At 62.1% G+C, this 223551-nt stretch carries 228 protein-coding genes and 1 pseudogene (1 of these 229 running past the window's edge); 128 read left to right on the top strand and 101 right to left on the bottom strand.

Translation table 11 applies throughout. The features are described 5' to 3' along the window. Positions 1-76 precede the first annotated feature (76 nt). Positions 77-325: a DUF6552 family protein gene (locus O4H31_RS14860; protein WP_067622820.1), complete on the bottom strand. Its 249-nt coding sequence runs from the start codon at positions 323-325 to the stop codon at positions 77-79. Further along, a complete protein-coding gene (locus O4H31_RS14855; RefSeq protein WP_243262258.1) occupies positions 315-1019 on the bottom strand; it encodes an SDR family oxidoreductase in 705 nt (234 codons plus the stop codon). The genes O4H31_RS14860 and O4H31_RS14855 overlap by 11 nt, the downstream gene beginning before the upstream one ends. Positions 1020-1137: 118 nt before the next feature. Here O4H31_RS14855 and O4H31_RS14850 point away from each other — a divergent pair, with 118 nt between their 5' ends. Beyond that, positions 1138-2025, top strand: a complete 888-nt coding sequence (locus O4H31_RS14850; protein WP_269346989.1) for a LysR substrate-binding domain-containing protein — start codon at positions 1138-1140, stop codon at positions 2023-2025. 482 nt (positions 2026-2507) lie between these two features. On the opposite strand, the gene O4H31_RS14845 is transcribed toward O4H31_RS14850, so the two are convergent. Further along, on the bottom strand, positions 2508-4097 hold the full coding sequence (locus O4H31_RS14845; protein ID WP_269346987.1) for an ATP-binding protein: 1590 nt from the start codon (positions 4095-4097) through the stop codon (positions 2508-2510). Between the two features lie 293 nt (positions 4098-4390). On the opposite strand from O4H31_RS14845, the gene O4H31_RS14840 reads away from it, so the two are divergent. Then, positions 4391-5245: a fumarylacetoacetate hydrolase family protein gene (locus tag O4H31_RS14840; RefSeq protein ID WP_269346985.1), complete on the top strand. Its 855-nt coding sequence runs from the start codon at positions 4391-4393 to the stop codon at positions 5243-5245. Positions 5246-5305: 60 nt separating this feature from the next. Here the strand turns inward: O4H31_RS14840 and O4H31_RS14835 are convergent, their stop codons facing one another. Both O4H31_RS14835 and O4H31_RS14830 read right to left on the bottom strand, forming a co-directional pair. Next, entirely contained in the window at positions 5306-7378 is a 2073-nt protein-coding gene (locus O4H31_RS14835; protein WP_269346984.1) for an ATP-binding protein, read from the bottom strand. Between the two features lie 162 nt (positions 7379-7540). After that, positions 7541-8404, bottom strand: coding sequence for an alpha/beta fold hydrolase (locus tag O4H31_RS14830; RefSeq protein ID WP_269346982.1), 864 nt, complete (start codon positions 8402-8404; stop codon positions 7541-7543). 245 nt (positions 8405-8649) lie between these two features. Here O4H31_RS14830 and O4H31_RS14825 point away from each other — a divergent pair, with 245 nt between their 5' ends. After that, positions 8650-9255: a LuxR C-terminal-related transcriptional regulator gene (locus O4H31_RS14825; protein ID WP_269346981.1), complete on the top strand. Its 606-nt coding sequence runs from the start codon at positions 8650-8652 to the stop codon at positions 9253-9255. A gap of 12 nt (positions 9256-9267) precedes the next feature. Here the strand turns inward: O4H31_RS14825 and O4H31_RS14820 are convergent, their stop codons facing one another. Then, on the bottom strand, positions 9268-9498 hold the full coding sequence (locus tag O4H31_RS14820) for a hypothetical protein (RefSeq protein ID WP_269346979.1): 231 nt from the start codon (positions 9496-9498) through the stop codon (positions 9268-9270). A 284-nt stretch (positions 9499-9782) separates the two neighbouring features. Here O4H31_RS14820 and O4H31_RS14815 point away from each other — a divergent pair, with 284 nt between their 5' ends. Further along, positions 9783-12299: a PAS domain-containing protein gene (locus O4H31_RS14815; protein ID WP_269346977.1), complete on the top strand. Its 2517-nt coding sequence runs from the start codon at positions 9783-9785 to the stop codon at positions 12297-12299. Position 12300: 1 nt separating this feature from the next. Continuing rightward, the gene (locus tag O4H31_RS14810; RefSeq protein WP_269346976.1) at positions 12301-12939 is read left to right on the top strand and encodes a response regulator transcription factor; all 639 of its coding nucleotides are present in this window, start codon (positions 12301-12303) and stop codon (positions 12937-12939) included. A gap of 104 nt (positions 12940-13043) precedes the next feature. On the opposite strand, the gene O4H31_RS14805 is transcribed toward O4H31_RS14810, so the two are convergent. Then, a complete protein-coding gene (locus O4H31_RS14805) occupies positions 13044-14165 on the bottom strand; it encodes a Do family serine endopeptidase (RefSeq protein WP_269346975.1) in 1122 nt (373 codons plus the stop codon). Between the two features lie 162 nt (positions 14166-14327). On the opposite strand from O4H31_RS14805, the gene O4H31_RS14800 reads away from it, so the two are divergent. The 6 genes from O4H31_RS14800 (at position 14328) to O4H31_RS14775 (ending at position 20067) form a co-directional block, all read left to right on the top strand. Next, positions 14328-14999 (top strand): response regulator transcription factor, encoded by a 672-nt coding sequence (locus O4H31_RS14800; RefSeq protein WP_269346974.1) that lies wholly within the window; start codon positions 14328-14330, stop codon positions 14997-14999. Beyond that, positions 14996-16345 carry a HAMP domain-containing sensor histidine kinase gene (locus O4H31_RS14795; protein ID WP_259984269.1) on the top strand — a complete coding sequence of 450 codons (1350 nt, stop codon included), beginning with the start codon at positions 14996-14998 and terminating at the stop codon, positions 16343-16345. The genes O4H31_RS14800 and O4H31_RS14795 overlap by 4 nt, the downstream gene beginning before the upstream one ends. Before the next feature lie 90 nt (positions 16346-16435). Further along, the gene (locus tag O4H31_RS14790) at positions 16436-17899 is read left to right on the top strand and encodes a cytochrome ubiquinol oxidase subunit I (protein WP_269346973.1); all 1464 of its coding nucleotides are present in this window, start codon (positions 16436-16438) and stop codon (positions 17897-17899) included. A gap of 1 nt (position 17900) precedes the next feature. Continuing rightward, positions 17901-18908, top strand: coding sequence for a cytochrome d ubiquinol oxidase subunit II (cydB, locus tag O4H31_RS14785; RefSeq protein ID WP_269346971.1), 1008 nt, complete (start codon positions 17901-17903; stop codon positions 18906-18908). Then, positions 18908-19018: a DUF2474 family protein gene (locus O4H31_RS14780; RefSeq protein ID WP_082849496.1), complete on the top strand. Its 111-nt coding sequence runs from the start codon at positions 18908-18910 to the stop codon at positions 19016-19018. The genes cydB and O4H31_RS14780 overlap by 1 nt, the downstream gene beginning before the upstream one ends. An 83-nt stretch (positions 19019-19101) precedes the next feature. Beyond that, positions 19102-20067: an NADPH:quinone oxidoreductase family protein gene (locus tag O4H31_RS14775; RefSeq protein WP_269346968.1), complete on the top strand. Its 966-nt coding sequence runs from the start codon at positions 19102-19104 to the stop codon at positions 20065-20067. Here the strand turns inward: O4H31_RS14775 and O4H31_RS14770 are convergent. Then, entirely contained in the window at positions 20064-21044 is a 981-nt protein-coding gene (locus O4H31_RS14770; protein WP_269346966.1) for a DMT family transporter, read from the bottom strand. The genes O4H31_RS14775 and O4H31_RS14770 overlap by 4 nt on opposite strands. Before the next feature lie 103 nt (positions 21045-21147). On the opposite strand from O4H31_RS14770, the gene O4H31_RS14765 reads away from it, so the two are divergent. From O4H31_RS14765 to O4H31_RS14720, 10 genes are all read left to right on the top strand, one after another. Further along, a complete protein-coding gene (locus tag O4H31_RS14765; protein WP_269346964.1) occupies positions 21148-21669 on the top strand; it encodes a CoxG family protein in 522 nt (173 codons plus the stop codon). A 63-nt stretch (positions 21670-21732) separates the two neighbouring features. Continuing rightward, on the top strand, positions 21733-22662 hold the full coding sequence (locus O4H31_RS14760; protein WP_269346963.1) for an ABC transporter ATP-binding protein: 930 nt from the start codon (positions 21733-21735) through the stop codon (positions 22660-22662). Beyond that, positions 22659-23420, top strand: coding sequence for an ABC transporter permease (locus O4H31_RS14755; RefSeq protein WP_067629772.1), 762 nt, complete (start codon positions 22659-22661; stop codon positions 23418-23420). The genes O4H31_RS14760 and O4H31_RS14755 overlap by 4 nt, the downstream gene beginning before the upstream one ends. A 60-nt stretch (positions 23421-23480) precedes the next feature. After that, positions 23481-24278: a S49 family peptidase gene (locus O4H31_RS14750; RefSeq protein ID WP_269346962.1), complete on the top strand. Its 798-nt coding sequence runs from the start codon at positions 23481-23483 to the stop codon at positions 24276-24278. A 167-nt stretch (positions 24279-24445) separates the two neighbouring features. Further along, the gene (locus O4H31_RS14745) at positions 24446-25405 is read left to right on the top strand and encodes a calcium/sodium antiporter (RefSeq protein WP_269346961.1); all 960 of its coding nucleotides are present in this window, start codon (positions 24446-24448) and stop codon (positions 25403-25405) included. A 12-nt stretch (positions 25406-25417) separates the two neighbouring features. Next, positions 25418-26197: an SDR family oxidoreductase gene (locus O4H31_RS14740; protein WP_269346959.1), complete on the top strand. Its 780-nt coding sequence runs from the start codon at positions 25418-25420 to the stop codon at positions 26195-26197. 285 nt (positions 26198-26482) lie between these two features. Then, the gene (gene uvrC, locus O4H31_RS14735) at positions 26483-28351 is read left to right on the top strand and encodes an excinuclease ABC subunit UvrC (RefSeq protein WP_269346957.1); all 1869 of its coding nucleotides are present in this window, start codon (positions 26483-26485) and stop codon (positions 28349-28351) included. A gap of 78 nt (positions 28352-28429) precedes the next feature. After that, positions 28430-29095 carry a CDP-diacylglycerol--glycerol-3-phosphate 3-phosphatidyltransferase gene (gene pgsA / locus O4H31_RS14730; RefSeq protein WP_067628893.1) on the top strand — a complete coding sequence of 222 codons (666 nt, stop codon included), beginning with the start codon at positions 28430-28432 and terminating at the stop codon, positions 29093-29095. Further along, positions 29095-29340, top strand: a complete 246-nt coding sequence (moaD, locus tag O4H31_RS14725) for a molybdopterin converting factor subunit 1 (protein WP_269346954.1) — start codon at positions 29095-29097, stop codon at positions 29338-29340. Before pgsA ends, moaD begins: the two co-directional genes overlap by 1 nt. A gap of 3 nt (positions 29341-29343) precedes the next feature. Beyond that, the gene (locus O4H31_RS14720) at positions 29344-29787 is read left to right on the top strand and encodes a molybdenum cofactor biosynthesis protein MoaE (protein WP_269346952.1); all 444 of its coding nucleotides are present in this window, start codon (positions 29344-29346) and stop codon (positions 29785-29787) included. Between the two features lie 9 nt (positions 29788-29796). Here O4H31_RS14720 and O4H31_RS14715 read toward each other — a convergent pair whose 3' ends face one another. Genes O4H31_RS14715 through ubiA form a run of 4 tightly spaced genes read right to left on the bottom strand, consistent with a single transcriptional unit; the run spans position 29797 to position 33486 of the window. After that, on the bottom strand, positions 29797-30192 hold the full coding sequence (locus O4H31_RS14715; protein ID WP_269346951.1) for a VOC family protein: 396 nt from the start codon (positions 30190-30192) through the stop codon (positions 29797-29799). Positions 30193-30216: 24 nt separating this feature from the next. Next, entirely contained in the window at positions 30217-30540 is a 324-nt protein-coding gene (locus O4H31_RS14710) for a hypothetical protein (RefSeq protein WP_007118939.1), read from the bottom strand. After that, complete coding sequence (locus tag O4H31_RS14705; protein WP_269346948.1) at positions 30527-32452, bottom strand: OmpA family protein; 1926 nt, start codon at positions 32450-32452, stop codon at positions 30527-30529. Before O4H31_RS14705 ends, O4H31_RS14710 begins: the two co-directional genes overlap by 14 nt. Positions 32453-32511: 59 nt before the next feature. Next, a complete protein-coding gene (gene ubiA, locus O4H31_RS14700) occupies positions 32512-33486 on the bottom strand; it encodes a 4-hydroxybenzoate octaprenyltransferase (RefSeq protein WP_269346946.1) in 975 nt (324 codons plus the stop codon). A 12-nt stretch (positions 33487-33498) separates the two neighbouring features. Here ubiA and O4H31_RS14695 point away from each other — a divergent pair, with 12 nt between their 5' ends. From O4H31_RS14695 to O4H31_RS14685, 3 genes are all read left to right on the top strand, one after another. Then, on the top strand, positions 33499-34218 hold the full coding sequence (locus tag O4H31_RS14695; protein ID WP_269346944.1) for a 16S rRNA (uracil(1498)-N(3))-methyltransferase: 720 nt from the start codon (positions 33499-33501) through the stop codon (positions 34216-34218). Positions 34219-34234: 16 nt separating this feature from the next. Next, entirely contained in the window at positions 34235-34765 is a 531-nt protein-coding gene (locus O4H31_RS14690) for a hypothetical protein (RefSeq protein WP_269346943.1), read from the top strand. Between the two features lie 96 nt (positions 34766-34861). Continuing rightward, positions 34862-36232: a glutamate--cysteine ligase gene (locus O4H31_RS14685; RefSeq protein ID WP_269346941.1), complete on the top strand. Its 1371-nt coding sequence runs from the start codon at positions 34862-34864 to the stop codon at positions 36230-36232. Positions 36233-36267: 35 nt separating this feature from the next. Here the strand turns inward: O4H31_RS14685 and plsY are convergent, their stop codons facing one another. The 4 genes from plsY to O4H31_RS14665 form a co-directional block, all read right to left on the bottom strand. After that, complete coding sequence (gene plsY / locus O4H31_RS14680; RefSeq protein ID WP_269346939.1) at positions 36268-36876, bottom strand: glycerol-3-phosphate 1-O-acyltransferase PlsY; 609 nt, start codon at positions 36874-36876, stop codon at positions 36268-36270. Further along, complete coding sequence (gene pyrC, locus O4H31_RS14675; RefSeq protein ID WP_269346937.1) at positions 36876-38156, bottom strand: dihydroorotase; 1281 nt, start codon at positions 38154-38156, stop codon at positions 36876-36878. The genes plsY and pyrC overlap by 1 nt, the downstream gene beginning before the upstream one ends. A 252-nt stretch (positions 38157-38408) precedes the next feature. Continuing rightward, the gene (locus O4H31_RS14670; RefSeq protein WP_269346936.1) at positions 38409-38942 is read right to left on the bottom strand and encodes a hypothetical protein; all 534 of its coding nucleotides are present in this window, start codon (positions 38940-38942) and stop codon (positions 38409-38411) included. A gap of 56 nt (positions 38943-38998) precedes the next feature. Continuing rightward, positions 38999-39946 carry an aspartate carbamoyltransferase catalytic subunit gene (locus tag O4H31_RS14665; protein ID WP_067265620.1) on the bottom strand — a complete coding sequence of 316 codons (948 nt, stop codon included), beginning with the start codon at positions 39944-39946 and terminating at the stop codon, positions 38999-39001. Positions 39947-40054: 108 nt separating this feature from the next. Between O4H31_RS14665 and O4H31_RS14660 the strand changes: the two genes are divergently transcribed. Genes O4H31_RS14660 through moaB form a run of 3 tightly spaced genes read left to right on the top strand, consistent with a single transcriptional unit; the run spans position 40055 to position 41965 of the window. Then, on the top strand, positions 40055-40819 hold the full coding sequence (locus O4H31_RS14660) for a uracil-DNA glycosylase (RefSeq protein ID WP_269346934.1): 765 nt from the start codon (positions 40055-40057) through the stop codon (positions 40817-40819). Further along, the gene (locus O4H31_RS14655) at positions 40812-41426 is read left to right on the top strand and encodes a LysE family translocator (protein WP_259984291.1); all 615 of its coding nucleotides are present in this window, start codon (positions 40812-40814) and stop codon (positions 41424-41426) included. The genes O4H31_RS14660 and O4H31_RS14655 overlap by 8 nt, the downstream gene beginning before the upstream one ends. Continuing rightward, positions 41423-41965: a molybdenum cofactor biosynthesis protein B gene (moaB, locus tag O4H31_RS14650; protein ID WP_269346933.1), complete on the top strand. Its 543-nt coding sequence runs from the start codon at positions 41423-41425 to the stop codon at positions 41963-41965. The genes O4H31_RS14655 and moaB overlap by 4 nt, the downstream gene beginning before the upstream one ends. 9 nt (positions 41966-41974) lie before the next feature. Here the strand turns inward: moaB and O4H31_RS14645 are convergent, their stop codons facing one another. Then, positions 41975-42787: a protein-disulfide reductase DsbD domain-containing protein gene (locus O4H31_RS14645; protein ID WP_269346932.1), complete on the bottom strand. Its 813-nt coding sequence runs from the start codon at positions 42785-42787 to the stop codon at positions 41975-41977. 164 nt (positions 42788-42951) lie between these two features. On the opposite strand from O4H31_RS14645, the gene O4H31_RS14640 reads away from it, so the two are divergent. Continuing rightward, positions 42952-43506, top strand: coding sequence for a YqgE/AlgH family protein (locus O4H31_RS14640; protein ID WP_120351756.1), 555 nt, complete (start codon positions 42952-42954; stop codon positions 43504-43506). Here O4H31_RS14640 and O4H31_RS14635 read toward each other — a convergent pair. Further along, positions 43503-44444: an L-threonylcarbamoyladenylate synthase gene (locus tag O4H31_RS14635; protein WP_269346931.1), complete on the bottom strand. Its 942-nt coding sequence runs from the start codon at positions 44442-44444 to the stop codon at positions 43503-43505. The two genes, O4H31_RS14640 and O4H31_RS14635, sit on opposite strands and share 4 nt — an antisense overlap. 158 nt (positions 44445-44602) lie before the next feature. Here O4H31_RS14635 and O4H31_RS14630 point away from each other — a divergent pair, with 158 nt between their 5' ends. From O4H31_RS14630 to O4H31_RS14610, 5 genes are all read left to right on the top strand, one after another. Then, positions 44603-46330, top strand: coding sequence for an acyl-CoA dehydrogenase (locus O4H31_RS14630; protein ID WP_269346930.1), 1728 nt, complete (start codon positions 44603-44605; stop codon positions 46328-46330). Beyond that, positions 46330-47406, top strand: a complete 1077-nt coding sequence (locus O4H31_RS14625; protein ID WP_269346929.1) for an MBL fold metallo-hydrolase — start codon at positions 46330-46332, stop codon at positions 47404-47406. The genes O4H31_RS14630 and O4H31_RS14625 overlap by 1 nt, the downstream gene beginning before the upstream one ends. 3 nt (positions 47407-47409) lie before the next feature. Continuing rightward, on the top strand, positions 47410-47868 hold the full coding sequence (locus O4H31_RS14620; protein WP_269346928.1) for a DUF6173 family protein: 459 nt from the start codon (positions 47410-47412) through the stop codon (positions 47866-47868). A 155-nt stretch (positions 47869-48023) separates the two neighbouring features. Beyond that, on the top strand, positions 48024-48158 hold the full coding sequence (locus O4H31_RS14615; RefSeq protein ID WP_269346927.1) for an aa3-type cytochrome c oxidase subunit IV: 135 nt from the start codon (positions 48024-48026) through the stop codon (positions 48156-48158). A gap of 33 nt (positions 48159-48191) precedes the next feature. Beyond that, positions 48192-48800, top strand: a complete 609-nt coding sequence (locus O4H31_RS14610) for a hypothetical protein (protein WP_269346926.1) — start codon at positions 48192-48194, stop codon at positions 48798-48800. Positions 48801-48809: 9 nt separating this feature from the next. On the opposite strand, the gene O4H31_RS14605 is transcribed toward O4H31_RS14610, so the two are convergent. Then, positions 48810-49136: an AzlD domain-containing protein gene (locus tag O4H31_RS14605; RefSeq protein ID WP_067940611.1), complete on the bottom strand. Its 327-nt coding sequence runs from the start codon at positions 49134-49136 to the stop codon at positions 48810-48812. Beyond that, the gene (locus O4H31_RS14600; RefSeq protein ID WP_269346924.1) at positions 49133-49858 is read right to left on the bottom strand and encodes an AzlC family ABC transporter permease; all 726 of its coding nucleotides are present in this window, start codon (positions 49856-49858) and stop codon (positions 49133-49135) included. Before O4H31_RS14600 ends, O4H31_RS14605 begins: the two co-directional genes overlap by 4 nt. 55 nt (positions 49859-49913) lie before the next feature. Here O4H31_RS14600 and O4H31_RS14595 point away from each other — a divergent pair, with 55 nt between their 5' ends. From O4H31_RS14595 to O4H31_RS14585, 3 genes are read left to right on the top strand one after another with little or no spacing between them, the layout of a single operon-like run. Further along, complete coding sequence (locus O4H31_RS14595) at positions 49914-50798, top strand: formate dehydrogenase accessory sulfurtransferase FdhD (protein ID WP_419723606.1); 885 nt, start codon at positions 49914-49916, stop codon at positions 50796-50798. A 4-nt stretch (positions 50799-50802) separates the two neighbouring features. Continuing rightward, positions 50803-51405 carry a molybdenum cofactor guanylyltransferase MobA gene (gene mobA, locus O4H31_RS14590; protein WP_259984302.1) on the top strand — a complete coding sequence of 201 codons (603 nt, stop codon included), beginning with the start codon at positions 50803-50805 and terminating at the stop codon, positions 51403-51405. After that, positions 51402-53165, top strand: coding sequence for a bifunctional molybdopterin-guanine dinucleotide biosynthesis adaptor protein MobB/molybdopterin molybdotransferase MoeA (locus O4H31_RS14585; protein ID WP_269346922.1), 1764 nt, complete (start codon positions 51402-51404; stop codon positions 53163-53165). Before mobA ends, O4H31_RS14585 begins: the two co-directional genes overlap by 4 nt. A gap of 9 nt (positions 53166-53174) precedes the next feature. Here the strand turns inward: O4H31_RS14585 and O4H31_RS14580 are convergent, their stop codons facing one another. The 3 genes from O4H31_RS14580 to O4H31_RS14570 form a co-directional block, all read right to left on the bottom strand. Beyond that, entirely contained in the window at positions 53175-54242 is a 1068-nt protein-coding gene (locus O4H31_RS14580; protein WP_419723605.1) for a hypothetical protein, read from the bottom strand. A 14-nt stretch (positions 54243-54256) separates the two neighbouring features. Continuing rightward, positions 54257-54727 (bottom strand): transcription elongation factor GreA, encoded by a 471-nt coding sequence (gene greA, locus O4H31_RS14575; protein ID WP_067624274.1) that lies wholly within the window; start codon positions 54725-54727, stop codon positions 54257-54259. A 142-nt stretch (positions 54728-54869) separates the two neighbouring features. Next, the gene (locus tag O4H31_RS14570) at positions 54870-55250 is read right to left on the bottom strand and encodes a VOC family protein (RefSeq protein WP_269346920.1); all 381 of its coding nucleotides are present in this window, start codon (positions 55248-55250) and stop codon (positions 54870-54872) included. Positions 55251-55335: 85 nt separating this feature from the next. Between O4H31_RS14570 and soxR the strand changes: the two genes are divergently transcribed. The 4 genes from soxR to O4H31_RS14550 all read left to right on the top strand — a co-directional run bounded on the left by soxR (position 55336) and on the right by O4H31_RS14550 (position 60317). Next, positions 55336-55791 (top strand): redox-sensitive transcriptional activator SoxR, encoded by a 456-nt coding sequence (gene soxR / locus O4H31_RS14565; RefSeq protein WP_269346918.1) that lies wholly within the window; start codon positions 55336-55338, stop codon positions 55789-55791. 126 nt (positions 55792-55917) lie between these two features. Next, positions 55918-57570: an electron transfer flavoprotein-ubiquinone oxidoreductase gene (locus tag O4H31_RS14560; protein WP_269346916.1), complete on the top strand. Its 1653-nt coding sequence runs from the start codon at positions 55918-55920 to the stop codon at positions 57568-57570. Positions 57571-57738: 168 nt separating this feature from the next. Next, positions 57739-59448, top strand: coding sequence for a tetratricopeptide repeat protein (locus O4H31_RS14555; RefSeq protein WP_269346914.1), 1710 nt, complete (start codon positions 57739-57741; stop codon positions 59446-59448). Further along, complete coding sequence (locus O4H31_RS14550; RefSeq protein WP_269346912.1) at positions 59445-60317, top strand: 4-(cytidine 5'-diphospho)-2-C-methyl-D-erythritol kinase; 873 nt, start codon at positions 59445-59447, stop codon at positions 60315-60317. Before O4H31_RS14555 ends, O4H31_RS14550 begins: the two co-directional genes overlap by 4 nt. Here O4H31_RS14550 and O4H31_RS14545 read toward each other — a convergent pair. Next, positions 60314-61312 carry a polyprenyl synthetase family protein gene (locus tag O4H31_RS14545; protein WP_269346910.1) on the bottom strand — a complete coding sequence of 333 codons (999 nt, stop codon included), beginning with the start codon at positions 61310-61312 and terminating at the stop codon, positions 60314-60316. The genes O4H31_RS14550 and O4H31_RS14545 overlap by 4 nt on opposite strands. A gap of 55 nt (positions 61313-61367) precedes the next feature. Between O4H31_RS14545 and O4H31_RS14540 the strand changes: the two genes are divergently transcribed. The 3 genes from O4H31_RS14540 to O4H31_RS14530 all read left to right on the top strand — a co-directional run bounded on the left by O4H31_RS14540 (position 61368) and on the right by O4H31_RS14530 (position 62612). Further along, complete coding sequence (locus O4H31_RS14540) at positions 61368-61583, top strand: DUF2007 domain-containing protein (protein WP_067629600.1); 216 nt, start codon at positions 61368-61370, stop codon at positions 61581-61583. Then, positions 61580-62347 (top strand): tRNA1(Val) (adenine(37)-N6)-methyltransferase, encoded by a 768-nt coding sequence (locus O4H31_RS14535; protein WP_269346908.1) that lies wholly within the window; start codon positions 61580-61582, stop codon positions 62345-62347. The genes O4H31_RS14540 and O4H31_RS14535 overlap by 4 nt, the downstream gene beginning before the upstream one ends. Before the next feature lie 100 nt (positions 62348-62447). Continuing rightward, a complete protein-coding gene (locus O4H31_RS14530; RefSeq protein ID WP_082849498.1) occupies positions 62448-62612 on the top strand; it encodes a YdcH family protein in 165 nt (54 codons plus the stop codon). Between the two features lie 188 nt (positions 62613-62800). On the opposite strand, the gene phbB is transcribed toward O4H31_RS14530, so the two are convergent. From phbB to O4H31_RS14515, 3 genes are all read right to left on the bottom strand, one after another. Then, positions 62801-63523, bottom strand: a complete 723-nt coding sequence (gene phbB / locus O4H31_RS14525) for an acetoacetyl-CoA reductase (protein ID WP_269346905.1) — start codon at positions 63521-63523, stop codon at positions 62801-62803. Positions 63524-63599: 76 nt separating this feature from the next. Further along, on the bottom strand, positions 63600-64775 hold the full coding sequence (locus O4H31_RS14520) for an acetyl-CoA C-acetyltransferase (RefSeq protein WP_067629601.1): 1176 nt from the start codon (positions 64773-64775) through the stop codon (positions 63600-63602). Between the two features lie 164 nt (positions 64776-64939). Next, positions 64940-65782: an EAL domain-containing protein gene (locus O4H31_RS14515; RefSeq protein WP_269346903.1), complete on the bottom strand. Its 843-nt coding sequence runs from the start codon at positions 65780-65782 to the stop codon at positions 64940-64942. A gap of 103 nt (positions 65783-65885) precedes the next feature. Here O4H31_RS14515 and O4H31_RS14510 point away from each other — a divergent pair, with 103 nt between their 5' ends. From O4H31_RS14510 to O4H31_RS14490, 5 genes are all read left to right on the top strand, one after another. Then, entirely contained in the window at positions 65886-66455 is a 570-nt protein-coding gene (locus O4H31_RS14510; protein ID WP_269346901.1) for a DNA-3-methyladenine glycosylase I, read from the top strand. 168 nt (positions 66456-66623) lie between these two features. After that, positions 66624-67244: a 30S ribosomal protein S4 gene (rpsD, locus tag O4H31_RS14505; RefSeq protein ID WP_269346899.1), complete on the top strand. Its 621-nt coding sequence runs from the start codon at positions 66624-66626 to the stop codon at positions 67242-67244. 188 nt (positions 67245-67432) lie between these two features. Beyond that, positions 67433-68515 carry a histidinol-phosphate transaminase gene (gene hisC, locus O4H31_RS14500; RefSeq protein ID WP_269346897.1) on the top strand — a complete coding sequence of 361 codons (1083 nt, stop codon included), beginning with the start codon at positions 67433-67435 and terminating at the stop codon, positions 68513-68515. Then, the gene (locus tag O4H31_RS14495; RefSeq protein WP_269346895.1) at positions 68515-69435 is read left to right on the top strand and encodes a prephenate/arogenate dehydrogenase family protein; all 921 of its coding nucleotides are present in this window, start codon (positions 68515-68517) and stop codon (positions 69433-69435) included. Before hisC ends, O4H31_RS14495 begins: the two co-directional genes overlap by 1 nt. Continuing rightward, positions 69432-70226 (top strand): extensin family protein, encoded by a 795-nt coding sequence (locus O4H31_RS14490; protein WP_269346893.1) that lies wholly within the window; start codon positions 69432-69434, stop codon positions 70224-70226. The genes O4H31_RS14495 and O4H31_RS14490 overlap by 4 nt, the downstream gene beginning before the upstream one ends. Before the next feature lie 7 nt (positions 70227-70233). On the opposite strand, the gene O4H31_RS14485 is transcribed toward O4H31_RS14490, so the two are convergent. Continuing rightward, complete coding sequence (locus O4H31_RS14485) at positions 70234-71241, bottom strand: DUF2125 domain-containing protein (RefSeq protein ID WP_269346891.1); 1008 nt, start codon at positions 71239-71241, stop codon at positions 70234-70236. A gap of 66 nt (positions 71242-71307) precedes the next feature. Here O4H31_RS14485 and O4H31_RS14480 point away from each other — a divergent pair, with 66 nt between their 5' ends. From O4H31_RS14480 to O4H31_RS14470, 3 genes are all read left to right on the top strand, one after another. Further along, a complete protein-coding gene (locus tag O4H31_RS14480; RefSeq protein WP_269346889.1) occupies positions 71308-71838 on the top strand; it encodes a gamma-glutamylcyclotransferase in 531 nt (176 codons plus the stop codon). Positions 71839-71909: 71 nt separating this feature from the next. Then, positions 71910-73109 carry a biopolymer transporter ExbB gene (locus tag O4H31_RS14475; protein WP_269346886.1) on the top strand — a complete coding sequence of 400 codons (1200 nt, stop codon included), beginning with the start codon at positions 71910-71912 and terminating at the stop codon, positions 73107-73109. Continuing rightward, positions 73109-75046: a peptidoglycan -binding protein gene (locus tag O4H31_RS14470; protein ID WP_269346884.1), complete on the top strand. Its 1938-nt coding sequence runs from the start codon at positions 73109-73111 to the stop codon at positions 75044-75046. Before O4H31_RS14475 ends, O4H31_RS14470 begins: the two co-directional genes overlap by 1 nt. 16 nt (positions 75047-75062) lie before the next feature. On the opposite strand, the gene O4H31_RS14465 is transcribed toward O4H31_RS14470, so the two are convergent. The 3 genes from O4H31_RS14465 to gloB form a co-directional block, all read right to left on the bottom strand. Then, the gene (locus tag O4H31_RS14465; RefSeq protein WP_269346882.1) at positions 75063-76016 is read right to left on the bottom strand and encodes a M23 family metallopeptidase; all 954 of its coding nucleotides are present in this window, start codon (positions 76014-76016) and stop codon (positions 75063-75065) included. Then, a complete protein-coding gene (clpA, locus tag O4H31_RS14460; RefSeq protein WP_067629557.1) occupies positions 76013-78334 on the bottom strand; it encodes an ATP-dependent Clp protease ATP-binding subunit ClpA in 2322 nt (773 codons plus the stop codon). Before clpA ends, O4H31_RS14465 begins: the two co-directional genes overlap by 4 nt. Positions 78335-78509: 175 nt before the next feature. Continuing rightward, positions 78510-79277 (bottom strand): hydroxyacylglutathione hydrolase, encoded by a 768-nt coding sequence (gloB, locus tag O4H31_RS14455; RefSeq protein WP_269346880.1) that lies wholly within the window; start codon positions 79275-79277, stop codon positions 78510-78512. Positions 79278-79340: 63 nt separating this feature from the next. Between gloB and O4H31_RS14450 the strand changes: the two genes are divergently transcribed. From O4H31_RS14450 to O4H31_RS14420, 7 genes are all read left to right on the top strand, one after another. Beyond that, on the top strand, positions 79341-80087 hold the full coding sequence (locus tag O4H31_RS14450; protein ID WP_259984325.1) for a class I SAM-dependent methyltransferase: 747 nt from the start codon (positions 79341-79343) through the stop codon (positions 80085-80087). Positions 80088-80373: 286 nt separating this feature from the next. Beyond that, on the top strand, positions 80374-80934 hold the full coding sequence (locus O4H31_RS14445; RefSeq protein ID WP_259984326.1) for a F0F1 ATP synthase subunit delta: 561 nt from the start codon (positions 80374-80376) through the stop codon (positions 80932-80934). After that, positions 80935-82473, top strand: a complete 1539-nt coding sequence (gene atpA / locus O4H31_RS14440; protein WP_067629561.1) for a F0F1 ATP synthase subunit alpha — start codon at positions 80935-80937, stop codon at positions 82471-82473. Positions 82474-82488: 15 nt separating this feature from the next. Beyond that, complete coding sequence (locus O4H31_RS14435) at positions 82489-83370, top strand: F0F1 ATP synthase subunit gamma (RefSeq protein WP_269346876.1); 882 nt, start codon at positions 82489-82491, stop codon at positions 83368-83370. An 18-nt stretch (positions 83371-83388) separates the two neighbouring features. After that, a complete protein-coding gene (gene atpD, locus O4H31_RS14430; RefSeq protein WP_259946027.1) occupies positions 83389-84813 on the top strand; it encodes a F0F1 ATP synthase subunit beta in 1425 nt (474 codons plus the stop codon). A gap of 12 nt (positions 84814-84825) precedes the next feature. After that, entirely contained in the window at positions 84826-85266 is a 441-nt protein-coding gene (locus O4H31_RS14425; protein WP_067629565.1) for a F0F1 ATP synthase subunit epsilon, read from the top strand. 110 nt (positions 85267-85376) lie between these two features. Continuing rightward, positions 85377-85727, top strand: coding sequence for an H-type lectin domain-containing protein (locus tag O4H31_RS14420; RefSeq protein WP_269346873.1), 351 nt, complete (start codon positions 85377-85379; stop codon positions 85725-85727). A gap of 80 nt (positions 85728-85807) precedes the next feature. Here O4H31_RS14420 and O4H31_RS14415 read toward each other — a convergent pair whose 3' ends face one another. Further along, the gene (locus O4H31_RS14415; RefSeq protein WP_269346871.1) at positions 85808-86827 is read right to left on the bottom strand and encodes a ribose-phosphate pyrophosphokinase; all 1020 of its coding nucleotides are present in this window, start codon (positions 86825-86827) and stop codon (positions 85808-85810) included. A gap of 102 nt (positions 86828-86929) precedes the next feature. Here O4H31_RS14415 and O4H31_RS14410 point away from each other — a divergent pair, with 102 nt between their 5' ends. Both O4H31_RS14410 and O4H31_RS14405 read left to right on the top strand, forming a co-directional pair. Further along, positions 86930-87526, top strand: a complete 597-nt coding sequence (locus tag O4H31_RS14410) for a 2-hydroxychromene-2-carboxylate isomerase (protein WP_269346869.1) — start codon at positions 86930-86932, stop codon at positions 87524-87526. Continuing rightward, positions 87523-88320 (top strand): alpha/beta fold hydrolase, encoded by a 798-nt coding sequence (locus O4H31_RS14405; RefSeq protein ID WP_269346867.1) that lies wholly within the window; start codon positions 87523-87525, stop codon positions 88318-88320. Before O4H31_RS14410 ends, O4H31_RS14405 begins: the two co-directional genes overlap by 4 nt. Positions 88321-88324: 4 nt before the next feature. Here O4H31_RS14405 and O4H31_RS14400 read toward each other — a convergent pair whose 3' ends face one another. From O4H31_RS14400 to O4H31_RS14370, 7 genes are all read right to left on the bottom strand, one after another. Continuing rightward, positions 88325-89359 (bottom strand): threonine aldolase family protein, encoded by a 1035-nt coding sequence (locus O4H31_RS14400; RefSeq protein ID WP_269346865.1) that lies wholly within the window; start codon positions 89357-89359, stop codon positions 88325-88327. Further along, positions 89359-89829: a YcgN family cysteine cluster protein gene (locus O4H31_RS14395; RefSeq protein ID WP_120351725.1), complete on the bottom strand. Its 471-nt coding sequence runs from the start codon at positions 89827-89829 to the stop codon at positions 89359-89361. The genes O4H31_RS14400 and O4H31_RS14395 overlap by 1 nt, the downstream gene beginning before the upstream one ends. Beyond that, the gene (locus O4H31_RS14390) at positions 89826-90758 is read right to left on the bottom strand and encodes a bifunctional riboflavin kinase/FAD synthetase (protein ID WP_269346861.1); all 933 of its coding nucleotides are present in this window, start codon (positions 90756-90758) and stop codon (positions 89826-89828) included. The genes O4H31_RS14395 and O4H31_RS14390 overlap by 4 nt, the downstream gene beginning before the upstream one ends. Positions 90759-90820: 62 nt before the next feature. Then, the gene (locus O4H31_RS14385) at positions 90821-91264 is read right to left on the bottom strand and encodes a MaoC family dehydratase (protein WP_243262354.1); all 444 of its coding nucleotides are present in this window, start codon (positions 91262-91264) and stop codon (positions 90821-90823) included. Between the two features lie 89 nt (positions 91265-91353). Further along, positions 91354-92226 carry a TIGR01459 family HAD-type hydrolase gene (locus O4H31_RS14380; protein WP_269346859.1) on the bottom strand — a complete coding sequence of 291 codons (873 nt, stop codon included), beginning with the start codon at positions 92224-92226 and terminating at the stop codon, positions 91354-91356. Positions 92227-92275: 49 nt separating this feature from the next. After that, positions 92276-93196 carry a manganese-dependent inorganic pyrophosphatase gene (locus O4H31_RS14375; protein WP_269346857.1) on the bottom strand — a complete coding sequence of 307 codons (921 nt, stop codon included), beginning with the start codon at positions 93194-93196 and terminating at the stop codon, positions 92276-92278. Between the two features lie 98 nt (positions 93197-93294). Next, on the bottom strand, positions 93295-93648 hold the full coding sequence (locus tag O4H31_RS14370) for an MmcQ/YjbR family DNA-binding protein (RefSeq protein WP_269346855.1): 354 nt from the start codon (positions 93646-93648) through the stop codon (positions 93295-93297). A gap of 64 nt (positions 93649-93712) precedes the next feature. Between O4H31_RS14370 and O4H31_RS14365 the strand changes: the two genes are divergently transcribed. The 3 genes from O4H31_RS14365 to groL all read left to right on the top strand — a co-directional run bounded on the left by O4H31_RS14365 (position 93713) and on the right by groL (position 96558). After that, a complete protein-coding gene (locus O4H31_RS14365; RefSeq protein WP_269346854.1) occupies positions 93713-94393 on the top strand; it encodes a DUF2161 domain-containing phosphodiesterase in 681 nt (226 codons plus the stop codon). 166 nt (positions 94394-94559) lie between these two features. Then, positions 94560-94847 (top strand): co-chaperone GroES, encoded by a 288-nt coding sequence (gene groES / locus O4H31_RS14360; protein ID WP_067267338.1) that lies wholly within the window; start codon positions 94560-94562, stop codon positions 94845-94847. A 64-nt stretch (positions 94848-94911) separates the two neighbouring features. Beyond that, on the top strand, positions 94912-96558 hold the full coding sequence (groL, locus tag O4H31_RS14355) for a chaperonin GroEL (RefSeq protein WP_269346851.1): 1647 nt from the start codon (positions 94912-94914) through the stop codon (positions 96556-96558). A 98-nt stretch (positions 96559-96656) separates the two neighbouring features. On the opposite strand, the gene O4H31_RS14350 is transcribed toward groL, so the two are convergent. Further along, positions 96657-97085: a response regulator gene (locus O4H31_RS14350; RefSeq protein WP_269346849.1), complete on the bottom strand. Its 429-nt coding sequence runs from the start codon at positions 97083-97085 to the stop codon at positions 96657-96659. A 23-nt stretch (positions 97086-97108) separates the two neighbouring features. Then, the gene (locus tag O4H31_RS14345; RefSeq protein WP_269346847.1) at positions 97109-99178 is read right to left on the bottom strand and encodes a sensor histidine kinase; all 2070 of its coding nucleotides are present in this window, start codon (positions 99176-99178) and stop codon (positions 97109-97111) included. A 137-nt stretch (positions 99179-99315) separates the two neighbouring features. On the opposite strand from O4H31_RS14345, the gene O4H31_RS14340 reads away from it, so the two are divergent. The 3 genes from O4H31_RS14340 (at position 99316) to O4H31_RS14330 (ending at position 102511) form a co-directional block, all read left to right on the top strand. Beyond that, positions 99316-100656 (top strand): extracellular solute-binding protein, encoded by a 1341-nt coding sequence (locus tag O4H31_RS14340; protein WP_269346845.1) that lies wholly within the window; start codon positions 99316-99318, stop codon positions 100654-100656. Between the two features lie 70 nt (positions 100657-100726). After that, positions 100727-101467: a sensor histidine kinase gene (locus tag O4H31_RS14335; protein WP_269346843.1), complete on the top strand. Its 741-nt coding sequence runs from the start codon at positions 100727-100729 to the stop codon at positions 101465-101467. 195 nt (positions 101468-101662) lie between these two features. Further along, the gene (locus tag O4H31_RS14330; RefSeq protein ID WP_269346841.1) at positions 101663-102511 is read left to right on the top strand and encodes a DMT family transporter; all 849 of its coding nucleotides are present in this window, start codon (positions 101663-101665) and stop codon (positions 102509-102511) included. On the opposite strand, the gene O4H31_RS14325 is transcribed toward O4H31_RS14330, so the two are convergent. Continuing rightward, entirely contained in the window at positions 102477-102941 is a 465-nt protein-coding gene (locus O4H31_RS14325; RefSeq protein WP_269346839.1) for an NUDIX domain-containing protein, read from the bottom strand. The genes O4H31_RS14330 and O4H31_RS14325 overlap by 35 nt on opposite strands. A gap of 63 nt (positions 102942-103004) precedes the next feature. Between O4H31_RS14325 and O4H31_RS14320 the strand changes: the two genes are divergently transcribed. Both O4H31_RS14320 and O4H31_RS14315 read left to right on the top strand, forming a co-directional pair. Next, entirely contained in the window at positions 103005-103805 is an 801-nt protein-coding gene (locus O4H31_RS14320) for an alpha/beta fold hydrolase (RefSeq protein WP_269346836.1), read from the top strand. After that, positions 103792-104934: an alpha-D-ribose 1-methylphosphonate 5-triphosphate diphosphatase gene (locus tag O4H31_RS14315; RefSeq protein WP_269346834.1), complete on the top strand. Its 1143-nt coding sequence runs from the start codon at positions 103792-103794 to the stop codon at positions 104932-104934. The genes O4H31_RS14320 and O4H31_RS14315 overlap by 14 nt, the downstream gene beginning before the upstream one ends. 2 nt (positions 104935-104936) lie before the next feature. Here O4H31_RS14315 and O4H31_RS14310 read toward each other — a convergent pair whose 3' ends face one another. The 3 genes from O4H31_RS14310 to O4H31_RS14300 form a co-directional block, all read right to left on the bottom strand. Continuing rightward, the gene (locus O4H31_RS14310) at positions 104937-106007 is read right to left on the bottom strand and encodes a 5-(carboxyamino)imidazole ribonucleotide synthase (RefSeq protein WP_269346832.1); all 1071 of its coding nucleotides are present in this window, start codon (positions 106005-106007) and stop codon (positions 104937-104939) included. After that, positions 106000-106485, bottom strand: coding sequence for a 5-(carboxyamino)imidazole ribonucleotide mutase (gene purE / locus O4H31_RS14305; protein WP_269346831.1), 486 nt, complete (start codon positions 106483-106485; stop codon positions 106000-106002). Before purE ends, O4H31_RS14310 begins: the two co-directional genes overlap by 8 nt. Before the next feature lie 95 nt (positions 106486-106580). Then, the gene (locus O4H31_RS14300) at positions 106581-106805 is read right to left on the bottom strand and encodes a YdcH family protein (protein WP_007119020.1); all 225 of its coding nucleotides are present in this window, start codon (positions 106803-106805) and stop codon (positions 106581-106583) included. Between the two features lie 163 nt (positions 106806-106968). On the opposite strand from O4H31_RS14300, the gene O4H31_RS14295 reads away from it, so the two are divergent. From O4H31_RS14295 to O4H31_RS14285, 3 genes are all read left to right on the top strand, one after another. Next, positions 106969-107382 (top strand): Hsp20 family protein, encoded by a 414-nt coding sequence (locus O4H31_RS14295; RefSeq protein WP_067267324.1) that lies wholly within the window; start codon positions 106969-106971, stop codon positions 107380-107382. A 4-nt stretch (positions 107383-107386) separates the two neighbouring features. Next, positions 107387-107605 carry a DUF1150 family protein gene (locus O4H31_RS14290; RefSeq protein ID WP_007119022.1) on the top strand — a complete coding sequence of 73 codons (219 nt, stop codon included), beginning with the start codon at positions 107387-107389 and terminating at the stop codon, positions 107603-107605. A gap of 79 nt (positions 107606-107684) precedes the next feature. Further along, the gene (locus O4H31_RS14285; RefSeq protein ID WP_269346827.1) at positions 107685-108563 is read left to right on the top strand and encodes a PhzF family phenazine biosynthesis protein; all 879 of its coding nucleotides are present in this window, start codon (positions 107685-107687) and stop codon (positions 108561-108563) included. A 59-nt stretch (positions 108564-108622) separates the two neighbouring features. Here the strand turns inward: O4H31_RS14285 and O4H31_RS14280 are convergent, their stop codons facing one another. Beyond that, a complete protein-coding gene (locus O4H31_RS14280; RefSeq protein WP_269346826.1) occupies positions 108623-110335 on the bottom strand; it encodes a bifunctional sulfate adenylyltransferase/adenylylsulfate kinase in 1713 nt (570 codons plus the stop codon). Between the two features lie 193 nt (positions 110336-110528). Then, positions 110529-111533 (bottom strand): thioredoxin-disulfide reductase, encoded by a 1005-nt coding sequence (gene trxB / locus O4H31_RS14275; RefSeq protein ID WP_269346824.1) that lies wholly within the window; start codon positions 111531-111533, stop codon positions 110529-110531. 215 nt (positions 111534-111748) lie between these two features. On the opposite strand from trxB, the gene O4H31_RS14270 reads away from it, so the two are divergent. Then, positions 111749-112249 (top strand): Lrp/AsnC family transcriptional regulator, encoded by a 501-nt coding sequence (locus O4H31_RS14270; protein ID WP_040700523.1) that lies wholly within the window; start codon positions 111749-111751, stop codon positions 112247-112249. Position 112250: 1 nt separating this feature from the next. Here O4H31_RS14270 and O4H31_RS14265 read toward each other — a convergent pair whose 3' ends face one another. The 5 genes from O4H31_RS14265 to lgt form a co-directional block, all read right to left on the bottom strand. Next, a complete protein-coding gene (locus O4H31_RS14265; RefSeq protein ID WP_269346821.1) occupies positions 112251-112970 on the bottom strand; it encodes a Hint domain-containing protein in 720 nt (239 codons plus the stop codon). A 273-nt stretch (positions 112971-113243) separates the two neighbouring features. Beyond that, positions 113244-113387 (bottom strand): hypothetical protein, encoded by a 144-nt coding sequence (locus O4H31_RS14260; protein WP_162931872.1) that lies wholly within the window; start codon positions 113385-113387, stop codon positions 113244-113246. Between the two features lie 270 nt (positions 113388-113657). Beyond that, positions 113658-114413, bottom strand: coding sequence for a peptidoglycan editing factor PgeF (pgeF, locus tag O4H31_RS14255; protein ID WP_269346819.1), 756 nt, complete (start codon positions 114411-114413; stop codon positions 113658-113660). Further along, positions 114410-115468, bottom strand: a complete 1059-nt coding sequence (locus O4H31_RS14250; RefSeq protein WP_269346817.1) for a class I SAM-dependent methyltransferase — start codon at positions 115466-115468, stop codon at positions 114410-114412. The genes pgeF and O4H31_RS14250 overlap by 4 nt, the downstream gene beginning before the upstream one ends. After that, on the bottom strand, positions 115465-116349 hold the full coding sequence (lgt, locus tag O4H31_RS14245; protein WP_269346815.1) for a prolipoprotein diacylglyceryl transferase: 885 nt from the start codon (positions 116347-116349) through the stop codon (positions 115465-115467). Before lgt ends, O4H31_RS14250 begins: the two co-directional genes overlap by 4 nt. A 94-nt stretch (positions 116350-116443) precedes the next feature. Here lgt and O4H31_RS14240 point away from each other — a divergent pair, with 94 nt between their 5' ends. The 5 genes from O4H31_RS14240 (at position 116444) to O4H31_RS14220 (ending at position 119623) form a co-directional block, all read left to right on the top strand. Beyond that, on the top strand, positions 116444-116686 hold the full coding sequence (locus O4H31_RS14240) for an accessory factor UbiK family protein (RefSeq protein WP_067622764.1): 243 nt from the start codon (positions 116444-116446) through the stop codon (positions 116684-116686). Positions 116687-116997: 311 nt separating this feature from the next. Continuing rightward, positions 116998-117498, top strand: coding sequence for a YbjN domain-containing protein (locus tag O4H31_RS14235; RefSeq protein WP_067622761.1), 501 nt, complete (start codon positions 116998-117000; stop codon positions 117496-117498). A gap of 31 nt (positions 117499-117529) precedes the next feature. Next, complete coding sequence (proC, locus tag O4H31_RS14230; protein WP_269346811.1) at positions 117530-118345, top strand: pyrroline-5-carboxylate reductase; 816 nt, start codon at positions 117530-117532, stop codon at positions 118343-118345. Then, positions 118338-118676, top strand: a complete 339-nt coding sequence (locus O4H31_RS14225) for a tRNA-binding protein (protein WP_269346809.1) — start codon at positions 118338-118340, stop codon at positions 118674-118676. The genes proC and O4H31_RS14225 overlap by 8 nt, the downstream gene beginning before the upstream one ends. Continuing rightward, positions 118673-119623: a 2-hydroxyacid dehydrogenase gene (locus tag O4H31_RS14220; RefSeq protein WP_269346806.1), complete on the top strand. Its 951-nt coding sequence runs from the start codon at positions 118673-118675 to the stop codon at positions 119621-119623. Before O4H31_RS14225 ends, O4H31_RS14220 begins: the two co-directional genes overlap by 4 nt. Here O4H31_RS14220 and O4H31_RS14215 read toward each other — a convergent pair. Then, on the bottom strand, positions 119620-120201 hold the full coding sequence (locus O4H31_RS14215) for a thymidine kinase (RefSeq protein ID WP_269346804.1): 582 nt from the start codon (positions 120199-120201) through the stop codon (positions 119620-119622). The two genes, O4H31_RS14220 and O4H31_RS14215, sit on opposite strands and share 4 nt — an antisense overlap. Positions 120202-120288: 87 nt before the next feature. After that, positions 120289-121413, bottom strand: a complete 1125-nt coding sequence (locus O4H31_RS14210) for a beta-ketoacyl-ACP synthase III (protein ID WP_269346803.1) — start codon at positions 121411-121413, stop codon at positions 120289-120291. Between the two features lie 417 nt (positions 121414-121830). Here O4H31_RS14210 and O4H31_RS14205 point away from each other — a divergent pair, with 417 nt between their 5' ends. The 3 genes from O4H31_RS14205 to O4H31_RS14195 are packed head-to-tail and all read left to right on the top strand — an operon-like array spanning position 121831 to position 124621. Continuing rightward, entirely contained in the window at positions 121831-123534 is a 1704-nt protein-coding gene (locus tag O4H31_RS14205; protein ID WP_269346802.1) for a TadE/TadG family type IV pilus assembly protein, read from the top strand. Then, positions 123531-124061 (top strand): TadE/TadG family type IV pilus assembly protein, encoded by a 531-nt coding sequence (locus O4H31_RS14200; RefSeq protein ID WP_067631235.1) that lies wholly within the window; start codon positions 123531-123533, stop codon positions 124059-124061. Before O4H31_RS14205 ends, O4H31_RS14200 begins: the two co-directional genes overlap by 4 nt. Then, positions 124058-124621, top strand: coding sequence for a TadE/TadG family type IV pilus assembly protein (locus tag O4H31_RS14195; RefSeq protein WP_269346795.1), 564 nt, complete (start codon positions 124058-124060; stop codon positions 124619-124621). The genes O4H31_RS14200 and O4H31_RS14195 overlap by 4 nt, the downstream gene beginning before the upstream one ends. A 55-nt stretch (positions 124622-124676) precedes the next feature. Here O4H31_RS14195 and carB read toward each other — a convergent pair whose 3' ends face one another. Together carB and O4H31_RS14185 are read right to left on the bottom strand one after the other, a co-directional pair. Next, positions 124677-128036 carry a carbamoyl-phosphate synthase large subunit gene (gene carB / locus O4H31_RS14190; protein ID WP_269346792.1) on the bottom strand — a complete coding sequence of 1120 codons (3360 nt, stop codon included), beginning with the start codon at positions 128034-128036 and terminating at the stop codon, positions 124677-124679. A 156-nt stretch (positions 128037-128192) separates the two neighbouring features. Further along, positions 128193-128978, bottom strand: coding sequence for an alpha/beta fold hydrolase (locus tag O4H31_RS14185; protein ID WP_269346791.1), 786 nt, complete (start codon positions 128976-128978; stop codon positions 128193-128195). Positions 128979-129031: 53 nt separating this feature from the next. Between O4H31_RS14185 and O4H31_RS14180 the strand changes: the two genes are divergently transcribed. After that, a complete protein-coding gene (locus O4H31_RS14180; RefSeq protein WP_269346790.1) occupies positions 129032-129406 on the top strand; it encodes a hypothetical protein in 375 nt (124 codons plus the stop codon). Positions 129407-129424: 18 nt separating this feature from the next. Here O4H31_RS14180 and O4H31_RS14175 read toward each other — a convergent pair whose 3' ends face one another. Both O4H31_RS14175 and glyA read right to left on the bottom strand, forming a co-directional pair. Next, on the bottom strand, positions 129425-129823 hold the full coding sequence (locus O4H31_RS14175) for a cupin domain-containing protein (protein WP_067916484.1): 399 nt from the start codon (positions 129821-129823) through the stop codon (positions 129425-129427). Between the two features lie 282 nt (positions 129824-130105). Beyond that, positions 130106-131383 (bottom strand): serine hydroxymethyltransferase, encoded by a 1278-nt coding sequence (glyA, locus tag O4H31_RS14170; protein WP_269346786.1) that lies wholly within the window; start codon positions 131381-131383, stop codon positions 130106-130108. Between the two features lie 181 nt (positions 131384-131564). On the opposite strand from glyA, the gene O4H31_RS14165 reads away from it, so the two are divergent. Continuing rightward, complete coding sequence (locus O4H31_RS14165; RefSeq protein WP_067267283.1) at positions 131565-132326, top strand: NAD kinase; 762 nt, start codon at positions 131565-131567, stop codon at positions 132324-132326. 142 nt (positions 132327-132468) lie between these two features. Further along, positions 132469-132666, top strand: coding sequence for a CsbD family protein (locus O4H31_RS14160; protein WP_269346784.1), 198 nt, complete (start codon positions 132469-132471; stop codon positions 132664-132666). A gap of 66 nt (positions 132667-132732) precedes the next feature. On the opposite strand, the gene O4H31_RS14155 is transcribed toward O4H31_RS14160, so the two are convergent. The 3 genes and pseudogenes from O4H31_RS14155 to O4H31_RS14145 form a co-directional block, all read right to left on the bottom strand. Next, positions 132733-133974, bottom strand: coding sequence for a saccharopine dehydrogenase family protein (locus tag O4H31_RS14155; RefSeq protein ID WP_269346783.1), 1242 nt, complete (start codon positions 133972-133974; stop codon positions 132733-132735). Positions 133975-133993: 19 nt separating this feature from the next. Next, a complete protein-coding gene (locus O4H31_RS14150) occupies positions 133994-135088 on the bottom strand; it encodes a carboxynorspermidine decarboxylase (protein WP_269346782.1) in 1095 nt (364 codons plus the stop codon). A gap of 226 nt (positions 135089-135314) precedes the next feature. Continuing rightward, a pseudogene (locus tag O4H31_RS14145) lies at positions 135315-137206 on the bottom strand (propionyl-CoA synthetase). A gap of 189 nt (positions 137207-137395) precedes the next feature. On the opposite strand from O4H31_RS14145, the gene O4H31_RS14140 reads away from it, so the two are divergent. Both O4H31_RS14140 and O4H31_RS14135 read left to right on the top strand, forming a co-directional pair. Further along, a complete protein-coding gene (locus O4H31_RS14140; RefSeq protein WP_082849434.1) occupies positions 137396-138157 on the top strand; it encodes a MipA/OmpV family protein in 762 nt (253 codons plus the stop codon). 143 nt (positions 138158-138300) lie between these two features. Beyond that, the gene (locus tag O4H31_RS14135) at positions 138301-138411 is read left to right on the top strand and encodes a malic enzyme (RefSeq protein ID WP_067267274.1); all 111 of its coding nucleotides are present in this window, start codon (positions 138301-138303) and stop codon (positions 138409-138411) included. Positions 138412-138469: 58 nt separating this feature from the next. On the opposite strand, the gene O4H31_RS14130 is transcribed toward O4H31_RS14135, so the two are convergent. Beyond that, a complete protein-coding gene (locus O4H31_RS14130; RefSeq protein WP_269346780.1) occupies positions 138470-140743 on the bottom strand; it encodes an NADP-dependent malic enzyme in 2274 nt (757 codons plus the stop codon). 221 nt (positions 140744-140964) lie between these two features. On the opposite strand from O4H31_RS14130, the gene O4H31_RS14125 reads away from it, so the two are divergent. The 5 genes from O4H31_RS14125 (at position 140965) to O4H31_RS14105 (ending at position 146122) form a co-directional block, all read left to right on the top strand. After that, the gene (locus tag O4H31_RS14125) at positions 140965-141357 is read left to right on the top strand and encodes a cytidine deaminase (protein ID WP_269346778.1); all 393 of its coding nucleotides are present in this window, start codon (positions 140965-140967) and stop codon (positions 141355-141357) included. A 4-nt stretch (positions 141358-141361) separates the two neighbouring features. Next, a complete protein-coding gene (locus O4H31_RS14120; protein ID WP_269346776.1) occupies positions 141362-142666 on the top strand; it encodes a thymidine phosphorylase in 1305 nt (434 codons plus the stop codon). Continuing rightward, positions 142666-143856, top strand: coding sequence for a phosphopentomutase (locus O4H31_RS14115; protein ID WP_269346774.1), 1191 nt, complete (start codon positions 142666-142668; stop codon positions 143854-143856). The genes O4H31_RS14120 and O4H31_RS14115 overlap by 1 nt, the downstream gene beginning before the upstream one ends. Positions 143857-143926: 70 nt before the next feature. After that, positions 143927-144568, top strand: a complete 642-nt coding sequence (upp, locus tag O4H31_RS14110; protein ID WP_067937453.1) for a uracil phosphoribosyltransferase — start codon at positions 143927-143929, stop codon at positions 144566-144568. A gap of 87 nt (positions 144569-144655) precedes the next feature. Continuing rightward, complete coding sequence (locus O4H31_RS14105) at positions 144656-146122, top strand: SPOR domain-containing protein (protein ID WP_269346770.1); 1467 nt, start codon at positions 144656-144658, stop codon at positions 146120-146122. 78 nt (positions 146123-146200) lie between these two features. Here O4H31_RS14105 and O4H31_RS14100 read toward each other — a convergent pair whose 3' ends face one another. Further along, positions 146201-147214 carry a hypothetical protein gene (locus O4H31_RS14100; RefSeq protein WP_269346768.1) on the bottom strand — a complete coding sequence of 338 codons (1014 nt, stop codon included), beginning with the start codon at positions 147212-147214 and terminating at the stop codon, positions 146201-146203. Between the two features lie 84 nt (positions 147215-147298). After that, positions 147299-148915, bottom strand: a complete 1617-nt coding sequence (locus tag O4H31_RS14095; protein ID WP_269346766.1) for an AMP-binding protein — start codon at positions 148913-148915, stop codon at positions 147299-147301. Positions 148916-149018: 103 nt separating this feature from the next. On the opposite strand from O4H31_RS14095, the gene O4H31_RS14090 reads away from it, so the two are divergent. Together O4H31_RS14090 and O4H31_RS14085 are read left to right on the top strand one after the other, a co-directional pair. Beyond that, entirely contained in the window at positions 149019-149951 is a 933-nt protein-coding gene (locus O4H31_RS14090; protein ID WP_269346763.1) for a DMT family transporter, read from the top strand. Next, positions 149948-150589 carry a sulfotransferase family 2 domain-containing protein gene (locus O4H31_RS14085; protein WP_269346762.1) on the top strand — a complete coding sequence of 214 codons (642 nt, stop codon included), beginning with the start codon at positions 149948-149950 and terminating at the stop codon, positions 150587-150589. The genes O4H31_RS14090 and O4H31_RS14085 overlap by 4 nt, the downstream gene beginning before the upstream one ends. 197 nt (positions 150590-150786) lie before the next feature. On the opposite strand, the gene O4H31_RS14080 is transcribed toward O4H31_RS14085, so the two are convergent. The 7 genes from O4H31_RS14080 to O4H31_RS14050 all read right to left on the bottom strand — a co-directional run bounded on the left by O4H31_RS14080 (position 150787) and on the right by O4H31_RS14050 (position 158710). Next, a complete protein-coding gene (locus O4H31_RS14080) occupies positions 150787-152991 on the bottom strand; it encodes a 3-hydroxyacyl-CoA dehydrogenase NAD-binding domain-containing protein (RefSeq protein WP_269346760.1) in 2205 nt (734 codons plus the stop codon). Positions 152992-153012: 21 nt separating this feature from the next. Further along, positions 153013-154227 (bottom strand): acetyl-CoA C-acetyltransferase, encoded by a 1215-nt coding sequence (locus O4H31_RS14075; protein WP_067630090.1) that lies wholly within the window; start codon positions 154225-154227, stop codon positions 153013-153015. Positions 154228-154245: 18 nt separating this feature from the next. Next, positions 154246-154884, bottom strand: a complete 639-nt coding sequence (locus O4H31_RS14070; protein WP_093926951.1) for a glutathione S-transferase family protein — start codon at positions 154882-154884, stop codon at positions 154246-154248. Positions 154885-155022: 138 nt separating this feature from the next. Further along, the gene (locus O4H31_RS14065) at positions 155023-156171 is read right to left on the bottom strand and encodes an acyl-CoA dehydrogenase family protein (protein ID WP_269346758.1); all 1149 of its coding nucleotides are present in this window, start codon (positions 156169-156171) and stop codon (positions 155023-155025) included. Between the two features lie 23 nt (positions 156172-156194). Continuing rightward, positions 156195-156407: a hypothetical protein gene (locus O4H31_RS14060; protein ID WP_067630099.1), complete on the bottom strand. Its 213-nt coding sequence runs from the start codon at positions 156405-156407 to the stop codon at positions 156195-156197. Between the two features lie 50 nt (positions 156408-156457). Beyond that, positions 156458-158239 (bottom strand): acyl-CoA dehydrogenase C-terminal domain-containing protein, encoded by a 1782-nt coding sequence (locus tag O4H31_RS14055; RefSeq protein WP_269346756.1) that lies wholly within the window; start codon positions 158237-158239, stop codon positions 156458-156460. A 69-nt stretch (positions 158240-158308) separates the two neighbouring features. Beyond that, a complete protein-coding gene (locus tag O4H31_RS14050; protein WP_067630105.1) occupies positions 158309-158710 on the bottom strand; it encodes a MerR family transcriptional regulator in 402 nt (133 codons plus the stop codon). Between the two features lie 183 nt (positions 158711-158893). On the opposite strand from O4H31_RS14050, the gene O4H31_RS14045 reads away from it, so the two are divergent. Beyond that, positions 158894-159655 (top strand): helix-turn-helix transcriptional regulator, encoded by a 762-nt coding sequence (locus O4H31_RS14045; RefSeq protein ID WP_269346754.1) that lies wholly within the window; start codon positions 158894-158896, stop codon positions 159653-159655. Between the two features lie 100 nt (positions 159656-159755). Then, positions 159756-159980: a hypothetical protein gene (locus O4H31_RS14040; RefSeq protein WP_269346753.1), complete on the top strand. Its 225-nt coding sequence runs from the start codon at positions 159756-159758 to the stop codon at positions 159978-159980. A 15-nt stretch (positions 159981-159995) separates the two neighbouring features. Here the strand turns inward: O4H31_RS14040 and O4H31_RS14035 are convergent, their stop codons facing one another. Continuing rightward, positions 159996-160376, bottom strand: a complete 381-nt coding sequence (locus tag O4H31_RS14035) for a MerR family transcriptional regulator (protein ID WP_269346751.1) — start codon at positions 160374-160376, stop codon at positions 159996-159998. 118 nt (positions 160377-160494) lie between these two features. Here O4H31_RS14035 and O4H31_RS14030 point away from each other — a divergent pair, with 118 nt between their 5' ends. From O4H31_RS14030 to O4H31_RS14020, 3 genes are read left to right on the top strand one after another with little or no spacing between them, the layout of a single operon-like run. Next, positions 160495-160917, top strand: coding sequence for a PaaI family thioesterase (locus O4H31_RS14030; protein ID WP_067938691.1), 423 nt, complete (start codon positions 160495-160497; stop codon positions 160915-160917). Then, positions 160914-161426 (top strand): PaaI family thioesterase, encoded by a 513-nt coding sequence (locus O4H31_RS14025; RefSeq protein WP_067938682.1) that lies wholly within the window; start codon positions 160914-160916, stop codon positions 161424-161426. The genes O4H31_RS14030 and O4H31_RS14025 overlap by 4 nt, the downstream gene beginning before the upstream one ends. A gap of 22 nt (positions 161427-161448) precedes the next feature. Continuing rightward, on the top strand, positions 161449-162801 hold the full coding sequence (locus O4H31_RS14020; protein ID WP_269347216.1) for an MATE family efflux transporter: 1353 nt from the start codon (positions 161449-161451) through the stop codon (positions 162799-162801). Here the strand turns inward: O4H31_RS14020 and arsC are convergent. The 3 genes from arsC to O4H31_RS14005 are packed head-to-tail and all read right to left on the bottom strand — an operon-like array spanning position 162798 to position 164526. Continuing rightward, positions 162798-163139, bottom strand: a complete 342-nt coding sequence (gene arsC, locus O4H31_RS14015; protein WP_269347215.1) for an arsenate reductase (glutaredoxin) — start codon at positions 163137-163139, stop codon at positions 162798-162800. The genes O4H31_RS14020 and arsC overlap by 4 nt on opposite strands. Beyond that, positions 163136-164176, bottom strand: a complete 1041-nt coding sequence (locus O4H31_RS14010) for a quinone-dependent dihydroorotate dehydrogenase (RefSeq protein ID WP_269347214.1) — start codon at positions 164174-164176, stop codon at positions 163136-163138. The genes arsC and O4H31_RS14010 overlap by 4 nt, the downstream gene beginning before the upstream one ends. After that, positions 164176-164526 carry a DUF952 domain-containing protein gene (locus tag O4H31_RS14005; RefSeq protein WP_067630142.1) on the bottom strand — a complete coding sequence of 117 codons (351 nt, stop codon included), beginning with the start codon at positions 164524-164526 and terminating at the stop codon, positions 164176-164178. The genes O4H31_RS14010 and O4H31_RS14005 overlap by 1 nt, the downstream gene beginning before the upstream one ends. Positions 164527-164655: 129 nt before the next feature. Here O4H31_RS14005 and O4H31_RS14000 point away from each other — a divergent pair, with 129 nt between their 5' ends. Next, on the top strand, positions 164656-166212 hold the full coding sequence (locus O4H31_RS14000) for a bifunctional metallophosphatase/5'-nucleotidase (protein ID WP_269346748.1): 1557 nt from the start codon (positions 164656-164658) through the stop codon (positions 166210-166212). Between the two features lie 141 nt (positions 166213-166353). Further along, positions 166354-166767, top strand: coding sequence for a VOC family protein (locus tag O4H31_RS13995; protein ID WP_269346745.1), 414 nt, complete (start codon positions 166354-166356; stop codon positions 166765-166767). Positions 166768-166850: 83 nt separating this feature from the next. On the opposite strand, the gene O4H31_RS13990 is transcribed toward O4H31_RS13995, so the two are convergent. Both O4H31_RS13990 and O4H31_RS13985 read right to left on the bottom strand, forming a co-directional pair. Beyond that, positions 166851-167183: a hypothetical protein gene (locus O4H31_RS13990; RefSeq protein WP_150120555.1), complete on the bottom strand. Its 333-nt coding sequence runs from the start codon at positions 167181-167183 to the stop codon at positions 166851-166853. 86 nt (positions 167184-167269) lie between these two features. Then, positions 167270-168169: a LysR substrate-binding domain-containing protein gene (locus tag O4H31_RS13985; RefSeq protein ID WP_269346741.1), complete on the bottom strand. Its 900-nt coding sequence runs from the start codon at positions 168167-168169 to the stop codon at positions 167270-167272. A 97-nt stretch (positions 168170-168266) separates the two neighbouring features. Here O4H31_RS13985 and O4H31_RS13980 point away from each other — a divergent pair, with 97 nt between their 5' ends. Next, complete coding sequence (locus tag O4H31_RS13980; RefSeq protein ID WP_067630156.1) at positions 168267-169490, top strand: acyl-CoA dehydrogenase; 1224 nt, start codon at positions 168267-168269, stop codon at positions 169488-169490. Positions 169491-169621: 131 nt separating this feature from the next. After that, positions 169622-171802 (top strand): thiamine pyrophosphate-dependent enzyme, encoded by a 2181-nt coding sequence (locus O4H31_RS13975; protein ID WP_269346737.1) that lies wholly within the window; start codon positions 169622-169624, stop codon positions 171800-171802. 88 nt (positions 171803-171890) lie between these two features. Here the strand turns inward: O4H31_RS13975 and O4H31_RS13970 are convergent, their stop codons facing one another. Genes O4H31_RS13970 through O4H31_RS13955 form a run of 4 tightly spaced genes read right to left on the bottom strand, consistent with a single transcriptional unit; the run spans position 171891 to position 175980 of the window. Then, positions 171891-173123 carry a mandelate racemase/muconate lactonizing enzyme family protein gene (locus tag O4H31_RS13970; protein WP_269346736.1) on the bottom strand — a complete coding sequence of 411 codons (1233 nt, stop codon included), beginning with the start codon at positions 173121-173123 and terminating at the stop codon, positions 171891-171893. A gap of 23 nt (positions 173124-173146) precedes the next feature. Continuing rightward, a complete protein-coding gene (locus O4H31_RS13965) occupies positions 173147-173989 on the bottom strand; it encodes an NAD-dependent epimerase/dehydratase family protein (RefSeq protein WP_269346735.1) in 843 nt (280 codons plus the stop codon). Positions 173990-174001: 12 nt separating this feature from the next. After that, positions 174002-174781: an HpcH/HpaI aldolase family protein gene (locus tag O4H31_RS13960; RefSeq protein WP_269346734.1), complete on the bottom strand. Its 780-nt coding sequence runs from the start codon at positions 174779-174781 to the stop codon at positions 174002-174004. Continuing rightward, positions 174778-175980, bottom strand: a complete 1203-nt coding sequence (locus O4H31_RS13955) for an NAD(P)/FAD-dependent oxidoreductase (protein ID WP_269346732.1) — start codon at positions 175978-175980, stop codon at positions 174778-174780. The genes O4H31_RS13960 and O4H31_RS13955 overlap by 4 nt, the downstream gene beginning before the upstream one ends. 240 nt (positions 175981-176220) lie before the next feature. Between O4H31_RS13955 and O4H31_RS13950 the strand changes: the two genes are divergently transcribed. The 4 genes from O4H31_RS13950 (at position 176221) to msrB (ending at position 178748) form a co-directional block, all read left to right on the top strand. Next, entirely contained in the window at positions 176221-176769 is a 549-nt protein-coding gene (locus O4H31_RS13950) for a sigma-70 family RNA polymerase sigma factor (protein WP_120351664.1), read from the top strand. After that, positions 176766-177458 (top strand): anti-sigma factor, encoded by a 693-nt coding sequence (locus O4H31_RS13945; RefSeq protein WP_269346730.1) that lies wholly within the window; start codon positions 176766-176768, stop codon positions 177456-177458. Before O4H31_RS13950 ends, O4H31_RS13945 begins: the two co-directional genes overlap by 4 nt. A 170-nt stretch (positions 177459-177628) precedes the next feature. Continuing rightward, a complete protein-coding gene (locus O4H31_RS13940; RefSeq protein WP_269346728.1) occupies positions 177629-178183 on the top strand; it encodes a fasciclin domain-containing protein in 555 nt (184 codons plus the stop codon). An 82-nt stretch (positions 178184-178265) separates the two neighbouring features. Then, on the top strand, positions 178266-178748 hold the full coding sequence (msrB, locus tag O4H31_RS13935; RefSeq protein ID WP_269346726.1) for a peptide-methionine (R)-S-oxide reductase MsrB: 483 nt from the start codon (positions 178266-178268) through the stop codon (positions 178746-178748). Positions 178749-178802: 54 nt separating this feature from the next. Here msrB and hrpB read toward each other — a convergent pair whose 3' ends face one another. After that, positions 178803-181226: an ATP-dependent helicase HrpB gene (gene hrpB / locus O4H31_RS13930; RefSeq protein WP_269347211.1), complete on the bottom strand. Its 2424-nt coding sequence runs from the start codon at positions 181224-181226 to the stop codon at positions 178803-178805. 80 nt (positions 181227-181306) lie between these two features. On the opposite strand from hrpB, the gene meaB reads away from it, so the two are divergent. After that, positions 181307-182281 carry a methylmalonyl Co-A mutase-associated GTPase MeaB gene (gene meaB / locus O4H31_RS13925; RefSeq protein ID WP_269346725.1) on the top strand — a complete coding sequence of 325 codons (975 nt, stop codon included), beginning with the start codon at positions 181307-181309 and terminating at the stop codon, positions 182279-182281. On the opposite strand, the gene O4H31_RS13920 is transcribed toward meaB, so the two are convergent. From O4H31_RS13920 to O4H31_RS13910, 3 genes are all read right to left on the bottom strand, one after another. Beyond that, positions 182278-182706 carry a PACE efflux transporter gene (locus O4H31_RS13920; protein ID WP_243262431.1) on the bottom strand — a complete coding sequence of 143 codons (429 nt, stop codon included), beginning with the start codon at positions 182704-182706 and terminating at the stop codon, positions 182278-182280. The genes meaB and O4H31_RS13920 overlap by 4 nt on opposite strands. Positions 182707-182813: 107 nt before the next feature. After that, positions 182814-183758: a tyrosine recombinase XerC gene (locus O4H31_RS13915; RefSeq protein WP_269346720.1), complete on the bottom strand. Its 945-nt coding sequence runs from the start codon at positions 183756-183758 to the stop codon at positions 182814-182816. Then, positions 183755-184462 carry a DUF484 family protein gene (locus tag O4H31_RS13910; RefSeq protein ID WP_269346718.1) on the bottom strand — a complete coding sequence of 236 codons (708 nt, stop codon included), beginning with the start codon at positions 184460-184462 and terminating at the stop codon, positions 183755-183757. The genes O4H31_RS13915 and O4H31_RS13910 overlap by 4 nt, the downstream gene beginning before the upstream one ends. A 269-nt stretch (positions 184463-184731) precedes the next feature. Between O4H31_RS13910 and O4H31_RS13905 the strand changes: the two genes are divergently transcribed. Continuing rightward, complete coding sequence (locus O4H31_RS13905; protein WP_269346716.1) at positions 184732-185652, top strand: nitrilase-related carbon-nitrogen hydrolase; 921 nt, start codon at positions 184732-184734, stop codon at positions 185650-185652. Positions 185653-185715: 63 nt separating this feature from the next. On the opposite strand, the gene fsa is transcribed toward O4H31_RS13905, so the two are convergent. Continuing rightward, positions 185716-186369, bottom strand: a complete 654-nt coding sequence (fsa, locus tag O4H31_RS13900) for a fructose-6-phosphate aldolase (protein ID WP_067623130.1) — start codon at positions 186367-186369, stop codon at positions 185716-185718. Between the two features lie 122 nt (positions 186370-186491). Between fsa and O4H31_RS13895 the strand changes: the two genes are divergently transcribed. The 4 genes from O4H31_RS13895 (at position 186492) to O4H31_RS13880 (ending at position 191577) form a co-directional block, all read left to right on the top strand. Further along, positions 186492-188681, top strand: a complete 2190-nt coding sequence (locus tag O4H31_RS13895) for a primosomal protein N' (RefSeq protein ID WP_269346712.1) — start codon at positions 186492-186494, stop codon at positions 188679-188681. Between the two features lie 253 nt (positions 188682-188934). Next, a complete protein-coding gene (locus O4H31_RS13890; protein ID WP_269346709.1) occupies positions 188935-190167 on the top strand; it encodes an MFS transporter in 1233 nt (410 codons plus the stop codon). A gap of 82 nt (positions 190168-190249) precedes the next feature. Then, positions 190250-191122 (top strand): 50S ribosomal protein L11 methyltransferase, encoded by an 873-nt coding sequence (locus tag O4H31_RS13885; RefSeq protein ID WP_269346707.1) that lies wholly within the window; start codon positions 190250-190252, stop codon positions 191120-191122. 110 nt (positions 191123-191232) lie between these two features. Next, a complete protein-coding gene (locus O4H31_RS13880) occupies positions 191233-191577 on the top strand; it encodes a hypothetical protein (protein WP_067628411.1) in 345 nt (114 codons plus the stop codon). Positions 191578-191674: 97 nt separating this feature from the next. Here the strand turns inward: O4H31_RS13880 and O4H31_RS13875 are convergent, their stop codons facing one another. Further along, on the bottom strand, positions 191675-191893 hold the full coding sequence (locus O4H31_RS13875; protein WP_269346704.1) for a DUF1127 domain-containing protein: 219 nt from the start codon (positions 191891-191893) through the stop codon (positions 191675-191677). A 354-nt stretch (positions 191894-192247) separates the two neighbouring features. Here O4H31_RS13875 and ruvC point away from each other — a divergent pair, with 354 nt between their 5' ends. The 17 genes from ruvC to folD all read left to right on the top strand — a co-directional run bounded on the left by ruvC (position 192248) and on the right by folD (position 208409). Continuing rightward, positions 192248-192754: a crossover junction endodeoxyribonuclease RuvC gene (gene ruvC / locus O4H31_RS13870; protein WP_269346703.1), complete on the top strand. Its 507-nt coding sequence runs from the start codon at positions 192248-192250 to the stop codon at positions 192752-192754. Further along, positions 192751-193428, top strand: coding sequence for a Holliday junction branch migration protein RuvA (gene ruvA / locus O4H31_RS13865; protein ID WP_269346701.1), 678 nt, complete (start codon positions 192751-192753; stop codon positions 193426-193428). The genes ruvC and ruvA overlap by 4 nt, the downstream gene beginning before the upstream one ends. Before the next feature lie 47 nt (positions 193429-193475). Continuing rightward, positions 193476-194495: a Holliday junction branch migration DNA helicase RuvB gene (gene ruvB / locus O4H31_RS13860; RefSeq protein WP_243262441.1), complete on the top strand. Its 1020-nt coding sequence runs from the start codon at positions 193476-193478 to the stop codon at positions 194493-194495. 30 nt (positions 194496-194525) lie between these two features. Beyond that, a complete protein-coding gene (locus O4H31_RS13855) occupies positions 194526-195149 on the top strand; it encodes a hypothetical protein (protein ID WP_269347209.1) in 624 nt (207 codons plus the stop codon). Next, positions 195146-195544 carry a YbgC/FadM family acyl-CoA thioesterase gene (locus O4H31_RS13850; RefSeq protein ID WP_269346698.1) on the top strand — a complete coding sequence of 133 codons (399 nt, stop codon included), beginning with the start codon at positions 195146-195148 and terminating at the stop codon, positions 195542-195544. Before O4H31_RS13855 ends, O4H31_RS13850 begins: the two co-directional genes overlap by 4 nt. 117 nt (positions 195545-195661) lie before the next feature. Further along, entirely contained in the window at positions 195662-196357 is a 696-nt protein-coding gene (gene tolQ, locus O4H31_RS13845) for a protein TolQ (RefSeq protein ID WP_067942529.1), read from the top strand. Between the two features lie 3 nt (positions 196358-196360). After that, positions 196361-196834, top strand: coding sequence for a protein TolR (tolR, locus tag O4H31_RS13840; RefSeq protein ID WP_067626442.1), 474 nt, complete (start codon positions 196361-196363; stop codon positions 196832-196834). Between the two features lie 60 nt (positions 196835-196894). Further along, entirely contained in the window at positions 196895-198016 is a 1122-nt protein-coding gene (locus O4H31_RS13835) for an energy transducer TonB (protein ID WP_419723604.1), read from the top strand. Position 198017: 1 nt separating this feature from the next. Beyond that, positions 198018-199364: a Tol-Pal system beta propeller repeat protein TolB gene (gene tolB, locus O4H31_RS13830; RefSeq protein ID WP_269346691.1), complete on the top strand. Its 1347-nt coding sequence runs from the start codon at positions 198018-198020 to the stop codon at positions 199362-199364. A 100-nt stretch (positions 199365-199464) separates the two neighbouring features. Then, entirely contained in the window at positions 199465-199995 is a 531-nt protein-coding gene (gene pal / locus O4H31_RS13825; RefSeq protein ID WP_067624244.1) for a peptidoglycan-associated lipoprotein Pal, read from the top strand. Positions 199996-200068: 73 nt separating this feature from the next. Next, positions 200069-200929, top strand: a complete 861-nt coding sequence (gene ybgF, locus O4H31_RS13820; RefSeq protein WP_067624268.1) for a tol-pal system protein YbgF — start codon at positions 200069-200071, stop codon at positions 200927-200929. A gap of 6 nt (positions 200930-200935) precedes the next feature. Continuing rightward, a complete protein-coding gene (tilS, locus tag O4H31_RS13815) occupies positions 200936-202207 on the top strand; it encodes a tRNA lysidine(34) synthetase TilS (RefSeq protein ID WP_269346688.1) in 1272 nt (423 codons plus the stop codon). A 101-nt stretch (positions 202208-202308) separates the two neighbouring features. Continuing rightward, positions 202309-204225 carry an ATP-dependent zinc metalloprotease FtsH gene (gene ftsH / locus O4H31_RS13810; protein WP_269346686.1) on the top strand — a complete coding sequence of 639 codons (1917 nt, stop codon included), beginning with the start codon at positions 202309-202311 and terminating at the stop codon, positions 204223-204225. Positions 204226-204372: 147 nt separating this feature from the next. Beyond that, a complete protein-coding gene (locus O4H31_RS13805) occupies positions 204373-205026 on the top strand; it encodes a hypothetical protein (protein ID WP_269346683.1) in 654 nt (217 codons plus the stop codon). Positions 205027-205071: 45 nt separating this feature from the next. Next, positions 205072-205656 carry an MOSC domain-containing protein gene (locus O4H31_RS13800; protein WP_269346682.1) on the top strand — a complete coding sequence of 195 codons (585 nt, stop codon included), beginning with the start codon at positions 205072-205074 and terminating at the stop codon, positions 205654-205656. A gap of 111 nt (positions 205657-205767) precedes the next feature. Next, positions 205768-207444, top strand: a complete 1677-nt coding sequence (locus tag O4H31_RS13795) for a formate--tetrahydrofolate ligase (protein WP_269346679.1) — start codon at positions 205768-205770, stop codon at positions 207442-207444. A 74-nt stretch (positions 207445-207518) separates the two neighbouring features. After that, positions 207519-208409, top strand: coding sequence for a bifunctional methylenetetrahydrofolate dehydrogenase/methenyltetrahydrofolate cyclohydrolase FolD (gene folD / locus O4H31_RS13790; RefSeq protein WP_269346678.1), 891 nt, complete (start codon positions 207519-207521; stop codon positions 208407-208409). Here the strand turns inward: folD and O4H31_RS13785 are convergent. The 14 genes from O4H31_RS13785 to cpaB all read right to left on the bottom strand — a co-directional run. Continuing rightward, a complete protein-coding gene (locus tag O4H31_RS13785; protein WP_269346677.1) occupies positions 208406-208828 on the bottom strand; it encodes a PaaI family thioesterase in 423 nt (140 codons plus the stop codon). The two genes, folD and O4H31_RS13785, sit on opposite strands and share 4 nt — an antisense overlap. Next, positions 208828-209499, bottom strand: a complete 672-nt coding sequence (gene pdeM, locus O4H31_RS13780; protein ID WP_269346676.1) for a ligase-associated DNA damage response endonuclease PdeM — start codon at positions 209497-209499, stop codon at positions 208828-208830. Before pdeM ends, O4H31_RS13785 begins: the two co-directional genes overlap by 1 nt. A gap of 285 nt (positions 209500-209784) precedes the next feature. After that, positions 209785-212238 carry a ligase-associated DNA damage response DEXH box helicase gene (locus O4H31_RS13775; RefSeq protein ID WP_269346674.1) on the bottom strand — a complete coding sequence of 818 codons (2454 nt, stop codon included), beginning with the start codon at positions 212236-212238 and terminating at the stop codon, positions 209785-209787. Between the two features lie 44 nt (positions 212239-212282). Then, complete coding sequence (locus O4H31_RS13770) at positions 212283-213590, bottom strand: ATPase (protein ID WP_269346671.1); 1308 nt, start codon at positions 213588-213590, stop codon at positions 212283-212285. Positions 213591-213711: 121 nt separating this feature from the next. Then, positions 213712-214206, bottom strand: a complete 495-nt coding sequence (locus O4H31_RS13765) for a prepilin peptidase (protein WP_269346669.1) — start codon at positions 214204-214206, stop codon at positions 213712-213714. Between the two features lie 3 nt (positions 214207-214209). Beyond that, a complete protein-coding gene (locus O4H31_RS13760; protein ID WP_259945755.1) occupies positions 214210-215061 on the bottom strand; it encodes a tetratricopeptide repeat protein in 852 nt (283 codons plus the stop codon). Positions 215062-215088: 27 nt separating this feature from the next. Further along, positions 215089-215688 (bottom strand): tetratricopeptide repeat protein, encoded by a 600-nt coding sequence (locus O4H31_RS13755; protein ID WP_201722006.1) that lies wholly within the window; start codon positions 215686-215688, stop codon positions 215089-215091. Continuing rightward, positions 215688-216665 (bottom strand): type II secretion system F family protein, encoded by a 978-nt coding sequence (locus O4H31_RS13750; protein WP_269346666.1) that lies wholly within the window; start codon positions 216663-216665, stop codon positions 215688-215690. The genes O4H31_RS13755 and O4H31_RS13750 overlap by 1 nt, the downstream gene beginning before the upstream one ends. Positions 216666-216675: 10 nt before the next feature. Beyond that, positions 216676-217638, bottom strand: a complete 963-nt coding sequence (locus O4H31_RS13745) for a type II secretion system F family protein (protein WP_067621969.1) — start codon at positions 217636-217638, stop codon at positions 216676-216678. Positions 217639-217649: 11 nt separating this feature from the next. After that, positions 217650-219128 (bottom strand): CpaF family protein, encoded by a 1479-nt coding sequence (locus tag O4H31_RS13740; RefSeq protein ID WP_269346663.1) that lies wholly within the window; start codon positions 219126-219128, stop codon positions 217650-217652. 23 nt (positions 219129-219151) lie between these two features. Then, positions 219152-220396, bottom strand: a complete 1245-nt coding sequence (locus tag O4H31_RS13735) for an AAA family ATPase (protein WP_269346661.1) — start codon at positions 220394-220396, stop codon at positions 219152-219154. Between the two features lie 289 nt (positions 220397-220685). After that, on the bottom strand, positions 220686-221360 hold the full coding sequence (locus O4H31_RS13730; RefSeq protein ID WP_269346659.1) for an OmpA family protein: 675 nt from the start codon (positions 221358-221360) through the stop codon (positions 220686-220688). A 4-nt stretch (positions 221361-221364) separates the two neighbouring features. Next, positions 221365-222792 (bottom strand): type II and III secretion system protein family protein, encoded by a 1428-nt coding sequence (locus tag O4H31_RS13725; RefSeq protein ID WP_067940469.1) that lies wholly within the window; start codon positions 222790-222792, stop codon positions 221365-221367. A 205-nt stretch (positions 222793-222997) separates the two neighbouring features. Beyond that, on the bottom strand, positions 222998-223551 hold the 3' portion of the coding sequence (gene cpaB / locus O4H31_RS13720) for a Flp pilus assembly protein CpaB (protein WP_067621983.1). 307 nt of this gene lie beyond the right edge of the window; the window shows 554 of its 861 coding nt (coding positions 308-861); the start codon falls outside the window, past its right edge; the stop codon is at positions 222998-223000.

Raw genomic sequence — 223551 nt, 5'->3', positions numbered from 1 at the left:
TATTCCGAGGGTGTGGGCAATCCGCAAGGGCGTTGCATAAGGCGGCCCGGATCAAAACCCGTGGATTGCCTACCCGCTACTGGCTCGCCATGCCTGCCAGCATCGCGGCCATGGCAACGAGATGGACCAGCGTTATCGCCCGATCGTTCCAAAGTACCCCGACGATCAGCCAGCCCAGAACCCCCACCACAAAGAGGTAGAGGTTCCATGGCGTCCAGCCAAAACCGGTGGCGGCATAACCGAGGATCTGGATCACCGAAGCCACCCATTTAACCCAGAACGCCAGCTGCGCCGGGGCTGCGCGCGCGATTGCCTCAGACGCCACGGGTCAGCCCACCATCAATGCGCCAGTTCTGCCCGGTGACATAGGCGCCACCCTCGGAGGCGAGCCAGCCGATCAGCGAAGACACTTCGGCTTCGGTTCCGTAGCGCCCCATGGGAATGCGCGCCCGGCGGTCTTCGGTCTCGGGCAGGCTGTCGATAAAGCCCGGCAGGACGTTGTTCATGCGAATGTTCTGGCCCGCGTATTGATCTGCGTAGAGCTTGGTGAAACCCGCGAGACCGGCGCGGAAGACGCCCGAGGTGGGGAAGAGCGGATCCGGCTCAAAGGTGGCAAATGTTGAGATATTGATAATCGCGCCGCCGCCCTGCGCCGCCATGATCGGCGTCACCAGACGCGTGGGACGGATCACGTTCATCAGATAGACATCCAGCCCGCCGTGCCAATCTTCGTCGGTCATCTCTAGGATGTCGCCTTTCGGACCGTGTCCGGCGGAGTTCACCAGCACATCGACGCGCCCCCAGCGGTCCATCGCGCCATCCACCAACTGCGCCAGCGCCTCTTGCGATTGGTTTGAGCCGGTGATGCCAAAGCCGCCCAATTCTGTGCCAAGCGCCTCTCCCTTGCCGGAGGAGGAGAGCACGCCGACCTTAAAGCCATCAGCGGCCAGTTTACGGGCCGCTCCCGCGCCCATGCCGCTGCCGCCAGCTGTCACAAGTGCTACTTTTTCTGCTGTCATCGGATATGCTCCTTATGCTGTGCAGCGATTGCGCTGCGGGGGTATGTCTTTTTAATTAGGCGTTGAAGGCTGTCGCAACCAGCCAGATGCATTGTCGTATGACTGTAGGAATTCTATCGTGTCTAGTGACGTACCACTGCCGCCCCTGAACGGGCTCCGTGCCTTTGCCGCAGCGGGGCGGCATATGAACCTTCGCGCGGCTGCGGATGAGTTGGGCGTTACTCAAGGGGCGGTCGCCCAGCAGGTACGCGGGTTGGAGGGTCATTTGGGGCTGCGCCTGTTCCTGCGCGAGCCGCGCGGCCTTGCCTTTACCGAAGAGGGGCGCGCCTATCATACCTCCGTGTCGCGCGCTTTCGAGCAGTTGGTCGAGGCAACGGATGCCCTACGCAGTGCGCCCGCGCGGGTGACAATCAGCGTGACCCCGACCTTCGCGTCGAAATGGTTGATCCCCCGCCTGTCAGATTTCACCGAAGCCCACCCGGGCATCGATCTGCGCATCACAGCGACGGAGCGGGTGGCAAGCTTTCATGCAGATGGGATCGACCTCGCCGTGCGTCAGGCGCGTCCGCCTTTCGGTGCAAGCCTGCGGGCTGATCTGCTGTTCGCGCAGGAGGTTGTGGCGGTCTGCTCGCCCAGTTTGACGGCTGACGGCACGCCACTGGATGCGGCGGGACTGGCGCAACTGACCCTGCTCCACGACACGCATGATCTTTGGCCGCGCTTTGCGCAAGAGGCGTTTGACAGCGCCGTAAAACCAGTGCGGAGGCTGCGGTTTAACCAAACAACGCTCAGTCTGGATGCCGCTCTCGCCGGGCAGGGGGTGGCGCTGGCGAGCCGCTTTTTAGTTCAGCGCGATCTTGAGGCGGGGCGATTGGTGCGTCCGGTGTCTCATGTGATGGCGGGCGAGCAGGATTTCTATCTGCTTTCCCCGCGCCAAGGGGTTTCAAGTGCTGCCATCATCGTGCGCGATTGGCTTTGCACGGTGGCAAAACGCGAGGCGGGTTAGCCCGGCGCGGGCCTTCGGGCGCAGGAAACTGTCCTCTCCTGCCAAACATAGTGCTTTCGCTCTCCCCCGCGTCCGATGTGCGCTCGGGTTGGTCGACCGCGCGGGTAAAGGGCGCGATGTCATCTTCGGTCAGCTGATTGCGCCAACCCTACACCGAAGACGGCTTTCCCTCGTTGCACTTTCTGCTCAGCGGTCTGTCGAAACCTTTTGGTTTCACGTTTAACATCGTGCCGATCCGGTCACTGGGTAGAGGCGGAAAATATCATCGCCCATTGGGATGAGGGCGTGGCGCTGGCCTTGCAAGCCAGACTGATCCGGAGCAGCGCGGGGCGGACCTGCGGTGGTTTTGAACGATCATATCGACGCTGCCGGTATGGTGGCTCACCTTGCGGCGGTGGTCAGCACCCCCGCGGGGATCGACCGTACGGGGCACGCGCCTCTGGCTCTCTTGGTTTAGCGCCGAGGGATCCTGCGATGTGCCATCAGGAGGCGGCCACCGCATCGGGCCGCCCTTTGAGAGTGGGGAAATCCACGAAAAAGGTCGTGCCCTCACCCTCGGCGGTTTCAAAGCGGATTTCGCCGAGGTGCTGATCCACGATGGCTTTGACAATGCTCATGCCCAGCCCATGCCCTTCTTCGACGCGGTAGCTGGATCCGCGGGAAAACCGGTCGAACAGGACCGGTTGCAGTTCCAACGGCAAGCCGCTGCCGTGGTCCTTGACCCAGAACCCGGTGCCATCCTCCGACAGGCCAAGCTGGACCGTGCCCCCTTCGTCAGAGGCTTTGATCGCGTTGGACAACAGATTTGACAATAGCCGCATGAGTCGCCCCTCGTGCAGCCGCAAAAGCGGGGCGGGGGCCTCGGACGGGGTCATTTCCAAACCGACACCGCGCTCTTTGGCGTAGGCGACCAAGGTCTCTGAGGCTTGGGCCAACAAAGGCGCCAATGGGCGCTCAGAAAATCCCGATTGATCCGGTCTGCGCAGGGTCTCTACATCCAGAATATCCCCCACCATCTGATCGATTGCCCGCGCGTTTCGCAGCGCAAGTTCCAGCAGCTTGCGCTTTTGCGGCGGCAGGTCGCCGGGGCTGACCTCAAGCAAGCGCAGGGCCCCGGTAAGCGCGGTCAGCGGTGTCTTCATCTCGTGGCTGACCGTGGCGATAAGCTGGTCCTTGGCGCGCTCAAATTCGCGCTGTTCGCTGACATCGCGCACCACGCCAAGATAGCCCAGATGCTCGCCGCGATCGGTCTCGACCTTGGCGGTGGCGACTTGGCCTTCGAAGGTCGAGCCATCGGCGCGACGGCAGGCGACGGAAAACGCGCCCTGCGTGCTGGCCGTGCTGGCATTTGACAGCTCTTCGCCTATGCGCTCATAGCTGCCGAGGGTCTCATAGAGAACGGCCGTCTGCCGCCCCAAAAGCGCGTCGGGGGCATAGCCGAACAGGGTTTCGACCGCCGGGTTCACCAGCGCCACGCGGCGGTTGGGGTCGGCCATGATAATGGCCTCGGGCACGGCATCCACCATTGCCTTGAGCAGCCCGCGCTGTTCGCGCAGCGCGCGGCGTTCGGATTGCCGGGACAGCTCGCTGCTCAGCCACCGGGCGAGGAATTGGACGAATTGGATCTGCGCCTTGCTGAACGGGGCGGGGCGCGGGGCGGTGCCGGAAAAGTTCAACGTCCCAAACAGCGTGTCCCCGGTTTTCAGCGGCGCCCCGATATAGCTTTCCAGACCGAAATTCTCATAACACGGATGGGTCGAAATCTCTTGCTGACCGGCGTGGTGGAATGAGGTCACATCGGCATTGGCAAGTGTGTGCAGGCAATAGGTGCCATTGATGTCAAAGGTGCTGCCGGGGGCAGGCGCCCAGTCAGGGCCGTGGACATGGACACATTCGTAAACCGGATGATCCACGCGAGAGACAATGCCGAGCTCAAGGCCAAGCGCCTCTGTGCCCAGTTGCAAGAGTTTGGCGATCTTGTCTTCGACAGAGAGGTCAGGTTCGACAGCAAGCATATAGAGTTGCCGCAGCGGATCATCGAAATCCGCCAAAGCGTTGTAAAAGTCGTTCATCATTGCCTCTGTCGTAGTCTTTGCACCTGACTTGGCGAGAAGGCAGATGTTTGACCCAAGGTATCCCCCTCACGCTCTGCTGCCAATGCCGCAGCGGGTAAATTGGGGCAAGAATGGGGCTTTTCGCCCCGGTAATGCAGATAAATGTGGATTGTCGGACGGGAGAGGGCGGCCAAGCGCGGCAAGTCCTGCCTCAGGAGGACAGAAACCGGTGACCTTTGCAAAGCGGTGGTCATCGCCGTTTCTATGGCTATGGTACCGCCAACGAGGGTCGCCAAAGGGGAGAGTTGACCATGCGATTGATGCGATACGGGGCGCGTGACGGGGCAAAAACGCCGGTGGTGCTGGATGCGGCAGGGCAGGCGCGGGATGTGAGCAGCCTTGTGCCAGACTTCACGCCCGAGACCATTCCGACATTGCGCAAGATATTGGATGGCGTCGATCTGGAAAGTCTGCCTCTGGTCGAGACCCAAGGCCAGCGCATCGCTGCGCCGGTCAGCCAGCCGCGCAACATCTGGGGCGTGGGGTTGAACTATTCCGACCATGCGGCGGAATCGGGCATGGACGTGCCGACCGAGCCGATCCTGTTCACCAAGGCCAGCCGCACCTATTGCGGGCCGAATGATCCGCTCCTTTACTCCAAAGAGATGAGCAAACTCGACTGGGAGGTCGAGTTGGGCGTGGTGATTGGCCATACCGCATTGAACGTCAGTCGCGATCAAGCGCTGGACCATGTGCTGGGCTATTGCGTCGTCAATGACGTGTCGGAACGCGCTTGGCAGGCCGAACGGGGCGGCCAGTGGGTCAAGGGCAAGAGCTTTCCCAACTTTTGCCCTACGGGGCCGGTCTTGGTGACGGGCGATGAAGTGGGCGATCCCGGCAAACTGTCGCTCTGGGCCGAGATCAATGGCGAACGTCTGCAAAACGGCACGACCGAGAAGATGGTTTTTGATGTGGCGACGATCGTTTCCTACATGTCCGAATTCATCCAGCTGGAGCCCGGCGATCTGATCTGCACGGGCACCCCACCGGGCGTGGGCATGGGATTCAAGCCGCCACGCTATCTTAGCCCCGGCGACCGGGTTCGGCTGAGCGTCCAAGGGTTGGGCGAGCAGGAGCAGGTGGTGGAACGGCTGCCCGCGCGATGAAGGGGCTGGCCGCCACGGGTGCCACCGGCGTGGGCACTGGCGCGTGACTGGATCGGGTGTCTAGGCGAGCTCGGCCTCGCGCGCTTCGGCGGCGGCGACAGCGATGGCGGGGCGCAGGGGCAGGGTCAGCAAAAAGCTGCTGCCCTTGCCCATGATGCTGGTGGCGACGAGGCTGCCACCATGGGCCGTGGCGATATCGCGTGAAATTGCTAGGCCCAGCCCGGTGCCGCCAAAGCGGCGAGTGGCGGTGGAATCGACCTGATGGAAGGGCTCGAAGACGCGCTCCAACTCGTTTTCCGGGATGCCGATGCCTGAATCCGTCACGCGGAATTCAACCACTTCCCCGCGGATGCGGCAGGTCAGCGAAATGGTGCCTTGGTCCGAGAATTTCGTCGCGTTGCTTAGCAGATTGATCAACACCTGCTGGATGCGTTTGCCATCCGCCAGCATCACGCCGGTTGCCGATTTCACGTTTAGCTCTAGCCCCTTGTCTTCGATCATCGGGCGTAGCTGATCGGCGGTCGGGGTGACGATATCGTCGATCTGCACCGGTTCCATCGCGATCGAAAGGCTGCCTGCGTCGATCTTGGCAAAATCGAGCACCTCGTTGATCAGGGTCAGCAGGTGATTGCCCGAACGCTCTACCGTTTGCATGATATCGCCCAGTTTGCCCATCGTGGCGGACAGTTTGGGGGCCAGCGTTTCACGGGTCTTGGGGTCAGCCTCAATAGCGGAGCAAAGGTCGCGCGCTGCCGGGGTGCGGTCAAAATGCCGCGCAAGGCGGACATGGCCCAAGATGACCGTCAGCGGCGTGCGCAACTCATGGCTCAGCACGCCCATGAAGTCGGTCTTGGCCTTGTTCGCGTCTTCGGCGGTCAGCAGCGCCTTTTTCAGATCGGTCACGTCAATGCGCAAACCCACGACGCTGCCGTCCTCCATCCGCCGGTCCGAGGTGCGGATGATGCGGCCATCGGGCATGCGCTGTTCGGTTTCAAATGCGCCGTTCTCACGTTTTTCCAGCCAAACGCGAATCCATTCCTCTTCCTTGCCGACGGCATCGGGCACGATCCCACGGCGGATGCTGTCACGGACAATCTTTTCATAGGATGATCCGGGCTTCACCACCTCGCTATAGTCGTGGATTTCGCGGTATTTTTCATTGCAAAGCACCAAGATGCCCTTGGCGTCATACATAACAAAACCATGGTCCAAAGCCTCGACGCCCGTGCGCAGACGTTCTTCGGCGAGCTTGCGGTTATCGGCCAAACCTATGATATACCACGCAAAAATGGTGACTCCAAGGGCACCTTGCAGACGCAATATCCAGTTCAGCCAGAAGTCGGGACGATGCTCTGGCCAGCCGCCTTTGACGGTGGCGGCCAATTGCCAAGCGCCGAAAGCAAAGTTGAAATCGAGCTCGATGGGGTCGATCAAAGTCATCTCGGGGTCGCCGATGATCGTCTGTTCAATCTCTCCCTCGGGGGTCAGCTCGCGGATGGTCAGATCGTATTTTTCGGTCAGTTCGGGGATGCCCAGCTGCGTGACGAGCGCGTCGTAATCCACGACCATGGAGAGGATGCCCCAAGGTTCGTTCGGGGAGGCGGCAGTGCTGGTTGAATCAAAGATCGGATGCCGCAGGATCAGCCCGCGCCCGCCTTGCACCAGATCAACCGGGCCGGTCACCAGCCCTTCGCCGGTCCGCAGGGCCTCTTCGACCTTGGGCAGTTGCGCCGCGTTTTGGCGGTAGTCCAGCCCCAGCACGCCGCGATTGGCCTCATAGGGGTGGACGATCGTCACGACGAGATCGGGGGCCACGGCAAGGTTAATCACATCCGGGTTCTCGGCCATGAACTCGGCCGCGCGGGCGCTGAATTCGGACTGGGTGATCGTGGGGTTCTCGCTGATGACCGTGGCCAACTCACGCAGTTTCAGAATCTGGTCAAAGATATCCGCGCGAATTTGTTCGCGGACTTCGATCAGCTCTAAGGTGGTATCAAGTTCCAGATCCTGCATGTAGGTCTGATAAGACAGGGTCTCGATCCGGTGGCCAAAGCCCAAGACAACGCCGCACAACACGACCAGAACGATAATACGTTTCGCACGCTGAGACAGCGCATTTCTCATTTTTTCCATGCCGGCTTTGCCCAAATCGGTCTCTGTCCTCTGCGCTCCGGCCTTCTAAGTGCCGAATACGCCCTTGGGGTATTAGACTGCAGGGGGCTTTGTTGACGCAAGGAAAATACCCGGATGCAGACAAATGCTGGGCAACAGCGTCAAATTTGCAAGTGACGCCCTTTATCCTTGGGGCGATTGACCCAGCAATTCAACCAAAACGCGGTGCAATAGGGCGATATCCTGGGGGTTGGACATATTGGGCGCGTGGCCGCAGTCGGGGAATTCACTTATCCCGGGCCGCGGGCCGCTTTGGGTCATGCGCTCTGCGGCTTCGGGCAGCAACAGGTCCGACTGGGCGCCCCGCAAAAGATGCGTGGGCGTGGTGGTCCGGTCCCAACGGTCCCAAGTGGAAAGCTCATGGGCTGAGGCGGTGAACTGCACGGTGATGCGCGGATCATAATGCAGGGTCAGCCGTCCATCCCCCCGGCGGCGCAGCGAAGACCGCGCCATGCGCTGCCAATAGGCATCGGCCGCCGGGCCGAAGGGGGCATAGGTCTGGCGCAGCCATGCTTCACCTTCGGCAAAGCTGCCAAAGTCCGGCAGGCTGCCCACATAGGAGAGGATCCGGTTCACCGCCGTCGCGGGCAGTTCGGGGCTGATGTCGTTCACGACCAAGGCGCCGACCCGCGCGGTCTCGGGGCCCGAGGCCATGTGCATCCCGATCATTCCGCCCAAAGAGGTGCCAAACCACGCGGCGTGATCGATTTGGAAGTGATCTAACACCCCTGTCGCGATGCGCGCATAATGTTCGACCGAATACTCCGCCTCAGGGCTGGCCGCCCAGCTCGACCGGCCCCGCCCGATCATATCGGGGCAAAGCACGTGGAAATCCTGCGACAAGGTCCCGGCCACCTCGTCAAAGTCGCGCCCGGTGCGGGCGAGGCCGTGCAGCATCATCAAGGCAGGGTTCTTGGGATCGCCCCATTCAGTGACATGGATTTCGTGGCCCATGACGGGGATGAAATGGAAACGGGGGGAGGTCATCCGCGCGCGCCTTTCTATATCAGGTTCAGCGCGCGGTTGGTGCTGCCATCCGCGCCGTCGGTAAATTGCGACAACGGCGGCATCCGCACTTGTGCGACCGGGGCCAGCTTGGTCATGGAACGGCGGCGATCCATCTACGTGTCTTCATGGTATCCTCCCTAAACGGGCCAGCGCCATGTTGCGCCGTCTCCCCCCGTCGACTAGCTTAAGTTTTCAGCATCCGAAAAAGAAATAAACGGAGCAAGATGGTGGAAATACGTACCGATGAGTGCTTCGAGACGGGGCGCTTTGCAGAGCTTGCCTTTGTGCATGCGCCCATCGGGCTGGTGGTGACCGAGAACCGCTGCATCCGCGATTGCAACAATGCCTTTGCGCAGATGTTCGGCTATGCACGCGCCGACCTGCGCGACCAGCTTTTCGCCATTCTCTACCCCTCGGATGAGGAGTTCGTAAACATCCGCGACCGGGGCGTGGACCAGTTGCGCAAGACCAACACCTATTGGGACGAACGCATCATGGCGCGGCGCGATGGCAGCCTGTTTTGGTGTCGTGTGAGGGGCCATTCCTTCACGCCCGAACGCCCGCTCGACCGCGCGGTCTGGAGCTTTGCCGATCTCTCCGGCGAGCGGCCCTACCTGCCGCTTACCCGGCGCGAGCGCGAGATCCTGAGCCATCTGGCGGAGGGGCTGACCAGCAAGCAAATTGCGCTCAACCTCGATATTTCGCACCGAACGGTTGAAGTGTACCGCGCGAAACTGCTCAAGAAATTCGGCGTCAGCAATACTTCTGGCCTGTTTCATTCGCTGGGCGGCATCGACAGCGATCATGTGGTGTCCAACAGTTCAAAGTGACGCGCCCGGCGCTCAGCCTGCATCACTCTGCCGGTCGGCCTGTTTTGACGTCGCCGGGGGCGGGGCCGCCGCGTGGGACTGATCCTCATCGTCGGGTTCTTCGGGGTTCTCGGCAGCCTCGGCCATCGCGTCAGCCTGAGCGTAGAGGCTGCGGATCTCCATCAGATCGGCTTTCGTTGGCGCATTGCTCTGTTTCGTCGTTCCCTCAAAGGGTTGCGAGTCTGGGGTTTCACTATTTGTCACTGGTTAATCCGCATTTTGAGCTTAAATCTCACGGCCAATTCCGTGGTGGGGCACAGAGTACCGAGCCCGAATTTCGACGCCAATTGGGCAAAGCCCCAGCCAAATCAGGGTTATCCCCTACAGGGGTGAACAAGGTCCTGAAATTTCGGGATATATTTTCACGATATCATTTCAGTCGGTCGTATGACCATCCAAGGACATGGTTAATGACCGCCTGTCAGGGTTTCCCCTAATAGACATGGCGGCGGAAAAAGCCGAAGTTTCAACGGAAAGTAGAGGTGTGCATGAGCTTGGTCGCGGCGTTCACATTGATTGCGCTGTGTGGAATCGTCTTGTCCGGCGTGATGATCGCAAAGCAGGTTGGCGATGCGGTCAACCGGTTTGCCGTGGCTGGCGCGATCGCGGTTTTGTCGCTGTACATCGCCGTGGTGCTGGCGTCTGCGCCGCGCGGCGGGGCCTATAGTGACCCGATCGAGCTGGTCTTTGCGACCGCCGCATTTGCCGTTCTGGTGGCGCAGGTTTGGCGTGTGATGCGCAACCGACGCAAGCTTCAGGGCGGCGCCAACTCCGATGAGACCCGCCGGAAACTGCCCGATTTGCTGAACGATGTGCCGGTGCAGGCGGCCTTTCTGACACCGGATATGACCTATGCCTTCGTCAATGATGCCTATAGCGCCTCCTTTGGGAAATCCGCCGACGAGATCGTGGGCAAACACCTGTCGCAGATTATCCCGCCGGACCTGTTGGAGGAGGTGTCCGACAACCTCGAAAAGGCGCTAGCCGGGCGGCAGGTCACATGGCATTTCGATTTCTCGCGCCCGGTTTTGGCCCGCTCCCAAGGGGCGGCGATCTATCAGCCCCTGTCCGACCGGGGGCAGGTGGTGGGGGTGCTGGTGATGATAATGGACCGTTCCGCCTCGCAGGACGCGGTGCATGACGCAGAGGTCAGCGCGGCGAAACATGCGCTCGCGGCTGAGGTGGCGGGGGTCGGCTATCTGGAATGGGATCAAGAGGGCGCGCTGGTTGATGTCTCTCCCGAGGTGGAGGCGCTCTTGGGCCGCGATGCGCAGAGCCTGCGCGAGATGTGGCAACAGGGCCAAAGCTTTGTCGAGCCGCGCAGCCGCCCCACGATCCGCAATAACCTGCATATGGCGGGCAGCCGCCCGCGCGACGTGGTCGAGAATGTAAAGTTTCTGGCCGCCAACGGTCGCCAGATCGAAGCGCGCACCTGCATTCGCCGCTTGAACCGGGGGCGTCAGGTGCATCTTTTGGCCGCGATCCAAGATGTTACGGATCAGCAGAACGTCCTCACCGATCTGGTGGAAAGCGAAACCCGGTTTCGCGATTTCACCGAAAGCGCGACCGATTGGGTCTGGGAGATGGACGCCGATGGGCGGTTCACCTTCCTGTCCGGCGGGGGCCGTCAAACCGATGCGGAAACCCCGATTTTCGCTCTGGGCAAGACCATCGCCGAGGCCGATCTGGCGCAAGATCAAGGCGATTTCGACCAGCTTCAGCAAAGGTTGGCCGCCCGGGCGCCGTTCCGGGACTTGCGGTTGGTTCTGCCCCTCGGGGGTGGGCGGGCGCGGCAGATCGACATGTCTGGCAAACCCTTTTTTGACAGCCATGCCCAACTGGCAGGCTATCGCGGCACCTGTTTCGACATGACCGAAATCGCCATGGCCGAGACCGAGCGCAAAAGCGCGCTGGAGGCGCTGGCGCTGGCTTTTGAGACCATCTCGACCATGGTGGCGCTTTTCGACAGCAACGACCGCTTGGTCTATTGCAATGAGGAATACCGCGCGACCTACGCCGGGATGGACGGCGACATCATCGGAAAGCACTTTGACGAGTTGCTCGCGCATTTCACGCGGACCGGCACACTGGCCACCACCGCCGAAGGGAAGGTCCGCTGGAGCGAGCAGCGGCGCGATCGGCGCAACACCCCCGCCAAGTTCTTTCGCGCGCGGTCTTCCAAGGGCCGGTGGCTGGAGGTGACGGATTACCCCGTGGCCGCTGGCGGGCTTTTGACCATCGCATCCGACATCACCGAAAAGGTCGAGCGCGAAGAGCGGCTGCACCGCCATGAAACGGCGCTGCAACTGCTCAACCGGCGCGAAACACTTGGCCAGATGACCGCGGCCATCGCCCATGAATTGAACCAGCCTTTAGCGGCTATTCACAATTTTGCCGCAGGCTGCGTGTTGCGGGCCAAGAACGACCAGCTTGAGAGAGAGGATATGATCGCCGTGCTCAATAATATGCAAAGCCAATCGGAACGGGCCAGCGCCATCCTGCGGTCCATGTCGAACTATCTGCACAGTGACGATGCCGACCGTCATGCGGTGCGCTTCGAAGATATCCTGCGCTCGGTGCAACTGTTGATCCAGCCGGAAAGCTCGGCCACCGGCGTCGCCGTGGAGATCGACGATCAATGTGGGGAGGTCGAGTTGACCTGCGCCCGGATCGAGATTGAGCAGCTTTTGATCAACCTGATCAAGAACGGCATTGATGCCTGCCGGGAAGTGGGCCGCCCCGATGCCGAAGTCTCGGTCTCTGCGCGGTGCGAGGCGAAGGAGATCGTGATTGACGTGGCCGATGCGGGCCGCGGATTTGCCCCGGACATGCCTGCGCAGACGGCCTTCAGCGCCTTCCGCTCGACCAAGGACAAGGGGCTTGGCGTGGGGCTGGCGATTTGCGAAACGATCGTTCTGTCGCATGGCGGGACAATCGCCGTGACGAAATCCGATGCAGAGGGGGCCTGCCTGAGCGTGCGTCTGCCGCTGGAGGTGCAAAAGTAAAATGTCAGAAAACGGGATCGTTTACGTCGTTGATGATGATGCCGCGGTGCGGGAGTCTCTGGTGTGGTTGCTGGGGTCTGTCGAGCTGCGCGCCATTCCATTTGCATCGGCGGCCGCGTTTCTCGACAGCTATGAGGACAATGGCAACTGCTGCCTCGTCAGCGATGTGCGGATGCCGGGGATGAGCGGGCTGGAACTGCAAAAGGCGCTGAATGCACGTGGGATCAAAGTGCCGCTGATCTTGATGACAGCCTTCGGTGATGTCTCTACCGCCGTGACGGCGATGAAGGCAGGCGCGGTGGATTTCATCGAAAAGCCCTTCAACAATCAAAGCATGCTCGACCTCATTAACACCGCCCTTCAGGCCGACGCTGCACGGCGCAAGAGCGAAGAGGCCGAGGTGGAGAATGCGCAGCTGCTGGCCCGGCTCACCCCGCAAGAGCATCGGGTTTTTGAGCGGGTGGTGGCGGGGCTCTCGAACCGTGAGATCGGCAGTGAAATGGATATCTCCATCAAAACGGTTGAGGTGCACCGCGCGCGGGTGATGCGCAAGCTTGAGGCGAATTCGGTCGCGGAACTGGTGCGCTTTCATATCCACAACGCGCCGCCCGCCCCGGTCGAAGACAGCGAGCGCGCGTAAAAAGCCCCGGCAGTGCAGGACCACCGGGGCAGGCTGCCCAACCCCGGCGAGGGTTAAGGGCTGGGGGTTTCCCGGCGGCATGAGGGGCGCCGGGAAGGCATGGATCACGCCGGCTTGGGTTCCAGCGTGCCCACGGTCACGTCGAGGGTCTGCTCAGACCCTTTGCGCAGCACGACAACCTCTGCCGCCGTCTCAGGCGTGGTGGTTGCCACCGCGCGGGTCAGGTCGCGCAGATCGTCCACCTCTGTGTCGCCGAAGGACAGGATGATATCACCCTTCTTAAGGCCCGCTTTGGCGGCGGGGCTGTCCTCGGAAACCGCTTCGATCACCGCGCCGCGCGGCTCGTCGTAGCCCAGCACATTGGCGACCTCGGGCGTCATCTGCCGGATCTGCACGCCCAGCCAACCCCGCTCGACCAAGCCGTCATCGGCGAGATCAGCCACGATAGTTTGCACGAGGTCCGAAGGCACCGAGAAGCCGATCCCGACAGAGCCGCCGCCCGGCGACAGGATCGCGGTGTTCACGCCCACGACTTCGCCATCGTTGTTAAACAGCGGCCCACCAGAGTTGCCACGGTTGATCGCCGCATCGGTCTGGATGAAGTCATCGAACGGCCCGGCCTGGATGTCACGCGACAGAGCCGAAACAATGCCTGAGGTCACGGTGCCGCCAAGGCCAAAGGGGTTGCCCACGGCGACGACTTCATCGCCGACGCGCAGGGTTTTGGACGTGCCAAAGTCCACCTTAGGGAGGTCCACATCCGCTTTGACTTTGAGCAGCGCGATGTCGGTCATCGCATCACTGCCGACCACTTCGGCGTCAAAGCTACGACCATCGGCAAGTTTCACAGTTACCGTTTCAGCGCCTGCCACGACATGATGGTTGGTCACGATCTGGCCATCTTCGGAGATGATGAAACCGGACCCCAAACCTTGGCGCGGGGTGGCCTCGGCGCCGGGTTGGTCGGGCAGCATATGTTCAAACCGGCGGCGCAGTTCTTCGGGCATGCCGGGGGGAAGCTGCTGCTGGATCTGCGCGCTTTGCTGTTTCGCGGTCACTTCGATGAAGACCACGGCGGGAGAGACGGCCTCGACAAGATCAGCATAGCCACCAGCCGGGACGGCCAGCGCGGTTGCGGGGGCAAGTGCCAGCATTGGGGTCGCGGCGACGGCGGCGCTCAGCGCAAGGGCGGCGGCGCGGGGGGCCTTGGAAAGGGTCTGGTTCATGAGATGCTCCTTGCTGTGCATTCAGTGTTTCTGGACCCCTATCTGGGGGCCGCGTTTTACAGCGTCGTCGCAGGCGCTATACAAATCTGTGAGAATGCAGGCGGCGGGATGCGCGGGCGGCAGAATTGTCTTACCTCTTGGCTGAACCTAGATGAGACCCCGATGAAACTGCTTGTTGTCGAAGACGATACCACCACCAGCACCTATATCGCGCGCGGCCTGCGCGAAGAGGGGCATGCGGTGGATGTGGTGGCCGATGGCCGCGACGGGTTGGTGCAGGCCACCACCGGGCAGTATGACGTGCTGATCCTTGATCGGATGCTGCCTGAGTTGGACGGGCTGACCCTTCTGAAAACCCTGCGCGGGGCAGGCAATGCCACGCCGGTGTTGCTGCTCACGGCGATGGGGGCGGTGGAGGATCGGATTGATGGGCTGAACGCCGGGGCGGATGATTATCTGGTCAAGCCCTTTGCCTTTGGCGAACTGTCGGCGCGGGTGAATGCGCTGGCGCGTCGCCCGCAGGCGCTGGAGCAGGAAACGACCCTCCGCGCTGGCGACCTGACGATGGACCTGATCAGCCGCCGGGTCACGCGCGCGGGCCAAGAGATTGACCTGCTACCGCGTGAATTTGCTTTGCTAGAGCATCTGCTCCGCCGGAAAGGCCGGGTGCAAACGCGAACCATGCTGCTTGAGGCGGTCTGGGACATCTCCTTTGACCCGATGACCAATGTGGTTGAGACCCACATCAGCCGCCTGCGGGCCAAGGTCGACCGACCCTTTGACAGCGAGTTAATCCAGACCGTGCGCGGCGCGGGCTATAGGATCGACACATGAAGGCGCGGCTGGCTGGGTTGTGGCGTTCCATGCCGCTGCGGTTGGCGCTTTTGCTGGTGCTGCTTTTTACCATCGTCAGCCTGCTTAGCCTTGCGGCCAGCTATGCCGTCACCCAGCGATCGTTTGAACAGGCGATCCGGGCCGATCTCGCGCAAGACATGGCGGGCTTTCGCGCCGCCCCCGGTGCCGCCGCCCTTGCGCGGCTGGTCGAGGCGGAATCGCGCGAGACAGACCCCAACAGGCTGATCCTAAGCTACATCGGCCCTAATGGTCGTATCTATGGCAACGGGGCCATCGCGCGGGATAACGAAGGTTATCACATCGTCTCAATCGGCGCGGCGCGGGCGCAGTATGACGGGGTTTATCTCACGCTCACCGATACGCTTTATGGCGGGCTTTTGACCATCGCGCGCAGCCGGGCCGAGATCACCGCCCTGCGCGAGGTTTTCGTGAATATCTTGCTGGTGAGCCTGTTGCCCACGGTGTTGATCGCGCTTTCGGGCGGGTTGATCCTTGCCCGACGTTCCAAACGGCATGTCGAGGTGATCCGCGCCACGCTGGACCGGCTGACCGCAGGCGATCTGGCGGCAAGGGTATCGCCCGGGCCGCGCTGGTCGGATGACCTGCTGCGCATTGGTGAGGCGGTCAACCAAATGGCCCGGGCGCAGGAAACGTCGGTGGCAGCGCTGCGGCAGGTGTCGCTGGATATCGCCCATGACCTAAAAACCCCGATCCAACGTGTCTCGGTGCATCTGGACGATCTCGACAGGGCCGAGGCCACGGGCGAAAACAGAACCGAACCGCTGGCCCGTGCACGTGCCGAATTGGACGGCATCGCCGCGATCTTTCAATCTCTGCTACAACTCGCGCAGGTGGAGCAGGGCGATGCCCGCGCCCATTTCACCCCCGTCGATCTGACCGCGCTGTGCCGAACCATGGTCGAGCTTTATGAGCCCGCGGCGGGCGAACAGGGCAAGCGCCTGATCTGCACCCTGCCAAAGACGCCTGCCCATGTCACAGGCGACCGTGCATTGCTGGGTCAGATGATCGCCAATCTGATCGAGAATGCCCTGCGCCATTCTGGCGACGCCGAGGCGGTGGACATTTCGCTGGAACAGGCGGCGGGTCAGGTCACACTCAGTGTCGCAGATGGCGGCCCCGGCATTCCGGCGCAGGACCGCGACAAAGTGTTGCAGCGGCTCTACCGGCTTGATCGCAGCCGGGGCACGCCGGGCCATGGGCTGGGGCTGGCGCTGGTCGATGGGGTCGTGAAACTGCACCGGGCAAGGCTGGAACTCATCGACAACGCGCCGGGGCTGCGTGTGGTGGTGACATTCGACAGTTAGGACAAATGCAAACGGCTGCGGCAATTTAGCCTGTGCCTCTCGCTCCCCCCGGTCCTATATAGGTCAGGAAACAACACGCGAGGGCTTCACATGCTCGACGGTTACACCGCCGAAATCCTAGCGCGGGTGCAGTTTGCATTCACGGTTTCGTTCCATATCATCTTCCCGGCTTTCTCGATCGGGTTGGCGAGTTTTCTGGCCGTGCTGAACGCGCTTTGGCTTTGGAAACGCGAAGAAACCTATCTGAAGCTCTTTAACTATTGGAAGAAAATCTTTGCCGTGGCCTTTGGCATGGGGGTCGTCTCGGGCATCGTCATGTCCTACCAGATCGGCACAAACTGGTCGGTGTTTTCCGACAAGGCAGGGCCGGTTGTCGGGCCGCTGATGGCCTATGAAGTCCTCTCGGCCTTCTTCCTCGAAGCCGGGTTCCTTGGCATCATGCTCTTTGGCCGCAAACGGGTCGGCGACGGGCTGCATATGTTTGCCACAGCGCTGGTGGCGCTTGGTACACTGGCCTCGGCCACATGGATCCTTTCGGTGAACTCTTGGATGCAGACGCCTGCGGGCTTTGGCATCAATGACGTGGGTCAGTTCGTGCCCGAGGATTGGTGGGCGATCGTCTTTAACCCCTCCTTCCCCTACCGTTTGGTGCATATGGTGCTGGCGGCCTATCTGACCACGGCGCTGGTCGTGGGCGCGGTCGGCGGTTTGCACTTGCTGCGCGATCACGCCGACCGGGCCGCGCGGCGGATGTTCTCGATGGCGATGTGGATGCTTTTGCTGGTCACGCCGCTACAGATTTTTGCGGGCGACATGCACGGCCTCAACACGCTGGAGCATCAGCCCGCCAAGGTCATGGCGATGGAGGGGCATTACGACAGCCATCCAGATGGCGCGCCGTTGATCCTTTTCGGCATCCCGAACCCTGAGGAAAAGCGCATTGATTACGCGGTCGAGATCCCCAAGCTGTCTTCCCTGATCCTCAAGCATGATCTGAACGCGCCGCTGCCGGGGCTTGATACGATCCCGGATGAGGATGAGCCACCGGTGGCGATTGTTTTCTGGTCTTTCCGCATCATGATCGCACTTGGTTTTGCGATGCTGGGGCTGGGGCTTTGGGCCGCGCTCGCACGGCTGCGGGGGCGGCTCTACGACGCGCCGCTGTTGCACCGTCTGGCGCTGTTGATGGGGCCCACGGGCTTTGTCGCGGTGCTGGCGGGCTGGATCACGACCGAAGTCGGGCGGCAGCCCTTCACGGTTTACGGGCTGCTGCGAACCTCTGAAAGCCTTGCACCGATTGAGGCACCTGCCGTGGCGACCTCGCTGATCGCTTTCATCGTGGTGTACTTTTTCGTCTTCGGCGCGGGCACGTGGTATATCGTGGCGATGATGCGCAAACCGGTTGTGGATCATGTGCTGGAAGACGAGCGCGACGCCGCGCAGGATGACGCCGCGCAGGACGCCGCTGCGCAGGATGAGGGGCCGATCCTTGCTGTCGGCGAAGAGGCGGCGGTCAGAGACAAAGCGGTCAAAAACAAGCGCGGGGATAGCTGAGATGTTTGGACTTGAACTTTCGTTCATCTGGGCCGGGATCATCGCCGGTGCCGTGCTGATCTATGTCGTCCTCGACGGGTTTGATCTGGGGGTTGGGCTGCTCTTTCCGATGTCCAAGGACGAGGGCGAGCGCAACGTGATGATGAACTCGGTCGCTCCCATCTGGGACGGCAACGAGACATGGCTGGTGCTGGGCGGCGGTGGGCTTTTTGCGGTCTTTCCACTGGCCTATGCGGTTGTCATGCCCGCGCTTTACATGCCGATCATCCTGATGCTGCTGGGGCTGATCTTTCGCGGCGTGGCGTTTGAGTACCGTTGGCGTACCAAACGTTGGAAGCCCCTGTGGGACATGGCGTTTTTCGGCGGCTCGCTGGTGGCCTCCTTCTGTCAGGGCATCGCCCTTGGCGCGCTGGTGCAGGGAATTGAAATCGAAGGCCGCGCCTATGCGGGCGGCTGGTGGGATTGGCTCACGCCTTTCTCGATCCTGACCGGGGTGGCGGTGACCGTGGGCTATGCTTTGCTGGGGGCCACATGGCTCAACATGAAGCTGGAGGGCCGCATTCAGGCCCACATGCGCCGCCTTGCTTGGCCGCTGGCGGTGGCGACTTTGGTCTTCATGGGAATGGTCAGCCTTTGGACGCCTTTCACCGATGCGGTCTATTTCGAGCGGTGGTTCGCGTGGCCCACGGCGCTGTTCAGCGGCTTGGTGCCGCTTTTGGTGGCGCTTGCGGCCTTTGGGATGCTGCGCGGCTTGCAACGCAAGGCGGACATTCAGCCCTTCCTCTGTGCGCAGGCGCTGTTCGTGTTGGGTTTCATCGGCATCGGGATCAGCTTTTACCCGCATATGGTGCCGCCAAGCCTGACCATCGCCGATGCCGCCGCCCCCGATGAAAGCCTGATGTTCGCGCTGGTCGGTACGCTGGTGCTGCTGCCGCTGATCCTCAGCTACACGGCCTATGCCTATTGGGTGTTCCGCGGCAAAATCGACCCCGAGGAGGGCTATCATTGATGGGAAAATGGCTAAAACGCAGCGGCTGGTTCGTGGCGCTTTGGCTGGCCAGCGTCGCCTTGCTGGCGGTGGTGGCCTATGGCATCCGGCTTGTGATCATGCCCGGCTGACGCAGCGGCGCGCGCCTCGGGCCTTGCCAAGTGCGGCGGCTTCTGGCCTCTTCACGCCCAAAGCAGAACGAAAGGACAGCCCGATGCGCGCCATGCAAGTCACCGCCTACGACGAACCGCTCACCCTGCAAGAGCTTGAGATGCCGATGCCGGGGCAGGGCGAGGTGCTGATCCAAGTCGATACCTGCGGGCTGAACTTTGGCGATTTGCTGATCATCAAGGGCACCTATCAGGAAAAACCGCCGCTGCCCTTCACGCTGGGGATGGAGATGGCGGGTACGATTACCGCTTTGGGCGCGGGGGTCGACCACCTGAAAGTCGGCCAGCGGGTGGCTGCCTATACCGGCTTTGATGGGCTGGCCGAATATGCCGCCATTCCGGCGGCGGTCTGCGTGCCGATCCCCGAAGAGATGACCGCCGTGGATGCGGCAGCCTTTCTGATTGCCTATGGCACCAGTCATGTGGCGCTGGACTATAAGGCGCGGCTGCAACCGGGCGAACGGTTGTTGGTGCTGGGCGCGTCGGGCGGCATCGGGCTGACGGCGGTGGAACTGGGCAAGATGATGGGCGCTGAGGTGATCGCCGTGGCGCGCGGCGCGGACAAACTCGCAGTCTGCAAAGAGGCGGGTGCCGACCATTTGATCAATTCCGAGACCGATGACATCCGCGCCATCGTCAAGGAATTGGGCGGGGCCGATGTGGTCTATGACCCGGTGGGCGGCGACCAGTTCAAAGCCGCCATGCGCGCCTGCAACCCCGAAGCGCGGCTGATCCCCTTGGGCTTTGCCAGCGGCGAGGTGCCGCAGATCCCGGCGAATATCCTGCTGGTCAAGAACCTGAGCGTGCTGGGGTTCTATTGGGGCGGTTACGCCAAGATCAAACCTTCGGTGCTGACCGATAGTTTCGCCGAGCTGATCAAATGGTATGTCGCGGGCAAGCTGAAACCCCATGTCAGCAACGTCATGCCGCTGGAGCAGGCGAATGAGGCGCTGGCCCTGCTGCGCGACCGCAAGGCGACGGGCAAGGTGGTGGTGGAGGTGGCGCGCTAGGCGCGCCGCCCGCCCTGCAAACGTGTCACGCGCAGCGCCTTTTGGCGCTCGCGTAGATAAACGAACAGGCCCGAGGCGAGGATCAGCGCGATCCCGACCCAGACTTCCCAAACTGGCAGGTCGCCGAAGATCACGAAACCCCAGAAGACCGCCAGTGGCAGGCCGATATATTCAAAAGGGGCCACGGTGGCGGCATCTCCCAGCCGGTAGGCTTGGCTCAGGCAATAGCCGATCAGCGCGATGTTGAGGCCAATGCCGAGGAAGGTGAGGTAATCCTCCTCAGCAGGCCAAACCCATGCGCGCAGCAGGAACTGGAGCGAGGCATTGCTGCCCTCATCCACGAAACGCCCATCGCCCGCGATCAGGAAGAACCCCAGCGACACGGCAACGAAGGCGGCCTGAATATAGACCATCAAGGCCGATGCTTTGGAGTTCACGCCCAGCTTACGGGTCATCAATTGGTTCAGCGCATAGGTCAGCGCCGCCAGTACCGGCAGCAGCAAGACCCAGCGGGAGACTTCGAGCGTCGCCGTAGAAGCCCAAGGGCGCATCATGATGACCACACCAATGAACCCGACGATCACCGCGCCAAGGCGCAGCGGGCCGACCTTTTCGCCCAACAGAGGGATCGACAGCAGCGTGATGAACAGGGGTGCGGCAAAGAACAGCGCCGTCGCCTCGGCCAGCGGCAGGACCGACAGTGCCAGAAAGAACGACATGTTCGAGATCACGATGAGCAGCCCACGCAGCAGATGCAGCCCCGGCTGGCGCGTCTTGAGCAGATGAAACCCGCCCTCAAGTTTGACCAGAACCAATCCCAGCAGAATCCCGATGGCCGAGCGCGTAAAAACGATCTGATGCAGCGGATAGCCGCCCGACAAACGTTTAATGAGCATGTCATTGACCGAAATCGCGGTCACGCCGAGAAGGATCAGCCCGATCGCCAGTCCGGCGCGGTTATGGGGTATAGTTGTCATGGCAAAGACCTACCAGCCCGGTGCGTAAGGTCCAGCGCTTTGACATTGGTTTGCGCAGAATTACCCGCTAGACTGGTGGGATACGCCAAAGGGAGAGCCAGCCATGCAGATGTCCGACACCCGCCAGATCGCCGCCACCCCGGCCGAGGTCTATGCCGCATTGCTCGACCCGGAGATGCTGCAAACCTGCGTGCCCGGCGCGCAGGATGTAACCGGCTCGGTTGAAGAGGGGTATGACGCCACCGTCGTGCAAAAGGTCGGCCCGGTGAAGGCGACCTTTAAGGGGCACGTGACGCTCTCCAATCTGGTGCCGAACGAAGCGCTGACCATCACGGGCGAGGGCAAGGGCGGTGCAGCCGGTTTCGCCAAAGGCGGTGCGGAAGTGCGGCTGGCCGAAAAGGACGGCGGCACTGAGCTCAGTTACGATGTCGAGGCCAAAGTCGGTGGCAAGCTGGCGCAGCTTGGCAGTCGGATCATCGACGGTTTCGCAAAAAAGATGGCGGATCAGTTCTTTGATAACCTGCAATCTTCGCTCGAAGGTCCGACAGAGGAGGCGATCGAGGCTGACACGCCAGCCGAGGACGCCCCCGCCAAAAAGGGCTGGTTCGGCCGCGCCAAGACCTGAAGGCATCTGTTCACTCAGGCCAAAGCCAGTTAGGTTGCCCGCCTTACCAAAGCGGAGACGACCATGCCGACAATCGTGGATATTCAGAACCTGCGTAAATCCTACGCGGGCGGTTTCGAGGCGCTTAAAGGGGTCAACCTACAGATCGAACAGGGCGAAATCCTTGCTCTCCTAGGCTCCAACGGGGCGGGTAAGACGACGCTGATCTCGACCATCTGCGGCATCACCACCGCGACCAGCGGCACGGTGACTGTGGGTGGGCACGACATTAAGGATGATTTTCGCGCGGCCCGTTCGATGATTGGACTGGTTCCGCAGGAGATCAACCTGGAGCCCTTTGAACGGGTGCTCAACACCGTGCGCTTCTCGCGTGGGCTGTTTGGCCGGCCGGCGGATGAGGCGGTGCTGGAGAAAATCCTGCGCCAACTCTCGCTCTGGGACAAGAAAGACAGCCAGATCCGTGAGCTTTCGGGCGGGATGAAGCGCCGCGTGCTGATCGCCAAAGCACTGTCGCATGACCCGAAGGTGCTGTTCCTTGATGAGCCCACCGCGGGCGTCGACGTGGAACTGCGCAAGGACATGTGGGAGATCGTCGCGGGGCTCAAAGCCTCGGGCGTGACGATCATCCTGACCACCCATTACATCGAAGAGGCCGAGGCCATCGCGGACCGGATCGGCGTCATCGCCAAGGGCGAATTGCTGCTGGTCGAAGAGAAAGACGCGCTGATGGCGCGGATGGGCAAAAAACAACTCGAAGTGCAGCTTACCGAGCCGATCACCGACGTGCCGCTGGCACTGCAATCGCCGGATGTTGAATTGTCCGCCGACGGGCGGTCCCTGATCTATACTTATGACACCAACGCCGAGCGGACCGGCATCACCAAGCTGCTCTCGAAAGTCGCCGAAAGCGGTCTGGTGTTGCAGGACGTGGCGACACGGCAAAGCAGTTTGGAAGATATCTTTGTTGACCTGCTCAAGGAGGATGCGGCATGAACTGGACCGCGATCAAAGCCATCTACGCCTTTGAAATGGCGCGTTTCTTTCGCACCATCACGCAAAGCATCATCTCGCCGGTGCTGTCGACCTCGCTCTACTTCGTCGTCTTCGGCGCAGCCATCGGCAGCCGGATCGAAGAGGTCGAGGGCGTGAGCTATGGCGCCTTTATCGTGCCGGGGCTGATCATGCTGAGCGTCATCACGCAGTCGATCTCAAACGCCTCTTTCGGCATCTATTTCCCGAAATTTATCGGCACGGTCTATGAATTGCTTTCGGCCCCGATCAACTTTTTCGAGATCGTCATCGGTTATGTCGGTGCGGCGGCCACCAAGGCGCTGTTCATTGGCACGATCATCCTAATCACGGCGTTTTTCTTTGTCGACATTACGATCCAGCATCCCATCGCCATGGTCGCTTTCCTGATCCTGACCTGCATCAGTTTCGCGCTGATGGGCTTCATCATCGGAATCTGGGCGGGGAATTTTGAGCAGTTGCAACTGGTGCCGCTCTTGATCGTCACGCCGTTGGTCTTCCTCGGCGGGTCCTTCTACTCGATCTCGATGCTGCCGCCGGTCTGGCAGGTGATCTCGCATTTCAATCCGGTGGTCTATCTGATCTCAGGTTTCCGTTGGGCATTTTTCGGCTCTGCCGATGTGCCGATCCTGACCAGCCTTGCGGCAATCGCGCTGTTCACGGCGCTTTGCCTTGGCGTGATCTGGTGGATTTTCCGCACCGGCTGGCGTCTGCGGGCCTGAGGGCCGCGAAACTTCTGCGCCCGCCTTGTTTGCACGGGGTGGGCGTTCTACATGAGAAGAATGAGAATTCGGCTGCCCTTCCTAAAATCCCCGCCCAGCGTTTCCGTGATCCGGCTTTCCGGCATGATCGGGTCGCAGGGCCGCGCGGTGTTGAACGATGCCACCATGGCTCCGGTCATCGAAAAGGCTTTTGCCAAGGGCAAGCCTGCCGCTGTCGCGTTGGAGATTAACTCTCCCGGTGGCAGTCCGGTGCAATCATCGCTGATCGGCGCGCGCATTCGGCGGTTGGCGGAGGAAAAGAACATCCCCGTCATCGCATTCGTTGAAGATGTGGCGGCCTCGGGCGGCTATTGGCTGGCGGCTGCGGCGGATGAGATTTACGCGGACCCAAGCTCGGTCGTGGGCTCTATCGGGGTGATCTCGGCCTCTTTCGGGGTGCATGAGTTCATTCGCGAGCATGGGGTTGAGCGGCGGGTCTATACGGCAGGGCAGAGCAAATCGATGCTTGATCCGTTTCGCCCTGAAAATCCAGAGGATGTCGCCCGGCTGAAAGTGTTGTTGGAAGACATCCACGCGAATTTCATCGACCACGTGAAGACCCGCCGTGCGGGCAAGCTGCCCGAGGGGCAAGACCTCTTCACCGGAGAAATCTGGCTGGCGAAACGCGCCACCGAACTGGGCTTGATCGACGGTATCGGCCATCTGAAACCGCTGCTGAAAGAGCGCTTTGGCGAGAAGGTCAAACTGCGCCGCTATGGTGTGAAACGCGGGCTGTTGTCGCGCTTTGGCGTCCAGATGGTGCAGGACGCGGTGCAGGGCATAGAGGAACGCGCGGCCTATGCGCGGTTTGGTCTCTAGCCCATGGTTTTTAAGATCGTTCTGCTGTTTCTGGTGGCCATGGGCCTGCTCGCTTGGTTTGGAAAAATGCATTGGCTGGGGGGCAAGCGCCTGTCCCGGACCAAATGCCGTGACTGCGGACGTTACCGCATTGGCAAGGGCGAATGCGCCTGTAAGGGAGGGCGTTGATGCTGATGCCGTGGCTACTTTCGGGGCTTGGCCTCGTGATCCTGCTGTTTGCGGGGGATGCGTTGGTGAAAGGGGCGGTAAACCTGTCGCTGCGCCTTGGCGTGCCCGCTCTGATCGTCAGTCTGACGATCGTGGCCTTTGGCACCTCGGCGCCGGAACTCCTGATTTCGGTCAAGGCGATCTTGGACGGGGTGCCGGGGCTGGCGCTTGGCAATGTGGTCGGGTCGAACACGGCTAACATCCTGATGGTGCTGGGCATTCCCGCGCTGTTGGCGACGATGCATACCTCCGAATGCAGCACGCGCAAGACCTATAATCAGATGATCGCTGCCTCGCTGCTCTTCATCGCATTGGCCTTCCGCGGTGTGTTCGACTGGATCTCGGGGCTGATCCTGCTCTCCGGTCTGGCCTATATGCTCTACGACGCTTTTGGCGATGCCAAAGATCACCGCCGCGCCTGCCGGAGCGGGGAGGTTGAGGAAGAGGAAGAGCCCGAAGGCGCCGACCCCGACATGGCGGGCTGGCAGATTGCGCTGTTCCTGATCCTCGGGCTGATCGGTCTGCCCTTGGGTGCGAGCCTTTTGGTGGATAATGCGACGCTCATCGCCCAGACCTACGGTGTCAGCGACACGGTGATCGGCCTGACGCTGGTGGCCGTCGGCACGTCGCTTCCGGAGCTGGCAACTACGGTGATGGCCGCACTGCGCCGTCAGGCGGATGTGGCGCTTGGGAACGTCATTGGTTCGAATATGTTCAACCTGCTGGCTATTATCGGCATCGCAAGCCTTGTCGGCCCGATCTCGGTCGACGAAGCCTTCTTGCGGATCGACCTGTGGGTGATGCTGGGCGCGTCATTGCTGCTGATCCCCTTCGTCTATCTGGGGCGCGATATCACGCGGCTTTGGGGTGTGGCGCTGAGCGCGCTTTACGGGCTTTATTTGTTTATCATCCTGATCTGAGGAGGACGGCAGATGCGGCGGGCATTGGTGACCGGAGCCGGGCAACGTCTGGGCCGCGCCATGGCGCTCTATCTCGGGCAGCGGGGCTTTGACGTGGCGGTGCATTACGCCACCTCGCGTGCCGGGGCCGAGGCAACCGCCGCCGAGATCGCTGCGATGGGCCGCCGCGCCGTGGCCCTGCAAGCCGACCTTTTGGACGACGCCGCAGCGGAGGCGCTCTTGCCCCGCGCGGCAGAGGCGCTTGGCGGGTCGATCACCTGCCTTGTGAACAACGCCTCGATATTCGAGCAGGACGATATCGCGAGCGCCAGCCGTGAAAGCTGGGACCGGCATATGGGCAGCAACCTGCGGGCGCCCTTCGTGTTGACGCAGGCGATGGCGGGGCAGGGGCTGATGCCCAAGGTCGACGCCGGGGGCGAGCCGCGTGCGCGCGGTTTGATCATCAATATGCTGGATCAGCGGGTACGCAACCTGACGCCGGAATTCACCACCTATACGATCGCCAAGATGGGCCTTTGGGCGATGACGCGCACCACCGCGCAGGCGCTGGCCCCGGCGATCCGGGTCAATGGCATCGGTCCCGGCCCCACGTTGCAAGGCCCGCATCAAGACGCCGAAGACTTTGCCGCGCAGCGCCGCGGCACGGTTTTGGGCCGGGGGGCAAATCCAGAGGATATCACGGCGGCACTGGGCTATTTCATCGATTCGCCGGGCGTCACAGGGCAGCTTATCTGCACCGATGGAGGCGAACATCTGCAGTGGGATACAAGCCCTAAAAGCCCCCGAAACTGATGGCCATGCGGGAAGTTTTGCACCTCGTTAACCTATGTAACCAAAGTGTTACCGAAACCCTTTTGTTTTCAGGGGCTTGTTTCATGGTATACAAAAGAGTGAGCGAAATCAGCATATTACGGGCGCGCCTAAAAAATAGGCAAATCAGCGAACCATATTAAAAACAAAGAGAAATCCAAGATGCCCAGAAGTTATCGTCAGAGTTATCCACATGTTCGGTGGACATGTTAAAGCTTGCCCCCATTGCCGTCCTATTGCAGCGAAGCACGAGAATCAGCGCCTGAGATGACCACGCCAAACGACAGCCCTCCGCCGCAAGGCCGCCAGGTGATTCAGGCCTATCTGAAGTCGCTCGATTCCTCGCCGGGCGTCTACCGGATGCTCGATGCGGAGAGCCGCGTGCTCTATGTTGGCAAGGCGCGGAACCTGCGCGCGCGGGTGTCGTCCTATGCGCGGCCCACAGGGCATTCGGGGCGCATCTCAAGGATGATCGCTAATACCGCTTCGATGATGTTTCTGACCACCAAGACGGAAACCGAGGCGCTGCTGCTTGAACAGAACCTGATTAAACAGCTCAAGCCCAAGTTCAACGTGCTGCTGCGCGACGACAAGAGCTTTCCCAATATCCTTGTCACCGCCGATCACGACTACCCGCAGATCAAGAAACACCGTGGCGCGAAAAAGGAAAAGGGCAGCTACTACGGCCCCTTCGCCAGCGCGGGTGCGGTGAACCGCACGCTGAACCAGTTGCAGCGGGTGTTCCTGTTGCGTGATTGCTCCAACTCAATGTTCGACAGCCGCACACGGCCTTGCTTGCAGCATCAGATCAAACGCTGCTCTGCCCCCTGCGTCGGCAAAATCTCGGCCGAGGAATATCGTCAGACCGTCCGCGATGCGGAGCGGTTTCTAAGTGGCAAATCCACGGATATTCAGGGCCGTTTGGCGCGGGACATGGCCGAGGCATCGGAGGCGATGGAGTTTGAACGCGCCGCCGCTCTGCGCGACCGGATCAAGGCGCTGACGCAGGTGCAAACGGCCCAGGGCATTAACCCGCAGGGTGTGAACGAGGCCGATATCATCGCGCTGCATATGGAGGGCGGTCAGGCCTGCGTGCAGGTCTTCTTCATCCGTGCCAACCAGAACTGGGGCAACCGGGATTACTACCCCCGCGTCGGGGCCGATGTAGACGCCGCCGAGGTGCTGGAGGCTTTCATCAGCCAGTTCTACGACACCCGCGAGCCGCCACGGCAGTTGATCTTGAGCAATGAGATCGAAAGCCCCGATCTGATGGCCGAAGCGCTGAGCGGCAAGATTGGACGCAAGGTGGAACTGTTGGTGCCACAGCGGGGCGAGAAGGCCGAACTGGTCGACGGTGCCCTGCGCAATGCCCGCGAAAGCCTTGCCCGCAAGATGGCCGAGACGGCGACCCAGACCAAGCTGCTACAGGGGCTGGCCGATGCCTTTGATTTGCCAAAACCGCCCGAACGGATTGAGGTTTACGACAACTCGCATATCCAAGGCACCAATGCCGTTGGCGCGATGATTGTCGCGGGCCCCGAGGGCATGATGAAAAACCAATACCGCAAGTTCAACATCCGTGGTGACGACCTGACCCCCGGCGATGACTTTGGCATGATGAAAGAGGTGCTGCACCGCCGGTTTAAGCGCCTGATCAAAGAAGACCCTGACCGCAGTCGTGGGCTTTGGCCTGATCTGCTGCTGATTGATGGGGGCGCCGGGCAGGTGAGTGCCGTGGCCTCGATTATGGCGCAGCATGGGGTACAGGACATTCCGATGGTTGGCGTCGCCAAGGGCATTGATCGGGATGCGGGCAAGGAAGAGTTCCACCGCGTCGGCAAGCGCGTCATGGCGTTGCGGCACAATGATCCGGTGCTGTATTTCGTGCAGCGTCTGCGTGACGAGGCGCACCGTTTCGCCATCGGTACCCACCGCGCGAAACGCGCCAAGGGGGTCAGCGCCACGCCGCTCGATGATGTGCCGGGCGTCGGGGCCGCGCGCAAACGCGCGCTTTTGGCGCATTTCGGCTCGGCCAAGGCGGTGGGCCGCGCGAACCTCAGCGATCTTAAGGCCGTCGAAGGGGTGTCGGATGCGCTGGCAGAGACAATTTATGGCTACTTCCATGAAAAGGGTTAGGTATGCGCCCGCCGAAGGGCAGGCCGCTGGCGCGGTTTCGTCCTTTCAGCCGCGAACGGCGCAAGATAGGATAACGTCATGAAATGGAATTTGCCCAATATCCTGACCCTGCTCAGGCTGGTCGCGGCCCCCGGTGTGGCGGTCATGTTTCTCTATTTTACGCGCCCCTATGCCGACTGGTTCGCATTGGTGCTGTTTGTCGGGGCGGCGGTGACGGATTGGTTTGACGGCTACCTCGCCCGCGCTTGGGGGCAAGAGACCAAGCTGGGCGCCATGCTCGACCCGATTGCCGACAAAGCGATGGTGGTGATCGCGCTGATGGTGATCGTGGCCTTCTCAAGCTGGTCGCCTTGGCTGGTCTTGCCCGCCACGCTGATCCTATTTCGCGAGGTTTTTGTTTCGGGCCTGCGTGAATATCTGGGCGATGTCGCGGGCACTTTGAAGGTCACCCAACTGGCCAAGTGGAAGACGACCCTGCAGATGATCGCCATCGCCGTGCTGTTTTCTCAGGGCGTGTTCGAGCATTACCTTGGCATGAGTGTTTTCGGCATGGACCAGCAGATGATCGAAGCGATCCTTGATGGCGAGGTCGAAGATACTCTGGGGCTGGGTTGGAAACTCGCCGGGATGGAATGGGCCGGGCTGTTGGGGCTGGTCCTGCTGTGGATCGCCGCGGTGCTGACCGCCATCACCGGCTTTGACTACCTGCGCAAGGCGCTGCCGCATTTGAAGGAGCCAATCTAATGGACATCCTCTATTTTGCATGGGTTCGCGAACGGATCGGTCTGCCCCGCGAACGGGTGGAAAGCACCGCTGCGACCGTGGCCGAATTGGTCGAAGAATTGCGTGGCCGAGAGGAGCGTTACGAGATGGCGTTTTCTGATCTCTCCGCATTGCGCGTGGCCGTGGATCAGGAGTTGACCGATTTCGACGCCCCGCTGAAAGGCGCGCGCGAGGTGGCCTTTTTCCCACCGATGACCGGGGGCTGATCCATGCGCGTTTTGGTGCAGGAAGCGCCCTTTGATCTGGCCGAGGAAACCACGCGTTTCGCGATGGGCGAGGGCGACAGCGGTGCGATTGTGACCTTTACCGGCGTCGTGCGCGACAATGACGCGGGCACGCTGAGCGCGATGGAGATCGAACATTACCCGGGCATGACCGAAAAGGCGCTGCGCGAGATTGCGCAGCAGGCCGTTACGCGGTTCGAACTGCAAGATGCGCTGGTGATCCACCGTTATGGGCGGCTGGCCCCGGGTGAGCAGATCATGATGGTCGCCACGGCGGCGCGGCATCGCCGCAGCGCATTCGAGGCGGCGGAGTTTTTGATGGACTACCTTAAATCCCGCGCGCCATTCTGGAAGCGCGAGATCACGGCTGAGGGTGAGGCGTGGGTTGCCGCGAAAGACGAAGATGAGGCCGCGTTGAACCGCTGGTGAGCCTCTGCGTCAGGCGAAACGCCCGCCTTTTTCGATGACTTCGATCTGATAGCCATCCGGGTCCGTCACAAAGAAGAACTTTGCCACAGTCTCCCCCGCAGGGCGGAAATCAACGATGTCACGCGGGGCGGCACCGGCTTTGATCGCGGTGTCGCGGGCGGCTTTGAGGTCTTCGACCACAAAGGCCAGATGGCCATAACCGTCGCCCAGATTATAGGGCGTGTCGCGGTCCTTGTTGACCGTCAGTTCCAGCTCGAAATCGCCCGCAGCGTCGCGCAGGTAGATCAGCGTGAAGCTGTCGAAATCCAAACGGTCCGCAATCTTCAGCCCGAAAACGTCTTCGTAGAATTTCACTGATGCCGCCTCATCAAGGACGCGGATCATGGAATGGGCGAGTTTGGCCATGGGAGCCTCCTGAAGGGCGTGGGGTTAGGCTTTCTGACGCTCGATATAGGCGCGCATCTCTTCGGCCTCGTGGCGGGCGTCGCGCAGGCCGTCCATCGCGGCGCGCAACTCTGCCTCGGTCTGAGCAAGCTGATTGGTCAGTTCGGCTTCGCGTTGCTGCAGATAGGTGATCGCCTGATCGCGGGTTTCTTCGGCCTCGTGAAGCTCTTGGCTCATCCGGTCAAGCTGGGCCACATCATCGGCGGCCACACGGGTGAAGCGGTTCAGCAGCCAATTGGCGAACCATCCCATGCAGAAGGCCACGAAAAGAATGATGGCTGTTGCCAGGACAAACTCAGTTCTGCTCATCACCGCTGCCTTCTTCGGTTTCGTCGGATTCCCCGATCTCTTCTGCCGTGGTATCGCCCGTTTCTTCCGCAGATTCCAGCGCTGTTTCGTCTTCGGGCGTCTCAGCCTCGGGTTGGATCAGGCGGAATTCGATGCGGCGGTTGGCTTCGCGGCCATCCTCGGTCTTGTTGTCGGCGATGGGGTTTTCTTCGCCATAGCCCTTGGCAAGGAAGGACGAGGTCAGCACCCGGCGGGCGCGCAATTCGTTCAGAACCGATTCCGCGCGGCTTTGCGACAGCGACAGGTTCATCGATTCGCGGCCTTGGCTGTCGGTGTAGCCCTGAATTTCCAGCGGGATGTCACCGCAGCGTTTCAGCACCTCGGCGATATCATCCATCGTGCCCAGAGCGGCCGCGTCGATCGTGGCGCTGCCCGGCTCAAAAGTGATCTTGCCGATTTTCAGGATTTCGCGAATCTCGGCTTCGCATTCTTCGGGCGTGGGCAGACCCGCGATGGGGTCGAGCTTTTCTTGATAGGTGATGTCGATGCTGTAATCCGCACCTTCGCCCAGCTTGTCGGCCAGAAGTGAGGCAACGGTGGTGTTCGCGTCCTTGTTGCCGGTGTTGCCCATCACCTCAAGCCGGTCGGGCGTGACATTGACAGAGCCGTTGGCCAGCGAGGCCATGGCCTCCAGCCCGGTCAGGACGCGGGTGGCCCAATCGTCGGGCAGGGTCTCATCCAGACGTGCGGCGGTATAGACATTGGCCGATCCGAAATGCGATTTTGCGTAGCTGTCCGCCAGATCGCGCAGCCCCTCGGTCGAGAGCCGTCCGCGCAGTTGCACCTGCCCCTCGGGCGAGAGGGTGGCAGTGAATTCGGGCGGGCCTGCGTCGGGATCTTCGACTTTCGGCAGTTTTGCGGTCAGGGCGAAAACATCCGGAAGGGCGTTTTCCAACTCGCCCACAACGCGGTCGAATGTGTTGGACTCGGTGCCAGGCGCGGCCAGCAATGTAATGTCTGCATCTGCGAAAGAAATGGCGCCCTGGCCCACGCGGCTCAGCGCTTCGATGGCCAGCGCCACGGCGCGGCCCCAGTTCGGGCTGGGCACACCCAGACCAATGGTGCAATCGGCACTTTCTGACGCGCCGGCGGCGATGCCCGCTTTCAGGATGCGGTTGGCGGCGGCTTCGGTATCGGCAGAGCAAGCATCGAAACGCGCGCCTTCGGCGTCGATCTCAAACCGCAGGGTAAAGGGGGTGATCACTGGGCGGGGTGCCGCGATGTCGAGCCGCAGCCGCAGGCTGGGCGGGGCCGCGCGCTGCAGTTTGCGCTCCATCTGCGCCTTGGCGGCGGCGCTGTCGGCGATGGCGGTAATCGTCACGCGCCCCGCATCGACCGAGGCTTTGGCGCGGGGCAGGTCCGCCATGGCACGCACCGCAAAGTTCAGCGCGTCTTCCCAGCCTTCGGGGGCGGGATAGTCGGCAGATTCCAACAGGTCGGTTACCGTGGCGTCACCCGCCATGTCATCAAAGGCGTCGATCACCGCCTCGCGGTCGGTGCTGGTGGGGATCAGGCCAATGATCGAGATGCCCGCATCATTGCGCAGAACCTCGGCAGAGAAACGCGGCGGGGCGATGCCGGATTGGGCCTCGACCTCCATCTCGTCGATCACGCGAGCGGCGTCGACCACGGTGCCTGCGGTCGACAGGGCGCGGAAACGCACGGCCTCGGTCGGGGCGATCCCGGCGAGGGTGACTTGCAGACCATCGGCCTGCACCTCGGCCCATGTCATGCCCTGATCGTCCAGCGCGTCACGCACACCGATTTCGGAAGTATCCTCGATCAACTGCACCGAAAAGCTTGCCGCCACGAGAGAGACCACCCCTGCGGCTGCAAAGGTCAGGGCGATCATGAAAATGGCGAAGAGGCGCATGGGCGGCCTTCTGGTTGTTAAGCTCAAGACTTGATACGCGCGTCCTGCCGGGGGTGCAATCAGGCCAGAAGACTTGCTGCGAAAAACAACAGCGGGATCATGCCGGTATCGCGGTTAGCGCGAAAGAGCTGCAAGAGCTTGGCATTGTCTTTGGTGTCCAGCCCGCGCAATTGCCACGCCATATGCCATCCCATGGCCCAAGGCCCGCCAAGCGCAATCGCCAGCGCCAGCACCGAAGCCTGCGGCAACCCGGCATAGATCACGGCGATCCCCATCAAACCGACAGTCGCCATGAGGAAGCGCCGCAGCCATTTGCCAGAATTCTCTCCAAAGAGCCGGGCGGTGGATTTGACCCCGATCAGCGCGTCATCCTCGGCATCCTGATGGGCATAGATCGTGTCATAGAACAGCGTCCAAGCGATCCCGGCGAGGTAGAGCACCACGGCGGGCGCGTGCAACGTGCCCGCATGCGCCGTCCAAGCCAGCATCGCGCCCCAGTTAAAGGCGAGGCCCAGAAAGACCTGCGGCCACCATGTGAAGCGTTTGGCGAAGGGATAGACCGCCACCGGCAGCAGCGCCAGCACGCCCATGGCGATGGCCGCTTGGTTAAAGGAAAGCAGGATCAGCAGCGCCAGCAGCATTTGCCCCACCATCCACGCCAGCGCCTGTTTCACCGTGACCGCCCCCGAAGGGATCGGTCGCGAGCGGGTGCGCGCGACCTTTCCGTCGATGTTGCGATCGGTGATGTCGTTCCACGTACAGCCCGCCCCTCGCATCAGAAAGGCGCCGATGCCGCAGCCCGTGAAGATCCACAGATCCTCCCACCGGGGTGCCTGATCGAAAAGGATCGCAAGGCTCAGCCCCCACCAGCAGGGCAGCAGCAACAGCCATGTGCCAATGGGGCGGTCCGCGCGGCTCAGCCGCAGGTAGGGGCGCAGTCCGGCAGGGGCGTAACGGTCGACCCAATTGTCGGTCACAGCATCGGCAACAGGCGCATCGTGCGTAGCATCTGGCGAAGGCGGCTGGTTGTGCATATATCTGGCCCCATGAATGCGAAAATCAGATTGTATGTAGATCAGCCCTTGGGGCAGGGGCAAACGGTTCCTTTGGCGCGTGAGCAGGCGCATTATCTCTTTGGGGTGATGCGGCTGTCGGTTGGGGCAGGGGTGCTTTTGTTCAACGGGCGCGATGGCGAATGGCTGGCCGAAGTGGCCGAGGCGGGCAAACGCGGCGGGGTGCTGACCTGTATCGAACAGACCCGCCCGTTGCAGATGCCGCCGGATCTGTGGCTGCTTTTCGCGCCGATCAAAAAGACCCGGACAGATTTTATTGTTGAAAAAGCCGCCGAGATGGGCGCCTCGCGCATTGTCCCGGTGATGACTGAATTTACCAACGCAGGTCGCGTGCAGCAGGCGCGGCTTCAGGCTCATGCGGTCGAGGCGGCAGAGCAATGCGGCGGCACCTATGTGCCGGAAGTGGCCGAGGCGGTGAAGCTGGGGCGGCTGCTGGACCAATGGGACAGCACCCGGCAGATCATGTTTTGCGATGAGGCTTTGGCCGGGGAAAACGGCGCGCTTCCCATGGGCGCGCAAGGCCCATGGGCTATCCTCATCGGCCCCGAAGGTGGGTTCTCTGAGTCCGAACGCAAGCGCTTGCACGGGTTTGATCATGCCCACGCCGTCACGCTGGGGCCGCGCATCCTGCGGGCCGACACGGCGGCGGTGGCGGCGATGACGATGTGGCAGCAGGCTTTGGGAGATTGGTGATGCAAAAGGTGGCCCGATGAGTTTCCTGCGCCAAGGCGCCCGCGACCAGCTTTGGCGCTGGCGCGAAGCGATCGTCGGCGGCGGGCTGATGCTCTTTGGGCTCTGGCTGGTGGCCGGGCCGGGCTTTTTGCTGGCGGTGCCGGGATACGCTGCCCTTGCGGGCGGGGCTGCGCTGATCTGGCTCGGCGTGCAGCGCGCGCGGTTTCGCGGCGAGGGGGATGGCGCGGGGGCCGTTCAGGTTGTCGAGGGGCAGATCACCTATTTCGGCCCGCTGACCGGGGGCACGGTCGCTCTGCGCGAACTGCAGCGGCTCAGCCTCGACCGGCAGATGTTTCCCGCCCATTGGCGGCTTGAGCCGCGCGACGATGACCCCCCCTTGCTGATCCCGGTGAATGCCGCTGGCTCAGAGGCGCTTTTTGACGCTTTCGCCGCCCTGCCGGGGCTGCGCACCGAGCGGATGCTCTTTGAGTTGCGCAAGACCCGCCATGACGCCGTTGTGATCTGGGAGCGCGCGCCGCTGCGCCCGGCGCATGTCTTGCTGCATTGACAGCCCCGGCAATTCCGCCCATCCCTGCTAAACACGACGCCAAGTCGTCACCTTAGAAGACACCCAAGACGACCCTTCAAAACGGAGCCCTCGCAAATGTCCATTCCTCAATCCGGCGGCGGCCCGATCGAACATCATGACCAAATGGCGCAGTATCTGGCCGACGGTTGCAAGCCGCGCGAAGACTGGCGCATTGGCACCGAGCACGAGAAGTTCGGCTACTGCAAAGACACGCTCAAACCGCTCCCCTATGAGGGGGACCGCTCGATTCGGGTGATGTTGGAAGGTCTGCGCGACCGTCACAATTGGGCCCCTGTCGAAGAGGGTGGCAAGCTGATCGGGCTTGAGAAAGACGGTGCCAACATCAGTCTTGAGCCGGGCGGCCAGTTGGAGCTGTCAGGCGCGCCGGTCGAGACCATCCATGAGACCTGCGATGAGGTGAACACCCATCTGCGCGAAGTGAAAGACGTGGCCGATGAGATCGGCGTGGGCTTCATCGGTCTGGGGGCAGCGCCCGAATGGTCGCATGAGCAAATGGATCTGATGCCCAAGGGCCGTTACAAGCTGATGGACAGCTATATGCAAAAGGTCGGCACCATGGGCACCACCATGATGCGCCGCACTTGTACCGTTCAGGTCAACCTCGATTTCGCGAGTGAGGCCGACATGGTGCAAAAGATGCGCGTCGCCGTGGCGATGCAGCCGATCGCCAATGCGCTTTTCGCCAATTCACCCTTCCTCGACGGCAAGCCCAATGGCGTGAAATCCACCCGCGGTCTGGTTTGGCGCAATCTGGATGATGCCCGCACCGGGATGGTGCCTTTCGTCTTTGACGAAAGTTTCGGGTTCGAGGCTTGGGTGCAATATGCGCTCGATGTGCCGATGTATTTTGTCTACCGCGACGGTAAATATATCGACGCGCTTGGCCAGTCTTTCCGCGATTTCCTGAAAGGCGAACTGCCCGCGCTGCCTGGCGAAAAGCCAACGCTCAGCGATTGGGCCGACCATCTGACGACCCTTTTCCCCGAGGCGCGGGTTAAGAAATTCATTGAGATGCGCGGGGCCGATGGTGGCCCTTGGCGGCGTCTTTGCGCGCTGCCCGCCTTCTGGGTAGGGCTGATGTATGACCAATCCGCGCTGGATGGCGCTTGGGATTTGGTCAAGGACTGGGATGCAGAGACGCGGGAAGAACTGCGCGTCGCCGCCTCGACCCATGGCCTTCAGGCCGAGGTTGGCGGGCTCAAGATGCATGATCTTGCGCGCGAGGCGGTGGCCCTGTCAGAGGCCGGTTTGAAATCCCGCGCGCGTCCCGGTGCCGGTGGTCTTGTGCCGGATGAAACGCATTTCCTCAACGCCCTGCGCGACAGTATCGAGACAGGCCGCGTGCCTGCGGATGACTTGCTGGCAGATTATCATGGGCCATGGAACGGCGACCTAAGCCGTATCTACGCCGAATATTCCTACTAAAGCATGAAGAGGCTGATGCCGCCTTCGGTGCGGTGTCAGCCTTTCTGACCGATCCGCGATTCCGTACCTGCACGGATGCGGCGGATGTTGTCGCGGTGCCGCCAGAAGATCAGCAGTGTCAGCGCGATCCCCAAGAGCAGCATTTCCCCGTAGCCGAGAAATACCAGCAAGAAGGTTGAGCTCGCCGCCGCAGCTAGCGCGGACAGGGAAGAAATGCGCGAGATTACCGCCGTGATCAACCAGACCGCACAGCATGCCAGCCCAACCGGCCAAGCCAGCGCCAGCATGATGCCCAGAAAAGTCGCCACTCCCTTACCACCGCGAAAGGCCAGCCAGATCGGGTAACAATGGCCGATCATCGCCCCAAGTGCCGCCGCCTGCGCCGCATCTTCTCCCGCAAAGGCCCGCGCCAGCAACACCGCCACGGCCCCCTTGGCCCCATCCAGCAACAGCGTCAGCGCCGCGGCCTTTTTGTTGCCGGTGCGCAGCACATTGGTCGCGCCGATATTGCCCGACCCGATATCGCGCAGGTTGCCCAGCCCCATCAGCCGCGCCAACAACATGCCAAAAGCGATGGAGCCGATGATATAGCCCGCCAGCGCCCAGAAAAGGATCATTTCAATAGAAGTGTCGATAGGGGGCATCAATTCGCCTCGTAAACGCAGGAGCCTGCTACATAAGTTGCCACGACCTTACCCTGCATCCGCATCCCGTCAAAGGGCGTGTTGCGGGATTTTGACCGCAGCGTCGCGCGGTCCAACACGAAGGGCGTGTCGGGGTTGAACAGCACCATATCCGCAGGCGCCCCCACGGCAATCCGCCCGCCGGGTAGGCCGAGCCGTTTGGCCGGGTTCAGCGACAGCGCGCGCCAAAGCGTCGGCAGATCCATCATCTCAGCATGGACCAGTCGCAGGGCGGCGGGCAGCAGTGTTTCCAGCCCGACCGCGCCGCTGGCGGCTTCCTCAAACGGCAAGCGTTTGCTTTCTTCATCCTGTGGGGTATGCATGGAGCAGATGATGTCGATGAGGCCGCTGGCGACGGCTTCGACCACGGCGATGCGGTCTTCCTCGTCGCGCAACGGGGGCTTCACCTTAAAGAAGGTGCGGTAGTCGGCCACATCCAGTGCGTTCAGCGTCAGGTGGTGGATGCCCACGCCCGCGGTGATGTCGAGCCCGTTGCGTTTGGCGCGCTCCAGCGCGGGCAGGGCGCGGGCCGTGGTGATCTGATCCGCATGGTAGCGCGCGCCGGTCATCTCAATGAGGGCGATGTCGCGGTCCAGCCCCATCCGCTCGGCCATGGGCGAGACGGCAGGCAACCCGCGCAGCGAGGCGAATTTGCCGGAGGTGACGGCCGCCCCCTTGCTCAGCCCCGGATCCTGCGGATGCGCGATGACCAGCGCGCCGAGGCTTCGGGCATAGGTCAGCGCGCGAGAGAAGACTTTGGTATCCGTCACCACGCGGTCGCAATCGGTAAAGGCGGCGGCACCGGCGTCCATCAGGAAGCCAATCTCGGTCATCTCGCGCCCCTCGCGGCCTTTGGTGAGCGCGGCCATGGGCACCACGTTCACCGGGGCGGCCTCATTAGCGCGGCGGGTGACGAATTCGAGTGTCTCGGGACTATCGATGGCGGGGTCTGTATCAGGGCGCGTGACCATCGTGGTCACCCCGCCCGCCGCCGCCGCCAGCCCGGCAGAGCGGTAGCTTTCCTTGTGCCGCTCGCCCGGTTCGCAAACTTTCACGCCAATATCGACGATGCCGGGGGCGAGGATATGACCACTGCAATCCATCACCTCCGCGCCGTCGGGCGCTGTGGCGTCACCGTCCAGAACCTCGGCAATCACCCCGTTGCGGACCAAAACCGCGGCGGGCTCAAGGGTGCCCGCCTGAGGGTCAAGAAGGCGCAGATTGGTGAAGAACTGGGTCATGGGCGGGCCTTTGATGCGATAGCAGATGCGCCGCTGTCATGCCCCAAATCGCCCCCTAGACCAAGCGGTTTTCGCGGTTTTCTGAGGCAGGTATCGCCCTTAACCGCCGATCCAAATCATCATTCCAACCACGCCAAAGGCCACCAGAAGGGCGACCATGGCAATACGGCCAGACATTTTGGGATCGTGTTCAGGTTCTTGCATGGGCCAGATGTAGCCCGCTAGCACCAAGGGTGCCAGCGGTTTTCGCGCTTAGGCCAGCAGCCACCAGATAACCAGCAAGATCAATGCGACGACGGCCACGATCACCATCGTCTTGCCGCCACCGCCCTTTGCAGGCTCAGCCGGAGAGACGCGGGGGATGCCAGTGTAGGGCTGCGCGGCTTCGGCTTCCATCGCTTGCACGGGCGTGTCGGGGCCGCCTTCGGTATAGGTGCCGATATGGGTCAGCGCCGGGATCGGGGCCAGTTGCAGCGACTGTCCGGCGAATGCGCGGGAGTAGACGATCATCACCCAGCCGTCGAGCGCGGCAAGCTTGCTGCGGTCCGTCTCGATCTGATCGGGGTTCACGCCATTGCCGTCGCGCAGATAGCCCGCGAGCCCCAGTTGATCGAGGTCGGCCACCCGGAAGACCTCTGTATAGGCCGCGTCGATCCGCTCAATCCCAAGGGCCGCGGCCTGTGCGGTCTCATCATCGCGCATCGCGCGCGCCTCGGCATCCGAGAGCGAGAGGGTATAGACCCGGACCTTGCCGGCTTCTTGCGGGGCGACTTCTGTATGGGGCATGACGGCTTCCTTTGACTGTTCTCAGGAAAACGCCGCATGGCCCTTTGGGGTTCCGCTCAAGCGGCGCCGGGCTGGGCGGCGATGTGGTTGCGCGCCAGCAGGTCCATCGCGGCCATGCGCACGGCGACGCCCATCTCGACCTGATCTTGAATGACGGAACGGTTGATGTCGTCGGCCAAGGTGCCGTCAATCTCGACCCCGCGGTTCATCGGGCCGGGGTGCATGACGATGGCGTCGGGGCTAGCATGGGCGAGCTTTTCGGCATCCAGCCCGTAGCGGTGGTAATACTCGCGCTCCGACGGGATGAAGCCGCCGTCCATCCGCTCTTTCTGAAGTCGCAGCATCATCACCACGTCGACGCCTTCGAGGCCTTTTTTCATGTCGTCAAAGACTTCGACGCCAAATTGGTCGATCTGGCTCGGCATCAGTGTCGGCGGGCCGACAAGGCGGATGCGGTTCTCCATCTTGCCAAGCAGCAAAATGTTCGACCGTGCCACGCGGCTGTGCGCGATGTCGCCACAAATCGCGATGCTGAGGCGGTGCAGCCGCCCCTTGGCGCGGCGGATCGTCAACGCATCCAGCAGCGCCTGCGTGGGGTGCTCGTGCCGCCCGTCGCCTGCGTTGAGAACCGCGCAATTTACTTTCTGCGCCAGCAGGTCCACCGCGCCCGACTGCGGGTGACGCACGACCAGCAGATCGGGGTGCATGGCATTGAGCGTCATCGCCGTGTCGATCAGCGTCTCGCCCTTTTTGATCGAGCTGGCCTGCATCGCCATGTTCATCACATCCGCACCAAGACGCTTGCCCGCGATCTCGAAACTCGCCTGCGTGCGGGTGGAGTTTTCAAAAAACATGTTGATCTGCGTCAGCCCGCGCAGCGCGTCCGAATGCTTGTTCGGCTGGCGGTTACGGTCGGCATAGGTGTCGGCCAAATCCAGAAGGGTGGTAATGTCGGATTGCGAGAGCTGTTCGATGCCAAGCAGGTGGCGATGGGCGAATGACATGGTGGCGATCCCTTCTGCTGTTGCCGCCTTATAGGCGCGGGTGGCTTGGCAGGTAAAGCGCAGCGATAGGGCATTTCGCCCCCCGCGCGCAGAGCGTAAGCTGCGGCCATGGAATCATTCGATTATCATCAGGCGGCAGAGATGCTGGCGTGGCAGGTTGAGCTTGGCGCGACCGAGGCGATTTGCGACGCGCCGGTCAACCGCTATGAGGTGCCCGCAAGCCCGCCCAAAGCCAGTGCCAAGATTGGCAAGGGCCCCCAGCCTTTGCAGGCGTCGGAAACGCCCGACCCCGTCGCTTTGGCCCGCCGCGCCGCGCGGGGCGCGCAGACCTTGGAAGAGTTGCGCGCCGCGGTCCAAGGGTTCGAACATTGCGAGCTTCACAAAGGCGCACGCAATCTGGTCTTTGCCGATGGGGTGCCGGGCGCGCCTTTGATGATCTTTGGCGAAGCGCCCGACCGCGACGAAGACCGCGCGGGCAAGCCTTTCGTGGGGCGCACGGGTCAGATGCTTGACCGGATGCTGGCCGCGATCGACATGGGGCGGGACCGCAATGTCTACCTGTCGAATATCCTGCCGTGGCGCACGCCGCAGGGGCGCGACCCGAAACCGGATGAGATTGCGATGATGCGCCCCTTTGTGCAGCGTCATATCGAGTTGGCCAAGCCCAAGGTGCTGGTGCTCTTTGGCAATTGGTCCTGCCAGTCGCTGCTGGAAAAACGCAGCATTATGCGGTTGCGGGGCAATTGGACAAAGGCCGCCGATCTCTCTTGCATGCCGATGGTGCATCCCGGCTACCTTCTGCGCAACCCCGAGGCCAAGCGCGAGGCTTGGGCTGATCTGCTTAGCGTTCAGGCGAAGCTGCGCGATGGTTGATGCGCTGACCCTTCTCGCTTTCGTGCCCGCCGCCTTGGCGCTGAACCTGACACCGGGGGCGGATATGATGTTTTGCCTTGGGCAGGGGCTGCGTTCGGGCCCGCGTGCCGCGCTGGCGGCGAGTGCGGGGATCTCCGCGGGCGCTTTGGTGCATGTGACGCTGGCGGGGCTTGGCCTTGGTGCGCTGGTGGCGGCGCTGCCTTGGGCGCTTGATCTGATCCGCTGGCTCGGCGTGGCCTATTTGCTGTGGCTTGCGGTTCAAACGCTGCGACAAGCCGGAAAACCGCGGGATACGACACCCGGCATGGGCGGCTGGCGGGCGTTTAATACCGGGTTTATCGTCAATCTGACCAACCCCAAGGTGATCCTTTTCGTGCTGGCGTTCTTGCCGCAATTCGTGGTGCCCGACGCCGGGCCGGTCTTAGCGCAGTTCCTGACCTTTGGCGCGGTGCTGGCTTTGGGCGGTTTCGTCATCAACGGCGCGGTGGGTGTTTTCGCTGCCGGGATCGGGCGGCGGCTGGCTGGCGGCGGGCGTGTGCTCGGCTGGATCAGCAGCGGTATTTTCGTGGCACTGGCCGCGCGTTTGGCAATGATGGAGCGGACATGAGCAGGATCGACGACAGCCGGGAGTTCATCCCCGTGAGAATCGCCGTGCTGACCGTCTCGGACAGCCGCAGCTTGGCCGAGGACCGCTCCGGCGATGTTTTGGTCGCGCGGATTGAAGCGGCGAGCCATGTGCTGGCGGCGCGCGAAATCGTGACCGACGACCGCCCCGCCATCGCGGCGCAACTGCGCGACTGGTGCGCGGACCCTGAGATTGACGTGGTGATCAGCACCGGCGGCACCGGCCTCACCGGGCGCGACGTAACGGTCGAAGCGCACCGCGATGTCTATGAGAAAGAGATCGACGCTTTCGGCACGGTTTTCACCATGATTTCAATGGAGAAGATCGGCACCAGCGCCGTGCAAAGCCGCGCCACAGGCGGCGTGGCGCAGGGGACGTATCTCTTCGCGTTGCCCGGCAGCCCGGGGGCCTGCAAAGACGCATGGGACGGCATTCTGCTCAAGCAGTTGGACTACCGCCATATGCCCTGCAACTTCGTTGAGATCATGCCCCGGCTGGACGAGCATCAGCGCCGCAAGTAGCGCCGTGGCTTAGCCAGAGGTGCAGCCCGTGATCTCGACACTATGATCCTGCCCGATGACGGTGATCCGAATGGCAGAGCGGTCCAATGCCAGCGCCGTGCCGTTCTCGGCGATCATCTCTCCGCTGGCGACAAGCGTATTGCCCGACCGCTGGCTGTCCATCTCGCTCATCCACATGTTGGGGTTGCCGGGTTCGATCACCACGGTCTCCTTACCCCCGGCAGAGGGCAGGGCGAGCCGGGTTTCGATCTCCAGCCCCCGCGCGGTGGGGCGCAGGCTGCATTGGGCGCTTTTTAATCCAGCCTCGGCCCCCGAATAGGGTCGCGCTGCAAAGGCGGCGGCGATGGCCGGAGTGGGCTTGCTGTCTTTGGTGTCGAGCAGGGCGCGCAGGCGGATGGTTTGTGGCAGGCAGATGTCACTGCACACGCCAAGGTCGATGCTGGCGTCCAAGCTTACCGGGGCACCGGGGCGGCGCGGGGTGATGGTCAGCGGCAGGATCACCTCGCGCGCATAACCGATGGAGTTCACCCCGCCTTGGTCAAAGACCTTGGGCGCGGGCCATGTGATCTGCACGTCGCGCAGGTTGTCCGAGCCGGACCAGTCGAACTCTGGCGGAATCCCTGCGTCACCGGGGCTGCGCCAATAGGTCTTCCACCCCGGTGCCATGCGCAGCCGGATCGCCGCCACCCGCCGCCCGTCGGCCTGTTGCCAACCAGTGAGCAGATCACCCTGCAACGGCGTGCCGACACCGTCCTGTGCGGCGGCAGGCAGGGCAAGGGCAAGGCAGGAAAGAACGGCGGAGAAGAGGCGCGATATATTCATGCGGCCTTGATGCGGTATCCATCCGCGCCTGCCAAGTCACATTTGCATCATCCATGTTTCGCCGATGGGACGGGCGGCGGGCGGCATCTCTTGTTTTGCGGGGCGCAAGCGGCCATGTTCAAAGAAAGGTTACCTTCAGGAGGTGGGCGTTGACGGGTCAGACAATGGAACTGACGGGCAAGCTGCTGGTCGCGATGCCGGGCATGGGCGATCCACGTTTCGCCCATTCCGTGATCTATCTTTCCGCGCATTCAGAACAGGGCGCCATGGGGCTGATGGTCAACAAACCCGCCCCGGAACTGCGTCTGTCGGATGTGCTGGATCAATTGGTCGATGACACGCCGCCGCAGGCGAAATCTCTGGCCGTGCATTTCGGCGGCCCGGTCGAGACGGGGCGCGGCTTTGTGCTGCATTCCGATGAATACCGCTCTGCCCTTGAAACGCTGCGGGTCGGCGATGGCATTGCGCTGACCGCCACGCGCGACATCCTCGAAGACATTGCGACCGGCAAGGGGCCAGAGCGCGCCCAGTTGATGCTGGGCTATGCGGGCTGGGGGCCGGGGCAGTTGGAGGGCGAGATTGCGCAGAACGGCTGGCTGACCTGTGAGGCGTCGCCCGAGGTGATCTTTGACCTACCGGATGCAGAGAAATGGGCGGCAGCGCTCAAAACGCTGGGCATCGATCCTTTGGGGCTTTCGGCCTCAGCCGGCCACGCCTAGCGCGGGGCGGCGGCGCGGGCCAAACGGTCGTTGATCGCGCGGCCCAGGCCGTGATCGGGGATCGGCGCTACGGCGATGCTCTGTCCGGTGGCGTCCAACTGGTGCAGATGGTCAAAAAGCTTCGCCGCAGCCTCGGTCAGGTCGCCGGAGGGCGAGAGGTTGAGGTCGCAAACCATCGTTCCAAAGCCAAGCAGCACTTCGCCCGGCCCAGCCGTTTCCGCGTTCAACCGCACCGCCGCGCCGGGGGCATAGTGAGAGGCCAACTGCCCCGGCGCGATGATCTCTGCCCCATCTATGATCTCCAGCGGTTGCCCGAGCGCCGCCTCTATCGCCTCGCTCGGCAGGCCGCCTGCGCGAAGCAGGGCAGGGCGGGGACCTGTCAGGCCGATAATCGTGCTTTCCAGCCCCACGCTGCAAGCGCCGTCATCCAGTACCGCCGCGATCTTACCGTCGAGGCCCGCCAGCACATGCGCAGCCGTGGTCGCGCTGATCTTGCCCGAGGGGTTGGCCGAGGGCGCGGCCACGGGGCCGTTGAGTGCCTGCAAGACCTGCCGCATGGCGGGGTGGGCTGGCACGCGCACCGCAAGGCTGGGCAATCCCGCCGTGACCAGTGACGACAGCCCGCTGTCGGGCTTGAGCGGTAAGACCAATGTCAGCGCGCCGGGCCAAAAGGCCTGCGCCAACCGGTCAGCATCGTCCGTCCACTCAACGTATCGTTTGGCCGTCTCGATATCCGGCAAATGCACGATCAGCGGATTGAAGCTGGGCCGCCCCTTGGCGGCATAGATGCCCGCCACGGCTTCCCCATTGCGGGCATCCGCGCCAAGGCCATAGACCGTCTCGGTCGGCAGGGCGACGAGCGCGCCGTCTTGCAGCAGGCGTGCCGCGCGGGCGATGCCTTGGGGCGTGGCGGTCAGGGTCTCGGTCGGCTGGGTCATCGGGTGTTTCGGCCTGTCGGATCATGCAGCATCCCGTGACGCCGCGTTTGGGTTGCGGGGGGCGGCCAGGCATTTCATGCTGGCGGCAACATAAACCAGCCTTTATCAGGGCCATGTCAGGCTTGCCAGAACAAGCGCGCCTTTCAGGAGGATATGATATGCCGTACCGCGCCGCCGTGGATGACTACCGTTTTCTGATCGAGGACGTGTTGGATTTCGCAACGCTCCGCAGCACCGACCGTTTCTCTGAAGCCAGCGAAGACGTCACCGGGGCGATCCTGTCCGAAGCCGGGCGGCTGTGCGATGATGTGCTGGCGCCGCTGCAACGGGGCGGGGATTTGCACCCTGCAAAGCTGGAAAACGGTATTGTGCGAACCTCTCCTGGTTTTGCCGAAGGCTTTGCCGCGATTGCCGAGGGCGGCTGGATCGGCATGTCGGCGGACCCAGAGTTTGGCGGCATGGGCCTGCCGATGACCCTGACCAGCGCGGTCAACGAGATGATGAGCGGCGCTTGCCTGTCGCTGCAACTCGCCCCCCTGATGAGCCAAGGGCAGATCGAAGCATTGGAGCATCACGCGAGCGACGCGATCAAGGAATTGTACCTGCCCAAGCTGATCTCGGGCGAATGGACCGGCACGATGAACCTGACGGAGCCGCAGGCGGGTTCGGACGTGGGCGCGCTGAGCAGCCGGGCCGAAGACAATGGCGACGGGACTTATGCGGTCTCTGGTCAGAAGATCTACATCTCTTGGGGCGACAATGATTTTGCAGGCAATGTCTGCCATCTGGTTCTTGCGCGCCTGCCGGGGGCGCCGGCGGGGACCAAGGGGATCAGCCTATTCCTCGTGCCGAAGTTCATCCCCGATGAGGCTGGCGCGCCGGGCCAGCGCAATGGCGTGAATGTGGTCAGCCTAGAGCATAAGTTGGGCCTGCACGGATCGCCCACCGCGGTGATGCAATATGACAAGGCCACCGGCTGGCTGGTGGGCCGCGAAGGTGGCGGTATGGCGGCGATGTTCACCATGATGAACAACGCCCGCCTTGGTGTCGGCGAACAGGGCATCGGCGCGGCTGAAGGCGCCTATCAACTGGCGCTGGACTATGCGCTGGAGCGTAAGCAGGGCCGCTCTCCCGTCGAAGGCGGCACCGGCACCATCGTAGATCACGCCGACGTGCGCCGGATGCTTCTGAGCATGAAGGCCGATATCTTTGCCTCCCGCGCGATCGCGCTGAGCTGTGCCTATGCCAGCGACATGGCGCGCGCCGGGCAGGGCGACGAATGGGCCGCGCGGGCAGCGTTCCTCACGCCGATCACCAAGGCATTCGGCACCGATGTGGGCATCGGCGTCGCCGAGATGGGCGTGCAGGTGCATGGCGGCATGGGCTTTATCGAAGAAACCGGCGCGGCGCAGTTCAGCCGCGATGTGCGCGTGACCGCGATCTACGAGGGCACCAACGGCATTCAGGCGATGGACCTTGTGGGCCGCAAGATGATGGACGGCGGCGAGGCGGCGAACCGTCTTTTGGATGAGATCGAAGCCCATGCCGAATCCGCCCGCGGCCCTTTCCCGCGCATGGCCGATGCGGTCTGGCAGGCGAGCGAGACCCTGCGCGAGGCGACCGAGTGGATGACCGCGCAGAAGGACATGAACGCCCGTTTCGCCGGTGCCGTCCCCTATCTGCGCGCCTTCGCCCGCGTGCTGGGCGGTCATCTGCATCTGCAAGCCGCCATGGCCGAGAAGGCCGCCGGCGCAGGCGATGCGCGGGCCAAGCTGGCGCGGTTCTATATCCAACGTCTCTTGCCCGAGCATCAGGGCTTGTTGGCCCATGCACAGGCCGGGGCAGAAGACCTCTATGCGCTTGATGTCGAAGACCTGAGAAGCTGATGACAGAGCAGGCCACCCTCTCTACCGCTTCGCCAAAAACCCCCAAGGGGCTGCGCTATCCTTGGGAGGTGCCGCCCGCCGAGGGGGAGGCGATTGAGGTGGCGCCGGGGGTGCTTTGGTTCCGCCTGCCGCTGCCGATGAAGCTGGATCACGTCAACGTCTATGCCTTGGACGAAGGCGATAGCTGGACGGTGATCGACACGGGCTTCGCCTCCCGTCGGGCCAAGGAAATTTGGCGCGGGTTGATGGCGGGGCCGCTTGGCGGCAAGCCGATCTCGCGCGTGGTCGTCACCCATCACCACCCTGATCATATCGGCCTTGCCGGGTGGTTGCAGACCGAGTTCGGGGCGGAACTGGTCACCACGCGCACCGCGTGGTTGACCGCGCGGATGCTGACGCTGGATGTCCAAGAGGTGCCGGTCGCCGAAGCCCTTGCGTTCTACCGCAAAGCGGGGATGGCCTCGGCGCTCTATGACAAACGCGCCAATGAGCGGCCTTTCAATTTCGCCGATGTGGTGGCCCCGCTGCCGCTGGGGTTCACCCGCATCCGGCAGGGCGATGTGATCCGCATGGGTGGCCGCGATTGGGAAGTGCATATCGGCAATGGCCATGCGCCCGAACACGCCACCTTCTGGAGCCGGGACGACAATCTGGTGATTGCGGGCGATCAAATCCTGCCCTCCATCAGCCCCAACATCGGTGTCTACCCGACGGAGCCCATGGCCGACCCCATCGGCGAATGGCTTGAGGCTTGCGAACGTTTCCTGCCCTTGGCCCGCGAGGATCATCTGGTACTTGGCGGGCACAAACTGCCCTTCACCGGCCTGCCGACACGACTCAAGCAGTTGATCGAGAACCACCACAGCGCCCTGCGCCGCCTGCTGGCCTATATCGACACGCCGAAATCGGCCTCGGAATGTTTCGCGCCGCTGTTCAAGCGCAGCATTGGCGAGGCGGAATATGGCCTCGCACTGGTTGAAGCTGTCGCCCATCTGAGCCACCTTTACCAAGCCGGAGAGGCCACGCGCGTGCTGCGTGAGGCAGACGGCGCATGGGTGTATCAGCGCAAGGGGTGAGCGATGGGCGATGAGGTGAAAACAGCGGCCGAAGCCTATGAGGAGGCCGCATTACCGCGCATGCATGAGGTGCATACAGGCACGGATCAGCGCAAGTCAGGCGACCAGCCGTTGCCCAAATCGGTAACCGACAAGCCAGTGAAGCAAAAGTCGCCCGCGCAATGGGCCTATGAGCGGGTCGTGCTTTATATCAAGAATTTTGAAGAAAAGCTCGACAACGACCATGAGGCGGCGATTGGCTTTGCCGGGGGCGACGCCGGGGTGCTGCGGATCGAAGGCATGGGGTATTTCGACCCCGACATCATCACTTTTTACGGCGTCGATCCAGCAGGGGCACGGGCGCAATTGGTGCAGCATGTGGGGCAATTAAACGTGATGTTGCGGGCTCTGCCAAAGAAAGTGCCCGATGCCGCTCCGCAAAGGATCGGCTTTCGTTTGGTCGCCGATCTGGAAGAGACCTGATCTGCACGATTCTTTCGCGTGCGTGCAGGTGTAAGATTCCCCTATAACGCGCAGTTTCCCGTATTGCTAGTATGGTTTTCCGATTATCATCCCCCCGTGACAGGGTGTTACGAATAGGTTAATCAGCGCCAACAGATTGTCTTAGGGAGACGAAAATGGCTGAACACGAACACGGCAGCATGAATTACGAACCACAGCAAAAGACCTTTGACGGGTTCATGACCTTCGTGACGCGCAGCGTCGTTGTCATCCTGGCGATCCTGGTTCTGCTGGCGATCTTTGCCGGTTGATCAGACCCTATCCCTGCGCGAGAGGGTAACCCTTTGAAAACTCTCTTGATGGCGATTGCGCTGGTAGGCGTTCTGGCAGGCTGTTCGGTGGATCAAAGCCCCGATAGCCCGCCCGACGTCGTGGCGCGTGCGGCCTATCGCTCGCCCGAGTCGCCCTCCCTCACTTTGATGACCATGGTGAACAACCGCACCGGCAGCGGCGGGCATACAGCGCTGATGGTGAATGGCTCTCAGCGGGTGATCTTTGATCCCGCCGGATCGTTCCGGGACGCGCGGATGGCCGAGCGGGGCGATGTGCTCTACGGGGTAACGCCCGCGTGGCTGCAGGCCTATAAATCTGCCCATGCCCGCAGCACCTTTCATGTAGTCAGTCAGGAAATCCCGGTCAGCCCCGAAGTGGCCGAACAGGCGCTTCGGCTGGTGACCTCCAACGGGGCGGTGCCCGGTGCATTCTGCGCCAATGCCACCAGCGGTATTCTCAGCCAAATCCCCGGGTTTCAAAACGTCGGGTCGACGTTCTACCCCGTCAAACTGCAAGAGCGGTTTGAGACACTGCCGGGGGTCACCACGACAAAATATTACGAAGATGATGAGGGCGATGTGATCGACGCCCTGCGCGCGGCGCAACTGGCCCGCCAGTAGCGCCCGCGCTTACCCCACCAGATAGAGCATTCCATAAAGCGCCGCGGCCCCTGACAGGATCGCGGCGAGCACGTTCTTGCTCGCCAGTCCCACACCCAGCGTGACCACCGCGGCAGTCACACGCGGCAGGTCGAACTGCCCGTCCGTGCCCGAGGGCCAAATTACCTGCGGCGCCACCAGCGCAGGCAGGATCGCCACGGCGGTATAGCGCAGGTGCCGCAACAGCCACGCGGGCATCTGCTTGTTGCCGACCAATCCGGTAAAGACAAAGCGCAGGAAAAAGCTGCCAAGCCCAAGACCGATGATCACGATCCAAAGTGAGGTTCTGTCGATCATCGTGCCGTGCTCCCCGGTTTGCGCCGTTCCATCCACGCCTCGACCTGCGCGCCGGTGATCATGCCAGCAAGCCCCGCGATGATCAGCCCAAGCGCATAGGGCACATCGACAGCGATAAGGCTCACAACCACTGCGACCAGTGCCGCCGCCACATGGGCCAGCGTGCGAAACATCGGCGCGATCATGGCCAGAAAGGTGATCGGAATGGCAAAGTCCAGCGCCCAACTGTCCGGCACGCTGGAGCCGACCATCGCACCAATCAGCGTGAAGAGATACCAAAGCGGCACCACCGGCGTCACGGTCCCAAAGAAATAGGCCATGCGCTGCGGCACGGTCATCTCTGGCTCACGCTCATATTGGGTCATGGAAGCGACATAGGATTGATCCACCGTCATATATGCCGCTAGCGCCCGCTGCCACAGCGGCGCGCCGCCAATCCATGGGGTGAGAGAGGCCGAATACATCGCCATTCGCAGGTTCACCGCCAGCGCCGAGGCCAGCACAATGGCCGTGGGTACATCCTCTTGCAGCAGTTGCAGCGCCGTGAATTGCGCGGCCCCGGCGATCACCACGATCGAGAATGTCAGCGTCTCGAATACGTTCAACCCCGCCTCGGTCGCCAATAGACCAAAGAGCGAGGCGAAGGGAATAATCACCAGCACGAAAGGCAATGCGTCAACGATACCTTTGCGATAGGCGGATTTGGTGGTGGTGATGGCCATGACGAACTCTTAAATATAATGTCAAAGGCTTAGACCTAACCGGAAGGGGATACAATTGGCCCGCGACAATGAACTTAGCAATTATCTGATCGCCCCCGATCCCACTGCTGTTCGACTGACGCGGAATGTCTCTGGCGTGGATCACACTGGCGCGGAGGTGGCGATCAATGTGGTCGAAGAACGCCCCCTGACGATATTCCTCAACCGGCAAGAGATCGTGACCGCGATGACCATAGGCGACTATCCGGCCTATCTGGCGCTCGGCTTTCTGCGCAATCAGGGGATGTTGCGCTCGGACGAGGAGATCACCGGCGTCGACTATGACGAAGAGCTTGAGACCGTCGTCGTCCGCACCAAACGCGCGACCGACTACGAAGACAAGATGCAGCGCAAGACCCGCACCAGCGGCTGCGCGGTGGGCACCGTTTTTGGTGATATGATGGAGGGGCTGGCCGATGTGCGTCTGCCCGAAACGCCGGTGCGCACCTCGGACCTCTATGCGCTGGCGGCCAAGATCAACCGCACGCCGAGCCTTTATCTTGAAGCTGGCGCGATCCACGGCACCGTGCTGTGCCAAGGCGACCGGCCACTCGTTTATATGGAAGACGTGGGCCGCCACAATGCGGTCGACAAGATCGCCGGTTGGATGCTCTCCGAAGGCGTGGGGGCCGAAGATAAGGTGCTCTATACCACCGGGCGGCTGACCTCTGAGATGGTGATCAAGACGGCGATGATGGGCATTCCGGTGCTGGCGTCCCGCTCGGGTTTCACCGCTTGGGGGGTGGAGATCGCGCAGCAGGTGAACCTCACGCTGATCGGTCGGATGCGCGGGCAGCGATTTACCTGTCTGGCGGGCGAGGGTCGGTTGATCCGCGACGCGGATCCGTCCACCGTGGCCGACGAGCCGCGCAAAAGCGGGCGTAAGGCCGCAAAGGAATAAAATGATGAAACAACCACTTGGCGTCATTTTGGCGGGCGGGCAGGCGACCCGTATGGGCGGTGGCGACAAGGGCCTGCTGCCACTTGGGCAAGGTACGTTGCTGTCGTCGGTAATCGACCGGCTAGAGCCGCAGGTGGCAGGGCTGGCGCTCAACGCCAATGGCGATGCTGCGCGGTTTGCGGATCTGGGCCTGCCGGTGCTGGCGGACAGTATCGAAGGGTTCGCCGGGCCGCTCGCAGGCGTGCTTGCCGGGTTGGATTGGGCGGCGGAGCAGGGGGCGGAGACGATTGTCACCGCGGCTGCCGACACGCCTTTCTTCCCCTGCGATTTGGTGCCGCGTCTGTTGCTCGCCGCTGATGGCATGACCCACCCGCTCGCCTTGGCTGCGACCCCAGACGCCAAACGCGGCACGGCGCGGCATCCGACCTTTGGCCTCTGGCCCGTGGCGCTGCGCGACGATCTGCGCAGCGCTTTGGCGGTTGGGCTGCGTAAGGTGGTGCTCTGGACCGAGAAACACGACGGGCGCGAAGCGCTCTTCCCCGATGAGGCGGCATTCTTCAACGTGAACACGCCCGAGGATTTGGCGACAGCAGAGGCGATGGCATGAGGGTTTACGGCGTCGTCGGTTGGAAGAATGCAGGCAAGACCGGATTGATGGAGCGGCTGGTGGCCGAAATCACGGGCCGGGGGTTCACCGTCTCCACCGTCAAACATGCCCATCACACCTTCGACGTGGATCACCCTGGCAAGGACAGCCACCGCCACCGCATCGCAGGCGCACGAGAGGTGCTCTTGGCATCTGGCGCGCGCTTTGCCTTGATGCATGAGTTGCGCGGGGCCGAAGAGCCGCCGCTAGAGGCGCATCTGGCACGGCTAGCGCCCGTCGATCTGGTGCTGATCGAAGGCTACAAACGCGATGGCCATCTCAAGGTCGAAGCGCACCGGGCCGAGACCGGAAACGCGCTGATCGCGCCGGATGACCCGACGGTGCGGGCGGTGGCCAGCGACGTGGCGCTTGAGATGGACCGGCCTGTTTTTGACCTGAACGACACCCGTGCGATTGCCGATTTTATCCTGCGCGAAGTGGGGCTGATCGCCGCCCTCACGGCGCCTGCCACCACCGCACCGCCGCCCCTGCGCAACGACTGCTTTGCCCTGCCGCCCGGCGTGCATTGGACCCCGGTGGATGATGCGCTGGCGCTGTTGAAAGAGCGCCTCCACCCGGTGACGGGGGCCGAAACCCTTCCCGCCGCCGATGCCGGGGGGCGTATCGTGGCCGAAGACGTTACAGCCATCCGCGCCAACCCGCCGCTGCCAAATACGGCGGTCGATGGCTACGGTTTTGCGGGTGGGCGCGGCGAAGGGTTGCATGAGCTTCCGCTGGTGCCGGGCCGCGCTGCGGCAGGGGGCCGCCCCGGCGCAGTGCCTGCGGGCCAAGCGATCCGCGTGCTGACCGGCGCGGCCCTGCCCGAGGGCGTGGATACCGTGATCTTGCAAGAGGACGTGACCGCCGAGGACGGCATGTTGCGGTTTCACGGGCCTGTGAAACAGGGGGCAAACACCCGCAAAGCCGGGGAGGACGTAGAAGCTGGCGATGTCATCCTCACCGCAGGCACGCGCATTGGTCCGGCGGAACTGGCATTGATGGCGGCAGCAGGTGTGGCAGAGGTGCACCTACGCAAGCGGTTGAAGGTCGGTGTGATCTCAACCGGAGATGAATTGGTCGAGATGGGGGAGGCAGCACGCGACGGGCAGATTTACGACGCCAACCGCCCGATGCTGCTGCAACTCGTCGCCGACTTTGGCCATGAGGCGGTCGATCTGGGCCGTGTGGCCGATGACAGCGCCGCGCTGCGCGCAAGGCTCGACGCGGCGGCAGAGCAGTTGGATGTGATCCTCACCAGTGGCGGCGCATCGGCGGGGGACGAAGATCACGTCTCAGCCCTGTTGACCGAGGCGGGGGCGATGCAGCTATGGCGGATCGCGGTGAAGCCGGGGCGGCCTTTGGCGCTCGGCCTGTGGCGAGGGGTGCCGGTCTTTGGCTTGCCGGGCAATCCGGTGGCGGCGATGGTCTGTTCGCTGATCTTCGCACGCCCTGCGATGGCGCTGCTTGCGGGGGGCGGCTGGCAGGAACCTCAGGGTTTTGATGTGCCTGCGGCGTTTGAGAAGCGCAAAAAGGCCGGGCGGCGGGAATACCTGCGCGCGCGGATGCGCGATGGCCGGGCGGAGGTTTTTGCCTCAGAAGGATCGGGGCGCATCAGCGGACTAAGCTGGGCCGAAGGGTTGGTCGAACTGGACGAGACCGCGCGCGACATTGCGCCCGGCGATCTCGTCCGTTTCATTCCTTACGGCAGTTTTACCGGCTAGGCCCGCGCGTTAGTCGAAGGTGCCCGCACAACGGCCCAGCAGCATAAAGGCGCGGGCAGTGCGGGTGTCAGCCAGCGATGAGATTTCCTCATCCGTTGCCTGTTTCTCGAACTCGGCAAAGGTCCGGTCAAACCGGCGCAGGAAGTGATGCGCGGCATCGCGAAAGATCGGGTCTTGCCGCATACGGGCATTGGCCAGTGCCAGTGAGGAGCGGTCGCGGATGCCGCCCAAAGGCGCAATTGTACGGCCCCGCGCTCCGCTGGCGAATTGCCGCCAGACCTCGGGCCGCGCGCGGTCGGGGCGCAGATCGTCCATATAGATGCCATCTTGGCTGAGCAGTGTCAGCACGTCCTGCGCGGCCTGCACCAGTTGCGAGGCGGAGCGGTCTTTCAACGCACGGCGCAGCGCGTCGAACCCGGCTTGGTCTTCCGCTGTTTCTGGGAAGTTCAGCGCGCGGGTGAAATCCTCGGCAGAGAGCGGCTGTGCCTTGTCGCCCGCCTGCGTGCCAAGCGCCAGCGTCGGCTGGTCTTCGGCGGCGGGCGGTGTGGGCGCGGGGGCTGGGGTGACGGGGCGCGCAGTCTCGTCGCGGCCCTGAAGCCCGGCCAGCGCGATCTCGGTCTTGCGGGCGCTGGCGGCGAGTTCATCGAGCTTGCGCGCGATGTTGCTGTCGCCCGCAGGTTTGTTGCCCTGCTGTTGCGAAATATAGGAATACCGGATGGCATCAATCGCGGCCTGTAGGCGTTGGATTTCCTCACGCATAACCCGCCCGGCACGGGCGGCGGTGGCCCCGACCCAGATCATCGCGACCGGCAAGATCACCACCAACAGGATCAGCAGCCCGCGCAGCCCCCCGTCATTGGCCCCTTCCGGCACCTCTGCGGCAATGAAGGTGAAATAGATCGCCGTGCCAAGCAGCCAAAGCGCCGAAAGCGCGCCCGCGATGATCTCAATCTCGGTGATGCTGTTGGATTTGGGGCGGTCGTAGACGCCCATCGACGTAGGCCGAGCGGCGGCGTTCCCGCCGCGCGGGGCGCGGGGGGCTTGATCTTGGGGTGTCGAAGCGTCGGGCTCTGCCATGTCAGCCTTCCCGGTCAAGCGTAAACGATCTTGAGAACCTCATAGGATTTTTGCCCCCCGGGGGTGCGCACCTCGACGGAATCACCTTCGTCCTTGCCGATCAGCGCGCGGGCGATGGGCGACTTGATGTTCAAAAGTCCCTTTTCGATATTGGCCTCATATTCGCCAACGATCTGATAGGTCTTCTCTTCGTCGGTGTCCTCGTCCACCAGCGTTACCGTGGCCCCGAATTTGATCGACCCTGACAGTTTCTTGGGGTCAATCACATCCGCGAGCGAGATCACGCCCTCAAGCTCTTTGATGCGGCCTTCGATGAAAGACTGCTTTTCCTTGGCGGAATGATACTCGGCATTTTCCGACAGGTCACCATGTTCGCGCGCTTCGGCGATGGCCTTGATGATGGCGGGCCGTTCAACCGACTTGAGCTGCTTGAGTTCGACTTCGAGCGCGGTGTGACCGTCGCGGGTCATCGGGATCTTTTCCATGGCGGTGTGCCTACATAATGAGGGCCGCACCCGGGTTTTCGCCGGGGGGCGGCCAATTGCGTGTTAACTTGGCAGATACCTGACCCAAACTGCCCGCCAATTGCAAGAGCCTAACGGCCTCTGGGTCGGCGGTTGACTGCCGTCAATCGTATTGCACGACCTCATATTCGATCCCGTCCGCATCGTGGAAATAAAACCGCCGTCCGGGCTCATAGTCGGCGTGGTTTCCGGTGGTGAAGCCCTGCGCCAGCACGGCTTTTTCGGTGGCCTCAAGGTCATCCACCACGACCGCGATGTGGTTGAGCGCACCGATAGTTTCGTAGCTGGTGTTCGTAAGAGTGTCCGCCTTGCCGGGATTGTAGAGCGCGACGTAATGCGCCTCGGTGCCGACATGTTTGGTATGGCCCCCGGCCATGGCGTCGCCCTCCCATCTCAGGTTCCAGCCAAAGACTTCGCGCATCCAATTGGCGGTGGCGGCGGGGTCAGAAACGGTGAAATTGGCATGTTCAAGTTGCGCGGGCATGGCGTTTATCCTTTTTGTGATCGCTTGTGCCATCTGAGCGTAATTGTTAAACCTAACTTTAGGTCAAGGGATTTGTGGGGGCGAAATGGCGGTAAATGAGGGGCTGTCAATCGGGGCTTTGGCCAAGCGCACCGGGCTCGCCGTTTCGGCCATTCGCTACTATGAGGCGCAGGGGTTGATCGCGCCGTGGCGCAACGCCGGTGGGCAGCGGCGGTTTGACCGGGCCGATCTGCGGCGGCTTAGTTTCGTCATGATCGCTCAGCAATTCGGTTTCACCCTGCCACAGATCAAGGCTGAGTTGGACCGCTTGCCGGGCGGGCGCACGCCAACAAAGGCCGATTGGACCCGCATTTCCGAGGGGTTCCGCGCTGCACTCGACGCGCGGATCGTCACTCTGAGCAAACTGCGTGATAACCTTGATGGCTGCATCGGCTGCGGCTGTCTGAGCTTAGAGGCCTGCGCGCTTTACAATCCTATCGACCAAGCAGGTGAAAAAGGCCCCGGACCGCGCTATCTGATGGGGGACGAACCGGCGGCCTGACAGGTCGCGCGTCATGTTATGTCGCTGAGGCCATGTTTTGCGCAATAAACGCAGGGTCGCGATTGCATTGCGCGCGGCGGTGGTTTAGCCAAATCCAAACCGAATTTGCCGTGAGGGAGCACCAAAATGGCCGAGATTGAACGCGAAGCGATGGAATATGACGTTGTGATCGTCGGCGCCGGGCCTGCTGGCCTGTCGGCTGCGATCCGGCTCAAGCAGTTGGATGCCGATTGCAATGTCGTGGTGCTAGAGAAGGGCTCCGAAGTGGGCGCACATATCCTGTCGGGTGCGGTGCTTGACCCCTGCGGGCTGGATGCGCTGATCCCCGATTGGAAAGAAAAAGGTGCGCCGATCAACGTGCCGGTGAAAGAAGACAACTTCTATCTGTTGGGCGAGGCGGGCAAGCTGCGCATCCCCGAATTTCCGATGCCACCGCTGATGAAAAACCACGGCAACTACATCGTCTCTATGGGCAATGTCTGCCGTTGGATGGCCGAACAGGCCGAGGAACTGGGCGTCGAAGTCTTCCCCGGCATGGCTTGCTCTGAACTTGTGTTCGGCGAGAATGGCGAAGTTAAGGGCGTCGTTGCCGGTGAGATGGGGCGTCAGGCCGACGGCACCCCCGGCCCCAGCTATGAGCCGGGCATGGAGCTGCACGGCAAATATGTCTTCCTCTCCGAAGGCGTGCGCGGCAGCCTGAGCAAACAGGTGATCGCGAAATACGGGTTGGACGAGGGCAAAGAGCCGCAGAAATACGGTCTCGGCATGAAAGAGATTTGGGAGATTGACCCCGCCAAGCACCGCGAAGGCACCGTCACCCACACGATGGGCTGGCCGCTGAACAGCAACGCGGGCGGCGGGTCTTTCATCTATCACCTTGAGAACAATCAGGTTTACGTCGGCTTCGTTGTCCACCTTGGTTACAAGAACCCGCATGTTTTCCCTTACATGGAATTCCAGCGCTTCAAGCATCACCCGATGGTGGCCGAACTTCTTAAAGGCGGCAAACGTGTCGCCTACGGCGCGCGGGCAATCACCGAAGGCGGCTATCAGTCGATGCCCAAAATGGTGGCCCCCGGCGTGGCGCTGCTCGGCTGTTCGGTGGGCATGGTCAACGTGCCGCGCATCAAGGGCAACCACAACGCCATGCTCTCGGGCAAGGCAGCGGCTGAGGCCGCCTATGCCGCGATCCAAGCAGGCCGGGGCGGTGATGAGCTGACCGAATATGAGACCGATGTCCGCGAAGGGCCGATCGCGACGGACCTTAAGAAGGTGCGCAACGTGAAACCGCTGTGGTCGAAATACGGGCTGACCGCTTCGCTGGCGCTTGGTGGCTTTGACATGTGGACCAACACGCTCGGCTTCTCACTTTTGGGCACGCTGAGCCATGGGAAATCGGACGCCGAAGCGACTGAGCCTGCGGATAAGCACAAAAAGATCGACTACCCCAAGCCCGACGGCAAGCTCAGCTTTGACCGTCTGACCAACGTGGCGTTCTCGTTCACCAATCACGAGGAAAGCCAGCCTGCGCACCTCAAGCTGAAAGACCCGAGCATTCCGGTCGAGGTGAACCTGCCGAAATACGCGGGCCCCTCGGCGCGCTATTGTCCGGCGGGGGTCTATGAATTCGTCGAGGATGAGAAAACCGGCGAGACGCGGTTCCAGATCAACTTCCAGAACTGTGTTCACTGCAAGACCTGCGACATCAAAGACCCGACGCAGAATATCGTCTGGACCACCCCGCAGGGCGGCGACGGGCCAAACTACCCAAACATGTAAACGGGCCGCCAAAGGGCACGTTGAAGGGACCGATAGGCGAGGGCGTGTCGGTCCTTTCTTTGTCTGAATCGGCGAAATCCTGTCGGCTGCATGCCTCATCGCGGCCCCACCATTGCGCCCGGGCACAGAGATGATAGCCTGAGCGCAAAGCGATATGAGGCGGTTTGCATGTTTCGGAATGTCCTAGGTTTCACCAGCGTCGCGGCGCTTTGCATCGGCCTTTCTGCGCCTCTGATGGCGCAGTCGATCGCGGGCCCCTATCTGGCCGGGCGTCATGCCGCCGTGAACAGCGACTACCCCGAGGCCGCGCGCTACTACACCGAGGCGCTGGCCCGTGACCCCAAGAACATCGAACTGATGGAAAGCGCGGTGCTGTCCTATCTCTCGCTCGGGCGGGTGGATAAGGCGCTGCCGCTGGCGCGCAACATGATCACCCTCGGCACCAAGAGCCAAGTGGCCGAGATGACCCTTGTGGCCGCCATGGCGAAAGAGGGTGATTACAAGGCCCTGCTAGAGCGAGACACATCGGCCATCGGCCCTTGGGTCGGCGGGTTGGTGCAGGCTTGGGCGCATATGGGCGCAGGCGATGTCACCGCTGCCATGGCCGCGTTTGACGGGTTGAGCGAAGAGGCCGGGATGCAGGGCTTTGTGATGTATCACAAGGCCCTCGCGCTGGCGAGTGTGGGTGATTTCGAAGGGGCAGAGGCGATCTTTGACAGTGGTGCCGCGGGTGCTGCGGGCCAGACCCGGCGCGGGGTCATGGCCCATGCCGAGATCCTTGGCCAACTGGGGCGTAGCGACGATGCACTCGCTGTGCTCTCGGACGGCTTTGGCGCAGATAGCGATCCCGAAATCGCGCGGTTGATCGAGGCCCTGCAGCAAGAGGCACCGGTCCCCTTCAGCCATATGCCCGATGCCCAAGCGGGCATGGCCGAGGTGTTTTTCACCTTCGCCGCCGTGCTGCGCAATGAGGCGGCCGGGGACTATTACGTTCTGCTCTACTCGCGCATCGCCCGCTATCTGCGCCCCGATCATGTCGATGCGCTTTTGCTGACGGCCAGCCTTTTGGAAAACCTCGGCGAGCATGATCTGGCGATTGCCGAGTACAAATCCCTGCCTGCCGATAGCCCCGCCTATCACGCAGCGGAATTGGGCCGCGCCGATGCGCTGCGGCGCTCGGGCAAGACAGCGCAGGCCATCGAAGTGCTGGAGCAACTTGCCCGCAGCCATGGGGAACTGGCGGTGGTGCATTCCACTTTGGGCGACATGCTGCGCGCCGAGGAAGACTATGAGGCGGCCATCGCGTCCTACGACGAGGCGCTCGCGTTGACGCCTGAAACCGCCCGCGCCCGCTGGGTGCTGTTCTACGCCCGTGCCATCGCCAAAGAGCGCAGCGGCGATTGGGAAGGGTCAGAATCTGATTTCCGCGCCGCACTTGAGCTGAATCCCGAGCAGCCGCAGGTGTTGAACTACCTCGGCTACTCGCTGGTTGAACAGCAGCGCAACTTGGACGAGGCATTGGACATGATCGAACGCGCCGTCGCTGCCAGCCCCGACAGTGGCTATATCGTCGATTCGCTGGGGTGGGTGTTCTACCGTCTGGACCGCTACGAAGAGGCGGTCGAGCAGATGGAGCGCGCGGTGGAACTGGAGCCGGTGGACCCTGTGGTGAACGACCACCTCGGCGATGTCTACTGGGCCGTGGGCCGCCAGCGGGAGGCCGAGTTCCAGTGGCGTCGGGCGCTGTCTTTCGTGGACCTGACGGATGCGGATTCCGAGGCTGACCCCGAGCGGATGCGCCGCAAGCTGGAAGTCGGGCTCGATGCCGTGCTGGCCGAAGAGGGCGCGGCCCCGCTGAAGGTTGCTGCAGACGAATGAGCCTTTCGAACGATGGGGCACTCGCTGGTCCCGGCGCTGCGGCGTCGCGGATGGCTTGGGCCAAGGTGAACCTGACCCTGCATTGCACCGGCCAGTGCGCTGACGGCTATCACTTGCTGGATTCGCTGGTGGTGCGGGCGGGCGTGGGCGACCGGCTGGATGTGGCTGCGGCTAATGATCTGACCCTGACGGTCAGCGGCCCGCATGCAGAAGGTGTACCGACCGACGCACGCAACCTCGTGCTGCGCGCGGCAGAGATGCTGGATGCGGGCGCAGGCCAAGGTGCGGCGCTGCATCTGGTGAAACATCTGCCTGCGGCGGCAGGGATCGGCGGCGGCTCTGCCGATGCGGCGGCAGCTTTGGACTTGCTTGCCGCGCATTGGGGCGTCCCGTTGCCCGTAGACACGGCGCGGCTCGGGGCCGATGTGCCGGTCTGCCTGACACGCGGCCCGCAGCGGATGCAGGGGGTGGGGGAGATCCTCACGCCGCTTTCGCCGCTGCCGCCCTGCCATATGGTGCTGGTGAATCCCGGTGTCGATGTGCCGACGCCTGCCGTTTTCGCGGCCCTGACCGAAAAGAACCAACCGCCGATGCCGGAGGTGATCCCGACCTTCGCGGGCTTTACTGAATTCATCGATTTTCTGGGCGAACAGCGCAATGACCTCGCCGCCCCGGCGATCGCGCGGGAGTCGGTTATCGGGGCCAGTCTGGAGGCGCTGAGCGATGCGGCGCTGGCGCGGATGTCCGGCTCGGGCGCGACCTGTTTCGGCCTCTACGCCACCGCGTCGCAGGCCGAGGACGCGGCCCACCGCATCAGCAGTGCCGCGCCCCGCTGGTGGGTCGCCGCCGCGCCGATCTTGGCCGCTTAGTTGATCCGGCTGACGACGTAGTCGGCCAGATCGATCAACATGTCTTTCAATTCATGGGCGGGCAGGGGGGCAAGGGCCGATTTGGCCTTTTCCGCCCAGTCTCGCGCATCGCGCTGTGTTGCCGTCAGCGTGTCGTGTTTGTTCAACAGCATCAACGCATGGTCGAGGTCACCCTCTTCCTGTTTGCCCTTCTCGATGGTGCGGGTCCAAAAGGCGCGCTCGGTCTCATCGGCCTTGGCCACGGCCTTGATCACCGGCAGGGTCAGCTTGCGCTCGCGGAAATCGTCGCCGACGTTTTTGCCCGTGGCCCCTGTATCGCCCTGATAATCCAAAAGATCGTCAACGATCTGGAAGGCGATGCCAAGGGCGTCCCCATAGTCGTAAAGCGCTTTGACCTGATCCTCTGGCGCGTCGGCAATTACGCCGCCCACCTCGGTCGCGGCCGAGAACAGCGCCGCCGTCTTGCCGCGCACGACTTGCAGGTAAACCTGTTCATCCGTGGCAAGGTTCTGCGCGGCGGTCAGTTGCAAGACCTCCCCCTCGGCAATCGTCGCGGCGGCGTTCGACAGGATGCGCATAACAGGCATCGAGCCCGGTTCGGTCATCAGCTGAAAGCTGCGCGCGAAGAGGTAATCGCCGACCAGTACCGACGACTGGTTGTCCCACAATAGGTTCGCCGTGGGCCGCCCGCGCCGTTGGGCGCTTTCGTCCACCACATCGTCATGCAGCAGCGTCGCGGTGTGGATGAACTCCACCGTCGCCGCGAGATGGACGTGATAGGGGCCGCCGTAGCCGCACATCCGGGCTGCGGCCAGTGTCAGCATCGGGCGCAGGCGCTTGCCGCCAGCCTCGACCAGATGGGCGGTGACTTCGGGAATGCGGGGCGCGTGTTTCGACGCCATCCGCTCACGGATCAGGGCGCTGACTGCCGCCATATCGTCGCTTAGATAGGCCGCCATGCGGTCGTGCGGTTTGGCCGTTGCATCACTTTTCATCATCATTTCCCACGTCCCGCTCGACATGCCGGTGATCCGGCTCTACATCTTTGATATGAAGGAACTTTTGCGCAGCACCGACATGACCATCATCGCCTTTGCCACCGCCCTTCTCAGGGGGGAGGATATAGACTGCTTTGAAATGGACGTAAACATGAGCGTGCTCGAAGGGGGCATCGGGATTTTCCCGCGCCGCTTGATGGTGCACCCCGATGACCATGACGCCGCTGTGCGGGTGATGCGCGATAATGAGATTCCGCTGGGGCTGTGACCCGTTTTGCCGAAGACGACCTGACCTGCGACGCTTTTCTGGGCGGCAAGTTGCACCTCTGGCAGCCGCGCCGGGGGCGGGGCTACCGCGCCGGGGTGGATCCTGTTTTGCTGGCCGCGAGCATTGAGGCCACGGCGGGGCAAAGCGTGCTGGAATTGGGCTGCGGGGTCGGTGCGGCGGTGCTTTGTCTGGGCGCGCGGGTGCCGGGGCTGACGCTGACGGGGTGTGAACTGCAACCTGCCTATGCCGAACTCGCGCGGCGCAATGGCGGTGCGGCGCTTGAGGTGGTCGAGGCCGATCTGACCGACATGCCCCCGCATCTGCGCCAGCGACAATTTGACCACGTTCTGGCCAATCCGCCCTATTTCGACCGGGCTGCCTCGGTTCAGTCCCGCGATCCGGGGCGAGAGACCGCCTTGGGCGAAGCCACGCCCCTGCGGCAATGGATCCGCACCGCGGCGCGGCGGCTCAAACCCAAAGGGCAGGCTCATTTTATCCACCGCGCAGAACGGCTACCTGAGATTCTGGCCGCCCTTCCGCATGAGATGGGATCGGTCGAAGTGCTGCCCTTGGCCTCGCGCGCGGGGCGAATGCCGGAGTTGATTCTTTTGCGTGCACGCAAAAATGGCCGCGGTGCTTTCCGGCTCTATCACAGCTACGCTATGCACCTTGGCGCGCGGCATGAATCGGATGGCAACAGCTATGTACCGGAAATCGAAGCGGTCCTGCGTCGCGGCGCGCCGCTGACTTATCCTACTTCTTAAGCGTTTTTTTACCAACTTCCCCTCTATGCTGCGGTGCTGCGTGACTTGTGGGTCGCGCTGTGGTCCACTGAAATTCCACACACCAATCATGGAGGATTGTATGGCTTTGAACGCACATCTGGACACCCTGAAGCGGAAGCATCAGGCGATGAGTGAGGCGGTGGAAACCGCACAACGCGCCCCCGGTATGGACGATTTACAAGTGGCTTCCATGAAAAAGGAAAAACTGCGCCTGAAGGAGGAGATTAGCCGCCTGTCGAGCTGACTCTCACCCGTGAATTGAGAATTTCATTCGAGGGCTGTCGTTTCGCTGGGGCGGGGCGGCAGCCTTTGCTTAGGGCAGGGGGATGCCAGAAGAGATACTGAGCGTGACGGGTGAACGGCCCCTCCCGCCGCAACCAAAAAGGCCAGCCCGTCGAGGGGCTGGCCTTTTCGATTCCATGCTGGCGTCGATTAAACGACGAATTGCGCCCCATTGGCTGAGATAGTCGAACCATTGATGAAGCCCGCGTCGTCCGAGACGAGAAAGGCCACGGCGCGGGCGATTTCCTCAGGCTCCCCCAGACGCCCTGCGGGGATCTGCGCGATGATGCTTTCGCGGACCTTCTCGGGCACGGCCATGACCATATCGGTCGCGATATAGCCGGGGCAGATCGCATTGGCAGTGATGCCTGCGCGCGCGCCCTCTTGGGCCAATGACTTCACGATGCCCAGATCGCCCGCCTTGGTCGCGGCATAGTTCACTTGGGCGAACTGACCTTTCTGGCCGTTGATCGAAGAGATCACGACGACACGGCCGAACTTCCGCTCACGCATGCCGGGCCAGACCGGGTGGATCGTGTTGAACACCCCGGTGAGGTTGGTGGCGATGACCTCGTTCCACTGGTCGGGGGTCATCTTGTGGAAAGGCGCATCGCGGGTGATGCCCGCGTTGGCGACAACCACCTCGATGGGGCCAAGATCGGCCTCGACCTGTTCGATCCCCGTTTTAGAGGCGTCGTAATCTGCCACGTTCCATTTATAGGTCTTGATCCCGGTCTCTTCGGTGAATTTTGCGGCGGCTTCGTCATTGCCCGCATAGGTGGCGGCGACGGTATAGCCTTTGTCTTTCAGCGTGGTCGAAATGGCCGCGCCAATCCCGCGACTTCCCCCGGTGACCAAAGCGATGCGTGACATATAATCCCTCCCTCAAGGTAATGTTCTTGCAATTGCATGTTTTGGCGCGCAACAAAATTGCGCGCCAACTGTAGTTCTAGGGGCGCTCAAGACACATGGCAACACCCATACCGCCGCCGATACACAGCGTTGCCAAACCTTTTTTGGCCCCGCGGCGCTGCATTTCGAACAGCAGAGTATTGAGCACGCGCGCACCGGAGGCGCCGATGGGGTGCCCGATCGCGATTGCACCGCCGTTGACGTTCACAATTTCCGGATCCCAGCCCATTTCCTTGTTCACAGCGCAGGCCTGCGCGGCGAAGGCTTCGTTGGCTTCCACAAGATCGAGGTCTTCTGGTTTCCAACCGGCTTTTTCCAACGCCTTGCGCGAGGCATAGACGGGGCCGACGCCCATGATCGACGGGTCGAGACCTGCCGTGGCATAGGAGGCAATGCGCGCCAACGGGGTGATGCCGCGCTTTTCGGCGTCATCCGCGCTCATCAGCAGGGCACCGGCTGCACCGTCGTTCAGGCCCGAGGCGTTGGCCGCAGTGACCGAGCCGTCTTTGGTAAAGGCAGGGCGCAGCTTTTGCATGGCTTCCATGGTGGCCCCATGGCGGATGTATTCGTCCTGATCGACGACAGTCTCGCCTTTGCGGGTTTTGATCGTGTAGGCGACGATCTCATCCGCGAATTTGCCAGCTTTCTGCGCGGCCTCGGCCTTGTTTTGCGAAGCGACGGCGAATTCATCCTGCTGGTCGCGGGAAATCTGCCATTTTTCGGCGACGTTTTCGGCGGTTTGGCCCATGTGGTAGCCGTTGAACGCATCCCACAGACCGTCGCGGATCATCGTGTCGATGAACTGCAGATCGCCCATCTTCTGACCCGCACGCAGGTTCTGCGCGTGGGGGCTGAGGGTCATGTTCTCCTGACCGCCAGCGGCGACGATGTTCGCATCCCCCAGTTGGATGTGCTGGGCCGCCAATGCCACGGCGCGCAGGCCCGAGCCACAGACTTGGTTGATGCCCCAAGCGGCGCTTTCTTTCGGCAGGCCCGCATTGATATGCGCCTGACGCGCGGGGTTCTGGCCTTGGGCGGCGGTCAGCACCTGCCCCAAAATGGTCTCAGAGACTTCGGACGGGTCGACCCCGGCGCGGGCCACCAGTTCTTTTAGAACGGCGGCACCCAGATCATGGGCGGGTGTATTGGCAAACGCCCCGCCGAAACTGCCCACGGCGGTACGGGCGGCGGATGCGATGACGACATTGGTCATGATGTGACTTTCCTCTACCTTGTTGGGCGGGGGCACACCGACACGCGCCATCGTCGGGCGTGGGCGCTCCCGTCCCTCTAAGCTAGTGATAGCGGATGCGCTGCAATGCGGCAACTGGGCAGGCAGCGGCACGCTGCCGACATGGCGTTACCCTCTTTGCCCGGTCAGCCTGTGGCGCGCATGCGGTCGAACCCAAGCCAGGCGGGCCGGGTCGTGGGGGCGGCAAAATGGTAGCCCTGCAAACCGTCGACACCCATCTCGACCAGGACCGCTGCGTCAGCTGCGTTCTCCACGCATTCGGCCACGGTGAGCATGTCGAAATGTGTGGCGATCGACATCAGCGCGGCGGTCAGGGCGCGGTTGTCGGGGTTTGTCGCGATGCCCCGAATGAACTGCCCGTCGAGTTTCAGGATGTCGAAGTAGAAATCCTTGAAATAGCGGATCGCCGTTTGCCCCGCACCGAAATCATCCATGGCAAAGCAGATGCCATAGGGCTGCAATTGATCCATAAAGTTCGCCACCAGTTCCGGCACCATCATGGCGGAGCTTTCGGTAATCTCTAGAATCAGCCGTTCGCCCAAGGTCGCGTCGCGGGCCAGCCAGTGGCGCAAGACGCGGGTCCATTCCTGATACCCGATGGAACGGGCCGACATATTGATCGACAGCCGCAATCCGGGGTGGTGGTACAGCGCGTTCAGCCCGAGGCGCAGGGCCAGAACATCCACCTGCCGACCCGTTTCTGTATCTTCAATGACCGGCATGAAATCCTTGGCCGGGATCACGCGGCCGGTGGGGTCAAGCAGGCGGATCAACCCCTCGTGAAAGGCGATGGACGTCGGATCGCTGGCCCGCACGACCGGCTGGAAAGCCAGCAGGGTCTGACGGTGCGCCACGGCGTCGCGCACCATTTCCAGCGTCGCGGCATCGCGTTGCGTGATCGCGTGGTTAAGCGGGCTGTCCCCTCCGGGGGGGATATCGGCGATAGGGCGTTGGAATCGACGGGGCACGGCGGTACTCTTCTTTCTGTCCTGCCGTCGGTATGGGCGCAAAGGAGATAACACGGTCTTAATCAGCGGTGATTTCCGCGGTGGATCACGCGAGAGGGTTAAGATGCAGCGCTGTGACTGGGCCGGGGACGACCCGATTTACCAAGCCTACCATGACACCGAATGGGGTGTGCCCGAATATGACAGCCGTGCGTTGTGGGAAAAGCTCATTCTCGACGGATTTCAAGCCGGACTAAGCTGGATCACGATCCTCAAAAAGCGGGACAATTTCCGGGCGGCCTTTGCCGGGTTCGATCCGCATCAGATCGCCGAGTGGGGCGAGGCGGATGTCACGCGCCTGCTGGGCAATCCGGGCATCATCCGCCACCGGGGCAAGATTGAGGCCGCGATCACCAATGCCCGTGCTTGGCAGGAACTAGAGGCACGCGAGGGCTTTGACGGCTTCATGTGGCGCTATGTGGATGGGGTGCCGTTGCAGCCCGGCTTTGCCACACAGGCTGAGGTGCCGCCGAAAACTGCGCTGTCAGAACAAGTGAGCAAAGACCTGAAGAAAGCCGGTTTTAAATTTTGTGGACCGACGATCACCTATGCGTGGATGGAGGCCTGCGGGCTGGTGAATGATCACATTCTGACCTGCCACCGACACGGCCCCTGTGCCGCGATGGCGCGTTAAGGCAGGGCGTATCGTCTTCGCTGAAATCCCCCGTTGACTCCCGGCCATGGCACCGTATAAGCGCCCCTTCATTGGTGTTGGTGGACCCCGCAAGGGGAAGCCTGTCGGGCTTCGGCCAAAGGACAACGCCCTTTACCGCCCCTCGGGGCCTTATAAAGGAGAACAGCCGTGACCAAACGCACAGCTGCCAAGCACAAACTAGACCGCCGCATGGGCGAAAACATCTGGGGCCGTCCGAAATCCCCGGTGAACCGTCGTGAATACGGCCCCGGCCAGCACGGCCAGCGCCGTAAAGGCAAGATTTCCGATTTCGGTATCCAGCTGCGCGCCAAGCAGAAGCTTAAAGGCTACTACGGCGACCTGACCGAAAAGCAGTTCCGCCGCATCTACGGCGAAGCCGAGCGTGTTAAAGGCGATACAGGTGAAAACCTGATCGGTCTGCTTGAGCGTCGTCTGGACGCCGTTGTGTACCGCGCCAAGTTCGTTGCAACCGTTTTCGCAGCGCGCCAGTTCGTGAACCACGGCCACGTTCGTGTGAACGGCAAAAAAGTGAACATCCCCTCCTACCGCGTGAAAGAGGGTGACGTCATCGAAGTGCGTGACCGTTCCAAGCAGCTGGCTTCCGTTCTTGAAGCCGTTCAGCTGCCCGAGCGTGATGTGCCTGACTACCTTGAGCCGGATCACTCCAAGCTGACAGCAACCTTTGTGCGCACACCCGGCCTGTCCGACGTGCCATACCCGGTTGTCATGGAGCCGAACCTCGTTGTGGAATTCTACGCGAAGAACTAAGTTTCTTCGCCCGTCGAATACCGAAAGGCCGTGTGGTGCAAACCGCGCGGCCTTTTTCTTTGCGCGGGGCTGGGCTGGGGCGCAGCGATGCAACAGGCTGTCCGGCGGAAGCGCAGATGCAGAATGATTCTGGCATCACCGCTGTCGCCCCGATAGAAGGGCGGCAGTAGCGTGAGGAAAAGAGCGAGATGACACAGATCGCACCGCAACCGGGCATTATGGAGATTGACCTTTACCAAGGGGGTGCGGCGCATGTCGCGGGCCTTGAGAATGTGGTCAAACTCAGCTCGAACGAAAACCCGCTGGGGCCAAGCCCTGCCGCCGTCGAAGCCTATCGCCGCGCGGCCTATGATCTGCATCGCTATCCGTCTTCCGATCATAGCGCGCTGCGCGCCTCCATCGCCGAGGTGTTGGGCCTTGATGCAGGGCGGATCATCTGCGGCGCGGGCTCGGATGAAATCATCGCCTTCCTTTGCCAAGCCTATGCCGGACCGGGGACCGAGGTGGTGCACACCGAACACGGCTTTGCCATGTACCGTATCTCGGCCCTCGCCGCCGGGGCGACGCCCGTGGAGGTGCCCGAGCGTGAGCGGGTGACCGATGTCGACGCGATCCTCGCCGCCTGTACCGATGCGACGCGGCTGGTGTTCATCGCCAACCCCAACAACCCCACCGGCACGATGATCGGTCTGGCCGAGATCGAACGGCTGGCCGAGGGGCTGCCGCCGCAGGCGCTTCTGGTGCTCGACGGGGCCTATGCCGAATATGTCGAGGGCTACGACGGCGGGGCCGCACTGGTGGACCGGCGCGATAACGTGGTGATGACGCGCACCTTTTCCAAGCTCTACGGGCTGGGCGGTCTGCGCATCGGTTGGGGCTATGGACCCGCCCATGTGATCGACGTGCTGAACCGCGTGCGGGGGCCTTTCAACCTCTCGCAGGCCGCACTTAACGCCGCCGAAGCGGCGATGCGGGATCGGGCATATACCGACCACTGCCGGGCCGAGAACGCCCGCTGGCGCACATGGCTCGCCGATGCGCTGGCCGAGATCGGCGTGGCCTCGGATGTCTCGCTTGCCAATTTTGTGTTGGCCCGTTTCGCCAATCAGGCCGAGGCGGAGGCCTGCGACGACTACCTCAAGTCCCAAGGGCTGATCGTGCGCCGGGTGGCGGGATACAACTTGCCCAACTGCTTGCGCATCACCGTAGGCGACGAAAGCGCCTGCCGCCGGGTGGTCCATGCGGTGCGGCAGTTCAAGGGGGGCAGCTGATGGCTCAGGTCTATGACAGGGTCGCTCTGATCGGGCTGGGGCTGATCGCTTCCTCGCTTTTCTGGGCAATGAAACGCGGCGGGCTGGCGGGCGAAGTCACAGGCTATGCCCGTAGCGACGAGACCCGCGCGACGGCGCGCGAGATCGGCCTCTGCGACCGCGTCTGTGACAGCGCCGCCGAAGCCGTTAGGGGCGCCGATCTGGTGGTGCTCTGCGTACCGGTGGGCGTCATGGGGGCCGTCGCCGCCGAAATCGCGCCGCATCTGGCCCCCGGTGCCACGGTGACGGATGTGGGTTCGGTCAAGGCCGACGTGATCGCGCAGGTGGGGCCGCATCTGCCCGAAGGCGTGCATTTCATCCCCGCGCACCCGCTGGCAGGGACCGAACACTCCGGCCCGCGCAGCGGCTTTGCCGAGCTTTTCGACAACCGTTGGTGTCTGCTGGTCCCAGTCGAGGGGACAGACAAGGACGCCATCGCGCGGCTGCGTGCGCTTTGGGAAGGGGCGGGGGCGAATGTCGAGGAAATGGACGCCGAGCATCATGATCTGGTGCTCGCGGTTACCTCTCATGCGCCGCACCTCATCGCCTATACGATGGTGGGCGTGGCCGACGACCTGCGCCGGGTGACCGACAGCGAAGTCATCAAATATTCCGCCGCCGGTTTTCGGGACTTCACCCGCATCGCGGCGAGCGATCCGACCATGTGGCGCGATGTGTTCCTGACCAACAAGGACGCCACGCTGGAGATCCTCGGCCGCTTCACCGAAGAACTTTTTGCCCTGCAACGCGCGATCCGCACCGGTGACGGCGATCATCTGCACGCCTATTTCACCCGCACCCGCGCGATCCGGCGCGGCATTATCGAGGCGGGGCAAGACACCGACGCGCCAGACTTTGGCCGGGGGGCACGCAAGTCATGAAGGGCTGGGCTGTCCTGCCGCTGATCGTGCTGGGGCAAGTCGCCCTCGCTGCGGGGCCGGACAGTTCGCAACGCCCGGTCCCGCGAGACAACGGGGACACCTTGCCGCTGATCGTCGTGCCCTCGGGTGCGATCGAACAGCCCAAACGTGACCCCGCTGCCCGGGCTGCTGCTGAAGGGGGGCGGGGGTTGGAAAATTCGCTTCGTCCCGCGCTGCGCAGCCGCAAGATTGAGAAAACCGCCCGCGCACGTCGGCAGATGTTGGCCAAGGGGGCAGTTTGCGGAGACTTGGCAATACAGGGCACGCCAGTGGGCCGGGTGCCCGGCAAGATCAACGGTTGCGGGATCGAGAACGCAGTCAAGGTGCGCTCCGTCTCTGGCATCAAGCTCAGCAATGCCGCGGTGATGGATTGCACCACGGCCAAGGCGCTGGACACATGGGTGCGCCAGTCGGCGGTGCCTGCCTTGGCGGGACAGGGCGGCGGGCTCAGAGAGCTGCGGGTCGCTGCGCATTACGCTTGCCGCACGCGCAACAACCGTAAGGGCGGCAAGATATCAGAGCACGGAAAGGGCCGCGCGATTGATATCTCCGGGTTTGAACTGGCGGACGGCAGCTTGATCACCGTGTTGAAAGGTTGGCGCGCTCGCCGCAGCAGCAAGGCGATGCGGCGGATACACCGGGGTGCTTGCGGGCCGTTCGGCACGGTGCTTGGGCCAGAAGCAGACCGCTATCACCAAGACCATTTCCATTTCGACACGGCGCGGTATCGCAGCGGCAGCTACTGCCGCTAAGGCCCGCTTACGGCTGGATCAATCGCGGTGCCGGGCCAAGCGGAAGGCCCGCAAGGACCATCTGCCCATCGGCAAAGACCAGATCAAGATCCAGTCCGCCCGGCGTGCCACCTCGCGCCTCCAACAGCCGCAGCATGGTATTCACCTGCCCGCGCATGGAGGGCGGCAGGAAGCCCCCACGCTCGCCCGCATCAAGCAGTTTGGACCAATTGGTGACCCGCAGGCTCAGCACCCCCTCGGGAATGCCCTCGGCATCAAAGGTCAGCGCCCCTTCGGCGCCCAGTGCCACGTCGCCCCATGCGGCATCGACATTCTCAACCGTCAGCGCGTTGATCTGCGGCAGGGTGCCCGCCGCCGCGCTATGACGATCCAGCGGACGGGCAAAGGTCACGGCCATCCGCGCAGACAGGATCGGCTGCCCGCCGGGCTGCACCGCGCTGTCCCCCAAAACCTTGCGCAGCAGCGGGCCGGGTGTAATGCCGCCGGGCAGCAAGGCAATGTCATAGTCCCGCGCCGCGCCCGAAGACTGCGTGACCCGCATCCGGGGCTCTTCGGCTTCCAGCAACAGCCCGTCGGGGCCATTGACCTCAAGATGCGTGCTGCGCAGCTCAATCGCTTCTAGTTGAAGCGTGGTCCCGGGGTGCAGCGCCAGATCGGCACGCAGGTCACGTATGTTCAGCGTCAAGGGCAGCGCGCCCGCAGGCAGCGCGGCGCTTGCGACCGAGGCGCGCGCAGAAAGGTCGCCGGGCCACCAGACCGGGGCGGAAAGATCAAGCTGCGGGGCCTCAAATGCCAAGCTGCGGGCGGGGGCCGCCACGGCAAGCCCGCTCAGCCGGTTTTGCAAGGAGAGGGGGAATCCCGATTTGCTGATGTCCTCGAGCGTAACCTCCCACCCCGTCGCGCGGCGGGTGTCGAGCAGGCCGGTCAGGGTGCTTTGCATCTGCGTCGTCGCAGTGGCCCACCACGCGCCCCAAAGTACGGCGAGCACAATCAGCAGCCAAACCAGTTTCCGCATTTCGATAGCCCTTCAAATCGTGCTTCAGATGCGGTTTACCGAAGGCCAGCAAAAAGGACCAGCAGGATGACAATGTGGGTATTTGGCTATGGCAGCCTTTTGTGGAACCCCGGTTTTGAGGTGGCGGAAAGCGTGATCGCCACGCTGCCGGGCTATGCGCGGTCGTTCTGCATGCGTTCGATCCACCACCGCGGCACGGTGGAGCAGCCGGGGCTGGTGCTGGCGCTCGACGAATCTGTCCGCTCGGCCTGCGAAGGCATGGCGATGCGCGTGGCTGCGGGCCACGAGGCGCAGACGCTGGACTATCTGCGCGAACGTGAGCTAATCTCCTCGGCCTATGTGGAGAAAAACCTCACTGTGCATCTGACCGACGGCCGCGACGTGGAGGCGGTGACCTATGTGATCGACGCGGCGCATGACCAGTATTGCGGCGGCTTGCCACTGGAAGAACAGGCCCAGATCATTGCTCGCGCCGTAGGCGGACGCGGGCCAAATACCGAGTATTTAATCAACACTGCCGTGCATCTTGCCGAAGTGGGCTTGCATGACCCCGCGTTGGAGTGGTTGCATGATCGCGTAAAGGCTTTAGCCTCATAAAAACTTGGCAACTCCTCGCTGTTTCAGTGTAAGCTGCGCCAAGAGCAGAATAGAGGGTCAGGAAAGGCCGCATGGCACAGCCAGACCGCAAGGCAAAACCGCAGTTTTCACAACCGGTGCGTCAGATTTCATTGATGCTGATCGTATTGGCATTGACCGGCGTAGGGGCATTTTTGGCCCTGCCCAGCGTGCTGCCGATCTTCGCCGCGAACCCATGGCTTAATGGGGTCATCATCTTTGTTTTCGTCGTCGGTGTGCTGGCCTGTTTCTATCAGGTGACGCAGCTGATCGGCTCTGTCCGCTGGATTGAGGATTTCGCCGCTGACAATTCCGAACCCGACGCGCAACCGCCACAGTTGCTGGCGCCTTTGGCATCGCTGTTGCGCCAACGCGGTGCGCGGATGCAGGTCAGTACAGCCTCCACCCGATCAATCCTCGACTCTGTCGCCTCACGTATTGACGAGGTGCGCGAGATCACGCGCTATATCGTCAACATGCTGATTTTCCTCGGCCTTCTCGGCACCTTCTACGGGCTCGCCACGACGGTGCCTGCGGTGGTCGACACGATCCGCTCGCTCGCCCCCGGCGAGGGGGAGGCGGGGGTTGATGTCTTTGGTCGCCTGATGACCGGGCTTGAGGCGCAGTTGGGCGGCATGGGCGTGGCCTTTGGCTCATCGCTTTTGGGGCTTGCGGGGTCTCTCGTCGTCGGGCTTTTGGAGCTTTTTGCGGGCCATGGTCAGAACCGTTTCTATCAAGAGCTCGAAGATTGGCTGAGCTCCATCACGCGGGTCGGGCTGACCTCGGGCGACGATGTGGGCGACCAAAATATCATGGCCAGCGTGATGGACCAGATGGTCGAACAGATGGCCGAAATGCAGCAGATGTTCACCCAGTCCGACGTCAGCCGCGCTATGGTCGACGACAAGCTGGGCAAGCTTGCCGATGCCGTGGACCGGATGACAACGCGGATGGAGCATGACACGACGACGAACAGCGCGCTTGATCGGGTGGCCGACGGGCAAGACCGGTTGATTGCCGTGCTCGAAGGGCAAGTGGCGGGCGAGGGGATCGACGCGGAGAGCCGGATGCGGCTGCGCTCAATCGACGTTCAGATGCTGCGCATTCTCGAAGAGATTTCTGCCGGGCGGCAAGAGACGATGGCCGAATTCCGCAAGGATATCTCACTGCTGGCCAAGGCGCTTTCCGGGCAGCGTGCGCCTGAGGCCCGTCGCCTGCGGGCCGGCGATGTCCCCGGTGGCGGGGACCAGTAATGGCACTTTCCCGGCGGACAGGCGCACGGTTTCAGGGCTCGATCTGGCCGGGGTTCGTCGATGCGATGACCGGGCTTTTGCTGGTTCTGATGTTCGTGCTGACGATCTTTATGGTCGTGCAATTCGTCCTGACCGAACGCATCAGCGGCCAAGAGAGCGAGTTGAACGAACTGGCCGGAGAGGTCGCGGCTCTTGCTCAAGCGCTTGGCGTCGAGGAACGCACCACCGCGCGGCTAGAGGCCCGGCTTGGCGCGCTGACCGCCTCGCTGAACGATGCCCGCGATGAGGTTTCGCGCCAAGAAGCGGTGATCGCCGGGCTGACCTCTGAACGCGACGCGCAAGAGGCCGCGTTGCAGGCCGCCGAGGCCGAGATCACCGGGTTCGAGGCGCGGGTGGCGGCCCTTTTGGCTTCGCAGGCCGAAGATCAGGCGCGCATCGGAAGCTTGGAAGACCGCGAAGCCGCGTTGCTTGATGAGCAAGAGGCGCTGAACCTCGCGCTGAGCACCGCGCGGGAAGAGATCGACGCGCAGGCGGAAACGGCCCGGCTGGCCGCGGCAAAGCGCGAGGCGTTGGATGCGCTGGTGGCCGATCTGCGTGCCCAAAACGCTGAAACCGAGGCGGAGGTCGCAGCACTGTACGCCGAGGTGGCAGAGGCCGAAGAGGCGCTCAGCGCCGAGGAAGCCGCCCGTCTGGCCGAAGCCGCAGCGGCACAGGCATTGCGCGACCGGCTTGAGGACGCGGATGCGGAATTGACGGCCATGACCCTTTCCCTTGAGGCGCAGCGCAAGAAGGCCGAAGACACCTTGACCTTGCTGGCCGCCGCGCGCGCGGCGCGAAGCGATCTGGACAGCGAACTCGCCGCAGCCCTGCTGAGGTTGGAGACGGCTGAACAAAGCGGTGCAGGTCTGGAGGCCGAGCGCGCCGCCTTGGCCGAAGAGTTGGACGCGGCAGAGGGCACCGAAGAGGACTTGCGCGCACAACTGGCACAGGCGGAGGTGACCGAGCAGGCGTTGAATGCCCGCTTGGCCGAGGCGCTGGCCCGCGTGCAGAGCCTTGAACAAGAGGGTGAAGCGCTGAGCGGCTCGCAGTCGGATCTGCGCGAACGTCTGGCGCAGGCGCTGGCGGCAAAGCTTGCCGCTGAAACGCTGGCCGAGGACAAGACCACCGCCGCCGAGCGCCGCGCCGCTCTTCTGGCGCAGGCCGAAGCGACCTTGGCCGACGAGAAGGCAGTAAGCGCCGAGGCACAGCGTCAGACCGAATTGCTGAACCAGCAGGTCGCGGAACTGCGCGCGCAACTGGGCAACCTACAGGCGCTGCTCGACGATGCCGTGGCGCGGGATGCGGCGAGATCGGTTGAGTTGCAATCGCTTGGGTCCGAGTTGAACACAGCGCTGGCACGGGTGGCGGCAGAGGAACGGCGTCGCGCCGAGCTCGAAGCGGCGGAGCGAAAGCGGCTGGAGGAGGAGAGCAAGAACCTCGCCCAGTACCGCTCGGAATTCTTTGGCCGGTTGCGTGACCTTCTGGGCAATCAGGAGGGCGTGCGGATCGAAGGCGACCGATTTGTCTTCTCTTCCGAGGTGCTTTTCGGGCCGGGCAGTGCGGTGCTGAGCCAAGACGGGCAGGGCGAGATTGCCAAGGTGGCGGGCATTCTGCGCAGCGTGGTGGGTGATATCCCGGCAGAGATCGACTGGGTGATCCGGGTCGACGGTCATACCGACAATGTGCCGCTTTCCGGCTTTGGGGAGTTTGCGGACAACTGGGAACTCAGCCAAGCGCGCGCGCTTTCGGTCGTCAAATATATGGTCAATTTCCTCGGCATCGCGCCGGATCGTTTGGCTGCCAATGGCTTTGGCCAGTATCAGCCCGTGGCTGAGGGCAATACGGAGGCCGCGCGGGCGCAGAACAGGCGGATTGAGCTCAAGTTTACCGAGAAGTGAGCGGGGGGAAGCCGGTCTATTGCACCGTCAACGCGCCGGTCTTTTCGTCAATCACCCGGCCATCGCGCAGCAGGGTCACCGTGCCGCGATAGCGCCCGGCGGGCCATGTTCCGGCGGCGGCGCGTTTGCCGATGGCACGAAACGACTGCGCCTGCGGCTTCTCTAGCACCACATCCCTTTCGATCACGGTGCCGCTTGGCCCCGCAAGGCTGAGGCGCAGCACGTCGTTCTTTTGGGTGCCGTAGCTGTAGCCGTAGATGACCAAGGCAGGCGCATCCTCGGGCAGGGTGTCGTGATGTGCATCGCCTGCCTTGATTTCATCATAGCTGGGAATGCGGTCTGCAAAGCCGAGCGCGATCAGCCCGCCGGGGCGGTAGGGCGGGGTGTCTTCCCAGAGCGACTTAGCTGGTTCTTCCTCGCAACCCTTGCCTTCGGGGGCGAATGGATCAACCGGATTGCCGTGATGGCGCAGCGACAGGTGTAGATGCGGAAAGGCCGCTTTGCCGGACTGGCCGACCAGCCCGAGAGCGTCGCCGACAGCGACCTCCTGCCCTTCCGTTACGCGCAGCGAGCCGCGTTTCAGGTGGCAGTACTGTGTTTCCCATCCGCGGCCAAGGTCGATCACCACGCCGTTGCCGCATTCGCGCCCTTGGACTTCGGAGAGTGGCGCGCCATCGGTCATGCCGTCTCGCAGCCCTTTGACCATGCCAGCCGCCGCTGCGCGGACGGTGACACCTGCCGCCATCGCTGCGCGGTCGGGCAGGGCGAAATCGGTGCCCTTGTGGCCGTCATAGGTCAGCCCCGAACAGCGGTAATCGTGCGCCGCGGCACTTGGGTCTTGGTCCATGTATTGTTGGATGTGGCAATCCTGCCCGAGGGTGCAATCCAGCGGAAAGGCCAGTTGCAAATCCTCCGCCAGCGCAGGGCTGGCGGAGGAGAGGATCAGGGCCAGCGCGGCCCGTGTGATCATTCCGCGGTGAGCAGCGGGGGCCGATCACCTGACAGGCGCTTGCTTTCGGTGCCCAAGACCTTGAGTGTCAGCGCGTCGTCCTTGACGCCAACCTTGACCACACCACCTTTGGCCAGTTTGCCAAAGAGCAGTTCCTCGGCCAACGGCTTTTTGATGTGCTCTTGGATCACGCGTCCCAGGGGGCGGGCGCCCATCTTGTCGTCGTAGCCCTTGTCGGCGAGCCATTCGGCGGCCTTTTTGCTGAGTTCGATGGTCACGTTGCGGTCCATCAGTTGCGCTTCGAGTTGCAGCACGAACTTTTCGACCACCCGCAGGATCACCGATTTCGGCAGCGGCGCAAAACTGATAACAGCGTCGAGACGGTTGCGGAACTCCGGCGTGAAGGTCCGCTCGATCGCGGCGGTATCTTCACCGGTGCGACGTTCGCGGCCGAAGCCCACGGCCTCTTTCGCCTGCTCGGAAGCACCAGCGTTGGAGGTCATGATCAGTACCACATTGCGGAAATCCACTGTGCGGCCGTTGTGATCTGTCAGCTTGCCGTGGTCCATCACCTGCAACAGGATGTTGTAGACATCCGGATGCGCCTTCTCCATCTCGTCGAGCAGCAGCACGCAGTGCGGATGCTGGTCCACGCCATCGGTCAGCATGCCACCCTGGTCAAAACCGACATAGCCCGGAGGAGCGCCGATCAGACGAGAGACGGCGTGTTTCTCCATATACTCCGACATGTCGAAACGCAGGAGTTCCACGCCGAGCGTATCAGCCAGCTGCTTGGCGACCTCGGTTTTACCCACACCGGTTGGTCCGGCGAAGAGGTAGTTGCCGATGGGTTTGTCCGGCTCGCGCAGGCCCGCGCGGGACAGTTTGATGGCCGAAGACAGCGCCACGATGGCATCGTCCTGACCAAAGACCACCCGCTTGAGCGAGCTTTCGAGATCCTTCAGCACCACCACGTCGTCCTTGGAGACGTTTTTCGGCGGGATGCGGGCGATCTTGGCCACCACGGCTTCGACCTCCTTGGTGCCGATGGTCTTGCGGCGCTTGGAGGCAGCCACGAGATGCTGTGCGGCCCCGGCTTCGTCAATCACGTCGATCGCGCTGTCAGGCAGCTTGCGGTCGTTGATATAGCGGTGCGCCAGTTCGACAGAGGTCTTGATCGCGTCGGAGGTGTATTTGACGCTGTGATGCTCCTCAAAATAGGGTTTCAGACCCTTGAGGATCTTGGTGGCGTCTTCGACCGAAGGCTCGCTCACGTCGATCTTTTGGAACCGGCGCGACAGCGCACGGTCTTTCTCAAAGTGCTGGCGGAACTCTTTATAGGTGGTGGAGCCCATGGTGCGCAGCTTGCCCCCCTGAAGCGCGGGCTTCAGCAGGTTTGAGGCGTCCATGGCACCGCCCGACGTAGCACCGGCACCGATCACGGTGTGAATCTCGTCGATAAAGAGCACGGCGTCTTTATGCTCTTCGAGCTCGGTCACGACGGCTTTCAAACGTTCCTCAAAGTCACCGCGGTAGCGGGTGCCTGCCAAGAGCGCGCCCATGTCGAGCGAGTAGATCGTGGTGTTGGCCAATACTTCGGGGGTTTCACCAGCGACGATCTTGCGTGCCAGCCCCTCGGCGATGGCGGTTTTGCCCACGCCCGGATCACCCACCAGCAGCGGGTTGTTTTTGCGGCGGCGGCAGAGCACTTGAATGCAGCGCTCGACCTCACCTTCGCGGCCGATCAGCGGGTCGATATCGCCCTCGCGGGATTTGGCGTTGAGGTCCACGCAGTATTTCGCCAGCGCGGATTCCTTCTTGTCGCCATCGGTGACGCCTTGTGCCTCTTCTTCGGCTTCTGGTGCGCCTGTGACGGGGCGGGATTCACCATATGCCGGGTCTTTGGCGACGCCATGGGCGATGAAGTTCACCGCGTCATAGCGGGTCATATCCTGTTCTTGCAGGAAGTAAGCGGCGTTGCTTTCACGTTCGGCGAAAATGGCGACAAGCACGTTCGCGCCTGTCACTTCGGTCCGGCCCGAGGATTGCACGTGGATCGCGGCGCGCTGGATCACGCGCTGGAAGGCCGCCGTGGGCACCGCTTCGGAACCGTCGATGTCGGTGATCAGGTTGCTCAGATCATCGTCGACGAATTCGACCAGCGTTTCGCGCAGGTCAGAGACATCAACGGAACAGGCTTTCATGACCTGCACGGCGTCGGGTTCGTCGAGCAAGGCCAGCAGCAGATGTTCGAGCGTTGCAAATTCGTGGCGGCGGGCGTTTGCCAGCGCGAGGGCCGCGTGGATTGCCTGCTCAAGTGTAGTCGAGAATGAAGGCACGGGCGTGCTCCTTTTCGATCGGGGTCGGTGAGGTGCTGAGATATCTCAGGCCCCGGTCCGACCATGGCCTCATAGTATTAGAGTTTGGTTGATCATCGCCCATCTTCAAGAAGATTCTGGTCCGAATCGGTCACATTTGCCGTGAGCGAGGACTTTGAGCCATGATTGCAGGCAGTCAGAACTGGTCTTTGCGCCTGCGGATTTCGGTGAACACTTCTGTGTCGGTGGCGTCTGGCATCCCCAATGTCGCGCGAATGGCCGGGTCGGCAGGGCGCAGGAAGGGATTGGTTTCTAGTTCCAGTGAAAGCGGCGAGGGGACGGTCGGCTGCCCCTTGGCGCGGGCGCTGTTGATGTCCTTGGCCCTTGATATAAGCGCCGGGTTCTGCGGATCAACGGTCAGCGCGAATTTTGCGTTGGTGGCGGTGTATTCGTGGCCGGAGCAGATCGTCGTATCGCGGGGCAGGGCGGCCAGCTTTTGCAGACTGTCCCACATTTGCGCAGGTGTGCCTTCGAACAGGCGGCCACAGCCAAGCGCCATGAGGCTGTCGGCGGTAAAGGCCGCTTTGGCATCCGGCACGTGAAAGGCGATATGGCCGACGGTGTGGCCTGAAACATCCAGCACCTCGGCTTTTAGCGCGCCAAGTTCAACGGTATCGCCCTCTGCCACGTCGCGGTCTAGCGGGGGCAGGCGGTGAGCATCGGCCTTGGCCCCGATCACCTCGGCGGGGAAGCGGGTCAGCAGTTCGGCAAGCCCTTGGACATGGTCGGGGTGGTGGTGGGTTAACCAAACCTGGCTCAGCGTCCAGCCCCGTCGGTCCAGCTCTGCCATGATCGGGGCGGCTTCGGGTACATCGACCAGCGCTACCGCGCCGCTGTCATGGTCGCGCAGCAGGAAAGCGTAATTGTCCGACAGACAGGGAATCGTGACCAGATCAAAGGCCATGGCGTCTTACCTCGCTGTGTTGTTATGGTCGGGTCAGAGTGACACTCACCAAGGCGGGCTGCAATGCATCTTGATGTACAGGATCTGCGCAATTTCTATTATCGCAGCGCGTTGGGACGTGCGGCGCAGAAATCCTTGCGCGGGCGGTTGTTGGAGTTGTGGCCCGAGGCGAAGGGGCAAACCGTCGTGGGCTTTGGCTTTGCCGCACCCCTGCTGCGGCCCTATCTGGCCGATGCCCGGCGCGTGATGGTGCTGATGCCCGGCCCGCAGGGCGTGATGCCTTGGCCCGCGGGGATGCCCAACACCTCGGTCCTGACCGAAGAGACGCTTTGGCCGGTAGAGACGGGGGCGGTGGATAAGCTGGTGTTGATGCATGGGCTTGAGACCTCGGAACGGCCCAGTGAACTGCTGGACGAATGCTGGCGGGTGTTGGGGCCGGGGGGGAAGGCGCTGTTCATCGTGCCGAACCGCGCGGGCATGTGGGCACGGCGGGACCGCACGCCATTCGGCTATGGGCGGCCCTATTCGCCGGGGCAGTTGGAAACGCAGCTGCGCAAGCATCAATTCCTGCCTGAGCGTCACCTTGGTGCGTTGTTTCAATTCCCCTCACAGCAGCGAATCTGGATGAAATCTGCGCCTTTGTTCGAAAAAATCGGTCGCCAGATGCCAACGATGATGGGCGGTGGTGCGATCTTGGTCGAGGCGACAAAGCTCGTTTACCCGCCGCGGGGCCGCCCACAGCGCAGCACCGCCCGGCGCGCCATCGGGGTGTTGGAGGGGATCGCTGAGCCGCAGGCCAAACCGGTCTGAGCCTTGCAGGCTTGAAGCAAGCGCCGCTTGGTCCAGAGGATTCGCCCTCAGTGCACGCCCTTGGCCATAAAGACCGCATTTTTCTGCGGCAAAGGGCCGCGTCGGGCCATAGCCCTTGCAATATTGCAGCGCCCCGGGACATTACCTGCCTATACTGTGTTGCCGGGCGTGAACCTGTCTGCTACATCGCCCCTGATTTAGACGTCTTGGGTAACTTCAAGCCGCGCCAACTGCTGGTGACGCGATATCTTCGCATATCCGGCGCTTATTGAACGAGAGGATGGACGTGTCCGAACCTGCTTCCATTTCCACCGGCATCGCGGAACGTTATGCGACAGCCGTGTATGATCTGGCCCGCGAGGCCAATCAGGTCGATGCCATCGAGGGCGATCTTACCGCGCTTGAAGCGGCCTTGACCGACAGCGATGACTTTCAGCGCCTGATCACTTCGCCGCTTTATACGCGCGAACAGCAGGCGCAGGCGATCAAAGTGCTGGCCGACAAAATGGGCCTGACCAAGACCATGGCGAGCACGCTGGCGCTGATGGCGCAAAAGCGTCGTCTGTTTGTGCTGCCCGCGCTGGTCAAAGCGCTGCGCGAGACGATTGCCGAAGCCAAGGGCGAGATCACCGCAGACGTCACCTCGGCCAAGGCGCTGACCAAGACGCAGTCGGACAAGCTGACCAAGTCGCTCAACGCCTCCACCGGCAAAAAAGTATCACTTCATGCGACCGTTGATGAAAGCCTCATCGGCGGTCTTGTTGTCAAAGTGGGCTCGAAAATGATCGATACGTCGATCCGTTCCAAGCTCAATTCCCTCCAGAATGTAATGAAAGAGGTCGGATAAATGGGTATCCAAGCAGCAGAGATTTCTGCGATCCTGAAGGACCAGATCAAGGATTTCGGTCAAGAAACCGAAGTGGCCGAAGTGGGCCGCGTTCTCTCCGTCGGTGACGGTATCGCCCGCGTCTATGGTCTGGACAACGTTCAGGCCGGTGAAATGGTCGAATTCCCCGGCGGCATTCAGGGCATGGCCCTGAACCTCGAAGCTGACAACGTTGGTGTTGTTATCTTCGGTTCCGACCGTGACATCAAAGAAGGCGACACCGTCAAGCGCACCAACTCCATCGTGGATGTGCCAATCGGTGACGAACTGCTGGGCCGCGTTGTTGACGGTCTGGGCAACCCCATCGACGGCAAAGGCCCCATCGGCGCCACCAAGCGCGGCATCGCCGACGTCAAAGCGCCCGGCATCATCCCGCGTAAATCGGTGCATGAGCCGATGGCAACCGGCCTCAAGTCCGTTGACGCGATGATCCCAATCGGCCGTGGCCAGCGTGAGCTGATCATTGGTGACCGTCAGACCGGTAAAACCGCCGTCGCCCTCGACGCGATGCTGAACCAAGCGCAGGTTAACGCTGCTGCTGGCGACGACGAAGGCAAAAAGATGTACTGCGTGTATGTCGCCATCGGCCAGAAGCGTTCGACCGTTGCTCAGCTTGTGAAAAAGCTCGAAGAAACCGGTGCGATTGACTACTCCATCGTTGTGGCCGCGACCGCGTCCGAGCCTGCACCGATGCAGTTCCTCGCGCCCTATGCCGCGACCGCGATGGCAGAGCACTTCCGCGACAATGGCCGTCACGCCCTGATCATCTATGATGACCTCTCCAAGCAGGCTGTGTCTTACCGTCAGATGTCCCTGCTGCTGCGCCGCCCACCGGGCCGTGAAGCTTACCCGGGCGACGTTTTCTACCTCCACTCCCGCCTGCTTGAGCGTTCCGCGAAGCTGGGTGACGAGGCTGGCAACGGCTCGCTGACGGCTCTGCCGATCATCGAAACCCAAGGTGGCGACGTTTCCGCGTTTATTCCGACCAACGTGATCTCGATCACCGACGGTCAGATCTTCCTTGAGACCGAATTGTTCTACCAAGGTATCCGCCCCGCCGTGAACACCGGTCTGTCGGTTTCGCGCGTTGGCTCCTCGGCTCAGACCAAGGCGATGTCGAGCGTGGCTGGCCCGGTGAAACTGTCGCTGGCTCAGTACCGCGAGATGGCGGCCTTCGCTCAGTTCGGCTCCGACCTCGACGCCGCAACTCAGCAGCTGCTGAACCGTGGTGCGCGTCTGACAGAACTGATGAAGCAGCCGCAGTACGCGCCGCTGACCAACTCGGAAATCGTCTGCGTGATCTATGCCGGTACGCATGGCTATCTCGACAAGGTGGACGTGTCGGAGGTTGGCCGTTTCGAGGCAGGCCTGCTGGCGCATCTGCGTAGCAAGCACGACGACCTTCTCAAGGACATCACCAACAATGACCGCAAGGTCAAAGGCGAGTTGGAAGAGAAGATCAAAGCCGCCATTGACGGTTTCGCCGCCGACTTCGCTTAAACGGGAGATAAGGCAATGCCAAATCTCAAGGACCTGAAGAACAGGATCGCGTCGGTCAAATCGACCCGCAAGATCACCAAGGCCATGCAAATGGTTGCCGCGGCGAAACTTCGCCGCGCGCAGGAGGCTGCCGAGGCTTCGCGTCCCTATACGGAGCGGTTCAATGCCGTGATGGCAGGGCTCGCGGCCAGCGTTGGCGGTTCCGACAGCGCGCCCAAGCTGCTCAGCGGCACGGGTGAAGACAAAGTGCATCTGCTGGTGGTCATGACCGCCGAACGCGGGCTGTGCGGCGGCTTCAACAGCAACATCGCAAAAAAGGCGAAAGCCCATGCGCGTGACCTGCTGGCCCAGGGCAAAGAGGTGAAAATCCTCACCGTTGGCAAGAAAGGCCGTGATGCGCTGCGGCGTGACTTGGGCGACCATCTGGTCGGTCATGTTGACCTCAGCGAAGTCAAAAAGATCGGCTATGGTGATGCGCAGAAGATCGCGCAGGACGTGCTGAACCGCTTTGACGCGGGCGAATTTGACGTGGCAACGATCTTCTATGCGAAGTTCGTAAACGTGGTCATGCAGACGCCAACGGCGCAGCAGATCATCCCCGCCAAATTCGACGGCGAAGAAGGCGAAGACAGCGCAGCGTCCACATTGTTTGACTATGAACCCAGCGAAGAGGCGGTCTTGGCCGACCTTCTGCCGCGCGGGGTCGCCACGGCGATCTTCTCGGCTCTGCTGGAGAATGGCGCGTCCGAGCAGGGTGCGCGTATGTCGGCGATGGACAACGCCACACGCAACGCGGGTGAGATGATCGACAAACTGACCATCCAATACAACCGCTCGCGTCAGGCTGTCATCACCAACGAGCTGATCGAAATCATTTCCGGCGCGGAAGCGCTGTAAGCAAATCGGAGAAACGACATGGCAAATGCTGTCGGTAAAATCACACAGGTCATCGGCGCTGTCGTTGACGTTCAATTCGAAGGCGACCTGCCGGAGATTCTCAACGCGCTCCACACCGAAAACCAGGGCAAAACGCTGGTTCTCGAAGTGGCGCAGCACCTTGGCGAAAACACAGTTCGTGCCATCGCCATGGACGCGACCGAAGGTCTGGTGCGCGGTCAGGCCGTGACAGACACAGGCGACCAGATTCGCGTGCCCGTGGGCAACGCCACACTGGGCCGTATCATGAACGTCACCGGCGACGCGGTTGACGAACAGGGTCCGGTAAACTCTGACGCGACACGCGCCATTCACGGCGAAGCGCCTGAGTTCGCTGAGCAGTCGACCGAGACACAAATCCTCGTGACAGGCATCAAGGTCATCGACCTTCTGGCACCTTACACTAAGGGTGGTAAAATTGGTCTCTTCGGCGGTGCGGGCGTTGGTAAGACGGTTCTCATCATGGAACTGATCAACAACATCGCCAAAGTGCACTCCGGTCTGTCGGTGTTCGCGGGCGTGGGTGAGCGTACCCGCGAAGGTAACGACCTTTACCACGAGATGATCGAATCCGGCGTTATCGTTCCTGACAACCTCGTCGATTCGAAAATTGCGCTGGTCTACGGCCAGATGAACGAACCTCCCGGTGCGCGGATGCGGATCGCCCTGACCGGCCTGACACTGGCCGAGCAGTTCCGCGACGAATCCGGTTCCGACGTTCTGTTCTTCGTCGACAACATCTTCCGCTTCACGCAGGCCGGTTCCGAAGTGTCCGCTCTGCTGGGCCGTATTCCTTCGGCTGTGGGCTACCAGCCAACACTGGCGACCGACATGGGTGTGATGCAGGAGCGGATTGCGTCGACCAAATCCGGTTCGATTACTTCCGTTCAGGCCGTTTACGTTCCTGCGGATGACCTTACCGACCCGGCGCCTGCGACCTCCTTTGCGCACCTCGACGCGACAACGGTTCTTGACCGCTCGATCTCGGAAAAGGGCATCTACCCGGCGGTTGACCCGCTCGGCTCCACCTCGCGTCTGCTTGACCCGCTGATCATCGGCGACGAGCACTACAAGGTGGCGACAGACGTGCAGCAGGTGCTTCAGCGCTACAAATCGCTTCAGGACATCATCGCCATTCTCGGCATGGACGAACTGAGCGAAGAAGACAAACTGACCGTGGCACGTGCGCGTAAGATCGAGCGTTTCCTCAGCCAGCCCTTCGACGTGGCGAAAGTGTTCACAGGTTCCGACGGTGTTCAGGTGCCGCTGGAAGAAACCATTGCCTCCTTCAAGGCCGTGGTTGCCGGTGAGTACGATCACCTGCCCGAAGGTGCCTTCTACATGGTTGGTGGCATCGATGACGTGAAGGCGAAAGCCGAGAAAATGGCGGCAGACGCCGCTTAAGGAGCGCTGACAATGGCAGACACAATGCAATTCGACCTCGTTTCGCCGGAACGGCGGCTGGCATCGATGCAGGTGACGGCCGTGCAGATTCCGGGCACTGAGGGTGACATGACGGCCATGGCCGATCATGCGCCCACCATCACCACCCTGCGTCCGGGCCTTCTGCGCGTGGAAGGGCCGGAGGGCACGTCTGAATATGTCGTGACCGGCGGTTTCGCTGAAATCGGCGGTCAGGGCGGCGTGTCTGTGCTGGCGGAACGTGCCGTGGCGCGTGCCGACATGACGCAGGAGCAGATGGACAGCATGGTGGCAGAGGCGCATGCCGTCTACACCCGCGCCAAGGACAACTGGGAAAACGAGCCCGGTCCCGTGGATGACGCAGCCAAGCTTCTGGCCGATATGGTTGCCGTGGGCGATCATATCGGACTGTCGAGCAAACAGCCCAGCCTGTAATGCTTTGAAAATCAGTGAAAAGCCCCGCCTCGGCGGGGCTTTTTGCTTTTATGCTCCCTTCTGCTGCGGCATCATTGCCTGATGACCGTAAATGCAGGCAGGCGCCCAATATGAAACGACTTCGCACCCATACGATCGGCGTGGACAGTGGCGATGTCATGCTGTTCTCTGAGTTCGAAGACGGCGGATCCATGTGGACGGGCGAGGGCCAGCGCGAGCGCCGCCGCCGGATCAGCTTTTCAGAACCCTTCCGGGAGCCGCCGCATGTTCAGGTGAGCATGTCGCTTTGGGACATCGACGCCAGCACCGTCACCCGCGCCGATATCGGTGCCGAAGGGGTGACCGAAAGCGGCTTTGACATGGTGTTTCGCACATGGGGCGACACCCGCGTTGCACGGGCGCGTTTGGCATGGACAGCGATTGGCGCGGTGGGGGAGGATGACGATTGGGTCGTCGACTAGACGCGTCGCTCGGTCGGGGAAAGCGGCCAGCAGGGGGAGGGCGGCCCCGCTGGGGCCAGCCCTAGATCACAGCTCGCAGCTTAGCTTGCCGTATACATCCCGTCATAGATCGGGCCTAGCGTTTCCGCCTCGAACAGCGACGAGACCGAGGTGCCGTTCCAGATGTTCAAGATCGCTTGGGCGAACATCGGCGCGGTCGGGACGATGCGGATGTTCGGCGCTTTCTTGATCGCAGGGGTCGGCGCGATGCTGTCGGTGATGACAAGCGATTTCATGACCGAGTTGGACACACGCTCAACCGCCGGGCCGGACATGACACCGTGGGTGATGTAGGAGTGCACTTCCTTGGCGCCGTTTTCCAGCAGCACTTCGGCGGCTTTGCAGAGCGTGCCAGCGGTGTCGCAGATGTCGTCCACGATCAGGCATGTCTTGCCTTTCACGTCGCCGATTACGGTCATCTCGGCCACCTCGCCCGCCTTCTCGCGGCGTTTGTCGACGATCGACAGGGGCGAGTTGATCCGCTTGGCCAGTTCACGCGCACGGGCCACGCCGCCGACATCGGGGCTGACGACCATCAGATCGTCCATCTGGTCCTTAAAGGCATCCTTGATATCCAGTGCAAAGATCGGCGAGGCGTAGAGGTTGTCGACCGGGATGTCGAAGAAGCCCTGAATCTGTGCCGCGTGCAGGTCCATCGTCAGGATCCGTTCAATACCGCTGCCGGTCAGCATATTGGCGACCATCTTGGCGGTGATCGGGGTCCGGGCTTTGGTGCGGCGGTCCTGACGGGCATAGCCGAAGTAGGGCAAAACGGCCGTCACACGCGCCGCCGAGGACCGGCGCAGCGCGTCGGCCATGATCATCAGTTCCATTAGGTTGTCGTTCGCGGGGTTCGACGTGGGCTGGATGATGAACATATCCTCGCCGCGCACGTTCTCATAAACTTCGACGAAAATCTCGCCGTCGTTGAACCGTTCGACCCGCGCATCGACGAGCCCCACGTTAACGCCGCGATGCAGCGACATGCGCCGCGCGATGGCCTTGGCAAGGGGCATATTGGCATTGCCTGAGATCAGTTTTGGTTCTGAAGTGCGTGGCATAGGGGCTCCGGGGCAGCGGTAGGTTGCAGATTCGTGACGTTGACACCGCTTAGCATGCGCTTACGGTCGGGCAAAGCTGCACCGCCCCCGAAGGAGAGCCAAATGGCCCGGATCGACTATTTTTTCGCGACCCTGTCACCCTATTGCTACCTCGCCGGGAATCGGCTTGAGGAGATCGCCGAAAAGCACGGTGCTGAGATCGTGTACAAGCCTTTCGACATTATCGCGGCCTTCCCGCGCACGGGCGGCATGCCCCCGGCAGAGCGTCACCCCAGCCGCAATGAGTACCGCGCGCAAGACCTGCCGCGTCAGGCGCGCAAGCTGGGCCTGCCCTTCAACCTCAAGCCCGCGCATTGGCCTACCAACGGCGCGCCTGCGGCCTATGCGGTGATCGCCGCGCAGAATGCCGGGGGCGGTGATCTGGGCAAGTTGACCCATGCCATCACCCGCTCTGTCTGGGCCGAAGAAAAGGACATTGGTCATGACGATGTGGTCCGTGCCTGTTTGGAAGAGGCAGGTTTTGACCCTGATCTGGTGAATAGCGGCTTGCTGCAAGGGGCCGAGACCTATGCTGCCAACCTTGAGGAAGCCGTCGCGCAAGGCGTCTTTGGCGCCCCCTTCTATATCGTTGGGGATCAGCGGTTCTGGGGACAGGACCGTTTGGAAGACCTTGATCTGCACCTCGGGGGCAAGCTGTGATCCCAGAGGTCAACGCGCGCCGTTTCGGTCACGGCCCGCGCCCGGCCTTGGCGATCCATTGCTCGCTTGCGCACTCCGGCGCGTGGCGGGGCGTTGGGGCTGCCCTGTCGGACGAGCTGACCCTGCGGGCCTTCGACCTGCCGATGCACGGGCGCTCGGGCGATTGGGATGGGCAGGGCGATATTCACGACGTGGCAACCGACATGGCGCTCAGCCTGCTTGAAGCGCCGATGGATCTGATTGGCCATTCCTTTGGCGCGACCGTGGCGCTGCGTTTGGCGATCGAGCACCCCGAATTGGTGCGCAGCATTATCCTGATCGAGCCTGTCTATTTCGCCGCAGCCAAGCAGGATGATCCTGAGGCGATGGCCGAATACAATGAACAGAACGCGGCATTTGAGGCCGCCTTGGCCGAGGGCGACAAGGAGACCGCCGCGCGGCTGTTCAACCGGGTCTGGGGCGATGGCACGAAATGGGACCAAATTCCCGAACCGACCCGCGCCTATATGGTGGATCGGATCGGTTTCATCCCCGCCTCTTCGCCCTTCCTTGGCGAGGACAGCGCCGGATTGCTGGCGCCAGGCATGTTCGACCGCGCGTCAATGCCCGCGCTGCTGGTCGAGGGAAGCGCGTCGCCCAAAGCGGCGCATGCGATCAATGCGTCGCTGATGCACCGCCTACCGGATGCGCGGCGGGTTTCGGTCGACGGGGCAGGGCATATGGTGCCGATCACGCACCCCGCCGAAGTCGCCGAAGCGATACGCGATTTCCTGAACGACGTGCCACTGGCGTGACTGCTTAGAAGTGGCTTAGGAACTGGTCAATCTGGTCGCGGCTGATCGACCAGTCGCAGACCATCCGCGCGGCCAACATCTCGTTACCATCGCCGTCCAGCGTGCCATCCCAGAGGTAATAGCGCGCGCCTGCGTCATGCAGCTTGCGGTGGATGGCGCGGGGGAAGCGGGCAAAGATCATGTTTGCCGCAGGCTCATGTAAGAATTCCGCCCCCGCTTTGCGTAGCCCTTTGGCCAGCTGCGCCGCATTGGCGTTGGCCGTCTTGGCCGTTTCCAGCCAAGCCCCATCCGCAAGGTAGCCTGCCATCTGCGCCGACAGAAAACGGTGTTTGGAAAACAGATGCGCCCCGCGCTTGCGGCGCAGCTCGAATTCCCATGCCTTTTCGGGGTCGAAAAGGACCACCGCCTCGACCCCCATGCAGCCGTTCTTGGTGCCGCCGAAGCTGACCACATCAACGCCCGATTTCCACGTCATCTCAGCCGGGGTGCAGCCCAGAGCCACCAGCGCATTGGCAAAACGCGCGCCGTCCATATGGACGGGCAGGCCGTATTCCTTGGCCACTGCGGTCAGCGCGCGCAACTCTTCAAGGCTATGCACCCCGCCGCGTTCCGTCACCTGCGTGATCGACACCGGGCCGCGTTGCGGCGTGTGCACATCGCCCGCCACCCGCGCGACGATGGCGCGGCGCAGGGCCTCGGGGGTCATCTTGTCGTCGGTCTCCACCAGTGTCAGCTTGGCCGCACCTGCGTAGAATTCCGGCGCGTTGCACTCATCCTCTTCGATATGCGCGACCTTCGAGCAGAAGATCGTCTGCCACGGCTGGGTATAGCAGGCCAGCGCCAGCGCATTGGCCGCGGTGCCGGTGGCGACGAGGTAAACCTCGGCCTCAGGTGCCTCAAACTGTTCGCGAATCTGCGCGCGCACCTCATCCATGATCGGGTCTTTGCCGTAGGGCATCGCGTAGTCGCTATTGGCCGCGATCACGCGCTCCATCACCTTGGGGTGGACGGGGCCAGCGTTGTCAGAGGCGAAAAACATCAGGTGGGCTCCTCGATAATATGGTCTTCCCATTCTTCGAACGGGGTATCAAATTCGGACACGGTATCAAATTGCACGCTGACCCCGGCGTCATGGACGCTGTCGGGAGTGCCGGTCAGCAGGGGGTGCCATTCGGGCAGGGGCTTGCCCTCCCACAGGAGGCGGTAAGCGCAGGTCTGGGGCATCCAATAGGCGTGGGTATCGAGGTTGTCGGGGCGCAGCACGATGCAGTCGGGCACAAATTCATGCCGGTTTTCGTAATGCACACAGCGGCAGGTGCTATCATCAAGCAGGCGGCAGGCGACGCGGGTCAGGGCCACTTCGCCGCTGTCCTCGTCTTCTAGCTTGTTCAAGCAGCATTTACCGCAGCCATCGCAGAGCGCCTCCCATTCGGTCTGCGACATCTCTTTGAGCGGCTTCTTCTCCCAGAATTTCGGGGTCAGGCCCTTGCGGGGTATCGGATCGCTCATAGCGCCGCCAGAATGGTTCGAGCGCGGTCGCAGTCGGCCCCCATCTGGGTGATCAGCGCGTCGAGGCTGTCAAACTTTTCTTCGCCGCGCAGGTGTTCGACCAGCCCGACAGACAGCGGCGCGCCGTAGAGATCACCTTTGAAGTCAAAGAGATAGGTTTCCAGGTTGGCTTTGTTCTCACCGAACATGGGCCGCACACCAATGCTGGCCGCACCGTGATAGCTGCCCTTATGCGGCCCCGCGAGCACATCCAACAACACGGCATAGACACCAAAGGCAGGCGGGTGCAGCCCGTCAATCGACATGTTCGCGGTAGGAAAGCCCAACTCCCGCCCGCGCTGCTCGCCCGAGATCACGGGCCCGTCGATCCGGTGCCAATGGCCGAGCATGGCGGCGGCTTCGCGGGTCTCACCACGGGTCAGCGCTTCGCGGATCGCGGTTGAGGACACGGTGAGGTCATCGCGCTCCATCAGCGGGGCGATGGTGACGCCGAAACCATATTGCGCGCCGAAACGGACGAGATCTTCCGCCGTGCCCGCGCGGCCCTTCCCAAAGCAGAAGTCAGCGCCAACAACCACATGCGCCAGCCCCAGCCCGTTGTGGAGCACGTCGCGGGCGAATGCCTCGGGGCTCAGGCTGGCCAGCGTGCTGTTGAATGCCAGCTCATAGAGCCGCTTAACGCCGATCTTTTCCAGCCGATGCGCGCGGGATTCGCGGCCCATCAGGCGGAAGGGCGGGGCATCGGGGGCGAAATACTCGCGCGGATGCGGCTCGAAGGTGACGACGCCAAGGGGCGCATCGGGGGCGGCACTCTGCGCCAGTTCGATCACCGAGCGGTGGCCAAGGTGAACGCCATCGAAATTGCCAATCGCGGCGGTGGCACCGCGATCTGCAAGGTCGACGAATTGATAATCTCGGATGATCCGCATGTGCCTTGCCTAGCTGCGCGGGGGCGCAAGGGCAAGATGCTCAGGCGGCGAAAACCGCCCGCTCAGTCCAGCTTGGCGGAGGGGGCGAGCACCGTCGCCTCCCCGGCGAGCACCGGTTTGCCATCGACCGAACAGCGACAGTCCATTTTCACGCGACGTTTGGCGATGTCCATGTCGGTCACGGTGACTTCGGCCAGCACCATGTCGCCGGGACGCACGGGGCCGAGGAACTTGAGCGATTGCCCGAGGTAGATCGTGCCATGACCGGGAAGTTGTTCGCCAATCACCGCCGAGATTAGGCCCGCCGTTAGCATGCCGTGGGCAATGCGCCCTTCAAAGATCGTGTCGCGGGCATAGGCGTCATCCAGATGCACCGGGTTATGATCGGTCGAGACCTGCGCGAACATTTCGATATCGGTATCGGTCACGACCTTACGCAGATGGCGAGTCATCCCGATTTCGATGTCTTCGATGCAGATCGTCCCGCGTGGCATATTGTCCAACATGACGGCTCCTTGGTAACAAAGTGACGCCAGGGTGCGTCATATTGCAACTTTATTACTTCGCAGATGCAGAAAATCAAGTCATTTCTGACCTAGCGGAGAAATCCGATTGCGTAGGTTGGGGAGGAGGCCTCGCGGTCGAGATAGGCGCGTAGCTTGTCTTCGTCCGGTTGCTGGGTGGTCGCGGTTTCTGCGGCGGCCAGACCCCCGGTGATGAACAGCGAATCGATACCTTCGTCCATCGCGCCTTTGACGTCCGTCAGGATGCCGTCTCCGATGGCAAGGATGCGGCTGTCGGGGATGTCGACCTCAAGCGCTGCAAGGCGACGGCGGGCGAGATCGTAGATTGGGCCATGCGGCTTGCCGAAATAGAGGCTTTCGCCGCCCATCTCGGTATAGAGCGCGGCCAGCGCCCCGGCGCACCATTCGCGCACCTCGCCCCGGTCCACGACGATATCGGGGTTGGCGCAGAGCAGTTTCAGACCGCGGGCGATGGCCTGTTCGAACTCAGGGCGCATGATCCCGGGGTCGGCCATGGCATCGACGGGACCGGTGCAGACGATGCCGTCTGCTTCGGCCAGCGGAACGGTTTCTACATTTACCGGGTTTTCGAGGATCGCCAGCGGCTCGAAAAACTTGCGCTCGCCGGGGTGGCCGATGAACCAGACCTTTTCGCCCACCGCACCCCGGAACATGGCAGAGCGCGCGGAATCACCCGAGGTGGCGATGCTGTCCCATGCGTCTTCCGGCACGCCGAATTGCTGCAACTGCTTCTCAACGCCCGAACGCGGACGGGGGGAGTTGGTGACCAGCACGACCTTGCCGCCGGTCTTGCGATAGGCCTGCAAGGCCGCCACCGCATCGGGCAGCGCTTTGCGCCCGTCATGCACGCAGCCCCAAAGATCGACGAACAGCGCGTCATATTGATCGGATACATTGGGCAGGGCGGAAATAATGCGGGTCATGGGCGGCCTTTCAAAAAGCGAGGGCGGGCACTTGGCCCGCCCGATTGGCTTACATCTTGAGGTTCGGGATGATCTGCTTTTTGCGGCTCATCACGCCGGGCAGCACGACCGTGTCGCCCGAAACCTCAGCGCCAAAGCTCTGCTCGGCGATGTGCTTGACCATGTCGTTGGGGACCAGCAGCGTCGCCTCTTCTTTCAGAATGTCGACGATGAACAAGAGCACCTGAGCGGCACCGTCGGCCTCGGCCACTTTCGGCATCTCAGCCATCAGTGCGTCCTTACGCTCCAACAGCGGCGCGGGGGAGGTGGTTTCCAGCACGCTCACCCGCAGGTTGGTGCCGTCGAGGTCGAATTCCTTGCTGTCCATGCGCAGCAGTTCCGCCTCGCTGAAGGACGACACGTCGGACTTCGCCGCGAACATTTCGGCCGCATAGTCGCTGATATCGACGCCCAAGTCCCGCGCGATGTCTTCGGCAATGGCGCGGTCTTCTTGCGTGGTGGTCGGGCTGCGGAATTCCAGCGTGTCTGACAGGATGCAGGACAGGGCCGCTGCCTTTACGCCGCGCGGGGCCTGCGCCCAGTCTTTGCCGATCATCTTGAACATGATGGTCGCGGTGCAGGCGAGCGGTTGGATGTTAATCTCAATCGGTCCGCGTGTTTCCAGCCCGGCCACCAGGCGGTGGTGGTCGATGATGCCGGTGATATCGGCGTCATTGATGTTGTCGGGCAGTTCAGCGGGGTTGTTGGTGTCGACGATGACAACCTTGGTGTCGGCCTCAAGCGAGGTCAGGATTTCGGGCTTATCAAGGTTCCATTTGTCGAGCATGAACAGCGCTTCGGTGTTCGGCTCGCCCAGCAGAACGGGTTTGGCAGCGATGCCTTTGATCTCATTGAGATACCAAGCCCAAACGATCGGGCTGCCGGTGCTGTCGGTGTCGGGGGATTTATGGCCAAAAACAAGCGTTGTCATGGGGCGGTCCTGTCTGTTCGGGTGGATTTGCGCGCCTTATAGCAGGTTCAATAGGCTTGTCACGCGCGCCTGCCGCATTGCGGCATTGCGTGGAGGGTCTAGAGGCCCAGTTCCGCGCGCTTCTTTTTTGTAAGGGCGGCGGCGATCACGTCATAGGAGGCGCGTATGTGGTCGCGCAGGCTGTCTTCGCCTAGGCCGGGTTTGGCGTAATGCTGTATCCATTTTAACCCGCGTGAGGCCAGATAGGGGGCGGGACGCAGTCCGGGGCTGTCTGAAAGCACCTCGAATCCAAGTTCAGTCACCTTGAAGGTAAAAGCGGGCGCATCCTCGGCCCAGCCGCAGATGGCAAAAACCTTGCCGCCGACCTTCCATACATCTGCGTTGCCCCATTGCACAACATGGGTTGTCTGGGGCAGGGCGGCGCAGAAGGTGTTGAATTCGTCGCGGGTCATCGCGTCAGTCTAGGGGCGCGCGGCCCCTTTGCATAGCGCCGCGCGATGGGGCAAGTTGCGCGCCATGAGCACCCTGCGCGAAACCGACCTTTACCCGCCGATCAAGGCTTTCCTTGAAGATCAAGGCTATGTGGTCAAAGCCGAAGTCGGCGCGGCGGATGTGGTAGCAGTGCGTGGGGCCGAGCCGCCGGTGGTGGTGGAGTTAAAGCTCGGCTTTTCGCTGGCGCTGTTTCATCAATGTTTGGCGAGGCTCAAGGTTTCGGATGACGTCTACCTTGCCGTGGCTCGCCAACCCGGCAAACGCTTTGCCAAAGCGGTGAAGGATAATGTCACGCTGGCGCGGCGGCTCGGGCTGGGGCTGATTACAGTGCGGCTGTCGGACGGGTTGGTCGAGGTGCATTGTGATCCCGGCTCCTATGCGCCGCGCAAGAATGCCAAACGGGCGGCGATGCTCTTGCGCGAATTCGCCAGGCGGCAGGGGGATCCGAATGACGGCGGCCAGACCCGCGCGGGGCTGGTGACCGCCTACCGTCAAGACGCGTTGAAACTTGCGATTTTCCTCTTTGAGGCAGGCGCGAGCAAAGGCGCGGATGTGGCCCGCGCCACCGGAGTCTCGGCGGCAACCCGCATGATGCGCGACGACCACTATGGGTGGTTTGAAAAGGTCGACAAAGGCATTTACGGACTGACCCCAGCAGGCGCCGAAGCCGTAGCCACGGCGGGGCGCATTCTGGGCGCTGGTTAACGGTTCCAACCGACGCAAAATTTTTCAACGCCGTTGTTGACAGGACGCGGGCCGCTGCTTAGCTATGCCTCGTTATCACTCACAAGGGTTGAGTGCTAACGGCTGCACCCCTCGCCCGGAGGGGGTGGCTTGGAAGAGTAACTTTGAGCCTTAAGGAGCTGCAAAGATGGCATTGAAACCGCTTCATGACCGTGTGCTGGTAAAGCGTACAGAAAGCGAAGAGAAAACCGCCGGCGGGTTGATCATCCCTGATTCCGCCAAAGAAAAGCCTTCCGAGGGTGAAGTCGTTGCCGTGGGCACCGGCGCACGCAAGGACAACGGCGAGTTGATCGAAATGGCCGTCGCACCCGGCGACAAAATCCTGTTCGGCAAATGGTCCGGCACAGAGGTCACCGTCGACGGCGAAGAAATGCTGATGATGAAAGAAAGCGACATCATGGGGATCATAGCGTAAGCCATTCGGCTTGCCGACCCTTTGAAGACGCTCACATCAATCCAAGATTTTAGGAGAAGACAACATGGCTGCTAAGGACGTCAAATTTGACACCGATGCCCGCAACCGGATGCTCAAGGGTGTAAACATCCTCGCCGACGCGGTGAAAGTCACACTCGGCCCCAAAGGCCGGAACGTGGTTCTGGACAAATCCTTCGGCGCACCGCGCATCACCAAAGACGGTGTATCCGTGGCGAAGGAAATCGAACTGGAAGACAAGTTCGAGAACATGGGCGCACAGATGGTCAAGGAAGTTGCTTCCCGGACCAACGACGAAGCAGGCGACGGCACCACCACCGCAACTGTTTTGGCCCAAGCTATCGTCAAAGAAGGCATGAAATCGGTTGCCGCTGGCATGAACCCGATGGACTTGAAGCGCGGTATCGATCTGGCAACTGCCACGGTCGTCGAAGCGATCAAAGCCGCTGCCCGTGACGTATCCGACAGCGACGAAGTCGCACAGGTTGGCACCATCTCCGCCAACGGCGAAAAAGAGATCGGCCGTCAGATCGCGGACGCGATGCAGAAAGTCGGCAACGAAGGTGTTATCACCGTCGAAGAGAACAAAGGCCTGGAAACAGAGACCGATGTCGTCGAAGGCATGCAGTTCGACCGTGGCTACCTGAGCCCCTATTTCGTTACGAACTCCGACAAGATGACTGTCGATCTGGAAGACGCGATCATCCTGCTGCACGAGAAGAAACTTTCGAGCCTTCAGCCGATGGTGCCGCTGCTCGAGCAGGTGATCCAGTCCCAAAAGCCGCTCTTGATCATCGCTGAAGACGTTGAGGGCGAAGCCCTGGCGACCCTCGTTGTGAACAAGCTGCGTGGCGGTCTGAAGATTGCTGCTGTGAAGGCACCGGGCTTCGGTGACCGTCGCAAAGCCATGCTGCAGGACCTCGCGGTTCTGACAGGCGGTCAGGTGATCTCCGAAGACCTCGGCATGAAGCTCGAGTCCGTCACCATGGACATGCTGGGTTCGGCCAAGAAAGTGTCGATCACCAAAGACGAGACCACTGTCGTCGACGGCGCTGGCGAGAAGGCCGAGATCGAAGCACGTGTTGCGCAGATCCGTAACCAGATCGAAGAAACCACTTCTGACTACGACCGTGAGAAACTGCAAGAGCGCGTTGCCAAACTGGCAGGCGGTGTTGCCGTGATCCGCGTCGGCGGGATGACCGAAGTCGAAGTGAAAGAGCGCAAAGACCGCGTTGACGACGCTCTGAACGCGACACGTGCCGCTGTTCAGGAAGGTATCGTTGTAGGCGGTGGTGTTGCTCTGGTTCAGGCCGGTAAAAAGCTCGAAGGCCTGACAGGCGACAACAACGATCAGAACGTCGGTATCTCCATCGTGCGCAAAGCACTGGAAGCACCGCTGCGTCAGATCGCTGAGAACGCTGGTGTGGACGGTTCGGTTGTTGCCGGCAAAATCCGCGAAAGCGACGACCTGAAGTTCGGCTTCAACGCGCAGACCGAAGAATATGGCGACATGTTCAAGTTCGGCGTCATCGACCCGGCGAAAGTGGTGCGTACAGCATTGCAAGACGCGGCTTCGATCGCTGGTCTGCTGATCACGACCGAAGCGATGGTTGCTGACCGTCCGTCCAAAGAAGGTGCCGGCGGCGGCATGCCCGACATGGGCGGCATGGGCGGCATGGGCGGCATGATGTAAGCCAGCCCAATTGGCTCAAGACCCGGAGGCGCGCCAGAAATGGCGCGCCTCTTTCCGTTCAGGGCGAGGGATTTGACCGCGCGTTATAGTCAGCGCCCTTAACAGGGCAGTTCTACAATCCGGGCGTAGGAGTTCAGCATATCGAGCGCGTTTGCAAAGGTCTCTGACGGGTTTTCTTTTACAATATAGCCCGCGACATTCTTGCTATAGGCTGACTGAACGTCTGTGGGCATATCGGATGTGGTAAAGACGAAAACCACCATTCGTTCCAAGGCCGGATCGGCGCGGACAATTTCCAAGAATTCAAGCCCGCCCATACGCGGCATGTTGAGATCAAGCGTGATGATATAGGGCGGCAATCGCCCATGCCGTTTTATCTCCTCCGCCAGAAACTCCAGCGCATGTTGCCCGTCGTGACAAACCGCCGTTTCGTTGACGATCTTCAACTTGCGCATCGCCCGTTGCATGGCCATCACGCTGACTTTGTCATCGTCTACGATAAGAAATTTTGCGGGCGTCGTTTTCATCTAATTTTCCTTTTCGGCTTGGGTCATGCCGCTGCTGCCACGGGCAGATTGCGGTGCGATTGCGTTGCCAATGGAAGCTCCACAACAAAGGTCGAACCGCGCCCTTCATCTGGGTCGGAGAGCAGCGTGACCCTCCCTTTCTGGTGGGACGCGAGCTTGCTTACGATGGCGAGGCCCAAGCCGCTCCCTTCAACCTCATCACGCGGTTTAAGCGTCTGAAAAAGTTCAAATATCTTTGCCTGGTGCCGAAGTTCTATCCCTGGCCCGTCATCGCGGACGCTTAGAACCACACGGTCCTGCTTCACCTCGGCGTTAACATGGATGGTGCCATGATCCCGATCATGGTGTTTGATTGCATTTGAGATCAGGTTGCCCAAAATCTGCTGCAACGGCGTAAGCTGTAGATCGATGATTTGGTTTGTCCCGGCAAAGCTAATTTTAAACCGACCCTCCGTGTCGGTATAGCGGGCAAGGTCTGCCACCAATCGAGCAAGGTGTACGGGCTCTGGCGCAGGTTGGTCCTGTCCTGCCCGGGCGTAGTCCAAAAGATCGTTCAGAAGGCGGTTGAGCCGATCGATCCGTTGTTGTGACATAAGCAAATAGCTTAGGCTTTCCGCACTCAGCGCATTTTCCTCATCCTCAAGGACCCAAAGGCTTAGTTCATGCACCGCACGGAGGGGAGAGCGCAGGTCGTGGGCGGCCACATAGGCAAATTTCTCGAGCTCAATATTCGAGCGCCGCAACTCTTCCGCAGTTGTTCGGAACACAACTAATGCACGTGCCATCTCTCCTAGTTCGTCCTGCCCTCGCACGGTGACGGGGTGATCAAGGTCACCCTGAGCGATAGCCGTGACGGAATTGGTCAATCGATTGATGCGACGGTTAAACTGCCGCTCAACAACAAAGCCGTTGGTAAGGGCAATCACGAGAAGCGCGCTTCCAACGGTGAGCCCAACGGTCCAGATGACCCGCTGGATGGTGTCGCGCAGCGCATCTGTCGCTAGATCTACCCGCTGCAATGTGTTCTGGGTCAGATCGGAGGATATGTCGGAAATCCCCACGATCATGGGCACGTGTTCGGCTTGTAGCGTTTGAACGCTTTCGTGAAACCGCAGACGTGCCGCTGAATGCGCGAAGAAGCCCTTTTCGGGATCAAGCAGCACGTCGCGCAGCGCGTCAATTTGGCGGGCCAGCGACCGTCTACTGGCTGCTTCATGAATGCGCGGTAAACGGGTGATGGCATCTTGGAAATGTTCTTCGACAAGAAGTCGCGCGCGCTCAAGTTGAAGGAGTTGGTTCTGTAGTCCTTGGGAGTTGATGATGTTAATGAGCGTGTCGAGGCTTAGCCTAATATCATTCAGATTAATTGCGCTCAACAACATGTCGGGAAAGCCTGAAGGGCGATCTTCTGGGGCAGCATCACCGGATGCAAAGCTTCCCGAGACTTCACTCAGCAGGGCTTCTGTTTGCCGTGAAAGTCGGTAGGCCAAATCATCAATGATAGTATGATTCTGTTCTTGAATTTGCTCGACAAGATCAAGCTTTGTGAGGATCTGGCCTTCGGCGCGCCGCATTTCCTGAAGGCTGAAAACTGTCGCATCAGATGCCCGCCGCGCCATATGCAGCCGAGCCTCCAGCTGCACTGCCAGCGGGAGCGCGATTTCCATTGTCTTCAGATTTTCTAAAAGCTCAAAAGTTTTGTCGATTTTTGCTGCGATGTCTTTCCCGAGCGTATCTGGCGGCACGGAGGGATCTAATTGATTAAGCTGCTCAATTGAAAGGAATACACCGTTCAACGACCGCTCAATTTGCTGGGAAATAGCCAACGTAGGAAGCGCCGATTGGCTCAAATGAGCGTGACTGACCAGCACAGATCGCATCTGACCCGTAGCAGCCCATCCCGCAACGCCAATAATGGCCGCCACGAGAAGGAGCGCTGCCCTTAGGCGGGTGCTGATACGACTGCCGAGAAACTGCCGCAGCGACCATGGGGGATGCATCGTAACCATGCTGACTGAATAGCTGGGACCAATTAACGCAATGTTAATCGCCACGGCTCTAAAACCGGGTTCATCAAAGCGAGAGGGGGTCATCCCCCAGCCGCTGATTGGAGGATTGCAGTGTGTTTGGCGGACCCAGGTTGACAAGGCGAAGGTTCTCGATCGGACTGGGTGCCGGTCTTAGCACGCTTATCGCCGGTCCGGTATCTGGGGAGACGATGGATATAAAGGTGGCCGCGCAAGCCCGTGGTTTGGTTGGAGATGCCAAAACGCTCTCTGTGCTGCTTCCGGAAGGGTCACGTGCCAATCTTGAACCGGTCGCGGCGGTGTTTACGAAGCGAACTGGGGTGAAAGTCGAACTTCAAGAGGTGCATGTCGATCAGATCAACGCGGAGCTAATGCTAAATAGTGTACTTGGGGAGGCGAAATATGACGTTGCCCTGCCTGCGACCTTTGGGGTGGCAGACCTCGTTGCCGCGGGGGCAATCCACGCTTTGGATGACTACGCCGCACGCTATGAGCCGACGGGATTTCGCGACCCTATCCTCTATCAGGAAGGGGATAGGTTTGACGGTCAGACCTATGGTTTCCAAACGGATGGCGACGCCTATGTGATGTTTTACCATCGCGAGATGCTTCACGATCCGAACGAACAGGCGCGCTATGCTGATCGCTTTGGTTATCCACTTGCTATGCCAGAGACTTGGGCGGAGCTGGATCGGCAAATACGTTTTTTTCATGCGCCAGAAGCTGGTCGATATGGCGGGTTGTTGTTTCGAACGCCGGGGTATCTGGCGTGGGAGTGGTGGATTCGATTTCACGCCAAAGGGTATTGGCCGTTGTCCCTCGATATGACCCCGCAAATCGCTGAAGACCCGGGTGTAGCGGCGTTGGAGGAATTGATTGCGATTACAGACAGCCTCGTCCCTGATACCTCTAACCTTGGGCTGTTCGAAAACTGGGCGCGATATGGGAAAGGCGATATCTATTGCAATATTGGCTGGGGTGGTACGCAGAAATATCTGAACTCTCCCCGGTCGTCGATGAGAGGGCGGATGATTTATGGCCCAACGCCCGGCGGGAAAGTTGGGGGGGAACTCCTTGCAACACCCTATTTCAATTGGGGGTGGAGCTTTGTCGTCAGTGCAACATCAGCACAGAAGGAACTCGCCTATTTATTTGCTCTTTTCGCGGTCACACCTGAGATGTCGACACTGGCCGTTCGGCAGCCAGAGGGCTTTTTTGACCCTTACCGAAAGGAACACTACAGCGATCCGGGCGTTGAAGATGCTTATTCAAAACCGTTTCTCAAGGTGCATCGTGCGTCGCTTGACGGGGCAATTCCAGATTTCTACCTAAAAGGGCAATCTGATTATTTTCAGGCTTTAGGAAGCGGCTTGGATCGGGCGCTGCAGGGCGAGGTCGCGCCGAAAATAGCCCTAAACCGTGTGGCGCAGCGGTGGCAGCTTATCACCAGCCGAGCGGGGCGGGAGAGGCAAATACAACGTTGGGCGCGGCTTCGCCAAAAGTATCCGCCGAATGCGCAGCGTTTGCTGCGGGATATCGCGTAATGGCAGCCTTATTCTTTGATCCGGCAGCTGCGGGGCTCTGTCCAACGGTCATGCGTAGGGCGTTAGTGATATGACCCATCCCCAGCTATATTCGTCCCTCGACGTTGAAATCCCTTCGGGGGAACAGCCAAATACGGCGCCGGACGCAGAGGAGTTTATCCATTTGGTAAGCCATGATCTGCGGGGTTCCATCCGCGCGCTATTGGAACTGCCAGAATGGATTGCCGAAGATATCAAGGAGGCTGGGCTTGAGGTAAGTCCTTCGGTGCATAGTTCCATAGCCTTGATGAAACGGCATACGCAGCGTTTGGATCGGATGCTGTACGATCTTTTGCAGTATTCCCGTGCAGGGAAGATGGCGAATCCGCAAGAGGTTAGTCTCCAAGAGACATTCGATGCTGCGGTAAAGGAGATTGGGCCGTCCAGTGGTTTCCGGATTAATCATGACTTTGGTTGCGGCTCATTCCATATTGATGAAGCAGACCTTCACACGCTCTTTTCGGCATTGATCGGAAACGCGATCAAGCATCATGACAAGTTTTCAGGAAGGGTCGAGGTGGCGGCATGGCGCGAAGGGTCTGACCTAATGTTGACCGTTTCAGACGATGGGCCGGGGATTCATCCGCGATTTCACGAGCGTGTTTTCAAGCCGATGACCACGTTGCGATCCCGGGACGAGGTGGAAGGCTCCGGGCTTGGGCTGGCTTTGGTTCGAAAGATCGCCGGGAGTTATGGCGGATATGCCCGTTTGATTTCGACCGGTGCCGAACGCGGTACGTCGGTAGAGGTGCGTTTGGAGGGTGTAATTTAGGAAGTGCAACATGAACCTCGAATGACCCTGGCAAGCGCACCAGGTTTCACCTGTCGTGATGATGCGCTGATTTGATCGCCTCATCCGATCGCGCTGGTCAAATCGAGGGGGTTTGTCATCACGACCCAGTTAGATTGCTATGTAGAGAAGAATCAGCACTTGGCGCAGTTGGGTAGGAGGGCTAAGCGAATGGTCATGCAGCTTTTCCTTCTCTCCGCTCTCACCATGTGCGCTTTTGCGGCAAACTCCATTTTAACACGGATGGCAGTTGACGGTGGGCATATTGATCCTGCGGGCTTTGCGCTCGTTCGCGTCGCCGCAGGTGCTTTGGTTTTGGGGATCATGGTGGCGCTACGGGGTGGGCGGCTGCCGCTCTTGCGACGCAACAGGATCGGCGGCGCTGTCAGCCTTGCTGTCTATATGATTGGTTTTAGCCTCGCGTATCTAACGTTGGATGCTGGGCTCGGTGCGCTTATTCTTTTTGGTGTCGTGCAGATTACCATGTTTACCTACGCCGCGATGACCGGTGCGGCACCCACCGCGCGGCAAATCACAGGCGCCGCCGCGGCCTTTGCCGGATTGGTGCTTGTTCTTTGGCCGGATGGGCAGGGTTCAACAGATATCATGGGCGCTGGATTGATGGTCGCCGCGGGGATGGGCTGGGCCGCCTATACGATCATTGGCCGCACATCGGGCGATCCCTTGGCGGCAACTTCGGCGAATTTTCTGCTTTGCCTGCCTTTCATGCTTATCCTGCCTGCTTTGACAGGCTCGCATTTCAGTATGACGGGCCTGCTGTTGGGCGCGCTTTGCGGTGGGGTAACTTCCGGCCTTGGGTACGCATTGTGGTATGCGGTGCTGGCCCGGATCGACGGTGGCACGGCGGCGGTGGCGCAGCTTAGCGTGCCGATCATCGCCATTCTTGCTGGCGCGCTGCTTTTGGGTGAACCGCTGAACTTCACGCTGCTTATCGCGACGGCGTTGGTTCTGGGCGGGATTGCTTGGGCGATCAGCGCAAGATCGGCTCCAACGGATCGTAGGTGATCGCCGCCTCCGCCGGACCAAAGGCGACCGCGCCGAGACTGTCGGGCTTGTGTGGAATCTGCGCCAATTCGGCTTTGGTGACCCATTGATGTCGGGTGACGATGGCTTCGTGATCCTTCCAGTCTGACGCGATCTGGGCGGGGCCAAGGATATGGCACCTGAAATAGATATCCACCTGATGAAAATCGCCGCTGGGGTCGTGGAATTCGTTGATCAGACAGGGTGCGCCGACCGAGATCGTCAGGCCCGTCTCTTCGAACACCTCGCGGCGCAGGTTGTCGGGCAGGGAGGCGCCGGCCTCTACCCCACCGCCGGGGGCGCACATCAAACCCAGCCGATTGTCGGCATAGGCATTGACCAGCAGGAGGCGGTCCTCGTGCAGCAAGACAGCGCGGGCGGCCAATCGGGGGCAGGGGCGGGGCATCGGCATACTTTCGTCAGGTAACGCGCCAAGACCATTTCACAGTACCGCCAATCAGTCTATCTGGAGGGCATGATGAAACCACTCACCTTGCTGATCGCCGCGATTTGGCTGGCGATTCCTCTGCCTGCAGCGGCTGAAACGGCTGCAGGCCGCTGTGTTGTATTGCTGCATGGGCTGGCACGAACCGAGATGTCTTTCGCCGTTATGGAAGCCGCCTTGGCCGCCGAAGGATACCGCGTGGTGCGCCCCGGCTATCCCTCGACCGAAGCCAATATCGCTGAGTTGACTAAGCAGACCTTGCCACAGGCGGTTGCCGCTTGTGGCACCGCGCAGATTGATTTCGTGACCCATTCCATGGGCGGTATTCTGGTGCGCAAATGGGTGGCAGAGGCTGGTGCCGACCGTGTCGGCCGCGTGGTGATGCTGGGGCCGCCCAATCACGGCAGCGAAGTGGTTGACGAATTGGTCGAGAACCCCGCCTTCGAGTGGTTGAACGGCCCGGCCGGGGCCGAGATCGGCACCGGGGTTGGGGCGCTCCCGAACCAATTGCCGCCTGTGCCGTTTGAGTTGGGCGTGATCGCGGGGTCACAGTCTCTGAACCCTTATTTCTCAAGCCTTTTGCCGGGTCCGGATGACGGGAAAGTCTCGGTCGCGTCGACCCGTGTGGCGGGAATGAAAGAGCATATCGTCTTGCCCGTGACCCACACTTTCATGATGAACAACCCGCGCGTTATCGCCCAGACCATGGCGTTTTTGAAAACCGGCAGTTTTGACCGGTCAATGACCTTTATTGATGGTGTATTGAACGCGATTGGCTGCCCCGAAGGCGGGTGCCTGCCGGGGTTGGGAGGGGACGATGCCAAACCTTGACCTGATGAACGCAGAGGTCCTGCATCCCGAAGGGCTTAGCCGCGCGCCGCTGTCTTTTGCCGAAGGGGTGATTAATGACCGCCCGGTGGGGCGGAGCGTCGACCTGACTGGCTTCCGAGTGCTGCCCGGGATCGTCGACCTGCATGGCGATGCCTTCGAGCGGCATCTGGCACCGCGCCGCGGGGCGATGAAGCAGCTTTCCGAAGGGCTGGTCGCCGCAGAGGCGGAACTGGCGGCCAACGGCATGACCACGGCTGTTTTGGCCCAATTCGTCAGTTGGGAGGGCGGCCTGCGGGGGCTGGAATTTGCCGATCAGGTTTTTTCTGGCATCCGCGACACGGCGCCGGAATTGGTCACGGATATTCGCCCGCAGTTGCGCTTTGAGACCCATATGCTCGACCTCTATGACAGTCTGCCGCAGCGTATGGCGGAGTGGGGCGTGGGCTATGTGGTGTTCAACGATCACCTGCCGCATGACCGTTTGGCGGCGGGTAAGATGCCGAAACGGCTGGTGGGGCAGGCGCTGAAGGCTGGGCGTAGCCCCGAGAGCCATTTGGCTCAAATGCAGGAGATGCACGCTCGGCGCGATGAAGTGCCAGCGGCCTTGGATCGACTGTGTGCAGAACTGGCGCAACGCGGGGTCAAAATGGGCAGCCATGATGATCAGACCGCCGAGGGGCGCGGCCTGTGGCGGGCCCGGGGTGTGACACTGGCAGAATTTCCCGAAACGCAGGAGGCCGCCGAGGCCGCGCATGGGGCGGGCGATGCGGTGATCATGGGCGCGCCCAATGTGGTGCGCGGCGGGTCGCATAACGGCAATCTGTCGGCGCTGGATTTGATCAGCATGGGGCTATGTCACGCCTTGGCGTCAGACTACCATTACCCTTCGCCGCGCCGTGCCGCCCTGATGCTGGCGCAAAGCGGGCTGCTCGACCTTGCGGGGGCATGGGCGCTGGTCTCATCCGGGCCGGCGCAGGTGCTGGGCCTTACCGATCGTGGCACGCTGGCACCGGGCAAACGCGCTGATATCATTGTGTTGGACAAGGCCACGGGCCGCGTCGCCGCCACTTTCGTGGCGGGGCGGGTAAGCTTCATGTCCGGCGCGGTTGCGGAGCGTTTCGTCGCCTGACCTCAGGCGCGCATGATCTGGTTCACATGGCCCATCTTGCGACCCGGTTTCACCTCGGCCTTGCCGTAGAGATGCAGCGCGGTGTCGCGCGCGCGGGCAAGTTCTGACACGCGGTCCATATCGTCGCCGATGAGGTTGGTCATCACCACATCCGCATAGCGCTGACCATCGCCCAAGGGCCAGCCCGCGACGGCGCGGATGTGCTGCTCGAACTGGTCGATCGCGCAGCCATTCTGGGTCCAATGGCCCGAGTTATGCACCCGTGGGGCGATTTCGTTCACGATCAGCCCCTGCGGGGTGACGAAAAGCTCAACCCCCATGACGCCGACATACTCAAGCGCGTTAAGCACCCGACCGGCGAGCAAGACCACATCGGTGCGCTGCGCGTTGCTGATCTTTGCCGGGACGGTGGTGGTGTGCAGGATGCCATCGCGGTGGACGTTCTCACCAGGATCGAAACAGGCGACTTCGCCCGTGGCGCTGCGAGCGGCGATGACGGAAATCTCGGCGCTAAAATTCACGAACCCTTCGAGCACCGAAGGCGCACCGTTCATCTCGGCCCAAGCGGTGTCGAGGTCGGCATCGTCTTTCAGCCGCGCTTGGCCTTTGCCGTCATAGCCGAAACGCCGGGTCTTGAGGATCGCGGGCGTGCCGATCTGGGCCACGGCGGCCTTCAGGCTGGCGGCGTCGGTGACATCGGCAAAAGGCGCCACCTTCAGGCCGAGGTCGCCGAGGAAGGTTTTCTCGGTCAATCGATCCTGCGAAATTCGCAGTGCTTCGCGGCCCGGGCGGATCGGGGTGATTGCCTCCACCACGTCGAGCGCCTCGGTCGGGATGTTCTCAAACTCGAAGGTCACGATGTCACAGGCGCGGGCGAAAGCCTCTAGCGCGCTGTGGTCGTCATAGCCTGCGGTGGTCACCGCATGGGCCACATCGGCGGCGGGCGGGTTGGCACCCGGCTCAAAGATATGGGTCCGAAAGCCTAGCCGCGCGGCGGCGACAGAGAGCATCCGGCCCAATTGGCCGCCGCCCAGAATGCCGATGGTGGCGCCGGTTTGCAGTGGCTCAGTCATGCGGCACCTCGGGGATCGAGGCGCTGAGCGCGTCGCGCCAATCGTCCAACCGCTTGGCCAGTTCTGCGTCCTGCAAGGCGAGGATGCCCGCCGCCATCAAGGCCGCATTGGCCGCGCCTGCGGCACCGATGGCCATGGTCGCGACCGGAAAGCCGCGCGGCATCTGCAGGATGGAATAGAGCGAATCCACACCCGAGAGCGCTTTAGTCTGCACCGGCACGCCGATCACCGGCACCCGGGTTTTGGAGGCCATCATGCCCGGCAAATGCGCCGCACCGCCAGCGCCTGCGATAATCACTTGCAGACCACGGTCCACGGCCGTTTTGCCATAGTCCCACAGCCGGTCTGGCGTGCGATGGGCGGACACGATGCGCGCCTCAAAGGGGATGTTAAGCTCTTCCAGCAGGGTTACTGCTTCGCGCATGGTGGCCCAGTCGGACTGGGACCCCATGATGATGCCAACCGGGGGCGTGGTCATTGCGCAGGGCCTTCTCTTGGTGGATCAGAGCGCGCACTATACCCATCCCGACCCATGTGGCAACGATGATTGCCGCAGGCAACAGAGATCAAGGTTTAGGCGATGATGTCGGGGGTCAGGCGGTCTTCGATCTGGGCGATGAGATCCTTGAGCCGCAGTTTGCGCTTTTTCAGCCGCTGTAGGGTCAGTTGATCGCCAGTTCCCTTTTCAACAAGAGCGTGGATGGCGTCATCCAGATCGCGATGTTCCCGTCGGAAGACCTCAAGTTCAACACGCAGCACTTCGTCCGTTTTCATCGACAGATCGGTAGGGGCATTCATGGGTAGGTGATTCCGTTGGGCAGCTGAACCTTGAATATAAGCGCTTGAGATCATTTGGCATAGCCCTTGCGCAGGCAAGAAAGCCCCCCCATATTCAATGCAACGGGTTGCCGGTTGCGGGGCCTGTGAAACACTGTCGCTTGACCTGATAAGGACGTGTCGCATGACGAAATTAACGCTTGCCTCTTACCCGCATATGCTTGGGTTTGAACAATTGGAACGGGTGCTTGAACGCAGCGCCAAAGCCGGAAACGAAGGTTATCCGCCGTTCAATATCGAACAAACATCTGACTACAGCTATCGGATCACACTTGCCGTGGCTGGTTTTTCGGAACAGGATCTGTCGATAACAGTTGAGGATAGACAGCTCGTGATCCGTGGGCGTCAGTCTGACGATGGTGAAGATCGGGTGTTTTTGCACCGTGGAATCGCCGCGCGACAATTTCAGCGCTCGTTCGTACTGGCCGATGGGGTCGATGTGGGCGAAGCCGTTATGGAGAATGGTCTGCTGCACGTCGACCTGACCCGCGCCAAGCCTGAAACGGTGGTTCAAACCATCAAGATCAAGAAGGGGTAACATCATGCAAGACGCAATCACCCACGGAAATGACCGTATGGTCTATGTTAAAACCATCGCTGTCGCCGATCTGCCGCGCGAAGTGCGCGATCAGGCGGAAGGGCTTGAGCTTCTTTATGCGGTCCACGACGCCGAAGGGCAGCAACTGGCCCTCGTCGGCGATCAGAAACTCGCTTTCTCGCTGGCGCGAGAGCATGACTACCGCCCGGTCATGGTGCATTGACGCCAACGTTCACGACGATACGCTAAGCTCGATGCAAGGCCGCAATCCGCTGCGGCCTTTTGTTATTGGGAGCGGGCGTATGGATTTCGATTTCGACTGGGTGGATGCTTTCACCGATCAGGTCTTTGGCGGCAATGGCTGTGCCGTGGTGCATGGCGGGGCGGTGCTGCCTGATGACCTGTGCACGGCCTATGTGCGTGAGACATCTTTGGTAGAATGCACCTTTACAGGGCCGTCCGAGATCGCTGACTTCAAGGTGAAATACTACCTCGCCAGCCGAGAGATACCCTTTGCCGGCCATCCGACCATCGCCACCGTCGCGGCCCTGCGCCATCGCGGGCTGATCGGTGAAGGGCCGCTGCGGCTGGAGACGGGCGCGGGTGTCTTGGAGATAGAGGTCCGCGGTGCCCAGATCGCAATGACCCAGACCGCGCCTGTTTTCGGGGAAGAAGTACCTGCCGAGCTCGTCGCCAAGGTGGGCGGCGTGGCACACGGGGATATCATCGCCCCGCCGCAGGTGGTCTCCACCGGGCTGCCGTTCTGTATCACCGTTCTGCGCAGTCGCGCCGTCTTGGAAGGGCTGAAGCTTAACCCCGAGGCGCTGGCGGATTACAACGCACATCTGGGGCAAGACAGCGATATGATGGAGCCTTTTTGGGTAACACTCGACGGCGCAACAGCAGCGGGCGATACCTATGCGCGGCTGCTATTGGCCCCACCAAGCCCCGCCGAAGACCCTTTCACCGGATCGGCGACAGGCGCAATGGCGGCCTATCTCTGGGCGCGGGGGCTGATCGATAACCCCCGATTTGCCGCCGAACAGGGGCATCTCATGGGCCGTCCGGGACGGGCGGAGGTCGAGGTGCTTGGCCCCCGCGATGCGATCACCGGTGTGCGTGTGGCGGGGCAGGGGCGCGTGGTGATGTCGGGCCAAGTCTTCATGCCCGAGGTGGTCTGACCCCAAACGCAAAACGCAGCCCCGAGGGGCTGCGTTGTCCTTGGCAAAAGCTGAACGGTTTACCCCGCGATCAGCCCCATGTTCTCGAGCTTCAGCAACACCTGATGGGCACAGTTGTCGACCTCGACATTCTCGGTCTCCAGCACCAGTTCGGCGTTCTGCGGCACGTCGTAAGGGTCGGAAATGCCGGTGAACTCTTTGATCTTGCCTTCGCGCGCCAGCTTGTAGAGCCCCTTGCGGTCGCGGCGTTCGCATTCCTCGATCGAGGTCGCGACATGGATCTCTACGAAGGCGCCGAAGTTCTCCACGTCCTCACGCACCGCGCGGCGGGTGGCCGCGTAGGGCGCAATGGGCGCGCAGATCGCGATGCCGCCGTTCTTGGTGATCTCGCTCGCGACATAGCCAATGCGGCGGATGTTCAGATCGCGGTGTTCTTTGGAGAAGCCCAGCTCAGATGAAAGGTTTTTCCGCACGATATCGCCATCCAGCAGCGTCACAGGGCGGCCGCCCATTTCCATCAGCTTGACCATCAGCGCGTTGGCGATGGTGGATTTGCCCGAGCCGGAGAAACCGGTGAAGAAGACGGTGAAACCTTGCTTCGAGCGCGGTGGGGAGGTGCGGCGCAGTTCCTTCACGACCTCGGGGAAGGAGAACCATTCGGGGATCTCCAGACCTTCGCGCAGGCGGCGGCGCAGCTCGGTACCCGAGATGTTCAGGATGGTGACATCGTCCTTGTCCTTGATCTCATCCATGGCCTCATATTGAGCGCGTTCCTGCACCCAGACCATATGTTTGAAATCGACCATTTCGATGCCCATTTCCTCCTGATGCGCGCGGAACAGGTCCTGCGCGTCATAGGGGCCATAGAAATCCTCACCGGCGGAGTTCTTGCCGGGGCCAGCGTGGTCGCGGCCGACGATGAAGTGTGTGCAGCCGTGGTTCTTGCGGATCAGCCCGTGCCAGACGGCCTCGCGCGGGCCAGCCATGCGCATGGCGAGGTTCAAGAGGCTCATCGAGGTGGTGGCGGCAGGGTATTTGTCGAGCACCGCCTCATAGCAGCGCACGCGGGTGAAATGATCGACATCGCCGGGTTTGGTCATGCCGACAACGGGGTGGATCAGCAGGTTGGCCTGCGCCTCACGGGCGGCGCGGAAGGTGAGTTCCTGATGCGCGCGGTGCAGCGGGTTGCGGGTTTGAAAGGCCACGACGCGGCGCCAGCCCAGCTTGCGGAAATAGGCGCGCAGCTCGTTAGGCGTGTCGCGGCGCGCGCGGAAATCGTAGTGTACGGGCTGCTGGATGCCGGTCACCGGGCCGCCGAGATAGACGTTGCCCGCTTGGTTGTGCAGATAGTTCACCGCCGGATGGGCATCATCATCGGCGCCAAAGACCTTCTCGGCCTCGCGTGCCTTATTGGGGGTCCAACGGTCGGTGATGGTCATGGTCGCAAGGATCACGCCCTCTTGGTCGCGCAGGGCGATGTCCTGACCCAGTTCCAGCTTTTCGGCGAAGGCTTCGCTGACGTCGAGGTTGATCGGCATGGGCCAGAGGCTGCCATCGGCCAGCCGCATGTTCTCGACCACGCCGTCATAATCTTCCTCGGACAGGAAACCTTTGAGCGGATTGAAACCGCCGTTCATCAAAAGCTCCAGATCGCAGATCTGACGCGGGGTGAGATCAAGGCTCACCAGATTGCCGGCTTCGATCTTCAGCTTTTGCGAAGACTCATAAGAGACATAGAGTTCGGGGATCGGCGTCAGGTTGCTGGGCATCATAACTATCACTTTTCTTCAGGGGGCAGGCGGCTTCGGTCTTGGCTGCCATAGCTGCAAAAGGCGTAAAAAGTCTATAGTTCTAGGGGGGATCGTATCGTTAAAGGCTGTTATCCCGCGATCTCGGGATGGCCTGCAATTCGGGTGTTCAAGGGCGGCGGAAACCAGAATTATCTCCGCCGCGCCTTCGGTTGACTTAAACGTCTTCCTTCACTTCGGCCCCATAGCCAAGCGGAAGGGAGGTGTCCTTGCCCTCATCATCGCCCACTTCGGCCAGAAAACGCTCAGCTTCCAGCGCGGCCATGCAGCCCATGCCGGCGCTTGTCACCGCCTGGCGATACTTGTGGTCTGTCAGATCGCCTGCGGCAAAGACGCCCGGAATGGAGGTTTCAGTGCTGTCCGGTTTGGTCACGACATATCCGCCCATGTGGGTTTCCAACACGTCCTTCACCAATTCATTCGAGGGCGCGTGACCGATGGCCACGAACACCCCTTTGGCCGGGATATCAGTGATCTCGCCCGTTTTGACGTGTTTAACCTTCACGCCTTCGACACCCAGCGGGCTGTCGGTGCCATAGACTTCCTCAAGCTCGTGGAACCACAGCGGCTCGATCTTGGGGTTCTTCATCAGTCGGTCGATCAGGATTTTCTCAGCGCGCAGTTCATCACGGCGGTGGATCAACGTGACCTTGGAGGCGAAGTTGGTCAGGAACAGCGCCTCTTCCACGGCGGTGTTGCCGCCGCCGATCACCACGATCTCTTGGCCCCGGTAGAAAAAGCCGTCACAGGTGGCGCAGGCCGACACGCCGAACCCTTTAAACTTTTCCTCGCTCTCCAGCCCCAGCCATTTGGCCCGCGCCCCGGTGGCAAGGATCACAGCGTCGGCGACATAGGTCGTGCCGCTGTCGCCTTTGGCGTGGAACGGACGGCTTGAGAGGTCAAGATCGGTGATGATGTCGCCGATGATCTCGGTGCCCATGGCCTGGGCGTGGTCCTGCATGCGGATCATCAGGTCGGGGCCTTGGACCTCGCTGTCGCCGGGCCAGTTCTCGACCTCGGTGGTGGTGGTCAGCTGGCCGCCGGGCTCAATCCCTTGAACGAGGATCGGCTCCAACATGGCGCGGCTTGCATAGACCCCGGCGGTATAGCCCGCAGGGCCGGAGCCGATGATCAGTACCTTGGTTTTACGTGTCTCGGCCATCTGGCGCCCCCGGGCTGTCATTGATATTGCCCGCCTCATATAGCGATAGCGGGGAAGCCGTTAAACCCCCACCGTCACCGCTCTGCCATTACGCTTGCGTGAGCGGGCGGCTGGTTCGGTTTAAGGGCCGAGACAAAGATTATTGCGCTTGTGTGAAACTTTATTGCGCGTACCACGCAGGCTGCTATAAGAATCGAAAATTCACTGAGGATGATATGGCGGGTACACGACTAGATCCGATCGACCGGATGATCTTGGCCGAATTGCAATCGGATGGCCGGATGACGAATGTCGAACTGGCCAAGCGCGTGGGCATCTCTGCGCCGCCCTGTTTGCGCCGGGTCCGCACCTTGGAAGAACAAGGCTACATCAAAGGCTATCATGCCGATGTAGATGCGCGCGAACTGGGCTTTGAGGTGCAGGTCTTCGCCATGGTCGGACTTGCCAGTCAGGCCGAGGCCGATCTGAGCGCTTTTGAAGAGAAATGTCGCGGTTGGCCGTTGGTGCGCGAGTGCCATATGCTCAACGGTGAGGTTGATTTCATCCTTAAATGCGTGGCGCCGGACCTGTCGAGTTTTCAAAGTTTCCTCACGGGGCAATTGCTGACGACGCCGAATGTGGAAAGCGTAAAGACGAGCCTTGTGATCCGTGGGGCCAAGGATGATCCCGGCGTACCCTTTGACGTTTTGGAAGCGCGGCTGTCGACCGCGCCCTGAATCAGTCCTTTGAACTATCTTCTGTGGTTTCAGGCGCGCGGGGATGGGCAAGGGGGCCGAAATCCGTCGCATGCGCGATCTGCGGAAACATCGACAGAAGCCGATCCCGAAGGCTGGGCGCGGCGTCGCGCAGAGCCTGCGCACCGGGGTGAAAGGTCTCCATCTCCAACCCGCCTGCCTTGATCGCCGCATGGCGCGACAGGCAGATATGGAACAGGCGCACCGGGGTCGGCGGGGCGACCTCAATCACGTTGACCCCATCCAAAAACGCGCGAACCGGGGTCAGCAAACGGGTGCTGCCCGCCTCTGCCCGCAGGTGAGGCGGCGTGTGTAGTACCCGTGCGGCGGGACCAAGGGTGAGGAACGAACTGGGGCGCCCCTCTCCGAAACTGTCGGGCATGATGCGGATCAGCGAAAGCCGCCGCCCGCTGTCCGCCGGGATAAAGCTGCTGGACCCGATCCAGATCAATCGCGCCGGTTCCCCCGATGAGGTGTTGATCATGTCGCCGGGCTGAAGGTCCTCAATGGCGATGTCGCCCTGCACCGTCTGGATCAGCGTCCCGCGGGCGAAGGCCGCAAAGGCGGATTCGAAAAGCGGCGCGGCGGGGGCAGTGCCTTGCCCGATATAGAGCGAACCATCGGCGCGCAGGGCGGCAATTTCATAACTGCGCATTGGCGCAGGCGGCGGAACTTCCAGATCGGTGGCGGCGGTCTGTGTCATGCAAAACCCCTTATCTACCCGGCGCAGCGGGGCGGAACGCGGCCCTTTTTGGGCGCGGACTGACAGGTAATTCGCCATGTTCTGCCGGAATTGTCAAAATATCCGGGATATTCACAGCCTATCCCGCGCCAATTTCCGCTGAAATCGCGGTATGTTTCTTGGCCCGGCTCTTGGCTGCCATATTTGCATGAAAACACCCCCCGAGGCGAATCAACGTCCCGAGGGGCGGTCATTTGTACCGGACGCTTTGGCGCCGGTACCGGGGGAAACTTGTCAGGCGGTCTTGCGGACCGGGGCGTTGCCAGCGCGCTTTGCGATAAAGGCGGCGCGGCGCGCGCCACGCGCCCATGGCATGACGGTGTCCGTCTTTGCGGCGGTCTCGACGACGGACTTGATGAAGCGCGGGTTCTTTTTCATGGCTCGGTTCCTCTTCGGTCATGCGGGCATCGTTCCATTCACTATCGCAGTGCAATCGGGCCGGTTTTTGACGATGGGTGAGAAACTTGCGCGAATTTGACGGCTGAGTTGGGCGCTTTGGGGCGGGAAGGCCACAATCTATAAAGTGTTTAAATTCCTACAGTTATCGCCTGCTCGAGAAGCAGTTGAGCAAAACGGGCGCGATTGCGTCCAGTCTGGCGGCAGTAATGCGGCATGAAACGGGCGACCCTCGCCCCAATCTTGCCCCGTTCAAAGCGTGATGGCCGAGAGCAGGCGGCCATAATCCGCCTCTTTGGCGTGGGTCGTGCGCCGGTAGGAATAGAATCGCGCGGGATCGGCATAGGTGCAATGCCGCGTCCATTCCGCATGGCCCACACCCGCGGCCCGCAACCGGTTCAGGCCAAAGCCCGGCAGGTCAAAATGCAGACGGTCACCTTCGCCTTGGGCAAAGTAACGGGCAAACTCGGGGTCGACGCTCATGAAGTTGTCGAGAAACTCTGGCCCGACCTCATAGGCGCGTTGGCTGATCGAGGGGCCGATCACCGCAGTGATCTTTTCGCGCGTGGCGCCCAGATCAACCATCGCATCGACGGTCGCCTCAAGTATCCCATCAAGCGCGCCGCGCCAGCCCGCATGGGCCGCGCCAACCACACCGGCCTGCGCATCCGCAAAGAGCACGGGCTGGCAGTCAGCGGTCAGGATCGACAGGGCGATGCCGGGGGTTTTGGTCACCAGCGCATCGGCGCGGGGCTTGTCGTCGCGCGGTTCAGTCACGGTAACGACGGTGGCAGAGTGGACTTGATGCACCCCGACAAGGTGGTCGGCGGGGAGGCCCATCGCCTCGGCGGCGCGGGCGCGGTTGATGCGCACAATCTCGGACTGGTCCGAGCTGCCGCTGCCGCAGTTCAGCCCGGAAAACACCCCCGATGACGCGCCGCCACGGCGGGTGAAGAACCCGTGCTGCAGAGGGGCAAGCGCATCTGATGTGAGAATTTCGAGCGTCATACTTCTGTCCCCGGGGGCGGGGTCTGACCTTTTTGGTAGAGCCCCATCACTTTGAACAGGTTTCCCATTTCCGCCGGGTGCGTCAACCGCCGATGTGCGGCAATGTGGCTGCCAAGCGCGTCACCGGTCAGGAGTTCGGCCAATTTCTGCGCGCGGGGGGTGATGCCCAAACGCTCAAGAAAAACGCCTTGGGTGACGACGCGGCTATGGGGGCAGGGGCAGGCGAGGGCGAGCGCCTCGAAATCGACATGAGCGGTCAGATCGGCATGGCCGGGGCTGGCCAGCGGGTCTACGGGGGCGTGGTTCGCCAATGCTTGCAGGGTGTCGCCCAAGGCCCGCCAATCGCCATAGTCGACGATCAGCGCGGCGCCGCCATGATCTGCGATGCGGCTGCCGATCTGTTGCATGATCTCTGCCCCCGGGGCGCAAAGCTCGACCAGATCGCCGTCCTTCGTATCCTCCAGCCGGTGCGTGAGGGCGGGCTGTGGGGTCACAGGCCCAAGGCCGAAGGTCAGCGCGCCCTCTGCCGCGCCAACCCGCCGTTCCGCCCAGCCCGCGCCTTGGCGGATGAACTGGCGGATCGGCAGCGCGTCGAAAAACTCATTCGCGATCAGGAAAAGCGGCGCATCGGGCAAGTCTGCAGCGCTATCCAGCCAAGTGACCTCATGGCCCCGCAACGTCTCACGCTGCACGTCGCGCAGAGCGGGGGAGGCTTCGACCAGCGTAATCTTCGCAGCGGCCAGAAATCCCGGCACCTGCGCGCAGGCGCGCAGCAAATCGGCCATCAAGCTGCCGCGCCCCGGCCCAAGCTCGGCCAATGTGAAAGGCGTGGGCGCACCCTGATCCAGCCAGCTTTGCGCCAGCGAGAGGCCGATCAATTCGCCAAACATCTGGCTGATCTCCGGCGCCGTTATGAAATCCCCCTCTGCGCCAAAGGGCGCGCGGGTCGTGTAATAGCCCCAGTCGGGATGCAACAGGCAGGACTGCATATAGTCGTCCAGCCGCATCGGCCCTTCCAAGGCGATCCGCGCGAGCAGATGGTCCTTCAGGCTCATGCCTGTCGCCGCGCTCGGATGATCAGAAAGATGCCTACGGCGATCATCGGCAGCGACAGGATCTGCCCCATGGTCAGCCCCCAGCCGCCGGTATGCCACGCCAGCCCCAATGGATTGCCGGAGGTGACGAATTGCGCATCTGGCTGGCGCAGGAATTCAACCGCGAAACGTGCCGCGCCATAGCCCGCAAGGAAGGTGCCGCCGATCAGGCCGGGCATTTTCAGCGCGCCGCGTTTCCATGCCATCCAGATCAACACGCCGCCCAAGAGCAGCCCCTCCAGCAGCGCCTCATAGAGTTGCGAGGGGTGCCGGGCGCAGATGCCGGCCACGTCGGGGCAGAACTGCGCTGCCTCGCCGGGGAAGGCCACGCCCCAAGGCAGATCGGTCGGACGACCCCAGAGCTCGGCGTTGATGAAATTCGCCAGCCGCCCCAGAAACAGGCCCGGCGCCAGCCCCAAACAGACCATATCTCCGGTTGAGATCACCGGGATGCGATGCCGCCATGTATAGAAGAGCCCGGCCAAAATGACCCCAAGCGCCCCACCATGGAAGGACATGCCGCCCTCCCAAAGCTGCAAGATGGCGGCGGGGTTCGACAGGTAATAGGCTGGTTGATAAAAGAGCACATAGCCCAAGCGTCCGCCAAGAATGACGCCCAGAATAACCCAAAAGAGCAGGTCCTCGACCTGTCCGGGCTTCATGACGGGCGTGTCATTCTTCCACAGTTGGGGGCGTTTGACCGCCGCGGTGGCGATGCGCCAGCCCAGCAAAATGCCCACGATATAGGCCAGCGCGTACCAGCGCAGCGCGAAGGTGGTGCCGAACAGGTTAACCGAAAAGATTTCCGGCGCGATATCGGGGAAGGGGAGCATGGCTATCATGGTGCTGATTGAGCAAGGCCGCGCGGGGAAGTCAACCTTGCGAGTAAGGGCTTCGCGCCCCATATAGAGACTAACAAACCTCCGGAGGCCAGACATGCAGACCCGTAACAAGTTTTTCGATGACGTATCACAGATGATGACAAACGCGATGGGCGTCGCCCAGGGTGCCAAGGATGAGGCCGAGACTGCCATGAAGGGCATGCTTGACCGTTGGCTCGCTGATCGTGATTTTGTCACCCGCGAAGAGTTCGACGCGGTGCGTGCCATGGCGCAAAAGGCCCGCGAAGAGAACGAAGCGCTGAAAGCGCGGCTCGACAAGCTCGAAACCAAGGGCTGAGGCCCGAGCCCAGGCCAAATTTGATCCGTCGCCCCCATGGTAGGGGCGGCAATCCTCCGGGCCGACTGAGGCGAATTACGCCCCGGCGCAGCACCTCTCTCCAAATTGTAGACGTTTTCCGCGATTTACCCACAAGTTATTGCGGTTATCCCCTATCAATTGTGGTTATCCCCAAGAAAAACCTTGCCAGACTGTTCCGCTAGAAGCACCATATCTTGTATAGGTGATGTGAACCTACACGCCTATTTGTGCAGGCTTCCATGAATGGTGGGCCACGTCCCGCCCCGTGGAACAGATTGAGAGGTGGCGAAATGGCCCTGTCCGAGCATTACCTTGAAGAAGACGTTCACCCGATTGATATCGTTGAAAATATCGCGGCGCACCATGATTGGGAGTTCGACCGCGTGGCGGATGACCAAATCGCCATGGCTGTCGAAGGGCAATGGCGAACATATTCGATAACGCTGGCATGGTCTGCCTATGACGAAACGCTGCGCCTGATTTGCACCTTCGAGATGGAGCCGCCTGCCGAAAAACTGCCGCAGCTTTACGAATTGTTAAACCTCGTCAACGATCAATGCTGGGCGGGGGCGTTCAGTTTCTGGCCGGATCAGCAGTTGATGGTCTACCGTTACGGCTTGGTGCTGGCCGGTGGGCAGGTCGCGGGCCCAGAGCAGATTGATACGATGATCGGTGCCGCTGTCATGAGCGCCGAACGCTACTACCCCGCGCTGCAATTGCTCGTCTGGGGCGATCAAACCCCCAAGGCCGCGATGGACGTCGCCATTGCAGAGGCTTACGGCCGGGCGTAACAAAGTCCCCGAACAACTTCGGGGGATGACAATGAAAGACGGCAGAGTGGCGCGCGATGGCTTGGTTTTGCTGGGCTGTGGCAAAATGGGATCGGCCATGTTGGAAGGCTGGCTGGCAAAGGGACTGCCTGCAAGCTCGGTTTGGGTCGTGGACCCCAAGCCCTCCGATTGGCTGCAAAGCACGGGCGTGAACCTTAACGCCACGCTGCCCGCCACTCCGGCCGTGGTGCTGGTGGCGGTCAAGCCGCAGATGATGTCGGATGCGCTGCCGACGCTTCGGCCGATGGGCAACGGCGAGACGCTTTTCGTCAGCGTCGCGGCGGGCACCACCATCGGTTATTTCGAAAGCGTCCTTGGCGGCGACACACCCATCGTGCGGGCCATGCCCAATACCCCCGCTGCCATTTCCAAAGGGATCACCGCCATCGTTGGCAACGCCAAGGCGGGCAGCCGGTCTTTGGATGAGGCCGAGACCCTGCTCAGTGCCGTGGGTGAGGTCGTGCGTCTGGCCGAAGAGGCGCAGATCGACGCGGTCACGGGGGTCAGCGGCTCGGGCCCGGCCTATGTCTTTCACATGATCGAATGCATGGCCGCCGCCGGGGTGGCCCAAGGCTTGCCCGAAGAACTGGCCATGCAATTGGCCAAGGCGACCGTGGCCGGGGCAGGGGCGCTGGCGATGCAGGCCGAAGAAGACCCCGCCCAGCTTCGCGTCAACGTGACCAGCCCCAATGGCACCACCCAAGCGGCGCTTGAGGTTCTGATGGATGAGGCCGAAGGCTTCCCACCCTTGTTGAAACGCGCTGTGGCCGCTGCCGCAGACAGATCGCGGGAGTTGGCCAATGGCTGAGATCACTTTTGACGATTTTCTCAAGGTCGACATTCGCGTCGGCACCGTGACCCGGGCCGAAGCCTTCCCCGAAGCGCGTAAACCGGCAATCAAACTCTGGGTGGATTTCGGCGCTGAGATTGGGGAGCGTAAGACCTCTGCCCAGATCACGGCGCATTATACACCCGAAACGCTGGTGGGGCGGCAGGTCATGGCCGTGGTGAACTTCCCCGCGCGCCAGATCGGGCCTTTCATGTCCGAAGTGCTGGTGCTTGGCCTGCCGGATAAGGACGGAGAGATCGTGCTGGTGTCGCCCGATCAAAAAGTGCCCGAAGGAGGGCGGATGCATTGAAAAAGATACTGATTGCCAGACCCTTGCCCAAGGAGGTCACCGTCACCTTGACGGGCTGCGAGGTAACCGTTCGCGAGGAAACCGCGCCCCTGTCGGCCGATGAAATGCGCGCGGCTTTGCGCGACTATGACGGGGTGATGCCGACCTTGGGGGATGTATTCTCGGCCGAAGTCTTTGCCGATGTGCCTGCCCCACGCTGCAAGATCCTCGCCAATTTTGGCGTCGGCTATAACCACATCGACGCGGCAGCGGCCCGCGCGGCGGGGGTGGAGGTGACCAACACGCCCGGCGCCGTCACTGATGCCACGGCGGATGTCGCCATGACACTCATGCTGATGTCCGCCCGCCGTGCCGCCGAAGGGGAGCGGTTGGTCCGCTCGGGCGCGTGGGAAGGGTGGCACCCGACCCAGATGCTGGGACTGCACCTGACCGGCAAGCGTGTCGGCATCGTCGGCATGGGCCGGATCGGGCAGGCCATCGCGCGGCGGTGTCACTATGGGTTCGACATGCAGGTCAGCTATTTTAACCGCAGTAAGAAAGACCTCGATTTCCCGGCCACCCGTGTCGAAAGCCTGACTGCGCTGGCCGAGGCTGTTGATGTGCTTGTCGTCGCCGTGCCCGGCGGCGGCGAGACACGGCATTTGATTGATGAGAGCGTGCTCGGGGCGATGCAGCCCCATGCCCATCTGATCAACATTGCCCGCGGCGATGTGGTACAGGAGGCCGCATTGATCGAAGCTCTGCAAGCGGGGCGCATCGGCGGTGCGGGGCTGGATGTCTATGAGTTCGAACCCAAAGTGCCGCAGGCGCTGCGCGATCTCGACAATGCTGTGCTGTTGCCGCACCTCGGCACCGCGGCGCATGAGGTCCGCGTCGATATGGGGCTGATGGCTGTGGCCAATCTACAAGCCTTCGTCGACGGAAGCACCCCGCCGAACCGGGTTTAGCCATCGCCCACGGCGGCGCGCCAGTGTTTGCGGCAGAGTGAGACATAGGTCTCGTTCCCGCCGATCTGCACCTGCGCGCCGTCGCGCATCGCTTGCCCTTCAGCGTCGCGGCGCACGACCATCGTAGCCTTTTTGCCGCAATGGCAAATGGTGCGCACTTCGCGCATCTCATCGGCCAGCGCGAGCAGGGTGGCGGAGCCGGGGAAAAGCTCACCCCGGAAATCGACCCGCAGCCCAAAGCACATGATCGGCACGCCGAGATCATCCACCGCGCGGGCCAGTTGCCAGACCTGCTCGACCTCAAGAAACTGCGCCTCATCGACGAAGATACAGGCGCATGGGCCTTGCTCTAACCGGCTTTCGATCTTGGCCAAAAGGTCTTCGCCCGGGGCGAAGGTATCGGCCTCTTGCCCGATGCCGATGCGCGAGGCGATGCGCCCTTCGCCCGCGCGATTGTCGAACTGCGCGGTCAGCAGATAGGGCACCATGCCGCGCTCCACATAGTTGTGTGCCGCCTGCAGCAGCACCGTGGATTTGCCAGCGTTCATGGTGGAGTAATTGAAGTAAAGCTTTGCCATGGGCAGGGTGTTACGCCGCCCATGACAGCGGATCAAGATGGAAACCCCGCCTTGATCGTGCAGGCGGGCGGGGCAAGGCGCGGGCGGTTAACCGCGCTTTTTAACGATCACCGATCCAACAGAATAGCCCGCCCCGAAAGAGCAGATCAGCCCCGTGTCCCCGTCTTGCAGGTCATTGGAATTCTTCGCAAAAGCGATGATCGACCCAGCGGAGGAGGTATTGGCGTAGTCTTGCAGAATGTTGGGCTGTTCGCCCAGCTCAGGCTCCCGTCCCAGCACCTTGCGCCCGATGAAATCGTTCATCGACTTGTTCGCCTGATGCAGCCAAATGCGTTTAAGGTCGTCGGACTCCAGCCCATTGTCGGCCATATGCCCGCCGATATGGTCGGCCACCATGGGCAACACTTCCTTAAACACTTTGCGCCCATTCTGCATGAACTGCATGTCGCGTCGGTCGCTCAGCCCGTCAGGGCGGGACCGGCGGAGGAAGCCATTGTTGTTTCGGATGTTGTTAGAATACTCAGTCGCGCAGCGGGTAGAGATGACATCGAAACAGGGGCCTTCGACATCTTCGGCACGCTCCAGCAGTGTGGCGGTCGCGACATCGCCAAAGATGAAATGGCAATCCCGGTCGCGCCATTCGAGGTGGGCCGAACAAATTTCCGGGTTCACCACCAAGGCAGAGCGGATGGAGCCGGAGCGGATCATATCAGCCGCCGCCTGAATGCCGAATGTGGCCGAAGAACAGGCCACGTTCATGTCGAAGGCAAAACCCTTCACGCCCAGAAGCTCTTGAATTTCGATGGCCACGGCGGGGTAGGCGCGCTCAAGATTGGAAGCCGCGCAGATCACCGCATCCACGTCATCGGCTGTCTTTCCAGCGGCAGCGAGCGCTTTTTGCGCAGCATCAACCGCCATTTCCGCCATTAGGGAGGGTTCCTCATCCGCGCGCTGGCGCAGCAGGGGGTGCATAACATTGGGGTCCAGCACGCCGGATTTGTCCATGACATAGCGCTGCTCAATGCCGCTGGCTTTGACGATGAACTCTTCCGAGGAATGCGCCTTGGCCTCTAGGGTGCCAGCCTCAATCGCCTCGGCATTCTCGGCGTTGTAGAGGTCGGCATAGGCGTTGAAGGCTTCGACCAGTTCGGCGTTGGTGATGGTCTGCTGAGGCGTGAAAACGCCCGTGCCGGTGATGGCGGCTTGATACATCGGTGTGATCCCTTTCTCTCCAACGGCGTGGCTGGTCTACTAAAGCTGAGCAGCCCCGGTGGAATTGCAAGGGGCCGTTGTCATGGTCGGCGCACTCTGATGCAGGGGCAGCAAGGTGCAGGTTTCATACTTTAGCGAAACCGCGCGGGACTTGCCACGGCTTTGAGGTGGCAGGCGTGTGAATGCCGCTACAGTCGAAAAATTTGATCGCCTAGGGCGATACGCGCTGGCTTGACTATGCAACCGCCAGGGCGCAGTGATCGCTCGTTAGCAATCATTAATTGAACGAGAACAGACAGATTTTTTTAAGGGCGGCGGCCATTTCGGCGCGTGATTTACAGGTCCATCAATGACGGATACCGCAGCCTAGAGCACAGAATTTGCTCACGAATTCAACCTCCGAAAAAGAGAGGTGTCATGAGGCGCAAAGTTATTAGTCGAATGTTTTTCGATCGGGTGAAGCGTTTTTCCAAGGACGAGGCCGGCGGGATGCTGGTCCTTATGTTGGTCGTGTTTTTTGGCATTACGATCTTTGGCGGTCTGGCCGTGGATCTGGCGAACCACGAGCGGACGCGGACCACATTTCAGACCCACCTCGACAACGCCGTGCTGGCCGCGGCCAGCCTGTCGCAAAACCTCGACCCCGAAGAGGTCGTGCGCAGCTACCTGACGTCTGCGGGGCTTGACCCCTCCGAGGTGGCGATCGACACGAGCGAAGAAAAGATCGGCGGCATTTTGGTGGGGCGCACGGTCGAAGCCTCGCTTCCCGCCGGGCTGAACACCTATTTCTTTCGATTTTTCGACATCGACACGCTTGGCATGACGATCACGTCAGAGGCGACCGAGCGGGTGGAAGATATCGAGATTTCGCTCGTGCTCGACGTGTCGGGGTCGATGGGGGAGGAGACCAGCGACCGAACCGGGATTAAGCTGACCCTGCTTAAGCGCGCGGCCATCGATTTCGTGGAGACAATCCTAAGCGATTCCGAAGAGGGGCGTGTGTCGATTTCGATTGTTCCCTATTCGACGAAGGTTAACGCAGGGGAGGCTCTGCTGGGCCAATATGCAGCAACCACAGAGCATAACTATTCGCATTGCATAGATTTTGACGCGAATGATTACGGCTCCTTATCGATCGATCCCGACCAACAGATCCAGCGGACCGGACACTTTCAGTTCCAGAGCATGTCGACTTCTGATCGGGATCGTGGCCAGTGGGTTTGCCGTAAAGACGGGGGCTTTGCGATCACGCCACTGTCGGACTCGGTATCGGTACTGAGATCGCAAATTCTTGCCTTGACCGCCGAAGGGTCAACGTCGATCGATGTTGGTGCGAAATGGGGGTTGGCATTGCTTGACCCCTCCGCGCAAGAGCCAGTGAACGGATTGATCAACGCCGGTTTGGTGGAACCTGAGTTCCAAGGCCGTCCACATCCGCATGGCGCTGAGAACAGCATGAAAGTACTGGTGCTGATGACGGATGGTGAGAACTATCCGGAATATCGACTTGAGCCCGAATATGCATCTGGCGAGTCCGACGTTATCCGCACTGATTACGGTTCGGTCGTGTTTTATACAGCGGATTCGGCGGAACGCTCAAACGAGTACGACGGGGATAATTCCTATCCCGAAGCCTACTTTTACGCGACCCATCCTTGGGGGTCCGACCGGATGTGGCATGACACCACACTGCTTAATCATCCTAGTTTAGAGAAATATAAGAGTCAGGGAGAGGAAGAGTGGCTCGACTGGCCCGAGGTTTGGGCAGAGATGTCCCCCTACTACTACGGATATAATCTCTATGGTCGGCGGCGATCGGTGACCTGGTGGGGCGGATCGCAGGTTTGGAGCTCCCTTGCGAGCAGCTTCTGGGCCAACATGCATAACACAATCAGTGCGAGCGAGAAGGACCGGCGGCTGCGTCAAATCTGCGGTGTCGCGAATACCGCTGGGGTCGTGGTCTATTCCATCGGCATGGATGTCGACAGTACCAACTCACTCAACCTCCTGAAAGATTGCGCCTCATCCGAGGCCCATTATTTCGACGTTCAGGGTTTGGAAATCCAAACCGCATTCGACATGATCGCCGCGTCCATCTCTATGCTGAGGCTGACGAAATGATACGCTTTCTCAAAGACCGCTTTCGCCGGTCCGAGGCGGGCGGGGTCACCGTCGAGTTCGTCATCCTGTTGCCGCTGGTCTTTTACTTCTTCTTCCTCGCGCTTGAGACCGGTCTGTGGAGCGCGCGTGAGATCATGCTGCGCCGGGCTACCAATTTGGCCGTGCGGGACGTGCGTCTGGCGACCGGCGCCACGCCGGGCTATGATGCGATGAAGGCGCTGATTTGCGAGCGTTCGGTCTTTGATGCGGGCTGCCTAGAAAATATCCGGATCGAGATGCGCGCCATGCCGATTGCCGATTGGGCCGACTTGGGCGGGCCTGCACCTTGCGTGGACCGGGACGAAGATTTCGACCCGGCAAACGGCTTTCTGCCCGGCCAGCAGAACAATCTGATGATGATGCGGGTGTGTCGACTTTTTGAGCCGCTTTTGCCGGGGACCGGTTTGGGCCGTCAACTGCCCGAAGGGTCCGACGGGCAATACGGCGTGCGGGTCACCACCGCTTTCGTAACGGAGCCACGCGGATGAGGGCGATTTCTTTAAAGCGTTTTTTCCAGTCCGAAGAGGGCAGCCAGACGATTGCCTTCTTGGTGCTGCTGCCTTTGCTGGTTTGGTCGATCATGGCGATGCTGACCTTCACGGATGCCTTTCGGGTGCGCGGGATGGCGACCGATGCCACCGCCGTCATCGCCGACAGCCTGTCGCGCCAGACGACGCCAATCACCGCCGCTGACCTATTGGGGCTGCAATCGGTCGCAGAGCAGCTCACCGGGTATGAGGTTTCTTTGCGGATCACTCAGGTGCGCTGCATTCTGGACTGTGACAGTCTGGGCCGTCGGATCCTCGCGGTGGATTTCTCGCAGGGGATCGGTCTGGACAGCCTGCTTGATCTCGACTTTATCGCTGGTCTCTCGCGTGAGCGCGTGCCGCTGATGGCCGATGGCGACCGTCTTGTGCTGGTTGAGACAAGTTTTACCCACGAACCGATTGCGCAGATTGGCTTGGAAGCCAAAGAGGTCAGCGTGTCGCACGCCACAAGAATGCGGTTCGCGCCCCAGCTTTGCTGGATCAGGTGCATCATCAGCTAAGCGGGCACTGCCCCGCTTGGAAAAAAGGGGCTGCCCAATGGGCAGCCCCGATTTCTTACCCTTGAAGCGCTTTCACACCGATTGCATCCTCGGCCTGCGCCTTGATCGCCAGTGCCGCGGCATGGGCACCTGCGGCGGTAGTGAAGTAGGGGATCTTGTCGTAAAGCGCGATGGAGCGGATCGACTTGCTGTCTTCGACCGCCTGCGCGCCTTCCGTGGTATTCATCACCAGATGCACATCGCCGTTTTTCATCATGTCGGTGATGTCAGGGCGTCCCTCGTAGACCTTGTTCACCACATCGCAGGTATGGCCATTGGCGGTGAGCCATTCCGCGGTGCCACGGGTGCCGATCAGGGTAAAGCCTTGGTCCAGCAGGATTTCCGCGGCCTCCAGCATATTTTGGCCCTTGTCGGCATCCTTGACCGAGAGGAAGGCACAGCCGTTGCGCGGCAGTGGGTTGCCAGCGCCCATCTGCGCCTTGAGGAAGGCGCGGGGGAAGTCGCGGTCCCAGCCCATGACCTCGCCGGTGGAGCGCATTTCCGGCCCCAAAAGCGTGTCGACGCCGGGGAAACGGGCGAAGGGCAGAACCGCTTCTTTGACCGAGAACCACGGCATATTCGGGTCGGCCAATGTCATCGGATCGCCCAGCGGAAGGGTGTCTTCATATGCGGCCTGATCGGGGTAGGGCGGGCGCTGCGGGAAGTTGCTGAGCGGCTCCCCAGCCATGATCCGCGCGGCGATGGAAGCAATGGCGCTGTCCGTCGCCTTGGCCACGAAGGGCACGGTGCGCGAGGCGCGGGGGTTGACCTCAATGAGGTAAATCTCGCCGTCTTTCACTGCGAACTGGATGTTCATCAGGCCCACGACGTTAAGCGCCTTTGCCAGCGCGCGGGTCTGCTCTTCGACCTCTGCTATGATTTCGCGCGGGAGCGAGTAGGGCGGCAGGGAGCAGGCGCTGTCGCCGGAGTGAACGCCCGCCTCTTCGATATGCTGCATGATGCCCGCGACATGGACATTCTCGCCGTCGCAAAGGGCGTCGACATCCAGTTCCACCGCGCCCGACAGGTAGCTGTCGAGCAACACCGGGCTGTCGCCGGACACGACCACCGCATTGGTGATGTAGCGCTCAAGGCTGGCCTGATCGCGGACGATCTCCATCGCGCGGCCACCCAGAACGTAGGAGGGGCGGATCACCAGCGGAAAGCCGATTTCCTTGGCGATTTCCATCGCTTCGGCGTCGGAATGGGCGATGCCGTTGTGTGGTTGTTTCAGGCCAAGGTTCAGCACAAGCTGCTGGAAACGCTCGCGGTCTTCGGCCAGATCGATCATGTCGGGCGTGGTGCCAAGGATCGGGATGCCGGCCTCTTGCAGGCCATTGGCAAGCTTCAAGGGGGTCTGGCCGCCGAACTGAACGATGACGCCGTGCAGCGTGCCGTTCTCCTGCTCGACGCGCAGGATTTCCATCACGTGTTCAAAGGTCAGCGGCTCAAAGTACAGGCGATCCGAGGTGTCATAGTCGGTCGAGACCGTCTCGGGGTTGCAGTTGACCATGATGGTCTCATAGCCCGCGTCGGTGAGCGCATAGCAGGCGTGGCAGCAGCAGTAGTCAAACTCGATGCCTTGGCCGATGCGGTTCGGGCCACCGCCGAGGATGACGACCTTCTTGCGGTCTGATGGCCGCGCTTCGCATTCCGCCTCGCCCATGAGCGGGCTTTCGTAGGTGGAGTACATATAGGGGGTCTGCGCTTCGAATTCGGCGGCGCAGGTGTCGATGCGTTTGAAGACGGCTTTGACGCCGAGAGCCAGTCGCGCGTCGCGAACCTGCGCTTCGCGGCTATCGGTCAGCATGGCGAGCCGGGCATCGGTGAAGCCCATCATTTTCAACTCGCGGAAGGTATCGGCATCATCGGGCAGGCCGCTGGCGCGGATGCCCTCTTCGGCTTCGATGATCTCGCGGATCCGGACAAGGAACCACGGGTCGAACATGGTATGCGCATGCAGATCGTCGTCGGACATGCCGTGACGCATCGCCTGCGCAATGGTGCGCATCCGGTCGGGCGTGGGCGCCGACACGGCTTTGATCAGCGCCGCCATATTCTCTGGCGCGTCGCCGGGCAGGTCGCTGTTGAGACCGCTGATGGCCACTTCGTCAAAGCCGGTGAGGCCCGATTCCATCGACGCCAGCGCCTTTTGCAGGCTTTCATGGATGGTGCGGCCGATGGCCATGGTCTCGCCCACCGATTTCATCGCGGTGGTGAGGTAAGGCTCGGCTCCGGGGAATTTCTCAAAGGCGAATTTGGGGATCTTGGTGACCACATAGTCGATGGTCGGCTCGAAAGACGCGGGCGTGACGCCGGTGATGTCGTTGTCGAGCTCGTCCAGCGTAAAGCCCACGGCAAGCTTCGCCGCGATCTTGGCGATGGGGAAGCCGGTCGCCTTGGACGCCAGCGCCGAGGAGCGCGACACACGCGGGTTCATCTCGATCACGACCATGCGGCCATCGGCGGGGTTCACGGCCCATTGCACGTTGGAGCCACCGGTCTCCACCCCGATCTCGCGCAGCACGGCGATGGAGTGGTTGCGCATGATCTGGTATTCTTTGTCCGTGAGCGTCAGGGCCGGGGCCACGGTGATGCTGTCGCCGGTATGCACGCCCATCGGGTCGATGTTCTCGATCGAGCAGACGATGATCGCATTGTCGGCGGTGTCGCGCACCACCTCCATCTCGTATTCCTTCCAGCCCAGCAGCGACTCATCGACGAGGATCTGGCCCATCGGCGAGGCGTCCATGCCCGAGCGGCAGTAGAATTCGTAGTCTTCGCGATTGTAGGCCACGCCGCCGCCGGTGCCGCCCATGGTAAAGGCGGGGCGGATGATCGCGGGCAGGCCGACGTATTCCAGCGCCTCGAGGGCAAGGTTCACGCCAGCGGCGAGGTCCTTCTTGCCGTCGGCGCGTTTGGGCGCGGTGACGATGGTGGCCTTGGGGTTTTCGATGCCCAAACGGTCCATCGCCTCGCGGAAGAGTTTGCGGTCTTCGGCCATCTCGATGGCCTCGCGCTTGGCCCCGATCATCTCGACGCCGAATTTCTCAAGCACGCCCATCTCTTCGAGCGCGAGCGAGGTGTTCAGCCCGGTCTGGCCGCCCATGGTGGGCAGCAGCGCGTCGGGGCGTTCTTTTTCGATGATTTTGGCGACGATCTCGGGTGTGATGGGCTCGATATAGGTGGCATCGGCAAGGCCCGGATCGGTCATGATCGTGGCCGGGTTGGAGTTGACGAGGATGACGCGGTAGCCTTCCTCTTTCAGCGCTTTACAGGCTTGTGCGCCGGAATAGTCGAACTCGCAGGCTTGTCCGATGACAATCGGCCCCGCACCAATGATCATGATCGACTGGATGTCGGTACGTTTCGGCATGGCGGCCCCCTAAATTTGCAAATTGTCCTGCCTTATAGGGATGGCGGCACGGGCTGCAAGGGGGGAATGGCTTTGACGGCCCCATAAATAAGGGCGGGGCCGTCTGTTCAACCCTTGCGGGCGCTGTGCTGGGGCGATCTGGCGGGGCGGATGGGGTCAGCCCACAGGCGCGCCGCCTTCGGCGTTTAGAAAAATGCGCAGCGTCGCCTCGAACTCGCGCGGTTTTTCCGCATGGAGCCAATGCCCCGCTCCGGGAATCTTGGCAAAGCGTGCTTGCGGGAACAGCGCCTTGATCGGCTCGCGGTGTTCGGGCTGGACATAGTCCGAGGCCCCCCCCGAGAGGAACAGGGTCGGCCCCGCGAATTGCCCGCTCACATCATCGGGCCAGCCGATGATCTTGGGCATCTCAGCCTCTAGCGCGTCGAGGTTCAGCCGCCAGCGCTTGCCGGGCAGGTCGAGCGATTGGGTGAAAAAGCTCTGCAAAGCGCGCTCTACCCCGGCTGTGGCCAGTTGCGCTTCGGCGTCCGAGCGGCGTTCGATCTGGGTGAGGTCCACGCCGCGCATGGCGTCGATGAACATCTGCTGTGTGTGCCCGTAGGTGACAGGGGCGATATCGGCAACGATCATCCGCCGCAGCAAATCGGGCCGGGTCAGCGCCAGCATCATCACCGCCTTGCCGCCCATGGAGTGGCCGCAGATGTCCACCGGACCGCCCAGATGGGTGATCGCCTCGGCCAGATCCTGCGCCATCTCGGGATAGCTATGGCTGTCATGATGAGGGCTGCTGCCGTGGTTGCGCATGTCCACCGTGACGACGTGGCGATTGTCGGAAAGACGTTTCGCGATGACGCCCCAGTTGCGGCCAGAGCCATAGAGGCCATGAACGATAAACAGGGACGGACGGTCAGCGTTGGCTTCGCCATATTCAGTGTAATTCAACATGCGGTCAAATTACAGGCATTGCAGCCCGGGGACCAGAGCGATTAGATGCGCGCATGATTGACCGCCAAGATTTCAACACCCGCGCCGAGGCGCTGCGCCCCGTGTTCGAGGATCGGCTGCGCATCAAAGCCCGCGATCTGCGCGAGGCGTTTCACCGCGCGGGGCCGGAACTGCCGCGCGGCATTCGCGGCGATGGGGTGTTGCTGAGCAAGACCGAACATCTGGTCGCCAACCCTCATATCGCTCGTCAGTTGGAGGATGCCCCGGTTTGGGCGGCCTTCAACCGGGTCACGGCCCATTTGCGTGAGATCGACCCCAAGGCCCGGCGGCGCGGGATCATTCTGGATCGCTTGGCTGGGGTGGCCTTTAACATCCTCGTGGTTTTCGTGGGCTTCGTGATCTGGCTTTGGTGGCGCGGCTACGTTTAAGCCGCCGCGCCCAAGAGCTCAGGCCGGGTCGTAATCCGCGTCCGTTACCTTTTCCATCCATTCGACAGCCTCGCCGACCTGTGCCTCTTGCAGGGCGATATGGGTCATCGCGCTGTCGGGCGCGGCGCCGTGCCAGTGTTTCTCTCCGGGGCCGAACCAAACGACATCGCCTTTGTTAAGCGTTTGCACCGGGCTGCCTTCGGTCTGTGCGCGGCCGGTGCCTTCGGTGACGATTAGGGTCTGGCCCAGAGGGTGGACATGCCACGCCGTGCGCGCGCCGGGCTGAAAGGTCACCGTCACCCCGCGCAGGCGGGCGGGGGCCGGGGCAGAGATCAGCGGGGCCATCTCGACCTCTCCGGTGAAGTAATCTTCGGGGCCGGGCTCAGAGGGGCGGCTGCCTTTGGGGTGAATGATCATGCGGTTCTCCTTTGCAGAAGAATGTGGCGCGGGGCGGGGGGATCGGCAAGGGGAAGCGTAACAATGCATCAGAGGGCAGCGCCGGTCCGCGGGTGGGCATCGCAACCGCGCCAAGACCACTTTATTTCTCAAGTTTGATGTGGGGGTGATCTGACGTGCTTCGTCGCAGAAGCGCCCGCCCATGGGGCGGTCGGGCGCTGCCCGGCGGCGCAGGGCGCCTTGATTCCGGGCAAAGGAATTCTTTAGAAAAAGGCCCCCGCATCGCTGCGAGGGCCCAATTGCTTACAGGTTCGGATACATCGGGAAACGCTGGCACAGCGCTTCGACTTCGGCGGCGACTTTCGCCTCAACCTCGGCATTGCCATCCGCACCATTAGCCGCCAGCCCGTCGACCACTTCGATGATCCAATCGGCGATCTGGCGGAACTCGGCCTCAGCAAAGCCGCGCGTCGTGCCCGCAGGCGAGCCTAGACGGATGCCGCTCGTCACCATTGGCTTTTCCGGGTCAAAGGGCACTCCGTTCTTGTTGCAGGTGATATGCGCCCGGCCCAGAGCCTTCTCGGTGTCGTTGCCTTTCACGCCTTTCGGGCGCAGATCGACCAGCACCACATGGGTGTCGGTGCCATGGGTTACGGTGTCGAGGCCACCTTTGATCAACTGATCCGACAGCGCCTGCGCGTTGGCGATGACCTGCTTGGCGTAGGCTTTGAACTCGGGGCGCTGCGCTTCGCCAAAGGCCACAGCCTTGGCCGCGATCACATGCATCAGAGGGCCGCCCTGAATGCCGGGGAAGATGGCGGAGTTGATCTTCTTCGAGATCGCTTCGTCATTGGTCAGGATCATGCCGCCGCGCGGGCCGCGCAGGGTTTTGTGGGTGGTGGTCGTCGCCACATGCGCATGGGGGAAGGGGGAGGGATGCTCACCCGCCGCCACGAGCCCGGCGAAATGCGCCATGTCGACCAGCAGGTAGGCGCCCACGCTGTCGGCAATCTCGCGCATTTTGGCAAAGTCGATCTGACGCGGAATGGCGGAGCCGCCGGCGATGATCATCTTGGGCTTATGCTCAGCCGCCAGTTCGGCGACTTGGTCGTAATCCAGCAGGTTGTCCTGTTTGCGTACACCGTATTGCACGGCGTTGAACCATTTGCCCGACTGGTTCGGCTTGGCCCCGTGGGTCAGGTGGCCCCCGGCATCAAGGCTCATCCCCAGAATGGTGTCACCGGGTTGCAGCAGCGCGGTGAAGACGCCCTGGTTCGCTTGGCTGCCGGAGTTCGGCTGGACGTTGGCGAAAGCGCAATCGAACAGCGCGCAGGCGCGTTCAATGGCAAGGTTCTCGGCCACGTCGACATGCTCGCATCCGCCATAGTAGCGACGGCCCGGATAGCCTTCGGCGTATTTGTTGGTCATGATGCTGCCCTGCGCCTCAAGCACCGCAGCAGAGACGATGTTCTCGCTGGCGATCAACTCGATCTCGTCGCGCTGGCGGCCCAGTTCGGCATCAATCGCAGCGGCGAGGGCCGGGTCGGAATCAGCAAGAGATTTGGTGAAGAAATCGGACATCAGGGGATCCTCATTGGGGCTGGTTTCGCGTGTTGCCTATCGGAAACGCGGGCCGAGGTGAAGGCTGTAAACCGACAGGTTGCAAGATATGTGCGTCAACACTGGTGGCGCGCGGAATAATGTGATTGTTTTGGCCCCAAACGCCGATGATCGGAAACTTCGCCGGGATGAGCCTGCTGACATGTCCTTAAAGATCGCTTTTGTGGCCAGCCGGGCCAGCGTGGCCCAAACGGCGCGGGCCGCTTTGATCGGGCGCTATGGTGACGTGCCACTGCGTCAGGCCGAGGTGATCGTGGCGCTCGGGGGTGACGGTTTCATGCTGCACACGCTGCACAGCACCCAAGACATGGACGCACCCGTCTATGGGATGAACCGGGGCACCATCGGCTTTTTGATGAACGCCTACCGCGAGGGCGATCTGCAAGCGCGGCTGGCGGCGGCGGAAGAGGCGGTGATTAACCCTCTGGTCATGCGCGCCACCCATATCGATGGGACCATCTCGACCGCGCTTGCGATCAATGAGGTGTCCTTGCTGCGTGCAGGGCCGCAGGCGGCCAAGCTGCGCATCACGATAGACGGGCGGCAGCGGATGGAGGAGCTTGTCTGCGACGGGGCGCTGGTGGCGACGCCTGCGGGCTCCACCGCTTATAACTACTCCGCGCATGGGCCGATCCTACCGATTGGGTCGGATGTGCTGGCCTTGACCCCAATTGCGGCCTTTCGCCCACGCCGCTGGCGCGGGGCGTTGCTGCCGAAACGGGCGACGGTGCGCTTTGACGTGCAAGAGCCGCAAAAACGCCCTGTGATGGCGGATGCCGACGGGCAATCGCACCGCGATGTGACCACGGTTGAGGTCTCTTCGGATCCAAGCGTGAGCCATCGGATCCTCTTCGATCCCGGTCATGGATTGGAAGAGCGGTTGATCTCGGAACAGTTCAACTAACGGCGCCCGTCACTGCAGCCTTGCAGACGGCGTCTTTCCGCCTCTGTGCTCCTCGGGCAGGGAACCCTGACTTCGCGCCAGCGTTGTACCTGCAAGAGCGGGACGTCCCCGCATCTTCGCAGCCTATGAAAGGAGACCTGACATGAATTGGGACCGTATCGAAGGCAATTGGAAACAGATGACCGGCGCGGTGAAATCGCAATGGGGCGATCTGACCGACGACGAAATCGCCGAAGCCCGTGGCAACCGCGAGCAGTTGGTGGGTAAGATTCAAGAACGCTATGGCATCGCCAAAGATGAGGCCGAGCGTCAAGTCGATGACTTCGCTGCGAAATACTGATTTTCGTAGCGTGCATTAAAAAAAGGCGACCCCCTCGGGGGTCGCCTTTTGCGTTTCAGGAGAGGCTCAGGCCTCGTGCCAAGCGCGGTCGCCCTTGTCGTCTTTCACGCGGGTCGGCAGGCCGATGTCATCCAGCAGGCCGAACAGCGGTTTCGGGTCCAGTTCTTCGACATTGACCATGGTGCCGCCATCATAGGTGCCGTCGGCGATCAGCATCGCAAAGGCCACGGGCGGCACGCCTGCGGTGTAGGAAATGCCTTGGCTGCCGACCTCGTTATAGGCGTCCTTGTGATCGGCGACGTTGTAGACGAAAACCTCAACCTCTTCGCCGTCCTTCACGCCCTTCACCAGATCACCGATGCAGGTTTTACCGGTGTAGTTCGGCGCAAGGCTCGACGGATCGGGGAGTACGGCCTTCACCACTTTCAGCGGCACGACTTCCAGCCCTTCGGCGGTGGTCACGGGCTGTTCGGAGAGCAAGCCGAGGTTTTGCAGAACGGTGAAGACATTGATGTAATGATCGCCAAAACCCATCCAGAAACGCACGTCGGCTTGGGGGTAGTTCGCGGCCAGCGAATGCACCTCATCATGGCCCGACATATAGGCTTTCTGCTTGCCGACCACGGGCAGATCCCATTCGCGGCCCACCTCGAACATCTTGTTCTCTTTCCATTCGCCTTCTTGCCAGCTGTAGACCGTGCCGGTGAATTCGCGGAAGTTGATCTCAGGGTCGAAGTTGGTCGAGAAGTACTTGCCGTGGTCGCCTGCGTTGATGTCGACGATGTCGATGGATTTGACCTCGTCCATGAACTCATCAACCGCGAAACGCGCGAAGGCGTTAACCATGCCGGGATCGAAGCCAGCGCCAAGAATCGCGGTCACGCCCGCCTCGGCGCAGGCCTCGCGGCGCTTCCATTCGTAGTTGCCATACCACGGCGGTGTCTCGCAGATCTCGGTCGGGTCTTCGTGGATCGCGGTGTCGATATAGGCGGCGCCGGTCTGGATGCAGGCCTCAAGCACCGTCATGTTGACGAAGGGGGAACCCACGTTGATCACGATCTGACAGCCGGTCTCATTGATCAGGGCGGCCACGGCATCGGTGTCCATCCCGTCGACGGCATGCGCCTTGAACACGCCGTCCCGCTTCATCGCGCCTTTCTCATGCACGCTGGCGATGATCGCCTCGCATTTCGAAACCGTGCGGCTGGCGATGTGAAGATCACCCAAACGATCATTATTCTGCGCGCATTTATGCGCCACAACCTGTGCGACGCCGCCCGCGCCGATGATAAGAACATTGCGTTTCATAGTGTTGACCTCTTTCTTGTCACGACAGGGCGGCGGCGAAATCGTCATAGTCGAAATCGCGCACCATTCGGGTGGTTCCGTCCAACTCGCGGATCGCGATGCCGGGCATCTTGACGCCGTTGAACCAGTTTTTCTTGACCATCGTGTAGCCAGCAGCGTCTTGGAACGAGAGCCGGTCACCGGCTTTCAGCGGCGCATCAAAGCGGAACTCGCCAAAGATATCGCCCGCAAGGCAGGATTTGCCGCAGATCATCCATTCGTGGTCGCCTGTGTCGGGCGCGATCTTGGCCGGTTCGCGGTAGATCAGCAGGTCGAGCATATGCGCCTCAATGGAGCTGTCGACGATGGCAAGGTTTTTGCCGTTGTGCATCGTGTCGAGCACGGTAACCTCCAGCGTCGCCGCCCCGGTAATCGCGGCCTCGCCCGGCTCCAGATAGACCTGCACGCCAAAGGCTTCGGCGAAGGATTTCAGCCGCAGCGCCAGATCATCAAGCGGGTAGTCCGCGCCCGTGAAATGGATGCCGCCACCGAGGCTGATCCAGTCCATCTTGTGCAGCACAGCGCCAAAGCGGTCTTCGATCAGGGTCAGCATCTCGTCGAACCGCTCGAAACTGTCGTTTTCGCAGTTGTTGTGGAACATCAGCCCGGTGATCCGGTCTGCCACGGCGTCAATCGCCGCCGGGTCATGCTCGCCCAGACGGCTGAAAGGGCGGGCGGGGTCGGCAAGGTCAAACTCCGAGGTCGAGACGCCGGGGTTCGCCCGCAGGCCGCGGATGTGGCCCGAAGACTGCGTGTCGAACTTGTCGAGCTGGCCGATGGAATTGAAGATGATCTTGTCAGCGTGGCCCAGCACCTCGTCGATCTCATGCTCGGCATAGGCCACCGAATAGGCATGGGTCTCACCGGGGAATTTCTCGGCCCCGAGCCGCACCTCATAGAGCGAAGAGGAGGTCGAGCCGTCCATATACTCCGACATGAAATCGAAAACCGACCATGTGGCGAAACACTTCAGCGCCAGCAGGCAACGCGCGCCCGAGAGGGCACGCAGGCGGGCGATCTTCTCCATATTGTCGCGGAGATTGGCCTTGTCGATCAGGTAATAGGGTGTCTGCACGTCGAAAACCTTTCTGCGCGGCCGGAGGGCTAGCTCCGGGAGGGAAAAGACCCACTGAATGTGCTGTCGTGGTTGGCCCCGCTTGGAGGCATTTCCGGTGGCGCTTCGCATATTTCGCGCAAGCAACGCAATTGTAAAAAACGCGCGGGCTGGACGGCACGCGCGTTTCCTTGGGTCTGAGTTTAGCGCCAGCCCTGCAAAGGTCCACCGCCATGGAGTTGATTGGTTACGACTGCGGGTAGCCGATGCCTTTCAGCGCGTCGCGGATTTCGTCCAAAATCGCCGGGTCGTCGATGGTTGCGGGCGGCTTGAAATCTTCTCCATCCGCGATTTTTACGATGGTCGCGCGGAGGATCTTGCCCGAGCGGGTTTTGGGTAGGCGGTCCACCACCACGGCCTGTTTGAAGGCGGCGACGGGGCCGATCTGATCGCGCATCCGGGTGACGCATTCGGCTACAATTTCCTCATGCGGGCGGTCGACGCCTTTGGTGAGGCACAAGAAACCAACGGGCGACTGGCCCTTAAGCTCGTCGCTCACCCCCACAACGGCGCATTCGGCCACATCGGGGTGACCGGCCAAGACCTCTTCCATCGCGCCGGTCGACAGCCGGTGGCCCGCGACGTTGATCACGTCATCGGTGCGCGCCATGATCCAGACATAGCCGTCCTCATCAATCCGCCCCGCATCGCCAGTCTCATAATAGCCGGGGAAGGTGGCGAGGTAGGATTTGCGAAAGCGGTCTTCGGCGTTCCAAAGCCCCGGCAGGGTGCCGGGGGGCAGGGGCAGTTTGATGGCGATGGCGCCCAACTCTCCGGCGGGCAGGGGGTCGCCGCGCTCATCCAGAATTTGCACGTCATAGCCCGGCATCGGCACGGTGGGCGAGCCGACCTTGACCGGCAGCGCCTCAAGCCCCGCCGGGTTGCCGACGATGGTATAGCCGGTCTCGGTCTGCCACCAGTGATCGTAGACCGGCTTGCCCAGTTTCTCCTGCGCCCATTCCACGGTATCCGGATCGGCCCGTTCCCCCGCGAGGTAAAGCGCACGCAGGCTTGACAGGTCGTATTTCTTAATCTCCTCGCCATCCGGGTCTTCGCGCTTCACGGCGCGGATCGCGGTGGGGGCGGTAAAGAAGCTCGACACGCCATGCTCTTCGATCACCCGCCAGAAGGTGCCGGCATCGGGGGTGCCTACGGGTTTGCCTTCGAACACAACGGTGGTGTTGCCCGCAATCAGCGGCGCGTAGCAGATGTAGCTGTGGCCCACGACCCAGCCCACGTCTGATGCGGCCCAGAACACCTCCCCGGGTTCGACGTTATAGATGTTTTTCATCGTCCAGTTCAGCGCCACCAGATGCCCCGCGGTGGGCCGCACCACGCCTTTGGGCGCCCGGTAGTGCCAGAGGTATAGAGGATATAGGCCGGGTGGTTCCCCTCCACGGGCACGCATGGGGCCGGGCGCACGCCGTCTTGGGAGGCGTACCAGTCGATGTCCCGCTCGGGGTTCAACTCACAGGGTTTCTGGCCGCGTTGCAGGATGATGCAGGTGTCGGGCTTGTGTGTGGCCTGTTCGATGGCCCCGTCCAGTAGGGGTTTGTAATCGACCACGCGCGATGGCTCAACCCCGCAAGAGGCGGCGATGATCGCCTTGGGTTTGCAGTCGTCGATCCGCACCGCCAGCTCGCTTGAGGCAAAACCGCCAAAGACCACTGAATGGATCGCGCCAATCCGTGCGCAGGCCAGCATCGCTTCAACCGCTTCGGGGACCATGGGCATATAGATCACCACGCGGTCGCCTTTCTCGACCCCTTGGGCCACCAGCGCCCCGGCGAGCGAGGCAACATGGGCCTGCAACTCGCTATACGTCAGGGTCGATTTGTTGCCGGTGATCGGGCTGTCATAGATGATCGCCACGCGCTTGCCATTGCCCTGTTCAACATGGCGGTCCACAGCGTTGTAGCAGGTGTTTACACTGGCATCCGCAAACCACTCATAGATATGGTCGCCCCGGTCATACAGCGCGCGCCTCGGCGCGATGTCCCAGTCGATCGCCTCGGCCTGCTCCAGCCAATAGGCTTCCGGATCGGCCTGCCAGCGGTCGTAGGTGTCGCGGTATCCCATGGTGTTCCTCCTCCTGTTGCACTGTGCGGCAAACCCGCGGGCCGGGTATAGCTGTACTTGCGCGCAAATATTTCCAGCCACTCTGGCCGCTTAGAAAGATTTCGGCAAGCGGATCACTATTGTTCCTGTCAGTTGCGGCGCGTCATGCTAGATTGCCTCGAAACCCTATTTCTTTTGGAGCCTGCCCACATGCGTCTCGCCCTTTCTCTGCCCCTTGCTTCCTGCCTCGCCATGGTTGCCGCGCTGCCGGTGGCGGCGCAGGACCGTTCGTTCAACTTCGCCCTGCGCGGCGGGGTGGGGGCGGCACCGGATTATCCGGGCGCCAGCAGCTATCGCGCGACGCCGGATTTGGCCTTTACCTTTGGTTCGCTCGAGTGGGGCGGGCGCAAGATCGGCACCAACATCGGCGAAGCGCCCAAGACCGGTTTCGGCTTTACCGGCGCGTTCCGCTATCTGGGCGAGCGTGACAGTTCCGATCACCCCGAACTGGCGGGGCTTGAGGACATCGATGCGGCGGTCGAACTGGGCTTTGGCGTGGTCTACCGCGAGGTGAACTGGCAGGTCTTCGGCAAAGTGCGCCAAGGGTTTGGCGGGCATGAAGGCGTGACCGGCGACATCGGCGCTGACGTGATTTTCCGCCCCGATGAGCGTTGGACCATCACCGCAGGCCCGCGTTTCAGCCTTGGCAATGACACCTATGCCGACACTTATTTCGGCGTCGACACGGCCACACCGACCTTGGCGGCCTATGAGGCCGAAGGCGGTCTGCTGGGGGCGGGCGTCGAAGTGCAAGCGACCTACCGTCTGGACGAGGCATGGGCGCTTGAAGGGGCCGTGGCCTATCAACGTCTGCTGAATGACGCCGCCGACAGCCCGATCACGCAGGCCGGTTCTGATGATCAATGGACCATGCGCATCGGTGTCAGCCGCGCGTTCAACTGGCGGTTCTAAGCGACATTGCGCCGCCTCTCGGGGCGGCGCGCCTTTTGCGACATCTTGGTCGAAAACGGATCAGTTTGCGGCAAGGATTTTTGTCATGGTGAAGCTAGGCGCGGCATAATGCCAGCGCCCCTCGCATGACAAAGGGCCCGAACATGGGTGACAAAATCGGCAACAAGAAGAAGCAAGCCAAGGCCGCGGCAAAACCCGCCGCCAAGGCCCCGTCCTCCGTCGCGGACATCAAGCCCGCCACGCCCCGTAAATAAGCAAACGCCCGAACACGCAGCGCCGTCCCCCGAAGGGGGCGGCGTTTTGTTTGGGGCCTTAGCCGTAATGCGCGACCGGGGTGCCCGCGATGGCGCCCACGTTAAGCAGCCCGCGCGCGGTGATCGAGGGCGAGACAATATGCGCCCGGTTGCCCATCCCCATTAGGATCGGCCCGACCTCAAGCCCATCGCCCTTCATTTTCAGGATGTTGCGCACACCCGAGGCCGCGTCGGCATGGGCGAAGACCAGCACATTGGCGGCCCCTTCCATCCGGTTGCAAGGCAACAGCCGCGCGCGCAACTCGGCGTCAAGCGCGGTGTCGATGTTCATCTCGCCTTCATAGACGAAATCATGGTCGCCTGCGTCGAGGATTTGCAGCGCCGCGCGCAGGCGCTTGCCGGACCCTTCGCCCTGATTGCCAAACTGGCTTTGCGAACAAAGCGCGACTTTCGGCTCGATCCCAAAGCGCCGCACGTGGCGGGCAGCCCCGATGGCGATCTCGGCGATCTGTTCGGGGGTGGGGTGCAGGTTCACTTGGGTGTCCGCGATGAACAGCGGCCCGTCTTCGAGAATCATCATCGAGAGCGCGCCATGCGGGCGGAAACCGTCGCGGCCCAGCACTTGATTGACGTAGTTCAGATGCCAGCCAAATTCGCCAAAGGTGCCGCAGATCAGACTGTCGGCCTCTCCGCGGTGCACCATGACCGCGCCGATGGCGGTGGTGTTTGTGCGCATGATGGCGCGGGCGATGTCGGGGCTGACGCCGCGGCGGCACATCAGGCTGTGATAGGTCTCCCAATAGTCGCGGTAGCGGGGGTCGTTCTCGGGGTTCACCAGATCGACGTTTTGGCCCAGTTGCAGGTTCAACCCGGCCTTTTCGATGCGCCGTTCGATCACTTCGGGGCGGCCAATCAAAATGGGCCGTTCCACCGTTTCTTCGATGATCGCTTGGGCGGCGCGCAGCACGCGTTCGTCCTCGCCCTCGGCAAAGACCAGACGGCGGGGGGAGGAGCGGGCGGATTCAAAAACCGGGCGCATAATCAGCGCCGATTTGAACACCGACCCGTCGAGTTTGCGTTTGTAGGCGTCGAGGTCTTCGATGGGCCGCGCCGCCACGCCCGTCTCCATCGCGGCCTTGGCCACGGCGGAAGAGACCACGCCGATGAGGCGCGGATCAAAGGGTTTCGGGATCAGGTATTCCGCGCCAAAGGTCAGCTGTTCGCCCTGATAGGCCGCTGCCGCCTCCGCACTCGTCGTGGCGCGGGCGAGGGCGGCGATGCCGTCGATACAGGCGATCTTCATCTCGTCGTTAATCGTGGTCGCGCCCACATCCAACGCACCGCGAAAGATGAAGGGGAAGCAAAGCACGTTGTTGACCTGATTGGGAAAATCGCTGCGCCCGGTGGCGATGATCGCGTCGGGTGCCACAGCGCGGGCCAGATCGGGCAGAATTTCGGGCGTCGGGTTCGCCAGCGCAAAGATGATCGGGCGTTTGGCCATCTTCGCGACCATTTCAGGCGACAGCACGCCGGGGCCCGACAGGCCAAGGAAAAGGTCCGCCCCGTCGATCACATCGTCCAGCGTGCGCAGGTCGGACTTCTGCGCATATTCCGCTTTGCTGGGGTTCATGTCCTCGGTCCGGCCCTCATAGACCAGCCCGTTGATGTCACACAGCCAGACGTTTTCGCGCTTTACACCCAGTTTCAGCAGCATGTTGAGGCAGGCGATCCCCGCCGCCCCGCCACCGGTCGAGACGATCTTGATGTCCTCGAACTTCTTACCCACCACATGCAGCGCGTTTTTCGCTGCCGCGCCGACGACGATGGCGGTGCCGTGTTGGTCATCGTGGAAGACGGGGATGTTCATCCGCTCGCGGCAGATTTTCTCGACAACGAAACAATCCGGGGCTTTGATGTCTTCGAGGTTGATCGCGCCAAAACTCGGCTCCATCGCGCAGACGATCTCGGCCAGCTTTTCGGGGTCTGATTGATCCAGCTCGATGTCGAAACAGTCGATATTGGCGAACTTCTTGAAGAGCACGGCCTTGCCCTCCATCACCGGTTTGGAGGCCAGCGCGCCGATATTGCCCAGCCCTAACACCGCAGTGCCATTGGTGACCACGGCCACCAGATTGCCGCGCGAGGTATAGCGGGCGGCAGTATCCGGGTCGTTCTTGATCTCGATACAAGCCTCGGCCACGCCGGGCGAATAGGCGCGTGCCAGATCGCGGCCATTGGCCAGCGGTTTGGTCGCGCGGACCTCCAGCTTACCGGGCCGGGGGTGTTCGTGGTAGTCCAATGCTGCTTGGCGCAAGGTGGGGGTGTCGGACATCGTTCATGCTCCTCCCGAATAATGGTTTAGCGTTAAACTAATTTTTGCGCGCAAGCAAAGCGGCATTTGAGCGGGTCGGTTCTGGCGGCGGGTGGCTTTGCCCCAGCGTCGTGCTTGCGGGCCATTTTACGCAGGCTTTAAGAGGCAATTAAGGGGACATGTGGTTTTGCATCGCACAGGGCGGGGCAATTTTCTATAGTCCGGGAAAAGGGGAGAGCCTAATGACTGATTTGCGCGAAGCGGCTGTGATGGTGCGGGAAAATGCCCATGCGCCCTATTCGAATTTCAAGGTCGGCGCGGCGATCCGCACGGCCTCGGGCGCGGTATTCAGCGGCTGCAATGTCGAAAACGTCGCCTACCCGCAGGGCACCTGCGCCGAGGCAGGCGCGATTGCCGCCATGGTGGCGGCGGGCGAGCGTGAGATCGCCGAGGTCTATGTCGTGGCAGGCAGCGATATGCCGGTGACGCCCTGCGGCGGCTGCCGCCAGAAACTCGCGGAATTCTCAGGCGGGGATGTATCCGTGACCATGGCGACCGTGGCGGGCAAGGAACAGCAGACCACCATGGGCGACTTGCTGCCGGGGGCCTTTGGCGCTGCCCATTTGCAGGGTTAACCACATGAGCGCGCGGGATATTCTGGCGCGGCTGCGCCATGGTGAGGCATTGGATACAGAGGCCCTGACTTGGATGGCCGGGGCGCTGGCCGATGGCCGGGTCAGCGATGCGCAGGCCGGGGCCTTTGCCATGGGCATCTGCCTTAACGGGTTGGACCAGCCGGGCCGCGTGGCGCTGACCCTTGCGATGCGCGATTCGGGGCAGGTGTTGGACTGGGACTTGGACGGTCCCGTCCTCGACAAACATTCCACTGGCGGCGTCGGCGACTGCGTGTCGCTGATCCTCGCCCCCGCGCTGGCCGCCTGCGGGGCCTATGTGCCGATGATCTCAGGCCGGGGTTTGGGGCACACGGGCGGCACGCTGGATAAGCTAGAGGCGATCCCCGGCGTTAGCACGCAGTTGGAAGAGGCGCAGTTTCGCGCGGTCGTGCGGGACGTGGGCTGCGCCATCGTCAGCGCCAGCGGCGACATCGCCCCGGCGGACCGGCGGCTTTATGCGGTGCGGGATGTGACTTCGACCGTGGATTCGCTCGACCTGATCACCGCCTCGATCCTGTCAAAAAAGCTCGCCGCCGGGCTGGATGGGCTGGTGCTGGACGTGAAGGTCGGCTCGGGCGCTTTCATGAAGGAGCTCGCGCAGGCGCGTGCCTTGGCCGAAGCGCTGAGCGGCACCGCCACGGCGGCGGGTTGCCCCACGACGGCCGTGATCAGCGACATGAACCAGCCGCTGGTGCCGAGTCTTGGCAACGCGCTTGAGGTGGCCGAGGTGATGCGGGTGCTCACCGGGGCGGTGACGGGGCCGATCCTTGATGTGACGGGCGCATTGGGCGGTGGGCTTCTTGCCAACGGCGGTTTGGCCGCGACGGCTGAGGCCGGAGCCCGCGCCCTGCGCGCGGCGGTCGCCGATGGCCGCGCATTGGAGCATTTCACCCAAATGCTGAGCGCCATGGGCGCGCCCGCCGATTTCGCCGAAAACTGGGAGCGCATCCTGCCCAAAGCCCCCGTGGTCCGCGCGGTCCCCGCGCCGCGCGGCGGTATTGTCTGCGCGATCGACGGCGCGGCACTCGGCATGGCGGTGGTCAATCTCGGGGGAGGCCGGGTGGTCGAGGCGGACCAGATCGACCCGGCAGTGGGCCTGTCGGAAGTGCTGCGTTTGGGCGATGAAGTCCGTGCGGGTCAGCCCTTGGCACTGATCCATGCGGCGGGGGGCGCGGCGGCGGATGCGGCAGAGGCGGCGGTTCTGGCGGCGATCACGCTTGGTGACAGGGCGGTTGAAACGCCGGATTTGATCTTGGAAAGGATCGACTGATGGGACGTGCATTCTTGGTCGTGATCGACTCCGTGGGCATCGGCGGCGCGCCGGACGCGGGGGAGTTCTTTAACGGCAATCTGCCCGATACCGGGGCCAACACGCTGGGCCATATCGCGCAGGCCTGTGCGGCTGGTAAGGCAGAAGAGGGACGCAGCGGGCCGCTTGCGCTGCCCAATCTTGACCGCTTGGGTCTTGGCGCTGCGCTGAAGCTCGCCAGCGGGATGGAGGCGCCGGGTTTGGGGGCGACACCAGAGGGCCTCTGGGGGGCTGCGACGGAGGTTTCGCAGGGCAAAGACACTCCCTCCGGCCATTGGGAATTGGCCGGGCTGCCGGTGCCATGGGCTTGGCATTACTTCCCCGATGAGACCCCCGCCTTTCCCGCAGACCTGACCGCAGAGGTCGCGCGGCTGGCGGGCACCGATGGGATCTTGGGCAATTGTCACGCATCTGGCACCGCCATCATCGAACGGCTGGGGGCAGAGCATTGCGAAAGTGGCTGGCCGATCTGCTATACCTCCGCCGACAGCGTTTTCCAGATCGCCGCCCATGAAGAGACCTTTGGCCTCGACCGCCTGCTAAAACTTTGCCAAGACATCGCACCGCGCCTGCATGAGATGAAGGTGGGCCGTGTCATCGCGCGGCCCTTCACCGGCGAACCGGGCGCATTCCAGCGCACCGCGAACCGGCGCGACTATGCCATCACGCCGCCCAAACCGATGCTGACCAATTGGGTGCAAAACGCCGGGGGGCGGGTCTATGCGGTGGGCAAGATCGGCGACATCTTTACCATGCAAGGCATCGATGAGCTGCGCAAAGGGCCGGATGCCAAGCTGATGGAACACCTGCATGATCTGGTGGATGAGGCCGAAGACGGCAGCCTGACCTTTGCCAATTTCGTGGAGTTCGACAGCCTTTATGGTCACCGCCGCGATGTGTCGGGCTATGCCCGCGCGTTGGAGTGGTTCGACGGTGAGATCGGCAAGGTGATCGCGGCGCTGCGGGACGGTGACATGCTGGTCGTGACGGCGGATCATGGCAATGATCCCACTTGGGCGGGCAGCGATCACACCCGCGAAAGGGTGCCGCTGCTGGTCGCCGGGACCGGGGCAGGGGAACTGGGTCAGATCGGCTTTACCGATGTCGCAGCCCTCGTCGCCGGGCATCTGGGGGTAAAGGTGCCAGCCTAGCCGCGCAGCCTTTGCTTGCGAGCGGGGCGCTTGTGCGGCTAGAAGCGAGGCAAATAAAGGAGCCTGCCGCATGACCGATACCCCCAATCATCTGACCATCGTTGACCACCCGCTGGTGCAGCACAAGCTGACCATCATGCGCGACAAAACCACTTCGACCGCCGCTTTCCGGCAGTTGCTGCGCGAGATCAGCCAGCTTTTGGCCTATGAGGTGACGCGCGGCCTGCCGATGACGACCAAACGGGTCGAGACCCCGATGCAGGAGATGGACGCGCCAACGCTCGACGGCAAAAAGCTTGCGCTGATCTCGATCCTGCGGGCGGGCAACGGGCTGATGGACGGGGTGCTGGAGCTAATCCCCTCGGCCCGGGTCGGTTTTGTCGGTCTGTATCGTGACGAAGAGACACTTCAGCCGGTGCAATATTACTTCAAGGTGCCCGAAGGGCTGGATGATCGTCTGGTGATCGCTGTGGACCCGATGCTCGCCACCGGCAACTCCTCGGTCGCGGCGATTGATCTGCTGAAACAGGCGGGCGCCACCAACATCATCTTCCTTTGTCTGCTCGCCTCGCCCGAAGGTGTGGCCACGATGAAGGCCGCGCATCCGGACGTGCGCATCGTCACGGCCTCGCTGGATGAGGCGCTGAACGAGAAGGGCTATATCATTCCGGGTCTGGGCGACGCGGGCGACCGGATGTTCGGCACAAAGTGATCCGGTAAGTTTCGCTAATCAGCGCGTGGTGCTTTACTCAGCCCGCGCGCTGATGCATCGTTCTACTAGATAGTGTGGGGGCATTAGATGACACTTACCAAAAGTATTGCCATGGCAGTGATCGTGGCCGCTTTGGGCGTCGGCGGATCGCAGACCCAAGCGCAAGACAGCCGCAGCCAGCCAGCGGAGTTTCCGCCGTCTTCCTACAAGGGCAAGCAATATGTCGATAGCGCGGGATGTGTGTTCATCCGTGCGGGCATCGACGGCAATGTGTCATGGGTGCCCCGCATGAGCCGCGCGCGCCAGCAAATCTGTGGTTTCCAGCCCACGAACGGCGTACAAGTGGCGGCTGCACAGGCGACAACGGCAGCAAAGACCAAGGTCGAAGCCGCCACCGCCAAAACGCCGCCGACCCGCGTCGCCGAAGTGCAAGCGCCCAAGGTGAAACCGCAAGCCCCCGTGGCCCGGCCCGCACCGCAAAAGGTTGTGCGCCGCGTGGCTCCGGCCCCGGTTCGCGCATCCGCCCCCAAAGTCGTGCGCGAAACCGCACCGCGCCCCGTGCCGGTGGTGCCGAGCCGACCCGTCGCTCTGACTGCTCCGGCACCGGCTGGGTTCGTCACCGCTTGCCCCGGCGCTTCGCCTCTGTCGCAGCGCTATATGCGGCGCGGGGATGGCTATAGCGTGCGTTGTGGCCCGCAGGCCGAGCCCATCGTGACAGGCCGTCTTGCGCCCTCGACCCCACAGCGCGGCACGGCCCCTCAGCCTTACCGTAGCGCAGGGATGATGCCCGGTGTGGCCGCAGCGCCCGCACGTGTCGTCGCCCCCGCCGTGGTTGCCGCGCCGGTGGTCAGCGCGCCGCCTGCCCGGGCCGTGGGCACCCAGACACGGATCGTGCCGAAACATGTGGCGATCAACCGGTTGAACACGACAAACGTCAAAGTTCCCCACGGCTATCGTAAGGTCTGGGAGGACGACCGTCTGAACCCGCACCGCGCCGAGCAGACCTTGGAAGGCCGCGCCGATATGCTGCTGGTCTGGACCCAGACCGTGCCGCGCCGTTTGGTGAACAAGGCCACCGGCGAAGATGTGACCGCCAAAGTGCCGCTGATCTACCCCTATCTTGATATCGAAACTCAGCGCCGCAAGCTGGGGGTGGTCAAGATTGTTGAGCGGGACGGCCAAGTGGTGAAACGTGTTCTGCGCTACCGCAATGCCGCGCCGATCCACCGCGATGCCCGCCCGGTTAAGAGAGCGCCGGTGAAGGTTGCGCCGGTGAAGGCTGCACCGGTCTATTCCAGCCGGTCGGCCCCGGCGGCGCAGGTCAGCACCAAGGCAGGCTATGTGCAGGTTGGCGTCTTCGGCAGCTCTGCCAATGCGCAGCGCGCGGCGCGTCAGATCGCATCCATGGGCATGCCTGCCCGCATCGGCAAACAGACCCGCGGCGGCAAGACCTATCACAGCGTTCAGGCGGGCCCCATCGCGGGTGGCTCGGCCCAAGCGGCGCTTGGTCAGCTGCGCCGGGCGGGATACCGGGACGCCTATCTGCGCCGCTAAGCGCGTCGCGATAGCAAGAAAAAAGGCCAGCCGTGGTGTTCCCCCCCGGCTGGCCTTTTTCATTGGCGGGTCGTTCAGTCAGCCGCCGCAGATGCTTTGCAATCGCAGCCAATCGGCATCCGACATCAACGGCGCGGTCAGCTTGCCGTTCATCGGGTCGCCTTCGATCAGGGGCAGGGTGCTTTCGCCGGTGATGTCGCGGGCAAACGCATAGGGTTTGCTGCGCAACTCGGCCTTGGCAAAACGTGCCAACTGGGCGTCGACCTTCGGTGTCGCGGCGGGCCGCATCAACAGTTGCTCGGCATAGGCGTCCAGCGCTTCCGAAGAGATATCGCCGGTGGTCAGCAGGCGGAAGTTTTCGCGCAGGCCAACGGTCTCTAGCAGCGCGCGCAGCGGGTCATGTTCGCTGCGTGCCACATCTTCGGTGAGCACATAGCCCGCGGCAACATCGGGTTCTTCGTAATCCTCCAGCACCGCGCGGTCGAGCACGATAAGACGCCCCGGCAGATGCAGGCTGGCGCGGGTCATATCGGGCAGGATCGCCACGCGCCCGACTTCCAAGCGTTTGGTGAGCCGCGACAGCGCGGCACTGCCGCCGGGGCTTTCGCAGGCGGGGCCGGACACCCGTTCAAGGCGCTTCAGCAGCGCCGTGCCCAAGGAGACGCGCTTGACCTCCGGGACCACTTTGATCGCGTGATCGCGCAGCGCGCCGGGCATCCAAAAGACCGCCAGCGCCGCCACCACGGCGACAGAGGCGACCATGCCCACCCACCGCAAGCGGCCCGGCTTCGGGCGGCTGCGGTTAATGGCGCGGCGCAGCTTTTCGATGGCCTCGATCATCTCGGTTTCATTGTCGGGCAGTTCCAGCGTCTCTCCCGGATCGCCGTCCGGATGATAGAGCGCGGGGGTCTGGCCGGGATTGGTCCTATCGACGGCAGCCAGCGACCAATGGGTCAGCGCCTGATCCTTGAGATCGCTGATCACCAGTGTCGCGTCACCGATAGAGACGATCACCTCGCGCCGCTGCGCATCGGGCGTGGCGCGCCAAAGGCCCGTCGCTTCGAGCCGGGCGTATTTTGTCAAGGCGGTCATGGGGTTCTGCTGCGGGCCTGTCAGTTTTCGCCACTCTACCACGCGCTGCGGGATCAGCAATGGCAGGTGACATAATGCCCCGCCTTAGAGGTCCGCCGCCTGCTTGCGCAACTCGAACTTCTGGATCTTCCCGGTGGAGGTCTTGGGCAACTCCCCGAAAACCACCCGCTTGGGCGTCTTGAACCCGGCAAGACGTTCGCGGGCAAAGGTGATGAGTTCCTCTTGGCTGGCCTCCGACCCCGGCTTCAACTCGACGAATGCGCAGGGCACCTCGCCCCATTTCTCATGCGGTTGGGCCACCACTGCAGCCAGATTGACCGCGCCGTGGCCCATCAGGACGCCTTCGACCTCGACACTTGAGATATTCTCTCCACCCGAGATAATGATGTCCTTGGCGCGGTCGGCGATCTGGATATAGCCGTCGGGATGCTGCACCGCGATGTCGCCGGAATGGAAGTACCCGCCCGCGAAGGCGTCGGCGGTGGCCTCGGGGTTCTTGAGGTAGCCTTTCATCACCGCATTGCCGCGGATCATGATTTCGCCCTGTGCCGTCCCGTCGCGCGGGGTCTGGGCCATCTCGGCGTCCATGACCGTGATCTCTTCCATCATCGGCATGGCGATGCCTTGGCGGGCTTTGATCCCGGCGCGCTCGGCCTCCGGCAGTCGGTCCCACTCGCTTTGCCACAGACATTCGGTGACATGGCCAAAGGTCTCGGTCAGCCCGTAGACCTGCGTGACGTTGAAACCCAGTTTCTCGATCTTCGACAGGGTTGCGGGGGCTGGCGGCGCGCCTGCGGTGAAGACTTCGACCCGGTGATCGAAGGCGCGGCGGTCTTCTGGGCTGGCGTTGACCAGCATGTTCAGCACGATGGGCGCACCGCCGAAATGGGTGACCCCGTGATCCGCGATGGCGTCATAGATCGCGCCCGCTGTGATGTCGCGGCAGCAGACCAGCGTGCCGCCCAGCAGTGGCATCATCCAAGTGTGATTCCAGCCGTTGCAGTGAAACAGCGGCACGATCTGCATGAAAACCGGGCGCAGCACCATCTGCCAAGCGATCATCGTGCCCATGGTCATCAGATAGGCCCCGCGGTGGTGATAGACCACGCCCTTGGGCCGCCCGGTGGTGCCAGAGGTATAGTTCAGCGCAAGGCTTTCCCATTCGTCGTCGGGCATGATCCAGCTAAAATTCGGATTGGCCTCGGCCAGCAGGTCTTCGTATTGCGGGTGCCGCCCGCTGGCCGGAAAGCCGACGGCGGGGTCGGGCACTTCGATGATCGCGGGGCATGTGCCGTCCATCCGCGCGCAGGCGTCTTCGGCCAGCGGCAGGAATTCGGTATCGACAAGCAGCACCTTGGCCCCACCGTGGTCGAGGATATAGGCCACCGTTTCAGGGTCGAGGCAAATGTTGATGGTGTTGAGCACGGCCCCGCAGGCAGGCACGCCAAAATGCGCCTCGGCCTGCGCGGGCAGGTTGGGGATCAGGGTCGCGACCACGTCGCCGGGGGCCACGCCGATCTCGGCCAGCAAGGCGGCAAGACGGGTGCAGCGGTCATGGTACTGGGCATAGGTGACGCGGTGGTCCCCGTAGATCACCGCGGTCTGTCCGGAAAAAACCTCTGCCGCCCGGCGCAGATGCGACAAGGGCGTCAGCGCCACAAAGTTCGCTGCACATTTCTCAAGCCCGCGCTCGTCCGACATCTACCCCATGTGACCCCTCCCAAGGCATTGGTTGCGATTTGGGGTTGAGTATTGCTGTCGGGACGTGACTTTGAAAAGAGGGCAGGTACGAAAAGGAGGGCAGATGCAAGACGCAGCAGTGAAATCAGGCTTGGCGGCGCTTTGCGCCGTAAGCGGTATGGCGGCTTTGGGGCTTACGGATAACTTTGTTCCCTTCATAACCGAGCGCGGCTCGCTCTGGCAGTTTCATTTCGTGCGCGGTGTCATGGCGGTGGCCATTCTGATGGTGCTCGCAGCCTTTGGTTTCGGCATCCTGCGGCCAAGGCGGTTCTGGGCCGTGGCGGGGCGTAGCCTGTTTCAGGCCGGGGCCATGTTGATCTATTTCGGCTGTCTGGCCTTTTTGCCCATCGGCGTCGTGGTGGCCGGGCTTTTCACCTCGCCGCTCTTCGTGCTGATGATCTCGGCCCTGTTTCAAGGCAAGCGCGTCGGGCCATGGCGGTGGGGGGCCGTGGCGGTGGGCTTTGCCGGGGCATTGATGGTGATCCGCCCCGACCCGAGCGATCTTGACCCCGTGGCCTTTCTGCCGCTCTTGGCCGGGGCGCTCTATGCGATCGGCGCCGTGGCGACGCGGGCATGGTGCGAGGGGGAGAGCACGATGGTCATGACCGCAGGCTTTTTCGGCATGTTGGCGGTCATGGGCGGCATCGGTGTCATGGTTTTGCCGGGTGCGGAGGTGGCAGGGCCCGAAGGTTTCGTCAGCCGCACATGGGGGCCGCTGGATGGCGCGATGTGGTTCTGGATCGCAGTGCAGGCGGTAGGCTCGCTCATCGGCATCGGGTTTCTGGTGCGCGGCTACCAATTGGGCGAGGCCGGGCATGTCGCCATTTTTGAATACTCCCTGCTGATTTTTGCCAGCTTCTGGGCCTATGTCCTATGGGACCAGCAGGTGCGGCCCATGGGCTTTGCGGGCATGGCGTTGATTGCACTGGCGGGGGCGGTCATCGCGCTGCGCAGTGATGAGCCGTCTACCTTGCGCGCGCCGGAGGCGGTGGAGTGATCATCAGCCGGGGCCGTAGCTATGTCTTTGTGCATATCCCCAAAACGGGGGGCACGTCGCTGGCGCTGGCCCTAGAAGGGCGGGCGATGAAGGACGACCTGATGCTGGGCGATACGCCAAAAGCGCTGAAACGGCGGCGGCGGTTGCAGGGCGTGCAGGCGGCGGGGCGGCTCTGGAAGCACTCAACGCTGGCGGATGTCGACGGGCTGCTGCGGCCAGAGGAGTTCGCTGGGTTGTTTTGCTTCACGCTGGTGCGCAACCCTTGGGACCGGGTGGCGAGCTATTATCGCTGGCTGCGCAGGCAGGGGTTTGATCATCCGGCGGTGGGTCTCGCGAAGCAGTCGGATTTCGCAGGGTTTTTGCGGCATCCGCAGACGCAGGCGAGTTTACGGGCGTGGCCCGCGCGGCGGTATATGAAGGATGCGGCGGGGCGGGAGCGGTGCGACCTTTATATTCGGTTGGAGCATTTTGCTAAGGATGCGCAGCCGTTGTTTGAGCACTTGGGGTTCGGGTTGGAATTGCCGCTGGTGAATGCCTCAGAAGGGGCGGTGGCCTATACGCCCGAGTTGTGCGACGTGGTGGCAGATATCTGCGCCGAGGACATCGCGCGGTTTGGCTACGCTTACCAAGGGCACTAGGCCGGCACAAGCCGCAGGCGCCGGGCCATCGCCTGCCCGCCCCCCCGGGTAGGCGATTTGGTGAGGCTGTGTGATGCTTCGCGAACGCACATCACAGCTGAGAGATAAAGTGGCAAAAGCCTATGTTGGGTCGCCAACCCGCGGGCAGGCGACGGCCCTTGCGGTAAAAAAAAGGGGCGCCGAAGCGCCCCGATCTATCATGCTGCCTTGCTGGCGTCCGGGTTGAACCGCCCGTAGAAAGTCTGGTTCTTCTGTGCCATCTCGCGCAGAAGTTCAGGGCAGGCAAACCGCTCACCAAACTTCTCGGTCAACTGGTCACAACGCTCTGCCGCATAGGGCGCGCCGATCATATCAAGCCAGCTCAGCGGGCCACCGGACCAAGGCGCGAAGCCCCAGCCAAGGATCGCGCCCACGTCACCCTCGCGGATGTCCATCAACACACCTTCCTCCAGCGCCCGAACAGCTTCCAAGACCTGCGAGAACAGCAACCGGTGCTGGACCTCGATCAGCTCGGGCTGCTTCTCGGCCACGGGGTACTTGTCGCCCATGCCCTGCCACAGACCCTCACGCTTGCCCTTGGCGTCATAGCTGTAGAAACCGGCGCTGGCCTTCCTGCCCAGACGGCCCTCTTTCTCCATCCAGAACACCAGCGGGTCGAGGTCGTCGTTCGGGTATTCATCACCCATCGCCGCCTTGGTCGCGCGGGCAATCTTGGCACCGAGATCGATCGAGGTTTCATCCATCAACTGCAACGGCCCCAAGGGCATGCCCACAAGCTTGGCCGCGTTCTCGATCAGCGCCGGCTCAACGCCCTCCTGCACCATCCGCACACCTTCGTTGATGTAAGGAATGATGCAGCGGTTGGCGTAGAAGAAGCGCGCGTCGTTGACCACGATCGGCGTCTTGCGGATCTGGCGCACATAGTCGAGCGCCTTGGCCACGGCCCGGTCGCCGGTCTGCTGACCCTTGATGATCTCCACCAGCAGCATCTTCTCGACGGGCGAGAAGAAGTGGATGCCGATGAATTGCTCCTGACGGCTCGACGCCTTGGCCAGATCGGTGATCGGCAGGGTCGAGGTGTTGGAGGCAAAGATGCAATCCTCGGGGATCACGGCTTCGACCTTCTGCGTCATCTCGGCTTTCACCTTGGGGTCTTCAAACACCGCTTCGATGATCAGATCGCAACCCTTGAGCGCATCCAGATCGGTGGTCGCGGTGATCAGGTCGAGCGCCTTGGTCTTCTTCTCCTCGGTCGATTTCTTGCGGGCGATGCCCTTATCGAAATAGCTCGCGGAATAGGCCTTGCCCTTGTCTGCGGCTTCTTGGGTCTGGTCGATCAGCACAACCTCGATCCCGGCCTGAACCGACACCAGCGTGATGCCCGCACCCATCATGCCCGCACCCAGAACGCCCAGTTTCTTGACGCGCTGATCCGGCACACCTTCGGGGCGCACGGCACCTTTCTCCAGCGCTTCTTTATTGAGGAAAAGCGAGCGGATCATATTGCCCGAGGACGGGTTCATCAGCACATTGGTGAACCAGCGCGCCTCGATTTTCAGAGCCGTGTCGAAAGGCACCAGCGCGCCTTCGTAAACCGCCGATAAAAGCGCCTTGGCCGCCGGATAGACACCCTGTGTCTTGCCGTTCACCATCGCATTGGCGCCGACGAAAGTCATGAAACCCGCCGGATGATAAGGCGCGCCGCCGGGCATTTTATAACCCTTGGCATCCCACGGCTTCACCAAATCGGCATCCTTGGCGTTCAGCACCCAGTCGCGCGCTGCGGCCATCGGGTCTTCGCTGACCTCATCAATAATCCCGGCCTTTTGCGCGGCAGCAGGCGCCACCATTTTGCCTTCCAAGAGGAAGGGCGAGGCCGCCATCGCACCTAGCTTGCGCACCATCCGCGTGGTGCCACCTGCCCCGGGGAAGATGCCCACAAGGATTTCCGGCAGGCCGATCCGCGCCTTCGGGTTATCCGCGGCAAAGGTGCGATGCGTGGCCAGCGGCAGTTCCAGCCCGATGCCCGCGGCGGTCCCGTGGATCACACAGGCGACAGGCTTGCCGCCCTTGTTGGTCTTGGGGTCCATGCCCGCGCGCTCGATCTTGCGCAGCAGAGCGTGCATCTGCATCGTGCCCTCGAACAGACCCTTGGCCGGATCGTCGCCTGCGTCCTCTTTCATCTTCGCCAGCAGGTTCAGGTCCATCCCTCCGGCAAATGACCCTTCCTTGCCCGAGGTGATAACGATGCCCTTCACGGCGTCATCGGCCAGCGCGTCGTCGATATGCTTTTCCAGATCGCGCAGCCCTTCAAAGGACATCACGTTCATGCTTTTGCCCGGCACGTCCCATGTGATCGTGGCGATGCCGTCGGCGTCTTTGTTCAAAGTAAAATCGGTCATTCTCTTGCTCCCTTACGCGGCTTACACGCGCTCGATGATGGTGGCGGCACCCATGCCGGAGGCGATGCAGAGCGTGGCGAGCCCCACTTCCTTGTCAGCGCGCTCCATCTCATCCAGCAGAATGCCGATGATCATGGCACCGGTGGCGCCGAGCGGGTGGCCCATGGCGATGCCGCCGCCGTTCACGTTCACTTTGCTGTCGTCCACGTCGAAGGCCTGCATGAAGCGCAGGACAACGGCGGCAAAGGCTTCGTTGACCTCAAACAGATCGATGTCGCCGATGGTCATGCCGTTGTCCTTAAGGATCTTCTCGGTCACCGGCACCGGGCCGGTCAGCATGATGGTCGGATCGGTGCCGATCTTGGCGGTGGCGCGGATGCGGGCGCGGGGCTTCAGCCCGTGCTGCTCGCCAAACTCTTTGTTGCCGATCAGAACGGCGGCGGCACCATCGACGATGCCCGACGAGTTGCCCGCGTGGTGGATGTGGTTGATCCGCTCCAGATGGGGATATTTCATTAGCGCGACCTTGTCGAAGCCGGGCATGACCTCACCCATCTGCTGGAACGCCGGGTTCAAGCCGCCAAGCGACTGCATGTCGGTCTGCGGGCGCATGTATTCGTCACGATCAAGGATCGCGAGGCCGTTCTGGTCGCGCACGGTGATCACGGATTTGTCAAAGCGGCCCTCTTCCCAAGCCCGCGCCGCGCGCTGCTGGGACTGCATGGCCAGCTGGTCGGCCTCGTCGCGGGTGAAACCGAACTCGGTGGCAATGATATCGGCCGAAATACCCTGCGGCACGAAGTATTTCTCCATCGCCAGCGTCGGGTCCACGGCAATCGCGGCACCGTCAGCGCCCATCGCGACACGGCCCATCATCTCGACACCGCCAGCGATATAACCATTGCCGGCGCCGCCTTTGACTTGGTTGGCGGCAAGGTTCACGGCTTCCATGCCGGAGGCACAGAAACGGTTGATGGCGAGTCCCGGAATGCGCTCATCAAGATCTGAGGCCAACACCGCCGAGCGTGCCAGACAGCCGCCCTGTTCCATCACCTGCGTGACGTTGCCCCAGATCACGTCCTCAACGGCATGACCTTCAAGGTTGTTGCGCTCTTTCAGCGCGTTCAATGTCTGCGCCGACAGCCGCAGCGAGGTGACTTCATGCAGCGCGCCGTCCTTGCGGCCCTTGCCGCGGGGGGTACGGATCGCGTCGTAGATGTAAACGTCTTGGGTCATGTTCATGTCCTCCGAGGGTCAGGCACGGTCAGCAGGGCTGCCGGGCATCAGGTCGTAAGGGGCCTTCCAGCCCGGTGTTTCGCTCAAACGCGTGAGCCACGCGTCGATATGGGGCCAGTCGCTGCGGTCAAAGCCAAAGGGCTCGGGGTAATAAAGATACCCGCAGCAGCTGAGGTCTGCGTTGGTCAACTCGTCGCCCACGATCCAGTCGCGGCCGTCGAGATGATCGTTCAGCACGCCGTAGGCCGCCTTGAGCCTCCCTTGGCTAAAGGCGATGACCTCGGCGGGGCGTTTGTCTTCGGGCAGGAAATTCATCAGGAAACGGGTCATCCCAGCAACACCACTCAGCTTGTGGTTATCCCATAGCACCCACCGCATGATTTCACGCCGTTCCGTCGCGTCGCGGCCGCCGAATTTGCCCGCCTTTTCCGCGACGTAATCCTGAATCACGCCCGATTGCGTGAGCCGCAGATCGCCGTCGATCATCACCGGGGCCTCGCCCATGTTGTTGATCTGCGCGCGATAGTCGGGCTGCCGCGTCTGGCCGCCGAAAAAGTCGACCTTCACCGGCTCCCAGTCTAAGCCTGAGAGTTCTAGGGCAAGCGCGGCCTTATAGGCGTTGCCGGATTCGCCAAAGCAGTAAAGCTGGATGGTCACGTATCATTCCTCCTCAATCTGTCGTCGTTCGCGGCACGGTCGGACGGTATTTGGGAAAAGGATGAAGAGGGGGTCTTGCGCCCTTATCTTCATCCTTTCTTAAATACCTCTGCGCGGCGGTCGGGGCTGGACGCGCGGTCAGAGATTGCGCGCGATCAGTTCTTTCATGATCTCGTTGGTGCCGCCGTAGATGCGCTGCACCCGCGCGTCGGCCCACATTTCGCCGACCGCATATTCCTGCATGAAGCCGTAGCCACCGTGCAGTTGCAAGCAGACATCGAGCACTTCGCCTTGGGTGTCAGTGAGCCAATATTTCTGCATTGCAGCCTTATCGACGCTGAGTTCCCCGCGCAGGTGTTCGGTGATGCATTCGTCGAGGAAAGCACGCGATACGGCAGTCTTGGTTTTCACTTCGGCCAGTTGAAAGCGGGTGTTCTGAAACTGTGTCAGCGGGCCGCCGAAGGCTTCGCGTTCTTTGCAGTATTGAATCGTGCGCGCCACGGCGCCTTCCATTGCACCGACCGCGCCGCAGCCGATGATAAGGCGCTCTTGCGGGAGTTGCTGCATCATTTGGTAGAAGCCTTGGCCTTCGTCTTGGCCGAGGATGTTTTCTGGTGGAATTTCGACATTGTCGAAGAACAGTTCCGAGGTGTCGGCGGCGTGAAGGCCGATCTTGTCGAGGTTGCGGCCACGTTGAAAACCCTGCGCGCCATCGGTTTCGACGACTACGAGCGAGACGCCCTTGGAGCCTTCCTTGGGGTCGGTTTTGGCGGCGACGATGATCAAATTGGCGTGCTGGCCATTGGTGATGAAGGTCTTTTGGCCCGACAGCTTATAGGCGTTGCCGTCGCGGATCGCTTTGGTTTTGATGCGCTGCACGTCCGATCCGGTGGAGGGTTCGGTCATCGCCAGCGCGCCGACCAACTCGCCCGAGACCATCTTGGGCAGCCAGCGATTTTTTTGGTCTTCGGTGCCATAGGCGAGGATGTAATGCGCCACGATGCCCGAGTGGATGCCGTGGCCCCAAGAGGCGAGGTTGGCGCGGGAGCCTTCGATCAGGATGGCGGCTTCGTGGCCGAAATCACCGCCGGCACCACCATACTCTTCGGGCACCGAGGGGCAGAGCAGGCCGAGTTCACCCGCCTGTGCCCAAGTCTCGCGGTCCATCTGGCCTTGCTTGCGCCATTTCTCGAACTTGGGCGCCCATTCGGTGTTGATGAACTGCGCCGTCATATCGGCGATCATCTGGTGTTCGTCGGTCATCCATGTGGATGTTTTGTTCTGCATCTTCTGGCCCCCTCCCCAAGGGTTCAGCGTTTGCGGCTTTCCAGTTCGGCGTTGAACAGGCGCAGCCGCGCGGTCAGGTTTTCTTCGTTCATGACCGAGTTAAAATTCTCGAACAGGAACGACAGTGCTTCCCCTTCATCAAGACCTGCATCCGTGCTGAACTTCTTGAGCCTGCGGTAGCCCTCTTCGGTCATGGCGACGGGAAAGCGGCGGGTCAGGCGGAAGCGTTTGGGCATGGTCTCTCCGGGTGTTGGGCAGGGTGGGGGACAGGCCCCCACCACCCGTTTTAGAAGTTTGCGGCCGCCAGCGCCATGACAGTATCCGCGCCCGATTGGATGCGGGTCAGGTGCAGCGCCGTGGCAGGCAGCTGCCGTGCCATATAGTAGCGCCCTGTGGCCAGCTTCGTCTCGTAGAACGTGGCGTCGCCGCTGCCGTTCTTCAATGCTTCTTTCGCCGCCAGACCCATCTTGGCCCACATCAGGCCGAGGCAGACATGGCCGAACATATGCATGAAGTCGTTGGAGCCTGCGAGCGCGTGGTTGGGGTTCTTCATGCCGTTTTGCATGAAGTACATGCCCGCCGATTGCAGGTCTTTGCTTGCCGCTTTGAGCGGATCGAGGAAGGCCGCGTCAAACTCGGCATCCTGACCGGCGTTATCCTTGATGAAGCCTTTGACCAGATCGAAGAACGCCATCACATGTTTGCCGCCGTCTTGGGCCAGTTTGCGGCCCACGAGGTCGAGCGCCTGAACACCGTTGGCACCTTCGTAGATCTGGGCGATCCGGGCGTCGCGGGTGAATTGGGACATGCCCCATTCTTCGATATAGCCGTGGCCGCCGTAGACCTGCTGGGCCTTCACGGTCATGTCGTAGCCTTGGTCGGTCAGGAAACCTTTGATGACCGGGGTCAGCAGCGACACAAGGCCGTCGGCGTCTTTGTCGTCAGCGCGGTGGGCCGCGTCGATCATCGTGGCGCCCCAGAGGATGAAGGCGCGGGCGGCTTCGACGAAGCTTTTTTGATCCATCAGCGAGCGGCGGATGTCGGGGTGGACGATCAGCGGATCGGCGGGCTTTTCAGGGGCCACGGCACCGGTCACGGCCCGGCCCTGCAGGCGGTCGTTGGCGTAGATCACGGCATTTTGGTAGGCGACTTCGGCCTGCGCCAAACCCTGCATGCCGACGCCGACGCGGGCTTCGTTCATCATGGTGAACATGGCGCGCATGCCCTTGTGCTCAGTGCCCAAAAGATAGCCGGTCGCGCCGTCGTAGTTCATCACGCAGGTGGAGTTGCCGTGGATGCCCATTTTTTCTTCGATGGAGCCGACGGAGACGCCGTTGCGCTCACCCAAAGAGCCATCATCGTTCACCATGAACTTGGGCACGATGAAGAGCGACACGCCTTTGATGCCTTCGGGGCCGCCTTCGATCTTGGCCAGCACCAGATGGACGATGTTCTCGGCCATGTCGTGTTCACCCGAGGAGATGAAGATCTTTTGGCCGGTGATTTTGTAGCTGCCGTCGTCTTGGGGGGCGGCTTTGGTGCGCATCAGGCCCAGATCGGTTCCGCAATGCGGCTCGGTCAGGTTCATGGTGCCGGTCCACTCGCAGGAGACCATCTTGGGCAGATAGGTATCTTTCTGCGCATCGGTGCCATGGGCAAGGATCGCCGAGGCCGCGCCGTGGGTCAGGCCCTGATACATGGTGAAGGCTTGGTTCGCGGCAGAGAACATCTCGCCCACAGCGGTGCCGAGGACATAGGGCATGTTCTGCCCGCCATAAGCTTCGGGCATATCAAGACCGGGCCAGCCGCCTTCTTTGACCTTTTCAAAGGCTTCTTTGAACCCTTTAGGCGTATAGACCACGCCATTCTCCAAACGGCAGCCTTCCTTGTCGCCCACGGCGTTCAGCGGGGCGAGGACTTCGGAAGTCAGCTTGCCTGCTTCGTCAAGAATGGCAGCGGTGAAATCAGGCTCCAGCTCGTCATAGCCGGGGGTCTGGCTTTCGGTGACTTTCAGCACGTCATGCAGAACGAATTGCAGGTCTTTGGTGGGGGCTGTGTAGCTGGGCATCTATGCTCTCCGGGTGGTCTTTTTATGGATGTGGGTGCGGGCCTTGCCGCCGGGGTTATTCGGCTGCGTTTATTCAGCGGCGCGGCGGGGTTGGTTCATGGAAGAAATCATCTTTTCCCCCCATTTTAACTGGTCTTTAAGGTCTTCGATTGCTTCATTCAGCTCTTCGCGGCGCGATTCGAGGTCGGCCAGACGGGCGCGGGCGATTTCATAGGCTGCGGCGATTTGCGTCTGCTGCTGGTCACCCATGTGATAGAGGTCGAGCAACTGACGAATTTCTTCGAGGCTGAAACCAAAGCGTTTGCCGCGCAGGATTAGCTTGAGCCGGGCACGGTCACTTTTGGTAAACAGGCGTTTTTGGCCCTCGCGCAACGGAAAGAGCAGCTCTTTCGCTTCGTAGAACCGCAGGGTCCGCGGGGTGACTTCAAAAGCGTCGCACATCTGGCGAATGGTTAGCGTGTCGGCGGTCATCTCTTCACTCTCCAATCGTCGTTTCGAGACTTCAGTTGGGGGCTGACCCTGCTGATACAACGGGAGTTGACGTTGACGTAAGCGATACGTTGCGTCACTTTATGCGCGGGGGAATTTTCTATAGGTTGGGACAGGTAGGGCGCCCCCGCCCCAGATGGGCTTGGGCATCAAAGTGGGTCGGAGATGGCAAACCTCGATCAAAACGGGCCGAAAACGCTGGACGAACTGGTTCACTGCGCGCAGAACGCCACCTCCGCTGCGGGTATTTTGGCCTGTGGTCTAGGCTATTATCAAGGGCTTGGGATTGATCTGGTCAGCTATCACGGGGACAGCCCCGGCGCGCCTGCGATCCTCTACAAGTTCAACGGCAATGGCGCGGAGGGGCCGCAGTGGCATTCGCAATTTCTGGATGTCGAGAAGCTGCGCGAAAGCCCTGTCGAAGCGCTGGCCCGACAACAGGTGATGCCACTCTACTGGTCGGATGTGGCGGGCGCGGCGCGTCTGACCCCTGCGGAAGACCTCTACATGAAGGGGCTGATGCGGCGCTACCCGAATGACGGCATCTCCCTCAAAGTGCATGGCCCGGGCGGGGATTCCGCCGTTGTGGGGCTGGGGTTTGCCGCCAAACAGGCGCGTCTGTCGCCGGGGGCCTTGTACAAACTTCTCAGCGCGGCCCAAATCGCGCATCTGCGCTATTGCGCCTTGGCCGAAAGCCAATCGGCGCGCGATTTCGGCCTTTCGCCGCGCGAAGTTGAGGTGCTGGAGTGGATTGCCACCGGCAAGAGCAACAGCGTCATTGCCGAAATACTGGGGATTTCGCCTCATACGGTCGATACGATCGTGCGGCGGATCTTCTCCAAGCTTGACGTGAACGACCGTACCACCGCCGCCATCCGGGGCCTGGGCGCGGGGCTGCTGCGCCGCCCGAAAGAAGGGCCGCCCTAGGCGGTATGCTGACCCCGCGTCATTGTCGCGTGACTGCGTGACATGACCCTGCGTCGGACCGGCTGTAGGTGCGGGTCCTTCACCCAAAGAGGTTCGAAGCATGTCACAAAAACAAGAACAGACAGGTAATGGGGCTGGCAACGGTTCCGATGCGCAGACGCGCCTACGCGTGGTCGCGGATTTGAAAGCCGCTTCCGAAACCATCGAGAACAGCGCATTCGATCTGGCGGGCGATGCGAGCCCCGATGTGGTTTCCGACCTCATCCGCATCACCGCAGATTTGCAGATGCTGATCGCGCAGCTGTCGCAGTCCGGCGGCCGCTGAGGCTGAGACTGCGGGTCAGCCCTCGTTCGAAGCGATTGCCGCGGCGGTGTCGTCGCGCAGCTTTTGAAGTTCCGCCATGGCTTCGTCCAACTGGCGGCGCTGCTCGGCCAGTTCATCTAGCTGACCATCCGCCATGGTGACCCAAGCCCGCATCTGCGCCTCGGTGCCCTCTTTCTCGTAGATCAACAGCCACTGACGGATGTCTTCCAGCGCAAAGCCGAACTTGCGGCCGCGCAGGATCAACTTCATTCGCGCCCGTTCGCGCGGGCCATAAAAGCGCGAGCGCCCCTCGCGGTGCGGTTGCAGTAATTCGATATACTCGTAATAGCGCAACGTCCGTGGCGTCACGTCAAATGCCGCGCACATCTCTTTGAATGTCAGGCGTTCATCGTCCAAAGCATCTACTCCCTTCAGGCAAACTATGGTCCCGCGCGGGGATGCGCAACAGGTGGTCTTGCCCTTTCGCCATCCCCCCATGATAAAGGTCGAAACCAGACGCAAAGGGGTGGGCTGCATGTCAGACAAGTTGAAAATGGCGCGACAGTTCATTCAGGCGCTGCCCCATTCCATGGCGCTCGGGATGGAGTTGCAGGAGTTGGGCGATGGCTCTGCCGTGATCACCATGCCCTATGATGACAAACTGGTGGGCGACCCCAAAACCGGGGTGATCAGCGGCGGGGCGGTCTCGGCCCTGATGGACACTTGCTGTGGCGCGGCGGTGATGAGCCATCCCAGCAATCCCTCGGCCACCGCCACCATGGATCTGCGGATCGAATACCTGCGCGCTGCCACGCCGGGCCAGACGATCACCACCCGCGCGACCTGCTATCACGTGACCCGCTCGGTCGCCTTTGTGCGCGCCACGGCGACGGATGAGGATGCCGAGAATTTCGTGGCCACCGCTACCGGAACCTTCACCGTGGAGGGCCACAAATGACCAAACATCGCAAGCCAGAGCCGGTTCAGGTGATCAAGCAACGTCGCGACGGGGTTCTGCGCGCAATGGTCGAAGGCGTGCCCTATATCCGCTTTCTGGGCATCGAGTTTGAGCGCCGTGGGGATGAACTGACAGGGATCATGCCCTTTTCCGAACAGTTGATCGGCAACCCGATCCTGCCTGCGTTGCATGGTGGGGCAACGGCGGCCTTCTTGGAGGTGACTGCGATCATCACCCTAAGCTGGGGGCTGATCTGGGAGGACATGGAAAGCGGCGCGCTTGATCTGGACAATCTGGATGCCGACCACTTGCCGCGGCTGCCCAAGACGATCGATTTCACTGTGGATTACCTGCGGTCGGGCCTGCCGCGCGATGCCTACGCGCGGGCGCGGATCAACCGGTCGGGGCGGCGCTATGCTAGCGTTCATGTCGAGGCATGGCAGGACAACCGCAGCCGTATTTTCGCGCAGGCCACGGGCCATTTCCTGATGCCGCAACGGCGTGGCTGAGCCGCAATCAGAGACGGAGCCGCTGACCGACGCAGAGGTGCGCGCGGTTGAGCGTGGCACGCTGGCGGCGCGCGATGTGGTGACCCACCGCCGCGTGCTCAAGATCGCCGTTCCCATTGTCATCTCCAACGCCACCGTGCCGATCCTCGGCGCGGTCGATACCGGCGTGGTGGGGCAGATGGGCGCCGCCGCCCCCATTGGCGCGGTGGGGCTGGGGGCGATCATCCTGTCGGCGCTTTACTGGATTTTCGGTTTTCTGCGGATGGGCACCGTGGGCCTGACCGCGCAGGCGGCGGGGAATGGCGAAGAGAGCGAAGTTGCGGCGCTGCTGACACGTGGGCTGCTGATCGGCGCGGGCGCCGGACTGGCGCTGATGGTGCTGCAACTGCCGCTCTTTTGGGCCTCGTTTCAACTCGCCCCCGGATCACCGGAGGTCGAGGGGCTGGCGCGGCAATATATGGCGATCCGCATCTGGTCCGCGCCTGCTGCCATCTCGATCTATGCGATCACTGGCTGGCTCATCGCGCAGGAGCGCAGCCGCGCTGTGCTGGTGCTGCAGGTATGGATGAACGGGCTGAACATTCTGCTGGACCTGTGGTTCGTGCTGGGCCTCGGTTGGGGTGTCGAGGGCGTGGCCATCGCCACCTTCCTCGCGGAATGGAGCGGGGCGGCCTTGGGGCTGTGGTTCTGCCGGGCGGCCTTTGCCGGGGTGGCCTGGCGCGACTGGGCGCAGGTCTTTGACGGGCCGCGCTGGACGCGCATGATGCGGGTAAACACCGACATCCTGATCCGCTCATTGCTGTTGCAGGCGATCTTCGTGTCCTTCCTCTTCATGGGGTCGGGCTTGGGGGATGTGACGCTGGCGGCCAATCAGGTGCTGCTGCAATTCCTGATGATCACCTCCTACGGGCTGGACGGTTTTGCCTTTGCCGCCGAGGCGATCATTGGCCGGGCCTACGGCGCGGGGCAGCGTGATGTCCTGCGGCGCGGAGCGGTGCTGACTTCCGCTTGGGCGCTTCTTGTCAGTCTAGTGCTTGCCGTGGTTTTTGCCGCTTTCGGCGGGGCGATCATTGATCTGATGGCCAAAGCGCCGGAGGTCCAAGACCTCGCGCGGGTCTATCTGCCCTATATGGTCGCGGCCCCAATTCTGGGCTGCGCGGCCTATATGCTGGATGGAATATTTATCGGGGCCACCCGGTCGCGCGATATGCGCAATATGATGTTGGTGTCGTTTCTGTTCTATGTCGCCGTGGCGCTGCTGCTGGTGCCAAGTATGGGTAACCACGGGCTGTGGATATCGCTCTTGGTTTCCTTCGTGGTGCGGGGCATCACCTTGGCGCTGCGCTATCCGGCACTGGAGCGCGCGGCGGGCTAGAGCAGCCTTTGCACCGCTTCCGGCGGGCGCCCGATCACGGCGCCGCTTTGGCCAAAGGCGATGGGGCGTTCGATCAGGATCGGATGGGCGGCCATGGTGTCGATCAGCGTCTCTTCGGGGCTGTCCTTGGTCAGACCCATCTCTTTGAACACCTTCTCACCGGTGCGCATCATCTCAATCGTACGAAGGCCAAGGGCGTCGCGGGCGGCGATGATCTCATTCCGCGTCGGGGCGTCTTCGAGGTAGCGCCGGAGGCTCACGTCAACACCCGCCTTTTCGATCAGGGCCAGTGCCTGCCGCGATTTCGAACAGCGCGGATTGTGCCACAGGGTGATCAAAGCCAATCCTCGCGCTTGCTGCCCACGGCCTCGGCCACGCTGGCGAAACCGTCGCGGGCCAAGAGCGCATCCAGCCCGGTGGTGATCTCTCGCACCAGTCCGAGGCCGCCGAAGACCAGCGCGGTGTAGAGTTGCAACGCCGAGGCCCCGGCGCAGATCTTGGCATAGGCGGTTTGCGCATCCGACACCCCGCCGACGCCTATCAGCGGAATATCCGTCAGCCCCGCCAGACGCGCCAAAACGCGGGTCGACCGTTCAAACAGAGGCGCACCGGACAGGCCACCCGCCTCAGCCGCATGGGCGCTGGCAAGGCCGCTCCGGTCGAGTGTGGTATTGGTCGCGATAATGGCAGCAACGCCCGAATTTTGGGCAACCTCGGCCACGTCCTCAATCTCGGCCTCGCTGAGATCAGGGGCGATTTTCAGGAAAACGGGCGTGGCGCCGCGCACGTCCATCACCCCTTCGAGCAGGGCGGAAAGCGCCGCCTTGCCCTGAAGATCGCGCAGCTTCTCAGTGTTGGGGGAGGAGACATTGACCGTCGCGAAATCGACGTGATTGCGTGCGGCGGTCATTACCCGGGCAAAGTCGGCAGCGCGGTCTGGGCTGGTCTTGTTCGCGCCAAGGTTCAGCCCCACGGGGACACCGGCACCGCGGCGCGAAAGCCGGGCGCAGATCGCCTCCATCCCTTCGTTGTTAAAGCCAAAGCGGTTGATCGCGGCGCGGTCTTCGGTCAGGCGAAACAGACGCGGGCGCGGGTTGCCGGGCTGGGGCAGGGGCGTGGCGGCGCCCACCTCGATAAAGCCGAAACCGGCGCGGGAAAGCGGGGCGACCGCGGTCGCGTTCTTGTCAAAACCCGCGGCCAGCCCGACGGGGTTCGGCAGGTCCAGCCCAGCAATCATTGTGTGTAAGCGTGCAGAGGTTTGCGGCCCGGGGGCCGGGGCCAGACCCGCCCGCAAAGCCCGGATCGCCAGCCCATGCGCCGCTTCGGGGTCAATCCGGTGCAGCGCACTAAGGCCCATCTTTTCGATCACCGGCATCATGCGCTTGCTGCGCCCAGACCGGCGGGGAATTCATGTGCGCCATCCACCAAGGGCAGGGGTTGCGCCCAGACCACGTCTTCGATCTTGAGCGGGCGGTAGAGATGCGGAAAAAGCGCACCGCCCCGCGACGGCTCCCATTTCAGCGCATCGCCCAAGCTTTCGGCCTCTAGAGCGAGCAGGAACAGACCCTCTTCGCCTTTGAAATGCTTGGCGGCGGTTTCCTCGGCCTGTTCGGCGGTGGAGAAATGCACGTAGCCATCGGTGACATCAATCGGCGCCCCGTCTGAGACCCCGTTCTTGCGCAGCGCAGCCCATTCGTCTGCGCGGAATATCTTGAAAATCAGCATGGCTTGTGATGCCCGCCGGGCGGGGCGGGGTCAAGACCCGCGGGTGACCATAGGGCAGGTGATATGACCTTTGACACGGATCAAACCCCGCGCCACGATACCGGCATAACAACCAACAGGGGAACTATCATGAAACGATTCCTGACCGCGACCGCTGCGCTGGCTTTGACCAGTGGCATGGCGGCGGCTGAATATAATCTGACCATTTTACATACCAATGATTTCCACGCCCGGTTTGAGCCGATCAGCAAATATGACGGTCCCTGCGGTGCCGAGGACAATACTGCTGGCGAATGTTTTGGCGGCTCTGCCCGCCTGATGACCGCGATCGCCGAGGCGCGCGAGCGGGCAGGCAACAGCATCCTTGTGGATGGCGGTGACCAGTTTCAGGGCACGCTATTTTACACCCAGTACAAGGGTACACTCGCCGCTGAGATGATGAACCAGATGGGCTATGACGCGATGACCGTGGGCAACCATGAATTCGACGATGGCCCCGAAGTTCTGCGCGGGTTTATGGATGCAGTGGAATTCCCGGTGCTAATGTCCAACGCCGATGTCTCGGGCGAACCGCTTCTGGCCGATAAGCTGGCCAAATCTACCGTGATCGAGAAGGGGGGAGAAAAAATTGGCCTGATCGGTCTGACCCCGGAAGATACTCACGAACTCGCCAGCCCCGGCGACAAGATCACCTTTTCTGACCCGGTCGCAGCGGTGCAGGGGGAGGTCGATCTGCTAATCGCCAAGGGCGTGAACAAGATCATCGTGCTCAGCCACTCAGGCTATGGCGTCGACCAAAAGGTTGCGGCAGAGACGACGGGGGTCGATGTGATCGTGGGCGGCCACACCAACACGCTGCTCAGCAACACGAACGAGCGTGCCGAGGGCCCCTATCCGACGATGGTGGGTGAGACCGCGATCGTGCAGGCCTATGCCTACGGCAAATTTTTGGGTGAGCTGAATGTGACCTTCGATGATGAGGGTAATATCACCAAGGCCGAGGGCGAGCCGCTGATTATGGACGCGGCTGTGACCGAGGATCAGCCCACCGTTGACCGCATCGCCGAAGCTGCCAAACCGCTTGAGGAAATTCGCAATCGCGTCGTCGCTGAAACCGCCGAGGCGATTGATGGTGAACGTGGCAACTGCCGCGCACAGGAATGCTCAATGGGCAACCTTGTGGCTGATGCGATGCTCGACCGGGTGAAAGATCAGGGCATCGACGTAGCGATTGCCAACTCGGGCGGGCTGCGTGCCTCCATCGACGCGGGTGAGGTAACCATGGGCGAAGTCCTCACCGTGCTGCCGTTCCAAAACACGCTGTCGACCTTCCAAGTCACCGGCGCGCAGCTGATTGAGGCGTTGGAGAACGGCGTGAGCCAGCATGAAGAACAGGCCGGCCGTTTCCCGCAAGTGGCGGGCATGTCCTTTGCCTTTGACCCCAAGGCCGAAGCCGGCAGCCGGATCAGCGATGTGATGGTGGCAGGTGAGCCGATTGACCTCCAAAAGACCTATGGGGCAGTCTCGAATAACTACGTTCGCAATGGCGGCGATGGTTACGCGATGTTCAAAGACGCCGCCAATGCCTATGACTATGGCCCCGATCTGGCGGATGTCACGGCTGAGTATCTGGCCAAGGATGGCACCTATAAGCCCTATACCGACGGTCGTATCACTATGAAGTAACGACAGGTTATGACCTGACCGGAAAGGGCGCGTCCTGCAAGGGGCGCGCCCTTTTAATTTGATGATCCGAGAGGAACGTCGCGCCCTTGCACCTTCTACCCGGCAGGCTACACAGGGCAGCAGATAGATAGGAGACCACCCATGCTGACGCCCTTCCACCTTGCCTATAACGTTCGCGACCTTGATGAGACCCGCGCCTTCTACGGGGATGTATTGGGCCGCACCGAGGGCCGCTCGACCGAGACTTGGGTCGATTATTCCTTCTTTGGCCACCAAATTTCGATGCATCTGGGGGAGCCTTTCGCCACCGAAGCCACCGGCAAGGTGGGCGAACATATGGTGCCGATGCCGCATCTGGGAGTGGTCTTGCAGATGGACGATTGGAAGGCGCTGGCCGAACGGCTGAAAGGCGCGAAGGTTGATTTCGTGATCGAACCGTCGCTGCGTTTCGAAGGGGAGCCGGGCGAACAGGCGACCATGTTCTTCCGCGACCCTTCGGGCAACCCGATCGAGGTCAAAGGCTTTGCCGATATGGAACGTGTCTTTGCTCAGTAAGGCTCAGCGATGAAGCACCAAAGCCCCGCGGTTGAGGGCGGGGCTTTGGTAGGTCTGAATGGGCCGCGCAACCGCGGGGCCGGTTAGTCGAAACTGATCGCCCCTTCAAAGGCAGGCTCTTCCAAGGTCTGGCCGCTGAAGGTCGTTGGTGTTTCTGCCGTGATGTCGAGCGTGTAGCTCCCGTTCACGGGGATCGCGTCACTGGTCCAAGCATCGCCTTCACCGGTGATCGTGTGGCTGCCCGTGGCATTGTTGGTAAAGACCACCTGATCGCCCGGCTGCACATGCGATAGCGCTGGGAAATAGGCGCCGTCAACGATCAGCACATTGCGGTTCTCGGCCATGGCGCTGGCTGCGCAAACGCTCAGGGCGAGGGCCAGAGCACCGGCGCTTTTGCGGTATGAACTTAGCATCATCTGCTCCTTTAGATCGCCCGATGTGGGCGGGTTAGCCGGTTTTGTACAAGGTGAATGCGGCATAACTTTGGCCGGTTCGGGCTGGATTATTTCTCTGTCGCGGGCTCTGCCTGCTGGGCCAGCCAACCGCGGAAAGACGCGAGCGCCGCGGTCTCATCACGGTCTTCGGGCCAGACGAGATAGTAATTGCCGATGCTCTGCGTGGTTTGCGACGCGGCCAGCACCAATTGCCCGTCGCGCAGGTAGGGGCGGGCGAAAAAGGTCGGCAGCAGCGCCACCCCCAACCCGTGGATCGCCGCCTGCGCCATGGTCGAAAATTGGTCGAACATCATCCCGCCGGGGGGCTCATCGGTGACCCCCAACGATGATAGCCACCGCGCCCACCCGCGCGGGCGGGTTTCCAGATGCAACAACGGCAGATGCCGCACATCGCGCGCATCCTCCAACGGTTCGGCCAGCAAATCGGGCGCACAGACCGCCACCACCGTTTCCGGCAAAAGCGGCAGATAGCGCACGCCGGGCCAGTCTTCATGACCAAAATGAATGGCGGCGTCGAATCGGCTGCCTGCAAAGGCGAAGGGCCGCAACCGTGTTGAGAGGTTGACTGTCACCTCAGGATGATCCCTTGCGAAATCGCGCAACCGGGGGGCCAGCCAATGCATGCCGAAGGCGGGCAAGATCGCCAGATCCAGCGTGCCGCCCGTGGGGTTCGTCCGGGCCGAAACCGAGGCCTGTGCCAGCCGGTTCAGGATGTCGCGCACCTGCGTTACATAATCCAATCCCGCCTGCGTCGGGCTAAGCCGGCGGCCCTGACGGATCATCAGCGACACGCCCAGTTGTTCCTCCAGCGTTTTGATCTGGCGGCTTACCGCGCTCTGCGTCAGGTTCAGTTCCTGCGCCGCCGCCGTGGCGGTGCTCAGCCGCACCACAGCCTCGAAGGACAGCAGGGCCGAGATCGAAGGCAAGAAGCGACGCGGCGCGATCATATGACTTTTTCTCATGAACTCAGGACAAAGCAGCGATAGAGTTCGCGCCGCCAATTTGCAATACTGCCGCAAATCACATCACCCGAAAGGATGCATCATGACTGCAGACGCCCCTAAGCTGCGCGCCAAGGACAAACCCGATCTTGGCACCTTCGATTGGCAGGATCCCTTCCGCCTCGACAGCCAGTTGAGCGAAGACGAACGCATGATCCGCGACAGCGCCCGTGCCTATGCGCAGGAAAAGCTGCAACCGCGCGTCATCGAAGCCTTCGCCGAGGAAAAGACCGACCCCGAAATCTTCCGAGAGATGGGCGAGATGGGCCTTCTGGGCGTCACCATCCCCGAGGAATACGGCGGGCTGGGCGGCAGTTATGTCTCCTACGGCCTCGTCGCGCGCGAAGTTGAACGGGTCGACAGTGGCTACCGGTCGATGATGTCGGTGCAAGCAAGCCTCGTGATGTATCCGATCTATGCCTATGGCTCCGAAGAGCAGCGCCAGAAGTATTTGCCGAAGCTCTGCTCGGGCGAATGGATCGGCTGCTTTGGCCTGACCGAGCCTGACGCAGGTTCTGACCCTGCGGGCATGAAAACCCGCGCCGTGAAGACCGAGAATGGCTACAAGCTGACCGGCTCCAAGATGTGGATCTCGAACTCCCCCATCGCCGATGTCTTCGTGGTCTGGGCCAAGTCCGAGGCGCATGACGGCAAGATCCGCGGCTTCGTGCTGGAGAAGGGCATGAAGGGCCTGAGCGCGCCGAAAGTGGGCAACAAGCTCAGCTTGCGCGCCTCGATCACCGGCGAGATCGTGATGGACGGTGTCGAAGTGGGCGAAGACGCGCTGCTGCCCAACGTGCAGGGGCTGAAGGGGCCGTTTGGCTGTCTGAACCGCGCGCGCTACGGCATCTCTTGGGGTGCGATGGGTGCTGCGGAATTCTGCTGGCACGCCGCGCTGCAGTACGGGTTGGATCGCAAACAGTTTAACAAGCCGCTGGCCCAGACCCAGCTGTTCCAGAAGAAGCTGGCCGACATGATGACCGAGATTTCGCTCGGCTTGCAGGGCTCGCTGCAAGTGGGTCGTTTGATGGATGCCGCTAATGCCGCGCCCGAGATGGTTTCGATCGTCAAGCGCAACAACTGTGGCAAGGCGCTGGACGTGGCGCGCATGTCGCGTGACATGCACGGCGGCAACGGCATCTCGGGTGAATTCCAAGTGATCCGTCACATGATGAACCTTGAGACGGTGAACACCTATGAGGGCACCCATGACGTGCACGCCCTGATCTTGGGCCGCGCCCAGACTGGCCTGCAGGCGTTTTTCTAAAGACCGGCAACGGGGGGGAACTGTTCCCCCGGCCACTCCCAAGTACTTATGGCCAGAACGAGAGGCGACGCCTTTCTTTCTGGCCGAAATGCTTTCGCTATCGGCGTTTGATTCCTATTCCAAGAGGCCCCATGGACCGCGTTGCCATCGTTCATGAGAACTTCCTCCGTCGCGTCGCGGCGGGGGATTTTCCCGTTTCCACCTCCGACAAGAAGGCGCTTGATCGCGACCAGTTGGAGCAGCTCTATCGCGCGCAGGTGCTGAGCCGTGCGCTCGACCTTCAAAGCCGTGTGATGCAGAAAGAGGGGCAGGGGTTTTACACCATCGGCTCCTCTGGTCATGAGGGCATGGCGGCGGTGGCGGCGGCCCTGCGCGTCAATGACATCGCCTTCCTGCACTACCGCGATGCGGCGTTCCAGATCGCCCGCGCCGATCAGGCCGAAGGGCAGGACATGCTGCGCGATATGCTCCTGAGTTTCGCCTGTTCGGCTGAGGATCCGATCAGCGGCGGTCGGCACAAGGTGCTGGGCTCGCGCCCGCTGATGATCCCGCCGCAGACCTCGACCATTGCCAGCCACCTGCCCAAGGCGGTGGGGGCGGCGCATTCCATCGGCATGGCACGGCGCAACCGGCCCGAGCATGCGATCCTGCCGCGCGATGCAATCGCCATGTGCAGTTTCGGCGATGCCTCGGCCAACCACTCCACCGCGCAGGGCGCGATCAATGCCGCCTGTTGGACCGCCGTTCAGGGCGTGCCCCTGCCGCTGCTTTTCGTCTGTGAGGACAATGGCATCGGGATTTCGACCAAGACACCGACGGGCTGGATCAAGGCCTCTATGTCTGCCCGTCCGGGCTTGAAGTATTTTGAGGGCGATGGGCTGGACCTTCATGCGGCCTATGCAGCGGCGAAAGAAGCGGCGGATTATGTTCGGGTGCACCGCAAGCCCGCCTTCCTGCATCTGCGCACTGTGCGGCTTTATGGTCATGCGGGGGCGGATGTGGCGACTTCCTATCTGCCGCGTGCAGAGGTCGAGGCCGATGAGGCGAATGATCCGCTGCTGCATTCCGCGCGCCTGTTGGTGGAGGCCGGAATGAACGCCGATGAGGCGCTGGAGATTTACCGCGAGACCCAAGATGCCGTGGCGAAAGCGGCGGCAGAGGTGATCAAACGCCCGCGTCTCAAGACGGCATCCGATGTGATGGCGAGCCTCGTGCCGCCGAAGCGGACCTGCGCGGCCAGTAACGGGCCGAGTGCCGAGGTTCGAGCCGAGACATTCGGCAGCGATATGGCGCAGATGGACAACCCACAGCCGATGTCGCGGCTGATCAACTGGGCGCTGCACGACCTCATGCTCTCCCATCCCGAGACCATGCTGATGGGCGAGGATGTGGGCCGCAAGGGCGGGGTCTATGGCGTTACGCAGAAGTTGCAGGGCCGGTTCGGGCCGGGGCGTGTGATCGACACGCTGTTGGATGAACAGAGCATTCTGGGCCTCGCCATCGGTATGGCGCATAACGGTTTCGTGCCGATGCCTGAGATTCAGTTCCTCGCCTATCTGCACAACGCCGAAGACCAGTTGCGCGGCGAAGCGGCCACCCTGCCGTTCTTCTCGGACGGGCAATGGACCAATCCGATGGTGCTGCGCATCGCGGGGCTGGGCTATCAGAAAGGGTTTGGCGGGCATTTCCACAATGACAACTCACTGGCCGTGTTGCGTGACATTCCGGGGATCATCATTGCTTGCCCCTCGGCGGGGGATGATGCGGCGATGATGCTGCGCGAAGCGCACCGTTTGGCGCGGGAAGAGCAGCGGGTGGTGGTCTTTGTTGAGCCGATTGCGCTTTATCCGATGCGCGATTTGTTAGAGGCCGGGGATGGCGGCTGGATGCGGAACTATCCGGCACCAGATCGGCGGATCGATCTGAGCGAGGTCGGGGTCACGGGCGAGGGTGCCGATCTGGCGATCGTGAGCTATGGCAACGGGCATTATCTGAGCCAGCAGGCTGCGCATGATTTGGCGGAGCAGGGCGTCAAGGCACGGGTGATAGACTTGCGTTGGTTGGCCCCACTGCCGGAAGAGGCGCTGTTGGCAGCAATCGGGGATCGGCCTGTGTTGATCGTAGATGAATGTCGCCGCACGGGCGGGCAGGCCGAAGCGCTGATGGCGCTGATGACAGAGCGCGGTGTTGAGCGTTTTGCGCGGCTGACGGCGGAGGATAGCTTTATCGCCACGGGGCCGGCCTATGCGGCGACGCTGCCCTCGCGCGAGGGGATCTTGGCGGCGGCGCGGGAGTTGTTGGGGAGGGCGTAGGAACCACCCGGCCCGGATTCAAGCGGCAGGCGCCGACCCGCAGACAGGCTATGGTCCTCGGTTTTCCGTGGCCCATAGCCCTGCGCGCCTAGTGGCTATCCGCTGGCGCGCCGCCTTGGAAATTATTCCCGTTCACATAATCGCAAGGCTCTTCGCGCATCTCCAGATGCAGCCCGTCGCCTGTGTAGGGGTGCGCGCGGGCAAGGTCTTCGTCCATTTCGATCCCCAGACCGGGCGCTGAGGGGGCGGTGATGAAGCCATCCTCCACCCGGATCGACCCTTTGATCAGCCTATCGTGGAACGGCGTCTCAATGCATTCGCACATCAGGATATTCGGGATCGCGGTGGCAAGCTGCACATTTGCCGCCCATTCCACCGGCCCGGCATAGAGATGCGGCGCCACCTGCGCGTTATAGACCTCGGCCATGGCGGCGATCTTCTTGGCTTCGGCAATGCCGCCCACGCGGCCAAGCGCCGGTTGCAGGATCTCCGCCGCCCCGGCACGCAAGAGCTGCGCGAACTCGGCCTTGGTGGTCAGCCGCTCGCCCGTGGTCACGGGGACGCGCACGCCGCGCGCGACCTTGGCCATCTGCTCAGGCGCGTCTGGGGGGATCGGCTCTTCGTACCACAGCGGGCTGTAGGGTTCGATCGCTTGCCCCAGCCGGATCGCGCCTGCGGTCGTGAACTGCCCATGAGTGCCGAACAGCAGATCGGCACGGTCGCCCACAGCCTCGCGGATGGCTTTGCAAAAGGCCACAGACGTGCTGATATCCGACATCGCAGGCATATGCCCGCCGCGCAGCGTATAGGGGCCAGCGGGGTCGAATTTCACCGCCGTATAGCCCCGCGCCACGCAGTCCGCCGCCGATTCCGCCGCCATCTCGGGCGAGGTCCAGAAATCCGCCATGCTGTGATGCGGCAGCGGGTAGAGGTAGGTATAGCCGCGCACCCGGTCATTGGTGCGCCCGCCGATCAACGCATGCACCGGACGGTCGCGGTCTTTGCCAAGGATGTCCCAGCAGGCGATCTCTAGCCCCGAAAATGCGCCCATGACGGTCAGGTCTGGCCGCTGGGTGAAGCCCGCGGAATAGGCGCGGCGGAACATCAGCTCGATGTTCTCGGGGTTTTCGCCCTGCATGTGACGGGCGAAGACATCCTCGATCACCGCGCGCATCGCGTCGGGCCCGACGCTGGCGGCATAGCATTCGCCCCAGCCGGTCACGCCGGTGTCGGTGGTCACTTTGACCAATATCCAATAGCGCCCGCCCCAGCCGGGGGCGGGCGGGGCCGTCACGATGATGTCGAGGTCTTGTAGCTTCATGACGGTCCCTTTCGTCTGGTCGCTTAGGTCTCTTTTTTGTCGTCGACGATGGTCATCTGCGCGATGCCGCTTTCGCCCAGATCGACCTTGGCGAAGGGGCCGCCGTGGCACATCTGGCCGGGGTCGGTGATGTCGACAGGGCCTTCTTCGGCCAGCACTTTTTCGGCGAATTGCTCGGCGTTGTCCTTGGGCCGGTAGCCGAGGAAAGACGCCTTGGAATTGTCTACCGGGGAGCGGTCGTTGTTCGACACGCCGTAGATGACCGAGAAACCGACCGAGGGGGTGTCGACTGCGCGGGTCACCAGTTGGATCAGGTCGTCATAGCTCAGCCACGAGCCGAGCGCGCGGGAGTTGTTGACCTGCGCGGCACTCAGGATGCGCAGATGCACGGATTCGAGCTGCCGCTTGTCCCAATACATGGAGCCGAGGTCTTCGGTGAAGCATTTGGCGAGGCCGTAGAAAGTGTCGGGTTTGTGAGGCGCGTCAATGCCGATGAAATCGGATTTCTTGTGCATCCCCACGGCGTGGATCGAGGAGGCATAGACGACGCGGCGTGCGCCTGCCTGATAGGCAGCTTCCCACACGTTGTAAGAGCCGACGAAGTTCGGGCGGAGCAGCTCCATGAAAGGTTTTTCGTCCACGATGGCACCGAAATGCACGACCATGTCGGCGCCCTCCATCAGCGCCGCGACCTCGTCGTAGCTCGCCAGATCGGCCTTCTGATAGCGCTCGCCGTCATAAAGCTTGCCGATGTCGTCGGCGATGTCAGAGCTGACCAGTTCTTCGCACATCGCGGCCAGCGGCTCGCGCAGGTACGAGCCAAGCCGACCGGCGGCGCCTGTCAGGACCAGTTTCTTAAATTTCATAACATCTTCCTTTCACGTCTCAGAAATCTTGTCGCGCACTTGGGCGCGCAGGGCATCGGCCCCTTTGGCCAAAAGTCCCACATCCGTGCCGCAGGCAACAAAGGTGAAGCCATCGTCCAGCAGTTGGGCGGCGAAGTCGGGGTCGGTGACCAGCGTGCCCACGGGAATGCCCTTGTCCATCAAGAGTTTGGCGGCGGGGCGGATCACCTCCCAAACCTCCGCGTGCAGGGTCTGGCCCAGATGGCCCATGTCAGCGGCGATATCGGCGGGGCCAAAGAAGATACCGTCGATCCCCTCAACCTCGGCAAAGGCGGCGGCGTTTTCCACGGCGGCGCGGGTTTCAAGCTGGATCAGGATGGCGGTCTGTTTCTCGACCTCGGTGTTGTAATCCTCGACCCGGCCAAACTGGTTGGCGCGGTTCAGCCCGGCCACCCCCCGGACACCGCGCGGCGGGTAGCGGCAGGCGGCCACGGCGGCGCGGGCCTCTTCAGGCGATTGCACCATCGGAAACAGCAGCCCCGGCGCGCCGAGGTCCAACAGCCGTTTGACCTTGACCGCATCGTTCCAATCGGGCCGCACCATCGCCGCGGTGTCACTGCCCGAGAACGCCTGTAGCTGCCCCAGCACGGACTTCATATCGCTCGGCGCGTGTTCCATATCCAGCATCACCCAGTCATAGCCTGCATGGGCCACCACCTCGGCGGCATAGCCATCCGAGAGGGAGACCCAGAGGCCAAGCTGCTTTTGCCCGGCGCGGATGGCTGTGAGGAATGTGTTCTCGGGGTGCTTCATATCACGGCCTTTTCAACAAATTTCTCTGCGCGGACAATCCGCGCGTAATCCAGCGGGGTCAGGTCAAGCGAACGATAGGCGCCATGGGTGATCAACTCAGCCGTGCCGCGCCCGATGGCCGGGGCTTGCTGCAACCCGTGGCCGGAAAATCCGTTCATAAAGACGAAATTCTCGACCTTGTCGTGCCGCCCGACAATTGCGTTTTGATCCACAGTGTTAAAGGCGTAATGCCCGACCCATTCGTTGATCACCTTGACCCGTTCAAAGGCCGGAACGCGCGTGGCGATGATGGGCCAGACTTTCTCCTCCCAAATCGAATGGTCAAAGGCAAAGTCATCATAGGCCGCGTCATAGTCATCCTCAGGCGGGCAACCGGCCATATAGTATTTGCCCTCTTGGCGCATATGCACGCCGCTGGGGTCGATGGTCAGCGGCAGGTCCATCTCTAGCGGCTCGGCGGCGTCAAAGATAAAGGTGTAGCGTTTGCGCGGCACGACAGGCAGGGTGATCCCCGCCATCTGCGCCGTCGCCGCCGCGCGGGGGCCGGAAGCATTGACCACCGTGCCGCAAGCGACCTTTGCGCCGGACTTCAGCGTTACCGCATCCACCGCGCTGCCTGCAGGGTTCAAGGTCATGCCCGTCACCTCATCATGGATAAAGGTCACGCCCCGACGCCTGGCCATACGTTTGAACCAGTCAAACATGGTGCCGCCGTCAAAGTAGCCTTCGTTCACCGTGTTGTGGTTGCCCGCGATCACGTCGTCGAGCATGTAAAATGCATAGCGCGCGGCGATCTCGTCCTTGGTCATATGCTGGGTATGCGCCCCCATGGAGGCCTGAATGCCCTGCGCTTCCCGCAGGGTCTGGGCAAACTCCGGCGTGTCAGCAAGGTAGAGGTAGCCAAAGCTCTGCAGCGCCAGGTCCGGCACCTCGGGATCGTCATGCATGAAGTGGCGGAAGTTCTTAATAAACTCGGCCCCGAACTGCGAAATCTGGATGTTTACCGGCGCGGTGAACTGTTGGCGGATGCAGGAATTCGTGTGGCTGGTCGAGGCGAATTCATAGGTCGGGTCACGTTCGACCACCAACACTTCGCCGTCAAATCCCGGCGTGTTGGTCAGCCACCAAGCCAGTGCCGAGCCGTAGATGGCCCCGCCCACGATCACCACGTCATATGACGTCTCAAGCGCGTTTTGCATGCACAGTCTCCCTTTGCGCATTCCCCTCTGAATTGTGGGTAGCCTAAGCATCCAGAGCCTGCAATCTTTGTGAACGGCAGGGCGATTTTTCGTTTTTCCGCGATGGGTTGCGCGACGGCCCAAGGATGGGGCAGGGTGGCATTCGAAAGATGCGGTTCTATTGCATCGTTGACTTTTGTAGCGGCTGTCGCACCATGATTGCTGTGCCGAAAAAGACATCAACGCCCAAAGGAGTGGCCCTTGGACAGCGACCGTGAAGAGATTGAGCGTCTGATTGCACAGGTTGCATTGGGGGATCGTGCCGCCTTTGAGGCGCTTTATGATCGGGTGTCTGCGAAACTATTCGGGGTCTGCCTGCGTGTGTTGGATACACGGGCCGCAGCAGAGGACGCCATGCAGGACAGTTTCGTCAAAATCTGGAACCATTCCGACCGCTATCAGGCCAATGGCCTGTCGCCGATGACGTGGCTGATCACCATTGCGCGCAACACTGCGATCGACCGGCTGCGCGCCACCCGCAAAGGCCATCAGAATATCGACACGCCGGGGCTGGAACTGGCCGCGCCGGGGCCGAACCCCGAGCAATCCGCCGTGGCCGCGTCTGAGGCCACGCGCCTCAGCAACTGTCTGGACGACCTTGAGGCAGATCGCAGTGCCGCGGTGCGCGGTGCCTATCTGGATGGCGACAGCTATGCCGACCTTGCGCAGCGTTTTAATGTGCCTCTTAATACGATGCGCACATGGCTGCGTCGCGGGTTGATGAGCCTGCGGGAGTGTATGAGCGCATGAGTGACACCCCCATCATCCCAGCCGGAGACGACGATCTTCTGGCCGCCGAAGTGGCCTTGGGCCTGCTGGAAGGCGAAGACCGTGTGGCGGCGCGCGCGCGCCTACTTCAAGACCGTGATTTTTCCCGCAGCGTTGCCGATTGGCAGGAGCGTTTCGTGGCAATGACCGACGATATCGCGCCCGTCGACCCGCCTGCGAAACTGCGCCGCACGCTGATGTCGCGGCTCTTCCCCGCGCGGCAGGTGCCGTTGATGCAGCGTCTCTGGCTCTGGCAAGTGATATCGGTTGCGGCTCTCGCCACTGTAGCCTTCCTTGCCTTGCCGATGCTGCGCGAGGCACCGGTTCAGTCGCCGGGCGAGGTTTATGCCACTCGCATGGCCGCCGAAGACAGCGCGCTGGAACTGCTGGCCGTCATGGACATGTCACGCGGCGATATCGCGCTGCGCCGGGTCTCGGGCACCGCACCCGAAGGCCGCGTGCTGGAGCTTTGGGCCATCCTGCCGGACCGCGCGCCGATCTCTTTGGGCGTATTGCCTGAGGGTGAAGTCAACCGCGTGGTCTTGCCCGCCAATCTGGCACCCGAGGCAGCGCAGATCACACTGGCCATCACAGATGAGCCACCGGGCGGCGCCCCTGACGGCGCCCCCACCGGCACCATCATGGCTGCCGGTACCGTGGCCGAACTCTAGACCCCGAAACGCCCTTCTCTGATCGAGTGGGGCGTTTCACTTTTCTAGGGTAAAACAACGCTCTACAACTTTTTTCCGAATTTTTTGAACCATTCTGAAACTCCTCTCACTCTTGGCCCGTGGGTCCAGTATCGCCGCCCACAACGGGGGGCATCTGAGGAGGAAACCAGATGAAAACGCTCAAGACATTTGCCGCCGCGACCGCCACTGCCGCCCTGTTGGCCACCGGTGCCATCGCTGCCAATCCCGAAGTGGGCGGCGCGCCCATGTTCGAGAACAAAAACATCGTCGAGAACGCCGTGAACTCCGCCGATCACACCACGCTGGTCGCCGCTGTGAAGGCCGCCGGTCTGGTCGACACGCTGGCCTCCGAAGGTCCCTTCACCGTTTTCGCCCCGGTCAATTCCGCCTTTGATGCGCTGCCCGCTGGCACCGTCGACACGCTGCTCAAGCCCGAGAACAAAGACATGCTGACCAAAGTGCTGACCGCGCATGTGGTTGCGGGCAACTGGTCTGCTGCCGACATCGCCGCCAGGGCGCGCGCCTCCAGCGATGGGTTCTACCACTTTAACGCCGTGTCCGGCGACGCGCTGTCGGCGCAGGTGAAGGGTAACAACGTCTACATCATCGATGAGAGCGGCAATGCGTCGCGCGTGACTATCGCAGATGTGAACCAGTCCAACGGCGTTATCCATGTTGTAAACAGCGTGCTGGTGCCCAAGTAATAGGCAACCCGCACGATGTGGCCGGACCAGCACCTCCATGCTGGTCCGGCGTTCACCTAATCCGAACGCGAGGAGTAACACCATGAACAGACGTCATTTTCTGACATCGACCTTTCTGGGCGCCACCGCCATCGGGTTGGGCGCACGCGGCGCTTTGGCAGCCTACGTCGAAGGCGATTTTGAGGTTGAGCGAACGGAAGCCGAGTGGCGCGCCATGCTGAGCGATGCCGAATATGCGGTCATGCGCGAAGGCGATACGGAGCGCGCCTTTACCAGCCCCCTGAATGATGAGACGCGCGCCGGAACGTTCATTTGCAAGGGCTGTGACCAGCCGCTCTACGATGCCGCGACCAAGTTCAAAAGCGGCACCGGCTGGCCGAGCTTTTACCAACCGCTAGAAAATGCGGTCGAGACGATGTCCGACAACAGCTTTTTCATGCGCCGGACCGAGGTGCATTGCGACCGTTGCGGCAGCCATCTGGGCCACATCTTTGATGACGGGCCCGAGCCGACGGGCAAGCGGCATTGCCTGAATGGCGTCTCGCTGAAGTTCGTCGCGGCCTAATCACTACGGTATAACCGACCTGACCGCGCGCCGTTTTCGGCGCGCGTTGCCGTTTTAGGTGCCGCGCGGTTTGGCGCGCAGGGTCGGGTCTGCCACCGTGGGGTCTTCGGGCCAAGGGTGGCGCGGGTAGCGCCCCCGCATGTCTTTGCGCACATCGGCGTAGGAGCTGGCCCAGAACCCCGGAATGTCCATCGTGACCTGCACGGGGCGCTGAGCGGGGGAGAGCAGGGTGACCTGTAGCGGCTGCCCGCCCACGGTAGGATGCCGGGTCACGCCGAACATCTCTTGCAGGCGCAGCGAGATGCCGGGGGTCTCACCGCTGTAGTCAATGGCCACGCGCCGCCCCAGCGGGGTTTCGAAATGCGCGGGCGCGTTGCGGTCCAACTCTTGCTGTTGCTCCCACGTCAGCCGCGCCTTGAGCGCCGGGATGATGTCGAACGCTTTCCAATCGCCTGTGCTGCGCACACCGGCCAGGTGCGGCAGCAGCCAGTCGTCCAGCGTCTCCATCAGATGCGCTTCGCTGAAATCGGGGAAGGGCGCGGGCATCAACCGGGCGCGGGCCAAAAACAGCGCCGCCGCCTTGCCGGGGTTCAGCCCCAATTGCCGCACACCGTCAAGCATCGCGACCGCCACCGCATCCGCGGGCGCATCGGGCCATGTGCGGTCTTCGAGTACCAGCGCCCCAAACACCTCTTGCCGCCGGGTCAGCACGCGCCCCTCGCGGCGCGACCAGATACAGACCTCCTCCCAATGGATTTGGTCGGCAAAAGTGCTGCGCAACTCAGCGTCCGAGATCAGCGCCGCCTGCCGGATACGCGCTTCACGCGGGTCGCCGTCAAGGTCGGTGGCCACCAGCAATCGCGTGCCTGCCATCTGGTCAGCCTCGGGCAGGATCGCGCCCTTGCCGCCCGATAGGACATAGCGCGGCGCCTCGCCCTTGCGGCGCAGCCCGACGCGGTCAGGATAGGCGAGCGCGGCGAGAACGCCTAAAGCGTCCGGCCCGTCGCCCTTTGTCATCCGACCCAGCCGCTTGGCCTCGGCCTTGATCCGCGCCAGCGTCGGGGCATGCGGCGCGGCGGCGGTGCGTTTCCCGGCCAGCGCATCCATCCTAAGCGAAAGGTCCACCGGCGCGCCGCGCATCGGGTCACGCTCTGCCAAAAGTGCGGCGAGCAGCGGCGCACGCGGCCCGCCGCGCGCGACCATATGCGCCAGACGCGGGTGTAGGGGCAACTTGGCCAATTTGCGGCCATGTTCGGTGATGCGGCCCGTGTCGTCCAACGCGCCGAGCATCCGCAAGACCGCCTGCGCTTCGGCCAAACGGCCCGCATGGGGCGGGGTGACAAAGCTTAATTCTTCGGCCTGTGCGCCCCAGAGCGCCAGTTCCAGCGCGAAGCCGGTGAGGTCACCCGCCTCAATCTCCGCCGGGGGGAAGGCGGCCAGCGCCCCTTCCTCGCCGCGCGTCCAGAGTTTGTAGGCCACGCCCGCCTCAACCCGCCCGGCCCGGCCCGCGCGTTGTGTGGCCTCGGCGCGGGTCACACGCTCGGTGACCAGCCGCGACATGCCCGAGGCGGGATCGAACAGCGCCCGGCGCGAGCGGCCAGCGTCGACGACGATGCGGATGCCTTCGATGGTGAGCGAGGTTTCGGCAATAGAGGTCGCCAGCACGACCTTCCGCCCCGACCGCACAGGCGCGATGGCGGCCTGCTGCGCTTTGAAATCCAGCGCACCGAAGAGCGGGGCCAAGGTGCAGTCGCTTGGCAGGGCGGAGCGCAGAAGCGCTTCCACCCGCCTGATTTCGCCTTCGCCGGGCAAGAAGACCAGCGCCGAGCCGGGGGCCTCCGCAAGCGCTTTCAGCGTCAGGTCGGCCACCGCATTCTCAAGCCGTCGCTTGCCCATGGGCTTGTCGAGCCAGCGCGGCTCTACCTCAAAACTGCGGCCTTTGGAGGTGACGATGGGGGCTTCCATCAACTCGGCCACCGGGGCGGCATCAAGCGTGGCGGACATGGCGACCAGCAACAGGTCGTCGCGCAAGGCACCCGCGACTTCGAGGCAAAGCGCGAGGCCCAGATCGGCGTTCAGCGAGCGTTCGTGGAATTCGTCAAAGATCACCGCGCCGACGCCGGGCAGGTCGGGGTTGTCTTGCAACATGCGGGTCAGGATGCCTTCGGTGACGACCTCGATGCGGGTGTTTTTCGATACGGCAGAGGCCCCGCGCACCCGAAAGCCGACGGTCTGGCTGGTTTCTTCGCCAAGGCTTTCGGCCATGCGCGCGGCCGCGGCGCGGGCCGCAAGGCGGCGCGGTTCTAGCATCAGGATGCGGCCCCTGGTCAGGCGAGCGTCGAGCATCGCAAGCGGCACCCGCGTCGTCTTGCCCGCACCGGGGGGCGCTTGCAGCACCACGCGACCCGTGTCGCGCAGGGCGGCGATCACGTCAGGCAGAACGGCGTCGATGGGCAGGGCGAAATCAGCGTTGGACATGGCGCGGTTATCGGGCAAAGCCGCCGCCGCGCCAAGGGTGGGGATGGACAATTCCGCGCCACCCCCGCAAAAGTTGGCCCATGGATATCGACGATCTGGCCAAGGGCATCATAGCAGGCGAGCGCCGCGCGCTGGCGCGGGCGATCACGCTGGTGGAATCGGGCCGTGCGGATCACCGTGCGGCGGCGGCGGACCTGCTGGCGAAGCTGCCGACCGACCGGCAGGCGCTGCGCATCGGGCTCTCAGGCACGCCGGGGGTGGGCAAATCCACCTTTATCGAAAGCTTTGGCATGATGCTGACGGGGCAGGGCAAGCGGGTGGCGGTGCTGGCGGTGGATCCCAGTTCGGCGCGCTCGGGCGGGTCGATCTTGGGCGACAAGACGCGGATGGACCGGCTCAGCCGCGAGCCGCGCGCCTTTATCCGTCCTTCGCCCAGCCAGACCCATCTTGGCGGTGTCGCCCGCCGCTCGCGGGAGGCGGTGCGGCTCTGCGAGGCGGCGGGTTTCGACGTGGTGCTGATCGAAACCGTGGGCGTTGGCCAGTCCGAGACGGTGGTGGCCGAGATGTCGGACGCCTTTGTGTTGCTCTTGGCCCCAGCGGGCGGGGATGAGTTGCAGGGCGTGAAACGCGGCATCATGGAGATTGCCGATCTGATCGTGATCAACAAGGCAGATGGTGATCTGAAGTCCACCGCCGCGCGCACCCGTGCCGACTATGCCGGGGCGCTGCGTTTGCTGCGCAAACGCCCGCAAGACCCCGAAGGCTACCCCCGCGCCACCGCTGTGTCGGCGCTTGAGGAAGACGGGCTGGACGAGACTTGGGCGGCGCTGCAGGAGCTAATCGAATGGCGGCGCGCAAATGGCTTTTGGGACCGAACCCGCGCCGCACAGGCGCGCTATTGGTTCGAGCAGGATGTGAAGCACCGGCTTTTGGCGCAGTTGGAGACACCACAGGCGAAGGACGATCTGGCACGGCTTAGTGACGCCGTGGCCGAGGGCGCGCGCGATCCGGCAGAGGCGGCGGCTGAGTTCGTCCGCCGCCTGCGGGCCGATTAGGACGGGCGGACAGGCTCCGGCACCGGGAAGATCACGTCGTAGACCCAGTTAAAGACGAAGGCGTAGATCAGGTAGAACAGCGCAAAGCTCACGTCGATCAGGAAAGCCTCCATCAGCGAGATGCTCAGGTACCACGCGATAAAGGGCATCAGCACGAAGAGCAGGCCAATCTCAAAAATGACGGCGTGAAGCACCCGGATCGGCACCGTCTTGCGCACCGTGCCGCGCAGGCGGCGCAGGGCGTGGTCGAAGCCAAGGTTGTAAAGGTAGTTCCACCCCGTCGCGATGCTGGCGCTGACGATGGTGACGACGCCAATCTCATGCAGTGGCTTGTCAAACAGCCAAGCGCCCATGGGCGTGACGATCAACAGGGCGAGAACTTCAAAGCTGATGGCGTGGCGGATGCGGTCTGCAGTACTGCGCATGGGGGCGGTCCCGGTATTGGTCGGGTCGTCCCGAGTGTGTACCCATATGGGGGAGGTCGTCCTCGCTTGGCTCCAATATGGCGATTGGCCCGCAGGGTGCAAGAGGGTCAGCGGCCCGCCTTGGGATGGGCGTTGTTATAGACTTCCATCAGCCGCGCGGTATCCACGGCGGTATAGGCCTGCGTGGTCGACAGCGACGCATGGCCCAGCAGTTCCTGAATCGCGCGCAGATCGCCGCCCGCGTCGAGCAGATGTGTGGCAAAGCTGTGGCGCATGGCATGGGGCGTGGCCGTCGCCGGAAGGCCCAGTTGCATCCGCGCATCGGCCATCACCTGCGCCACGGCCCGCGCGCCCAATGCGCCGCCGCGAATGGCGCGAAACAGCGGGGCTTGCGGCTCTTGCGGGTAGGGACAGACAGCGAGGTAATCTTCGACAGCGGCGCGTGCAGCGGGCAGCACCGGTACGACCCGTTCCTTGCCGCCTTTGCCGATGATGCGCAGACTATTTGGCAGGGGCGCATCGCCGCCTTTAAGGGCGAGCGCCTCGGAAATCCGCAAGCCGCAGCCCCACAGCATCGTCAGCACAGCGACATCGCGCGCCGCGACCCATGGGGCGCGGGCTTGGGTCTCGACGCAGTCGATCAGCGCGCGGGCGGCGTCTTCGGCCAGCGGGCGGGGCAGCTTCTTTTGGAACTTGGGCGACCGGGCAAGCAGGACGGCAGTGGGCTCAAACCCCTCCCGCTCGGCCAGCCAGCGGTAGAAGGCTTTCACCGCCGAGAGTTTGCGCGCGACCGAGCGCGAGCCGACCCCGCCGCTGCGCGTGCTGGCCATCCACGCGCGCATGTCGCTGATGGTGATTTTCGCCAGCGCGCCAAGGCCTTGGGTGTCGCCATTGTGCAGCGTCATGAAGGTGAGAAACTCGGTCACATCACCACGATAAGCGGTGATGGTATTCTCTGCTGCGTCCTTCAACGCGTTTTGATGCGCCAGCCACGTCTGAAGCGCGTCCCGCGCGGCGGGGCTGATCAGCAGCGGATTTGCCTTCTCGCTCAAGACAGCCAGCGGCGCATGGTGCGTTCCAGCACGCCGGTAAAGAAGGTGAGCAGATCAGTGCCCTGCTGCGGGCCGAACATATGCGGGTCTTCGGCGCCCATGACCAGCAAGCCCGGCAGGCGGCCCGCGCCGAAATCGAGCTTCAGGCAGGCTTCGGATCGGATCCACCCTGCCTTGGTGCCATAGAGCGCCTCGGCGCCATCTTGAATCGCACGCAGGGTCACTTGCCGCACCATGCCACCGCGCCCTTGAGACAGATAGTCGTCGATAAAGCCCGGCTCGGCCACGGTCAGCACATCGCCCAAACGCTGCACTGCCGGATCGTTGTCGTTCTGGACCGACTCGAGCACCAGTTTCACCGCATCAACGCGCAGGATGTCGGCCACTTCGCCACCCAGATTGCGCAGAAAGGTCTCAAACTCGACGGGGTCCAGCATTTGCAGGATCGCGCGGTGGATCTGATTGGTCCCGGCGAGGTTCTCATAAGCCGCCGCGATAACGCTGCGGTGGGTATCTTCCAGCCGATCAAGCCGGGTTTCCAGACGCTCCATCGCGATGCCGCGCAGATCGACGATATTGCCGCCCATGGCCTTTTCATTGGCCGCAATCAGCGCCTGCATCACATCGCTGTCGTCAAGGATGACATCGGGCGCTGAGATGATCGCCTCACGCAGGGCGTCGTCGATTTTGGGGCTGCTGCTCATGGGCGTCTCTTTTTGATTTGCGGTGTCATAGCATGGTGGGGCGTCAAGATCTGCCCCCAATTGGTCACGGGTCTTGCCGCCTGCGGTCTTTGTTGCCGCCTTGCGTCAGGCCGGGATGTAGAACGAAGCCCACGGGAACAAAAGCGGCGCGGGTGTGTTGGCCCCGGTCGACGCGCGGATTTCAGCCGCAAGGCACGCGCGCCTGATCGAAGCCTGCTGCATATCCCCGGATGTGGCGAAATGGCCCTTGCCGGGAGAGGAAATCTTACATGGAACATGTCTCTGTCGATCTTTGGGCCGCCAACCTTCAGGTCACGCCGGATTCGCTGCAAAGCTGGCTTGCCAGTGTGGAACTGCGTCTGCAACAAGCCGCCGCGCGCGAGGCGCAGCTTTTGGTGATGCCTGAGTTTTGCTGCGCACAATGGCTGAGCTTTGCCCCGGCGGACCTGCCCGCAGAGCAGCAACTGGGCTGGCTCGCGCAGACCGCCGCGCTGGCGCTTGACCCGATGCGCCGCATGGTGGAGCAAACAAGCGTCGCCCTGCTGCCCGGCACATTTCCTGTGGCCTTTCCATCGGTCGACGCGCCCGAGGGGTATCTTAATCAGGCGTGGTTCCTGACCCCGGATGGCGGAATGCAAGTGCAAAACAAACTGAGCCTGACGCCGCTTGAGGCAAATGGCGCCAGCGGCGTGACCATCGCGGGCACCGGGATCAACCTGTTCGACTGGAACGGGCTGCGCTGTGTCATCGCGATCTGCCTTGATGCGGAATATACCGCGCTTTGGTCGAAACTGGGCGAGCTGGACCTCGATCTGGTGATCATCCCCGCCAAGACCGACATGATCACTGGCTACAACCGTGTGTTCAGCTGTGCACGGGCGCGGGCGATCGAATTGCAAACCGCGGTGTGCTGTGTCGGCGCGGTCGGCGCGCCCTTGACGCCGTGGCAAGAGGATACCGGCGTGGGCGGGGCGAGCGTCTATCTGCCCTGCGATGTTTCGGTGGCCTTGGATGGGATGCACGCGGCCTTGCCGCCCCAGACGGCGGCGCAGGGCATGGACCTGGTGTTGCAGGCTCCGGCAATTCCCGTGGGGCAGTGCCGTCGCATCCGCGCAGGCGCAGCCGAGGCCGAGGTGCGCCCCGGCCTGTGGTCGGGCGATCACCTGACAGTTGAAGGCAACGCCGCATAGGGCAAAGAAAAACCCCCTCCGCCAAGGACGGAAGGGGTTTGATGTCTTGGCGCACAGGCCGGATCAGAGGATGTTCTGACCGGTCTTTTTCCAATCGGCCATGAACTGCTCCAGACCTTTGTCGGTCAGCGGGTGGGAGGCCAGTTTCTTGATCACTTCTGGCGGCGCGGTCATCACGTCGGCACCGATGCGCGCGGCGTCGAGGACGTGGTTCACGCTGCGGATGGAGGCCGCGAGGATCTGCGTCTCGAACCCGTAGTTGTCATAGATGGTGCGGATGTCTTGGATCAGGTCCATGCCATCGAGGTTGATGTCGTCCAGACGACCAATGAAGGGCGAGATGAAGGTCGCCCCAGCTTTGGCAGCAATCAGCGCTTGGTTCGCTGAGAAGCAGAGCGTCACGTTGATCATGTGACCTTCGCCCGACAGAACCTTACAGGCTTTCAGCCCGTCCCATGTCAGCGGCAGCTTAATGGTGATGTTGTCGGCGATCTCGGCCAGTTTGCGGCCTTCGGCGATCATCGCGTCGGCTTCCAGTGCCACCACTTCGGCGGAGACAGGGCCGTCGACGAGGTCACAAATCTCTTTGGTGACCTCAAGGATGTTGCGGCCCGATTTAAGGATCAGGGAGGGGTTGGTTGTCACGCCGTCGACCATGCCAAGGTCATTGAGTTCGGCAATGGCGTCGATCTCGGCGGTATCTACGAAGAATTTCATGGGCTTTCCTTCCGGGTTGGAATGTGATCGCTAGCAGGTCTATTGCTTGCCTTGGCTTTACCGCATGATCTGCGATGCTTAAAGCCTCAATTCCCCCTAGCGACACGGAGCATGCGGCAGACATGGCTGAATTCTACCATCATGGCGAGTTGCTGTCGGTGATGACCACCCAGCCTTTGGGCCGCGCGCTGGACTATCGCGCGCCCGAAGGTGGCTGCCATACGGGGGCGTTTGTCGAGGTGCCATTAGGCCCGCGCAAGGTGATGGGCGTGGTCTGGGGGCCGGGGGCCGGGGATTACGACATAAACAAGGTGCGCCATGTGATCCGCGTGCTGGACGCCCCGCCGATGAGCGATGAGATGCGCGAGTTTTTGCTGCGGTCCGCCGCCTATACGCTGACCCCGCTGCCCGCGATGCTGCGGCTGGCGACCCGCGCGCCGGGCTTGGGCGACCCGCCGTCGATGCGCAAGATTTACCGCGCGGGCGAGGGCCTGCCGACCCGCATGACCGACGCGCGCCAGCGGGTGATGGCGGTGTTGGAGGAATACGGCGATCTGGCGTTTACCCTGAAGGAACTGTCGGAGATGGCCGGCGTGACCTCTTCGGTGGTCAAAGGCTTGGTCGATCAGGGTGCCGTGCGCGAAGAGGAAAGCCCCCGCGATCTGCCGTTTCGGCGGCTGGATCCATCGTTGCCCGGCAAGGCACTGACCGAGGATCAGGCGACAGCGGCGGCGGTTTTGCGCGAAGGGATCAAGGCCGAGACCTATGGTACGACCCTTCTGCGTGGCGTTACCGGATCGGGCAAGACCGAGGTTTATCTCGAAGCCGTGGCGGCGGCGATTGAGGCCGGGCGGCAGGCGTTGGTGCTGCTGCCTGAGATCGCCCTGACCGAACAGTTCTTGGACCGCGTTGAGGAACGCTTTGGCGCGAAGCCCGCCGAGTGGCATTCCGGCGTCACCATGACCGAGCGCCGCCGCATCTGGCGCATGGTGGGCGAAGGCAATGCGCAATTGGTGATCGGGGCGCGGTCGGCGCTGTTCCTGCCGTTCCAGAACCTCGGGCTGATCGTTGTCGATGAGGAGCATGACACGTCCTACAAACAAGAGGACGGTGTCCTGTATAACGCCCGCGACATGGCCGTGCTGCGGGCCTCGATCTGCGGCGCGCAGGTGGTGCTGGCCAGTGCGACGCCCAGCCTTGAGACTTGGGCCAATGCCGAGGCGGGCAAATATCGGCGGTTGGAATTGACCTCGCGCTTTGGCCCGGCGGTGATGCCGCAGATGGGGGCGATCGACATGCGGCAGGCGGGGCTGCCCGGCGACAAGTGGATCTCGGCCGAGATGAAACGCGAGGTCGATGCGCGGTTGGAACGCGGCGAGCAGGCGATGCTGTTCATCAACCGCCGCGGCTATGCGCCGATTACGCTTTGTCGTGCCTGTGGCGAGCAGATTGGCTGTGATCAATGTGACGCGCGGATGGTGGAGCATCGGTTTCTCAAGCGGCTCGTTTGCCACCAATGTGGCGAGACCAAGCCGATGCCCGAGGTCTGTCCGTCGTGCGAGGTCGAAGGCAAGCTTGCGCCTATCGGGCCGGGGGTGGAGCGATTGGGCGAAGAGGCCACGGCGCTCTGGCCCGACGCGCGGATCGCGACCCTGAGTTCGGACATGTACGGCTCGGCCCGGGCGCTGAAGGCCGAGATCGCGGGAATTGCCGATGGGGCGGCGGATATCATCATCGGCACGCAACTGGTCGCCAAGGGGCACAACTTTCCAAAGCTGACGCTGGTGGGGGTGATTGATGCTGATCTCGGCCTCACCGGGTCGGACCTGCGCGCAGCGGAGCGGACGTTTCAACTGATGCGGCAGGTGGCGGGGCGTGCGGGGCGGGCCGAGGCGCCCGGCGCAGCGCTGTTGCAGACCTATCAGCCCGAGCATCCGGTGATCCGGGCGATCTTGGCTGGCGAGGAAGAGAAGTTCTGGGCCGCCGAGGCTGGCGAGCGGCGGCAGGCCGGGGTGCCGCCTTATGGACGGATGGCGGGGATCATTCTGAGCGGTAGCGATGCGGCGGCGGTGTTTGATCTGGGCAACCATCTGGCGCGGCATGACGGGCCGTTGCGGGCGGTGGGGGCGCAGGTCTTTGGGCCAGCGCCTGCGCCGATCGCCCGGGTGCGCGGGCGGCATCGGGTGCGGCTCTTGGTGAAGGCGGATAAGAGTGTGGCCTTGCAGGAGGCGCTGAGCCGCTGGATCGGTTCGGTGCGGCTGAAGGGCGATTTGCGGCTGGCGGTGGATATTGATCCGCAGAGTTTTTACTGAGGCTGGCTGGCACGACGTCTGCCGGTAACACAACAGCCCGGAATCAAGGCCGAAGGCTGCCGGGCAGCGCCAGACCGGCCCCTGGTCTGGCGCTTTTGCAGTCGGAGTGGCGGCTTGCGTATGTGCCATATGAGCTGCTGCAATAAACTGCCCAGCTGAGAGATCATATGCGCCAGCCCCCGGTCTGGCACTGCCCGGCTCTTCGTTTGCCTTTTCTCTCGCCATTCCCGCATGCCAGGCGTAATAAATCCGCATGACCCGCTATATCACCCTCGAAGAGGCCAAAGGCCTGCCGTTCTGGCGCCGCCCCGTGGCTCTGCTGTTCCTCATGGCGCTGGCCATGCCCATCGCTTTCAACACGTGGTCGGCGCTGCTGAATAATTTTGTCATTGAGGTGGCAGACTTTGATGGGTCCGACATCGGTCTGCTGCACACGGTGCGCGAAATTCCCGGCTTTCTGGCCATCGGGGTCATCGCGATCCTGCTCTTTGTCCGCGAACAGGTGCTGGGGCTGATCTCGCTCGCGCTGCTCGGCGCGGCGACGGCGATCACCGCCTATTTCCCCTCCATGGGCGGCATCCTGATGATCACCATGCTCAGCTCGATCGGGTTTCACTACTACGAGACGGTGAACCAATCGCTGCAACTTCAATGGCTGAAAATCGAGGATGCCCCGCGCATGATAGGCTGGCTCATGGCGGCCGGATCGCTGGCGACGCTGGTGGCCTATCTGGCGATCATGGCGCTGTGGGAAACGCTGAACTTGAGCTACGGCATCGTTTACATGATCGGCGGCGGCGTTACCGTTGCCATCGCAATCATCGCCATGCTGGCCTATCCGCAGTTCGAAGCCCCCACGGTGCAGAACAAAAAGATGATCCTGCGCAAGCGCTACTGGCTCTATTACGCGCTGCAATTCATGTCAGGCGCGCGGCGGCAGATTTTCGTGGTCTTCGCAGGCTTCATGATGGTCGAACGCTTTGGTTTTGACGTGCATGAGATCACCATGCTCTACCTCATCAACCTTATCGCCAATATGCTGTTCGCCCCGCTGATGGGCCGCGCGGTGGGTCATTTCGGCGAACGCCGGACGCTCACGGTCGAATATGTCGGGTTGATCCTCGTCTTCCTTGCCTACGGCGGCGTCTATTACCTCGGCTGGGGCGTGGTGATCGCGGCGACGCTTTATGTGCTGGATCACATGTTCTTTGCCCTCGCATTGGCGCTAAAGACCTATTTTCAAAAGATCGCAGATCCTGCAGATATCGCACCCACGGCGGCGGTGGCCTTTACCATTAACCACATCGCGGCGGTGTTCCTGCCAGTCGGGCTCGGCCTGCTTTGGCTCGTCTCGCCTGCGGCGGTGTTCTTCCTTGCCGCGGGGATGGCGGCAGTGTCGCTGATGCTGTCACTGTTGATCCCGCGCCACCCGGCACCGGGGCATGAGACGATCTTTCAAACTGCTGTGCCGCAGGCCGCCGAATAGGCCGCGAAACCCAGCATGGCTTGACCCGACACGCGCGCGGCCCTAGGCGAAGCGCAACCGCACCGCAGCAAAGGACCGCGCCATGCCGACTTTCACCGCCCTGACGACTCTCACAGGCCGCGAGCCCGCCTATGCCTTGGGCGAGGCTATGGAACGGCTGACGCCTGAACCCACCGGCGTTGGCGTTTTTGAAATGGAAGACGGCTCGGGCCTGTGGGAAGTCGGCGGTTATTTCGAAGAAGCACCCGATACGGCCGCGCTGGCGGTGCTGGCCAAGGCGATGGGCGCGAAAGATTTCACCGTCTCCGAACTGCCGGAAACAGATTGGGTCGCCCATGTGCGCCGTGAATTGGCTCCGGTCGAAGCGGGCCGCTTTTTCGTCTACGGCAGCCATGACGCTGACAAGGTGCCCGACGATTGCGAACCGCTGCTCATTGAGGCTGCGATGGCCTTCGGCACCGGACACCATGGCACAACGCTGGGCTGCCTGCGTGCCTTGGACCGTCTGGCGGGCGAGGGGTTCCATGGCAAGAAAGTGGCCGACATCGGCTGCGGCACCGCGGTGCTGGCCATGGCCGCCGCGCGCATCTGGCCAGAGCCGGTATTGGCCAGCGACATCGACGAAGTCGCGGTCGAAGTGGCACAGGCCAATGTCGATGCGAACAATCTGTCGGGCCGCGTGACCTGTGTCGAAGCCGCAGGCTTTGATCATCCCCAATTGGCCGAAGCTGCGCCCTTTGATCTGGTCTTTGCCAATATCCTTAAAGGGCCGCTGGTCGCCTTGGCCCCGGATATGGCCGGCGCTCTGCAACCTGCGGGCTATGCGATTCTCTCGGGCCTTCTGAACGAGCAGGCCGATGAGGTGATTGAGGTTTATGCGCGATCTGGCATCAATCTGGTGCACCGTGAGAGCATTGGTGACTGGACGACACTAACGTTGCAAACTAACGCATAATTCGCGCCTCATTTTCGTTGCATTTGACCCTTTTGCCGCTTTGTTGCCACAATTTGCCTTTATTCAAATTGGCAGCAAACGGTGGGGGCCGGATTGCTACGGAGGCTGTGATGGCTGAAGGACACGCTCAATTCGCGAAACGGATCGAACTTCTGGGGCGCAAGCATCGGAAGATGGAACGGGGATATGTCACCCGCGTCGGGCGCGACGGGTTGATCTCCGTCTTGCCAAAACGTGCCCGTCGGGGTTTCCCGATGATGGGGTTTTTCCTGATCGTTCTGGTATTTTTTGGCTTCAAAGCCTTCACCCTCGCCGCGATCGGCCCGGTGACCTATAACGAACGCCTGTCGCGGCTCGCCAATGGTTCAAACCTAGAGCAGATCGGCGCCAAAATGATGGCCATTGACCCGCTGACCAAGACAGTGGCTGGGCTGACCGGCCCGATCATGCGGTGATCTTAAGCAACTGACTTTTGACATGAAAAAGCCGCAGCGGATGCCTTCCGCTGCGGCTTTTTGTTCGGGTAGGTTTCGATACGGGCAGGGCGCAGGCTTAGCGCACGAAGTGGTTCTGTGCGACGAGGTCAATGTCACCCCGGATCAAGCCGATGTCCTGCAATTCAAGGTCGGTCAGGTCCGACAGCGCCTTGCGGGTCGCGCGGCTGTCTTGCCAATCTTCGACCGCCGCGAAGAACGCGCCGAAAAAACCAAAGATACGTGTGACGGCCGAGGTGGAGCCGTAAGCGGTGCGGGTGGTGTCGAAAGCTGCCATGGGGCCGTCCTTTGTTTGATCGTCGGTTGTGTTTGCAGGGGGGCGAGGAAAGCGCGCTCTTCAAAACGTGATTTTCGGCAATTATGCCTGAAAACCGCCCCGCGCAATCCCTCAAAAACGACAGCGTGCCTTGCGTTTTGTGCATGGGTCGAAATGACGGCTAACCCACTATCTTTACGGGAAAATTTCCGGCTTCCGGATGTCGGTTTTGCAGCATGGAGAGGCGCAATCCGACACCGCGGTTCAAAAGCGACAGGATGCGTGTCGTAAAGCGCCCGCCGCGCATCAGGGCTTTGCGATGTTCGCGTTTCGTGCTAGTGCACCAAAAAAGCAACAATTTTATCGAGGGCAGAGATGATACGGGTGATCGGCATAGATCCGGGGCTGCGCAATCTGGGCTGGGGCGTGATCGATGTCTCGGGCAGCCGAATCGCCCATGTGGCCAATGGCATCTGTCATTCCGAAGGCGACGACCTTGGCGCGCGGCTTTTGTCTTTGCACGGGCAGCTGACGCGCGTGCTGACCATGTGGCAGCCACAGGCGGCGGCGGTTGAACAGACTTTCGTGAACAAAGACGGGGCCGGGACCCTGAAGCTGGGTCAGGCGCGGGGCATTGCGATGCTGGTGCCCGCGCAGTTTGGTTTGACGGTGGGCGAATATGCTCCCAACAAGGTCAAGAAAACGGTGGTCGGCGTGGGCCACGCGGATAAAGGACAGGTGGCGCATATGGTGAAAATGCAGATGCCGGGGATCAAGATTGCGGGCCCGGATGCCGCCGATGCGCTGGCCATCGCGATCTGTCACGCGCATCACGGCGGGGCCAGCACCCTCGCGCAGGCGGTGGCGAGGGCGAGCGCATGATCGGCAAACTCTCGGGCCGCATTGACTACCGTGCCGCCGACCATGTGCTGATCGACGTGCGCGGCGTGGGGTACCTCGTCTATGTCTCTGACCGGACCATGGCCGCGCTGCCCGGTGTGGGCGAAGTCGTGGCGCTTTATACCGATTTGGTGGTGCGCGAAGACCTGATGCAGCTCTTTGGCTTTCAAACGCTGGTGGAAAAGGAATGGCACCGTTTGCTGACCTCCGTTCAGGGGGTCGGGGCCAAGGCGTCTCTGGCGATTCTTGGCACGCTCGGGCCAGATGGCGTGAGCCGTGCGATTGCATTGGGTGACTGGAATGCGGTGAAGGCCGCCAAGGGCATTGGCCCCAAAATCGCACAGCGCGTGGTGCTTGATCTCAAGGATAAGGCTCCCGGCGTGATGGCGATGACCGGCACCGTGGCCGACGCTCTGGGCGAAGCGCAGGCCGCCGCCGATGAGACCGTAATCGAAGCCGCGACCCCACGCCCCGCGCCAAAAGCCGCCGCGCCCAATGCTTCGGCCCAGTCCGAGGCGCTTTCGGCGCTTGGCAACCTTGGCTACGGCCCCGGTGATGCGGCGGGCGCCGTGGCGCAGGCGGCGGGCGAGATGCCAGAGGCGGACACGCCGACGCTGATCCGCGCGGCGCTCAAGCTGTTGGCGCCCAAGGATTGAGCCCCCCCTCTGGCAGAACCCTACGCCCTGCGCCATAACGAGGCCCTATGACCGACATTGACCCCACCGTGCGGCCCGAGCCGATGCCCGAAGACTTTGACCGCGCTTTGCGGCCACAGATGCTGGCGGAATTTGTCGGGCAGGCAGAGGCGCGCGCGAACCTTGCCGTCTTCATCCAATCCGCCCGCCAGCGCGGTGAAGCGATGGATCACACGCTGTTTCACGGGCCTCCGGGTCTAGGCAAAACCACACTGGCGCAGATCATGGCGCGGGAGTTGGGTGTGGGCTTTCGCATGACATCTGGTCCGGTGCTGGCCAAGGCGGGCGATCTGGCGGCGATCCTGACCAATCTCGAAGCCCGCGACGTGCTGTTTATCGACGAAATTCACCGTCTGAATCCGGCGGTGGAGGAGGTGCTTTACCCTGCACTGGAGGATTTCGAGCTTGATCTGGTGATCGGTGAAGGCCCCGCCGCGCGCACCGTACGGATCGAGTTGCAGCCCTTCACGCTCGTGGGGGCCACCACCCGCATGGGCCTGCTGACCACGCCTCTGCGCGACCGTTTTGGCATCCCGACGCGGTTGCAATTCTATACCGAAGACGAGCTTTACATCATCGTCGACCGCAATGCTCGCAAACTGGGTGCGCCCGCCGACGAAGGCGGTGCCCGCGAGATCGCGAAACGCGCCCGCGGCACACCTCGTATTGCGGGCCGCTTGCTGCGCCGGGTGGTGGATTTCGCGGTGGTTGAGGGCGATGGCCGGGTGACCCGCGATTTGGCCGACATGGCCCTGACGCGGCTCGGGGTCGATCATCTGGGCCTTGATGGCGCTGACCGCCGTTACCTCAAACTGATCGCGGAGAACTATCAGGGCGGGCCGGTGGGGATCGAAACCCTCTCCGCCGCGCTGTCGGAAAGCCGTGACGCACTGGAGGAGGTGATCGAGCCGTTCCTGTTGCAGCAAGGGCTGATCCAGCGTACCCCGCGCGGCAGAATGTTAGCGGCCAAGGCCTGGACCCACCTCGGCATGGCCGCGCCCAAGGGGCAGAACGACCTTTTTGGCTGACGCCCCGGAGCGAAGGTAAGACAGATGACGATGACCGCAGAGCAAATCGAGACCCTTTTCACCCGCCGCGATGGGCAGTTCGCCTTCGCCCGCTGGGGCCGCCCCATCGCGCCGGTGGCCTTTGGGATCGAAGAGGCGGCGCTGCCGGTGGTGAAAGGCGCGCTTGAGGCTGTCGCCAAACTCGCCGGTCACCACATGGTCGAGACCGATCCCGAACTGGGCAGCAATCTGATGATGTTCTTCTTCGCGGATTGGGCGGAGTTGCTAGACGTGCCGGGAATGGACGGGCTGGTGCCCGATCTAGCCCAACAGGTCGAACGCTTGCAGGCCGCTGGGGCCAATCAGTACCGCTTCTTCCGCTTTGAGGAGAACGGCGCGATCAAGGCGGCTTTCGTGTTCCTGCGCATGGACGAAAGCTTGCGCGATATGTCAGCGCAAGTCTTGGCGCTGAGCCAAGCGGTACAGGTCATCCTGCTCTGGTCCGAGGACGCCTTTCAGGAGCAATCTCCGCTGGCGCTGGCAGATGAGGCGCTGGTGCTGCGCCCCGAGGTCGCCGATGTGATCCGCGCGGCCTATGACCCGGTGATGCCACCCGCCGCTAACGATCCCAGCCACGCGCTGCGCCTTGCCGCGCGGGTGCAGGTGCCGTCATGAGCCATAGCTTTCCGGTCCGCATCTTTTACGAAGACACCGACATGGCAGGCGTGGTCTATTACGCCAACTACCTGCGCTATATCGAACGGGCGCGGTCGGATATTGTCGAACAGATTGGCCTTGATCAACGGGCCATGCGCGACGAAGGGCTGGTCTTTGTCGTGACACGGGTAGAGGCGGATTATCTGGGTGCTGCACGCTTTGGCGACCGGTTAGAGGTTCAGACCACCCATCAGGCTGAAGGCCCGGTGCGGTGGGTGTTCGATCAGAATGTGCTGCGCGACGGCAAGGTCATATTCCGCGCCAAAGTTACCGCCGTTTGCATGACCACGACCGGTAAACCCACCCGTTTGCCAGCGAAACTCCGCCTGTCAGACGGGGATCCTGCGGCCTGATACCATAATTCTGGCAATCTCTGTTGCAGTTCGTTAGCTTTGCTCCAAATAGAGGCCGGAAAATAGGGCCCAGAGGCAGAATGCCCCAAAGGGGCGGCAGTAAAAGAGCATAGTTAAATGGAAGCAGAGACGCTGGCATTGGCACAGGGGATTGATTTCTCCCTGTGGGGTCTGTTCGCGAAGGCGACAGTCACGGTCAAACTTGTAATGATCATGCTGATCGGGGCCTCTTTCTGGTCTTGGTCGATCATCGTTCAAAAGACCATCCAGTACCGCAAAGCCCGTGCTGAGGCGGCGCAGTTCGATCAGGCGTTCTGGTCAGGCGAGCCGCTCGACGGGCTCTTTGATACCATCGGCGCTGACCCGGATGGACCGTCGGAAAAGATCTTTGCCGCTGGCATGTCGGAATGGCGACGTTCGCACCGCGAAGATGGCGCGCTGATCCCCGGCGCCACCGCACGGATTGACCGCTCCATGGATGTGGCAATTTCCAAAGAGGCTGAGCGTCTGCAAAAGGGTCTGCCGGTGCTGGCGACCGTGGGCTCCACCGCGCCTTTCGTCGGTCTGTTCGGAACGGTCTTCGGCATCATGAACTCGTTCATCGAGATTGCGGCCCAGCAGAACACCAATCTCGCCGTCGTCGCCCCCGGTATTGCCGAGGCGCTTTTGGCAACGGGCATCGGCCTATTGGCTGCGATCCCGGCGGTTGTGTTCTATAACAAGCTCAGTGCCGACAGCGACCGCATCTTGGGCAACTACGAAGCCTTCTCGGACGAATTCGCCACCATCCTCAGCCGCCAGTTGGACAGCTAAGCCATGGGCGCAGGTGTCATGAAAAAGCAAGGTGGCAAGGGGCGGCGTCGCGGTCGCGCCCAGCCGATGGCGGAAATCAACGTCACGCCTTTCGTCGATGTGATGCTGGTGCTCTTGATCATCTTCATGGTCGCGGCTCCGCTCTTGACTGTTGGCGTGCCGGTGGAACTGCCCAAAACCGCCGCCACGGCCCTGCCATCCGAGCAGGAAGAGCCGCTGACCGTTACGCTCACCGCCGAGGGGGCCGTGCAGATCCAAACCACCGACACGCCCCGCGACCAACTGATCACCAAACTGCGGGCGATTGCCTCAGAACGCGCAAGCGACCGGGTGTTCCTGCGCGCGGATGGCAAAGTGTCTTATGCGCAGGTCATGGAAGTCATGGGCGCGCTCAACGCAGGCGGCTTTTCCAACATCGGTCTGGTGACCGACATCGGTGGCCCGGCGTTGGACGGCAGCGACACGTCGGGTGGCTGAGCGGTGCATACCGGGCATTACATATCAGGTGCCGGGCATCTGGGTCTTATCGGCTGGCTGTTGTTTGGAAGCATCTTCACCTCCGAGCCTGAGCCCGTTGAGATGACCGAGGTCTCGGTGATCTCGGCCGCCGAATATGACGCGCTGGTCGCGGCCCAGCAGCCGCCCGCCTCGGCCACCGACGTGGCCCAGCCCGCGCCGCCCGAGGTAAGCGAACAGACCCCCGAGGTGACGGCGGAGCCGGACACGCAGATCGAACAGCCAGAGCCGGTGCAGACCGAAACCCCGCCCGAAGACCTCCCCCCCGAGGTGACGGAACTGGAGTTGCCGCCGCAGACCCAAGTGGATGACACGCCGCCCGAAATGAACGAGCCGGTGGGAGATACCGCTGTGCTGGTGCCCGAGATCGCGCCCGAAGCCCGCCCGCGCGAAGCACCCCGTGTCGCCCCCGAACCGGTTGAGCAGCCTGACCCCGAAGTGCGCCCCGATCTAGACGAGCAGCCCGCCGTGGCGCCTGACTCTGAGGCTGAGACCGAAACCGTTGTGGAAGAGCCGCAAGAAGCGCGGACGCCCGAGGACAGCACAACCGAGATCGTCACCGAAGCCGACAAAGCGCCGGCTGCCTCTGCCCGTCCGCCCGGCCGTCGTCCGACACCGCCGCCCCCTGTCGAGGTGGCCGAGGCACCGGAAGAACCCGCCGAGACGCCAGCGCCCGCCCCGACGCCCGAACCAAAGCCCGAGCCTCAGCCAACCCCGGAGCCCGTTGAGGAGCCCACGACCTCCAGTTCGACCGAGGATGCCATCGCGGATGCGCTGAGCGAAGTCTTGGGCCAGCCTGAGACAACCGCGCCCGTGCCAAGCGGCCCGCCGCTGTCATCGGGTGAGCGCGAGTCTCTGCGCATCGCGGTCTCGGCCTGCTGGAACATCGGCGCGCTGTCGACCGAAGCGGCGCGTACCACGGTCGTGGTCGGCATGCAGATGAACACCGACGGCACGCCCGTGGCCAGTTCGATCCGCCTGCTGAGTTCCAGCGGCGGCAGCGACACCGCCGCGCGGCAAGCCTTTGAAGCCGCGAAACGCGCGGTCGTTCGTTGCGGCAGCAGTGGTTACAAGCTGCCGCAGGAAAAATACAGTCAATGGCAAGACATCGAGATGACATTCGACCCAATGAGGAGCCGATAACATGCTGACTAGACTTCTGGGACTACTGGCGCTCTGCGCCACGGCGGCCACGCTCGCGCTGGCCCCCAACCAGTCGCACGCCCAACCGCTGCGCATCGTGATCGACGATCCCACAATCGAACCCTTGCCCTTTGCCGTGCCCAGCTTTCAGCCCGAAAGCGGTGAGGCCGGGCAACTGGCTGTCGATCTGGCGCGCGTCGTCTCCGAAGACCTGACCGGCACGGGCCTTTTCCGCGAAATCCCGGCCAGCGCCTATATCTCGACCGTCAGCGATTTCAACGCGCCGGTGGAATATGCCGACTGGAAAGCGATCAACGCGCAAGCGCTGATCACCGGGGCGGTCAATGTCAGCGGCAACAGCGTCAACGTAAAGTTCCGCGTCTACGATGTCTTCTCGGGCGAGGAATTGCTCGACAGCAGCGGGCAGGGCGGTCTGCAATTTTCCGGCACCGTCGATGGCTGGCGCCGCATGGCGCATAAGGTGGCCGATGCGGTTTACAGCCGGATCACCGGCGAAGGTGGCTATTTCGACAGCCGTGTGGTCTTTGTTTCCGAAACCGGGCCGAAGGATGACCGCCAGAAGCGTTTGGCGGTAATGGATTACGATGGGGCCAACCTGAAGTACTTGACCGATTCCGGCTCCATCGTTCTTGCCCCGCGATTCTCTCCCAGCGGTGACCGGGTGCTCTACACCAGCTACGAAAGCGGTTTCCCGCGCATCTATGTGCTGGATATCGGGACCGTTCAACGCCGCGCGCTGCAAAGCGCCGAAGGCTCCATGGCCTTCGCGCCGCGCTTTTCGCCCAGCGGTCAGACGGTTGTCTATTCGCTGAGCCAAGGCGGCAATACCGATATCTTCTCGATGGATATCAACAGCGGCCAGTCAGTGCGGCTGACCAATACCCCCGCCATTGAGACCGCGCCCAGCTTCTCTCCCGATGGCAGCAGAATCGTCTTTGAGAGCGACCGTTCCGGCAGTCCGCAGCTTTACGTCATGCCCGCCACCGGCGGAGAGGCGACGCGGATTTCCTTTGGCGAAGGGCGTTATGGCACACCCGTTTGGTCGCCACGCGGGGATTTGGTGGCTTTCACCAAGCAGAACAAAGGCCGTTTCCACATCGGCGTGATGCGGCTTGACGGCTCCGAAGAGCGCCTGCTGACTGCCTCTTTCCTTGATGAAGGTCCGACTTGGGCGCCCAATGGCCGGGTGATCATGTTCGCCCGCGAAACCCAAGGGGCAGGCGGGTCGTCCTCGCTCTATTCGGTCGATATTTCGGGGCGCAACCTCAAGCCGGTGCGCACGCCCGAAGGCGGCTCTGACCCCTCTTGGTCACCGCTGCAGCAGTAACGTTTTCCAGACCTCCCATACGGGCGCGGGCAATTCCAATGATCCCGCGCCTGTGTTAACACCAGCAACAACAACGCCACCACAGAGAAGGCAGACCTCCATGAAACGTATTTTGACCAGCACGCTTTTGATTTCCGCATTGGCCGTGTCGGCCTGTACAAACCCCGACCGTTTTGGTGCCGATGGCATGGGCGGCGCCGGGGCCAATGCAGGCGCAGGGGTCAACGCCGGCGTGGTGCCGGGCAGCGCGAACGACCCCACCTCCACCGCCTATTTCCAGCAGGCTGTCGGCGACCGGGTGCTGTTCCTCGTGGACCAATCCACGCTGACCGACCAAGGCCGTGCCACGCTCGACGGGCAGGTGGCTTGGCTACAAACAAATACGGATTATCAAGCCGTGATCGAAGGTCACGCGGATGAGCAGGGCACCCGTGAGTACAACATCGCGCTTGGCGGTCGTCGTGCCAATGCCGTGCGCGAGTATATGATTTCCCGCGGTGTTGCGGCATCGCGCCTCAAAACCATCAGCTACGGCAAAGAGCGCCCGATCGAGATCTGCTCGGAAGAGGCCTGCTATGCTAAAAACCGCCGCGCCGTGACCGTTCTGGCCGGCGGCGCACTGACCAGCTAATTGCGGCGACAGCCCAAGCAATGACCAATCCAAGGAGGCCGATGTGCTGAAGCGATATATCTTCGTGGCGGTGATGGGGCTGATGACCGCCCCCGCCGCGCTTATGGCGCAGGACAACGATCAGACGCTGGCGGACATCCGCCAGCAGTTGACCGTGCTCAGTGTCGAGGTGCAAAAGCTGCGCCGCGAACTTTCGACCACGGGCGGCGGCTCGGTTGAAACGGGCGGCAGCTCTGTGCTTGAGCGTGTCGGCACCATGGAAAGCGAATTGCAACGCCTCACCTCCAAGACCGAGGAGATGGAGAACCGGATCAACCGGATCGTGGCCGATGGCACCAACCGGATCGGGGATCTGGAATACCGTTTGGTCGAGCTTGAAGGCGGCGATCTGGGCGCGCTCGGAGAGACCTCGACCCTCGGCGGAGGGGAGGCTCCAACCGTGGTCGCACCCGCCCCCGAAGCCGACCGCGAGGTGGTCGAGATGACCCCCGGCAGCGGTGGCGCAGCACCTTCAAACGGCATCATCACCCCCATCAACGAAGCAGAGCTGGCGGTCAGCGAAAAGACCGATTTCGAGCGGGCGCAGGGGGCGCTCGCCTCCGGTGACTTTCGCAGCGCCGCCGATCTCTTTGCGACCTTCAGTCAGACCTATCCCGGTGGTCCGCTAGCCGCCGAGGCCGAGATGCGCCGCGGCGAAGCCCTGACCGGATTGGGCGACAACCGCGAAGCGGCGCGTGCCTTTCTTGCGGCCTTCAGCACCGACCCCGAAGGGCCAGTGGCCCCCCAGTCGCTGTTTGAACTGGGCCGCGCGCTTGGCGTGTTGGAGCAAACACAAGAGGCCTGTGTGACCCTTGCGGAGGTTGCCGTGCGTTTCCCGGGCGCCCCGCAGGTGAGCCAAGCCGAAGCGCAGCGCCAGACGCTGGGTTGTTCCTAACCGCTGATGACTGCGCCTGCCGCGACGGCTGATGCAGCGCTGGCCAAGGGGCTGCTGGTGGGGCTGGGCGGTGCGCTGCCCCCCCGCCTTGGCGTTGCAGTCTCGGGCGGGGGCGATTCAATGGCTCTGCTATCGTTGCTGCATGGGCTTTCGGCGGCGGCGGGCACAGATCTTGAAACCGTCACTGTCGACCATGGTCTGCGCCCCGAAGCCGCCGGAGAGGCTGCTTTCGTCGCGCGGCATGCCAGCGCTCTGGGCTTGTCGCATGAAACCTTGCGCTGGCGTGGGTGGGACGGGCAAGGCAACCTCCAAAACGCGGCGCGTGAGGCGCGGTATCGGCTGATGGCCGATTGGGCAGAGCGGCGCGGGCTGCCCTGCGTGGCGCTTGGCCACACGGCAGATGATCAGGCCGAAACAGTGTTGATGCGATTGGCACGCCGGTCGGGGGTGGACGGTCTGTCGGCCATGGCGCCGCGCAGCAAGCGGCACGGCATCACATGGCTGCGCCCGCTGCTGTTTGCCCGGCGTGAGGCATTGCGAGCGCATCTGAGGCGCGCGGACCTTGATTGGGTCGACGACCCCAGCAACGATGACCCGCGTTTCGCCCGCATCCAAACCCGTCAAAGTCTTGCCGCCCTCGCGCCGCTTGGCATCGATGTAGAGGCCTTGGCAGAGGTGGCGCGCAACATGGCCACCGCCCGGGATGCGTTGGAAAGCCAGACCGACCGAACGGCAGGCGATATTCTGCGCATGGAGGCAGGCGCACAGGTGATGCGGGCAGAAGGCTTTTTTGCCGCGCCCGAAGAGATCCGCCGCCGCTTGATGATCCGTGCGCTTGGGTCGATCAGCGGCAGCGCCTATCCGCCCCGTCGTAGCCCCGTGGCGGCCCTGATCGCGGGGTTGGCCGGCGGTCAGCCGGCCACGCTGGGGGGCTGTCAGGCGCTCCTGCGGCGCGGTGAAATCTGGGTCTTTCGGGAATATAAAGCGGTACGCGACCTGCGGGTGCTTGCGGATCAGCTTTGGGACGGGCGCTGGCGTGCGACGCCGCAGGAGGGGCTGCCACAAGGCGCCGAGTTGCGCGCCTTGGGGGCCGAGGGCCTTGCCCAATGCCCCGATTGGCGCAGCCTTGGGCGGCCCCGTGCCATGCTGCTGTCGACCCCGGCGATCTGGCAGGGGGAGCGCCTGCTTGCAGCGCCCCTTGCCGGGCTGGACGAGAAATGGCATGTCCAGCGCGAAAGCGGCGCGGAATGCAACGAAACCGCGCCATTATCGCATTGAACATGAGCGCATCATGTCTATCTTAGTGTGGTGGTTGCCCGAACGGGCGCCCCTTGGGTCGCGGGACTTGCCCGCGGCCGTGTGAATTTAGGAGAATTCCCTTGGGAAATGTTCGTAACCTCGCCTTCTGGGTTGTCCTGATGTTGCTGGTACTGGCGCTGTTTAACCTGTTCAGCGGGTCCAGCGGGTCGCTGCAAAACAACGAGGTCAGCTATTCCGAATTCGTCACCTCCGTACAGGATGGTGATGTCCGTAATGTGACATTGGATGGCGAGCAGGTTCGGTTCCGCAAGGCGGATGGCGCCGACTACCTGACGATCAAACCCGGCGATGCCGAGCTGACCCAGCTTTTGATCTCCAACGACATTCCGGTCAAAGCGCGCCCGCAGCAACAGTCCGGTTTCCAGACCTTCCTGATGTCGCTTTTGCCCATCGCGTTGCTGATCGGTGTCTGGATCTACTTCATGAACCGGATGCAGGGTGGCGGCAAAGGTGGTGCCATGGGCTTTGGTAAATCCAAAGCCAAGATGCTGACCGAGAAGCAAGGCCGCGTGACTTTTGACGATGTTGCGGGTATTGATGAGGCCAAGGAAGAGCTTGAAGAGATCGTCGAGTTCCTGCGCAACCCACAGAAATTCTCCCGCCTTGGCGGCAAGATCCCCAAAGGCGCGCTGCTGGTGGGCCCTCCGGGCACTGGTAAAACGCTGCTGGCCCGCGCCATCGCGGGCGAGGCGGGCGTGCCCTTCTTCACCATCTCCGGCTCCGACTTTGTCGAGATGTTCGTCGGTGTCGGTGCCAGCCGCGTGCGCGACATGTTCGAACAGGCCAAGAAAAATGCGCCTTGTATCGTCTTCATCGACGAGATCGACGCCGTAGGTCGCCACCGGGGTGCCGGTTATGGCGGCGGCAACGACGAGCGTGAGCAGACCTTGAACCAGCTTCTGGTCGAGATGGACGGTTTTGAGAGCAACGAAGGTGTGATCATCCTCGCCGCGACCAACCGTCGTGACGTGCTTGACCCCGCGCTGCTGCGTCCGGGCCGTTTTGACCGTCAGGTGACCGTGCCGAACCCCGACATCAAAGGTCGCGAGAAGATCCTCTCGGTCCACGCGCGCAAGACCCCACTGGGGCCGGATGTTGACCTGCGCATCATCGCGCGCGGCACGCCGGGCTTTTCGGGCGCGGACTTGGCGAACCTCGTGAATGAAGCTGCGCTGATGGCTGCCCGTGTCGGTCGCCGTTTCGTCACCATGGTCGATTTCGAACAGGCTAAGGACAAGGTGATGATGGGACCAGAGCGCCGCTCGATGGTGATGACCGCCGAGCAGAAGGAGATGACCGCCTATCACGAAGCCGGTCACGCGCTGGTGGGCATGACGCTGCCGAAATGCGACCCGGTCTACAAGGCCACGATCATCCCGCGCGGCGGCGCGCTTGGCATGGTGATGAGCCTGCCCGAAATTGACCGCCTGAACATGTTCAAGGACGAATGCCACCAGCGCTTGGCCATGGCCATGGCCGGCAAGGCGGCGGAAATCCACAAGTACGGCCCCGATTCCGTATCCAACGGTCCGGCGGGCGACATCCAGCAGGCCAGTGCTCTGGCCCGTGCGATGGTGCTGCAATGGGGCATGTCCGATAAGGTCGGCAACATTGACTATTCCGAAGCCGCGCAGGGCTATCAGGGCAATACCGGTGGTTTCTCAGTCTCGGCCAATACCAAGGAATTGGTTGAGAAAGAGGTCCAGAAATTCATCCAAGACGGCTATGACCGCGCGATGGCGATCATCACCGAGAAAGAAGTCGAGTTTGAGCGTCTGGCCCAAGGTCTGCTGGAATATGAGACCCTCACCGGGGATGAGATCAAACGTGTCATGGATGGTCTACCGCCAGCCGAAGACTCCGATGACGACAACTCCGACGCGGGCAGCGCACCCAGCGTCACCGCGATCCCCAAGGCGAAGGGCAAGAAGACCCCGCCGAAGGATGGCGGAATGGAGCCTGAACCTTCGGTGTGATCCGGCCTGCGACCCTATCAAAAACCCCGCTTCGGCGGGGTTTTTTCGTTTTGGGCTGACCCTTGGGCGATGGTCGAAAATTCCCCTATCGCTTCGCAGCCGCCAGCGCGTTAGACAGGGGTGGAATTCCTAACCTGCCGGGGTCTTATGCGACGCATCCTTTCTGCCCTTGCCATTCTCTTTGCGCTTACCGGCGGCCCGGCTTGGGCCGGTCCGCAGACCTACGCTGTGGCATTGGGCGGGCGTCAGTTGGGCACGTTGCAGTTCAACGGTCAAAGCCGGAACGCGGCGTTTTTGTTGTCTCTCAACAACGCCCCTTTCGGCATCAAGAACGGCAGCTTCAACGCGGTTACCCAGTCTAACGGGAACACGGCCAGCTATCTGGGTGCAAACCGGGGGAGCGAGACGCGCGATATCGCGATTGACCGAACGGCGGGGCGGGTCACTTCGGTTGAAATCACGCCGTCTTCGGAAATGACGGAACTGTCGGATGCCACAGCGGTGCCGCCCGGCGTCCTTTTCCCGCCTGAGCTTTTCGCCGCCCTTGCCACTGGCAATAGCTGCCCCTCTCCGCTGGCGCTCTACGATGGCCGCCGCGTGGTCCAGGTCGTGACTCAAGAGGTCCGTGAGGAAGGCCCTGCCGTGCATTGCGACATGTCTTACCGCGTTGTCATGGGGCCGGGCTATGTCTCTCCCTTTTATCTGAAATCCTTCGGGATGGCGCTTGTTTATACCGCGGGCACCCTCACCAAGGCCTCATTGAGCGGTGGCGGATTTAAGGTGCATTTGATCCGACAGTGAGCCTAGGGTTCAGCAGTCACCCAAACCACCCCGAAGGACCGCATGATGCCCGAGCTACGCAAGACAGACTATGTCGCTGAAATCACCTGGCTGGGCATGGTCCCTCAGGATCGCGAAAACATCCGCTCGGTTGCGATGGAACAGGCGCGTGCGACCTATGCAGGCTTTGAGGGGGATTTCCACGCCGGGCTGACCCGTCCGGCCTGCGTCCGCGTGCGCAACCTGCATCCTAAGGGCACGGAAATTCGCAATACCCGACAGTTGTCTATCCTCTCGGCCGAAGAGATGGCGCAGATTGCCGCCGCCATGAACCTGCCTGAGCTTGACCCGACCCTCCTGGGCGCGTCGATCATCCTCAAAGGCATCCCGGACTTTACCCTCGTCCCGCCCGGATCGCGGCTGCAAAATGCCCATGGAGCCACCTTGGTGGTGGATATCGAAAATGGCCCCTGCAATCTGCCCGCGCGTGAGATCGAGGCCGACGCCCCCGGCCATGGCAAGGCCTTCAAACCCGCCGCGCAGGGCAAACGCGGCGTGACCGCTTGGGTCGAGCGGGAAGGGCCGCTGGCCGTGGGCGACAGGTTGACGCTTTTCGTGCCGAACCAGCCCGTCTGGCCCCACCTCGGCTGACCGCGCGCCGTTTCGCGATGCTTGAGTGTCGGAAACACGGCCCCCCGTCGAGGTCTTGTCGCGCTATGGCTAAGGAATAAAAATCGCCACCAACGGCAACAGGGGATTCTCATGGCTTTCAAAACCGACATTCAAATCGCCCGCGAAGCGGCGAAACGCCCTATCCAAGAGATCGGCGAAAAGCTGGGCATCTCCAGCGACGACCTGCTGCCCTATGGCCATGACAAGGCAAAGGTGAGCCAGACGTTCATCGATTCCGTCCAACACCGGGCGAACGGCAAGCTGATCCTCGTCACCGCGATCAACCCCACGCCAGCGGGAGAGGGCAAGACCACCACCACCGTTGGGCTTGGTGATGGGTTGAACCGGATCGGAAAAAAGGCGGCGGTCTGCATCCGCGAAGCCTCCCTCGGGCCGAACTTTGGGATGAAGGGCGGGGCAGCAGGTGGCGGCTATGCCCAGATCGTGCCGATGGAAGAGATGAACCTGCATTTCACTGGCGACTTTCATGCCATCACCAGCGCTCATAACCTGCTGGCGGCGATGATCGACAACCACATCTACTGGGGCAACGAGCTTGAGATCGACACCCGCCGGGTCGTATGGCGGCGCGTGGTCGACATGAACGACCGCGCCCTGCGCCAGATCACCGCATCCTTGGGCGGCGTGCCCAACGGTTTCCCGCGCGAGACGGGGTTCGACATCACCGTCGCCTCCGAGGTCATGGCGATCCTCTGCTTATCCAAGAACCTCAGCGATCTGCAAGAGCGCCTTGGCGCGATGATCGTGGCCTACCGCCGCGACCGCAGCCCGGTCTATGCCCGCGACCTCAAGGCGGATGGGGCCATGACGGTGCTTTTGAAAGACGCGATGCAGCCGAACCTTGTGCAGACGCTGGAGAACAACCCGGCCTTCGTGCATGGCGGCCCATTTGCCAATATCGCGCACGGTTGTAACTCGGTCATCGCCACGACCACGGCGCTGAAACTGGCGGACTACGTGGTGACAGAGGCGGGCTTTGGTGCCGATCTTGGGGCCGAAAAATTCATGAACATCAAATGCCGCAAGGCGGGGCTTGCGCCATCGGTTGTCGTGGTGGTGGCCACGGTGCGGGCGATGAAGATGAACGGCGGCGTGGCGAAAGCGGACCTCGGAGCGGAAAATGTAGAGGCGGTGCAAAAGGGCTGCGCCAACCTTGGCCGCCATATCGAGAACGTAAAATCCTTTGGCGTGCCCGTGGTCGTGGCGATCAACCATTTCGTCACCGACACCGACGCCGAAGTCGCCACGGTCAAAGATTATGTCGCGGCCCAAGGGGCCGAGGCGATCCTGTCGCGCCATTGGGAATTGGGGTCAGAAGGCTCTGCCGATCTTGCCACCCGCGTGGCCGAGATTGCCGACGGGGATCACGCGAACTTTGCCCCGCTCTATGCCGACGAGATGCCCCTGTTCGAAAAGATCGAGACCATCGCCAAACGCATCTACCGCGCGGACGAGGTGCTGGCCGATCAGAAAGTGCGCAACCAGTTGAAAGACTGGGAGGAACAGGGCTACGGCGACCTGCCTGTCTGCATGGCCAAGACCCAGTACAGTTTCTCGACCGATCCCGATCTGCGCGGCGCGCCCACAGGCTTCAGCGTGCCAATCCGCGAGGTGCGGCTCTCGGCGGGGGCGGGTTTCGTCGTCGTGATCTGCGGAGAGATCATGACCATGCCGGGCCTGCCTCGGGTGCCTTCTGCGGAGGCAATCAAGCTCAACGCCGACGGTGATGTCGAGGGATTGTTCTAAGGCGGGTTGCATTGCCACGCCGTCGCGGTGATGTAGGGCGTGTTCAACCTGCAGCGAGCGAAAGTGAGACGGATATGGCAGCGACAATCATCGACGGCAAAGCCTTTGCGGCAACGGTGCGTGACAAGGTGGCGGCCCATGTCGACCGACTGAAGACGGATCACGGCGTCACCCCCGGCCTCGCCGTGGTGCTGGTCGGCGAAGACCCGGCAAGCCAAGTCTATGTCCGCTCCAAGGGCAAGATGACCCGCGAGGTCGGCATGAAATCAGTCGAACACAAGCTGCCCGCGACCGTCGATCAGGACGACCTGCTCAAGCTGATCGACGACCTGAACAACGACCCCGAGATCCACGGCATCCTCGTGCAACTGCCGCTGCCGGATCATCTGGACGAAACCCGCGTGGTCAATGCCGTCTCGCCCGCCAAGGACGTGGACGGTTTCCACATCTCCAACGTAGGGCTGCTGGGCACGGGGCAGCCAAGCATGGTGCCCTGCACCCCGCTTGGCTGCCTGATGATGCTGCGGGACCACCATGGGGAACTGTCGGGGATGAACGCGGTGGTTATCGGCCGCTCCAACATCGTCGGCAAACCGATGGCGCAGTTGCTCTTGGGGGATAGCTGCACCGTGACCATCGCGCACAGCCGCACCCGCGATTTGCCAGAAGTGGTGCGCCGCGCCGATATCGTTGTCGCCGCCGTTGGCCGCCCCGAGATGGTGCCTGGCGATTGGATTAAAGAGGGTGCCACGGTGATCGACGTGGGCATCAACCGGATTGAGACTGGCGAAAAGCCCAAACTGGTCGGCGACGTGGATTTCGACAGTGCCAGCCAACGCGCCGGGGCCATCACACCCGTGCCGGGCGGCGTCGGGCCAATGACCATCGCTTGCCTGCTGGCCAATACGGTCACCGCCTGCTGCCGCGCCAACGGGTTGGAAGAACCCGAAGGGCTGACCGCCTAAGCGGCAGGCACAGGCACGATGGTGCCCTGCAGGATGGCGATGAGCTTGGCCGCGCCATCCGTTTCCGCATACACCTCTGCCGTGACCACACAAAGCCGCCGGCCCGGTTTCACAACCCGGCCCGCGGCAATCAGCCGATCCCCGCGGGCGGGGGCCAGCAGGTTGATCTTGATCTCCGAAGTCACAACATCAACCTCAGGCGGCAGCATGCTTAGCGCCGCATAGCCCGCCGCCGAATCGCCGATGGAAAATGTCAGCCCCGCATGGCCAAAACCCTGCTGCTGCATTGCGCCGGGCAGGACCGGTGCCGTGACCCGGACCAAACCGGGCTGCACGTCGATGATCTCGGCGCCCAAGGTCTGCATCATGGTCTGCTTAGCAAAGCTCTCCCGCACCCGGCGTTCAATCTGATCATCCATTATCGCATCTTTCCAGGCATGGGGATCGCCACTGGTTGCGGCCCCGTTAGCACCGCGCGGGCCTCCGGCCCCATCAAATCACAAAGCACCCGCGACTGGCTGCGCAGCCCGCCGGTGTAGGTGCCATATGCAGGCAGGATCAGCCGCTTGCTGTCAAACAGAAAGGCCGGACGCGAGATGCTGCGACCCCGCGCACGGATCGATGCCTTAGGATGATAATGCCCCGACACCTCGCCCCGGCCCTCGCTCGCGGCGATATGCCGAAAGGTCAGCGGGCCGAGCGCTATCTCTCCCAAATGCGTGCCGCCCAAGCCTACGGGGCCGGGATCATGATTGCCCTCAATCCAATCCCACCGCCGCCCGGCTTGGAGGCCCAGTATCCACAATCGCTCTTCCTCCGGCAGCGCCTGCGCCGCGCCAAGGTCGTCGAAACTATCGCCCAGGCAGATCACATGCCGCGCCTGCGTAAAGGACAGATCCGCTGCCAGACGGTTCAACGTATCGCGGGTCTCATAAGGCGGCAATGCCGACCCGCCGCGCCGCGCGATCCTTTCCGACTTGCCCAAATGAAGGTCGCTCACGCAAAGCAAATCTCTTTCGCGCCACCAAAGCGCGCCAGAACCAAGCGCAGTCAGCCCCGCCCCCGCGAATGAAAACTCAAGTCCGTTCATCCTTTGTTCATCTGAGATCGCTGCTGATTTGGCAAGGGGTCAAACGCGATTGTCAGAAGACCGGAAACGGCAGCGCAGCGGTATTTAAGAAAGGATGAAAGGTAGAAAACGCGCCCCGCAGCCGGGCGTTAACCTGACCGGAGACGCGCCTTCATCCTTTGCGGTCATCGGCTCCTCAGCCTGTACCGCGGGATCAAGATGCGCGGCGTGGGTTAAAGAACCCTTAATATCTTCATCCTTTTTCAAATACCTTGCAGAACCTCTCCGCCTGCGACACCTCGGTGTTCAACGCCCATCTCGCCAAGGCGGCTGATCCGAGGGCGGCGGGGTGAGCTGCGCGAGGCCGGAGGCTTCCATCAGTCTTTCGGCTTCTTCCGCCAGCATGCGTTCCTGTCCAGCGCCTTCGACAGGCACACGGCCCATTTCCAGAAACAGCGGTGCAGCGAGCGGGCTTACGCGAGTCAGTTTGCGGTGGGTGATGCGCCCGGCGATGCGGTCCAGCATCTCTTCGATCCTGCCAAAATCCACCAAACCACTCAGGGCTTCTTCGCGGGTGATGTCGAGCATCAGATGATCCGGCTCATAACGCTGCAACGTGTCGTAGAGGATATCGCTGGAGAAGGTTGTCTGTCGCCCGGATTTGCGTGCTTGGGGGCTGTTGCGTTCGATCAGCCCCGCGATGGTCGCCGCGGCCCGGAAGGTGCGTTTCATCACCGCATTGCCCGCAAGCCAACTGTCGAGACCCTCGTGCAGCACGCTGGGGTCGAGCAGCGGCGCGGGGTCGTCGACGGGGGAGAGGCCCCAGATGAGCGTGGCATAGTCTGTCGCTACGAAGCCCAAGGGGCGCAGGCCGAGGTCTTCCATGCGTTTGGTCAGGAGAAGGCCCAGCGTTTGCTGACCGTTGCGGCCGGCAAAACCGTAGAAGACCGTTTGTTCGGCAAAGTCATGGGGGAAGCTTTCGACCAGCAGCGTGCCGGGTTGTGGCAATTGGCTGACCTCACGTTGCAAAGTCAGCCATTCGGCGGTGTGGCGCGGCAGTTCGGGCCAACTGTCTTGGGTGAACATCTGTTGCACGCGGGCCGAAAGCTGGGTGGAGGTGGCGAATTTCGTGCCTCCGAAGGTGGCCACCTTGGGCTTCTTTGCGGCGTTGCGGCTGACTTCGACAACGGTTTCGCGCAGCCCTTCGTAGCGTACGATTTGGCCGCCGATCAGAAAGGTGTCGCCTTTGGTGAGCGTTGCGGCAAAGCCTTCTTCGATCTCGCCCAGCGGTTTGCCCCCGCGGTTGCGTTTCATGCGGACCTTCAGCTTATCGGTATCTTGGATCGTGCCGATGTTCATGCGGATGCGCTGGGCGGCGCGCGGGTCACGCAGTTGCCACTGGCCGTCGGGGCGTTGCAGCAGGCGTTGCCAGCGGTCGTAGGCGCGCAGGGCGTAGCCGCCGGTGGCACAGAAGTCGAGGCAGGCGTCGAAGTCGGCGCGGGACAGGGCGGCGTAGGCCCCGGCGGAACGGATCTGTGCGAAGAGGTCGTCAGCGTCGAAGGGGCCTGCGCAGGCGGCGATGAGAATATGTTGGCACAGTACATCGCGCGGGCCGGGGCCGCGCGGGTCGCCGTCGAGCGCGCCTTCGAGGACAGCCTCCAGCGCGGCCACGCATTCGACCACCTCAAAGCGGTTAGCAGGCACCAAAAGCGCCTTGGAGGGCGCGTTGTAGCGGTGGTTGGCGCGGCCGATGCGTTGGACCAGCCGTTTTACGTTTTTGGGGGCGCCGATCTGGATGATGAGGTCCACGTCGCCCCAGTCGATGCCGAGATCCAGCGTGCCGGTGCAAACGATGGCGCGCAAATCGCCGCGCACCATGGCGGCTTCGACCTTTTCGCGTTGGGCGCGATCCAAGCTCCCGTGGTGGATGGCGATCGGCAGGGCGTCTTCATTGGCGAGCCAGAGGTTGTGAAAGAAAATCTCGGCCTGCGCGCGGGTGTTGTGAAAGATCAGCGTCGTCTTGTGTTGGCGCACTTGCTCAAGCACCGCTGGAATTGAATAGGCAGCACCGCCCCCGGCCCAAGGCGGGGCTTCCTCGGTGTGCAGCATCTGGATGTCGGGGGCGGGGCCCGGATCGGCGAGCAGCACTTCGCAAGGGTCGGGGTGGCGGGCCATGAGGTGGGCGATGGCCGAAGGGTCTTCGACCGTGGCCGAGAGGCCCACCCGTTTGAGGCCGGGGCAGAGGGCTTGAAGACGGGTCAGCGCCAGCATCAACTGGTCGCCGCGTTTGCTTTCGGCAAGGGCGTGGATTTCATCGATCACCACCCGCTTGAGCCCGCGAAAGGTGCGGGCCGCGTCCTCGTAGGAAGTCAGCAGAGCGAGGCTTTCCGGCGTGGTCAGCAGGATATGCGGCGGGTCGGCGCGCTGGCGGCGGCGGCGCGATTGCGAGGTGTCGCCGGTGCGGTCTTCGATACGGATGGGCAGGCCCATTTCCTCAACCGGGCGGGTCAGGTTGCGTTTGATATCCGCCGCCAGCGCTTTGAGCGGCGAGATATAAAGCGTGTGCATCCCTTCGTGCTCTTGCTCTGCCAGATCAACGAGGGTGGGCAGGAAACCCGCCAGCGTTTTACCGCCGCCTGTGGGGGCGATGAGCAGTAGGGCGGGGGCATCGGCACGGTCCAGCATATCTTGCTGGTGCGGGTGCAGGGACCAGCTGTTCTGGGCGAACCAATCGGCGAATTTGGGGGGTAGGGCGCGCATGCACCCAATGTAGTATCGGCAGGCCGTGGGGCCAGCGGCTGGGGCTATTTAACGATCACCTCATCGCGAACGAACATATTGGCCCAAGCGCGGTCCACCAGATCGGGGTTCATTTGATAGGGGATGCCTTCGAAATCGCAAATGGCGATCATCTGGTCGATCAGGAAGTTCGGCTGATAGTTCGCATAGACGTTGTCGATGATTGGGTACTTCACCTTGAGCAGATGGACCAGCGTCGCCTCGTCCAGCGGCATGCCGCGTTTGCGGGCGACCATGGCAAAGATCTTGAGGAAGTTCTCTTGGTCGGGCCCGTCGATTTTGATCTTGAAGAAGATACGCCGCAGGGCCGCTTGGTCAAAAATCTCATTCGGGTGGAAGTTGGTGGAGAAGATCACCAGCGTGTCGAAGGGCACCTCGAATTTTTCACCTGATTGCAGGGCGAGGATGTCTTTGCTTTCCTCAAGTGGCACGATCCAGCGGTTGATGATGCTTTGCGGTGGCTCTTGCTGACGGCCAAGGTCGTCGACGATGAAAATACCGCCCGTGGCCTTGAGTTGCAGCGGGGCCTGATAGGTCCGCGCCGTGGGGTTGTACACCAGATCAAGCATGTCGAGCGTCAGCTCCCCGCCGGTGATGACCGTCGGGCGTTCGCAGCAGACATAGCGAGCGTCATAACGGGTGATGCGGCGCAGGGAGGTAGGGTCTTGGACCTCCGCCTCGGCGGAGGAATGCACGATCGGATCATAGACGGTGATGACTTGGCCCGCGTATTCAATGGCACGGGGGACATAGACCTTATCACCAAGCGCGTCGCGTATGCCGTTGGAAATGCTCGACTTCCCGTTTCCCGGCGGGCCGTACATCAGGATCGACCGCCCGGCAGAGACGGCAGGGCCGAGGTGGTCCAGCAGGCTGTCGGGCAGCACCAGATGGCCCATGGCTCCGGTGAGCTGATCGCGGGTGATCTGCAGGTTCCGCACGGATTGGCGTTTGACCTGCTCGCGATAAACCTCAAGCGGGACGGGCATGGCGCCGAAATATTCCGATTGCGCCAGCGCGTCGAGCGCGCGCGCTTTGCCAGCATCGGTCAGTTGATAGCCCATCTCATTGCCGCTGGTGGCGCTGAGCGTGCCTGTCGCCTCTAGCAGGCGCTGGCCGCGGGCTTGGTCGACCATTTCTTGCGTGACTTGGGTCGGTAGGCAGAGCGCTTGGGCCAGATCGCTGACCACCTCGACGTTCTTGCGGAAGATCGTCTTCAGAAGGATGTCGCGCATCATCACGATGGGCAGTTTCATATCCTCCAACCGCTTGGGGGGCGGCGGGGCAAGCACTGTGCTGGTCGGGGCGTTCATCAACAGGTTCCTTGAAAGGGCAGGCGGCGGCGCTCGGTCAGACTGCAGGGTAAATCCTGAATATGGCGTGAATGTGGACAATCTATCGCGAAGAAAGAGATTGTACCGGCTAAGTCCGCGTTCAGACCCCGTAGCGCGCCCCTAGAATGAGATAGAGCCCCAGCGTGGTCCCAAGGGCGAGGCCCATGGGGAATTTCTTGGTTTCCTGCCAGCTTTGCCAATCGGGGGCGAGGCGGCGCAGGGGGGTGTATTTCACCCCGCGATGCGTGGCAGCGGCGGCCAGAAGGGTGGCCATAAAAAGCATCATCAACAGGCGCAGATCACCCATGGCAATGAAGGGCGCGGCAGCAGCGGCGAATTTGGCGTCTCCGGCCCCCATAACACCAGCGGCGTTCAGCACGATGCCAACGACCAAGACAATCCCGAGGCTCAGCAAGCGCCAGAGGTAGATCTCAAACGGCAGCAGAAACAGACCCAACACCACGAAGATCGCGGTGAGCACCAAGACCGCCTGATTGGTGATGCGCATCTGCTTCATGTCGGTGAAAGCGACATAGAGGCAGATCGGCAGGACGAAGGGCAGAAACCACAGGGCTGCCGTGGCAGAAATCGCCATGGCTCAGCCGTTTTCCAACGCGCGCAAAGACCGGACGGCGGCTTCGAAGTGCTGGGGATGGGTGTCAATCGCTTCGCGCAGCAGGCCCTTGCCGGTTTCCACATCGCCGCGTTTGATCGCCGACAGGGCCATAGTGTGCAAAAGCTGGGCGCGTTCGGACTGCTCCATCGGCATGACGGGCAGGGTGTAATCGCGCTGTGCGGCGCGGGCCATGATGAGGTTGTTCTTGGCGGTGAAAAGCGTGTTGTCCTGACGGATCGCCTCACCGAACAAACGCTCGGCTTCGGGGTAATCGCCACGGGTCAGTTTGGAGTAGCCCCAGTTGTTCATCACGGCGGCAGGGGTCGTGGTCAGCCCAACGGCGATTTCATAGAAACTGTCGGCGCGGCTCCACTGTTCTTTGCTGTCGGCGACCATGGCTTCGAGCCGGTAGCGGGCGAATGTCTCATGGGTGGGGGGGATGCTGTTGAGGACCGTCTCGGCCCGCGCCCAGTTGCCCGAGCGGATCAGCGCATCGGCCAATTGCACGCTGTCTTCGGGCGTGGCGCCCTTCATTTTGGTGACTTTATCCCATTCGCCCACGGCTTCGGTGGTGCGTTTGGCCCGCACGAGCGATGCGGCAAGCCCGCGCTGGTGGTCGATCCGGTCGGGGCTTTCCTTGACGGAACGTGCAAAGTAACTCACCGCCTCATTGGGGTCGGCCACGGTGAGCATCACGTCGGAGAGGTTGGTTTCATCCACCACATTGACGTCCTTGAAGGCCCGCTCAACGGTGGCGTTCGCATCTTTTTCACCGCAGCCAGCAAGGGCGGTGACGCCTGCCATGCAGACGGCCAGAATGATTGGATGGCGCATTTTGCGTCCTTTTACTGCTCTGCCGGATCATGGTGTCGGACGGATCAGGTAATCCCCGCTGCCGCGCCGCACCAATTTGTAATTATCTTCATTGACTTCTGTTATAACAGATTTTTCCGTTTTTGCGAGCGCCAAGCGCAGATTGTCCCGGATTGCGTCACTTTCGCCATTATCGAGGGCATAGGCTTTGCGAAAAATCTGCTCGGCCTCGGCAGTCTGGCCGCTTTCCATCAGCACAACGCCAAGGTTGTTCCAGACTTCTGGCTCGGCGGCGTCCTTCTCAACTGCGCGGCGCAGCAGGGTTTCGGCCTGACCCAAACGCCCCAGCCCGAGGTTGGCACTGCCCAAAGCCGAGAGGACTTCCCCCGTTAGCCCGTGATCCAGCGCGGCGCGGTTGAAGGATTTGATGGCCAGTTCATACTGTCCCGCCGCGATAAGCCTGTGGCCCACTTCGATGCCGTCGACAGCCTCTGCGCGCGGGTTCACGCCGGGGGCATAGAGGCTTTCGGGCTTCTGATCCCCGCGCAACGCGGAAAAGCCGCCTGTTGAACAGGCGGCCAGAGCAAGGCCCAAGATCGGCCCGATGAAAACGGCGCGGGCGAGGCTGCGCCGAATTTTCTCCGTCATTAATTCCCCATCTGACCCAATTTCGAAATGCCATGTGCCGAGGGGCCGACCAGAATGATCAACAGCGGCGGTACGGTAAGGCCCATAGTGGCAAGGGTCATCTTGGTTGGCAACTTGTTTGCCGCTTCCTCGGCCCGCATCACACGTTTGTCGCGCATCTCTTCGGCATAGACGCGCAGGGCGTCTGCGATGGATGTACCAAAGGCCGCCGATTGGATCAGCACGGTCACGAAAGAGGAGACATCCTGCACGCCGCAACGCTCGCCCATGTCGTGGAGCACCGACACCTTGTCCTTGCCGGCCTTCATCTCATAGGCGACCATCTCGAACTCTTCGGACAGGGCCCGGTAGGAGGCGCGCAGTTCACGGGCGACGCGGACGATACATTGATCCAGCGATTGCCCCGCCTCGACGCAGACCAGCATCATATCCAGCGCGTCGGGAAAACCGCGGGTAATCTCTTCTTTGCGGGAATCGACACGGCGTTTGACCCAGTATTTGGGCAGGTAATACCCAATAGCACCGGGGCCGATGGCCCACATCATGGTCTGCTGCGTGGTCATCCCTTCGCCGCCGCCCAAGACATTGGTGTAGATCAGGCCGCCCACCAGCCCGAGCATCCCAAGGGCAAACTGCGCGAAGTAATAAAGCCGCACCGCATCGCGCGAGCGATAACCGGCCTGGCGCAGCATCAATTGTTTGGCGCTGAGTTCGGCCACGTCTTCGGGTTCAAGAAACTTGGCGAATTTCTGCAACTGCGCGTTCTGGTCGGACTGGCGCAGTTTCTCGCGCGCATTGTCGCCCCTAGGGGCCGTGCTGGTGCGTTTGAGCTTGGTCAGCGGGTCTTCGGGCTGGCGCAGCATCAGCACAAGCGTAATCGCCACCAAGGTGACGCCCAAAGTACCGACGATGATGATCAGGCCCATCGGCCCCAAGGCTTGGTTGATCTGATCGTTAAGCTGATTGAGAAATTCCATCATCGGCCTCTCAGACTTTGATATTTGTAAGGATGCGCATCACAAACAGGTTCAGCACAAGGAAGATGCCCACAAGGAAACAGGCAGGAATGAAGTAGGGGTGATCGCGCACTTCGTCGTAGTAATGCGGATCGCCAAGGTTGATCACCACCAGCGCGGCCAGCGGGAAGCCCGAGAGGAACTTGCCCGACCATTTCGCCTCGGCCGTGATCGCTTTGACACGGCGGAACAGACGGAAGCGGGCGCGGATCACCTTGGCCAGACCGGCGAGGATCTCGGCCAGGTTGCCGCCCGATTGCTGCTGAATGGTCACCGCCACGGCCAGAAAGCGCAAATCCTGCATGTCGAGCCGTTCGGCCATATCCTTGAGCGCCTCGCCCAGATCACGGCCATAGGCGGCTTCATCCGCGATCACCCCGAATTCGGAGGCGAGCGGGTCTTGGATTTCCTTCGACACGATCGAGATCGCGTTGGAGAACGGGTGGCCCACCCGCAGGCTGCGGACCATCAGCTCAACCGCATCGGGAAGCTGCTCTTCGATCATCGCCATGCGTTTGCCCGCTTTATGGGACACCCAAAAGAACACCGCGCCGACGCCCATGCCGACGGACATCATGGCGCGCACCGGCACCGATGTATCGGTGCCGATGGTCAGCCCCAGAAAGGCCAAGACGGCCAAACCGGCCATAATCATCAAAAGTTGCTGCGGCGTGAAGGCAATCGCGGCCTTCTGCGCACGTTCTGACAGCAGAGAATAGAGCGGGATCGACTTGGCGTTCATATGCTGCTGCATTTCCTTGCGCAGCTTGTCGAGCACCTCTTCGCGGCGGGCCCCTTTCTCCAGCATCTCCAACCGGCGGTTCACGCGGCTGTTAAGGCTGATGGATTTGCCGAATGCGACAAGGTACAGCCCTTCGACCAGCACCAAGACGCCGATGAAGATCAGACCATAGATGATTGGTTCGGCACTCATTGCATCAATCCTTACTGGGCCGCCACAGGTTCGTAGATGGAGGCGGGCAGGTCATAGCCCCACATGCGGAACCGCTCGGAGAAGTGGCTGCGCACGCCGGTGGCGGTGAAATGGCCGATGATCTTGTTCTCAGGCGTCAGGCCCACGCGCTGGAACCGGAAAATCTCCTGCATCGAGATCACCTCGCCTTCCATGCCCGTGATCTCGGTGATCGAGGTCATCCGGCGCGAGCCATCTTGCAAGCGGCTGGCCTGCACGATCAGGTTCACAGCCGAGGAAATCTGGCTGCGCATCGCCTTGAGCGGCATTTCAATCCCGGCCATGGCGATCATGTTTTCCAACCGGCTGACGCCATCGCGGGCCGAGTTGGCGTGGATCGTGGTCATGGAGCCGTCGTGGCCGGTGTTCATCGCCTGCAGCATGTCGATCACCTCCTCGCCGCGCGTCTCGCCGACGATGATCCGGTCTGGACGCATCCGAAGGGCGTTTTTCAGACAGTCGCGGGGAGAGACTTCGCCCTTGCCTTCGACGTTGGGCGGGCGGCTTTCCATCCGGCCCACATGGGTCTGCTGGAGCTGGAGTTCGGCGGTGTCTTCGATGGTCAAGATGCGCTCATCATTGGCAATGAACGACGACAGCGCGTTGAGCGTGGTGGTTTTACCCGAACCCGTACCGCCCGAAACGATGATGTTCAGACGGGTCGCCACGGCGGCCTGCAAATAGGCGGCCATCTCTTCCGAGAAAGCCCCGAAATTCACCAGATCGTCGATGCCCAGCTTGTCTTTCTTGAACTTACGAATGGATACCAAGGAGCCGTCCACCGCGACGGGGGGCACCATGGCGTTGAAACGCGAGCCGTCTTTCAGGCGCGCGTCGACGTAGGGGTTGCTTTCATCCACACGACGGCCCACGGCCGAGACGATCTTGTCGATGATCCGCAGCAGGTGCTTTTCATCCTTGAACGTCACGTCGGTCAACTGCAGTTTGCCATCTCGCTCGACGAAAATCTGCTGCGGGCCGTTCACCAGAATATCGTTGACCGTGTCGTCTTTCAGCAGCGTCTCCAACGGGCCAAGGCCGGTCACCTCGTCATAGAGTTCGGAGTTCAGCGTCATGCGGTCTTCGCGGTTAAGCACGATGCTCTTTTCCGAGAGAACCTCGACGGCGATATCGTTGATTTCCTGCCGCAAATCGGCCTCAGAGGCATGCTCCAGCGCGGCGAGGTTGAGGTTGTCCAACAGGGCGCGGTGCAGTTCGAGCTTGATCTCACTCATCCGCTGCTTGCGCTTGACCTCGCGATCCTCAGGTGATGCGGCGGCGGGTTTGACCGCCCGGCGCATCGAAACCGGTTTGGCCGCCTCAACAGGGGCAGCAGTCGCGGTGGCCGGGGCCGCGGGGGCAGGCTCGACCTTTTTGACAGGCTTGGCCTCTCGGACCGGGGCAGCGGCTTTCGCGGTCGCAGAGGCTGGTTTTTTGTATTTGGAGAACATCGGTACGCTCTTTCGCTAGGGGCTTAGGCCGCTTTGGCCTGCTCGCCCTTGAGATCGTGGATGGAGCTTGCCAGCTTGGCGATTTCGCGCCGCAGGGGGCTTTTCGGGGCGGAGTTAGCCAGCGGCAGCCCATGGTCATTGGCCTGCGTCACCGCTTTGCCGCCATCGGGCAGCTGCACGTCAATTGAGATGCTGAGCGATTCGGCCATCCGTTTCACCCGGCTTTTGGCGCTGAGATCGGTGAATTTGGGCGCGCGGTTCATCACATAGCGCAGCTTTTCGAAGGGCAGTTCCTCGGATTGCAGCGCCCGTTTGAAACGCAGGGCGTTCTGGGCCGAGCGCATGTCGAGTTCCAGCATCGCAAAGTAGATATGCGCGCTGGTCAGCACGGTCTCGGACCACTGCACCAGCGTCGAAGGCATGTCGACGATCACATAGTCGAACTGGTTGCGGGCCATGTTGAGGATACGGTCAATGTCTTCGTTGGTCACGATATCGAGCGGCAGCATCTCCGCCGGGGCGGTCAGCACATGCAGCTTGTCCTCGAAGGTTTGCAACGCTTGGCCAAAGATTTCCTCGTCCATGGTTTCCGTGTCGGACATCATCTCATAGACGGCTTCGCGCCGTTGCAGATCAAGGAAGGTCGCGACAGAGCCGTATTGCAGGTCGAAATCCAGCAGGCAGACCGAGGGCGGATTTTTCTTGTCTGCATTGGCCAGTTCCCACGCAAGATTCACGGCAAGGGTCGTGGCCCCGGTGCCACCGGCCAGCCCATGCACCACGATCAGGGCGCCATCTTTTTGCGCGCCGGCCTTCAGTTGCGGGGCGCTGGCCTCGGCTGCGGGGGCAGGGGGCGCGTTCTCTCCGGCGCGGACGCGGGCGATGGCCTGGGCCAACTCGCCTTCGGGCAGCGGATAGGGAACGAATTCATCCGCACCCTGACGCAGCAGCGAATGCAGCGCGGCGGGGGTCATGTCTTCGGCAATCAGAATCACCCGGATGTCGCGAGCTTTGGCCTGCGTGATGATCTCAGTCATCAAAACGAGGTTGTCTTCGTCGTCCTCATCCATGGCGAGGGCGACAAATTCCATCGCCTCAGCCTCGGGCTGGCCAAAGAATGCCAGCGCTTCGGCGAATCCCAGATCACCCCAGCTTTCGCCCAGAGTGGCCTCCATGTCTTCGATCAAGAGGTCGAAGTTCTGTACATCACGGCTGATTGTGCAGGCAACGATCGGCGCTGCTTCGGGTTGGGGCATAGTGCTGCTCATGACCTTTTGTCCTTTACATCAACGGTTTGGCCGGAGGGCGGCGATATTCTGTCGCCGCGATCGCTCTGACCTCTGCCTCATGCGCGGCCCTTGAGCCGGGCACATTTATCCTTCTGTATCGAATATCACCCCCAACTGGGGCGAGATTGGGGCCAAAAAGCCTCTATTGTTGGGTATCTTGAAACGATCTGCCCATTCACGCCCGATTGACCATGGACGGGCTGGGACGAAAAACCCCCGCAGCCCGAAGGTGCGGGGGGATATTCTTTTGTCGAAAGAAGGGCTTGCCCTACTCTCCGCCACCACCTGCGACGGTGGCACTGGCGCTCAGTTGCGAGGGGGGCACGGCGCTGGCCACATACTCGCGGTAAATGATCTGCGCATATTTGCCATCCAGCAACATCGGGTGGCCGTGCACAAAGCCGCTGACTTCGGTCACGGTGCGGCGATTGCGGCGCTCGCGGCCTTGGGTCACGATCAGGGGCTGCGTTTCACCAAAGGAAACAACGGCTTCCAGTCGGCTGGGGCTGATTCCCAAGGTCGAGAGATAGCGCACCACAGCCTGCGCGCGGCGCAGCCCGAGGGCGCGGTTATAGGACTGCGAGCCGACCAGATCGGTGTGGCCATAGACGCGGAAGCGCATCTCGGGGAATTGGCGAATCCACCCGGCCTGCTGGCGCAGGATCGCCTGCGCATTGGCGTCCAACCGGTCGGAGTTAAAGGCGAAAGTCACGGTAGAGCGGACTTCGCTGGCAAAGCGATTCGCCAGATCAAAGGTTACACGCTTTTCGCCTGTCATGACCTGCCGGTTGTGCAGCGTGGCATTACCGAACTGGCCCGTGTCCACGATCGACCCTGCCTCGCGGTAGAACTGTGTATAGACCGGATCATTGCTGGGAGAGCAGGCGGTGAGCCCGGCGAGGGCCGCGGTGCCAGCGATCAACGTGATATGTCTGCGTGTCATCGGATCAATCCAGTACGTAACCGTAGGAGCCGCGGAAGTCCTGTTTGGCGACCTCGCCCGCAGCACCCCGGCTCGGGGTGCGGGTGCCGTCCGCTGTGCGCCCGTGCAAGAACAGGTCTTTTTCAGAGGGTGGCTTGATGCGGTCCGTGGGCAGGGCCAGCGCTTCGCCGCGGGTCGGGGTGACCAGATGGGCGGTGACGATGATGACCAGTTCTGTCTGGCTGCGCTGGTAATCCGCCGAACGGAACAGCGCGCCCAGTACCGGCACATCGCCGATCCACGGCAGTTGCCGCGTGCTGTCGGTGAAATCATCGGTCAGAAGGCCCGCGATGGCAAAACTCTCACCGTCGCGCATCTCGACCGTGGTCGAGGTTTCGCGGCGGGTGAAGGCGGAAATCTCAATGCCGTTGCCCAAAGCGATGCTGTTGCTGGCATCAATGGCGGACACGGCGGCGTTCATTTCAAGGTTGATGATATCCTTGTCCACGACGCGCGGGATAAAGGCGAGCTCTACGCCGAAGGGTTTGAACTCCACGGCGATGGTGTCACCGGTCTGGGCCACGGGGACGGGATATTCACCCCCGGCGAGGAACTTGGCCTCTTGCCCCGAAAGCGCCACGAGGTTCGGCTCGGCCAAAAACCGCACGACGCCTTTTTCTTCCAGTGCTTCCAACAGGATGCCCACTTGGGTCGAGCCTGCGTTGAAGCCGAAAAGCACCGCGCCCGCGTTCTGGTTCGACCCAGGGATCGAGCCGCCAAGCGAGGTCGCGACCCCGCCCGAAGTATTCGTGCTGCCGGTGCCCGCACTGAAATCGGACCCGCCATTGATGGCCAGCGAAGAGCCGAGCGATTTCGACACGTTGCGCTGCATCTCTGCAAAGCGGACCTTCATCATGACCTGCTGAATGCCGCCGACGCTCATCAGATTGCTGACCCGCTCGGGCGCATAGCGTTCGGCCAGATCAAGCGCGCGTTGCAGCCGCTGCGTCGACGAAACGATGCCCGAGAGCACGATGCCGTCATTGGCGGTGCGCACTTCGATCTTCTCACCCGGTAGGATTTGGCGCAGACGTTCTTTGAATTCAGACACATCCGCTGCGACGCGGACATCGACATTGGTAATCAACTGCCCCCCGGCGTCTAGCAGCGTCAACGTGGTCAGACCCGGAGATTTGCCCAGCACATAGATCGTGCGGTCAGACAAAGATGAGATATCCGCGATGCCGGGGTTGGCAATGCTAAGCTCCGCGAATGGGATGTCGCTTTCCACCACCACAGCGCGGTTCATCGGAACGTCGAGGCTGGAATTGGTGCCGCGTTTCACGACGCGCAGCGTGTCGGCGCCAGCTGAACTGGGCAGGGTCAATGCCATCGGCATCGCGCCCAGTGTCAGCCCCAGCAGGGCCGCTTTTAGAAATCTATCGATTTTCATGTGACCTGCCTTTTTGATCACGCCTCGGGATGGGTCTTTTCGCCCTCGTTTGGCAGCACTCTGCGGCAATTCAAATTTTATTGCAAGAATCAAGCTCTTCGGGGGTGCTGTGCATGTGGGCTATTCGCAACATAACAGAGAATGGAAAAGACGCCGCAGGGGGACTGCGGCGTCTTTTTTAGCTTAGCAAGAGGTTGTTATCGGATCAATTTGTGCAGGGGATCGGCAGTTCGACCACTTCGGCCCCGCGGCGGGTGCGGATCGTGCAGACCTTTTCTTTGGCGACCTCTGCGATGGTTTCCTGCGCTTCGATGCCCAGAAGCGAGCGCTGGTCGACTTCAATGGCCTCGGCCACGGTGTCGTCATTCGTACCGACCAGAGCAAGGGACAGACGGCCAGTTGATTGCGCTTGGGCAAGGGCGGCGACCTGTTGAGGGTTCACGGCCACGGTCACGGTCTTGGCGATTGAGGCTTCGCCCATCACCAGCGCATCTGCGCTTTGGTCGATGGCGATCAGCTGCACGGCCGATTCGATCAGTTTGGTTACATCGCCGTTGCTGGATTGGTTGCCCACGTTCACGCGGCCTGTCCAATAGACATCCACCCGGTCGCCGGGGCGCAGGAAGCCCGACACGCCGCTGGAAACATCGACTTTAAGAGCAAAGGCGCGCATGCCGCGTGCCAGACGCGAGGTCAGACCGGAATCTTCGCCCGGCTCGGTCACCTTCACGGCCATGATCGCTTCATCTTTCTCGATGT

The organism is Sulfitobacter dubius (genome assembly GCF_027214245.1).
In the GTDB taxonomy this organism is placed as follows: domain Bacteria; phylum Pseudomonadota; class Alphaproteobacteria; order Rhodobacterales; family Rhodobacteraceae; genus Sulfitobacter; species Sulfitobacter dubius_A.
This window is presented reverse-complemented; position numbering and strand designations above follow the sequence as displayed.

Excerpts from the sequence above, each read along its gene's own strand:
- fsa (WP_067623130.1), bottom strand. The coding sequence starts at position 186,369 with ATGAAATTCTTCGTAGATACCGCCGAGATCGACGCCATTGCCGAACTC.
- O4H31_RS13875 (WP_269346704.1), bottom strand. The coding sequence starts at position 191,893 with ATGGCAGCTTTCGACACCACCCGCACCGCTTACGGCTCCACCTCGGCC.
- O4H31_RS13970 (WP_269346736.1), bottom strand. The coding sequence starts at position 173,123 with ATGAAGCTACAAGACCTCGACATCATCGTGACGGCCCCGCCCGCCCCC.
- O4H31_RS14465 (WP_269346882.1), bottom strand. The coding sequence starts at position 76,016 with ATGATCACACGGGCCGCGCTGGCCCTGATCCTCTCCTCCGCCAGCCCT.
- hrpB (WP_269347211.1), bottom strand. The coding sequence starts at position 181,226 with ATGTCCAACGCTGATTTCGCCCTGCCCATCGACGCCGTTCTGCCTGAC.
- O4H31_RS13805 (WP_269346683.1), top strand. The coding sequence starts at position 204,373 with ATGCGACGCATCCTTTCTGCCCTTGCCATTCTCTTTGCGCTTACCGGC.
- O4H31_RS14065 (WP_269346758.1), bottom strand. The coding sequence starts at position 156,171 with ATGCAGAACAAAACATCCACATGGATGACCGACGAACACCAGATGATC.
- O4H31_RS14315 (WP_269346834.1), top strand. The coding sequence starts at position 103,792 with ATGCCAAACCTTGACCTGATGAACGCAGAGGTCCTGCATCCCGAAGGG.
- O4H31_RS14810 (WP_269346976.1), top strand. The coding sequence starts at position 12,301 with ATGTCAGAAAACGGGATCGTTTACGTCGTTGATGATGATGCCGCGGTG.
- O4H31_RS13945 (WP_269346730.1), top strand. The coding sequence starts at position 176,766 with ATGAGTGACACCCCCATCATCCCAGCCGGAGACGACGATCTTCTGGCC.
- ruvA (WP_269346701.1), top strand. The coding sequence starts at position 192,751 with ATGATCGGCAAACTCTCGGGCCGCATTGACTACCGTGCCGCCGACCAT.
- O4H31_RS14120 (WP_269346776.1), top strand. The coding sequence starts at position 141,362 with ATGAGCGCGCGGGATATTCTGGCGCGGCTGCGCCATGGTGAGGCATTG.
- O4H31_RS14750 (WP_269346962.1), top strand. The coding sequence starts at position 23,481 with ATGAGAATTCGGCTGCCCTTCCTAAAATCCCCGCCCAGCGTTTCCGTG.
- O4H31_RS14130 (WP_269346780.1), bottom strand. The coding sequence starts at position 140,743 with ATGTCCGACACCCCCACCTTGCGCCAAGCAGCATTGGACTACCACGAA.
- O4H31_RS14225 (WP_269346809.1), top strand. The coding sequence starts at position 118,338 with ATGGCTGAGATCACTTTTGACGATTTTCTCAAGGTCGACATTCGCGTC.
- O4H31_RS13855 (WP_269347209.1), top strand. The coding sequence starts at position 194,526 with ATGACCGCAGAGCAAATCGAGACCCTTTTCACCCGCCGCGATGGGCAG.
- O4H31_RS14330 (WP_269346841.1), top strand. The coding sequence starts at position 101,663 with ATGCAGCTTTTCCTTCTCTCCGCTCTCACCATGTGCGCTTTTGCGGCA.
- O4H31_RS14335 (WP_269346843.1), top strand. The coding sequence starts at position 100,727 with ATGACCCATCCCCAGCTATATTCGTCCCTCGACGTTGAAATCCCTTCG.
- O4H31_RS14840 (WP_269346985.1), top strand. The coding sequence starts at position 4,391 with ATGCGATTGATGCGATACGGGGCGCGTGACGGGGCAAAAACGCCGGTG.
- O4H31_RS14155 (WP_269346783.1), bottom strand. The coding sequence starts at position 133,974 with ATGAAACGCAATGTTCTTATCATCGGCGCGGGCGGCGTCGCACAGGTT.
- O4H31_RS13920 (WP_243262431.1), bottom strand. The coding sequence starts at position 182,706 with ATGCGCAGTACTGCAGACCGCATCCGCCACGCCATCAGCTTTGAAGTT.
- O4H31_RS14560 (WP_269346916.1), top strand. The coding sequence starts at position 55,918 with ATGGCCGAGATTGAACGCGAAGCGATGGAATATGACGTTGTGATCGTC.
- O4H31_RS14640 (WP_120351756.1), top strand. The coding sequence starts at position 42,952 with ATGGAACTGACGGGCAAGCTGCTGGTCGCGATGCCGGGCATGGGCGAT.
- O4H31_RS14490 (WP_269346893.1), top strand. The coding sequence starts at position 69,432 with ATGAAGGGCTGGGCTGTCCTGCCGCTGATCGTGCTGGGGCAAGTCGCC.
- O4H31_RS13940 (WP_269346728.1), top strand. The coding sequence starts at position 177,629 with ATGAAAACGCTCAAGACATTTGCCGCCGCGACCGCCACTGCCGCCCTG.
- O4H31_RS13890 (WP_269346709.1), top strand. The coding sequence starts at position 188,935 with ATGACCCGCTATATCACCCTCGAAGAGGCCAAAGGCCTGCCGTTCTGG.
- ruvB (WP_243262441.1), top strand. The coding sequence starts at position 193,476 with ATGACCGACATTGACCCCACCGTGCGGCCCGAGCCGATGCCCGAAGAC.
- O4H31_RS13730 (WP_269346659.1), bottom strand. The coding sequence starts at position 221,360 with ATGACACGCAGACATATCACGTTGATCGCTGGCACCGCGGCCCTCGCC.
- O4H31_RS14845 (WP_269346987.1), bottom strand. The coding sequence starts at position 4,097 with ATGAACGACTTTTACAACGCTTTGGCGGATTTCGATGATCCGCTGCGG.
- O4H31_RS14285 (WP_269346827.1), top strand. The coding sequence starts at position 107,685 with ATGGATTTCGATTTCGACTGGGTGGATGCTTTCACCGATCAGGTCTTT.
- O4H31_RS14665 (WP_067265620.1), bottom strand. The coding sequence starts at position 39,946 with ATGTCATTCGCCCATCGCCACCTGCTTGGCATCGAACAGCTCTCGCAA.
- O4H31_RS14005 (WP_067630142.1), bottom strand. The coding sequence starts at position 164,526 with ATGCTGATTTTCAAGATATTCCGCGCAGACGAATGGGCTGCGCTGCGC.
- O4H31_RS14205 (WP_269346802.1), top strand. The coding sequence starts at position 121,831 with ATGAGGCGCAAAGTTATTAGTCGAATGTTTTTCGATCGGGTGAAGCGT.
- O4H31_RS13955 (WP_269346732.1), bottom strand. The coding sequence starts at position 175,980 with ATGCAAAACGCGCTTGAGACGTCATATGACGTGGTGATCGTGGGCGGG.
- ruvC (WP_269346703.1), top strand. The coding sequence starts at position 192,248 with ATGATACGGGTGATCGGCATAGATCCGGGGCTGCGCAATCTGGGCTGG.
- O4H31_RS14630 (WP_269346930.1), top strand. The coding sequence starts at position 44,603 with ATGCCGTACCGCGCCGCCGTGGATGACTACCGTTTTCTGATCGAGGAC.
- O4H31_RS13785 (WP_269346677.1), bottom strand. The coding sequence starts at position 208,828 with ATGGATGATCAGATTGAACGCCGGGTGCGGGAGAGCTTTGCTAAGCAG.
- O4H31_RS14765 (WP_269346964.1), top strand. The coding sequence starts at position 21,148 with ATGCAGATGTCCGACACCCGCCAGATCGCCGCCACCCCGGCCGAGGTC.
- gloB (WP_269346880.1), bottom strand. The coding sequence starts at position 79,277 with ATGGCCTTTGATCTGGTCACGATTCCCTGTCTGTCGGACAATTACGCT.
- O4H31_RS14645 (WP_269346932.1), bottom strand. The coding sequence starts at position 42,787 with ATGAATATATCGCGCCTCTTCTCCGCCGTTCTTTCCTGCCTTGCCCTT.
- O4H31_RS14195 (WP_269346795.1), top strand. The coding sequence starts at position 124,058 with ATGAGGGCGATTTCTTTAAAGCGTTTTTTCCAGTCCGAAGAGGGCAGC.
- O4H31_RS13975 (WP_269346737.1), top strand. The coding sequence starts at position 169,622 with ATGGACCGCGTTGCCATCGTTCATGAGAACTTCCTCCGTCGCGTCGCG.
- moaD (WP_269346954.1), top strand. The coding sequence starts at position 29,095 with ATGGACATCCTCTATTTTGCATGGGTTCGCGAACGGATCGGTCTGCCC.
- O4H31_RS14815 (WP_269346977.1), top strand. The coding sequence starts at position 9,783 with ATGAGCTTGGTCGCGGCGTTCACATTGATTGCGCTGTGTGGAATCGTC.
- O4H31_RS14790 (WP_269346973.1), top strand. The coding sequence starts at position 16,436 with ATGCTCGACGGTTACACCGCCGAAATCCTAGCGCGGGTGCAGTTTGCA.
- purE (WP_269346831.1), bottom strand. The coding sequence starts at position 106,485 with ATGACCACGCCCCCGGTTGGCATCATCATGGGGTCCCAGTCCGACTGG.
- O4H31_RS14240 (WP_067622764.1), top strand. The coding sequence starts at position 116,444 with ATGCAGACCCGTAACAAGTTTTTCGATGACGTATCACAGATGATGACA.
- O4H31_RS13795 (WP_269346679.1), top strand. The coding sequence starts at position 205,768 with ATGGCTTTCAAAACCGACATTCAAATCGCCCGCGAAGCGGCGAAACGC.
- O4H31_RS14550 (WP_269346912.1), top strand. The coding sequence starts at position 59,445 with ATGAGCCTTTCGAACGATGGGGCACTCGCTGGTCCCGGCGCTGCGGCG.
- O4H31_RS14400 (WP_269346865.1), bottom strand. The coding sequence starts at position 89,359 with ATGTTTTTCGCCTCTGACAACGCTGGCCCCGTCCACCCCAAGGTGATG.
- O4H31_RS14025 (WP_067938682.1), top strand. The coding sequence starts at position 160,914 with ATGACCAAACATCGCAAGCCAGAGCCGGTTCAGGTGATCAAGCAACGT.
- O4H31_RS13885 (WP_269346707.1), top strand. The coding sequence starts at position 190,250 with ATGCCGACTTTCACCGCCCTGACGACTCTCACAGGCCGCGAGCCCGCC.
- atpD (WP_259946027.1), top strand. The coding sequence starts at position 83,389 with ATGGCAAATGCTGTCGGTAAAATCACACAGGTCATCGGCGCTGTCGTT.
- O4H31_RS13880 (WP_067628411.1), top strand. The coding sequence starts at position 191,233 with ATGGCTGAAGGACACGCTCAATTCGCGAAACGGATCGAACTTCTGGGG.
- O4H31_RS13850 (WP_269346698.1), top strand. The coding sequence starts at position 195,146 with ATGAGCCATAGCTTTCCGGTCCGCATCTTTTACGAAGACACCGACATG.
- O4H31_RS14480 (WP_269346889.1), top strand. The coding sequence starts at position 71,308 with ATGACAATGTGGGTATTTGGCTATGGCAGCCTTTTGTGGAACCCCGGT.
- O4H31_RS13745 (WP_067621969.1), bottom strand. The coding sequence starts at position 217,638 with ATGAGTGCCGAACCAATCATCTATGGTCTGATCTTCATCGGCGTCTTG.
- O4H31_RS14055 (WP_269346756.1), bottom strand. The coding sequence starts at position 158,239 with ATGCCCAGCTACACAGCCCCCACCAAAGACCTGCAATTCGTTCTGCAT.
- pal (WP_067624244.1), top strand. The coding sequence starts at position 199,465 with ATGAAACGTATTTTGACCAGCACGCTTTTGATTTCCGCATTGGCCGTG.
- O4H31_RS14740 (WP_269346959.1), top strand. The coding sequence starts at position 25,418 with ATGCGGCGGGCATTGGTGACCGGAGCCGGGCAACGTCTGGGCCGCGCC.
- O4H31_RS14160 (WP_269346784.1), top strand. The coding sequence starts at position 132,469 with ATGAATTGGGACCGTATCGAAGGCAATTGGAAACAGATGACCGGCGCG.
- O4H31_RS14775 (WP_269346968.1), top strand. The coding sequence starts at position 19,102 with ATGCGCGCCATGCAAGTCACCGCCTACGACGAACCGCTCACCCTGCAA.
- O4H31_RS14105 (WP_269346770.1), top strand. The coding sequence starts at position 144,656 with ATGACACTTACCAAAAGTATTGCCATGGCAGTGATCGTGGCCGCTTTG.
- O4H31_RS14380 (WP_269346859.1), bottom strand. The coding sequence starts at position 92,226 with ATGACCCGCATTATTTCCGCCCTGCCCAATGTATCCGATCAATATGAC.
- O4H31_RS14040 (WP_269346753.1), top strand. The coding sequence starts at position 159,756 with ATGTCACAAAAACAAGAACAGACAGGTAATGGGGCTGGCAACGGTTCC.
- cydB (WP_269346971.1), top strand. The coding sequence starts at position 17,901 with ATGTTTGGACTTGAACTTTCGTTCATCTGGGCCGGGATCATCGCCGGT.
- O4H31_RS14475 (WP_269346886.1), top strand. The coding sequence starts at position 71,910 with ATGGCACAGCCAGACCGCAAGGCAAAACCGCAGTTTTCACAACCGGTG.
- O4H31_RS14800 (WP_269346974.1), top strand. The coding sequence starts at position 14,328 with ATGAAACTGCTTGTTGTCGAAGACGATACCACCACCAGCACCTATATC.
- O4H31_RS14290 (WP_007119022.1), top strand. The coding sequence starts at position 107,387 with ATGCAAGACGCAATCACCCACGGAAATGACCGTATGGTCTATGTTAAA.
- O4H31_RS14125 (WP_269346778.1), top strand. The coding sequence starts at position 140,965 with ATGACTGATTTGCGCGAAGCGGCTGTGATGGTGCGGGAAAATGCCCAT.
- O4H31_RS14045 (WP_269346754.1), top strand. The coding sequence starts at position 158,894 with ATGGCAAACCTCGATCAAAACGGGCCGAAAACGCTGGACGAACTGGTT.
- O4H31_RS14685 (WP_269346941.1), top strand. The coding sequence starts at position 34,862 with ATGTCCATTCCTCAATCCGGCGGCGGCCCGATCGAACATCATGACCAA.
- O4H31_RS14600 (WP_269346924.1), bottom strand. The coding sequence starts at position 49,858 with ATGGCCATCACCACCACCAAATCCGCCTATCGCAAAGGTATCGTTGAC.
- O4H31_RS14310 (WP_269346832.1), bottom strand. The coding sequence starts at position 106,007 with ATGACTGAGCCACTGCAAACCGGCGCCACCATCGGCATTCTGGGCGGC.
- O4H31_RS13800 (WP_269346682.1), top strand. The coding sequence starts at position 205,072 with ATGCCCGAGCTACGCAAGACAGACTATGTCGCTGAAATCACCTGGCTG.
- trxB (WP_269346824.1), bottom strand. The coding sequence starts at position 111,533 with ATGGCCGAGACACGTAAAACCAAGGTACTGATCATCGGCTCCGGCCCT.
- O4H31_RS14670 (WP_269346936.1), bottom strand. The coding sequence starts at position 38,942 with ATGCCCCATACAGAAGTCGCCCCGCAAGAAGCCGGCAAGGTCCGGGTC.
- pyrC (WP_269346937.1), bottom strand. The coding sequence starts at position 38,156 with ATGACCCAGTTCTTCACCAATCTGCGCCTTCTTGACCCTCAGGCGGGC.
- O4H31_RS14050 (WP_067630105.1), bottom strand. The coding sequence starts at position 158,710 with ATGACCGCCGACACGCTAACCATTCGCCAGATGTGCGACGCTTTTGAA.
- O4H31_RS14555 (WP_269346914.1), top strand. The coding sequence starts at position 57,739 with ATGTTTCGGAATGTCCTAGGTTTCACCAGCGTCGCGGCGCTTTGCATC.
- O4H31_RS14235 (WP_067622761.1), top strand. The coding sequence starts at position 116,998 with ATGGCCCTGTCCGAGCATTACCTTGAAGAAGACGTTCACCCGATTGAT.
- meaB (WP_269346725.1), top strand. The coding sequence starts at position 181,307 with ATGGATATCGACGATCTGGCCAAGGGCATCATAGCAGGCGAGCGCCGC.
- O4H31_RS13980 (WP_067630156.1), top strand. The coding sequence starts at position 168,267 with ATGACTGCAGACGCCCCTAAGCTGCGCGCCAAGGACAAACCCGATCTT.
- O4H31_RS14390 (WP_269346861.1), bottom strand. The coding sequence starts at position 90,758 with ATGCGGATCATCCGAGATTATCAATTCGTCGACCTTGCAGATCGCGGT.
- O4H31_RS14350 (WP_269346849.1), bottom strand. The coding sequence starts at position 97,085 with ATGAAAACGACGCCCGCAAAATTTCTTATCGTAGACGATGACAAAGTC.
- greA (WP_067624274.1), bottom strand. The coding sequence starts at position 54,727 with ATGGAAAAGATCCCGATGACCCGCGACGGTCACACCGCGCTCGAAGTC.
- O4H31_RS14165 (WP_067267283.1), top strand. The coding sequence starts at position 131,565 with ATGTCCTTAAAGATCGCTTTTGTGGCCAGCCGGGCCAGCGTGGCCCAA.
- O4H31_RS14030 (WP_067938691.1), top strand. The coding sequence starts at position 160,495 with ATGTCAGACAAGTTGAAAATGGCGCGACAGTTCATTCAGGCGCTGCCC.
- O4H31_RS14690 (WP_269346943.1), top strand. The coding sequence starts at position 34,235 with ATGAGTTTCCTGCGCCAAGGCGCCCGCGACCAGCTTTGGCGCTGGCGC.
- O4H31_RS14270 (WP_040700523.1), top strand. The coding sequence starts at position 111,749 with ATGGCGGGTACACGACTAGATCCGATCGACCGGATGATCTTGGCCGAA.
- O4H31_RS14345 (WP_269346847.1), bottom strand. The coding sequence starts at position 99,178 with ATGACCCCCTCTCGCTTTGATGAACCCGGTTTTAGAGCCGTGGCGATT.
- O4H31_RS14805 (WP_269346975.1), bottom strand. The coding sequence starts at position 14,165 with ATGAACCAGACCCTTTCCAAGGCCCCCCGCGCCGCCGCCCTTGCGCTG.
- O4H31_RS13765 (WP_269346669.1), bottom strand. The coding sequence starts at position 214,206 with ATGGCGATTTCTGCCACGGCAGCCCTGTGGTTTCTGCCCTTCGTCCTG.
- O4H31_RS13725 (WP_067940469.1), bottom strand. The coding sequence starts at position 222,792 with ATGAAAATCGATAGATTTCTAAAAGCGGCCCTGCTGGGGCTGACACTG.
- O4H31_RS14100 (WP_269346768.1), bottom strand. The coding sequence starts at position 147,214 with ATGACCGCCTTGACAAAATACGCCCGGCTCGAAGCGACGGGCCTTTGG.
- O4H31_RS14855 (WP_243262258.1), bottom strand. The coding sequence starts at position 1,019 with ATGACAGCAGAAAAAGTAGCACTTGTGACAGCTGGCGGCAGCGGCATG.
- O4H31_RS14200 (WP_067631235.1), top strand. The coding sequence starts at position 123,531 with ATGATACGCTTTCTCAAAGACCGCTTTCGCCGGTCCGAGGCGGGCGGG.
- O4H31_RS14215 (WP_269346804.1), bottom strand. The coding sequence starts at position 120,201 with ATGGCAAAGCTTTACTTCAATTACTCCACCATGAACGCTGGCAAATCC.
- O4H31_RS14470 (WP_269346884.1), top strand. The coding sequence starts at position 73,109 with ATGGCACTTTCCCGGCGGACAGGCGCACGGTTTCAGGGCTCGATCTGG.
- hisC (WP_269346897.1), top strand. The coding sequence starts at position 67,433 with ATGACACAGATCGCACCGCAACCGGGCATTATGGAGATTGACCTTTAC.
- O4H31_RS14420 (WP_269346873.1), top strand. The coding sequence starts at position 85,377 with ATGAAACGACTTCGCACCCATACGATCGGCGTGGACAGTGGCGATGTC.
- O4H31_RS14625 (WP_269346929.1), top strand. The coding sequence starts at position 46,330 with ATGACAGAGCAGGCCACCCTCTCTACCGCTTCGCCAAAAACCCCCAAG.
- O4H31_RS14090 (WP_269346763.1), top strand. The coding sequence starts at position 149,019 with ATGCAAGACGCAGCAGTGAAATCAGGCTTGGCGGCGCTTTGCGCCGTA.
- O4H31_RS13775 (WP_269346674.1), bottom strand. The coding sequence starts at position 212,238 with ATGCGCGCCCTACCCCCCAAATTCGCCGATTGGTTCGCCCAGAACAGC.
- O4H31_RS14080 (WP_269346760.1), bottom strand. The coding sequence starts at position 152,991 with ATGACCGATTTTACTTTGAACAAAGACGCCGACGGCATCGCCACGATC.
- O4H31_RS14435 (WP_269346876.1), top strand. The coding sequence starts at position 82,489 with ATGCCAAATCTCAAGGACCTGAAGAACAGGATCGCGTCGGTCAAATCG.
- mobA (WP_259984302.1), top strand. The coding sequence starts at position 50,803 with ATGAAACAACCACTTGGCGTCATTTTGGCGGGCGGGCAGGCGACCCGT.
- pdeM (WP_269346676.1), bottom strand. The coding sequence starts at position 209,499 with ATGAACGGACTTGAGTTTTCATTCGCGGGGGCGGGGCTGACTGCGCTT.
- O4H31_RS14660 (WP_269346934.1), top strand. The coding sequence starts at position 40,055 with ATGGAATCATTCGATTATCATCAGGCGGCAGAGATGCTGGCGTGGCAG.
- tilS (WP_269346688.1), top strand. The coding sequence starts at position 200,936 with ATGACTGCGCCTGCCGCGACGGCTGATGCAGCGCTGGCCAAGGGGCTG.
- folD (WP_269346678.1), top strand. The coding sequence starts at position 207,519 with ATGGCAGCGACAATCATCGACGGCAAAGCCTTTGCGGCAACGGTGCGT.
- O4H31_RS14510 (WP_269346901.1), top strand. The coding sequence starts at position 65,886 with ATGCAGCGCTGTGACTGGGCCGGGGACGACCCGATTTACCAAGCCTAC.
- O4H31_RS14395 (WP_120351725.1), bottom strand. The coding sequence starts at position 89,829 with ATGAGCGATCCGATACCCCGCAAGGGCCTGACCCCGAAATTCTGGGAG.
- O4H31_RS14075 (WP_067630090.1), bottom strand. The coding sequence starts at position 154,227 with ATGACCCAAGACGTTTACATCTACGACGCGATCCGTACCCCCCGCGGC.
- O4H31_RS14795 (WP_259984269.1), top strand. The coding sequence starts at position 14,996 with ATGAAGGCGCGGCTGGCTGGGTTGTGGCGTTCCATGCCGCTGCGGTTG.
- atpA (WP_067629561.1), top strand. The coding sequence starts at position 80,935 with ATGGGTATCCAAGCAGCAGAGATTTCTGCGATCCTGAAGGACCAGATC.
- O4H31_RS14540 (WP_067629600.1), top strand. The coding sequence starts at position 61,368 with ATGAAGGAACTTTTGCGCAGCACCGACATGACCATCATCGCCTTTGCC.
- ubiA (WP_269346946.1), bottom strand. The coding sequence starts at position 33,486 with ATGCACAACCAGCCGCCTTCGCCAGATGCTACGCACGATGCGCCTGTT.
- O4H31_RS14635 (WP_269346931.1), bottom strand. The coding sequence starts at position 44,444 with ATGACCCAGCCGACCGAGACCCTGACCGCCACGCCCCAAGGCATCGCC.
- O4H31_RS14705 (WP_269346948.1), bottom strand. The coding sequence starts at position 32,452 with ATGCGCCTCTTCGCCATTTTCATGATCGCCCTGACCTTTGCAGCCGCA.
- O4H31_RS14210 (WP_269346803.1), bottom strand. The coding sequence starts at position 121,413 with ATGTATCAAGCCGCCATCACCGGCACGGGCGTTTTCACGCCTCAGCAG.
- ybgF (WP_067624268.1), top strand. The coding sequence starts at position 200,069 with ATGGGGCTGATGACCGCCCCCGCCGCGCTTATGGCGCAGGACAACGAT.
- O4H31_RS14115 (WP_269346774.1), top strand. The coding sequence starts at position 142,666 with ATGGGACGTGCATTCTTGGTCGTGATCGACTCCGTGGGCATCGGCGGC.
- O4H31_RS13770 (WP_269346671.1), bottom strand. The coding sequence starts at position 213,590 with ATGAACGCCCCGACCAGCACAGTGCTTGCCCCGCCGCCCCCCAAGCGG.
- O4H31_RS14720 (WP_269346952.1), top strand. The coding sequence starts at position 29,344 with ATGCGCGTTTTGGTGCAGGAAGCGCCCTTTGATCTGGCCGAGGAAACC.
- O4H31_RS14715 (WP_269346951.1), bottom strand. The coding sequence starts at position 30,192 with ATGGCCAAACTCGCCCATTCCATGATCCGCGTCCTTGATGAGGCGGCA.
- O4H31_RS14780 (WP_082849496.1), top strand. The coding sequence starts at position 18,908 with ATGGGAAAATGGCTAAAACGCAGCGGCTGGTTCGTGGCGCTTTGGCTG.
- lgt (WP_269346815.1), bottom strand. The coding sequence starts at position 116,349 with ATGATAGCCATGCTCCCCTTCCCCGATATCGCGCCGGAAATCTTTTCG.
- O4H31_RS14375 (WP_269346857.1), bottom strand. The coding sequence starts at position 93,196 with ATGACAACGCTTGTTTTTGGCCATAAATCCCCCGACACCGACAGCACC.
- soxR (WP_269346918.1), top strand. The coding sequence starts at position 55,336 with ATGGCGGTAAATGAGGGGCTGTCAATCGGGGCTTTGGCCAAGCGCACC.
- O4H31_RS14605 (WP_067940611.1), bottom strand. The coding sequence starts at position 49,136 with ATGATCGACAGAACCTCACTTTGGATCGTGATCATCGGTCTTGGGCTT.
- msrB (WP_269346726.1), top strand. The coding sequence starts at position 178,266 with ATGAACAGACGTCATTTTCTGACATCGACCTTTCTGGGCGCCACCGCC.
- O4H31_RS14385 (WP_243262354.1), bottom strand. The coding sequence starts at position 91,264 with ATGTTGGACAATATGCCACGCGGGACGATCTGCATCGAAGACATCGAA.
- pgeF (WP_269346819.1), bottom strand. The coding sequence starts at position 114,413 with ATGACGCTCGAAATTCTCACATCAGATGCGCTTGCCCCTCTGCAGCAC.
- O4H31_RS14615 (WP_269346927.1), top strand. The coding sequence starts at position 48,024 with ATGGCTGAACACGAACACGGCAGCATGAATTACGAACCACAGCAAAAG.
- tolR (WP_067626442.1), top strand. The coding sequence starts at position 196,361 with ATGGGCGCAGGTGTCATGAAAAAGCAAGGTGGCAAGGGGCGGCGTCGC.
- O4H31_RS14175 (WP_067916484.1), bottom strand. The coding sequence starts at position 129,823 with ATGATCATTCACCCCAAAGGCAGCCGCCCCTCTGAGCCCGGCCCCGAA.
- phbB (WP_269346905.1), bottom strand. The coding sequence starts at position 63,523 with ATGTCACGCATCGCTTTGGTCACCGGGGGAAGTCGCGGGATTGGCGCG.
- O4H31_RS14745 (WP_269346961.1), top strand. The coding sequence starts at position 24,446 with ATGCTGATGCCGTGGCTACTTTCGGGGCTTGGCCTCGTGATCCTGCTG.
- O4H31_RS14545 (WP_269346910.1), bottom strand. The coding sequence starts at position 61,312 with ATGAAAAGTGATGCAACGGCCAAACCGCACGACCGCATGGCGGCCTAT.
- O4H31_RS14495 (WP_269346895.1), top strand. The coding sequence starts at position 68,515 with ATGGCTCAGGTCTATGACAGGGTCGCTCTGATCGGGCTGGGGCTGATC.
- O4H31_RS13760 (WP_259945755.1), bottom strand. The coding sequence starts at position 215,061 with ATGCGCCATCCAATCATTCTGGCCGTCTGCATGGCAGGCGTCACCGCC.
- O4H31_RS14830 (WP_269346982.1), bottom strand. The coding sequence starts at position 8,404 with ATGACCTCCCCCCGTTTCCATTTCATCCCCGTCATGGGCCACGAAATC.
- O4H31_RS14485 (WP_269346891.1), bottom strand. The coding sequence starts at position 71,241 with ATGCGGAAACTGGTTTGGCTGCTGATTGTGCTCGCCGTACTTTGGGGC.
- groES (WP_067267338.1), top strand. The coding sequence starts at position 94,560 with ATGGCATTGAAACCGCTTCATGACCGTGTGCTGGTAAAGCGTACAGAA.
- tolB (WP_269346691.1), top strand. The coding sequence starts at position 198,018 with ATGCTGACTAGACTTCTGGGACTACTGGCGCTCTGCGCCACGGCGGCC.
- O4H31_RS13735 (WP_269346661.1), bottom strand. The coding sequence starts at position 220,396 with ATGAGCAGCACTATGCCCCAACCCGAAGCAGCGCCGATCGTTGCCTGC.
- pgsA (WP_067628893.1), top strand. The coding sequence starts at position 28,430 with ATGAAATGGAATTTGCCCAATATCCTGACCCTGCTCAGGCTGGTCGCG.
- proC (WP_269346811.1), top strand. The coding sequence starts at position 117,530 with ATGAAAGACGGCAGAGTGGCGCGCGATGGCTTGGTTTTGCTGGGCTGT.
- O4H31_RS14655 (WP_259984291.1), top strand. The coding sequence starts at position 40,812 with ATGGTTGATGCGCTGACCCTTCTCGCTTTCGTGCCCGCCGCCTTGGCG.
- O4H31_RS14320 (WP_269346836.1), top strand. The coding sequence starts at position 103,005 with ATGATGAAACCACTCACCTTGCTGATCGCCGCGATTTGGCTGGCGATT.
- O4H31_RS13905 (WP_269346716.1), top strand. The coding sequence starts at position 184,732 with ATGGAACATGTCTCTGTCGATCTTTGGGCCGCCAACCTTCAGGTCACG.
- O4H31_RS14180 (WP_269346790.1), top strand. The coding sequence starts at position 129,032 with ATGATTGACCGCCAAGATTTCAACACCCGCGCCGAGGCGCTGCGCCCC.
- O4H31_RS14755 (WP_067629772.1), top strand. The coding sequence starts at position 22,659 with ATGAACTGGACCGCGATCAAAGCCATCTACGCCTTTGAAATGGCGCGT.
- O4H31_RS14265 (WP_269346821.1), bottom strand. The coding sequence starts at position 112,970 with ATGACACAGACCGCCGCCACCGATCTGGAAGTTCCGCCGCCTGCGCCA.
- O4H31_RS14620 (WP_269346928.1), top strand. The coding sequence starts at position 47,410 with ATGGGCGATGAGGTGAAAACAGCGGCCGAAGCCTATGAGGAGGCCGCA.
- O4H31_RS14140 (WP_082849434.1), top strand. The coding sequence starts at position 137,396 with ATGCGTCTCGCCCTTTCTCTGCCCCTTGCTTCCTGCCTCGCCATGGTT.
- O4H31_RS13910 (WP_269346718.1), bottom strand. The coding sequence starts at position 184,462 with ATGAGCAGCAGCCCCAAAATCGACGACGCCCTGCGTGAGGCGATCATC.
- O4H31_RS14095 (WP_269346766.1), bottom strand. The coding sequence starts at position 148,915 with ATGTCGGACGAGCGCGGGCTTGAGAAATGTGCAGCGAACTTTGTGGCG.
- O4H31_RS14425 (WP_067629565.1), top strand. The coding sequence starts at position 84,826 with ATGGCAGACACAATGCAATTCGACCTCGTTTCGCCGGAACGGCGGCTG.
- O4H31_RS14295 (WP_067267324.1), top strand. The coding sequence starts at position 106,969 with ATGACGAAATTAACGCTTGCCTCTTACCCGCATATGCTTGGGTTTGAA.
- O4H31_RS13985 (WP_269346741.1), bottom strand. The coding sequence starts at position 168,169 with ATGATCGCGCCGCGTCGCTTCTTGCCTTCGATCTCGGCCCTGCTGTCC.
- O4H31_RS14835 (WP_269346984.1), bottom strand. The coding sequence starts at position 7,378 with ATGGAAAAAATGAGAAATGCGCTGTCTCAGCGTGCGAAACGTATTATC.
- O4H31_RS13755 (WP_201722006.1), bottom strand. The coding sequence starts at position 215,688 with ATGACGGAGAAAATTCGGCGCAGCCTCGCCCGCGCCGTTTTCATCGGG.
- O4H31_RS14185 (WP_269346791.1), bottom strand. The coding sequence starts at position 128,978 with ATGTTGAATTACACTGAATATGGCGAAGCCAACGCTGACCGTCCGTCC.
- O4H31_RS13750 (WP_269346666.1), bottom strand. The coding sequence starts at position 216,665 with ATGGAATTTCTCAATCAGCTTAACGATCAGATCAACCAAGCCTTGGGG.
- O4H31_RS13965 (WP_269346735.1), bottom strand. The coding sequence starts at position 173,989 with ATGAAATTTAAGAAACTGGTCCTGACAGGCGCCGCCGGTCGGCTTGGC.
- tolQ (WP_067942529.1), top strand. The coding sequence starts at position 195,662 with ATGGAAGCAGAGACGCTGGCATTGGCACAGGGGATTGATTTCTCCCTG.
- O4H31_RS14580 (WP_419723605.1), bottom strand. The coding sequence starts at position 54,242 with ATGGCAGAGCCCGACGCTTCGACACCCCAAGATCAAGCCCCCCGCGCC.
- O4H31_RS14570 (WP_269346920.1), bottom strand. The coding sequence starts at position 55,250 with ATGCCCGCGCAACTTGAACATGCCAATTTCACCGTTTCTGACCCCGCC.
- uvrC (WP_269346957.1), top strand. The coding sequence starts at position 26,483 with ATGACCACGCCAAACGACAGCCCTCCGCCGCAAGGCCGCCAGGTGATT.
- O4H31_RS14000 (WP_269346748.1), top strand. The coding sequence starts at position 164,656 with ATGAAACGATTCCTGACCGCGACCGCTGCGCTGGCTTTGACCAGTGGC.
- O4H31_RS14010 (WP_269347214.1), bottom strand. The coding sequence starts at position 164,176 with ATGCCGGTGATCGAAAAGATGGGCCTTAGTGCGCTGCACCGGATTGAC.
- O4H31_RS14695 (WP_269346944.1), top strand. The coding sequence starts at position 33,499 with ATGAATGCGAAAATCAGATTGTATGTAGATCAGCCCTTGGGGCAGGGG.
- O4H31_RS14365 (WP_269346854.1), top strand. The coding sequence starts at position 93,713 with ATGAGCACCCTGCGCGAAACCGACCTTTACCCGCCGATCAAGGCTTTC.
- O4H31_RS14370 (WP_269346855.1), bottom strand. The coding sequence starts at position 93,648 with ATGACCCGCGACGAATTCAACACCTTCTGCGCCGCCCTGCCCCAGACA.
- glyA (WP_269346786.1), bottom strand. The coding sequence starts at position 131,383 with ATGTCCGATTTCTTCACCAAATCTCTTGCTGATTCCGACCCGGCCCTC.
- O4H31_RS14410 (WP_269346869.1), top strand. The coding sequence starts at position 86,930 with ATGGCCCGGATCGACTATTTTTTCGCGACCCTGTCACCCTATTGCTAC.
- O4H31_RS14585 (WP_269346922.1), top strand. The coding sequence starts at position 51,402 with ATGAGGGTTTACGGCGTCGTCGGTTGGAAGAATGCAGGCAAGACCGGA.
- groL (WP_269346851.1), top strand. The coding sequence starts at position 94,912 with ATGGCTGCTAAGGACGTCAAATTTGACACCGATGCCCGCAACCGGATG.
- O4H31_RS14325 (WP_269346839.1), bottom strand. The coding sequence starts at position 102,941 with ATGCCGATGCCCCGCCCCTGCCCCCGATTGGCCGCCCGCGCTGTCTTG.
- O4H31_RS14250 (WP_269346817.1), bottom strand. The coding sequence starts at position 115,468 with ATGAGCCTGAAGGACCATCTGCTCGCGCGGATCGCCTTGGAAGGGCCG.
- O4H31_RS14520 (WP_067629601.1), bottom strand. The coding sequence starts at position 64,775 with ATGACCAATGTCGTCATCGCATCCGCCGCCCGTACCGCCGTGGGCAGT.
- O4H31_RS13960 (WP_269346734.1), bottom strand. The coding sequence starts at position 174,781 with ATGAAGCACCCCGAGAACACATTCCTCACAGCCATCCGCGCCGGGCAA.
- O4H31_RS13895 (WP_269346712.1), top strand. The coding sequence starts at position 186,492 with ATGGCTGAATTCTACCATCATGGCGAGTTGCTGTCGGTGATGACCACC.
- O4H31_RS14280 (WP_269346826.1), bottom strand. The coding sequence starts at position 110,335 with ATGATGCCCAGCAACCTGACGCCGATCCCCGAACTCTATGTCTCTTAT.
- O4H31_RS14710 (WP_007118939.1), bottom strand. The coding sequence starts at position 30,540 with ATGAGCAGAACTGAGTTTGTCCTGGCAACAGCCATCATTCTTTTCGTG.
- O4H31_RS14260 (WP_162931872.1), bottom strand. The coding sequence starts at position 113,387 with ATGAAAAAGAACCCGCGCTTCATCAAGTCCGTCGTCGAGACCGCCGCA.
- plsY (WP_269346939.1), bottom strand. The coding sequence starts at position 36,876 with ATGCCCCCTATCGACACTTCTATTGAAATGATCCTTTTCTGGGCGCTG.
- O4H31_RS14060 (WP_067630099.1), bottom strand. The coding sequence starts at position 156,407 with ATGCCCAAACGCTTCCGCCTGACCCGCCGCTTTCCCGTCGCCATGACC.
- O4H31_RS14770 (WP_269346966.1), bottom strand. The coding sequence starts at position 21,044 with ATGACAACTATACCCCATAACCGCGCCGGACTGGCGATCGGGCTGATC.
- carB (WP_269346792.1), bottom strand. The coding sequence starts at position 128,036 with ATGCCGAAACGTACCGACATCCAGTCGATCATGATCATTGGTGCGGGG.
- moaB (WP_269346933.1), top strand. The coding sequence starts at position 41,423 with ATGAGCAGGATCGACGACAGCCGGGAGTTCATCCCCGTGAGAATCGCC.
- upp (WP_067937453.1), top strand. The coding sequence starts at position 143,927 with ATGACCGATACCCCCAATCATCTGACCATCGTTGACCACCCGCTGGTG.
- O4H31_RS14300 (WP_007119020.1), bottom strand. The coding sequence starts at position 106,805 with ATGAATGCCCCTACCGATCTGTCGATGAAAACGGACGAAGTGCTGCGT.
- O4H31_RS14415 (WP_269346871.1), bottom strand. The coding sequence starts at position 86,827 with ATGCCACGCACTTCAGAACCAAAACTGATCTCAGGCAATGCCAATATG.
- O4H31_RS14135 (WP_067267274.1), top strand. The coding sequence starts at position 138,301 with ATGGGTGACAAAATCGGCAACAAGAAGAAGCAAGCCAAGGCCGCGGCA.
- O4H31_RS14450 (WP_259984325.1), top strand. The coding sequence starts at position 79,341 with ATGCATCTTGATGTACAGGATCTGCGCAATTTCTATTATCGCAGCGCG.
- O4H31_RS14760 (WP_269346963.1), top strand. The coding sequence starts at position 21,733 with ATGCCGACAATCGTGGATATTCAGAACCTGCGTAAATCCTACGCGGGC.
- O4H31_RS13995 (WP_269346745.1), top strand. The coding sequence starts at position 166,354 with ATGCTGACGCCCTTCCACCTTGCCTATAACGTTCGCGACCTTGATGAG.
- O4H31_RS14530 (WP_082849498.1), top strand. The coding sequence starts at position 62,448 with ATGGCTTTGAACGCACATCTGGACACCCTGAAGCGGAAGCATCAGGCG.
- O4H31_RS13990 (WP_150120555.1), bottom strand. The coding sequence starts at position 167,183 with ATGATGCTAAGTTCATACCGCAAAAGCGCCGGTGCTCTGGCCCTCGCC.
- O4H31_RS14825 (WP_269346981.1), top strand. The coding sequence starts at position 8,650 with ATGGTGGAAATACGTACCGATGAGTGCTTCGAGACGGGGCGCTTTGCA.
- O4H31_RS13740 (WP_269346663.1), bottom strand. The coding sequence starts at position 219,128 with ATGTTCTCCAAATACAAAAAACCAGCCTCTGCGACCGCGAAAGCCGCT.